Raw genomic sequence first — 224810 nt, 5'->3', positions numbered from 1 at the left:
GAACGGCTCATCGGCGAGGGCTTCCAGCGGAATGTTTTTGCGCCCGACGAGCGGATGATCCGGCGGCGCGACGATCACATACGGATGCGGCGCAAACGATACATTGATCGTATCCATATCGCGCGGCGGCCGAACCATGACGGCCAGATCAGTGAGATTGTCCGTGAGTTGATGCAGCAATTCTTCGCGATTGTGTACCGCCAGATTGAGCCGCACATCGGTATTGCGCCTGGTGAACGCCGCCAGCAAGCGGGGAAAGAAGTAGTCGCCCGCGCTGATCACCGCGACGTTGAGCGTGCCGCCCGAAATGCCCTTGAGGCGGGCCATCGCATCGTCGGCTTCGCGGAATTGCTCGAGAATCGACCTGCTGTAATGGAGCATTTCGTTCCCGGCTGGAGTGAGGTAGATTTTCTTGCCGAGCTGCTCGAAGAGCGGCAAGCCCGCATGTTCCTCCAGTTGTTTCACCTGTGTGGATACCGCCGGCTGCGTGAGATAAAGCTCCTCCGCAGCCCGGGAAAAGCTGAGCCGGCGCGCGACCGTTTCGAAAATTTTGAGTTGACGCAGGGTGGCGTTACGCAGCACGGCTAGCCCTCATCCATTCACGATAGCTAACTTATACAATAAATTTTTTTAACTTTCCCTAATCGTTTTTCTCCCCCACGATGCCTTCACGCCTCTGGAACTTGTAAGCCAGTCGCGAAATTGCAGCACACGAAAGCCTGTAAAGGCTGCATCAATCATCCGGACTCTATTGGGAATCGCTCGAAATGATTCTTCGATCGCCTGACGCGGATGTTGGCCAGATGTGCTACTTCATCGCCCTTCTCGATGTGCGCCGCCACGCCCGCGCCGCGCGTCCCGAACATCTTCCCTGACCGACCGCCTCGCCCGCTGGCGCACCGCGCCCGCGTTCTCGCAGTGCATCAGGCGCCGTACGAGCGCCGATTACAGATAACGGAGACAGACATGGCAAGCGCAGACACGGTTGTGTCCGGGCAATCGCACGGGCGTCATCACAACAGGTGGATTCAGCTAGCGATCGGCATTGCATGCATGGGCCTCGTCGCGAACCTGCAGTACGCCTGGACCCTTTTCGTCGTACCCATGGATGCCAAGCATCATTGGGGGCAAGCGGCGATTCAAACGGCTTTCACCATCTTCATCGTCACCGAGACGTGGCTCGTGCCCGTCGAGGGCTGGCTCGTCGATAAATTCGGGCCGCGCCCGGTCGTGATCGGCGGTTCGATCTGCGCCGCGATCGGCTGGGTCATCGATGCGCACGCGACGAGTCTCGCGCATCTGTACATCGCGGCGGTGATCGCGGGTATCGGCGCGGGCTGCGTGTATGGCACGTGCGTCGGCACGGCGCTCAAGTGGTTCCCGGACAAGCGGGGACTCGCCGCCGGCCTCACGGCAGCGGGCTTCGGCGCGGGCGCGGCGGTGACGGTCATCCCGATCTCGAACATGATCCAAAGCTCGGGCTACGAACATGCGTTCATGTTCTTCGGCATCTTCCAGGGCGTGTGCATCTTCTTCCTCGCCTTGCTGCTCGTGCGTCCGAAGCCGCCCGTCAACGTGGTGCCGGCGAAGCGCGTCGTGTCGACCAAGATCGATTACACCACCGGACAGATGGTGCGCTCGCCGCTCTTCTGGGTGCTGTATCTGATGTTCGTGTTCGTCGCGGCCGGCGGCGTGATCGCCACGGCGCAGTTCGGGCCGATCGCCAAGGAATACGGCTTCGCGAAGATGCCCGTCAACGTGCTCGGCGTGACGCTGCCGCTGCTCGCGATGACGCTGTCCATCGACAATCTGTGCAACGGCTTCACGCGCCCGCTATGCGGCTTCATCTCCGACAAGATCGGCCGCGAGAACACGATGTTCATCATCTTTCTCGGGGAAGGCGTCGCGCTGCTCGGACTGATGGAGTTCGGTCATAACCCGTATCTCTTCATGCTGTTCGCGGCGATGACCTTCCTCTGCTGGGGCGAGATCTTCTCGATCTTCCCGGCGACCTGCGCCGACACCTTCGGCAGCAAGTACGCGGCTGCGAACGCGGGCACGCTCTACACAGCGAAAGGCACGGCGTCGATGCTGGTGCCGCTGGCATCGGTGCTGGCGTCGATCGGTTCGTGGAACGCGGTGTTCATCACGGCGGCGGTGACATCGATCGCGGCGGGACTGTGCGCCAAGTTCGTGCTCGCGCCGATGCGCAAACGCTGGATCGAGAACTCGGCTGCCGAAACGTCGGGCGATGCGTCGGTGAATGCGTCGTTCCAGGCAGGCTGGCCGGAAGCGTCGCGCAACACGTCGGTTCAATAAGAAGGCACGGCATGCGCGACCGTCCGCCCGGCTCCGCGCATGCGCCTTCCGTCTCGCTGCATCAATTGCGATTGTTCATCACGCTCGCGCGCTATCGCAGTTTCACGCGCGTGGGCGATGAATTCGGCATCACTCAATCGGCAGTCAGCCGCGGCATTCGAGAACTCGAAGATGAAATCGCGCTGCGGCTGTTCGACCGGACGACACGCCAGGTCACGCTCACCGATACGGGTCGCAAGCTGTTGTCGCGCATCGCGCCGCTCGTCGAAGAACTGGAGGCCACGCTGCTGCCGCGTGCGCCGGGATCGGGCGAGCCGGGCGTCGTCAATCTCGCGTGCAGTTGCGGTTTGACGGCGAGCGTCCTGCCGCCGCTCTTCGCTTCTTGCCGGGAACGTCTTCCGGATATCACCGTCGTGCTCATGGACCGGCCGCAGAACGCCGTGCTGCAACTCGTGCGTTCCGGCGAGGCGGAACTCGGCGTTGTCATCGCGCCGGACAATCTCGACGACCTCGCGAGCGAGCCGCTCTTTGCAGACGGGCTCGCCGCTGTCGTGAGCGCGTCGCATCGACTGGCCGGGGCACAGCGCGTGGACTGGCAGCAGTTGCGCGGTATGCCACTGCTTCTTCTCGACGATGACACCGGCAGCCTCGCCGCCATCGAAGCCGCGCTGGCGCGATACGCCGTGACTGGCGCGGTCCGCCAGCGGCTCGCGCAACCGGCGGCGGTCGCACGCATGGCCGAAGCGGGGCTGGGCGTCGGCGTCCTGCCGATGCACGCCCGCACCGCCTGTGAAACCGATCGCTTGCGTTTCATCCCGCTCGCACCGGAAGAGTCGCGCACCATCATGCTCGTCCGCCGGCGCGGCCGTGCGTTGCGCGCCAGCGCGGCGAGCGTATGGTGGCACTTCATCGCGTCGTCGACGCATACTCTTATCGCATCCCAGGCGATCGAAGCCTGACCGTTTCCCGGTAGACGCCGATGGATGCCGATCACTGACGCACCGCAGGCGCGGCGTGCGGGTTTCCGCTCGCTCGATTTGCCTTGTTCGGCGTGCACCTGGAATGTAGTATCTTGTATATCAGAAGGCTGAAAGCTACTTACTCCTGGAGACGAACCATGAAGATCTGCGTGTACGGCGCCGGCGCCATCGGCGGTTACATGGGAGCACAGCTTGCGCGTGCCGGAGCCGATGTCAGTTTCGTGGCGCGCGGGCCGCATCTGGCGGCGATGCAGGCGAATGGCGTTCGTCTCCGGATCGACGGGGAAGAGCACACGGTCAAGGTCCGCTGCACGAATAATCCCGCCGAACTCGGCCCGCAAGATTTCGTCATCATCGCGTTGAAGGCGCATTCGGTGCCGGGCGTCGTCGATCTGATGCCGCCGCTGCTCGGTCCCGAGACGGCGATCGTCACCGCAGTGAATGGCTTGCCCTACTGGTACTTCCATGAGCACGGCGGCGAACTGGCCGGCACGACGCTGCAAAGCATCGATCCCGGCGGCCGGCAGTGGAGCGTGTTCGGGCCGGAACGGGCAATCGGCTGCGTGCTGCTGCCCGCCGCGGAGATCGCCGAGCCGGGCGTCATCGAACATCACTACGGCAAGAAGTTTCCGATCGGCGAGCCGAGCGGGCAAATCACGCCGCGTCTGCAGGCGTTGCACGACATCATGGTCGCCGCCGACATGGAAGCGCCGATGCGCGACAACATCCGCGACGAAATCTGGCTGAAGCTGTGGGGCAACCTCTGCTTCAATCCGATCAGCGCGCTGACCCACGCCACCCTCGACGTCCTGACGAGCGATCCCGGCACGCGCGCGCTGTCCAAGGCGATGATGCTCGAAGCCAAAGCCATCGGCGACAAGCTCGGTGTCAATTTCCGCGTGGACGTCGAGCGGCGCATCAACGGCGCGGGCGCGGTCGGCGCGCACAAGACCTCGATGCTGATGGACTGCGAAGCGGGCCGTCCGATGGAAATCGACCCGCTGATTACCGTCGTTCAGGAAATCGGCCGCCTGGTGAAAATCGACACGCCGATGATCGATGCCGTCCTCGCATTGATCAAGTTGCGCGAAGCAGTCAATCAAGGCACGGCACATGCGCTGCCACTCCCGCAGACGCAGAAAGCGGCATAAACTGCACTCGATGGCGCCAGCGTTGTTTCTGATATACAAGATGCAAAATATGTTGCGTCCTGCTGCGACGCAACATATACTGGAGGCTCTTGAGTGATCAACCGGAGCCTTTAAATGAGCATCGCCTTGTTGGTAGTTGTCGGATTCGCGCTGGTGGCCGTGGGTGTGGGCGTTACGTTTGTGATTGCGTCGGCAGTGCCGCAGGACATGTTGCAGCGCGCACAGGATCACGGTCGCTTTGCCGGTCTCGCGGCGGACGATCGGAACGGCGGTTCGGGCAAGCGTGTTATCGCAGACCGGCCGCAAATGGGAAATCAAGCCATCAATGCCATCTGATACTCAATCCGTAGACCGGCCGGAAGTACGGGGACTGACGCTTTCGCTGGAGCCGATCAACGCCACGGTTTCGCTGCGCGATCAGGCGTACGCGAAGCTGCGGCAGGCCATTGCGGAAGCGGACATTTACCGCTCGCGTGAAGAGATCCGTCTGGATGAGAAAGAGCTGACGGAGGCGCTCGGGGTAAGCCGCACGCCTATCCGCGAGGCCATGACGCTGCTGGAGCAGGAAGGCTTTCTGCGCACGGTGCCGCGTCGCGGTGTGTACATCTTGCGCAAGACCAAGCGCGAGATCGTCGAGATGATTCATATGTGGGCGGCGCTCGAAAGCATGGCGGCGCGCCTCGCGACGCAGCGCGCGACGGATGCGGAAATCGCCCAGTTGCGTCACATGTTCGACAACTTCCGCGACACCACGCCTGCCGAGCACATCGACGAGTATTCGGAAGCGAACATCGCTTTTCATCAGGCGATCGTGCGGCTGTCGAAGTCGCAGATCATCTTCGATACGATCAAGAACATCTTCGTGCACGTGCGCGCCATTCGAAAGATGACGATCTCGCAGAGCGACCGCGCGTCGCGCTCGATCGTCGATCACATGCGCATCATCGAGGCGCTGGAAAGGCGCGATACGGAACTCGTCGAGCGTCTCGTCAGGCAGCATTCGCTCGACCTGGCGGCGTTCGTCGAAGCAAACTGCGATTTTCTGGACTAAGTCTGCGCCGGAGTCGGCGGTATCAATTAGAAAGGCCGCGCGGCGTTTGCCGCGCGGCCTTTCTTTTTACGTAGCGACCGCGGTTTAGCGCAGCGCACGCACCATCGTTTCACCGAGCGTCGCGGGAGAATCTGCGACATGGATGCCTGCCGCCCGCATCGCGTCGATCTTTGCGCTGGCCGTCCCCGAGCCGCCCGAAATGATCGCGCCCGCGTGACCCATGCGCCGTCCCGGCGGCGCGCTCGTTCCGGCGATGAACCCGACGACCGGCTTCTTCGTCTTCGCATCCTTCAGGAACTGCGCGGCTTCCTCTTCCGCCGATCCGCCAATTTCGCCGATCATGATGATGCCCTCGGTCGCGTCGTCCGCAAGGAACAGCTCGAGGCAATCGATGAAGTTCGTGCCGTTCACCGGATCGCCGCCAATGCCGATACACGTCGTTTGCCCAAGCCCGGCGGCCGTCGTCTGCGCCACCGCCTCGTAAGTGAGCGTGCCCGACCGCGATACGACGCCGATCTTCCCCGGCTGATGGATATGCCCCGGCATGATGCCGATCTTGCATTGCCCCGGCGTGATGACGCCCGGGCAGTTCGGGCCGACGAGACGGCTCTTCGATCCGGCGAGCGCGCGCTTCACGCGCAGCATGTCGAGCACCGGTATGCCTTCCGTGATGCAGACGATGAACGGCACTTCCGCGTCGATCGCTTCGAGGATGGCGTCGGCGGCAAAGGGCGGCGGCACGTAGATCACCGACGCGTCCGCGCCGGTCCGGGCGACGGCGTCCGCCACCGTGTCGAACACGGGCAGGTCGAGATGCGACGTGCCGCCCTTGCCCGGCGTGACGCCGCCGACCATGCGCGTACCGTAGGCAATCGCCTGCTCCGAATGGAACGTGCCCTGCGCGCCGGTGAAGCCCTGGCAGATGACCTTGGTGTCTTTATTGATGAGAACGCTCATTTGGACTCTCCCACGGCAACGGCGGAAACGATCTTGTCGGCGGCATCGGCGAGATTTTCGGCGGGAATGATCGCGAGACCCGAGGTGCGGAGAATTTCGCGGCCCGCGTCGACGTTGGTGCCCGCGAGACGCACGACGAGCGGCACGTGCAGATCGACTTCCCGCGCCGCCGCCACGACGCCTTGCGCGATGACGTCGCAGCGCATGATGCCGCCGAAAATGTTGACGAGAATTCCGCGCACTTTCGGATCGCGCAGGATCAGCTTGAACGCCGTCGCGACGCGCTCTTGTGTCGCGCCGCCGCCGACGTCCAGGAAGTTGGCCGGCTCGCCGCCGTAGAGCTTGATGATGTCCATCGTCGCCATCGCGAGGCCCGCGCCGTTCACCATGCAGCCGATGTTGCCGTCGAGCTTCACATAGTTCAGCCCGTGTTTCGCGGCTTCGATCTCGGCCGGGTCTTCCTCGTCCTCGTCGCGCAAGGCTTCGATATCCGGGTGCCGGTACAGCGCGTTGTCGTCGAAATTCAGCTTGGCGTCGAGCGCGATGACATCGCCCGAGCCGGTCACGACGAGCGGATTGACTTCGACGACCGACGCATCCAGATCGACGAACGCCTGATACAGCGCCGCGATGAACTTCGACGCCGCCCCGACCTGCTTGCCGGACAGCCCAAGCCCGAACGCGATCTGCCGCGTGTGAAACGGCTGGAGGCCGGTCGCCGGATCGATCGCTACCTTGAGAATCTTCTCCGGCGTGCGGTGCGCCACTTCCTCGATTTCCATCCCGCCTTCCGTCGACGCCATGATTGTGATGCGCGAACTGGCGCGATCGACCAGCATACCCAGATACAGCTCGCGTGCGATGTCGCAGCCTTCTTCGATATAGAGGCGCTTCACTGCCTTGCCCGCCGGCCCCGTCTGTTTCGTGACGAGCACCGACGACAGCATCTTGCGGGCGTTCTCGCGCACGTCATCGACCGATTTCACGACGCGCACGCCGCCCTTGCCATCGGGATCGTTCGAGAAGCGCCCGGCGCCGCGGCCTCCCGCGTGAATCTGCGATTTGACGACCCAGACCGGGCCGCCCAGCGCGGTCGCGGCGTCGGCGGCCTCTTGCGCATCAAAGGCGACGCGGCCCTGCGGGACCGCAACGCCGTACTTTCGCAGCAGCGCCTTCGCCTGATATTCGTGGATGTTCATTGCGTCTCCTTTTGTGATGGCTGTGGCGCGAGAGAACTGCGGGGCGTTCGCGCTAGTATGTGATATATCACATTTCAGTCCACATCAAAAAGGCTGCGGCGGGTGTTCGGGATGCTGCATCGCAGCGTGAAAAACAAGCGGGAACGCAAACCATCAGGCAGAAAGCGATTGATGCGCCGCATCACAGGGTTTTCGCCCCCGCCGGACGCTTGAACTAATACTGTGTGTGGAATATTGTATATCACAGACACCGGGCGGCAGCGCGACGCCTCGTGATCGCACACAACCCCCATCGAGGAGGAGACAACAATGTCCGAAGTCGTCAGCAGCCGTCCCGAAGTCGCTCCGGCCACCACCACCGCCGAAGACACGCTCAAGCAAAAGACTCGCGGCGCGGGCGTCGTTTCGGGCGGCCACCTGGTCGCGCGAGCGCTCAAGAACGAAGGCGTCGATACGATCTTCACGCTGTGCGGCGGCCACATCATCGATATTTACGACGGCTGCGTCGATGAAGGCATCCGCATCATCGACGTGCGTCACGAGCAAGTCGCCGCCCACGCCGCCGATGGCTATGCGCGTCAGACCGGCAAGCTCGGCTGCGTCGTCACGACGGCCGGTCCCGGCTGCACGAACGCGGTGACGGGCGTCGCGACGGCGTTCCGCTCGGAAAGCCCGATCATCCATATCGGCGGGCAGGGCGCGCTCACGCAACACAAGATGGGCTCGCTGCAAGACTTGCCGCACGTCGACATGATGGCGCCGATCACCAAGTTCGCCGCGACCGTGCCGAGCACCGAGCGCGTCGCCGACATGATCTCGATGGCCGCCCGCGAAGCGTTCAACGGCGCACCCGGCCCGGCGTATCTGGAGATTCCGCGCGACGTGCTCGACCGTGAAATCGACGTCACCAAGGCCGTGATCCCGCAGCCGGGGCGCTATCGCGCATCGACGAAATCGGTCGGCGATCCGCAGGACATCGAAAAACTCGCCGATCTGCTCGTCAACTCCGAGCGCCCGGCGATTCTGTACGGCCAGCAAGTGTGGACGGCGCGCGGTCACGAGGAAGCCATCGCGCTGCTGCGCGGCCTCGACATTCCCGGCTATTTCAACGGCGCGAGCCGCGGCTTGCTGCCGCCGGGCGACCCGCATCACTTCGACCGCACGCGCTCGCAGGCTTTCGCGAAGGCGGACCTGATCGTGATCGTCGGCACGCCGTTCGATTTCCGCATGGGTTACGGCAAGCGCATCAGCAAGGATCTGAAGCTGGTGCAGATCGACATGGATTACCGCACGGTCGGCAAGAACCGCGATATCGACCTCGGCCTGGTCGGCGATCCGGGCGCGATTCTCGGCGCGGCGCTGCAGGCGGCGAGCGGGCGTCTCAAGAACGACAAGCGTCAGTCGCGCCAGGCCTGGATGCGCGAACTCGCGGCGGCGGAAGAAACCGCGACCGCCAAGCTGATGCCGCTCTTCACGTCGGACTCTAGCCCGATCCATCCGTACCGCGTCGCGCACGAGATCAACCAGTTCCTGAGCGACGACACGATCTATATCGGCGATGGCGGCGACGTCGTCACGATCTCCGCGCAAGCCGTGCGTCCGCGCCGCCCCGGCCAGTGGATGGACCCCGGCGCGCTCGGCTCGCTCGGCGTCGGCACCGGCTTCGCGATCGCGGCGGGCCTCGCCAATCCCGAGAAAGAAGTACTCTGCTACTACGGCGACGGCGCGTTCTCGATGACCTCGTTCGACATGGAAACGGCCAATCGTTTCGGCGTGCCGTATATCGCGGTCATCGGCAACAACTCGGCGATGAACCAGATTCGCTACGGCCAGCTCGCGAAGTACGGGCAGGAGCGCGGCAACGTCGGCAACCTGCTGTCGGACGTGCCGTACGGACGCTTCGCGGAAATGCTGGGCGGCTACGGCGAGGAAGTGTACGAAGCGTCGAAGATCGCGGGTGCGTTGCAGCGGGCGCGCGAGTCGATCGCCAGGACGGGCAAGAGCGCGGTCATCAACATCTGGGTCGATCCGACCGTGTATGCCCCCGGCACGATGGCGCAGACGATGTACAAATAAACGTAGAACCTATAAACGTCGCAAGAGAGACTGGAGACAGCCATGACGGTGAACACTTCTGGCAAGGCGCTGGACGGCGTGCGCATTCTCGACTTCACGCACGTCCAGTCGGGCCCGACCTGCACGCAGTTGCTCGCGTGGTTCGGGGCCGACGTGATCAAGGTGGAGCGCGCGGGCGCGGGCGACATCACGCGGGAACAACTGCGCGATATCCCCGACGCCGACAGCCTCTACTTCACGATGCTCAACCACAACAAGCGGTCGATCACGATCGACACGAAGAACCCCGAAGGCAAGAAGGTGCTCGAAACGCTCGTCAAGAAGTGCGACGTGCTCGTCGAGAACTTCGCGCCGGGCGCGCTCGATCGCATGGGCTTCACGTGGGAGCGTATCCAGGAGTTGAATCCGCGGATGATCGTCGCGTCCGTCAAGGGCTTCGGGCCGGGGCCGTACGAAGACTGCAAGGTCTATGAGAACGTCGCGCAATGCGCGGGCGGCGCGGCATCGACCACGGGTTTCGACGATGGCCCGCCCGTCGTCACCGGCGCGCAGATCGGCGATTCGGGCACCGGCTTGCATCTCGCGCTCGGCATCGTCACGGCGCTGTATCAGCGCAACCAGACGCGGCGCGGCCAGAAAGTGCTCGCGGCGATGCAGGACGGCGTGCTCAACCTGTGCCGCGTGAAGCTGCGCGACCAGCAGCGGCTCGAGCGCACCGGCGTGATGAAGGAGTACCCGCAGTTCCCGAACGGCACTTTCGGCGAAGCGGTGCCGCGTGCGGGCAACGCATCCGGCGGCGGTCAGCCGGGCTGGATTCTCAAGTGCAAGGGCTGGGAAACCGATCCGAACGCGTACATCTACTTCATCACGCAGGCGCCGGTGTGGGGCGAAATCTGCAAGGTGATCGGCAGGGAGGAATGGATCGACCATCCCGACTACAAGACGCCGAACGCGCGCCTGCCGCACCTGAAGGACATCTTCGCCGAGATCGAACGCTGGACGATGACGAAGACCAAGTTTCAGGCGATGGAAATCCTGAACAAGCACGACATCCCGTGCGGCCCGATCCTCTCGATGAAGGAAATCGCCGAGGAGCCGTCGCTGCGAAAGACGGGCACGGTCGTCGAAGTCGATCATCCGGTGCGCGGCAAGTACCTGACGGTCGGCAATCCGATCAAGCTGTCGGACAGCCCGACCGAAGTCGCGCGCTCGCCGCTGCTCGGCGAGCACACCGAGGAAGTCATGGCCGAACTCGGCTACTCGCCCGACCAGATCGCCACGCTGAGAAGCCTCGGCGCGATCTGACCCACGCCTCATCGATGTTGTGACGCCGCCGCCTCCGGTCGAGGGGCGGCGCGAACCGGCACGCCCCTACACACGGAGACATTTCAAATGAACAGCACCGTTGTCCAGGAACGCAGCGAAGCGCGCAACGAATCCACGCATGCCACCAACGTCGTGCCGCTGCATGCGAGCGATGCGAAACGCCGCGTCGCCGAGATTTTCGATCGCGTGAAGGCGGAGGGCCGCACCTCGCTGACCGCGCCGGAAGGCAAGCTCGTCTGCGATGCCTACGGCATTTCCGTGCCGCAGGAAGGCGTCGCGACCAGCGCGGACGATGCGGCGAAGCTCGCGTCGTTCATCGGCTTTCCGGTGGTGCTGAAGATCGTGTCGCCGGAAATCCTGCACAAGACGGAAGCGGGTGGCGTGCTTGTCGGCGTGAAGAACGAGGCCGATGTCCGCGCCGGCTACGCGTCCATCATCGAGAACGCGAAGAAGTACGATGCGAACGCGACGATCATCGGCGTGCAGGTGCAGCAGATGGTCGGCGCGGGCCAGGAAGTGATCATCGGCGCGGTGACGGACCCGTCGTTCGGCAAGCTGATCGCGTTCGGTCTCGGCGGCGTGCTGGTCGAAGTGCTGAAGGACGTGACCTTCCGCCTCGCGCCGGTGACGCGTGAAGAAGCGGCGTCGATGCTCGACGGCATCCAGGCCGCCGAAGTCCTGCGCGGCGTGCGCGGCGCGCAACCCGTGGACCGCGAGGCGCTCGTCACGCTGGTCGAGCGCGTGTCGCGCCTCGTCGACGACTTCCCGCAAATCTCCGAGATGGACCTGAACCCGGTTTTCGCGAGCCCGGGCGGCGCGGTGGCGGCGGACGTGCGGATCGTGATGGACTTCGAGCCGGCCGCGCCGCGCTATCGTCCGACGCAGGAGCAGATCGTCACGCAGATGAACCGCATCATGAAGCCGGATGCGGTCGCGGTGATCGGCGCGTCGAACGAGGACGGCAAGATCGGCAATTCGGTGATGAAGAATCTCATCAACGGCGGCTATCAGGGGACGATCTATCCGATCCACCCGAAGGCCGACGAGATCATGGGCCGCAAGGCGTACAGGAGCGTGAAGGACGTGCCCGGCGTGATCGATGTCGCCGTATTCGCGATTCCGGCGAAGTTCGTCGCGCAGGCGCTGGTCGAAGTGGGCGAGAAGAAGATTCCGGGCGCGGTGCTGATTCCGTCGGGGTTCGCGGAGACGGGCAATCACGAAGGCCAGGAAGAGATCGTGAGGATTGCGCGCCAGTACGACATCCGCATGATGGGGCCGAACATCTACGGCTTCTATTACACGCCGAAAAACCTCTGCGCGACGTTCTGCACGCCGTATGACGTGAAGGGCAAGGCGGCGCTGTCGTCGCAGTCGGGCGGGATCGGCATGGCGATCATCGGCTTCTCGCGCTCGGCGAAGATGGGCGTGTCGGCGATCGTCGGGCTCGGCAACAAGAGCGATATCGACGAGGACGATCTGCTCACGTTCTTCGAGCAGGACGACAACACCGAGATCATCGCGCAGCACTGCGAGGACCTGAAGGATGGGCGCGCGTTCGCGGAAGCGGCGAAGCGCGTATCGAAGAAAAAGCCGGTTGTCGTGCTGAAGGCGGGGCGCACGAGTCTCGGCGCACGCGCGGCCAGTTCGCACACCGGCGCGCTCGCGGGCAACGACAAGATCTACGAGGACGTGTTCCAGCAATGCGGCGTGATCCGCGCCCGCTCGCTGCGCGATCTGCTCGAATTCGCACGCGGCATTCCGAAGCTGCCGACGCCCAAGGGCGAGAACGTCGTCATCATCACGGGCGCGGGCGGATCGGGCGTGCTCCTGTCGGATGCGTGCGTCGACAACAACCTGTCCTTGATGACGATGCCCGACGATCTCGACGCCGCGTTTCGGAAGTTCATCCCGCCGTTCGGCGCGGCGGGCAATCCGGTGGACATCACCGGCGGCGAGCCGCCGAGCACGTACAAGAACACGATCAAGCTCGGACTTCAGGACGACCGCATCCATTCGATCATCCTAGGCTACTGGCACACGATCATCACGCCGCCGATGGTCTTCGCGAAGCTCGTGATCGAAGTGAAGGAGGAGATGAAGGCGCTCGGCATCGAGAAGCCGATCGTCGCGTCGCTCGCTGGCGACGTGCAGGTGGAGGAAGCCGCCGAGTATTTGTACGAGCACGGCGTTCCGGCATATGCGTATTCGACCGAATTGCCGGTTGCGGTGCTCGGCGCCAAATATAAGTGGGCGCGCGGGGCAGGTTTGATCTGACGTGAAACGAGGGAGCGCGGCCCGCGCTCCCTCACACAACCAAGGACGCATCAGTGACCACCTGGATACGCTTTCGCGACGGCGACGGACGCATCGGCTTTGGCACGCTCGATCCGCATTCGGGACGCGTCGTGCAGCACGACGGCGCGCTTTTCGATCGACCGCGCCCAACCGACATCAGCTTCGCCGCCGACGATCTCACGCTGCTCGCGCCGTGCGAGCCGAGCAAGATCGTCGCGCTGTGGAACAACTATTACGCGCTGTCGCAGAAACTCGACAAGGCGCCGCCACAGCATCCGCTCTTTCTCATCAAGCCGCCGATGTCGGTCATCGGGCCGAGCGAGGCGATCAGGCGTCCGCGCAGCTATCACGGCAAGATCGCGTATGAGGGCGAGCTAGGCATCGTGATCGGCAAGACGGTGTCGGGCGCGTCGGTGGAAGAGGCGGAAGACGCGATCTTCGGCTATACCTGTGTGAACGATGTCACCGCGATCGAACTGCTGCAGGAGGACCCGAATTTCGCGCAGTGGTGCCGCTCGAAGGGCTTCGATACCTTTACGTGCCTCGGGCCGGCGATCGTGCGCGGTTTCGACTGGCGCAGCGCGACGCTCACGACGACCGTCGATGGCGTCGAACGGCAGAACTATCCGCTCGACGACATGATCTTCTCGCCCGCCGAGCAGGTCAGCCTGATTTCGCACGACATGACGCTCGTTCCCGGCGATGTCATCGCGTGCGGCACGTCGGTCGGCGTCGGCTCGATCAGGGACGGGGCGCGCGTGGATGTATCGATTGCGGGGATCGGCACGTTGTCGAACGTGCTCGCCGTCTAGCGAAGAAGCCCAGGCGCACGCGCAAAACGCGCAGAAACGACAAAGCCGGCGCACTAGGGCGCCGGCTTTGCATTTTCGACTGCATGCGCCGGCGGGCGGCGCATCGCACGATCAGCGATCGCGATTCCACAACGCGCCGAGCAGGAAGCCGACAGCAGCCGCAATCAGCACGCCGTTGATCGGCTGATCGGAGACGGCCGAACGCACGTTGTCGATCGTCTGACCGTAGGTCTGCTGCAGCGAGCCCAACGCCTGCCGCGCCTTGCCCTCCACCTGCGTGCCGGCATCGCCCGTCAGCGCGCCGACCGCGTCCTGCACCTTGCCGACCACGTTTTGCGCCGTGCCTTCCACTTGATCTTGCACCATGGTGCCTCCCATTCTGGTTGATGCGGTTTGCGTTGAAATTGCCTCGAAACTGCGTCGAACTGCTTCGATTCAACCGGCAGCGCCGGAACGGACGATAGAGCACGCTTCGTGCCCGGCGCATGAATCACGCTTCACGCCGGGCCGATCAGATGGTTCACCAGCGCGAGAAGCTCGTCAATCGAAAACGGCTTGCGGCGAAACTGCGTGTGCGGGTGATCGACCGCGGGCGCGTGCGCGGCGGCGCTCATCAGGATCACCGGCACCTTGCTCAGCGTTTCGCTCGCGGCCAGATCGCGGATCAGCTCGACGCCGTCCTTGTGCGGCATCATCCAGTCGGTGATGACGAGATCGGGCGCGCTCAAGTTGGCGGCCTCGAGCGCGACGCGTCCGTTGAATGCGGTCATCACCTCGTAGCCCTCCATTTCGAGCACGAGCCGCCACGTGGTCAGGATGTCGAATTCGTCGTCGACGACGAGGATCTTTTTCATGCGCGCGCGCCGGGGTCCGACACGGAGATCGCGGGCGAGAGCGACGGATGGCCGGACAGGATGCCCGTCGGCCCGATGAACCCCTCGCTGATATGCAGCCCGTCCGAGTCGATCGTGAGCCGGCGGATCCCCGTATCGTGCGGACCTTCGCGCTGCTTCACGATCGTCACCATGCGATGGAGCGCCGAATTGAGTTCGACGTAGCGCATGAGGACGATGTTCTCCGTCATCGCGGAGGCGCGCAGCGTCGCGGGCGCGCCGAATTCGTTGTAAAGCGGCAATTCCTCGGTCAGCACCGTCGTCACGCCGATATTGCGAAGACGCTGCGTCAGCGCGTTGATGAAGAGGCCAAAACGCTCGCTGCGATTCGCCGACTGCAGGAAGCCGTCGATGCCGTCCACCACGAGCCGCGACGCGTTCGTGCGCGTGACGACGGCGATCAGCTCGGCGGCGAGCTCGTCGATGGCGAGTTCCACCGCGGAATGCCAGTGGATCGCGAGCCGCCCGTCCTTCACGGCGTCTTTCAGGTCGATGCCGACTGCGAGCGCCTTCGCGATGAGCCGCTCGGGGGACTCGTAGATGCCGAAGTAGACACAGGGTTCGCCGCGATCGGTGCCCGCCTGCAGAAACTTGAGCGCGAGCAGCGTCTTGCCGACACCCGATGGCCCGACGAGCGTGGTCGTGGAGCCGCGCATCACGCCGCCGCCGAACATGCGGTCGAAGGTCGGGAGCGCGAAATCGAGCCTGCCTTCGAGGTGGCGCGGCGCGCCCGCCTGCTCGGACGTGGCTTCCAGCCGCGGAAACGCGACGAGCCCGTTCGCCGTGATATTGAAGAAATGCTTGCCGAGCAAATGATCGCGCGCGCGCAGCTTGTGGACTTCGATTTCGCGTGCGCGGCGCATCCCGGTGTTGAATCGGTTCAGCTCGATGAGCCCGTCGACCAGCGTGTGTTCCGGATGCGGCTCGTTGCCCGACAGCGGCGCGAGCACCAGCGTCGTGCACCGCGCCGCGCTCACGAACGCCGACAACTCGTGGATGAACTGCGAGAGCTCCAGCTCGGTGGAACTGAATTCGCGCGCGCTGCGAAAACCGTCGATGACCATGAAGCGCGGACGGCTCGTCTTGATCGTCGCGGCGATCAGCGAAAGAAATCCGGAGAGACCGTCGCGCATCAGTTCGTGATAGCCGCTCACGAACAGCATGCGGTCCGAGATGGCGTCGGGGTCGTAGAACGACAGTCCGCGCAAATGCGACAGCAGCTTCGTGTGCGACTCGGCGATGAGCGTGATGTACAACACCTTGTCGCCGTTCTTCACGCGGTGAAAGCCGATCTGCGACGAGAGTATCGTTTTGCCCGCGCCAGCCATGCCTTCGATCAGATAGAGCCCGCCTTCGACCAGGCCGCCGCCGAGAATTTGATCGAGGCCCGGGACACCCGTCGTCACGTTGCCGTCGCTGGCGGTCGGCTGCGGCGATGAATCAGGCGGGAGAATGTTGTCTTCGCTCATGGGAATTTCGTTTTTACTCGGCGAACCGCCTTTTCAAGATGGCGAATTATCGCTGACGAGAGTCAAGCTGTCGCCGTAAATGCGCGAATCCGCTCGTCGCAAAGCCTTTTAGTGCGTGCGTTCCGGCGCGGACGGCACCGGCGAGAGGCGATGCCCACAATGATCCGTGGTTGGAATGCGCCGCATGAATCGCGCCCGCAGTCGCGCAATATGGCGGTTCGTCACATACAGAGCATTTTGAGATGTTTCTCATGGGCGGCCGACGGCCGCGCTGCTGAAATCCGAGCGTTGCTTCTCCTGGACGCCGTGTGTTTCCGGCGTCTGTCCCGGCGCGCCGCGCCAGTCATTGCCTTCCAAGCCATGCACCGTTTGCATCCGGTTTTGGGCGCTGTCGCGCTCGCCGCCTGTCTCGCTTCTTCGTTGTTGTTCTCGCCGGTATCGTCGCATGCGGCGGAGCCGTTGATGGACCCTCATATGCTGTCGGCCGCTCCGTTCAACTTTCGGGCCGACCGGGCGATTTTCTCTCGCATGTCGACCCCGCCGTCGGATTCGCGCATTTTCTCGCCGCGTGAATCGCCGAAACTGAATGAATCGTCGCAGTTTTCTCAAGCGGATACGCGGCGCCGTAAATCGCTTTGACATTTCCGGTCGCGATTTCGGCAGCTTCCCCGTCAGGGCATGACGCGAGCTGTCGACTTTAGAAATAGTTCGAAAAATTGGGATTTGTCTGCTGCGATCGGCCTGTTCGCCCTTGCTAGAATCGCCCGGCTTTGGAATGGCCCGCCTCGCAACTGCGGCGGGTAACGCAAGGCATCGTCCTCAATGTAAAGCGCGTGTCATCCCAGGCTCGTTGCCCTACCTGACTAAATCCGAGATGTTCAATAAAATCGTTGCCGCTGTACTTGCAGTCGCTGCCGTGCTTTCCGGTTGCGCGTCCAATTCCGGGCCTACGTTCAATACACAGCAGATCAGGACGTCGAGCGGGCAGTCCGCTTTCCGCGCCGAATGCTATGGTCTTTTCGAAAACGGCAGCGCCTGCATGCAGGCTGTCAAGAAGGCTTGCGGCGACCAGCCGTATACGGTGTTGCAAAACGTCGAAGGCACGCAGGCTCCGGGCGATGCGCGCTCGGTCATCTTCACCTGCGGCGCGCCGGCTCCGGTTGCTGAATCCAAGCCGCAGGCAGTTGTTGCAGTCGCCGCTGCGCCCGTCGCCGCACCCTCACGCAAGGTGGTCACGCTCGACGGGAAGACGAACTTCGCGTTCGATAGCGCCCAACTGTCCAGTCGCAGGCGTTTGCGGCGAAGGGCTACGGCAAGTCGCGCCCGGTTGCATCGAATGCGACGAGCGACGGCCGCGCAGAAAACCGTCGCGTGGAAATCGTGCTGACGCAATAAGCTGCATCGACGGCGCAAGATAAAAAGCTCGCGAACCGCAGGGTCCGCGAGCTTTTTTTCATTACGTGTTCAGAAGAGAAGGAGCTGTTCGCGGCCCGGTCCGCCTTCGAGCGTGAGCAGCGAACGCTTGCGATCGACGCCGCCCGCGTAACCCGTCAACTCGCCGTCGCCGCCGATCACGCGATGACACGGCACGATGATCGCCACCGGATTGCGCCCGTTCGCGCCGCCAACGGCCCGCGATGCGCCCGGCGGCAGACCCAGCCGGCGCGCGAGATCGCCATAGGTCCAGGCATCGCCGAAAGGAATCCGGCTCAACAATTCCCAGACTTGTTGCTGAAACACCGTCCCGTGCAGCCGGACCGGCGCCGAAAACGTCCGGCGCTCGCCCGCGAAGTATTCGGCGATCTCTTCCTGTGCCTGAGCGATCACGCGAGGGGCGGGCCGGTCCGCGTCGGGCATCGCTTGCGGGATGCCTTTCGGAAAATGCTTCTGTCCGATGAAGAAGAGACCGGTCAGGTGCCCGTCTTCCGCGCGGTAGAGAATGGGCCCGAGCGGACTCGGGCCGACATGCAGGTCGATCACGTCAGATGAACGGATTGTCCGCCGTCCCTGTTGGCGCGGGCGGCTCTTCGGCGAGCTTCGCGGGCAGATCCGACGCGCTCTCGAGCGCCGCGACGATCGCACCCAGCGCTTCGTGAAGCGCCTTTGCGGCGGCCAGGCCGGCCTTGTCCCGCGCGATGGTCAGATCGCCGCTGACGGTCACGCGCGTCGTGCCGTTGACGATGCTGATGGCGTCGCCCGCGATGTTCATCGCGTCGGTATCGTTGGCAAATGGCTTAAACACCTCTTAGTCCTCCAATTCGTTTGTCTTTCAGTGCATCGGGGATGCCGGGGAACGCGAGACCGCTCATCGCTTCGAGTTCGCGCACGGTTTTCATCGTATAGGTTTTGGTCGGCGTGTTCTCGACGACGACCGCGAACGCAATCTGCCGTTGCGGCAGATACACCACCTTGTACAACTGCGTGGGCACGAGCACGCGCGATTCGCCGATGGTCTGCAATTGCCGGCCCGAAAACAGCGGCCCGGTCACGACGTACGCCTCGCCCGATTCTTCCGTGAGGCGGCGCACCGCTTCCTCGATGCGTGACCAGATGCTCCGGTTATTCGACGGGTCCTGCGGCACGATGTTCGCCAGCGAGAACGATTCCGCCATGCCTTTCTTCGTCGCGCGATCGCCTGCGGGGCTCATGTGGCCGCGATCGTAGCCGCTGCGCTTGTAGTCGTCGAGTTGGGCGCTGTCGCCGGGCGGCAGCCGCTTGTCGACGAAAAAGCGGTTGGTGCGCGTGTTGTCTTTGGCGTCATCGACGCTCTTTGCCGTCAGATGTTCCGCCGACCACAGCGGCCCGTGCGTGATGCCCGAATGAAGGAGCGCGAAGTCGGAATAACAGATTTCCTGCGCCGACGCGCGCATCTTCGAATTGGTGACGACCGGAGCGAGGCCGCCCGGGCTGAACTGCGGGCAGTCGCTCGCGAACGCGCTGATGCACGCGGCGCCGAGAAGGGCGGCGACGAGCGCCTTGATGCTTGCTTGCATGCTTGAAAGTCCGAACTGAATGCGACGCTTGATACGTTGCTGATAACCCGCCGGTGCGCTGCATTCGACGCGCGGCCAGCGAGGCGGCACAGTATAAAGGCTGCGCGACGGCATCGAAACGCAACCGGCGGCTGCGAGCTAGAATCGCCGGGGCCTCCATCATCCCGAAAAAGAACGCCCATGAAGCCTCGTTTGATTCGATCGATCCTGTTTTCGATAGCCGCGTGCGTCGCGCTGACGGTCGCGCCCTATGCATCCGCTGACGATACGGCGCAAGCGCCCGCCAGCAACGACGGTCCCGCGTATGGCCCCGAACTGCAAGGCTTCGACTATCCGTACCCGGTCGCGCGATTCGCGTTCACGTCGCAGCGTCAGGTCGTGCGGATGGCGTATATGGACGTGCATCCTGCGCATCCGAACGGGCGTACCGCCGTGCTGCTGCACGGCAAGAACTTCTGCGCGGCGACGTGGAAGCAGACCATCGATACGTTGAGCGATGCCGGTTATCGCGTGATCGCGCCGGATCAGATCGGCTTTTGCAAGTCCACCAAGCCCGAGCGTTATCAATACAGCTTCCAGCAACTCGCGCGCAACACGCATGCGCTGCTCGCGGCGCTAGGCGTGAGCCGTCCGGCGCTCATCGCGCATTCGACGGGCGGCATGATCGCGGTGCGCTATGCGCTGATGTATCCGCGCGAGACGGAGCAACTGGTGCTCGTCAATCCGATCGGGCTCGAAGACTGGAAGGCGAAGGGCGTGCCGTCGATTTCCATCGACGACTGGTATGCGCGCGAATTGAAGACCAGCGCCGACGGTATTCGCCGATACGAGATGAATACGTACTACGCGGGCCACTGGCGCGACGATTACGAGCCTTGGGTGCAGATGCTTGCGGGGATGTATCGCGGGCCGGGCAAGAGTATCGTCGCGTGGAATTCGGCGCTGCTCTACGACATGATTTATACCCAGCCCGTGGTCTATGAGTTCGAGCAATTGCGCGTGCCGACGTTACTGTTGATCGGCGACAAGGACACCACCGCGATAGGCAAGGACCTCGCGCCGCCCGACATTCGCGCGACGCTCGGCCGCTATCCGGAACTCGCGAAGCTGGCGAAGGAGCGCATCGAAGGAGCGCGGCTCGTCGAGTTTCCGGAACTGGGTCACGCGCCGCAGATGCAGGACCCGCAGGCGTTTCATAAGGCGTTGCTGGAAGGGCTCGCCGCGTCGCCGTCCAGAGCACAATAGTCACGCCCGTCCGCCCCCGCACAACGCCCGCTCGATCGACGGCAATTGCATCCACAGCGTGACGCCTCGCGCCACCATGAACGCGGTGAGCGCGAGCCATAGCCCGTGATTGCCGAGCGGACCGGCGAGCGTCCACGCGGCGAGCAAATACACCGCGAGCGAGACGGCCATCGCCTTCATCAGCTCGCGCGTGCGCGTCGCGCCGATGAACACGCCGTCGAGCTGAAATCCCGCAACGGATGCCAGCGGCAGAACCGCCGCCCACGGCAGATAGCGCATCGCCGCTTCGCGCACGACGGCCTGATCCGTCAGCCGCGCGATGATCCATTCCCCGCTGATCCAGTAGACGATGGAAAACCCCGCCGCGCCGATGGCCGACCACAGCATCGTCACCCTGACGGCCTGGCGGAACGCGTGCCGGTCACGCGCGCCCGTCGCCGCACCGACGAGCGCCTCCGCCGCATGCGCGAAACCATCGAGCCCGAAGGCCATGAAGGTCTGGAAGTTGAGCAGGAGCGCGTTCGCTGCGAGGACGGCATCGCCCTGACGCGCGCCCATGTGCGCGAACCAGCCGTATGAACCGAGCAGGCAGAGCGTGCGCACGAAGATGTCGCGATTGATCGCGACGAGGCGGCGGATCGCGCGGAGATCGAAGAGGGTGGCAAGCGCGAGGGGCGGCAGGCCGCGTTCGCGCAAACGCCAGAGAATCGCCGCTCCGAGCGCGAAGCCGCCGAAATCCGCAAACGCGGTCGCCGCGCCGATGCCCGCGATCCCCCAGCCAAAGCGATACACGAACAGCAGCACCGCGACGATATTCACCGCGTTGATGAACACCTGTGTGACGAGCGCGAGCCGCACGCGCTGGCAGCCGAGCAGATAGCCGAGCACCGCGTAATTGCCGAGCGCGAACGGCGCGGCCCAGATGCGCGCGTGGCAATACGCGCTCGCGGTGTCCTGCACCGCGCCGCTGCCGCCGAGCACGCGCAGCGCGTACCGGATGATCGGCACTTGCAGCGCGAGCACCGCCGCGCCGATCGCGAGTGCAAGCATCAGCGCGCGCATCACGCTGGCCCGCACGGCGGCGGCATCGCGTGCGCCGAACGCCTGCGCGACGAGGCCCGTCGTGCCCATGCGCAGGAAGCCGAAGCCCCAGAACACGAAGCTGAAAACGAGCCCGCCGAGCGCGACGCCGCCGAGATACTGCGGGCCGCCGAGATGGCCGGCGACGGCGGTGTCGACTGCGCCGAGAATCGGCTGCGTGAGATTGGCGAGGACGATCGGGAACGCGAGCGTCAGCACACGCCGATGCCAGTGCACCGGCAGCGCGTCGGCGGGTGAGGAGTCGGGGGAATCGGTCAAAGGAGCAGGCGTCGGCAGGGAAAGGCGACATTGTCGTCAGCGCGGCGCTACGGTGCAACCGGACGTAAATCGACACAACTCGACGCAACTCGACGCAGCTTCGCGCCCCAGCCGATAATGCACGCCATGAAAACCTTCGCGCTCTATGTCGTGACCGCGCTCACGGAAATCGCGGGCTGCTATTTTCCGTATCGATGGCTGAAGGCGGGCGGATCGCCGTGGCTCGTGGTGCCGGGCGCGCTGTCGCTCGCGCTGTTCGCCTGGCTGCTGACGCTGCACGAAGCCGCTTCCGGGCGCATCTATACCGCGTATGGCGGCGTATATATCGGCACGGCGATCGTGTGGCTATGGGCGATCGACCGCATCCGGCCGACCGCGTGGGACATGACTGGCGCGGCAATCGCGCTGATCGGAATGAGCGTGATCGCGTTTCAGCCGCGCTGACCGTTGCGCTTGCTTACGCTTCGAGCGCGAGCAGCGCGAAGGTCGCGAGCCAGTGCTCGCCCATGTAATCCCCGGCGACATGCGCAATGCCCGACGCCAGATGCGCCTCGGCCGCCGCTTCCAGAACGGCGATGCGCGCATCGCCGGCAGGCAGCGCCTGCGCGATCGTCCGCTGGCACCATGCGCGGCTCAGATTGAGGCCGTCGAGATGCGCGAGCTTGCCGTCGCTGCGATCGGTGACGGTTGCGGGAACGAAGAGCGTCGCGGGCTCCCGACGGTCGAGATGCGGCAGGAACGCATCGAACCAGCCGGCGAAGCGCTCCGCCGGCAGGACGTGACGCATCAATACTGCCTCCATCAGCGACGGCGAGAGGAACTCGTCGCCGGCCGGCTCCCACGCCTGACACGCGACATCGTTCGCGAACCAGCGCATCGCGGTTGCTTCGAGCAGGCGCGCGAAGTCCGCATCGCGGGCGATGCGCGCATAACCGAGCGAAAGCGTCAGTGCGAACGCCATGTTGAAGTGCGTGCCGACGCGAAGCGGATACGTCGATTTCGGCAGGAAGTCCTTGAAGCGATCGACGAAGGCATCGGCGAGCGGTTGCAGCGTGCGGGCCCAGCGCGCGCCGTCGTCCGACTGCATCGACCGGAGCTGCCCGGCCAGCGCGAGGAGCCACGCCCAGCCGTAGGGCCGCTCGAAGCCGCGCGACGCCGGGCGCTGCAAATAGGCGACTTCGGCGGCGACGTTCGCCTCGGTGAAATGCTCGTCGATGACCGCGCGAATGCGAGCGGCTTCGGGCAGATCCGGGAAGCGGTCGTAGAGACGCGCGATCAGCCAGTAGCCATGCACGCACGAATGCCAGTCGAAGCTGCCGTAAAAGATCGGATGCAAGGCGCGTGGGCTTTGCGCATCGGCGGCGCTTGCCATTACGTGATCGAGCTTGTTCGGGTATTCGCGTGTCAGATGACCCAGCGCAACCTGCGCGAATTTCGATGCCAGCGCGGCGTCCAGCGCCGTCGCGTTCTGCTTGTTCATGCGCACCTCGCGGTGATCGGTGGAGCGGGACAGAAATCTAGCATGAGACGTTATCGATAAAGCGGCGGGAAACGCGCGTCGGGGTAATCACCTACGTGCGAGTCTTTCAGCGCACGCTGCGCGCGCCGATCGCGGATGCGTCGTTTAAACTTGCGCCCGAACGCCGACAGCGCGTGCCGTTCCGGGGCTCACGCGCCGGATTTGTGATCCGTTGAGACAAATAAGTTGAGCACATCATGAGCGACCTTCCCATCTACACCGCAGAGGACACCCGGCGACGCGTGTTCGCCATCGTCGGGGCATCGTCGGGCAATCTCGTCGAATGGTTCGACTTCTATATCTACTCGTTTCTCGCACTGTATTTTTCGGCGGCGTTCTTTCCGAGCGGCAATCCGACCACGCAGTTGCTGAACACGGCTGGCGTGTTCGCGGCGGGCTTCCTGATGCGCCCCATCGGCGGATGGCTGTTCGGCCGCATCGCCGACAAGCACGGCCGCCGCAACGCGATGATGATCTCCGTGCTGATGATGTGCGGCGGCTCCCTCGTCATCGCGTTCCTGCCGACGTACGCGACCATCGGCGCATGGGCGCCCGTGCTGCTCCTGATGGCACGGCTCTTTCAGGGCTTGTCGGTGGGCGGTGAGTACGGCACGAGCGCCACGTACATGAGTGAAGTCGCGTTGCGCGGACGCCGCGGCTTCTTCGCATCGTTTCAGTACGTGACGTTGATCGGCGGACAACTCGCCGCGCTGCTCGTGCTCGTCGTCCTCCAGCTTTTCTTGTCGACGGAAGAACTGAAGGCGTGGGGCTGGCGCGTGCCGTTTTTCATCGGCGCGTGCGCGGCGCTCGTGTCGCTTTATCTGCGCCGTTCGCTCGACGAAACCACGACCGCCGAAATCCGCGAACGCAAGGAAGCGGGCACGCTCGCCGGTCTCATGCAGCACAAGAAAGCGTTCCTGACGGTGGTAGGCTTCACCGCAGGCGGATCGCTGATTTTCTATACGTTCACCACGTACATGCAGAAGTATCTGGTCAACACGGCGGGCATGCACGCCAAGACCGCCAGCAACGTGATGACCGCCGCGCTGTTCGTCTACATGCTGTTGCAGCCGCTGTTCGGCGCGCTGTCCGACCGCATCGGGCGTCGCCGGTCGATGCTGTTCTTCGGCGCGTTCGCGACCATCGGCACGGTGCCGCTGCTGCACGCGCTGCGCGACGTGACGAACCCGGTCATGGCGTTCGTGCTGGTCGTGGTGGCGCTCGCGATCGTGAGCTTCTATACATCCATCAGCGGTCTCATCAAAGCCGAGATGTTTCCGCCGGAAGTGCGCGCGCTGGGCGTCGGGCTGTCGTATGCGGTGGCTAACGCGATTTTCGGCGGATCGGCCGAATACGTCGCGCTGTTTTTGAAGAACGTCGGGCATGAATCGGCGTTCTACTGGTATGTGACGGTGATGTGCGCAATCTCGCTCATCGTGTCGTGGAGAATGATGGACCCGAGCAAGGAAGGCTATTTGCGCAACGAGCCGTAAGGGTTATCACGCGGGCGGCGTCGGCTGTCCGGCGTAATCGGTTTGAATCGGGCGGGCGGCGCGCGGACTTCGGTCACGCGCGCCGCTTGCCGTTGACGGTAGTATGGTGTTTTATGCGGTATGTACCGTTAGAAGGCGCGCCGGATGCGGCGCACAGCGGCAATCGAAAACAGGATACACATGCGCGCGGCTTCGTCGCGCGCCTTGGCGAAGAGCGCATTCGGGCGTACCGGTCTGCCAGGAGCCTGTCCATGGAAGATTTCGACGAAACGTTATTTGTCGTCTGGCGAGCGAACTTGAACGTGCTGACCGGCTCGGCCGGCGGCGCGGCGCGGCTCGCGCGCATGATGAACTTCTCGCCATCGTTCATGAAGCTGATCGTCGCGGGACAGCGGGATTTCAACGAAGAGTTCGTGCGCGGGATCGAACTGGTGTCGGGACTGCCGCCGCACTGGATGGACGAGCGCCGCTCGTCCGCCGACGTGCCCTCCGAAGTCAGGCGCGCACTCGACGAGGAACGGCCGTTCGCGGTGTTTCGCGGCACCGCGCATCCCGCGCCGAAGCGTTCGGTGCTTCGCGGCCCGGAGCCGCTGTTGTCGCAAACCGAAGCCACGCGGCGCGTCGCCGATCTCGCCCAGCAACAGGCAGAAGCGAACCGGCGCGATCTGTTATTCAGAAAGAATCGCGAATTGCTGTCGCAGGATTTGCGGCGTCTCGAGCGCCAGCTCGGATTGTTGCAAGTCGAGCCGATGCTGCCGAAGGCGGACGAGCTCATCGCGTCGGAGCGCATGAGCGAAGCGGCGAAGGCGGATCTGTCCGGCCGGCTCGAACAGATCGACAAGCACGTCAAGCTGCTGCATCAACACGTCGATAAACTCGTCGCCTTGCTGAGCTCGCCTGACGAGCCGGATTCCAACGACGTCAACTGACGCCGTTATTCACTTCACTTCCTGGGCGCTTGCCCGTCGTCCTTGGATTTGCGTTCCGGGTGGACCGCGATCGGATCGCTGGCCGGGAAGGTTTCGTCGAGCGCCTCGTCCAGCAAATCGTCGTCGCTCGCGGGCTGTGCGGGCTTGTTCGGTGCGTCGTGCGGTGACTGCGTCATGGTGTCCTCCGGGCGCAGGTTGAGGTGTCTCAATATATCGCAGTCTTTCTTCCAGGGTGCGCGCGGGCAGCGCACGTCGGCCTTACCCATTCGGGTTGTCACTAGGTGGCGAAAGCGCGCGGTTCGCGTGATCGTTCTGGTCACACGAGACCATCACCGGGTTCAACCATGATCGACAGTTTTCTCACCGAAGAGCAGCGCATGATCCGCGACGCGGCGCGCCAGTTCTCGGTCGAAGTGCTCGCGCCGAACGCGGGCCAGTGGGACAAGGACGGCGCGCTTCCCGACGCCGTCGTCCGGCAGCTCGGCGAACTCGGGCTGCTCGGCATGATCGTGCCGGGCGATTTCGGCGGCACCTACAGCGACTACACCGCCTATGCCCTCGCGATGGAAGAGATCGCCGCCGGCTGCGCCTCCTGCGCGACGCTGATGAGCGTGCACAACTCCGTCGGCTGCGGCCCGATCCTCGCCTATGGCGGCGATGCGCAAAAGGCCGAGTGGCTGCCGAAGCTCGCGAGCGGCGAAGTAATCGGCGCGTTCTGCCTGACGGAGCCGCACGCGGGCTCGGAGGCGAACAACCTGCGCGTGCGCGCCGTCGAGCGCGACGGCCAGTGGATCATCTCCGGCAGCAAGCAGTTCGTGACGAACGGGCGGCGCGCGGGCGTGGCGATCGTCTTCGCGGTGACGGACCCGGAACTCGGCAAGCGCGGCATTTCGGCGTTCATCGTGCCGACCGGTACGCCGGGCTTCAACGTCGGGCCGCCCGAGCACAAGCTGGGCATTCGCGCATCCGATACCTGCCCGATCACCTTCGACGGCTGCGCCATTCCCGCCGCCAATCTGCTGGGCGAGCGCGGCGAGGGGCTGAAGATCGCGCTGTCGAATCTGGAAGGCGGACGCATCGGGATCGCGGCGCAGGCGCTCGGCATCGCGCGCGCGGCCTTCGATGCGGCCCGCGCCTATGCGCGCGAGCGCGTGCAGTTCGGCAAGCCGATCATCGAGCATCAGTCGGTTGCGAACATGCTCGCGGACATGCAGACGCAAATCAACGCGGCGCGGCTGCTCGTGCTGCACGCGGCGCGCATGCGGACCGAGGGCGTGCCGTGCCTGTCGGAGGCATCGCAGGCGAAGCTCTTTGCATCGGAGATGGCCGAGCGCGTATGTTCCGACGCAATCCAGATTCACGGCGGATACGGCTATTTGCAGGACTATCCGGTGGAGCGGCATTATCGCGATGCCCGCATCACGCAGATTTACGAGGGAACGAGCGAAGTGCAGCGGATGGTGATCGCGCGAAACGTTTGAGCGAAGGAGATGCTATGAGCCGTGCCGAGCCGTTCATCGAAGCCAGAGACTTTCTGCTGCGTCATCGCACCGATTACGACACCGCGTATCGCGACTTTCAATGGCCCGCGCTGGACCAGTTCAACTGGGCGCTCGATTACTTCGACGCGATGGCGCGCGGCAACGATGCGCCCGCCTTGCGCATCGTGAGCGAAAACGGCGACGAGACGCGGCTCTCATTCGCTCAGATGAGCGAGCGTTCCGCGCGGGTCGCGAATCACCTGCGCGCGCTGAATGTGCAGCGCGGCGAGCGCATCCTCCTGATGCTGCCGAACCGCGTCGAACTATGGGAAACGATGCTCGCGGCGATGAAGCTCGGCGCAATCGTGCTGCCCGCCACGACGCAGCTATCGGGCGGCGACGTGCGCGAGCGCATCGCGCTGGGGCAGGTTCAGCATGTCGTCGCGGAGGCGAGCGAGACGCACAAGTTCGACGGCATCGACCTTCCCGGCGTGCGGCTGTCCGTGGGCGGGGCGAGCGAAGGCTGGCTCGCCTATGACAACGCGTACGGCGCGTCGCCGGAATTCGCTTCGGATGGCGAAACGAATGCGCGCGATCCGTATCTGCTGTACTTCACTTCCGGCACGACGTCGAAGCCGAAGCTCGTTGCGCATACGCACGAGAGCTATCCGGTCGGGCATCTCTCGACGATGTACTGGATCGGCCTTCAGCCCGGCGACGTCCACTGGAACATCAGTTCCCCCGGCTGGGCGAAGCACGCGTGGAGCTGCTTCTTTGCGCCGTGGAATGCTGAGGCGTGCGTGTTCATCTACAACTTCAGCCGCTTCGACGCCGCTCGCACGCTGGATGCGCTCGTGCAACACGAAGTCACCACGCTTTGCGCACCGCCGACCGTCTGGCGGATGCTCGTCCAGGAGCCGCTCGCGTCGTATCGCGTGAAGCTGCGCGAGATCGTCGGGGCAGGCGAGCCACTCAATCCGGAAGTCGTCGAGCGGGTGCAGGCGGCGTGGGGCGTGCCGATCCGCGATGGCTACGGCCAGACGGAGACCACCGCGCAGATTGCGAATTCGCCCGGCCAGCGGCTCGTGCCCGGTTCGATGGGGCGTCCGCTGCCTGGCTATCGCGTGGCGCTGCTCGATCCGGACGGCCAGAGCGCCGACGAAGGCGAGATCGCGCTGTCACTCGATCCGCCGCCGCTCGGCCTGATGACCGGTTACGCCGACAATCCCGCCGCGACCGAAAACGCGATGCGCGGCGGCTTCTATCGCACGTCCGACGTCGCGGCGCGCGGCGCGGACGGATATTTCACGTACATCGGCCGCGCCGATGACGTCTTCAAGTCCTCCGATTACCGCCTGAGCCCATTCGAGCTGGAGAGCGTGTTGATCGAACACGAGGCGATCGCGGAAGCGGCCGTCGTGCCAAGCCCGGACACATTGCGCTTGTCCGTGCCGAAGGCGTTCGTGACGCTGCGTCATGGCTTCACCATTGGCCCGGACGTGGCGCGCAGCGTATTCGCATTCTCGCGCGAGCGGCTTGCGCCTTACAAGCGCATCCGTCGGCTTCAATTCGCGGAATTGCCGAAGACGATTTCGGGCAAGATTCGGCGCGTCGACTTGCGCAGGCACGAAGCGGGGCGCGCGCAGGACAGCGAGCGAGCCGAAAACGAGTTTTGGGAAGAGGACTTTCCGGAACTGCGTGAGCCGGCGAAATGATGCGGACGAGCGTGTCGGCTCGAGGCGCAATCGAAAGCAAATGTAACGCGGCGAACCGTCTGAAGGACCGCGAGTCGAATCGGCACCATTCACGTCGGATCAATTCAGGGAGGAACCCGACATGCCGAATCGCTCGCTACGGATCGCGCTTCTGACGGCCAGCCTCGCAGGTGCGCTCGCGGCCCCGGCCGCGTCTTACGCACAGATCAACCTTCAACAGTTCGGCTTTGGCAACAAATCCGAGTCGACTGGCGACACCGCCGCGGCGCAACCGTCCGCGCTGGGTTCGCTCGTACAGAACTATCTCGGCGCGAATCAGCAAGTGCTGACGGGACAATCGAGCCTGGCATCGGCGATGGGCATGTCGAGCGTCGCGAGTCAGGCGCAATCGGCAGCGGGCTTGCTGTCGGGCGCGTCGAGCGGCGGCGTGCCAAGTGCGAGCGTGCTGTCGCAACTCGGCGGGACGCAGCAGAGCGTCTCCCAATCGCTGATGCAGGCGTTCTCCGGCAACGCGGCCACGCCGCCGACCGCCGCCAGCAAGCAAACTTTCACGGATGGACTGGCGTCGCTCGGGCAGGGCGTCAAGCAGTATGCGGGCTTGCAGTCGGACCTCGGCGCAGTGAAGAACTCGATGAACATGTCATCGCTGCTTCAGGCGGGGACCAATCCTGGGACGGCGCAGGCGGCGTCCTATATCGCGCAGTCCGCACCGGGGCAGTTGCAATCGCTCGTGCAGACGTTGACGCAGGCGGTGCAGTACGCGAAGACCAACGGCATTTCGGTGCCGGCCATCGCGGCATCCGCGTTAGGCGCGGGCCAATAGGCGTCTGAGGCGCATGCACGAAAAAAATCGGCGAGCTTCATGGGCTCGCCGCTTTGCTGTTGTTGGTCGCATCGCCTCGATGCGTTTGCGTGGTTCGCGCTTACATCATCGCGGTGCGGCGAATCGCCAAACGGTTGAGCAGCGGCAAGGTTTGCCCCCGGCGCGGCGGTCGTGCGAGCGGCGATAGAAAAGAAACGTCGCTTACCTCGGCGTACTGCGCGTCAGGTTCGGCGTCCAGCACTTCAAGTGCCGGCGGCTCGACGAGATCGCCCGCATCTGTTCCGCCGGCAACCTCGGCGCATTCCTTGACGTCGAGGCCCAGTGAGCGCCGGACATCGACGCCGCGAGTCCGTACGCCATAACCCGCGCCGCGAATGAGTTCCTCGCGGGTCTTCCAGAACATGACGGCGGAAGGCGTCATGGCTTGCATCGAGACATATTCGACGACGATTTCATAGCCGCGAACTTTCGGATAATTCATCAGCAATTTACCCGAGCGAATATATCGGGTGTAGTGGTCGATTTTCTTCGTCAGTAAGTCCTGATGCAATTGTTCGTCTTGCCAGTCGAGGTCATCGAAAATGCCGACATACACTTGCCTGAACAGGATATTGATCCCGATGTAATCGATGACGTCCACGTCGCGCAAAGACATGGTCATTCCCCTACGCCCTAAAGTGGGCAAGTATCAAAGAGATGCATTGTAACGGTTTTGCTGCCCCGGAAAACCGTGAAACACTGTGTACAACAAGCCAACGGACGTTTTTCGTACCACTCCGAACTCAGACTTTCGAACTATTCCTATATTCTGATATTCGGTTTGTCGGAAACATTATTGAGATAATCAGGGAAGACGCCGTGTCGTGTCGGCGAGACCTTGATCCAGCTCCGGTTTCGCGTTTTCTTCGTTATTCAGTGCGGCGGTCTGCGCAGTCGGCGGTTGCTCGTTGATCCAGGCATTCAGAATGGCCGAAGTAACGGCAAGAATCACGGGTCCTATAAACAATCCGACTATTCCGAATGCGAACATGCCGCCAAGCACGCCCGACAGAATCAACAGCATGGACAAATTGACGCCGCGCTGAATCAGGAGCGGTCTCAGGAAATTGTCGAGCATGGCGATCATCAGAGACCACACGAGCAGCAACGCCGCCGCCACATGCGAGCCGTGCCAGAACAGCCAGGCGACGCCGCCGAGCAGCGGCAGCAGCGGCCCGATCTGCGCAAGGCACAACATCAGCATGACGGCGGTGATGACGCCCGCTGCCGGCACGCCCGCAACGAACAGGCCGATGCCGCCGAGCGCCGACTGCGTGACCGCCGTCACGACGATGCCGAGCGCCACCGCGCGGATCGCGAGGCCAGCGAGCTTGATCGCCCCCGCACCGCGCTGTCCCGCGATGCGCGTGGCGAAGCGCACGACGAAGCTTCCCGCCGCTTCGCCGCGACTGTACAGAATGCCCGAGATGATAAGCGTGATGAGCATGTGGATGACGAACACGCCGACGACGGCGGCGTGCGAGAGCATCCATCGCGCGCCGACGGTCGCATACGGTTCGAGCTTCGCGAGCAGCCCGCCGGGGCCGGCATCGGAGAGCGATTGCCATTCGGTCGTGACGCGCTGACCGACGACCGGCACGTCGCGCACCCACGACGGCGGCGGAGGCAGCGCGTAAGTCGGCAGGCTCTTGATCGCGGACATGATGTCGCCGGCATGCAGCGCGAGCGTGGAGATGGCCTGATAGAGCGGCAGGACGATGACGATCAGCAGTCCGAGCAGCATCACCGTCGTCGCGATCCAGCGGCGGTTGCCGCAGCGGTGCTGCACCGCGAGCATCAGCGGCCACGTGGCGATGACGATCGTCGTCGCCCAGATGATGCCGGGAATGAACGGCCGCAGAATATACAAGCTGCCGATGGTCAGCGCGAGCAGGATCGCGATGAGCAGCAGGATGCGGGCGATATCGATCGGCTGGCGCGGATTGTAATCGGGCTGCCCGTTAGGTGGAGTTGACATGGCGCGTGTGTTTCGTGATGAATGCGGAGGGTGCAAGCGCGGCGCATGCATCAAGCGATAAGCCAAAGCGCGCGCGCGGGCAAGCAGCGTCTTGTGAACGACCGGCGGCATGATACGGCATGCGATCGATAGTACTCGAAACTGCAGACGGTTCCCGCCCGCACACGTCAATGCCTAACGCTGGAAATGCCCCCTTAAATTGCCTATGCTTCTTCCGGGCGCAGGAGAGGGCAACGCATGCCCCGGCCCACAACAAGAACGATTTGGGAGACTGTCATGGCCGGTTTTTCCCGTACGTCGCTTGCCCCGCTCCTTCCGCTTCTTCCTGTCGCTTTCGGCGCTTTGACGATGCTCGCATCGCCCGCATCGCGCGCCGCCGACGAGATTCAGAACGCCAACACCACGCAGGCTTCGCCGATACCCGCGGCGTTACAAGCGGTCTCGCAGTCGCAACTCGATGCCGCCGCGAACGATCGCGCATCGTGGCTGCATTCGAACGGATCGTACGGTCAGATGCGCTATGCGCCGGCATCGCAGATCACGGCCGCGAACGTCGCGAAGCTCAAGCCGGTGTTCATTTTCCAGACGGCGGTGATGGAATCGATGGAAACCGCGCCGATCGTCACCAACGGCGTGATGTTCCTGACCACGTCCTACAACCACGTCTATGCGATCGATGCCGTCACCGGCAAAGAGTTCTGGCACTACAAGCACAAGATGGGACCGGTCACGACCTTCTGTTGCGGGCCGAATAATCGTGGCGTGGCAATTTCCGGCGATCGTCTCTTCATGGGCACGCTCGACGCGAAGCTCGTCGCGCTGGATGCCAAAACCGGCAACGTCGTCTGGTCGACACAGATTGCCGATCCGGAAGAGGGCTATTCCGAAACGATGGCCCCCGTGGTCGTCGACGGCAAGGTGCTGATCGGCACCAACGGCGGCGAATACGGCATTCGCGGCTTCGTCAAGGCATACGACGCGACCTCCGGCCAGTTGCTGTGGACGTTCTATACGATTCCTGAAACCGGCAGCGAAGGCGTCTGGGCGGAAAACGACGCGGTCGGCCGCAACATGAAGCGCGACATCGCCGGGGAGAAGCAGGCGCTCGCCCAGAAGGGTGGCGACTTCTACAAGACACTCGGCGGCGGCGTATGGATGGCGCCGTCGGTCGATCGCGCGACGCGCACCGTGTACTTCGTCGTCGGCAATCCATCGCCGGATCTGTATGGCGCGATTCGTCCCGGCGACAATCTGTACACCGATTCGCTCGTCGCCATCGATCTCGACAGCGGCAAGTACAAGTGGCACTACCAGTACATCGCGCACGACGTCTGGGACCTCGATGCCGTCAGTCCGCCGATTCTGATCGACGTGAAGGACGAGAGCGGCCGGACTATTCCGGGCATCATCCACGGCGGCAAGACCGGCTACGTCTATGTGCACGACCGGCGCGACGGGCATCTGATCCGCGTGTCGGAAGCGATGATTCCGCAGGAAGGCGTGTGGACCCTGCCGACTCCGACCGGCGCGCGCATGCTGCCCGGCGCGAACGGCGGCGTCGAATGGTCGCCGATGGCGTTCAGCCCGAAAACGCGCATGGCGTACGCGGCGAACCTGCATCAGCCGATGACCTATCAGGTCGAGGAAGCCGCGTATCCGGGCGGCAAGATATGGCTCGGTGGCGCGTTCAAGGTGATTCCGTCGGAGCAGCAATGGGGCCGGCTGGTTGCGGTGAATGTCGATACCGGCAAAGTCGCCTGGGGCTACAAGACGGATCAGCCGTTGATCGGCGGCGTGCTCGCGACGGCGGGCGGGCTCGTGTTCAACGGCGAAGGCAACGGCCTCTTTCGCGCGTTCGACGCCGCGAGCGGCCGCAAGCTGTGGGAGTTCCAGTGCGGCGCGGGCGTCAACGCGCCGGCGGTGTCGTACATGGTCAACGGCAAGCAGTACATCGCGGTGGCAGCGGGCGGCAACACGCAACTCGACTACAAGCGCGGCAATAGCGTGCTCGTGTTTGCGTTGCCGTGATGCGAAACCTGCGTGTGATGTGGGCGTGCTGCGCGGCGTTGTGGCTGCCGTCGGTCGCCTTTGCGGATGCACAAGCCGGGGCGACGAAGGCCGCCGTCTGCTCGACGTGTCACGGGCTGACGGGCAATTCGACGACCGGCGAATATCCGTCGCTTGCGGGACAGACCGCGCGCTATCTCTATCTTCAGTTGCGCGACTTCAAGGCGGGCCGCCGCAGCGATCCACGCATGTCGCCGATGGCCGCGAATCTCTCACCGGATGACATGCACGATCTCGCCGATTACTTCGCCGCGCAGAAACTCGTCGCGACCGACTTCAAGGCCGACGCGGTGAAAGTCGACGCCGGCCGCAAGAAGTCGGAGGAACTGCTGTGCACGATGTGCCATCTCGGCGGCTTGACGGGGCAGAACGAGATACCGCGCGTGGCGGGGCAGCAGTACACGTACATCGTCAAGCAGCTGCAGGATTTTCGCGCGAAAAACCGCACCAACGACGCGGGCAACATGACGAGCGTGACGAAGACGCTGACCGACGCGGACATCGAGAATCTGGCGAACTACATCGCCAATTTGCAATAGCGGTCCGTCGATGAAACGCGTTTCGCTCATCGCCTTTCTCGCGCTCGTCATGGCGACGACGCTCACGCCCGCTTCCGCCGACGACGATGCCTACGCGCGCAACGAACGCCTGCTCGCGGCCACCCGCAGCGGCGATCAGAACGCGGTCGCGCAGTTGCTCGACGAAGGCGCGTCGATCGACTCGCGCAACCGCATCGGCGATACGCCGCTCATCAGCGCATGCAAGAAGGGCCTTACGCCGATGGCGCGCATGCTGATCGAGCGCGGCGCGAACGTGAATCAGGCCGACGTGCAGGGCATCACGCCCCTGATGGCTGCCGCGTTCGACGGCAACGATGAAATCGCCGCACTGCTGCTCGCGCGTCACGCGGATGTCGCCGCGACCGACCGCATCGGCAAGACCGCGATGGAATACGCGGCGGGGCGCGGCCATACGGCGATCGTGCAACGTCTGCTCGATGCGGGCGTCGATGTGAACGCCGTCTATCGCAACCATCTGACGGCGCTGATGTGGGCAGCGGGCTACGACCAGGCGCAGACCGCATCCATGCTCCTCGCTCGCGGCGCGAACCCCGCGTTGCGCGACGACCGCGGCATGACGGCGCGCGATATCGCGCAGCAGACGCATTCGGAGCACGTCGCCACGCTGCTGCCGAATCCCTGACCGCCTGCGCCGTTCACTCGTAGCGATACACGCCTTGCCGCGTCTTGCGCCCGAGCCGCCCGGCCGCGACGTACTCTCGCAGCATCGGGCACGCGCGATACTTCGAGTCCGCGAAGTCCCGATACAGCACGTCCATCACCGAAAGGCACACGTCCAGGCCGATCAGATCCGCCAGCGCGAGCGGGCCAATCGGATGATTCGCGCCGAGTTTCATGCCCGCGTCGATCTCTTCGGCCGTCGCGATGCCCTCGTAGAGCACGAAGAACGCTTCGTTGATCATCGGCACGAGAATGCGGTTGACCACGAAACCCGGCGAATTGCGCACGCCGATCGGCGACTTGTCGAGCGTCTCGGTCAGCGCGCGCACGGTCGCTGCGGTTTCGTCGCTGGTTCGCACGCCGCGTATCACTTCGACGAGCGGCAGGAGCGGCACCGGATTGAAGAAGTGCATGCCGATGAAGCGCCCCGGCTCGGCGAGCGTCGCGCCGAGCGCGGTGATCGAGATGGAAGAAGTATTCGTCGCGATGATGGCGTCGGGCCGCGCGGCGGCTTCGATCTGCTTCAGGATGCGCTGCTTCAGCTCGGTATTCTCGGTCGCGGCTTCGATGACGATATCGGCTTCGGCAAGACGCGCGTATTCGGTCGATGTCTCGATGCGCGCGATGGCGGCGTCCCGCAGGGCGGCATCGAGCTTGTCCTTCGAGACGAGCCGCGCGAGGCTGTTCGTCAGCGTGGCGACGCCTTTTTCGAGCGCGGCGTCGGTGACATCGATCATCACGACCTTCAACCCCGCGACGGCCGCGACCTGCGCGATGCCGTTGCCCATCGTTCCCGCCCCGACGATACCGACAGTCTGAATGCTCATTGACCTGCTCCTGTTCGTTGATTGAATGCGACGCCTGATTTTACGCAGCAAGGGACGCCTGCCGTGTTGCGGGCGGCATCGGGCGAACCGCGCGCTATCCGAACGCCGTCAGGTCGCGCGGCGTCAGGCCGTGCGCGCGGCAGTAGTCCGCGTATCGGTTCCAGCCGCTGCGCCAGTCTTCAGTGGCGAGCGCGCGGCCGTTTTCATCGGTGAAAACGAGTTCGCCCTGAATGATGTTGAGCGTGACGATATCGCCCGGCCCGTCGAGCGGCGCGACGGCTTCGGGCGTATGCGCCGAGCCGGCCGTCTCGTACACGATGCTTCCTTTCTCGGCGATCCACTCGTGCTCGCGATACTTCCATCGCCCCTCGACCGTATAAACGATGACCGTGCCCGTGTGCCGATGACGCGGCATCTGGCCTTTCGCAGGCGCTTTCAGCAGCGCGATGGTTTCGCCGCGAATCGGATCGAGCTTGAAGTATTTAACGAGCACCCGCTCGCTATAAGGCGTGAAGGGTATCCAGGGCAGGTCCGCGTCGTTGATGCACGCGGTCTGAATCTGTTCGAACAACATGGCGGCTCCTTATGTCTGACCGCTCATTTTATGCAGCCGCGCGGGACGGCAACATCGGCCATTCGGACGACCCCTTCCATTCCAGCCGATTGGCGCGCTATCTGCTATCGTCCACGCCATGCCGAACATCATCGCTATATCAAACCTTTACAAGACCTACGCGTCGGGCTTTTCCGCGCTCAAGGACGTCAATCTGGAGATTCGCCGCGGCGAAATTTTCGCGCTGCTCGGCCCGAACGGGGCAGGCAAGACGACGCTGATCTCCACCGTCTGCGGCATCGTGCGCGCGAGCCAGGGCACGATCACCGTCGCGGGTCACGATATCGTCAACGACTATCGTCCCGCCCGCGCGATGATCGGCCTCGTGCCGCAGGAATTGACGACCGACGCCTTCGAAACCGTCTGGGCGACCGTCTCGTTCAGCCGTGGCCTGTTCGGGCGCGCGCCGGACCCGGCGCATATCGAGAAGGTGCTGAAGTCGCTGTCGCTGTGGAGCAAGAAGGACAACAGGATCATGACGCTGTCGGGCGGCATGAAGCGGCGCGTGCTGATCGCGAAGGCGCTCGCCCACGAGCCGGAGATTCTTTTTCTCGACGAGCCCACGGCCGGCGTCGATGTCGAGTTGCGCCGCGACATGTGGAATCTCGTGCGCGAACTGAAGGCGAATGGCGTGACCATCATCCTCACGACGCATTACATCGAGGAAGCCGAGGAGATGGCCGACCGCATCGGCGTCATCAATCGCGGCGAAATCGTGCTGGTCGAGGAGAAGGCCGAACTGATGCGCAAGCTCGGGCAGAAGAAGCTGACGCTGCAACTGGAACAGCCGCTCGCGGCCATTCCCGCCGCGCTCGCGCCTTACGCGCTCACGCTGTCCGCGAATGGCGCGGAACTCACCTATACGTACGACGCACACGACGAGCCGGGCCGCATCATCGCGCTGCTGCGCCATGTCGATGAAGCCGGCGTGCGTTTCAAAGACCTGCAAACGACGCAAAGCTCGCTGGAAGACATCTTCGTGAGCCTCGTCAGGGAAGCCAAATGAATCTACACGCAGTACGCGCAATTTACCGCTTCGAGATGGCGCGCGCCGGCCGCACGCTGATGCAGAGCATCGTCTCGCCCGTCATCTCCACTTCGCTTTACTTCGTCGTGTTCGGAGCGGCCATCGGCTCGCGCATTCCGGAAGTGGACGGCATCGGCTATGGCGCGTTCATCGTGCCGGGCCTCGTGATGCTCTCGCTGCTCACGCAAAGTATCGCGAATGCGTCTTTCGGCATCTACTTTCCAAGATTCACCGGCACGATCTACGAACTGCTGTCCGCGCCGGTGTCGTATCTCGAACTCGTCGTGAGCTATGTCGGGGCGGCGGCGACCAAGTCGATCATCCTCGGCCTCATCATTCTCGCGACCGCGCGGCTATTCGTGCCGCTGCGCATCGACCATCCGGCGTGGATGATCCTGTTCCTGCTGCTGACATCGGTGACGTTCAGCCTGCTTGGGTTCATCATCGGGATATGGGCGGACGGATTCGAGAAACTGCAGATCATTCCGCTTCTGATCGTCACGCCGCTCACGTTCCTCGGCGGCAGCTTCTACTCGATCAACATCCTGCCGCCGTTCTGGAAGACGGTCGCGCTGTTCAATCCGGTCGTCTACCTGATCAGCGGCTTTCGCTGGAGCTTCTACGGCCTCGCCGATGTCGACGTCGGCATAAGCCTTGCGATGACGCTCGTGTTCCTCGCGGTTTTTATCGCGATCGTCGCGTGGATCTTCAAGACGGGGTATCGGCTGAAGGCGTGATGCAATGGCTCGCGCCGGCGCGGCGGGAAAACAGGAGGCGTTCATCCGATGAAAGTCATGAGACGCACGAAACGCAGTTTTCTCGGTGCGATGGCCGCGACGTTCGCGAGCGGGGTCGCTCCGTGGCATGTCCGGGCGGCGGCGGTGCGCACGGGCCCGGATACGTCGTACGAGATCGGGCACACTCAGGCGCAGTGGCGCAGAAGGCTGTCGAGCGAGCAGTATCGCGTGCTCCGGCGCGGCGCGACCGAGCCGCCGTTCGCCAGTCCGCTTCTGCACGAACGGCGCGATGGCCGCTTCGCGTGCGCGGGATGCGGCCTGCCGCTTTTCTCGTCCGAAGCGAAGTTCGATAGCGGCACCGGCTGGCCGAGTTTCTGGAAGCCGCTCGATGGCGCCGTCGCCACGCATGCGAGCGAGTCAGCCGTCACCCTCGCCAACGAAGTGCACTGCCGGCGCTGCGGCGGTCATCTGGGCCATGTCTTCGACGACGGCCCGAAGCCAACTGGCCTGCGATATTGCATCAATGGCGCGGCGCTGCTGTTTCAGCAGACCTGATGAAGTCAATAGGGCTGACCTGAAGCAGCTAATTTTTCAGAGTTTTCTAGTGGTCGCTGCGGCCCTGATTCTTTAACTTGTGGGTGCTTCGTCGACGGGATTCCCGCTTGTCGATGAAGGGCGTTCGTTCATTCCCGTGGTCGAACGTCGCGCTTTTACCCCAAGCGCAGGACGCGCGTCATGCGGCGCGCGTCCACTCCCTCCCTGAGTCGTCCGCTCATCATCCTCTGACGTCCTGCACCGCTGGTGTAACCAGCCGCACGCGCGTAATTTCCGAAGGCGCACCGAGTCGTTTCGGCGGTCCCCAATAGCCCGTTCCGCGGCTCGTGTACACCCAAAGCCCCTTGAACTTCACGAGTCCCGCGACGAACGGCTGCTGCAGGCGCACGAAGAAATTCCACGGCAGGAACTGGCCGCCGTGCGTATGCCCCGACAGCTGCAACGTGAAGCCCGCTTCGGCGGCGGCGGTCGCGCTGCGTGGCTGATGCGCGAGCAGGACGCGCACGGCGGCGTCGGCCGGTGCGCCGCTGATCGCCTTGGCCGGATCGCTTTGATGCGCGGGATCGAAGCTGCCCGCGCCGAAATCGGTGACGCCCGCAATCACGGCGCGCGCGCCATCGTGGTCCAGCACCACGTGCTGATTCAGCAGCACGTTGAGCCCGAGCCGCCGAAACTCTGCGATCCACTTGTCCGCGCCCGAGTAGTACTCGTGATTGCCGGTGACGAGAAACGCGCCGTGGCGCGCGCTCAGTTGCCCGAGCGGGCGCGTGTGGTCGGCGAGATTCGGCACGGCGCCGTCGACGACATCGCCTGTCACGGCGATCACGTCCGGCGCAAGTCCGTTCACCGCCGCGACGATGCGCTCCACGTAATGCCGCTTGATCGTCGGGCCGACGTGAATGTCGCTGATCTGCACGATGGTGAAGCCATCGAGCGCGGCGGGCAGGCCGTCGATCGGCACGTCGACGCTGACGACCGGCGCGCGCCGCCGCGCGTTGTAGAAGCCGATCGCGGACGAGAGCACCGCGAGAAGCGGCACCGCCAGCGCGCTATAGGCGACGAGCGCGGGCGAGCCGATCGGCGCACCGCGCAGCCAGTCGACGAGATGCACGGCAAAAAGCAACAGGTCGCGGGCGAAAGTCAGCAGGAGCAGCGACGAGAAGAACCCGAGTGCGGTCAGGCCGAACCACGCGAGGCGGTCCGCCAGCGACTGCGGTTCGATGTTGCGCGCCATCATTCCGAGCGGAATCAGCACGAGCGACGCGACGAGCAGCGCCGCCGCCAGCACCTTGAGCGGCATGCCGACGGGCGCGGCGGGAATGAGCCGCACACCCACGTAGAGATGAAACAAGACGCCGATACCGATGAAACGGAGAAAGAATGCGGAACGTCGCATAGCGCCCCTGTGGAGGTCGAAGAGACGGCGGCAACGCGCTTGGCCGCACCGTTCCGCCAGCAGCCGATTCTACCGTTTCACCTGATTTCACGCCGTAGTCGATATGAATGACATCGCGATGAACGATCTTTCACAATCGATTAGACATTTCTCTGGCCCGCGCCCGATGCATAGCGCGATTCGATGTTCACCGCCGCGACAACGTGATATTGAATGCTTGGCACTGCACATGTCGAAAGGAGCCGGTGACCATGAGCAAGAAGAGGAGCATGAAACGGCGCGCACTTTCGATGCTCGTTTCGACGTCCATCGCTGCATTCGGCGTGACGGCATTCGCGCAAGGCAACGACGATCTCAACAAACTGTCGCAGCAGGTCATTGCCGCCGCGCCGCCGATTCACGTTCAGGCGACCATCACCGGCATCGATCCGTCGAGCCGGATGGTGACGCTGCGCGGCCCGAGTCGCGATGCCACCGTGCTCGTCGACAAGCAGGTGACGAACTTCGACCAGCTTCGCGTCGGCGACAAGGTGGACGTGCTGTACAAGAACGCGCTGCTCGTGACCGCCGATAAAGTCGCCGGCAGCGACACGGGCGTGCGCAAACGCGTCGATACGCAGACGTACAGGCCGGCGTCGGAGGCAGGCGGCGTGAGCGGTTTCGAGTCGTCGCGCCGGGTCGAGGTGCTCGCGACGGTCGAGAAGATCGACAAAAAGCAGCGCACGGTCACGCTGCGCGGACCGTGGCGCACTGAAACGCTGGACTACCCGCCCGACTTCGATGCAAAGCAGTTGAAGAAGGGCGATACCGTCCACGCGGTGTTCGTCTCGGCGGCGGCCGTGAGAGTCACGCCCGCGGACGCCGCCAATGCCGCCAAATGACGTTCACACCGCGATGCACAGATACTTGATGGCGAGGTAATCGTCGATGCCGTAGTGCGATCCTTCGCGGCCCAGTCCCGACTGCTTGACGCCGCCGAACGGCGCGACTTCGTTCGAGATCAGCCCGGTGTTGATGCCGACCATGCCGTACTCGAGCGCCTCGGCCACGCGCCAGACGCGGCCGATGTCGCGGCTGTAGAAGTAGGCGGCGAGCCCGAACTCGGTGTCGTTGGCGAGGCGGACGACTTCTTCATCGGTCGAGAAGCGGAAAAGCGGCGCGAGCGGCCCGAAGGTCTCTTCCTTCGCGATCAGCATGTCCGGCGTGACGCCGGTCAGCACGGTCGGCTCGAAAAAGCCGTGGCCGAGCGGGTGACGCTTGCCGCCCGCCGTCACCGATGCGCCTTTCGCGAGCGCATCGTCGATATGCGATTCGACTTTCCTGACCGCCGCCTCGTTGATCAGCGGACCGAGCGCAACGCCGCTTTCCGTGCCGCGCCCGACCTTCAGCCCGGCGACGGCGTCGGCCATCTTGCGTGCGAACGCATCGTAGACGCGCTCGTGGACATAGAAGCGATTCGTGCATACGCACGTCTGCCCGCTGTTGCGATACTTCGACGCAATCGCGCCTTGCACGGCGGCGTCGAGATCGGCGTCCTCGAACACGATGAAGGGCGCGTTGCCGCCCAGTTCCAGCGTCACTTTCTTGACTGTCGGCGCGCTTTGCGCCATCAGGAGACGCCCGATCGCCGTCGATCCGGTGAACGACAGCTTGCGCACGACCGGGTTGCTCGTCATCTCGCCGCCGATCGCTTTCGGGTCGCCGGTGACGATGCTCAGCACGCCCTTCGGCACGCCCGCGCGCTCGGCGAGCACCGCGAGCGCGAGCGCGGTGAACGGCGTGGCCTCGGCCGGTTTCACGACGATCGGACAGCCTGCCGCGAGCGCCGGGCCGACCTTGCGCGTGATCATCGCGGCCGGGAAATTCCACGGCGTGATGGCCGCGCAAACGCCGATCGGCTCTTTGGTCACGACGATGCGCTTGTCGGCGGCGGGCGTGGCGAGCGTATCGCCCGCCACGCGCTTGCCTTCTTCCGCGAACCATTCGATGAACGATGCCGCGTAACCGATCTCGCCTTTCGCTTCGGCGAGCGGCTTGCCTTGCTCCGTCGTGAGGATCAGCGCGAGATCGTCGGCGTGTTCCATCATCAACTCGTACCAGCGGCGCATGATGGCCGCGCGTTCCTTGGCTGTTTTCGCGCGCCACGCGGGCCACGCGGCGTTCGCGGCTTCGATCGCGCGGCGCGTCTCGGCCGCGCCCATGCGGGGCACCTGGCCGAGCGATTCGCCATTCGACGGATCGCGCACTTCTAACGTAGCGTGGTCGTCGGCGTGCCGCCATTCGCCGTCGATATAGGCTTCGTGACGCAGCAGCGCCGCGTCCTTGAGTTGATCGTGGAGGCTCATGTCGTGTCCTTCGTTCAGGCTGCCGCGCCGATCCTGTCGCGCAGCGCGTCTTCGAGAATGCCCAGCGCTTCGTCGAAGACTTCCTGCTGGATCGTCAGCGGGAACAGGAAGCGCACGACATTGCCGTACACGCCGCACACGAGCAGCAACAGGCCGCGTTCGAGCGCGCGCGTCTGGACGCGCTTCGCGTAGTCGGCGTCGGCTTCGCCCGTGCCGGGCTTGCAGAATTCGACGGCGATCATCGCGCCGGGGCCGCGCACATCGGCGATATGCGGCACGTCGCGTTTCAGCGTGTCGAGCTTGGCCTTCAGCCGGTCGCCGAGCGCGACGGCGCGTTCACACAACGCTTCCTCGTCGATGATGTCGAGCACCGCGTGCGCCGCCGCCACCGCCAGCGGATTGCCCGCATACGTGCCGCCGAGACCGCCGGGCGCGGCAGCGTCCATCACGTCCGCGCGACCGACGACGCCCGACAGCGGCATGCCGCCCGCGAGGCTCTTCGCGATCGTCATCAGATCGGGTTCGACGTCGTAATGCTCCATCGCGAACAGCTTGCCGGTGCGCGCGAAGCCGGTCTGCACTTCGTCGGCGATCAGCAGGATGCCGTGTTCATCGCAGATATCGCGCAGACCGCGCACGAACTCCGGCGGCGCGGGATTGAAACCGCCTTCGCCCTGCACCGGCTCGAAGATGATCGCCGCGACGCGCTTCGCTTCCACATCGGCCTTGAAGAGATGGCCGATGGCGCGCAGCGAGTCGTCGACGGACACGCCATGCAGCGGGTTCGGGAACGGCGCGTGATAGACATCCGACGGGAACGGCCCGAAGCCGATCTTGTACGGCGCGACCTTGCCGGTCAGCGCCATGCCCATCAGCGTGCGTCCGTGAAAGCCGCCCGTGAACGCGATGACGGCAGGCCGCCCGGTCGCCGCGCGCGCGATTTTCACGGCGTTTTCGACGGCTTCCGCGCCCGTCGTGAAGAAGGCGGTTTTCTTCGGATGCCGGCCCGGCGCCCGCGCGCTGATCTTTTCGGCGAGCGACACGTAGGATTCGTACGGCACGATCTGATAGGCGGTGTGCGTGAAGCAATCGAGCTGCGCGCGGATCGCCTCGACGATCTTCGGATGCCGATGCCCCGTGTTGCACACGGCGATGCCCGCCGCGAAATCGATGAACCGCCGGCCTTCGACGTCCCACAGTTCCGCGTTCTCGGCGCGTGCCGCGTAGAAATCGCACATGACGCCCACGCCGCGCGGTGTCGCGGCGTTTTTGCGGGCTTGCAGATCGGCGTTCTTGAGAGGGGCATTCACGGCGAAATCTCCTTTAACCGCATCGGCGCGGCGCTCGTTTTTGAGGTTCATCGCGACGGCAGCCGCGATATAACGCCGACTATAGTCAGATTTGGCTCTGCCGCTCAGAGCCATTTCAGAAAAGGCGGGGGAGCCATTTGCGGCGTTTTTGCGGCGGCAACGTGTAAAAAAAGCACAGAACGGTTACTGGAACTGGCAAGCGGCGCGCGAGTGGAGGATCATGTGCGCCTTTCACGCCGCGCCGCGCATCCTTTTTCAGCAGGGGCCTTTCCATGACGACTGTTTCGTCCGATCACCGCTTTACCGAAATCGCCGATCTTTCCGACGACGCGCCCTCGCTGCGCGACATTCGCCACGACATCCATCGTCATCCGGAGCTGTCTTACGAAGAGACGCGCACCGCCGCGCTGGTCGCGGGCAAGCTGGAAGAGTGGGGATGGCAGGTGACGCGCGGCGTCGGCGGAACGGGCGTGGTCGGCACGCTCAAGGCGGGCGACGGGACGAAGAGCATCGGCTTGCGCGCGGACATGGACGCGCTGCCGATCATCGAGCAGACCGGCAAGCCGTACGCCAGTGAAACGCACGGCAAGATGCACGCGTGCGGCCACGACGGCCATACGACGATGCTGCTCGGCGCGGCCCGTCATCTCGCGCGCACGCGCCGCTTCAACGGCACGGTGCATCTGTATTTCCAGCCGGCAGAAGAACATGGCGTGCCGAGCGGCGCGCAACGGATGATCGAAGAGGGCCTGTTCGACCGCTTTCATTGCGATGCGGTCTTCGGCGTCCACAACCATCCCGGTGCGCAACCGGGCACCTTCCTGTTCCGCAAGGGGCCGTTCATGGCGGCGGGCGATCAGGTGTCGATCGTGATCGAAGGCGTCGGCGGGCATGCGGCGCGTCCGCATCTTTCGGTCGATCCGGTCGTCGTGACGGCGAGCATCGTGATGGCCTTGCAGACGATCGTCGCGCGCAACGTCGATCCGGCGCAACCGGCGGTCGTCACGGTCGGCTCGATGCACGCGGGCACGGTCAACAACGTCATTCCGAATCGCGCGACGCTCGAACTGTCGGTGCGTTCGTTCAGCCCGCAGGTGCGCGAGCTGCTGAAGCGGCGCATCGGCGAACTCGTGCAAGCGCAGGCCGCGAGTTACGGCGCGAAGGCGACGGTGTCGTATGTAGAAGGCTATCCGGTCGTCGTCAATTCGAATGCCGAAACGGAGTTTGCGGCGCAGGTGGCGCGCGAACTAGTGGGGGAGGAAAACGTCGTCCCGCACGCGGACCTGCTGATGGGCAGCGAGGACTTCGCGTTCATGCTGCAGGAGCGGCCGGGGACGTTCCTGCGCATCGGAAACGGCGCGGGCGAGGACGGCTGCATGGTCCATAACCCGCATTACGACTTCAACGACAAAAATTTGCCGGTCGGCGCGGCGTACTGGGCGCGGCTGGTGGAGCGGTGGCTGGCGGCGTGAAACCGCTGCCGGCTCGCGAGGCACCGATGCGCGAGGCTCGCCGCCTCGCGCATCGCGCCGGTTGCTTCAGGCGGGAAGCCTGAAACTCCCGATCGCCTCGCGCAGCCCGTCGGCCTGATCCTTCAGCGAATGCGCGGCGGCGGCGGCTTCTTCGACCAGCGCGGCATTCTGCTGCGTCACCTGATCCATCTCCACGACGGCACGGTTCACCTGTTCGATGCCGGCGCTCTGCTCGCGCGACGCGTTGCTGATCTCGTCGAGAATTTCGTTCACGCGCCGCACCGACTGCACGATCTCGCCCATCGTCGCGCCCGCGTTCGAGACGAGCGACGCGCCTTCGTGCACCGTCTGTGTCGACGTTTCGATGAGCGCCTTGATCTCCTTGGCCGCCGTCGCCGACCGTTGCGCCAGGCTGCGCACTTCCGCCGCGACGACCGCGAAGCCGCGTCCCTGTTCGCCGGCGCGCGCCGCTTCGACGGCCGCATTGAGCGCGAGGATGTTGGTCTGGAATGCAATGCCGTCGATCACGCCGATGATGTCGCCGATCTGCTGCGAGCTTTCGGTGATGCGCGTCATCGTGTGGATCACGTCGTCGACCACGCCGCTGCCGCGCGTCGCCACGTCCGCCGCCTGCTCCGCGAGGCGCGCCGCTTGCGCCGCGCTCTCGGCGTTGTTCTTCACGTTCGCGGTCATCTCATCCATGCTCGACGCCGTCTGCACGAGCGCCGCCGCCTGTTGCTCGGTGCGTTGCGACAGATCGGTGTTGCCCGCCGCGATTTCGGACGCGCCCACGTTGATGTTCTCGGTGCCGTTGCGCACGCGCGAGACGGTTTCGACGAGCCCGCGCTGCATCGTCGAAAGGGCGTGGAGAAGGCTCGTCGTATCGCCCGGACGCACGTCGACGGGCGCGGTCAGATCGCCGCCCGCGATGCGATGCGCCGCGCCGACCGCCAGCTCGAGTTCGCCGCCGAGATTGCGCTTGATGCTGCGCAGAACGACGAGCATCGCGACCGTTGCCGCCGCGCCGAGCAGCGCGGTGATCCCGAGCCAGCGGAGCGCGCTGGCGTAGAAGGCGCTCTCGACGTCGTTCATGTACATGCCGGTGACGACGTACCAGTCCCACGGCGCGAAGCGCTGTGCGTAGGAGAGCTTTGGCACCGGCTTGTCGCTGCCCGGCTTCGACCAGAGATAGCTGACGAAGCCGCCGCCCGGCTGATCGCCCGCCTTGACGATGTCGACGAACAGGCGGTTGCCCGCTGGATCCGTGTAGGACGCGAGGTTCTGGCCGATCATCGCGGGCTTGATGGGGTGCATGACCATCGTCGGACGCGAATCGTTGATGGATAGATAGCCGTCCGTGCCGTAGCGGATCGCGCCGACGGCTTCGAGCGCGCGCTTTTTCGCGTCGTCTTCGGTGAGCGTCTTGTTGGCCGCGAGCGCCGCGTAATGCGACACGATCGCATGCGCTTCGCCGACGAGCGATTTGAGCTGTTCCCTGCGGTCGTCGATCATCGACGTCCGGTTCTGCCACGCCCCGATCACGCCGATGGCAATCAGGCCGATCCACAGCACTGCGATCAGCGAGCCGAGCTTTCTGTTGAGGGTCATTCCGTTCATGTGTGCGCTCGCTCTTCCGTTACGTGACCTTGCCGTCACGTTTGTGTGTCACGTTGTCTTGTGGTGTATCGACGATGCGACGGCGTGCGCCGCCGCATGGCTGCTTTACGGCGCAAGGCGGGCGGGATTGAGACGGGGAATACCCGATGGGAAGCGGGCAGGCGGGCGGCGCGCGCTCAGAAACGATGTATCGGATCCTTGTCCGGCGGCGCGTCGGGGTGCTGCGGTTCATCCGGACGATGCCCCGGCGACGGCGGCGTGAGCGGATCGGCTTCCGGATCACGGTTCGGATCCGCGATTGGATCGGGGACGGGACTGGTCTGCATGTGGTATTTCATCGTGGCTCCCGCAAAAAAATCAGACCGCGTCATGTGCGGCTGGCATGTGCAGCGTGAAAGGACGGCCGGGATGCGCGTGCTCCACGTCGGAGAGTTCGGCGCGGGCGCGGCTGGCGATCGCGTCCGTCGCTGTGTCGCGCGGATGTTCGTCCAGCACGATATGCGGCGTGCCCAGCGCGCGCGCCACGGCGACGGGCGAGGGCGCGGCGGCATCGTCGGAAAGCAGGAGTTGCGCATCGGCGATCAGGCGCGGCAGCGTGCGCGGCGCGACGGCGCCCGCCAGAAAGAGCGCGGCGGTCTGCATTGCGCCGAGCACGCCGGCGGTGCGCTCGGGATCGGGCGCGTCACCGATGATCGCGATCTGCCAGCCGTCGGCGGCAAGCTGGTCGGCCACATCGGCGTATTGCTCGGCGGCCCACGCGGGCGCGTCGTGGTGACTGCCGGGGTGAATCAGCACCAGCCGCTCCCGTTCGATGCCGTGGAACGCGACAAGCGCGTTGTATTGCGCGTCGGACAGCGCATCATCGGAGGGCGGCGCGGACGGCGAATCCGGGATCAGCCCCGAAGCGAGCGGCCGTTCGGGGGACAACGCATCGGCTAACGGGAAAAACGGATTGGCTCGCATCCTGACTCCTGCAATTGGCGTGGCCTCGTGTCTTGCGCATTGCAACTGCGCGAAACGGGCGGATTGGAGGCATAGGAAGCAGCACGCGTCGTGCCTATCGATTTCGGTGTCGGATGTCGGTATTGAAGGCGGCGGACAAACGATCGTCAAGGCAAAGGCGGCGGTTCGTCGCGCGAGCCGCATCAAAAAGGAAACCGCCGCCCTGCGCGAGGCAGGAGCGGCGGTTTTGGCGGCAGTCTTGAGGGCGGCGAAATCGCCGCGGCTCAGGTTTCCGGATTGCCGTCTTCCGCCGGCAGCGCCTTCGGCGTGAACGCTTCCGCGCGGCGGCGGATGCCGTCGACTTCGCCGGTCACGAAGGTGCGATTGTCGGCGGCGAGCGCGTTTTGATACGACGCGCCTTCCGGCACACGATGCAGCAACGCGCGCAATTCGCCCTGCGTGGTCTGCTCGACCGGCTCGTAGTCGTAAAGCGCGAGCATCAGCTCGGCGCGCTCGTGCAGCAGAAAGAGACACGATGCGAACACCGCGACGCCCAGCACTTCCTGGAGGCCGAAGCTGTATTCGTGCGGCACCGGCGAGAACGGCAGGCCCGCGACGAAGGCCGCGCCCACGATCGCCAGCGCGATGGTCGCTTTGAGAAACAGGCCGGCGCGCGCAATCAGGCGCTCCCGTTCGCTATGCAGTTGCCCGGCCGATTTCGGCACGAGCGCGGTCAGGGCGTGTTGCTGGCGAAGAGCTTCGAGCGGCAGAGCGGCCATGTAAGTATCGTCTCGACGAATAAGCGCAAATACGCGCGACATCGGTTCAACGCACGGCTTACACGATCGTTGACGAGGCTTTCGTTTTGTTGCGTCCTGTTTCCTGCTGTTGCATTTGCCGATGGCGCACGTTCCGTCAGCCGGTGCGGTCCTTCACGGGCGTGCGCACCGTCGCGGTGCCGTCCGCGATTTGCTGCGCGAACACGAGCGCCTCGACGATGGTCCCGAACACTTCCTCGCGCACCTTGTCATCGGCCAGGCGCAGCAGATACGACGGATGATAGGTCGGCACGACGATGCGCCCCTTATGTTCGATCGTCTTGCCGAGATACTCCGACAACGCCATGCGATGCCCCGTCAGCGCCTTCAGCGCCGTCGCCCCGAGCGCGACGACCACCTTCGGCGCAATGCGCGCCAGCTCTTCGTCGAGCCAGTAGCGGCACGCGTCCCGCTCGCGCTGCGACGGCGTCACGAGCAGGCGTTCCCGGCCTTCGCCGCCTTGCTCCGCGTGCTCGTCCCACTTGAAGTGCTTCACCGCGTTCGTCAGATACAGCGATTCGCGCGTCAACTGCGCCTCGCGGATGGCGTCGTCGAGCAGCTTGCCCGCTGCACCGACGAACGGCTTGCCCTCGCGGTCCTCCTGGTCGCCCGGCTGCTCGCCGACCAGCATGACGCGCGCATCCGCCGCGCCCGTGCCCGGCACCGCCTGCGTCGCGTTGCGCCAGAGCGAGCAGCGCTTGCACGCGTCGAGCGAGGGCGGCGCCTTGAGCGACGTGCCCTTGAGCGGCTCCAAATCGGTATTGAGCGCGACTTCCATGTCGTCCGGCACGTTGCGCGGATGACGGTCGCGCCGCGTGTAAGGGTCCGCGCGGGCGATCAGCGCAGGATCGGCGCGCTCGTTCGGCGGACTCTTCCAGTACCGCACCGGCATGTGCGACGCCATTTCGGCGGCGTTTTCCTGCGCCGGCGCGAAAGTGCTCTCGTAATAGGCGAGCCACAACGCCTCGATGGCGTCGCCGCTGACCGCTTCGCCGCTCATGGAGTCGGCGCTTACGCCGAAATCCATCGGCTTTTCTTCCGGCTCGCTCATGCGGTCCACGCGCAGCAGCGCGCCGTCCCAGAAGGCAGCGCCGTGCGGCGTGGCGATCATCCAGGTGGCGCTGCCCAGCGCGTGGCGAAGTGCATGGCGGCGTGTTCCAGCAGGTCATGCACCGGTTCGCACCAGCTAATGAACTCCGGCGGCCCGAGCGATGCATCCCGATGCCGAAAGCGCAGCGTCGCGCGCATCTTGCTTTCTTCGGCCTGCACCGCTTCGATCATGCGATGCAGCCGATGCCCGTCCGCATCTTCCAGCGACGCGACCGCGCGATCGCCCTGCGTCCAGCGCCACAGCACCTTGTAGCGAAACGGCCAGCGATCCGGCGCGCGGTAACACGCAGCCGTCTCCAGCATGGCCAGCAACTCGCGGGCGATCTTCACCGGCTTGGGAGCGTTCGGGTCCGCCGGGCCGCAAGGCGCAGCAATGGTGCCGAACACCGTGGCCGATGCGGCGGACTCGCGCCAGAGCACGTCTTGCGGCGGCACGCCTTCCGTGACGAGGGAACGCGCGACGGTGCGCCATGCAGCGAACGATGGGTCGAGGATGACGCTTTTCATCGAAAACCGGAACCAGAAAAGGCTGAAAAGTACTGTATATCCATACAGTATTCTAGCGATGGCTCCTGCTTCGCGGCAACTTTTTTGGGATGATCGTGCCCTTTACTGCGTAACGGCGTCTTAGCTCCGTGGCAAGTCGCTCGGCAAATCCACGTCGCGCAAGACGTTCTCATCGTCGACCTCGACGATGAGCGGCGTCACTCTGGCGAGGATGCCGCGTGCGCCGGCATCGCCATCGAGCGAGGCGAGCGCATCGCGATGCACGCTGCCGAATCCGACCGGATGCCCCCGCGTGCCGCAATAGTACGGCGCGACCAGTTCCGCGCCGGCATCGAGGGCGCGCGCGACTGCTTCGATCGTCGAGGGCTCGATCCACGGCATGTCGCCGAGCGCGACGATCCAGCCGCCGGCACCGGACGTCGCGCGCACGGCGGCGGCGAGCGTCGCGCCCATGCCGCGCCCGGCGTCGGCGCTGACGATGACCTTGCAGCCCGCTTCGTCCAGCGCGCCGGCTAGCGTTTCCGCGCCGGGCCGCACGACCGCGACGACTTCCGCCGCCACGGCCAGCAGCCGCCGCGCCGACTGAACGGCGACCGGCACGCCGCCCGGCAGCGGAGCCAGCAGCTTGTTTTGAACGCCGGACGGGTCGAAGCGGGTGCCGAGGCCCGCCGCCAGCAGAATGCCGGTCGCGTTCGACGAATAGGTCATCGCGCTGTGGATGGATGAGGAAGGAAGCCGATTGTGCAGCGCGCGGAAGGCGGCGGCAACCGCCTTCCACGCCTCACGCCACGTTCGACCCCATTACCTTGTCGAGCGTGAGCGGCAGGTCGCGCACCCGCACGCCGGTCGCGTGATACACCGCATTCGCAAGCGCCCCCGCCACGCCGGTAATGCCGATTTCGCCGATTCCCCGCGCTCCGAGCGGATTGATATGCGGGTCCGGCTGCCCGACGAACGAAATGTCGAGCAAGCCGATATCCGCATTCACCGGCACGTGGTACTCCGCGAGATTCGCGTTGGTGTAGCGCCCGTAACGCACGTCGAGATCGCTCTTCTCCAGGAGCGCCGAGCCGACGCCCCACACGATGCCGCCCATCAACTGGCTGTGCGCTGTTTTCTCGTTGATGAGCGTCCCCACGTCGTACACGCCGACGATGCGCGGCACGCGGATCGTGCCGAGGTCGGCATCGACATGCACTTCCGCGAAGACCGCGCCGAACGAGTGAAACGAGTACTGTTTCTTCTCGTCGCCGGGGCGCGCGGTGGCGATCGCCTCGATCGGCTTGCCGCCGTTGCGGGCAATGACCGCCGCGGCCGGATCGCGTTTATCCGGCGCCGATACGCTCACGACCCAGCCATTGCTCACGGTCACGTCCTCCTGCGCGAGTCCCGCGACGGGCGAGCCGCGATCCGCGATGGCCAGCGCGATGAGCTGATCGCGCGCCTGTTTCGACGCCGCCTGCACCGCTGGCGATACGCTCGCCGCCGACTGCGAGCCGCCCGACACCGGCGCTTTCGGCAGCGACGAATCGCCGAGCGCGAAGCGCACGTAATCGAGCGGAAAGCCGAGCGCGTCGGCCGCGACCTGCGTCATGATCGTGTACGTGCCGGTGCCGAGGTCCTGCGTGCCGGAGGCGACCATCGCGGTGCCGTCGGGCAGGATGCGCGCAATCGCCGACGCCTCGCTACGGTTCGCCGGATAGGTCGCCGTCGCCATGCCCCAGCCGACGAGCGTATTGCCTTCGCGCATCGAACGCGGCGCGGCGCTGCGCCTGCTCCAGCCGAATTTGTCGGCGCCTGCGCGATAACACTCCAGCAGCGCCTTGCTCGACCACGGCTTTTTATCTTGCGGCTCCATGTCCGCGTAATTCCTGATGCGCAACGCGAGCGGGTCCATGCCGAGCCGATACGCCATCTCGTCCATCGCCGATTCGAGCGCGAACGAGCCGCTCGTCTCGCCCGGGGCGCGCATGAAAGTCGGCGTGCCGACATCGAGCTTGACGAGCCTGTGCGAGGTCGATTGATTCGGCACCGCGTACATCATCCGCGTGACGATGGCCGAGCTTTCCGTCCAGTCCTCGAAGGTCGAGGTCGTCGCTATCACGTCGTGACGCATGCCGGTCATGGTTCCGTCGGGGCGGGCGCTCACCTGAATGCGCTGCTCGGTGAACGGCCGGTTGCCGACCATGCCGAACATCTGCGGCCGGTCGAGCACGAGCTTCACGGGCCGGCCCGTCTGCTTCGACGCCATTGCCGCGAGCACGACATGCGACCACGCCGAGCCCTTGCAGCCGAAGCCGCCGCCGACGAACGGGCAGATCACGCGCACGTCGTCGTCGCGCATGCCGAAGAACTTGGCGACCGCGCTCCGCGTGCCGGACACGCCCTGCGTCGAGTCGTAGAGCGTGAGCTTCGGGCCGTCCCAGCGCGCGAGCGTCGCGTGCGGCTCCATCGGATTGTGATGCTCGTTCGGCGTCGTGTAGACCGCGTCCAGGCGCGCCGGTCCCTGCCGCAAGCCGGCATCGACGTCGCCGCGCCGGGTCGTGATCGCGCGGCCCATCATTTTTTCTGGCTGATACGCCGAGCCTTTCGCACGCTCGAAATCCGCGTTGGGCATCGCGGCTTCGTAGCGGATGTCGACGAAACGCGCCGCGCCTCGCGCCTGTTCGAGCGTCTCCGCGACGACGACCGCGACCGGCTCGTTGCTGTAGCGCACGTCGTTGGTTTGCAGCAGCGTGAGCTTGCGCACGGCGGGCGGCTGCGCGTCGGGCACGCCGCCGTTCGGCAGGCGCATCGCGTTCTGGTGCGTCATCACGAGCAGCACGCCGGGCATCGACTGGGCGCGGGCGGTATCGATGGATGCGATACGCCCCTTCGCCACCGTGCTCGTGATGAGCACCGCATGCGCGAGCTTCGCCTCGCTGTTGTCGCCCGAATAGCGCGCCTGGCCGGTCACCTTGAGCACGCCGTCGGTGCGATCGAGTGGTTGTCCAATGACACTCATGCTGCACCTCCTGCCTGTTCGACGGCGCGTACGATCGCCCGCTGCGCGAGCGTCACCTTGAATGCGTTGTCGCGCCGGGGTTTCGCGCCCTGCACGGCGAGCGCGGCGGCGCTTTGCAGCGTGCTTCTGTCGAGCGTCCTGCCGACGAGCGCCGCTTCGGTCGCGTTCGCGCGCCACGGCTTGTGCGCAACGCCGCCCAGCGCGATGCGCGCGCTCTGCACCGTGTTGCCGTCCATCTGCAACGCCGCCGCGACCGATACCAGCGCGAACGCGTAGCTCGCCCGGTCGCGCACCTTCAGATACTTCGAGTGCGCGGCGAAGAGCGGCGGCGGCAGATCGACGGACGTGATCAGTTCGCCCGGCAAGAGCGTCGTGTCGAGGTCGGGCCGGTCACCCGGCAGCCGATGAAACTCCGCGAACGGAATCGTGCGTTCGCCATCCCGGCCGCTGACGCGCACGACCGCATCGAGCGCCGCGAGCGCCACGTTCATGTCGGATGGATTCGTCGCGATGCACTGATCGCTTGCGCCGAGAATCGCGTGAATGCGCGTGTTGCCTTCGAGCGCCGCGCATCCGCTGCCGGGCTTGCGCTTGTTGCACTGGGGAAACGCGGTGTCGTAGAAGTAGTAGCAGCGCGTGCGCTGCATCAGATTGCCGCCGACCGTCGCCATGTTGCGCAACTGCGCCGACGCCCCCGCGAGAAACGCCTGCGACAGCAGCGGATAACGCTCGCGCACCCACGCGTGATTCGCGGCATCGCTGTTGCGCACGAGTGCGCCGATGCGCAAGCCGCCGTCCGGCAACGCGGTGATCGTGTCGAGCCCGCCGATATGCGTGATATCGACAAGCCTCACGGGCCGCGCGACGCCGCCCTTCATCAGGTCGAGCAAATTCGTTCCGCCGCCGATGAACACCGCGCCCGGCTGGCTGGCCGCCTGAATCGCCGAGCCGATGTCGGTCGCGCGCTGATAGGAAATCGCGTCCATGTTCGCCTCTCAGCCGCGCGTCGAAGCGACGGTCCTCACCGCCGCCACGATGTTCGGATACGCGCCGCAGCGGCAGATGTTGCCGCTCATGCGCTCGCGGATTTCATCGTCCGAGAGTTGCGGCGGGCGATAACGCACGTCGGCGGTTGCGGCGCTGGCGTCGCCGGCGCGGTATTCGTCGATGAGCGCGGTCGCCGAGCACAACTGGCCCGGCGTGCAGTAGCCGCACTGGAACGCATCCTTCTCGATGAACGCCTGCTGAAGCGGGCTCAGGGTATCCGCGGCGGGCGCGAGGCCTTCGACCGTCGTCACCGATTCGCCTTCGTGCATCACGGCGAGCGTGAGGCACGAGTTGATGCGCCGGCCACCCACGATCACCGTGCACGCGCCGCACTGGCCGCGATCGCAGCCTTTCTTGGTGCCGGTGAGGCCGGCGTATTCGCGCAGCGCGTCGAGCAGCGTCGTGCGCGCTTCCACGTGCAGTTCGTGCGGATGACCGTTGATGGTCAGCTTGACGGGCATCGTCGGTGCGGCGGAAGGCGGCATCGGCGCGGATGCATTGGCATTCGTATCGGCCTGTTGCGCATGGGCGAGCGGCGCGGCGCTTACGGCCGCCGCCGCTGCGGCCGATTGCAGAAAGCGCCTGCGCGCGGGCTTTTGAGCCGCGTCGTCGAGGCCGGGGGATGGCTTGTTGATTGGGGACATGGCGAAAGAAGGCTCCTCGCTCGTTCGGAAGGGCGCCGTGCGGCTCGAGTCTTCATGGGGCTGTCCGCTCGCGGCCGATGCGACGTCGGTCCGCCAAGCGCCAATGCCCGAGTCCTTGGGGCGAAGTGGTGCGCGCAGGAACGCATTGTCCGGAAACTGTCAGGTTACCGAACGTTCGCCCACTCGCGACCGGAGACGGCGAGCAACTTGGATGCCAGGGTGTGACGTAGTCAGCGAGGAAGAGCCGTGCACGCCGGTTGCATCGACGTGGCACGTAAAAGCTGCATGAGTTCGTAAATTCGCGTTCTAGCCTGGCCGGGACGGCTTTCGATCGCCTGTCGCCGTGTCGTCCGGAATCGCCGTGCGTTCTTCAGGCGCGCGTTCTAGCCGGCAGCAACTTCAGGCAGACGCGCCCCGTCAGTGGGACGCCGCCCATCACGCCTCGCTCTCCATGATCTTGTCGATCCACTGCGCATTCTCGCCCGCTGATCCGATGCCCGCGTGCCGCGCCATCGGCACGAAGAAATGCATCGCGATCGGCAGTTTCGAGCGTTCGAGCCAGTTCGTCAGATGCGCTTCGAGCCGCCTGCCCGGCGCTTTCAATTCTTCGCGGAGCACGGGGGGCAGTTTCTCGAAGTGACGCATGTCGATCTGATACGGCTCGGGCGCGACGCACAGCGCATTCGGACGGCCATCGACATCGACGGGAAGGCGCTCCAGCGCCTGATGCAGCAGCGCGACGCCGAGCCCTTCGCCGCGCCACGGCTTGCGCACTTCCCACATGCTGATATAGATCACGCGATGCGTGCTGTAGACGTCGCACAGACGCGCCTGCCCCAGCGCTTCCGTCGATGCCAGCGCGAGCGACAGCATCTCGCCCGAATACGTGTCGAGCGTATAGACGAGATCGGCGCTGCTCGTGAGCGGCGGCACTTTCACGAGCTTCAGTTCCACGGCCGCCGCGACCGTATCGCTGCCCGCCTCGTGAAACACGGCGAACGCGGTGCCGAGCCGCTCGTCGTCGACTTGCGGATACTCGTGGCGATACGTCATCGTGAACAGGAACGGGCCGATCTTCTCGCGATACGCGAGCGGCCGGTCGACGTCGTAATCGTCGGTGCCGACGAGACCGTAGGGATCGTAATCGCGCTTCTCGCGGCGCTCCCCGTTTTCCATCGCCGATGCGAGCGCGGCGAGCGGGCGGCGCGACTCCGGCACGAGATCCTCGGGCAAGCCTTCCCACGGCAGACGCAGGAATTCGCGCCCGCCGCGATAGTGCGTTTCGAACAGCGACAAGAGCGGCTCGCCCGCGACGGGATCGAGAATGCGTTGCGCGCATTCGAGTGCGCGGTCGAGCAGTTGATCGGCTTCGGCGGGATCGGGTGCGAGCGGCGGTTCGTCGGCGTCGGGCACCGCGGGCAGGCCGCGCGCCGCGCGTTCCTTGTGCGCGAGTTCGAGCCATTCGTCAGCGGCGCGCTCGGCGATGAATCCCGCCGCGATGCGGTAGCCCGGCAGCACGATGGACTGCCCGGTGTCGCCCAGCGGAAACACGTACTCGTCGGACATGGCTTCGTCGACGGTCGTTCCGTGGAACGTTTCGCGCGGCAACGCAGCGCCCGCCGCCGAATCGAAACGTTGATGCGAGAGCACGTGCGCGGCGAGATCGGACGCCGCGGGACCGAACTCGGAACCCGGTCCGGGAAGAAGCTTGAGAAGGGATAACGTGCTGCCGCCTGCGATGCCCGATGTCGTCATGAGTGCCGCCTCCGATCGTGAAGGGCTATCGTAGCAAACCGTGCGGCGATGCAGGAGCCTCGCATGGCGGTGCAGCCGCACGCCGGGCGGGCGCGTGATGTGCTTGCCGCGTGAGGACGTCGACTTCCACTTCGATTGCGGAGAGCGCATGAACAACGAGATCCATGAAGGCGGCTGCGCCTGCGGAGCGTTTCGTTTCCGGGCGAGCGGCAAGCCGCGACGCGTTTCGCTGTGTCACTGCATGACATGCCGCCGCGTGCACGGCTCGGCGTTCGGCGCCTATGCGATCTTCGCGCGCGATGACGTCGAGATGAGCGGACGGCTCGAAACCTGGCGCAGCTCCGAAGACGGGCGGCGGCATTTCTGCCCGGTATGCGGATCGGTGGCGTATATGGAATATGCGAGTCACCCGGAAGTGGACCTGCCGCTCGGCGCGTTCGACGAAACCGGCATCTTCGAGCCTGCTTACGAACTGTGGTGCACGCACCGCGAGCCGTGGCTGCCCGCCGGCGTGCGCACCGAGTATCCGGAAGACCGGCCCAAATGAGCGCGGCGAGCGGACGCATCCGCATCGGCATTTCCGGCTGGCGTTATGCGGGCTGGCGCGGCGTGTTTTATCCCAAGAAACTGGCGCAGGCGCGCGAGCTCGAATTTGCGTCGCGGGCCGTGCAGACGGTCGAAATCAACGGCTCCCATTATTCGCTGCAGACGCTGTCGAGCTATCGCGCGTGGCACGACGCCACGCCTGCGGACTTCGTGTTCAGCGTGAAAGGGCCGCGCTATCTGACGCACATGCTGCGCTTTCGCGACGAGACGGCGATACCCGCGAGTGCAAACTTCTTCGCCTCGGGCGTGCTCGCGCTCGGCGACAAGCTCGGGCCGTTCCTGTGGCAGTTCCCGCCCAACTTCAGCTTCAAGCCGGAATCGTTCGAACGCTTTCTCCAGCTTCTTCCGAAAGACACGCACGCGGCCGCCGCGCTCGCGCAGCAGCACGATACGCGCGTCAAGGAACCGTGGTGCGAACCGGGCCGCAAGCGGGCGCTTCGGCACGCGGTCGAGATACGCCATCACAGCTTCTGCTGCGATGCCTTCATCCGGCTTCTGCGCAAATATGGTGCGGCGCTGGTCGTCTCCGATTCGGTCGCCGACTGGCCCTACGCCGAAGACCTGACTTCCGACTTCGTCTATATGCGTCTGCACGGCACCGAGACGCTCTACGGCGGCGCTTATTCCGACGAGGCGCTCGACGGCTGGGCGCGGCGCATCGAGCGTTGGGCGGCGGGCGGGCAGATCGAGGATGCGAAGCTCATCGCATCGGCTGCGGCGCGCCGCCGCGCATCGCGCGACGTGTACTGCTACTTCGACAACGACCAGAAAGTGCAGGCGCCTTTCGATGCCCGCCGCCTGATGGAGCGCCTCGGCATCACGCTGGAGAGCAGCGCGCCAGCGTGAATCGACCGGGACACGCATTGTCTCGAGACAGCGGCATGCTTCATCACACGGTCCCGGCGATTGCATTCGCCTCAGGAAAATAAGACGATAAGCAGCGTGCGTCGCGCAACGAAAGAATGCGCGAAGCGCGCGCCGGATGCGCGACAAGCGACAGGATCGGGAACCTCTGAATAGCCTGCAAGGAGCATCGATACCATGGCGAAGCAACCGGTGAGCGGCACGGACAAAATTCATCCCGAAGGCGCGAAGTGCATCGGCGATTGCGATCCCGGCGAACAGATCGAAGTCGTCGTGATGCTGCGGCGCAAGGACGCCGAAGGCTTTCGCCAGATGATGGCGCGCATCGACGCGGGCGAGGCCCCCGCGCAACCCGTCTCGCGCGAGGATTTCGACAAGCGCTTCGGCGCATCGGATGAAGACGTGAAGAAGGTCACGCAGTTCGCCGCGCAATACGGCCTCTCGGTCGTGCGCGCGGAACCCGGCACGCGCAGCGTCGTGCTCAAGGGCAGCATCGAAGCGTTTCAGAAGGCTTTCGATGTGAAACTCGAACGCTTTCAGCATCACAACATCGGCGAGTATCGCGGGCGCGCGGGTCCGGTCAACGTGCCGGACGATATCCACGACGCCGTCACCGCCGTGCTCGGCCTCGACAGCAAGCCGCAGGCGCGGCCGCATTTCCGCTTCCGTCCGCCGTTCACGCCGTTGCGCGCGGTGGCCCAGACCTCGTTTTCGCCGGTCGATCTCGCGCGTCTCTACGACTTCCCCGAAAGCGACGGCGCGGGCGAGTGCATCGCCATCATCGAACTGGGCGGCGGCTATCGCGAGAGCGATCTTTCGGCGTACTTCTCGAAGCTCGGCGTCAAGGCGCCGACCGTCGTCGCAATTGGCGTGGACCGCGCGAAGAATGCGCCGACCGGCAATCCGAACGGTCCGGACGGCGAAGTGACGCTCGACATCGAAATCGCGGGCGCGGTGGCGCCGGGCGCGCGCATCGCCGTGTACTTCGCGCCGAACAGCGACGCCGGTTTCGTCGACGCTGTTAATCGCGCGATCCACGACAACAGGAACAAGCCGTCGGTCGTTTCGATCAGCTGGGGCGGGGCGGAATCGAACTGGTCGTCGCAGTCGATGAGCGCGTTCAACGACGTGCTGCAAAGCGCGGCTGCGCTCGGCGTGACGGTGTGCGCGGCGTCGGGCGACAGCGGCTCGTCGGACGGCGTCGGCGATGACGCCGATCACGTCGACTTCCCGGCATCCAGTCCGTACGTGCTCGGCTGCGGCGGCACGAGCGTCGCCGCCACGGCGCACGGCATCACGCACGAAGTCGTCTGGAACGACGGCGATCAGGGCGGCGCGGGCGGCGGCGGAGTGAGCGGCGCGTTCGCGCTGCCCGTGTGGCAGAAGGGCTTGCAGGTCGCGCGGGCCGGTGGCCGAAAGGTCGCGTTGAGCAAACGCGGCGTGCCCGATGTGGCTGGCGACGCATCGCCGCTCACCGGCTATGAAGTGCTGATCGATGGCGACGATACGGTCGTCGGCGGCACGAGCGCCGTCGCGCCGCTGTGGGCCGCGCTGATCGCGCGCATCAACGCGATTCACGGCTCGCCGTCGGGCTTCGTCAATCCGAAGCTCTACAAGGCGAAGGCCGTGTGCCGCGACATCACCGAAGGCAACAACGGCGGCTTTGCCGCGGCGCCGGGATGGGACGCCTGCACGGGGCTTGGCAGTCCGGACGGCGCGAAGATCGCCGCGGCGCTTGCGCCGGCCCGGCAAGCACAAGTTGAGGAAAGTCAGTGAACAACAACCACGACGACGATTCGGGAGCGACCACGATGAACTCCGATCCACTGGAAATGAAGCGCATTCCCGCCACGGGAACTGGCGTCGCGCCCGACCCGGGCGGCATCAAGCAGCCGCCTGCGGCAGAGGAGCATGCAGCGAAGGCCCCCGCGAAAAGCGCGGGGAAGAAGCATCGGCAGGACCAGCCGTATTTCGATTCCGTCGCGTACGGCAACGGCCCCGACGATTCCATCGACCCGGGCGAAGCCGACGAAAACGCCGCGATCACGCACCACACGGTGACGGTCGGCGGCGAGAAGATCGCGTACACGGCGACCGTCGGCCATCTCGTGACGGTCGATCCGAGCAGTTCGAAGCCCGACGCGAAGATGTTCTATGTCGCGTTCACGAAGGACGGCGCGAAGGAGGAAGCGCGCCCGCTCACGTTCTTCTATAACGGCGGGCCGGGCTCATCGTCGGTATTCGTGCTGCTCGGCTCGTTCGCGCCGCGCCGCATCAAGACCTCGATGCCGGGCTTCACGCCGCCCGCGCCGTACGAGATGGAAGACAACCCGGACAGCCTGCTGGACAAGAGCGACCTGATCTTCATCAATCCCGTCGGCACGGGTTATTCGGCTGCGATCGCGCCGAACAAGAATCGCGATTTCTGGGGCGTCGATCAGGACGCGGATTCCATCAAGCAGTTCATCAAGCGGTATCTGACGAAGAACAATCGCTGGAATTCGCCGAAGTTCCTGTTCGGGGAGTCGTATGGCACCGCGCGCAGTTGCGTGCTCGCGTACCGGCTGCACGAGGATGGCGTCGATCTGAACGGCATCACGCTGCAATCGTCGATTCTCGATTACGCGCAGGCGGGCAATCCCGTCGGCGCGCTGCCGACCGCCGCCGCCGATGCGTGGTATCACAAGAAGCTCGGCGTGCATCCGACGCCGCCGAATCTGCTCAACTTCATGGAGGAAGTGGCGGAATTCGCGCGCACGGATTACCTGAACGCGCTGCGCAAGTTCCCGCAGACGGACGATGAAGTGGTCGAAAAGCTCGCGGAGTTCACGGGCATCGACAAGGTGACGCTGCTTGCGTGGAGCCTCGATATCGCCGCTTACGACAGCCGGGGCAACTCGCTTTTTCTGACGACGCTGCTGAAGCCGAAGGGCGAGGCGCTCGGTTCCTACGACGGCCGCGTGACGGCGATATCGACGGGCATCGCGGGCAAGATCGATCCGAACTCGGGCGGCAACGACCCGACCATGACGGCGGTGAGCGGCGTCTACACGTCGATGTGGAACAGCTATCTCAACGAGCAGTTGAAGTTCACGTCGACTTCGTCGTTCACGGATCTCAACGATCAGGCGTTCGTCAACTGGGATTTCAAGCACACCGATCCGACCGGCGCGGAGAAGGGCGTCGATTCCAAGGGCGACATCGTGCTCTACACGGCGGGCGATCTGGCCGCGGTGATGGCGCTCAACGTCGATCTGAAGGTGCTCGCCGCGAACGGCATGTACGACTTCGTGACGCCGTTCTACCAGACGATCCTCGACCTTCAGCAGATGCCGCTCATCGACAAGACCGTGCGGCAGAACCTCTCGGCGACGTTCTATCCGTCGGGGCACATGGTCTATCTCGACGGCGGCTCACGCACGAAACTGAAAGCCGACCTCGCGAAGATGTACCAGGAGGCGACGTCGAATCATGCCGCGATGAACCGCATCATCATGTTGCAGAAGACGACGGCGGACAAGATCGGCGCGGCGCTTTCGCCCGCGAACGCCGAGCAGTAGCGGCGCGCGTTTCGCTGCCTGCAACGAGTCGTGAAAGGCGCGCCGTCGTGTCCGATTGGCGCGCCCATCCGTTTCTGACACACTAGCTGCACCGCCCGAACGAGGGGTGCAGCGTTGCTCAATTCAGCAAAGCCCGGATGCGTCGGGCGTCTCTCGCGCTTGTTGCGCTGCCTGTCGATGATCGCGTGGCTGTTCCTCTGCTCGGCGGCCACGGCCGCGGGCACGCAGGCGCACGCGCCGCAGCGTCTCGTGATCGGCGCGGTGCCCGGCATGGTCCCGCCGTTCGACATGGCGGATATCGTGACCAGTCCGAACGCGGAGCCGCGCGGCATCTCCGTCGAGTTCGCCCAAGCGGTCGCGGGTTCGCTCGGCATGCAGCTGCAATGGCGGTTCTATCAAGATCGCACCGCGCTGATCGGCGCGCTCGCACGCGGCGAAATCGACGCGGCCACCGGCGCGACCGGCGAGGACAGCGGCCCCGCGCTCGCGCTTTCGCGCCCCTATATGCCGACGCAAATGGTGCTCGTCGAGCCCCTCGAAAAGCGCGCGCCGACATATCGCATCGCATACGTGGATGCGCAGACCTCGCGGGCGCGGCTTCAGGCCGCCTATCCGTCGATGGCGCCCGCCGCGTATTCCGGCACCGTCGCGGCGCTGCTGGCGGTATCGCTCGGTGAAGCCGACCTTTTCGTCGGGGACATGACCACCGTCGCATACGCGATCGGACACCTCGATCTCCCGGGACTCGTCGTCGCCGGCGCCGCGCCCTTCGAAGAAGGCGGCTACAGCTTCGTGTTCGCGTCGGGGCGGTCCGGCGCGGATGCATTGCGTCAGCGTGTCGATGCCGCGCTGGCCTCGCTGCCGCCGCGTGTGATGATCGTCGCGCGGGCGCGCTGGGATGCCGCGATGACCGCGATATCGGCCGAACATCCGCTGCAACTGACGCCCGAGGAGAAGGCGTGGGTCGCGACGCATCCGATCGTCTATTACTCGATGTTCGCGCACGCGCCGCCGCTGATCTTTCGCGACGCGCAAGGCGCGCCCGCCGGCCTGGTGCCCGATCTGCTCGCGGCGATATCGGGCGTTTCGGGGCTGCGCTTCGAAGGACGCATGCGCAAGGACGCCGCGCAGATCGACCGCGACCTTCGAAGCGGCGCGTCCGTGCTCCTGCCGTTTGTCATGGCGCGCAGCTACGCCGACCGCAACCTCGTGCCGACCGTGCCGTTCGGCGACGGGCTGATCGCCATCGTCACGCGGGCGGACGCCCCGCCGCTGCACGGCGCCGCCGCGCTCGCGGGCAAGCGCCTTGCGTTGCCATCGGAGTATCCGGCGCGGCTGCTGATGCGCCAGCTCGCGCCGACGACGCGCGTCGTCCAGACGAGCCCGATCGAGGGGCAGTTGCAAGCCGTCGCGAACGGCCAGGCCGACGCGACGATCATGGACATGAAGCTCGCGAGCTATGCGATCGGCAATCCTTATCGCGGCAAGCTCGCGATTAGCGGTGTGCTGTCGGCGAGGCCGTCGCCGCATGTGCTGCTCGTCGCTCGCGATCAGCCCGTGTTGCTAGGCATCCTGAACCGCGCGATCGCCGTGCTGCCGCCCTACGAACTCGAAGCGATCCACGCGCGCTGGAAACTCGATGAGCATCCCGAAGCATTGTGGGAGCGCCGGCTGCCGCAGATCGAACTCGCTGCGTCGCTCGGCGGGGCGCTCGTGATCCTGCTCGCCGGATGGGCGGTGTCGCTGCGCGTGCAAATCACGCGACGGATCGCCGCCGAAAACGCGATGCGCGCCGCGAAGGAGGAAGCCGAAACGGCGAACCGCGCCAAGTCGACTTTTCTCGCAACGATGAGCCATGAAATCCGCACGCCGATGAATGCCGTGCTGGGCCTGCTCGAACTTGAACTGCGCGCGCCGGGCGAAGCCGCCGCGACGAAGCGCTCGCTCCGGACCGCGCATCACGCCGCGTGCGATCTGCTCGGCATGATCGACGATCTGCTCGATATCGCGAAGATCGAAGCCGAGCGCCTCGTGCTCGTGCCCGCGCCGATGGATATCGAGGCGTGGATCGCGAGCGTCGCGTCGATCTACGAGCCGGCTGCGCGCGCGAAGGGCATCGCGCTCGTCGTGCAGCGTGACGGCGACGCCGGTCCCGCGTGGATATTGGCCGATGGACAGCGCTTGCGGCAGATCGTCGGCAATCTGCTGTCGAACGCGATCAAGTTCACGGATCGCGGCGCGGTGACGCTCACCTACGCCGTCGCTCCGCCGCGCGACGGCATGCGCGCGTTGACGCTCGCGGTGGCGGATACGGGCATCGGCATTCCGCCGGAACGGCAGGCGTCGCTTTTCACGCCGTTCGTGCAGGCCCACGACGGCGGCGCGCGGCACTTCGGCGGCACGGGGCTCGGGCTGACCATCTGCAAGCGGCTCGTCGACATGATGGGCGGCAACATCGAGCTGTCGAGCGAGCCGGGGAAGGGCACGCGGCTCACGGTGCGCGTCGCGTTTCCGGCGGCGCAAGCGGAGCACGCCGAAGCGATCGCGCCGCGCGAGGCGGTGGCCGACGTGCACCGCGCGCTGGCAGGCGTGCGCGTGCTGATCGTCGACGATCATCCAGCGAACCGCATCGTGCTCGATGGACAAATCAGGCTCCTGGGCGGCGCCACGCATTGCGAAGCCGACGGGCGCAGTGCGCTGGCACGCTGGCGCAGCGATCCCGGCGCGTTCGACGTGATCGTCACCGATTGTTCGATGCCGGGCATGAGCGGCGAAGAGCTCGCGCAGGCGATCCGCACGGAAGAAGCGGCGCAAGCGCCGGGCGCGGGGGGAATGCCGATCATCGGGCTGACGGCGAATGCGCTGCCGGAGGCGGCGTCGCGGGCCGTGGCGGCGGGGATGACGATGTGCCTCGTCAAGCCGATCGCGCTCGATGAGTTGAAGGATGCGGTGTTGTCGGTCGTGGGGGCGGGGGGCGGGATTGCCGTGCGGAACACGCAAGATTCGCAAGACACGCCGACACCACCGTCAACGCCCGCGCACCGCGCCCCCGTCTTCGATCAAGCCACGCTGGGCGCTTTCGGCGATCAGGCCGCTACGCTCATCGATACCCTGCGATCCGCGAACGCCCAGGACATCGACGACGCCCGCGCCGCGATGGACGCCTGCGACTACGCACTGCTGCGCGATATCGCGCATCGGATGAAAGGCGCGGCGGCGGTCATCGGCGCAACGCCCTTCATGCAGGCCTGCGTCGTGCTTCAGCGCAACTGCGAACGCGCCATCGACGAGGACCGCAACGGCGAAGACGACGCAAATATCGACGTGGCATTCGCAGCCTTCGCCCGCGAGGCCCGCGCACTCGAAGCGGCGCTGGATGCCGCAGTCGCACGCTTGTCGGTCTGAAGCGCGTGGCTCGCGCCCCCGCGATCGTGTGTTCTAATTGAATCACCGTTCGTCTCAAGAACTCGCGGCCGTGCGATGGCCGCGCATCCGCCTGACCAATTTCATCGAGGCATGAATCGAAGCGACACATCCGTCATTCAGCGCAGCGTTGATCGCCGCCGCGCCGGTCGAGCGGCATTGTCGGCGGTCATTGCGCTCGTCGCGGTGTTCGGCGGCGGCACGGCTCGCGCGCAGCGAGCGGACTGGCTCGATGCGCGCGTCACGCAATCCACCATCGTCGATACGATATGCGTGCCGGGCTATGTCGATCGCGTGCTGCCGTCCTTCGAGATGCAGATGCGCCAGAAGGACCGGCTGCTGAAACAGCGTGGCGTCGATGCATCGTTCGGTTCGGAATATGCGCTCGATCACCGCATGCCGGTGATTCTCGGCGGCTCGCCGAACGCAGCCGCCAATCTCGATCTGCGGCGTTGGGAAGGCCGCGCCGGCCAGCGTCGCAAGGAACGGCTCGCGGTGTATCTCAAGCGCTGCGTCTGCACGGGGGACATCACGCTCAAAGCCGCGCAATCCGCGATGGCCGGGGATTGGCCGAACGCATACCCGAATCTTTCCAGCATGTCGTGCAACGGTCTCTGAGCCGCCTGCACTGCGGCGGAACGAAGCTTGCTTGAATCAGCTTCCGGTGGACGCATCCAAGGTTCATCGTTCGAAGCGGACGATCATCGCGGTCGCCCGTCGTCTGAAGGTCAAGCGGATCAATCAATGCAGCACGCAGGAAACAACAAGACGCCATTCGGCGCGCGAAAAATCGGGGTTGCGGCGCTCGCGGTCTTCTGTCTGATGACGGCACAGGCGCAGCAGGCGGCGTCGGCGCCGGCGACGGTCGCGCAAGGGCGCGTCGCGATGCCGCCCGCGCCTCCGCTGCCGCATGTCGCCAGTGCGCCGCACGCAGCAAGCGCACCGGCGCGGGCGCTCCCCGCGATGCCCGTGCCGATAGCGCCGCAAGCGGCCCCGGCTGGATCGGCGGCATCGGCGGCGTCGGCTGCATCGGCTGCGTCGGCGTCGGAAGCTGCATCTGCCGCTTCAGCAGCCGAAGCGGCGTCGGCAGCGAGCGCGGCATCCGAAGCCGCCGCATCCGAAGCCGCCGCGCCGGAAGTGCCGCTTCCGCCCGAAGCGCCGGAACCGAACGCCGCGCAGCGATCGGGCCTCGCGCCCAAAGGCGCCTACGCGATGCGACAAACCTTCGCGCAGGAAGTCGATCGCCGGCTCACCATCCCGGCCGCCGACCAGCAGGCCTATGGCCGCGCGCTCCAGCATGCGCTCGACGAAACCGGTCACGGCGATCTCGCGAACGAGTTCGTCGTGCTCGTCGATCGCGCGGAGAACGTGCAGGCGCTTTTCGTCTACTTCCGCGCGAAGCCGGGCGATGCGTGGTCGATGATTGGCGCATCGCCGGTATCGACGGGACGTCCCGGCTCATACGATCATTTCCTGACGCCGCTCGGCGTGTTCCAGCACGTGCCCGGCAACATGGACTTTCGCGCGGAAGGCACGCTCAACGAGTTCAAGATTCGCGGCTACGGGGCGCGCGACATGCGCATCTACGACTTCGGCTGGGCCGAGGGCGAACGCGGCTGGGGCAAGGGCGGCGTCTCGCCGATGCGCTTTCAGATGCACGCCACCGATCCCGAGAAGCTCGAGCCGGTGCTCGGCATGCGTCATTCGAAGGGTTGCGTGCGCATTCCGTCGACGCTCAACGCGTTCTTCGATCATCACGGCATCCTCGATGCGCAGTACGAAGCGCGCGCCGCCGAAGGGCAATCCATCTGGGTGCTGAAGCCCGATCGTCAGACGACGTCGTGGGCCGGCCATTATCTGGTCGTCATCGATACGGCGCGAAAGACGCGGCCAGCGTGGTCGCCCGGGCCGGGAAAAGCCGCGCGTCAGCAGGTGCCGGCGGCAGCGAACAACGTGGATTGATCACTTCGATCTCGCGAGCAGCACGCCCGCCAGCGCGACGCCGAAGCCCGCAATCTGGATTGAGCCGAGCGTTTCACCGAACGCGACATAGCTTTCGATGGCCGCGAGCGGCGGCGCGAGGAAGAGCAGGGCCGTGGCCCGCGATGCGTCGCCGCGCCGGACCATCCACACGAGCAGCGTCGTCGCGACGCCCGAGAGCATGACAATGCCCCACGCGAGCGAGAGCCACGTCGTCATCGAGGCTATGAAGCGGTGCTCGCCGAGCGATACGGCCAGCACCGCCGCGACGATCGCCGCGCCCGCGTTCTGCAGCGCGCTCGCGCTGCGGATGTCCGCGTTCGCCAGCGAAGTCTTCTGATAGAGCGTGCCGGCCGTGATCGCAAAAACGGCGAAGACCGCGACCGTGATCACGAGCCATTGCGGCGCGGTATCGGCCGCATGCGCGGCAGAGGGGGCGCTTCCTGCGAGCCTCGGCGCGAGCACCAGTGCGACGCCGACCAGCCCGAGCGCGAGGCCGCTCCAGGCGCGCGCCGACAGTTTTTCGCCGAAAAGACGCGCGGCGAAAGCGGCGGTCAGAAGCGGCTGCAACGCGCCGAGCAGCGCCATCACGCCCGCGCCGAGGCCACGCGCGACGGCCCAGTAGCTTGCGCCGAGGTACACGCCTTGCAGCAGCGCACCCGCGACCATCTGGCGAAGGGCGTCGCGGCCCGTTGGCCAGCGCACTCGCGCGATGAGCGCCAGCGCGACGAACAGGACCGCCGTCCCGGTAAAGCGCGCGAGCAGGTAGAGATTGGGATCGACGTAGGGCGTGATCGCCCGGGCGACGATGAAGCCGGTCGACCAGAGGAATACGAACACAGGCGCGGTGAGCAACGAGAACATGAGCGGCACTGGCGGAAAGCGGCGAACGGAAACCGCGCAGTATCCGCGCTAGAGGGTCCTTCGTCTTGTTCAACCGTGCACAGCGTGCTATTCGATCGAGAAGGTGTCGAGCGGCTGATTCGCGCGGGCGTCGCTTTCGCTGGCGAAGCGCCTTGCCAGTTGCGCATGAAGGCGGCGCGCTTCGTCGAGTGTGAGATCGATCCAGTACGGATCGCCGGCTGCGTCGTTGAGACGCTCGGGCGGAAACTGGATTTCGATCACCACGCCTTTCTTGTACATCGCGAGCCTCGTTCCGGTGCATGATTGCGAAGCTGCGAGTCTAACGGACGCTGGCTCGCATATTGCGCACCGAGCGGAAAGAGTGCGTTGCCATCGAGTACGGCTTCGAACTTTCACATGGCTGTCATTGGCGCGGCCTTGAAAAAATCTGTTTGGACGACGAAATAATAATTACCGATGCGCATTTGTTGCGCGCCGGGGAACCATCGCGCGTCTCGTCGTACCAAAAAAAATAAAAGTGGCGTAACCTAAGATGCAAACACTGGAGGTATCGATGACATCCGTCGACCTGGAATTCGACCAGCTCAACAGCACCGTCGATGCGCTGCGGCGCTCCATCTCGAACCGCCTGATGTACGGCGTCGGCAAAGATGCGGCGACCGCGCAGCCGCGTGACTGGCTGCATGCTGCGGAACTCGCAGTGCGTGACCGTCTGGTCGCCCGCTGGATGCGCACCACGCGGCAGCAGTACGAACAGGACGTCAAACGCGTCTATTACCTGTCGATGGAGTTCCTCATCGGCAGGACCTTCACGAATGCGCTCCTTGCGCTCGGCATTCACGACGAAGTGCGTGATGCGCTCGCGTCGCTCGGCGTCGATCTCGCCACGCTGGAGGAACTGGAACCCGACGCCGCGCTCGGCAATGGCGGCCTCGGGCGGCTCGCGGCCTGCTTTCTCGATTCGATGGCGACGGTCGGCGTGCCCGGCTTCGGCTATGGCATCCGTTACGAATACGGCATGTTCCGGCAGACGATCGTCGAGGGTAATCAGGTCGAAATGCCCGATTACTGGCTGCGCGCGGGCAATCCGTGGGAGTTCCCGCGGCCCGAAGTGGTCTACACCGTGCATTTCGGCGGGCGCACCGTGCAGCATGGCGATCGCACCGACTGGATCGATACCGAGCACGTGAACGCGATGGCCTACGACACGGTCATCCCCGGCTACGCGACGACCGCGACAAACACGCTGCGCCTGTGGTCGGCCCGCGCCACCGACGAATTCGATCTCTCCGCGTTCAATCAGGGCGATTATCGTCGCGCAGTGGAAGCGAAGAACACGTCGGAGCATGTGTCGCGTCTGCTCTATCCGGACGATTCGACCCAGGCCGGCCGCGAACTGCGGCTGCGTCAGGAGTATTTCTTCGTCTCCGCGACGATGCAGGACCTGATCCGCCGATATCAGCGCACGCATACGCATTTCGGGCGGCTCGCGGAAAAGGTCTCGGTGCATCTGAACGATACGCACCCCGTGCTTGCGATTCCCGAACTGATGCGCCTGCTCGTCGATACGCATCATGTGCCGTGGGACAAGGCGTGGAAGCTCGTGCAACAGATGTTCTCGTACACGAATCACACGCTGATGCCCGAGGCGCTCGAAACGTGGGACGTCGAAATGCTCGCGCGTCTGTTGCCGCGTCATCTGGAGATCATCTTCGAGATCAACGCGCAATTCCTCAAGCAGGTGACGGAGAAGTTCGGACGCGACGTCGAACTGATTCGCCGCATTTCGCTCGTCGATGAATTCGGCCAGCGCCGCGTGCGGATGGCGCATCTTGCGATCGTCGCGAGCCAGAAGGTGAACGGCGTCTCGAAGCTGCATTCGCAACTGATGGTGCAGAACATCTTCTCCGACTTCGCGCGCATGTATCCCGAGCGCTTCACCAACGTGACCAACGGCATCACGCCGCGACGCTGGCTTGCGCAGGCGAGTCCGTCGTTGTCCTCGCTGATCGACAAGCGGCTCGGCACGCGCTGGCGCACCGATCTCTTCGAACTCGGCCGGCTGCGCGAATGGCGCGACGATCCCGAGTTCCGCAAGGCGTTTCACGAAGCCAAGTTCGCGAACAAGCTGCGTCTCGTGGAACGCGCGAAACGCGATGCCAACGCGATCATCAATCCGGAAGCGCTATTCGATCTTCAGGTTAAGCGCATCCACGAATACAAGCGGCAGTTGCTCAACATCCTGTATGTGATCGTGCGCTACAACCGCATCCGCGAGAATCCGGAGCAGGACTGGACGCCGCGCGTGGTGATGTTCGCGGGCAAGGCGGCGTCGGCGTACAAGATGGCGAAGAACATCATCAAGCTCATCAACGATGTCGCCAAGCGCATCAACGCGGACCCGCTCGTCGGCGACCGGCTGAAGATCGGCTTCATTCCGAACTATGGCGTGAGCGTCGCGGAACTCATCATTCCGGCGGCCGATCTGTCACAGCAGATTTCGATGGCCGGCACCGAAGCGTCCGGCACCGGCAACATGAAGCTCGCGCTGAACGGGGCGTTGACCATCGGCACGCTGGATGGCGCGAACATCGAGATATGCGACGCCGTCGGGCGCGAGAACATCTTCATCTTCGGCAACACGACGGACGAGATCGAATCGCTGCGCGCGGCGGGGTATCGGCCGCGGCAGATTTACGAGGAGAACGCGGAACTCAAGCTCGCACTGGATCAGATCCGGCTCGGGCACTTCTCGCCGGAAGAGCCACATCGCTTCTACGACATCTTCCACACGCTCGTGGATTGGGGCGATCACTACATGGTGCTCGCCGACTTCGCCAGCTTCGACAAGACGCAAAGCGAAGTCGACCTCAAGTTCCGCGACAAGGAAGCCTGGACGAAGAGCGCGATCGAGAACGTCGCGGGCATGGGCATATTTTCGTCCGACCGCACGATTGCGGAGTATGCGCGCGAAATCTGGCATGTCGAGCCGTTGAACCTGCGCTGACACCCGCTCGCCGCGCGCCCTGCATCATGCCTGCGGGCGGGCGGCGGCAGTTTGCGCGTGTTTCGCGACCGCTTCGCCGACGAGCGCGGCCACGCGGTCCGCGAATTCCTGATCCTTCGTGATGAGCACCTCGCGTTCTCCGTCGGATGTCGACACCATCAACTGATAGATGACGTCCTGCGTGATCCACGACAAATAACCGACCACCGCGATCATCACGCCGAGCACGAGCGCCGCGCCCGCGCCGGTCGCGATACCCACGCCCAGCATCACGACGCCGATGACCGCGAGGCCGACCGGCAGCGGCTTCTTGCGCTCGATCTTCACGACCCGCGCGGCGCGCAGTTCGCGCAGCGGAATCATCTGGCCCGAAGCCGACAGGCCGGCGCGCGATAGCGTCACGCCGCGTTCGTTGAAGGGTGTATCCATAAGCTGATCGTTCCGAATGACGGCAGGGAAAACGCGGAGATTACCAGACGGCCGTGTTCGAGCGAATCGTCCGTTCCTTGCATATCGGAAAATCCCGATATATACTTCGCATCAAGACGATTCGGTAAGCGCAGCTTCGCGTGCCGGCCGTCAGACGCACGAGCAACGAAATGGACATCGACGCAATTCACAAGGCCCTCGCCAATCCCCTTCGCCGCGAGATTCTCGAATGGCTGAAGGAGCCGGAACGGCATTTCCCTAATCAGGAAATGCCGATGTCGCACGGCGTCTGCGCGGGTCAGATCGATGGGCGCTGCGGCATGTCGCAGTCCACCGTTTCGGCGCATCTCGCGACTCTTCACAAAGCAGGGCTCGTCACCACCAAGCGCGTAGGGCAATGGGTGTTCTTCAAGCGCGACGAGGCGGTCATTCAGGCGTTCCGCGATTCCATGGAGAATCTCTGAACATCTGAAGCGCCTTCGAGGTGACAGCATCCTTACAACTTAATTAGGACACCTTCCGTTATGCCGACTCTTTTCGATCCGCTGAAAGTGGGCGCGCTGTCGCTCAAGAACCGCATCGTCATGGCGCCGCTCACGCGCCAGCGCGCAGGCGTCGAACGCGTGCCGAACGCGCTCATGGCGCAGTACTACGCAGACCGCGCATCGGCGGGTCTCATCATCAGCGAGGCTACGTCGGTCACGCCGCAAGGTCTCGGTTATGCCGATACCCCCGGCATCTGGTCCGACGAACAAGTCGAAGGCTGGAAACTCGTGACGAAGGCAGTCCACGACGCAGGCGGTCTGATCGTGCTGCAACTGTGGCACGTGGGCCGCATTTCCGATCCGGTCTTCCTCAATGGCGAGTTGCCCGTTGCGCCGAGCGCGATCGCGGCCGAGGGTCACGTGAGTCTCGTGCGTCCGCAGCGTCCTTATGCCACGCCGCGCGCACTCGAACTGGATGAGATTCCGGGCATCGTGGCGGCGTATCGCAAGGGCGCGGAAAACGCGAAGCGCGCGGGCTTCGATGGCGTCGAAGTGCACGGCGCGAACGGCTATCTGCTCGACCAGTTCCTGCAGGACAGCACCAACAGGCGCACCGATGCGTACGGCGGCCCGATCGAAAACCGCGCACGCCTGATGCTCGAAGTGACCGATGCGTGTATCGAAGTGTGGGGCGCCGATCGCGTCGGCATGCACCTCGCACCGCGCGCCGATTCCCACACGATGGGCGACAGCGATCGCGCCGCGACCTTCGGTTATGTTGCACGCGAACTGGGCAAGCGCAAGATCGCGTTCATCGCGGCGCGCGAGGCGGAAGGTCCGGATAGCCTCGGACCGCAGTTGAAGAAGGCATTCGGCGGCGTTTATATCGCCAACGAGAAGTTCACGAAGCCAAGCGCCGAAGCGATCATCGCACGCGGCGACGCCGACGCGGTGGCATGGGGCAAGCCGTTCATCGCCAATGCGGACCTCGTGCGCCGCCTCGAACTGGATGCCCAATGGAATGATCCGGACACGTCCACGTTCTACGCGCCCGGAGCGGAAGGTTATACGGATTATCCGCTGCTCGAAACGGCGGAGTAAGTAAAAATCAGCGGCTTCGGCCGCTGTTTTTTTGGTGCAAATAGTTCGTCATCCGAATCAAAACAAGACCGAATATCGCAACGATTTCGCCTATATAAACGCGTATTGAAATTATCGAATTTCGGCTCTACCGCGCCCTGAAAGTAGTGTATTGATGACTTCCAGTCTGCTGAATGCGTCGCATAAGAACATGCGAAGCATCGACGCCGATACGCTCAACCGTGCACGCCGGGTTCGTTTCATGAACGATCCAACGCATCTTCGACAATTCCTTGACACGCCAAGCCCGTCGGCACCGATGGCATCGCGTCTGTCAGCCCGCTCGTTTCCTTCGTTTCTTTCGTGCTCACGAGGCACGTAACGGTCGCGAGGATCCTCGCGTAAAGGAGTGCATATGTCGTGGCTTACGCAAACGCTGCGCGCTTACCCGGAAATCGCCATCTTTCTGTCACTGGGCATCGGGTACTGGGTCGGCGGCAAGACCTTCAAGGGATTCAGTCTGGGCGCTGTAACGGCTACGCTGCTCGCGGCCATCGCGATCGGGCAGCTGGGCATCACCATCTCACCGAACGTCAAGGCGGTCTTCTTCCTGATGTTCCTTTTTGCCGTGGGCTACGGCGTCGGTCCGCAATTCGTGCGCGGCATTGCGAAAGATGGCTTGCCACAGGCGCTGTTCTCGGTCATTCAATGCGTGCTTTGTCTTGCCGCGCCGTATGCCGCCGCAAAAATGGCCGGCTATGACATCGGTTCGGCGGCGGGACTCTTCGCCGGATCGCAGACCATTTCAGCCTCGATGGGGCTCGCCACCGACGCCATCAACCGGCTGGGCCTGCCGCCCGACGAAACCAAGGCGCTGCTCGACGCGATGCCCACTGCTTATGCCGTCACGTACATCTACGGAACGATCGGCTCTGCGGTGATCCTCGCGATGCTCGGACCGAAGCTCTTGAACATCGATCTGGTCGCGGCTTGCAAGGACTACGAGAAGCAACTCGGCGGCGGAACGGCGGAACTGGACGGCGCGGGTTCGGGCTGGCATCAGTTCTCGTTGCGTGCGTATCGCGTGGCGGATCACGGGCGAGCCGTCGGCCTGACGGTCGGACAAGCGGAAGCCATGCTTCCCGGCGGCGCGCGGCTCTTCATCGAGCGCATTCGCCGCAATGGCGCGATCCAGGAAGCGAAGCTCGACGACGTGCTGCAGCCGGGCGATGTCGTCGCGATCGTCGGGCGGCGCGAGCAACTCGTCGATCTGCTGGGCGGCGCGGCCACCGAAGTGGACGATGCGGAACTGCTGGCCGTGCCGGTCGAAGGCGTCGATATCTATCTGACCAACAAGCGCATCGAAGGCAGGACGCTCGCTGAACTCGCGCAGACGCCGGGCGCGCGTGGCGTGTTCATCCGCAAGATCAAGCGCGGCGCGACCGAAACGCCCATTCCCGTGCTGCCGAGCACGAAGCTGTATCGCGGCGACACGGTGACGATCGTCGGCCGCACGCAGGATACGACCGCGGTGGCGAACGCGGTCGGCGTCATCGACCGGCCGAGCGATGCGGCCGACATGGCGTTCGTCGGCCTCGCCATCACGCTGGGCGCGCTGATTGGCGCCGTCGTCATCCGCTTCGGCGCGATTCCGATCACGCTGTCGACGGCGGGCGGCGCGCTGATCGCGGGCATCGTGTTCGGCTGGCTGCGCGCGATCCATCCGACGTTCGGCCGCATTCCGTCGCCGACGATCTGGTTCATGAACTCGGTCGGGCTGAATGTGTTCATCGCGGTGGTCGGCATCTCGGCGGGACCGGGCTTCGTCGCGGGGCTGCAAAAGCTCGGCGTGAGCCTGTTTTTATGGGGCATTTTCGCGTCGTCGGTGCCGCTCATCATCGGCATGTACATCGCCAAGTACGTGTTCAAGTTCCATCCCGCGATCCTGCTCGGCATCTGCGCGGGCGCGCGCACGACGACCGCCGCGCTCGGAATGATCTGCGATGCCGCGAAGAGCCAGGTGCCGGGCCTCGGTTACACCGTCACCTATGCAGTCGGCAATACGCTGCTGACGATCTGGGGCATGGTCATGGTGATGCTTCTGACCTGAGGGCGGAGGGCTTCCGCTTCTCGTGTTTTCTTCCCGTTTGATTGCTCAATTGTGGGGGTGTTGGATGTCAAAGTCCTCTAAGTCCGGTTCCGACAATCGCGCCGCGATGGCCTCGCTCAGCCCGTTTGAACTCAAGGACGAACTCATCAAGGCGGCAGGCGGCGGCGTCGTGGAACGCCCGGCCAATGTCGCCATGCTCAATGCAGGGCGCGGCAATCCGAATTTCCTCGCGACGATCCCGCGTCACGGATTCTGGCAACTCGGCCTCTTCGCGATGCGCGAGTCGGAGCGCTCGTTCGCCTACATGCCCGAAGGCATCGGCGGTTTTCCGAAGCACGATGGGCTGGAAGAGCGCTTCGAAATTTTTGCGCGCGAGAACAAGGGCACGCCCGGTATCGATTTCCTGTTCGGCGCCGTTTCGTATGTGCGCGATCAGCTCGGCCTGAACGCGGGCGACTTTCTCTATGAGATGTGCGAAGGCATCCTGGCATCGAATTATCCGGTGCCCGACCGGATGCTCAAGCTGTCCGAAGTAATCGTCGGGCAGTATCTGCGGCGTGAGATGATCGGCAAGCATCCGTTCGTCGGGGATTTCGACATCTTCGCGGTCGAAGGCGGCACGGCGGCGATGACGTATATCTTCAACACGATGCGCGAGAATTTCCTCATCAAGCCGGGCGATACCATCGCGCTCGGCGTGCCGATCTTCACGCCGTACATTGAGATTCCGCGTCTGAACGACTACAAGCTGGAAGTGGTGAACCTCAACGCAGTGGTCGAGCAAGGCTGGCAATACTCGAAAGAAGAACTGGACAAGCTGCGCGATCCGAAGATCAAGGCGTTCTTTCTCGTGAACCCGAGCAATCCGCCTTCCGTGAAGATGGACGACGAAAGCCTCGCGTATATCGCGGAGATCGTCAAGGAAAGGCCCGATCTCATTCTCCTGACCGACGACGTGTACGGCACCTTCGCCGATGACTTCGTCTCGCTCTTCGCGCTGTGCCCGAAGAACACCATTCTCGTGTATTCGTATTCCAAGTATTTCGGCGCGACGGGCTGGCGGCTCGGCACCATTGCGACGCATCAGGAGAACATCTTCGACGAGCAACTCGCCGCGCTGCCCGACGAGCAGAAAGCGATCCTCCACGAACGCTATGAATCGATTACGACGGAGCCTGACAAGCTCAAGTTCATCGACCGTTTGGTGGCGGACAGCCGCACCGTCGCGCTGAATCACACGGCGGGTCTGTCGACGCCGCAGCAAGTGCAGATGGTGCTGTTCTCGCTTTTCGCGCTGATGGACACGCCCGACGCGTACAAGAACGCGCTGAAGCGTCTCATCCACAACCGCAAGCAGGCGCTGTATCGTGAGCTCGGTATTCCGCTCGACGACGACGACAAAAACCTCGTCGATTACTACACCATTCTCGATGCCGAATACATCGGCGAGCGCATGCATGGCCGCGAGTATGTCGAGTGGATGTTGAACAATACTCAGCCATCCGAAATGCTGTTCAGGCTCGCGAAGGAAGCGCGTGTCGTGCTGCTGCCGGGGCGGGGCTTCGGCACGCAGCATCCGTCGGGGCGCGTGTCGCTCGCCAATCTCAACGAGAGCGATTACATGCAGATCGGCCGCGCGATTCGCAAGATGATGAACGAGCGGCTCGCGCAGTACAAGGCGGAAACCGGCGGCAAGAAGGGCAAGTGAAGCGCGCCTGAACGAGAACGGGCCGCATGCGCGGCCCGTTTTTCATGCGTGGTTCAACGCGCGATCAGAACTTGTGACGCACGCCGATGCGGAACGCGAGCTGGTTGTTTTCACCCGCGCCCGACGTGCCGAAGTAGCTCGAAGCGGAGCCGATCTGCGCCTGGTTCTCGACGCCGCGATTCGCGCCCGACGCCTTCTGGTAGATCGCGAGCGCATAGACATCGGTGCGCTTGCTGAGCGCGTAATCCGCGCTTGCATCGATCTGATGCCAGTGGCCCTGGAACGCATCCGACAGGTTCATGTACGTGTAGCCGAGGCCCGCCGTGAACGCCGGCGTGACCGCATACTTGCCGCCGATTTCGTACGCGTTGAACTTCGAGCTGTTGCCCGCGACCGGTTCGAAGCGCGTGTTGGTCCACAGGCCGAACACCGTCGCTGCGCCGAAGGCATAGTTCGCCCCGACGCCGAACGTGCGCAGATCCTTCGCGCCGCCCGTCGCGATGTTCGCAATCGTCGTGCTGAACGCGGGCGTCGACGCGCCGGGGAAGCGGATGTCCGTATAGGCCGCGCCGATGCCGAACGGACCCGCCTTGTAGTTCAGCCCGAAGCTGTATGCACGCGACGAACCCGCGACCGTCGTGGTGCCGACGGTCGTGTTCGGCGCGCCGGCGAATGCGCCCGCCTGATTCGAGAAGCCGTACATTGCGCCGAAGGTCACGCCGTAGAAGCTCGCGCTGCTGAACTTGACCGCGTTATTGATGCGGCTCGAGGTGAGCTGATCGACGTCGTTGATGTGATACGCGTAGTTGCCCGCGACGGTCTGGCCGCCGATCGAATAGGCCGAGCCGAGATAATCGGTCGAGAACGAGTATTGACGGCCGAAGGTAACCGAGCCGACATCGTTCTTTGAAATGCCGACATACGCCTGACGGCCGAATTCCGCGCCGCCCTGACCGAGTGCGCCGGTGCCGCTGTTGAAGCCGTTCTCCAGCACGAAAATCGCCTTCAGGCCGCCGCCCAGATCTTCCGCGCCGCGCAGGCCCCAGCGGCTGGCCTGGGCCACGCCGTCGTCGTACTTGAACAGATGATCGCTGCCGGTGCGCGTCGCGCTGTTGTTGGCGTAGCTGATACCGGCGTCGATGATGCCGTACAGCGTCACGCTGCTTTGAGCATGAGCGGACGTCGCGATGCAGGCGAATGCGGCGAGCGCGGCGGCTGCCAAAAGATTCTTCTTCAAAACAAGCTCCGTGAGTTGGTTCGCGGTGTGTAGTCGCGCTGCGCAATCCTGCGGCAGCTACGAGAGCGGCGGCAGTGATGAAACAGCGCGCGTCGGCGGCGCGTCGCGCTCTGAATGGCGCGTGGCGGCGACGGGCGCAAATGTAGCGGCCGCTGAAGAAAGAAATGTGACAGCGCGATCGACGGCGTTGGCTGTATCGCGTGTGCAACGGGGCTGACGAAGCGCACTCGACTGGTGCGCACGCGCGCGCGGGTATGCTGGCGGTTCGATCACCGCGAGCGAGATCATGGACGAAAAAGGTATCCGCGAACTGGAAGAGCAGCTCAGGCAGGCGATGTTGTCGTCGGATGTGAAGGCGCTCGATGCGCTATTGGCCGACGACCTCAGCTTCGTCGATGCGACCGGCAAGGTGTGGACCAAGGCCGATGACCTGAACGGCCATCGCTATGGCATGCAGCGCATCGACAGGCTCGATGTGGAGGAGCAGAGCATTCGCGTGTATGGCGCGTTCGCGGTGACGGTGACGCGCGTGGCGCTGTCCGGCACCTTCGCCGGTGCGCCGTTCGCGGGCAGCCTGCGCTACACGCGAACGTGGGGCGAGACCGCCGGCGGCTGGCGTGTCGCCGCCGCCCAGTGCGGTCTCGTGGGCTTCTGACGCCGCTTTACGCGGACAGCAGCGAGCCCGTGCGATAAGCCTTCGCCCCCGCGATGCGCGCGACTTCCAGCCCCGCCGACGCGAAACGCATGATCTGCCGGGCATACATCACGCCGGACGTCGTGCACTTGAGCGTGGTGACGGTGTCGGTGATCGGATCGATGACATCGGCGATGGCTTCGCCCGCATCGACGTATGCGCCCACTTGCGCGCGGAACACGAGCACGCCGGACACGGGCGCGACGATCGGCTCGGCGCCCGCAAGCGGCGTCGCCGGGTACGCGAGCGGCGGCGGCTCGACGGCGGGCGCATCGATCATGCCGCGGTGGATCATGTAGTTGACGATGGCCTGCGCGTCCTTGTCGCCGAGTTCGTGCGATACGTCGTGCTGGCTGCGCAGTTCGACCGTCACCGAAATGCCGCCGTTCGGGATCGGGAAGCGTTCGCCGTAACGCGCACGCAGGTCCGACCAGCAGAAGCTGTGAATCTCGTCGAACGGATTGCCGACCGAATTCAGCGCAAGCAGCGACGCCTTCGCATCGAGATAGCGCGCGAGCGGCTCCACTTCGTCCCAAATGTCCGGGTTGGTGTACAGGTGCAGCGCGGCGTCGAGGTCGCAGTGCAGATCGAGCACGACATCGGCGTCATACGAGAGCTTCTGCAGCGCGAGGCGTTGCGATTCCAGCTCGGTGCGCGGCGTTTGCTCGTCGAGCGCTTCCTTCATCGCGGCGCGCACGGCGAGGCGGTTCGCGTCGGCGTCGTTCGACAGGCGCGCTTCGATGCGCGGGGCGATCAGCGCGGCGAGATCGTGGAAATTGCGGTTGAAGTTGTGGCCGCTATTGCTCTCGAAGCGGCCGAGCAGATTGCCGTGCAAAAACTGGCTCAGGCCGATCGGATTCGGCACCGGCACGATCACCACTTCGCCGCGCAGCTTGCCGGCGGCTTCGAGTGCGGCAAGCTGGCGGCGCAGCTTCCACGCGACGAGCATGCCCGGCAGTTCATCCGCATGCAGCGACGACTGGATATAGATTTTTTGTCCGCCGCCCGGGCCGTAATGAAAACTCGTGATGCTGCGGGAGGTGCCGAGCGTCGGCGAAATCAGTTGATGAGTTCTAGTCTGCATAGTGTTCGCGCGCACGCGAGTGCGCGAGGTCTTGCCTCTGTGGGTTGCTGAACCGGACGAATCCCGCGCCGAGGTGTCTCTGTCCGCCGGCGCTGCTTCAGACGTTCGATCTTAGCCGAAATCGGCAGCGCGGGAGGCGGGCGCTCGCGCGGCGTGCGCCGGCTTACAAAACGAAACGGGCTCCGCGCAGTGAAGCGCGGAGCCCGTCGACAAGCTGTGTAAGAAGCTCTTAGCCGCCGTACACGTCGAAGTCGAAGTACTTCTTCTCGATCTTCTTGTAGGTGCCGTCCTTGATGATGTCGGCGATGGCCTTGTCGATCTTTGCCTTCAGGTCGGTGTCTTCCTTGCGCAGACCGATGCCCGCGCCGTTGCCGAGGATCTTCGCATCGACGAGATCCTTGCCCGCGAAGTCATAGCCGGCGCCGCGCGGCGTCTTCAGGAAGCCGAGCTCGGCCTGCACCGCGTCTTGCAACGCGGCATCGAGACGGCCCGAGGTCAGGTCGGCGTAGACCTGATCCTGGTTCTGATACGGCGTGACGGTCACGCCCTTCGGCGCCCAGTAGGTCTTCGCGTAGGTTTCCTGGATGGTGCCCTGTTCGACGCCCACGTTCTTGCCCTTCAGGCTTTCAGCCGTCGGCAGGATGTTGCTGCCTTTCTTTGCGACGAGGCGCGTCGGCGTGTTGAAGAGCTTGCTCGAGAAAGCGATCTGCTCGGCGCGTTGCGGGGTCATCGACATCGACGAGAGAACGCCGTCGAACTTCTTCGCCTTCAGCGCGGGGATCATGCCGTCGAAGTCGTTCTCGACCCATACGCACTTCGCCTTCAGGCGCGTACAGATTTCATTGCCGAGATCGATGTCGAAACCGACCAGCTTGCCATCCGAACCCTTCGATTCAAACGGGGGATAGCTTGCGTCGACGCCGAAGCGGATCGTCGAATAGTCCTTGGCGTGCGCCGTGACGGCGGTGAACGACGTGGCGGCGAGAAGGGACATCGACAAGGCGGCAAGCAGTTTCTTCACTTGTTAACTCCAAAGGATGGTCGGTTCAGCCCGAAAGGTCTCATTCCGTGTGCGGCCGGCGCCGGTGCGGATCGGTCTTGATCGCTCGGGAGCGCCGGACGGCGGGCATTCGGCGGATCGTGTCCGCGCAGAATCGGCAGAAGGTTACCAAGCCAAAATAGTACGGGACCTAGTGAAAGCACCGATAGCGGTGCTTTAGAACATTTCTTCGTTTAAACACAAGTGTTTCGTTCCTAATTCTGCGCCGATCTTCAGCGGGTGACGGGTCCGAGATGCACGCTTTCGCGGATATGGAGCACGGGGTCGTTCGTTATCGTTGCTCATCGGCAATTAACCAGACGGTTAGAATGCGCCCCTGCGTTTCGCGCGCAAGAAGCCGAACACTTGCGCTGGACGCCGGATGCTGCGGAAAGCAGCGCCATGCGACATTCACTTTGCACGGACCAGGACGATGCGCGGCAGCACGCGCTCGCCGACAGGAGACGACACCGATGACCCAAACGACCGCGGCCGCCGCACGCCGCGCAACCGCCGATGCCGCCACGCCCGCGCTTTCCGCCGGGCTGATTTCAGCGCGACTTGACCGCCTGCCCGCGACGCGCAGCATATGGAAGCTCATCGGCATGCTGAGTCTCGGCTTCTTTTTCGAGCTATACGACCTGCTTTATTCAGGTTACGTCGCGCCGGGCCTCGTGAGAAGCGGCATCCTGACGCCCGCGACGCCCGGCTTCTTCGGCACGACGGGCGTGGCGAGCTTTATCGCATCGTTGTTTGCGGGGCTGTTCATCGGCACCGTCGCGTGCGGATTTCTGGCCGACCGGTTCGGCCGGCGCGCGATTTTCACGTGGTCGCTGCTCTGGTACACCGCCGCGAATCTCGTGATGGCGTTCCAGGACACCGCCACGGGCCTCAATTTCTGGCGCTTCGTGGCGGGCATCGGCATCGGTGTGGAACTGGTGACGATCGGCACGTACATCTCCGAACTCGCGCCGAAGCACATCCGCGGGCGCGCGTTCGCTTGCGAGCAGGCGATCGGCTTCATGGCGGTGCCGGTGGTCGCGTTTCTCGCGTATCTGCTGGTGCCGCGTGCGCCGTTCGGCATCGACGGCTGGCGCTGGGTCGTCGTGATCGGCGCGCACGGGGCGCTCTTCGTCTGGTGGATTCGCCGCAGTCTGCCAGAGAGTCCGCGCTGGCTCGCGCAAAAGGGCCGGCTCGATGAAGCCGACCGCGTGATGTCCGTGCTCGAAGCCAAAGTGCAGCGTGACTACGGCAAGCCGTTGCCGTTGCCTGCCGCGCCCGAGCCGGTGTCCGGTGCGCGCGACGCCGGCTCGTTCGCGGGCATGTGGCGGCCGCCCTATGGCAAGCGCGCCACGATGATGATCATCTTCAACGTATTTCAGACCGTCGGCTTCTACGGCTTTGCAAACTGGGTGCCGACGCTGCTGGTCAAGCAGGGCGTGACGGTGACGTCGAGCCTGATGTATTCGAGCATCATCGCGATTGCCGCGCCGATCGGGCCGATCATCGGTCTCGCGATTGCCGACAGGATCGAGCGCAAGACGGCGATCGTCACGATGGCCGCGGCCAATATCGTGTGCGGACTGCTGTTCAGCCAGTCGTCGGATGCGGCGTTTTTGATCGCGATGGGCGTGGGCCTCACGCTTTCGGCGAACATCATGTCCTACAGTTTTCACGCGTACCAGGCCGAGTTGTTCCCGACGAGCATCCGGGCGCGCGCCGTCGGCTTCGTTTATTCGTGGAGCCGGTTCTCGGCGATCTTCACGTCGTTCGTCATCGCGGGCGTGTTGAAGGGCTTCGGCACGACCGGCGTGTTCGTGCTGATCGCGGGCGCGATGATGATCGTGATGGCGGCGATCGGCCTGATGGGACCGCGTACGCGCGACATCGCGCTGGAGACGATTTCGCATTGAGGGCAGGCGTGCGTTTGCTGCGTTGGAGCGCCCTGTGTGCCAGAATTCGCAGGTCGTTCCCAATAGCCGCCTACTATTCGAACATGTCCGACACGCTCACTCCAGTCGAAGCAGATCATGCGATGCGCAACTGGACCTATCGGCCGGAAGGCGCGATACCGGTCGGGTCCGAGCAGCACAAGCGCATGTTCTGCGAAATGCTGCTGACGACGCACAATCCTTATAAGCCCGCCGTCATCGACTGGCCAGAACTGGAGCCCGCTGCGCTCAGGCGTGTGACGTCGCTGCCGATCTGGGACATCGCCGTGCAGACGGAAGGGCGCGCGTCGGTTCGCGTCGCGACGTATGCGGCGAGCGTCGCCGATCCGCTTCTGCGCGAGGCTTTGCAGATGAACGGCGGCGAGGAGGCGCGGCACAAGATCGTGCTGTCGAAGCTGGTGGAAGCGTATGGCATCGCGCTCGCGCCCGAGCCGCCGTATCCCGCCCCCGATGATGCCTTGCGTGCGTGGATGCTGACGGGATACAGCGAGTGCATCGACAGTTTCTTCGCGTTCGGCTTGTTCGAGGCGGCGCGCCGGTCCGGCTATTTTCCTGAAGCCCTCGTTGAAACGTTCGAGCCGGTGATTCAGGAGGAAGCACGGCACATTCTGTTCTTCGCGAACTGGGTGGCGTGGTATCGGCGCAGCTTGCCGTGGTATCGCAAGCCGGGGTTCATGCTGAAGACCGCGGGCGTCTGGCTTGCGCTGATTCGCGACCGGATATCGCTTGCGCGCGGGTTCGACAAGAGCGGCGCGGCGCAGGATGCGAATTTTCCGGCAAACGTCGGGGATTCGGTGGCGGGGGAAGTGTCGGTCGGGGCGCTGATCGATTTATGTCTCGGCGAGAACGATCGGCGCATGGGCGGGTATGACGCGCGGTTGCTGCGGCCGACGACCGTGCCGAGGATCGCGCGGGTGATGAGGCGGTTTGTCAGGTAGCGGGGGGCTTTCCCCGCCTCTCGAACCGCCGCGACGCATCCTCCACATCCTGCCGGAACTGCACCAGCGCGGCCAGTTCCGCATCGGCAGGCTGCAACGCGGCCCATAGCACGTCGATGAGTTCATCCGCGGTCGTATCGATTTGAGCCTGACTCAGCCGGCGCTTCGCAAGCGTCGCATCCCACAGCACGTGTTCCATCGGCCCGAACACCAGTGAGCGCAACAGCCGCAGTGGCACGTCGCCGCGCACGTGGCCCAGCGATTGTCCGCGCGCAAGCACCTCCATCAGCGGCGCGGTGTAACGGCGCTGCAATTCCGTCAGCGTGTCCGACAGATCGTGCTGCTTCGTGCGCCCCTCTGACAGCACCAGCGAGCACAGTCCCGTGCCGTTCACGAGCATCAGCCGCAAATGCGTCCTCACGATGAACGCGAACTGCTGCCGCACCGAGCCTTCGCGCGGCAAACCGCTTTCGAACGCATCGATGATTTCGTCGTACCAGTCCGCAATCACGCGCGCGCACAGCTCGCGCTTGCCGCTGAAATAGCTGAACACCGTCGCTTCCGATATGCCCGCGCGCTGCGCGATTTCAGCGGTCGTCGCCGCGTCGTAGCCTTTTTCGGCGAAAACGTCGCGGCCGGCTTGCAGGATGTCGCGCACACGCTGCTGGGATTTCACGCCGGCGGGCGTGCGGCGGCCAGTGGCGGTCGAATGAGTTGACATGGACGTCGCTCGGAAGCAAAAAGCGGAGTAAATGTGAGCGTAGCTCAAAAACCTATTGACGGCTAGCCAATTTGAGCGTGAAATTGGTCCAATTCGCGGCTGAGCGGCCAGTGTGAGCCATACTCATTTATGGGCGCGCCGAAAACATTCGCATCTGGAGGAGACACCCCATGAGCACCGTACCCGGCCTGGACTTCGCGTTGGGCGAAGACATCGACATGTTGCGCGATTCGCTCGCCAACTTCGCCTCGAAGGAAATCGCGCCGCGCGCCGGCGAAATCGATCGCACCGATCAGTTCCCAATGGACCTCTGGAAGAAGTTCGGCGACCTCGGCGTGCTCGGCATGACCGTCTCCGAAGAATACGGCGGCGCGAACATGGGTTACACCGCACATATGATCGCGATGGAGGAAATCTCGCGGGCATCGGCGTCGGTCGGGCTGTCGTATGGCGCGCATTCGAATCTGTGCGTCAACCAGATTCATCGCAACGGGACCGAAGCGCAAAAGCGAAAGTATCTGCCGAAACTGGTGTCCGGCGAACACGTCGGCGCACTCGCGATGAGCGAGCCGAACGCGGGATCCGATGTGGTCAGCATGAAGCTGCGCGCCGAAGAAAAGGGCGATCACTACGTGCTCAACGGCACGAAAATGTGGATCACCAACGGCCCGGACTGCGACACGCTCGTCGTCTATGCGAAGACCAATATCGAAGCGGGCGCGAAGGGCATTACCGCGTTCATCGTCGAGAAGGGCATGAAGGGCTTCTCTGTCGCGCAGAAGCTCGACAAGCTCGGCATGCGCGGCTCGCATACCGGCGAACTCGTGTTCGAGAACGTCGAAGTGCCGAAGGAAAACATCCTCGGCGCATTGAACGGCGGCGCGAAAGTGCTGATGAGCGGCCTCGACTACGAACGCGCCGTGCTCGCGGGCGGACCGACCGGCATCATGCTCGCGTGCATGGATGCTGTCGTGCCTTATATCCACGATCGCAAGCAGTTCGGGCAGTCGATCGGCGAGTTCCAGCTCATTCAGGGCAAGGTCGCCGACATGTACTCGACGCTGCAAGCATGCCGCGCATACCTCTACGCTGTCGGCCGCCAGCTCGATACGATCGGCAGCGACCACGTGCGTCGCGTGCGCAAGGACTGCGCGGGTGTCATTCTCTATACCGCCGAAAAAGCCACGTGGATGGCCGGCGAAGCGATTCAAATTCTCGGCGGCAACGGTTACATCAACGAGTATCCGGTTGGCCGTCTGTGGCGCGATGCCAAGCTCTATGAAATCGGCGCGGGCACGAGCGAAATTCGCCGCATGTTGATTGGCCGTGAATTGTTCGCCGAGACGGCCTGAGGAGCGATATGGCGATCATCGAATCGAAACTGAATCCGCGCAGCGAAGATTTCCGCACGAACGCGGCGGCGCTCGATGCGCTCGTCGCGGATTTGAAGGAGAAGGTCGCGAAGATCGCGGAAGGCGGCGGGCAGGCGGCGCGCGACAAGCATCTGTCGCGCAACAAGCTCTTGCCGCGCGATCGCATCGCGCAATTGCTCGATCCGGGCACGCCGTTCCTCGAACTGTCGCAGCTTGCTGCATACGGCATGTATAACGACGAAGCACCGGGCGCGGGCATCATCACCGGCATCGGCCGCATTGCGGGGCAGGAGTGCGTGATCGTCTGCAACGACGCCACTGTCAAGGGCGGCACGTACTATCCGGTCACGGTGAAGAAGCATCTGCGGGCGCAGGAAATCGCCGAGCAGAACCGCTTGCCATGCGTGTATCTCGTCGATTCCGGCGGCGCGAATCTGCCGAATCAGGACGATGTCTTCCCCGACCGCGATCACTTCGGCCGCATCTTCTACAACCAGGCGAACATGTCGGCGCAGGGCATCGCGCAGATCGCGGTGGTGATGGGATCGTGCACGGCGGGCGGCGCGTATGTGCCGGCCATGAGCGATGAATCGATCATCGTGAAGAATCAAGGCACGATTTTTTTAGGCGGCCCGCCTCTGGTGAAAGCCGCGACGGGCGAAGAAGTCAGCGCCGAAGACCTCGGCGGCGGCGATGTGCATACGCGCCTGTCGGGCGTCGTCGATCATCTCGCGCAGAACGACGCGCACGCGCTCGGCATCGCGCGCAGCATCGTCGGCAACCTGAATCGCGTGAAGCAGGCGCCGCTTGCATTGAAAGAGCCGCTGCCGCCGCGCTACGACCCGCAGAGCGTGTACGGCGTGATTCCCGTCGATACGCGAAAGCCTTTCGATGTGCGCGAAGTGATCGCGCGTATCGTCGACGACTCCGCCTTCGATGAATTCAAAGCGCGCTACGGCGCCACGCTCGTTTGCGGCTTCGCGCATATCTGGGGGCATCCGGTCGGCATCGTCGCGAACAACGGCATCTTGTTCAGCGAGTCGGCGTTGAAGGGCGCGCACTTCATCGAACTTTGCGCGCAACGCAAGGTTCCGCTCGTGTTTCTGCAGAACATCACGGGCTTCATGGTGGGCCGCAAATACGAGAACGAAGGCATCGCGCGCAATGGCGCGAAGATGGTCACCGCGGTGGCGACGGCCAAGGTGCCGAAGTTCACGGTCATCATCGGCGGGTCGTTCGGCGCGGGCAATTACGGCATGTGCGGCCGCGCGTATTCGCCGCGCTTTCTGTGGATGTGGCCCAACGCGCGCATCTCGGTGATGGGCGGCGAACAGGCCGCGTCCGTGCTCGCGACGGTGCGGCGCGATGGCATCGAGAAGAAAGGCGGCACGTGGTCGAAGGAAGACGAGGAAGCGTTCAAGGCGCCGATTCGGGATCAATACGAGGTACAGGGGCATCCCTACTATGCAAGCGCGCGCCTGTGGGACGACGGCGTGATCGATCCCGCGCAGACACGCGATGTCTTGGGCCTCGGGCTGGCAGCGACGATGAACGCGCCTGTCGAGGAAACACGCTTCGGCGTCTTCAGGATGTAAGGCCATGTTCAACAAAATACTCATAGCGAACCGCGGCGAAATCGCATGCCGCGTGGCGGCGACCGCCAAACGCCTGAACGTCGGAAGCGTCGCCGTGTATTCGGACGCGGATGCGAAGTCGAAGCATGTCGATGTCTGCGACGAGGCGGTGCATGTCGGCGGATCGGCGGCGTCGGAAAGTTACCTGCGTATAGAACGCATCGTCGAGGCGGCGAAGAAGACTGGTGCGCAAGCCGTTCACCCCGGCTATGGATTTCTATCGGAAAACGAAGCATTTGCCAACGCATGTGAAGAGGCGGGGCTCGTGTTCATCGGGCCGCCCGTCGAAGCGATCCGCGCAATGGGTTCCAAGGCGGCGGCGAAGGCGCTGATGCAATCGGCATCGGTGCCGCTCGTGCCCGGCTATCACGGCGACGATCAGTCTCCCGACCTGCTTCAGCGCGAAGCGGACGCCATCGGCTATCCGGTGCTTCTGAAGGCGAGCGCGGGCGGCGGCGGAAAGGGCATGCGCGTCGTGGAGAAGAGCGAGGACTTCGCGCAGGCGCTGGCGTCATGCAAGCGCGAGGCGGCGTCGAGCTTCGGCAACGATCGCGTGTTGATCGAGAAGTACTTGCTGCGGCCGAGGCACGTCGAAGTGCAGGTGTTCTCGGACAAGCACGGTAACGCGGTCTATCTGTTCGATCGCGATTGCTCCGTGCAGCGCCGCCATCAGAAGGTGCTTGAAGAAGCGCCGGCACCGGGTCTCAGCGATGAAACGCGCCGCGCGATGGGCGAAGCCGCCGTTGCCGCCGCGCGTGCGGTGGATTACGTCGGCGCGGGCACGGTCGAATTCATCATGACGCAGGACGGCCAGTTCTACTTCATGGAGATGAACACGCGGCTGCAGGTCGAGCATCCTGTGACCGAAATGGTGACCGGGCTGGATCTGGTCGAATGGCAATTGCGCGTCGCGGCGGGCGAGCCTTTGCCTTTGCAACAGCACGAATTGCGTGTGGACGGCCACGCGATCGAAGCCCGTGTGTACGCCGAGAACCCATCGCGCGGCTTTTTGCCGTCGACGGGCACGCTCAAGCATCTGGCGTTGCCGCATGCAGTCGAATTCACGATCGACGGTGACGTCCGCATCGATAGCGGCGTGCGCGAAGGGGATGCGATCACGCCGTTCTACGATCCGATGATCGCGAAGCTGATCGTGCACGGACGCGATCGCCGCGATGCGCTCGCTCGCATGGCCCGTGCGCTCGCGCAATGCGAGATCGTCGGACTGCATACGAACGTAGAGTTCCTGCAGCGCATCGTTAGAAGCGAGCCGTTCTCGCAAGCCGATCTCGACACGGGCCTGATCGAGCGTCATCACGATGCGCTCTTCGCGCCTTCATCGGTATCGCGCGAGAAGGCGTTGGCGCTTGCATGCGCGGCCCTGCTCACGCGCGAGGGCGGCGAGGCGCATGGCCGTTCGCCGTGGGATGCGCTTTCGCACTGGCGCATGTCGGGCGGTTACAGCCAGGATTTGCACTGGCGTGCGCTCGACGCCGATGAGCCATTGAAGGCCGTCTTCACGAAGAACGGCGAGAAGCGTCTGCAACTGGACGGGCAAAGCGCGCGCTTCGACTGGTCGCATCGCGGGGAAACGGCCTTTAGCGTTCAACTCGACGATGCGCTCGTCAAAGGCCACGTCTTCACCGACGGTGATGTCTTCCACGTGTTTCTGGAAGGCGCCGCATTCGCGTTCGAATGGCAGAACCTGATGGCTCATGCAGGCGACGCCGAACACGAAGGGCGACTGACCGCGCCGATGCCCGGCAAGGTTATCGCGGTCCTCGTGCAGCCGGGCGTATCGGTGGAAAAGGGCGCGCCGCTGATCGTGATGGAAGCGATGAAGATGGAGCATACGATCGTCGCGCCGGCCACGGGCAGGATCGGCGAAATTCTCTTCGACGTCGGCGATCAGGTCACCGACGGATCGCAATTGCTCGTGCTCGAAACGGAAGGCAGCTAGCGCTTCTTCTTCGGCGCGGGACCGAGCAGCGTGTCCGCGCTTTCGGCGCGAACGAGAATCTCGACGCGCCGATTCGCCGCGCGTCCTTGCGGCGTGTCGTTGCTGGCGATGGGCCGCAGATAGGCCATGCCCTTCGTCGTCAGGCGCTCGGCCGGCACGCCGCGCGCAATCAACGCGCGCGCGACCGCTTCGGCGCGCGCCTCCGACAAGGCCTGGTTATAGGCGAGCGGGCCGTCGTTGTCCGTATGGCCTTCAATCAGCACTGGCCGCATGCTGCGTTTCAATATCGTCGCGGCGCGGTCCAGCGCGGGCAGGCTGCCATGGCGGATGCTCGCGTCGTCGCTTTCGAACAGCGCGACCTCGGGCAGGCGCATCTCCACGCCGCCTTTGACCGTCTGCATCGTGATGCCGTATTGCGCGTTCAGCGTCTCTTCGTCCGACCGGTTGAGTTTCGTCGAACAGCCTGCCAGCAGTACGATCGACGTGCATGCTCCAATTGCCACCATGCCTTTGCCCAACATTCGAGGATTCCTTGCGTTGATGCCCGACTCGCGATTATAGGGACGACCAACCGTCCCGTTGTAAAGAACGGTGCAACGATTGCGAGTGCGAAGTGGAATGAATCGTGCGCTTACAATGCAGGCGGCTCTAACGCTTCGCTTTCAGTCGATTCCCTCAGAGGCTCCCTTTCATGGCGATTCCATCGCGCAGTGAGGCCGCAACCGACGCGACCGATCGCTCCCGCAAGCTCCAGCGCGCGGCATCGGCGGCGCTCTATGCGGTCCTCGTGCTCATCGCGCTTTATACGGCGCGCACGTTCATCCCGGCTGTCGTGTGGGCCGTGGTGATCGCCATCGCGCTGTGGCCCGCGTTTGGATGGCTCGAGCGCCGGCCTGTCTTCAGGCAGCGGCATACGCTGCTCGCCGTCCTGCTCACGCTTGCAACTGGCTTGCTATTCGTCGTGCCGTTTGGCGTCGTCGCGGCCCAGACGCTCGATGAAGCGCACGACACCATGCGCTGGTTTCACGACGTGCTGAGAACCGGCATTCCGGTGCCCGCGTTCATCGATCATCTGCCGATGGGCTCGCAACAGGCCGCGCGCTGGTGGCACGACAATCTCGCGACGCCGCTCGAGTCGTCGCCCGCCGTGAAGGGCCTGCATGGAGGCACGTTCGTCGCGATGACGCGGCATTTCGGCGGGCGCGTCGTGCATGGCTTCGTCACGTTCGGCTTCATGCTGATGACGCTCTTCTTCATCTTTCAGGCGGGCGCGAAGCTCGGCCGGCAGATGCTTGCGGGATCGAGCCGCGCGTTCGGCGTGGATGGCGCGGCGCTGCTGCAGCGCATGGCGGATGCCGTGCGCAGCACCGTCGTGGGGCTGGTGGTCGTGGGACTGGGGGAGGGCGCGCTGCTCGGCATTGCCTATGCGGTGACCGGCGTGCCGCACGCGACGCTGCTTGGCATGCTGACGGCCGTCGCGGCGATGCTGCCGTTCTGCGCGCCGATCGTCTTTCTCGGCTCCGCGCTATGGCTGCTGGCGAACGGCTCGATGGCGGCGGCCGTGGGCGTCGCGGTCTTCGGATTGGTCGTGGCGTTCGTGGCCGAGCACTTCGCGCGGCCGGCGCTGATCGGCGGCTCGACGCGCCTGCCGTTTCTGCTCGTGCTGTTCGGGATTCTAGGCGGCGCGGAGACGTTCGGGCTGATCGGGCTTTTCATCGGCCCGGCGCTAATGACGATACTCGTCGTGTTGTGGACCGACTGGGTGCGTGCCTGATTCGGACTTGACCGCGCTCTAGTTTGCGCTCGACGCGTTGCCGCGTTCCTGCACGCACACCCACGGCGACACCACGACCGCCCACAACTCCGGGTCGCGCGCCGCGAGATCGGCGGCGGTATCGGCCTGCACGCGTTCGATGAGACCTGCGGACAGCCATTGCGTGACCTGCTTCGTGTCGTCGCTGGCGACGGCTTCGGCCACGCTCACCAGATCGAGATCGCCCTTTACCCAGATCAGCACGCCCTTCGCGAAGAAACGCTCGAGTTCGGACCAGCCGATCTGCGCGGTTTCGGCAATGAGCTTGACATAGAGCGGGCTGGGATTGACGGCGTCGGTCATAACGGGATTGCGATAAAAACGAAAGGCGTCCGACACTATAGCGCAGTGCCGGACGCCTACGTTCGTCGCGATTAGGCGATCAGGCTCAGAGATCGAAGAACACGGTCTCGTTCGGCCCGCGCAGATGAATGTCGAAGCGATACACCGTCGCGCCGGTATGCGCCTCGCGCTTCGCGATCAGCGTGTCACGGCGTTCGGCGGGCACGCTTTGCAGCACGGTGTCCTTCGCGTTGGCTTCGGTTTCGTCGTCGAAATAGAGGCGCGTGTAGGCGTGCAGCAGCATGCCGCGCATCAGCACGATGATGTCCAGATGCGGCGCGGAATCGTCATCGGTCTTGCCGGGCTTCACCGTATCGACGACGAAGCGCAGCTTCGGATCGGTGCCGGTGCCCACGCGCGCAAAGCCGCGAAACCCCGTCTCGCGTGCTTCTTCGGGGCTCTGCACGTAGCGGCCGCTCGCGTCGGCCTGCATGACTTCGATCAGCGCGTCGCCGACCGGCTTGCCTTCCGCGTCGTACACATTGCCGACGATGGAGATGTGCTCGCCCGGCACTTCGCGATCCGCCGCGGATGCCGTGAACAGGCTTTTCAGATCGAAGTTGTACTGCTCCGGCACCAGGCCGTAGGCGAAGTACGGGCCGACGGTCTGCGAGGGCGTTTGCTTGAGGGTCGTCATGTCTTCACTCCGTCGGGGTCTGGTCCGGGCCGCGCAGCACGATGTCGAATTCGTAGCCTAGCGCGTAGTTTTCCTGCGTCGTATCGATCGAGAAACGCGACACGAGCCGCTGGCGCGCGTGCTCGGGAATGCCCTGATAGATCGGATCGAGTTCGAGCAGCGGATCGCCGGGGAAGTACATTTGCGTCACGAGACGCGAGCCGAAATACTCGCCAAACAGCGAGAAGTGGATATGGTTCGGACGCCACGCGTTCGGATGATTGCCCCACGGATACGCGCCCGGCTTGATCGTCATGAAGCGATAGCGGCCTTCGTTATCGGTCAGGCAGCGGCCCGCGCCGAGGAAGTTCGGATCGAGCGGCGCGTCGTGCTGGTCGGCCTTGTGAACGTAGCGCCCGGCGGCGTTCGCCTGCCAGACCTCCACGAGCGTATTGCGCACCGGACGTCCGCCCTCGTCGAGCACGCGGCCCGTCACGATGATGCGCTCGCCGAGCGGCTCGCCGTTCTTCGCGGCGTTGCGCGTAAGGTCGTTGTCGAGCGCGCCGAGGTCGTCCGCGCCGTAGACGGGCACGCGGCGATTGCGCAGGTTTTCCTTCAGCGGGATCAGCGGCAGCGACGGGCTGCGCGAAACCGACGACCGGTAGCCCGGCGACAGATACGGCGGGTGCGAGGCCCAGTCGCGCGGCGTGAGGATGGGGGACGTCATGTCACTGTCTCCTGATGTTGTGACGTGAATAGGATATTTCTGGCGGCTACTTTATCGAACGCATCGAGTTATGGAAAATGATGTTTTGTGCGTCAATACATAACGGCTTGTCATGGATACCGACTTCACGAATACGCGCGTCAAGTTCCGTCATCTGCAGTGCTTTCTCGCGGTCACGCAGCTCGGCAGCGTGCAACGCGCGGCGGATAGCCTGTCGATCACGCAGCCGGCGGTATCGAAGACGATCGGAGAGCTCGAATCCATTCTAGGCGTGCGCCTGTTCGAGCGTGGGCGGCGCGGCGCGGTTCCGACGCGAGAAGGAAGGCTCTTCGCGCCACATGCGAGCGCGTGCGTGGCGGCGCTGCGCGAAGGCGTCGACATGTTGCTGCGAGAGCGCGGCGACATGCCGGGCGCAGTATCCATCGGCGTGCTGCCGACCGTCGCCAATGCGCTGCTGCCGCCCGCGTTCGCTGCGTTCCGGCAGCAGTGGCCCGCGATTTCGCTGAGCGTCGCGACCGATTCGAACGCGTCGCTGCTGGAAAAGCTCAAGGCGGGCGACGTCGATCTGGTCGTCGGGCGGCTGTCCGAGCCGGAGGCGATGCACGGGCTTTCTTTCGAGCAAATCTATCGCGAGCCGCTCGCGGTCGTCGTGCGCCGCGATCACCCGCTCGCGTTCGAAACGCCGCTCACGCCCGCGCTGCTCGCGCGCTTCGCCATTGTCGTGCCGCCGTTCGGCACGCTGATCCGACAGTCCGCCGAAAGCGTGCTGACCGCGTTCGGCGCGCATGCGCTGTCGGCGCTGGTCGAAACGTTGTCGGTATCGCTCGGGCGCTCGCTCGCGCTTCATAACGACGCGGTCTGGTTCGTGCCCGCCGGCGCGGTCGAGCACGATATCGCGCTCGGGCTGCTGACCGCGCTGCCGATGCCCTTCGCCGGCACCGACGAACCCATCGGCCTGATCCGGCGCAACGACGCGGCGCGCACGCCCGTCGAGGAATCGCTCGTCGATGCGATCCGCGAAGCGGGCCGCTCCCGTGCGGCGACGAAGTAAGCGCCCCGCGCGCGCAATTGACCGACGCCCGTGCGCGGCCCGCGGCTTGCTCAAGCAGCATTTACCGCGCACGTTTGGCGTGAACACAATACTATGACGAAAGACAGCGAAAGGACGCGATCGGCAACGAAAGGAGCCGTTGGCGGTCACACCGCACGTTGCCGCCGTATTTGCCCGCTCCCAACCGCGCCCGCCCCGCTTTCATGATGAAGACCGTACTCCTCGTCGACGACGACCCCGCCACTATCGAAGCCTGGTCCCTCTGCATGCAAGGCGAGGACTGCGCCGTTCTGAGCGCGGCGGACGGCAACGGAGCGTTGTCGATACTGGGCGAGCAGCGAGTGGATATCGTCGTGTCGGACTGGGTGATGCCGGGGCTCGGCGGCGCGCTTCTTTGCCAGACGATGAAAAACGACGCGGCGCTCGCGCACATTCCTTTTTTGATGATCTCGGGGCATCCGAATCCGCCCGCGTTCGTCAGCTACGACGGGTATCTGCGCAAGCCGGTGGACTTCGAAACGCTGGTCGCGGCGGTCAACCGGCTGTGCGCGGCCAAGAAGCGGCCGTTGTACTGACGCGTCGCGTCAGCGCAGTTCGGCGAGCGCGTCGTCCATCTGCGCCTGCGCGAGCCGGTTCAATTCCTGCGGGACATCGCATTCGAGCGGCAGCGCCGGCGTGACGATCACGCGGATATGCCCGCCGTGGTCCGGCCAGCCCTTCGCGGGCCATACCTTCCCTGCATCATGGACGACCGGCACCACCGGCACTTTCGTCGCGCAGGCGAGCCGCACGCCGCCCGAGGCGAGCTTGAGCGGCGCATCGTGGGCGACGCGCGTGCCTTCGGGAAAGATGACGACGGCATCGCCCTTCTTGAGCCGCGCCGCGCATTCGCGCGTGACCGCCTGATGCGCCTGGCGGATCGAGCCGCGATCCAGATGCACCATGTCGAGCCCGCGCAGCACCCAGCCGAAGAACGGAATGTTCATCAACTCGCGCTTGAACACGAAGCTGATGCGGCGCGGGAACAGCGCCATGAACGCGAGCGTCTCCCACGTCGATTCGTGGCGGCTCAGGATGATGAACGGCCCGTCCGGCAGATGCTCCAGCCCTGCGACCGAGGTCGTCACGCCGGCGATGACGCGCATCATCGCGACCATCGCGCGGCACCAGAGCTTCGCGAGCCAGTAACGGCCATTGCGGCCGACGAACGGAAAGAGCGGCAGGATCAGGATCGACCAGACGGTGCCGCTGCCGAGCAGGTAGGTGGCGAACAGCCACTTGACGAGTGTGCGGCGCATCGGGCTTGGCGGAATGAGAGTCAAGGATGAGTGGCGGGCAAGCCGCAAGCATAGCGTATCGGTCTTCGGGAGCTTTCATGCGCCGGCCACCGGGCGATGCAACAATGGCGGCGAGCGACATTCAAGGAGAACACGCGCGATGGATCAACAGCCGGTGACATTCGACGAAGGCATGCTCGACGTAGGCGATGGACACTCGATCTACTGGCGCGCGCAAGGCCCGCACGACGCGCCCGCGATGCTGGTCGTGCACGGCGGCCCCGGCGGCGCGATGAACGTGAAGTGGGCCGAAGCGCTCGAGCGCGAAGCGTGGCGCGTCGTTTTCTTCGACCAGCGCGGCTGCGGCAAATCGAAGCCTTTCGGCAGGCTCGAGCACAACGGCATCGACGCGCTCGTCGGCGACATGGAAAAGCTGCGCGTCGCGCTCGGCATCGAGCGATGGGCGATCTTCGGGGGCTCGTGGGGCACGACGCTCGGGCTCGCGTACGGCGTCGCGCATCCGGAGCGATGCACCGGCTTTCTGCTTCGCGGCGTGTTTCTCGCGCGCCGTGAGGACATCGACTGGTTTCTGTGGGACGTGCGCCGCGTGTTTCCGGAGGCGCATCGCGCGTTTCTCGATGCGATCGAGGCGGCGTGCGGCAAGCGCCCGGCCAGCGGGCAGGACATCCTGACGATGACCGAAGCGCCGCTCGCGCGTTTCGACGAAGCCGGCGCGAAGCTGGCGCGCGCGTGGACGCTGTACGAGACGACGCTTTCCGTGGTCAACAAGCCGGCGACGGAACCCGCCGACCAGGACAAGCGCCCGAGCGCCGAGGCGAACGCCGCCGCCGTCTCGATGGCGCTGCTCGAGCGTCACTACATGGCGAACGAGTTGCCGCCGACGCCGCTGTTGCCGGGCGTCGCGCGCATCGCGCATTTGCCGTGCCGCATCGTGCATGGCCGCTTCGATATGGTCTGCACGGCGGATCAGGCCGTGGAGCTGGCCGCGCACTGGCCGGGCGCGGAACTGGCCGTCGTCAGCGGGGCGGGGCACTGGACCTTCGAGCCGGGCAATCTGGCGGCGCTGCGGGCCGGCGCGCAGGCGCTGTCCGGCCTGATCGCGAAGGGGTGACGCGTCAGCGCGCTTGGAGCAGCAGCGCCCTCAGGGCAGCAGCGTCGGCGCGGCGTCCGAAAGACGCCGCCAGTCGAGATCGGCGCCGACGACGATCGCGCGACCGCCGCGCTGCGTCGCGATGGTGAGCGTCACGCATAGCGACGTGCCGGTGACCGACAGATACGGCGCGCTCGTGATGATCTGCTGGGGCCGCGCGCAGGCATCGACGAAATAGCCGCGATTGTCCCAGCGGCCGGTCGATGCATCCGCGATCGGCGCGAAGCGTTCGCTGCGCCGCCGCTCGCCCGCGCCCCGCAGCGTCGGATTGAACTGGCGGCCGGCTTCATCGAGGAAAAAGCAGCTTACGGTGGCCGGCAGCGCGAGTATTTCCGCGCACGCCGCCTCCATGCTTGCACCGCCCGCAATGCGCCGCGCGGCCTGTGAAAGATTCGCGCGATACGGCATCAGCAGCAAATCCGCAGCGAGGCGTTCGTTGCGGCGCGCCTGCGCGAGCAGGTCGAATGCGTCTTCGAAGAGCGGCGTGGCCGTGCCATGCAGGGCGAGATCTTCGCACGGTTTGCCGAACAGAAAGCCCTGCACGAAATCGACGTTGGCGCGCGCCGCGAGCAGCAGGTCGTCGCTTGTCTCGATGCCTTCGGCGACCACGAACATGCCCGACTGGTGCAAGAGTTCGACGAGCTTCGGCATCAGCGCATCGCGCAGATGAGCGTGCTTCTGCGCGCTCTGCGCGCGCACCAGACCGCGGTCGAGCTTGACGATGTCCGGCCGCAGCGTCAGCAAGCGGTCGATGTTGGAATGTCCCGCGCCGAAATCGTCGACGGCGACGAGAAAGCCCTGCGCGCGGAACGATCGCGTCGCGCTCGCGATGCGCTCCACGTCCGTGCCGCCCGACTCCAGCACTTCGATCACGAGTTGCTCGGGCGCAAGGCCGGCGTCGCGGGTGAGCGCCGCCAGTTCCTTTGCGTAGCCGGCGTGGGTGAACGTGGCCGGGTTCATGTTGACGAACAGCCAGTGCGCGGCAGGCAGGCGCGTTGCCGCGTTGCGCAGGTGCGTCAGATGGCTCATGCGGTCGAGTTCGTTGAGCGTGCCGGCGACGATCGCGCGGGCGAACAGATCGAACGGGCCGATCAGCGGGCCATCCCGCGTGCCGACGGGCCGGCCGCGCAAGAGCGCCTCATAGCCGATTGCGCGTTGGTGGGGAAGGCTGTAGATCGGCTGGAGATGCGTCGAGAGCGCGATCCCGTCGACGATTCCGTTGCCCGGCATCAGCACGTGCGCATCCGCTGGCGCTGCACACGGCGGGCGGGCGCGGGCCGAAGAAAGCAAGAGACAGCACACGGATCGATGAACGGCAGCACGGCAGTGACGCGAGCATGAGAGGGCGATGATCCCGTTATCGGCCTGTGGCTGGCGAACTTGAGCGGGTTGGGCGGTGCGCATCGTGCATCCTATTATTAGGTTGCGGTGATACGATCGCGCTGCACCCTGAGCCGCGCGTGGCTCGTCGAATCTGCGTTGAACTTCAAGAGAGACAACGATGGCGCAACAGAAAACCAACCCCAAACTCGAGCAGGCGCTGACGCGCGGCGACCTCGCAATCCGGCAGGCCAATTCGGGCCGCGCCACCGCGGTGCTGCGGGCGCTCGGCAAGATGATCGTCGAGGCGTCGTCGACGATCGGCGTCGAAGCGCATGTCGTGATCCATGACGGCGACAAGATCTACGATCCGGCAGACGGCGTATGGCCGCAGCAACTGCTGATCTCGCTCGACGGGCCGGTGGAAGACAACGACCCGGACGAGATCCGCACGGTCACGCTGCTCGCCGACACGCCCGGCACGGTCTTTCGCTGCGAGTGGCAGCGCGCGGACGGCAACCTCGGGCGGCAGGAAGGCCGACCGCTCGCGATGGTCGCGTTCATCACCGACGTCGACATTCCCTGGCTCGACGAGGAAGACTGAAATCGCCGTTGTGACGGTGCACGGCCGTACTAGTCGACTGCCGTTTCTCAATAACTTAATCGAAAAGTGTGCGGCTGCGCACCTTTCGGACGCCCCAGCGCAATCTCCAGATTTATCTTTTGGGCGGGAACCGGTAGGATGCCCTAAGGCACCGACGGTTGCGGTCGTCCATGACGCAACCGTGTCAGGCATGCAGCAACAAAGCGAATAGCAAAAGCAAATAAGACGAAAGCAGCGATGACGGGGCACCTCGCCCATCGCTGCCGTCCTGCGCTGGTGCAACGTGATGCGCGGCGTGAACGGGGGTTGTCCAGGTATGGCGTCGGTGATTCCAGCTTCCTTATCGAGATTCAGGCGGTCCGGCTCGTGGATCGACGACGCCCTGTACGCGGTTGCGGTGTACGCCGTGCCGGTGCTGATCGCGCTGGGCACGCTCGCCACGCTCTATTTCCTGCCGCGCCAATACGACTCGCGCGGCGCCGTCCCGCTGCCGTTGCGCGTGATCGTCGATCGCAGCGGCCTGCTGCGTCCCGCCGAGGCGCTTCAGGCATTGCGCGACGCGCCCGCCGTTTCGAGCTACAGCACCCGTCTCTCCGAAAAGCCCGTCTGGTTCGCTTTCACCGCGCCTCGCATGGGCGGCGATCTGTCGACCGCGATCGAATTACCGTCGCGTCACGCGCAAACGGTTGCGTGCTGGGATGCAGTGACGCTGAAGCCGATCGGCATCGCCGACCGCGACGGCGCGAGCGGCGCCATGCATCCGGTGAAGGCCGGTTTCTTCGTGCAGGCCGGCCACCTCTCCGCGCCGCTCACCATGCTGTGCCGCGGCACGTACTCCGGTCCGGCGCAGGTCAGCGTGCTGGCGTGGGACGGGCAGGCATTGCGCCGATCGGCGCTCGACTTCCAGGAAAGCTCCGGCCTGATCGCCGGCGGCTTGCTGACGCTCGCGGTTTTCGTCTTCGTCACGGCGATGATCAACCGCGAGTGGACCTACGTGATCTTCGCGGCGTGGCTCGTCGGCAATCTGCGCCTGTGCGCGAACGCGATGGGCTGGGACACCCAATGGCTCGGCCGCGTGCTGCCGGCGGAGTTCGTGCCGGCGATGCGGCAGATTACGTTCGCCGCGTACTACATTCTGACCGTTGCGCTCTTTGCACAACTGTTCCGGCGCGAGTTGCGGATCGTCGGCTACCGGTGGTTGCTGCGCGTCATTCAGTACGTGGGCGTCGTACTGCTCGTAGCGGCGTTCGCGCTGCCTTATGCGTGGTTCATTCCGACGCTCTGGGTCAGCGGCGCGCTGGCCATCGGCGTGCTGCTGTTCTTTCTGGCGCGGCTCGTGTGGATGGCGCGCTCGCGCACGGTGCTCTGGTATGTCGGCTCGCTGGCCGTGGTGTTGTTCGCCACGTTTTCCGAGCTGCTGGGCGCGGTGCTCGGGCTCAAGGTGTTGCTGGGCGGCGTCAATACAGTGATGGCCGCACTGTCGTCGAGCATGATGGCCGCGTTCGCCATTGCCGAGCAAATGCGCGCCGAGCGCGACTTCCGGCGTCAGGCGCAGATGGAGTTGCGCAACACCTACGAAGTCACGCCGATCGGCCTCTTCACGCTCGATGAACACGGTCACTTCGTGCGCGCCAATCCGGCCCTGCGCGCAATGCTCGATTTGCAGAAGTCCGACTACCGATTGCGCCACTGGCACGACTACTTCGAAGCGGGCGCGTGGGGCGCGTTGCAGGCGCTGGCCGCGAAGGGCAGCGACGGCGAACTGGAAATGGGCGGATCGGTCGAGCGTGGCACCGGCGAGCGGCGTTATCTTCTGAAGGCGATCCGCTGGAACGGATGGATCGAAGGCTCGCTGCAGGACACGACCGAGCGCTCGAAAGCGGTCGAGCGGCTGCGCTTTCTTGCCGAGCATGATCAGCTGACCGGCTCGCTGAATCGTCGAGGCGTCGAAAAGGCGATCGCCGCGCAAAGCGGGGAACCGTTGCCATACGCGCTCGCCTACGTGGACCTCGACCGCTTCAAGCTCGTCAACGACCTGTTCGGCCACCGCGCCGGCGACGAAGTGCTGCGGCAAGTCGCGGCGCGCATGCGGGCGCACTTCGCGCGCAGCTATCCAGTCGGGCGTATCGGCGGGGACGAGTTCGTTTGCGTGATGAGCGACACGCCGATCGAGGACGCCATCGCGCAAGCGCGCGAACTGCTGTCCATTCTTAGCGATGCGCCGTATCAGGTCGGTAATCGCGCGTTCCAGGTCAAGGCGTCGATCGGGCTGGTCGAGTGCTCGCAGGGCGTGCGCGTCGCCGACGCGCTTTCCCACGCCGATCGCGCTTGCCGCGAAGCGAAGAAGGTCACGCATACGCGCCTCGTCACGTATCGCAAGGGCGCGGCGGCATTCGAGGAGCGCGCCGAAGAACTGAAGCTCGTCGAAACGCTCGGCGGCAACCGGCTGCCAGCGGGCCTTTTCCTCGTGATGCAGCCGATCATGTCGCTCAAGGCGCCGAACGAATCGCTCAACTTCGAAGTGCTGCTGCGCATGCGCGCGCCGGACGGCACGACGCTGCCGGCGGGCAAGGTGATCGTCGCGGCGGAGGAATCGGGCAACATCGCGGCGATCGACCGCTGGGTAATTTCGACGCTGCTCGAATGGATCGAAACGCATCGCCATCAGTTGCGCAACACGCAGTTCATCTGCGTGAACCTGTCGGGTGGCTCACTCAACGACGAGCAGTTCATGGAGGACATCTTCGCGCTGTTCGCGCGGCATCGGTCCGTCGTGCCGTATCTGTGCCTGGAAATCACCGAAAGCGTCGCGCTGCACGATCTCGAGAACACGCAGCGTTTCATCGCGCGCGTTCATGAGATGGGCGGGAAGATTGCGCTCGATGACTTTGGCGCGGGCTATACGTCGTTCAAGTATCTGAAGTCGCTTTCCGCCGATGCGCTGAAGATCGACGGCGAATTCGTGCGCTCGATGTGCGCGCATCCGGCGGATGTCGCGATCGTCGAGGCGATCGTCGCGCTTGCCCGCAATCTCGGCATACAGAGCGTGGCGGAATGGGTCGAGGACCTCGACACGCTGCGCGCGCTGCAGGAAATCGGTGTCGACTACGTGCAGGGCTTCCTGATAGCGCGACCGCAGGACAGCTCGGCGATTCTCGCGGCGCACTCGGCGTCGAGCTTTATCAGCGATCCGGATGTGGTCGGCTTCGTCCAATGCCTGTCGGAACCGGGGCAGGCCATCGCCGTGGACTTCGAACGGCGCGCCCGCGCCGTGACTGCCCGCTGAGCGCGCAGTCAGTCTTGTCACGTTGCAACGCGGCTCAGGCGGCGTTCATTCCGTTCAGTATCTTTCCAGCCGCAATGGGAATGCGCGTGTCGTCCCATTGCGCGAGCCATTGAATCTCCTTGCGCGTGAAGTAATCGGGATGGTTGCGCAGCGCGAACTGCAGCGCATCGACAACGTGATCGCGGATGATTTGCGGTGCGTCGTCGTCGGTGACGATCGCGTGGAGGGCTTCGAGTGTGCATGTCTCATCAACATCGGTAAAGGTCTGCAGGAAACATACACCGGCCAAAATTGGGACAAAAAACCCACTGTTATAAAGTCATGTCTAGACAAGCTCTGCTGAAGAAGCTTTAAGTCTCACGCTGTAAGGACCGGGATTTCCCCAATACAACGCAGGTTGTATATACAAGAACATGGGCGCATTCCCAGAACCAACGCGCAGGAGCACCCATGACGTCGTCTTCCCGTTTCCGCGATACCGAGATTCGCGCGCCGCGCGGCACCCGTCTGAACGCAAAAAGCTGGCTCACCGAAGCCCCGCTGCGCATGCTGATGAACAACCTCGATCCCGACGTGGCCGAGAACCCGAACGAACTCGTGGTCTACGGCGGCATCGGCCGGGCGGCGCGCGACTGGGCGTGCTACGACAAGATCGTCGAGACGTTGCAACGCCTCGAAGCCGACGAGACGCTGCTGATCCAGTCGGGCAAACCGGTCGGCGTATTCCGGACGCATGAGAACGCGCCGCGCGTGCTGATCGCCAATTCGAATCTCGTGCCGCATTGGGCAAGCTGGGAGCACTTCAACGAGCTCGACGCGAAGGGCCTTGCCATGTACGGCCAGATGACCGCCGGAAGCTGGATCTACATCGGCAGCCAGGGCATCGTGCAGGGCACGTACGAGACGTTCGTGGAAGCGGGACGGCAGCATTACGGCGGCGACCTGAAGGGGCGCTGGGTGCTGACGGCCGGTCTCGGCGGCATGGGCGGCGCGCAGCCGCTTGCCGCGACGCTCGCGGGCGCGTGTTCGCTCAACATCGAATGCCAGCAGAGCCGTATCGACTTCCGCCTCAAAACCCGCTACGTCGATGAACAAGCCAGCGATCTCGACGACGCCCTCGCGCGCATCCGGCGCCACACGTCGGAAGGGCGCGCGGTGTCGGTGGCGCTGTGTGCGAATGCAGCCGACGTGCTGCCCGAGCTGGTGAAGCGCGGCGTGCGTCCCGACATGGTGACGGACCAGACGAGCGCGCACGATCCGCTCAACGGTTATCTGCCGAAAGGCTGGACGTGGGCGCAGTACCGCGATCGCGCGCAAAGCGATCCTGCGGGCACCGTGAAGGCCGCGAAGCAGTCGATGGCCGAGCACGTCCGCGCGATGCTCGCTTTCCGCGAGCAGGGCGTGCCGACTTTCGACTACGGCAACAATATCCGCCAGATGGCGAAGGACGAGGGCGTCGACAACGCCTTCGACTTCCCCGGCTTCGTGCCCGCCTATATCCGGCCGCTTTTTTGCCGGGGCGTCGGGCCTTTCCGCTGGGCGGCGCTGTCGGGCAATCCGGAGGACATCTACAAGACCGACGCGAAGGTGAAAGAGCTGATCGCCGACGACGCGCATCTGCACCACTGGCTGGACATGGCGCGCGAGCGCATCCGCTTTCAGGGATTGCCGGCGCGCATCTGCTGGGTCGGACTCGGACAGCGCGCCAAGCTGGGCCTCGCGTTCAACGAGATGGTGCGCAACGGCGAGTTGTCGGCGCCTGTCGTGATTGGCCGGGACCATCTGGATTCGGGTTCGGTCGCGAGTCCGAATCGCGAGACGGAGGCGATGAAGGATGGCTCGGACGCTGTGTCGGACTGGCCGCTGCTGAACGCGCTCCTGAACACGGCGAGCGGCGCGACGTGGGTGTCGATTCATCACGGCGGCGGCGTCGGCATGGGCTTCTCGCAGCACGCGGGCGTGGTGATCGTGTGCGATGGCAGCCGCGAAGCCGACGAGCGCATCGCACGCGTGCTGCATAACGATCCCGCCACCGGCGTCATGCGTCATGCGGATGCGGGCTACGACGTCGCGATCGACTGCGCGCGGGAACAAGGCCTCGACCTGCCGATGATCGCGCGATGAAGAAACTCTGGGGCCATTGCCACGCCGCGACGATGAAGGGCGGCGCGTATTCGATCATCGAGGATGCGGCGATCGTGACGGACGGCGCGCGCATCGACTGGATCGGCCCCCGCGCCGCTGCGCCGGCCGGGTTCGACGGCGAGAGCATCGACCTGGGCGGCGCCTGGGTGACGCCCGGCCTGATCGATTGCCACACGCATCTCGTCTTCGGAGGCGATCGCAGCGGCGAGTTCGAGGCGCGTCTGCAAGGCGCGAGCTACGCGGAGATCGCGGCGCGCGGCGGCGGTATCGCGAGTACCGTGCGGGCTACGCGCGAGGCCAGCGAGGACGCGTTGTTCGAAACGGCGAAGGCGCGGGCAATCGGCCTGATGCGCGACGGCGTGACCGCGCTCGAAGTGAAGTCGGGCTACGGTCTCGATCTCGCGAACGAGCGCAAGATGCTGCGCGTGGCGCGCCGCCTTGCCGATACACTCCCGCTCACCGTGCGCACGACGTGTCTCGCGGCGCACGCGCTGCCGCCCGAATTCGCGGGCCGCGCGGACGATTACATCGCCCACGTGTGCGACCCCATGTTGCCCGCGCTGGTCGATGAACATCTCGTCGACGCCGTCGATGCCTTCTGCGAGCACATCGCGTTCTCGCCGCAACAGGTCGAGCGGTTATTTCTCGCCGCGCAGAAACTTGGCGTGCCGGTCAAGCTGCACGCGGAGCAGTTGTCGTCGCTGCATGGGTCGGCGCTGGCGGCGCGGTATCGCGCGCTGTCGGCGGATCATCTGGAGTACATGACCGAAGACGACGCAATGGCGATGGCCCACGCCGGCACCGTCGCCGTGCTGCTGCCCGGCGCGTTCTACATGCTGCGCGAAACGCAGATGCCGCCTGTCGAGATGCTGCGCCGCCACGGTGTCGCGATGGCGCTCGCAAGCGATCTGAATCCGGGCACTTCGCCGGCGCTGTCGTTGCGCATGATGCTCAATATGGGCTGCACGTTGTTTCGCCTGACGCCGGAAGAAGCGCTGGCGGGCGTCACGGCTCACGCGGCGAGCGCGCTCGGCTTGCGCGAGACGCACGGAACACTGGAGGCGGGAAAGGCGGCGGATTTCGTCGCATGGCGAGTCAATCGCCCGGCGGAACTCGCCTATTGGCTGGGCGGTGTGCTGCTCAACCGGATCGTGCGAAACGGCGAGTACGTCGCGTTGCCGTCATCGGAGCGATGACACGACGCCTCGCCGTCCAGCGCGGTGTTACGTGCGCCGTGAGCGGATCATTCCATAAATGACGAGCAGGATGATCGCGCCGATCACGGAAGCGATCCATCCCGCCGGCTGACCCGGCTGATACCAGCCGAGCGCCCGGCCGACGTAACCCGCGATCAGCGAGCCAGCAATGCCGAGCACGATGGTCATGATCCAGCCCATGCTGTCGTCGCCCGGCTTGATAGCGCGCGCGATAAGACCGACGACGAGTCCGACGATCAAAGTACCGATGAAGGCAAGCATGCAGTTGCTCCTTGACTAAGTTTGCTGCTTATTGGCGAAGTACTGCCGGGCTGTCCCCGGTAGCTTCAAAGTAGCACGGGCAGCGGGGTTTAGGTATGACACCCGCCCGCCCCTGCGCGGAATAGGCCATACGGCCAAGACTCCTAGCACGCCGAATGCCAAGGTGTTCAGCAAGGTAGAATGCGTTGCATTGCTTCACACCGCAAAACGGCACTGCAACGCTATGACCGACTCACAATTTCCCTCCACCGACGACGCCATCCACGAAGACCGCCTGTGGCGCGACGACGGCTGGACCGCTCGCGTAATCAAGAACGAGGACGACGACGGCTGGGCCGTCGAGATGATCCAGGCAGGCGAAGCGGAACCCGCGCTTGTCGGCCCCTGGACGATGGGCCGCGACAAGAAGAACCCCAAGCCGCTCGATTCCGCGGCGTTCCGTACGCTGGTGAAGACGGCGTCGGAAGTGCTGCGACGCCACGAGCAGCAGCGGCACGCAATGCTGCACAAGAACGTGACCATCGACGTCGGCGGCGAGGACATCACCGTGGCGCTCGAGATCGTTCCCGACGAAGACGATCCGTACGCGAATCTCAAGGCGTTCGATCCATTGGGCGCGCAACTGGCGCACGTGCGCGTGTCGCCGGCGTTCAAGCTCACGAAGGCCAGCGCCGAACGATGGGCCGAGAACGGCTTCGAGAAGCCGAACTGAATTGTCCTCCGGCCGCTATGAAAAAAAATGCCGTCGCGCGTGAGCGCGACGGCATTTGTGTCTGACGAACGAATTAGTCTCTTTACTTGACGACGAACTCGATTCGACGATTCGCGAAGCGTCCGCTCGCCGTTTCGTTGTCGGCGACAGGATTGGCGTCGCCATAGCCCATTGCCGTGAGCGACTGAGGCGGCACGCCGTTCTTCACGAGAAACGCCCGAACGGCTGCGGCGCGTTCCTTCGACATTTCAATCTTGGCCGGCGCGCTGCCGACGCCATCCGAATAACCCGCCACTTCGAGCTTCACCATCGAGCCTTTCGCTGCGCAGCTCTTTAACAGTTGCGCGGTTTCGCCGAGCGTCGCGACTGCACCGTCGGGCAGGGCTGCGCTGGATCGCGCAAAGTTGACGACCTGCAAATCCAGCACCTTGGCGAGCTTGTCGCCGGAGCAGGCGTCGTCGGTGGCGAGAAGGGACTTCATCGCGCCGCGAAACGACTGCGTCGCCGTGGCGACGGCGCTGTCCACATCGAACGAACTGACCTGGAACATGCCGCCCAGCGTCTTGTTCAGGCGATCCGTCCAGCCGAGTTTGGAGTCGGCGGCGGCGCCGCTCAACTCGACCTTCGAGCCGATCAGCTTTGCCTCGGCGCCCGGCACCGCCATCAGCGGCGCGAGCGCCTTCAGACGCGAAAGCCACGTGGCCGGGCGCGTCGTGGGAACCACGGAGATGTTGGCGCTATAGCCGTTGGAGAAGCGGCGATTGAGCGTGTCGATCAATTGCTGTTTTTCCGCTTCCGTGCCGACCGTTGCCTGCACCGAAGGAACGCCCGTGTTGCTGACGCTGAACGCCAGTTGAGCGTCCTTCCAGTCTGCCGTCGATGCCGACGCGTCCGAAGCCGCAACCGGAGCGGCGGTGGATGCTGCGGTCGAAGCCGGAGCCGGAGCCGAGGCCGAGGCCGCGATCGGCGCCGATGCTCGCTCGTCGGAGGCCGCGACTTGACCGGGCGCTTCCGGTGCGGGCTGGGTGACCGTCGCGACAGGCGTGCCAGCGTTTTCATTCAGGTCGACGCTTTGCTTCTGCGTGAAGCCGCGGTAGTAGACGAGCGCAAGAATGCCGGCAAGCACCGCGAACAGCAGCCAGACCCATTTCTTTGAACTCTTCTGCGGACGCGCTTGCGCACGGGCGTGCAAGGGCGCGGAGGCCGTCATCGGCGCGGGCGACGGAGGGACCGGGGGCGGCGGCACCGCAGGAAGCGGCTTCGGTGCGCTCAGGGGCGCATACCCGCCGGCAGCGCCGGTCTGGGCAGCGGGCATTGCCGCCGCTTCCTCGGGCACTTCCAGCGTCGCGCCAGCGGCGTCGAGCCGCGCTCCGATGCTGCTCACGAAGCCGTCGACGTTGCCGAGACCGAGCGCACCCGCGACGCCATGCGACAGCGACGCGCGCATCTCGCCGATCTGGTCGCGCAGCAAGCCCGGCAGATTCGAGACGCTCGCCTGCGACAGCAGGAAGTGATGCTTGAGAATGCCGAACAACACGGCGGAGAGCATGCCGGCGAGCGCCGAGGTGGCCTGAACGGGCACGCCGGTTTCCGCCGACACGGCATCGGTCAGTGCGTCGATGCGCTGGCCGCATGCGCGCGAGGCGAGCAAATGGCCGGATGCTTCGAGGTGCTTGAGACCGGTCGTCGTGGTGATTGCATTGCGCAACTGATCGACAACGAAAGCATTCGCCTCCGGCGACATGATCGCGGCGTGCACGGCACGCGCACCGTCGCCGACCGCCGAGCGGTCCATGATCGACGCGACCAGACCAGGAGCGGTGCGTGCGGCGACTTGCTGCACGATCTGCGCAGGAATCCCGAACTTGTGCGAAAGCTGTTCGGCGATCTCGCTTGAGATCGCGGTATTGACCGCCTGAACCAGATTGATACTCATCGACTGCTATCCTTTTACTATGACGCCGAACGCGGGCGTAATGACGCGTGCATTCTATCCGTGCAGGTATCCTGAAAAGACGCGCGCATATTTCTTTACACAAGTGCCGTGCGCGCGCCACTCGGTCGGGCACGACGGAGCTCCGCGCTTGACAGCGCATGCTAAGTGCACGTGCGGTGCGCGCTCAAAGCGGGCGCGATGAAGAGCTGGAGAAGATCCGGGCGAGGCGCCGGGCGGCCGCGGCAAGCCACGACTGGTCTGCTGGGCTTTGCGCGCTGCCGCCCGGCCGCGCAGGGCGCACGGACAACACCGGGCCCGGCGGAACGAACCTTCGATACGATGCGTCGAGCGGCGAAGTCCAGGCGCACGTGCGGCAATCGTGCTTCGTGCACGTATTGCAGGGAGGTTGATCGCGGTACATGGAAGGGTCCGATTTGGAGTACCAGCGCATCATGTGCGATCTCGTCACGATTGACGATCGGACGGTTCTGAAGAACTCTTAGACTTGCGGAAAAAGGCGGCAAAAAACCTTCGGATAGCCAATCGGCCGATGAAACGGTGAACCAACCAGGAGACGAAGAAAATGCACTATTTATTGATCTATGAACTGGCGCCCGACTATCTGGAGCGCCGGGCGCAATTCCGCGATGAACATCTGAAACTGGCGTGGCAGGCGGTCGAGCGCGGCGATATCGTGCTGGCTGGTGCGCTCGACAGCCCTGCTGACCGCGCGATGCTGCTCTTCGACGGCGAATCGCCGGCGGCCGCCGAGGCGTTCGCGCAAAGCGATCCCTACGTCACCAACAAGCTCGTCGAACGCTGGGAAGTGCGCAAGTGGAACACGGTGGTCGGCGAAGACGCGGCCACGCCCGTGCGCTAGGTTCGATCAGGCCTCGGCGGGTTCGTCGGAACGCCGCCGCGCCGCGCGATACAGGCTCGTGAGCGTATCGTCCACTTGCTGCGACCGCTCGAAGAGCGCCGCGAGCCAATCGACGAAAGCCGATACGCGCGGCGTCGCCTGGCGGCTCTTCAGGAACGCGACCGATACCTTCAGCGGCGGCGACTTCCATTGCGGCAGCACTTCCCGCAGTTGTCCCGAGCGCAGATAAGGCTGCGCTGCGATCCGCAGCGGCTGGATCAGCCCGAGCCCTTGCAGGCCGCACGCCAGATACGCGTGCTCGTCGGCGACCTGCACGAAGCCGCGCATGCTCATCAAGTGCGGTTTGCCGTTCACGTCGAACTCGAAATCGGCGGGGCGGCCGCTCTTTTCCGGCATGCAATTCACCGCGACGTGCTGCGCGAGTTCGTCGAGACTCGCGGGCGTGCCGTGCCTTTCCAGATAGGCGGGGCTCGCGCACGTCACCTGTTCCAGCAATCCGAGCCGGCGCGCGACCAGCCCCGAATCCGGCAACTCGCCCAACTGCACACTGCAGTCGACGCCTTCGCCGACCAGGTCCACGTTACGCATGCCGATGCCGATCGACAGCTCGATCTGCGGATAGCGCGCATGGAACTCGGGCAGCGCGGGCACGACGATCGACGTGGCGACGGTATCCGGCATCTCGACGCGCAGGCGTCCGCGCAACCGCTCTTCGCCTGCGGCGAAGCCGGAGTCGAGCTCGTCGATGTCAGCGAGAATCCGGGCGCAGCGCTCGTAGTAGGCGGCGCCGTCGACGGTGAGGTTCAGGCGCCGGGTCGTGCGTGCGAGCAGTTGCACGCCGACCAGCGCTTCGAGTTGTTGCACGGTCGTCGAAACGCTCGCGCGCGGCATGCCGAGCGACTCGGCGGCGCGCGTGAAGCTGTTCGTATCGACGACACGCGTAAAGACACGCATGGCATGAACGCGATCGATCACAGTGAGTTTCCTTGTTCCCGATGAATGGCGATGCGCTAGGACGCACCGGCGATGACATCATCGTAAGGACCGTGACAGCGCGCGTGAATACACAAAAGTCGACAATTCTTGCCTGATTCTTCCGGGGGTGAAAATCAAAGAGTCGGCATCTCGCCGCGCAGCCGTCCCGCCACGCCAGAGAAGTCCCTTCCCGACGGCGCCTGATAGAGCCGCAGCCCCATCTCGGGAAGAATCGACAGCAGATGGTCGAAGACATCGCCCTGAATGCGCTCGTATTGCGCCCACGCGGTCGTTGCGGTGAAGCAGTAGACCTCGATGGGAATGCCTGCCGATTCCGGCTCCATCATGCGGACCATGATCGCCATGTCCTGCCGTATCTCCGGATGATGCTGCAGGTACGCAACCCCGTACGCGCGAAACGTGCCGATGTTCGTCAGCCGCCGGCGATTCGCAGGCTCCTCGGCCAGTTCCCCGAGATTGCGGTTCGCCTGCTCGACTTCGGTCTGCTTCTGTTGCAAATAATCGTGCAGCAGTCGAAAGCGCAGCATGCGCTCGGTTTCCTCATCGGTGAGAAAGCGCACGCATTGCGCGTCGATGCGCATCGTTCGTTTGATGCGCCTTCCGCCCGATTCGAACATGTGCCGATAGTTGCGATAGCTCTCCGAAAAGAGCTTGTAGGTCGGCACGGTGGTGATCGTGTTGTCCCAGTTCTGCACCTTCACCGTATGCAGCGCGATGTCCTTTACCGCGCCGTCCGCGAGGGCTTGCGGCATCTCGATCCAGTCGCCGATGCGCAGCATGTCGTTCGACGTGAGCTGCGTGCTTGCGACGAGCGACAGCAGCGTGTCCTTGAACACGAGCAGCAGCACGGCAGAAAGCGCGCCGAGGCCGGATAGCATCCAGAGCGGCGAGCGGTCGATCAGAATCGACAGCACGAGCACACTGCACACCAGTGCCAGCGCGAGCTTGCCGATCTGGATATAGCCTTTGATCGAGCGCGTCTGCGCCTCCTTGCTCGCGGCATAGACGTCCTGCCACGCGGACAGCGCGCTGCCCGCCGCGAGGAACACGCAGACCCACGCGCAGCCATGCGCGACGCGTTCGATCGGCGCGGCCCATCGCCCGATATGCGGCACTTCGCCGATGCCTAGCGCGACGACCGCGAACGGCGCCGCATACCACAGCCGCTGATATGCGCGATGCCGGATGAACGCGCGATCCCACGCCGCGTGTCCCGCGAGCACCAGCAGCCGATGCGCGATGCGCAGCAGCACACGCGCGATGACCCATTGCACGAACTCCGCGATGACGAAGAGCGCGAACAATCCCACGATGAGTTGCGCCCAGGGTTGCGTCGGAAGGTGCTGCGAGAGGCTGTCCGGAAGGAAGTCGAAGTTCATGCGTCGATGTCGGCTCGTAAGCGATACGTCCCGTATTGTGCATGAACGTGCATGGGCGTTTGACGCATCGCGTGACGTCATCGAAAACCCGAGTTCGATGAAAATGAATTTTTTTCGGCGGCCGTTTTAGGTAAACATGCTTTCATCGCGACTACCCGACGAGCGTGCCGCCGCCTCATGTCCCGCCGTTTTCCGGTTTTACCGCCGATCAGCGCCGACGAACCGATCGCGACGCGCATCGCTGCCGCGATGCCGGCGCTCACGCCGGTCCATCAGCGCATGGGCGCGTTCGTGCTGGCGAACCTGTTTCGCTCGGCGACCATGCGCATCGACGAATTCGCCGATGCCGTCGGTGCGTCCATCGCGACGGCGAACCGCTTCGCGCGGGCGCTCGGCTTCTCGGGCTATCCGGCGTTTCGCGATGCGCTGGTACGCGGCTTCGAAGCGACGATCGCACCCGTCGAACGTTTGCGCTCGTCGCTCGAAACGCCGGCGAGCGGGGCCGAAGTGTTCGACGCGTCGCTCGCGCAGGCGGCGTCGAATGTGCGGCTGGCGCAAGCATCGGTCGATGCGGCGAAGGCCGATGCGCTCGTCGACGCCGTGCTCGGCGCGAATCGCGTGTTCGTGCTGGGCTACGGCGCGAGCGCGTTTCTCGCCGGGCTGCTGGAGCATGGGCTCACGCCGTATTGCGCCAATGTGCAGTCGCTGGCGCTCGCGGGCGGGCCATCGCATGCGGCGCGCCGGTTGTACACGGCGTCGCGCGAAGACGTGCTCGTCGCAATCGCATTTCCCCGCTATGTCGATGACACCATCACGCTCGCGCGGCAGGCCCGCGAACATGGCGTGCGCGTCGTCGCACTGACCGATAGCGGCGCGTCGCCGCTCGCACGCGTCGCGGATCTCGTGCTCGCCATCCGCGCCGAACGCCGGCTCGCCGCGAATTGCGACACGGCCGTGCTGGCGGTCATCGAAGCGCTGTGCGACGCGGTCGCGCATCGCGCGAAACGATCCGTGGAAGCGGCGTCAGGACTCGCGGAATCCGTGCTGCCGTGGCTCGCGGCTGCATCCATCGAACAAATAACTCGAACGGAGCCGCGCGAACCATGAGCGCCATTCCAGTCATCGCGATACACGGCGGCGCGGGCACGATCCTTCGCTCGGCCATGAACGCCGACGCCGAAGCGCGCTATCACGCTGCGCTCGCCGGCGTGCTGCGCGCGAGCGAACGCATCCTCGCCGGCGGCGGCCGCGCCCTCGACGCCGTCACCGAAGCCGTGCGCCTGCTCGAAGACTGTCCGCTCTTCAATGCGGGCCACGGCGCCGTGTTCACGGCGGCGGGCACGCATGAACTCGACGCGTCGATCATGGACGGCGCGACGCTCCAAGCCGGGGCGATCAGTTGTGTCACGCACCTGAAGAACCCGGTCCTCGCCGCGCGCCGCGTGCTCGAGGTGAGCGAGCACGTGATGTTCACCGCGGCCGGTGCGGAAGCGTTCGCGCTCGAGCAAGGGCTCGAGTTCGTCGAGCCGCTGTATTTCCATACCGATGCGCGCTATCAGCAGTGGCTGAAGGCGCGCGGCACATCGCGCACCTTGCTCGATCACGATGCGGCCTCGCAGGCCACGGACGAAGACGATCCGCTCGATCCCACGAAGAAGTTCGGCACGGTCGGCGCGGTGGCGCTCGATGCGAACGGCCATCTCGCCGCCGCGACATCGACGGGCGGCGTCACGAACAAGCAGGCTGGCCGCGTCGGCGATGCGCCTTTGATCGGCGCGGGCTGCTATGCGAACGATGCGACCTGCGCCGTCTCCACGACCGGAACCGGCGAGATGTTCATCCGCATGCTCGCGGCGTATGACGTGTCCGCGCAAATGGCGTATCGCGGCGTGACGCTGGAAGAAGCCGCACGCGATGTCGTGATGCACAAGCTGCCGCGCATCGACGGACGCGGCGGGCTCATCGCCGTCGATGCGAAGGGCAACGTCACGCTGCCGTTCAATACCGAGGGGATGTATCGCGGTTATGCGCATGTGAACGCAACGCCGGTCACGGCGATTTACCGCTCATGACGACGACGCTCACCCTGCCTGATTCTCGCGTAATCGACGTGCGCGATCTGTCGGTCACGTTCCGCTCGCGCTCGCGAATCATCGAAGCCGTGCGCGGCGTTTCGTTCACGGTGGATCGCGGCGAAACGCTTGCGATCGTCGGCGAATCGGGCTCGGGCAAGTCGGTGACGTCGCTTGCGCTGATGCGGCTCGTGGAGCACGGCGGCGGTGCGATCGCGGCGGGCAGCATCGCGTTTCGCCGGCGCAACGGCAACGTGCTCGATCTGGCGCGCGCCTCGTCAGCGACGATGCGCACCGTGCGCGGCGCGGACATCGCGATGATCTTTCAGGAGCCGATGACATCGCTCAATCCGGTCTTCACCGTCGGCGATCAGATTGCCGAAGCGATCTCATTGCATCAGGGCAAGAGCCGCCCGGAAGCGCGCCAGGAAGTCTTGCGCCTGCTCGACCTCGTGCGCATTCCGGAAGCGCGCAACGTGTTCGCACGCTATCCGCATCAGCTTTCAGGCGGCATGCGCCAGCGCGTGATGATAGCGATGGCGCTTTCGTGCAAGCCCGCGCTCCTCATCGCCGACGAACCGACGACCGCGCTCGACGTGACGATCCAGGCGCAGATTCTGCAACTCGTGCGTGGCCTGCAGGACGAGATGAACATGGCCGTGATCTTCATCACGCACGATATGGGCGTCGTCGCGGAAGTCGCGGATCGCGTGCTGGTGATGTATCGCGGGGAGAAGGTGGAAGAAGCGGCATCGGAGGCAATATTTCGGAAGCCGAAGCAGTCCTACACGAAGGCGCTGCTTGCCGCTGTGCCGACGCTCGGCGCGATGCACGGCACGCACCGTCCGGCGAAGTTTCCGATTGTCGAGGTCGAGCCGGCGGACGCCGCTCCCGACGATGCCAGCGCGCTGCGGCCATCGGCGGCAGTGGAGCAGCAGGTGCAGCCCGCCGTCGATGAAACCAGTGCGCCCATTCTTCGCGTGCGCGATCTGGTCACGCGCTTTGCAGTGAAAACCGGGCTTTTCGGGCGCACGACCGCGGCGGTGCATGCGGTCGAGCGCGTCAGCTTCGATCTGCGGCAGGGCGAAACGCTCGCGCTCGTCGGCGAATCAGGGTGCGGAAAATCGACGACGGGGCGTTCGCTCCTGAGGCTCGTCGAAAGCCAGAGCGGTTCGATCGAGTTCGACGGATGCGACATCAGCGCATTGCAAGGCCCCGAATTGCAGGCTTTGCGCCGCAATATCCAGTTCATCTTTCAGGACCCGTTCGCGTCGCTCAATCCGCGTCTGACCGTCGGCTTTTCGGTGATGGAGCCGCTGCTCGTGCATGGCGTGGCGAGCGGAAAGGAGGCGCAGGCGCGAGTCGACTGGCTGCTCGAGAAAGTCGGCTTGCCGCCGGAAGCCGCGCAACGTTATCCGCATGAATTCTCGGGCGGGCAGCGTCAGCGCATTGCGATCGCCCGTGCGCTTGCGCTGAACCCGAAGGTCGTCATCGCGGATGAGTCCGTCTCCGCACTCGATGTCTCCGTGCGCGCGCAGATCGTGAATCTGATGCTCGATTTGCAGCGCGAACTGGGCATCGCGTATCTGTTCATCTCGCATGACATGGCGGTGGTGGAGCGCGTGAGCCATCGCGTCGCGGTGATGTATCTCGGGCAGATCGTGGAGATCGGGCCGCGTGCCGCCGTGTTCGAGGCGCCGCGTCATCCGTACACGAGAAAGCTGATGAGCGCGGTGCCCGTTGCCGATCCCGCGCGCCGTCATGCGCAGCGCATGCTCGCCGCCGATGAAATCCCCAGCCCGATACGCAAGCTCGGCGACGAGCCGACGGTCGCGAAGCTCGTCGCGGTCGGGCCGGATCACTATGTCGCCGAGCATCATGTCGGCGGCGCGTATTAGGTTTCCGGAAGCACATCGTAGCGAACCATAACGTCAAGCAAAGGAGTTCACGATGCCGTCCTCTCGTTCCCTCACGCTGCGCCGCGTTTTCACCGCGAGCGCAGTCGCCTCGATGATCGCGTGCGGTTCCATGACTGCGTATGCGCAAAGCACTGCGGTCATGGCCGTCGCTTCGACCTTCACGACGCTCGATCCCTACGACGCCAACGACACGCTCTCGCAGGCCGTGTCGAAGTCGTTCTATCAAGGGCTCTTCGGCTTCGACAAGGACATGAGGATCCAGAACGTGCTCGCCACGAGCTACGAAGCGAGTCCCGATGCAAAGGTCTATACGATCCATCTGCGGCAGGGCGTGAAGTTCCACGATGGCGCCGACTTCAACGGCGATGCCGTGAAGGCGTCGTTCGACCGCGTGATCGATCCGGCGAACAAGCTCAAGCGCTATAACCTCTTCAACAAGATCGAGAAGACCGAAGTGCTCGATCCGTACACGGTCAGAGTCACGCTGAAGATTCCGTTCTCCGCGTTCATCAACGTGCTTGCGCATCCCTCGGCGGTGATGATGTCGCCGGCCGCGCTTCAGAAGTACGGCAAGGAGATCGCGTTTCATCCCGTTGGAACGGGACCGTTCGAATTCGTCGAATGGAAGCAGACCGACGACCTGAAGGTGAAGAAGTTCGCAGGCTACTGGAAGAAGGGTTATCCGAAGATCGACATGATCGACTGGAAGCCTGTCGTGGATAACAACACGCGAGCGGCGCTCATGCAGACGGGCGAAGCGGACTTCGCGTTCCAGGTGCCGTTCGAGCAGGCGGCCACGCTCAAGTCCAGTCCGAAGGTCGATCTGATCGCCGCGCCGTCGATCATCCAGCGTTACATCAGCATGAACATGGGTCAGAAGCCCTTCGATAACCCGAAGGTGCGCGAGGCCCTCAACTATGCGATCAACAAGGAAGCGCTCGTGAAAGTCGCGTTCGCGGGCTATGCGATGCCGTCCGAGGGCGTCGTGCCGCAGGGCGTCGACTATGCGACGAAGCTCGGACCGTGGAAATACGATCCGGCGAAGGCCCGCCAGTTGTTGAAGGAAGCGGGCTATCAGAACGGCTTCGAAACGACGCTCTGGTCCGGCTACAACCACACGACCGCGCAGAAGATCATTCAGTTCGTGCAGCAGCAACTCGGACAAGTGGGCGTGAAGGCGTCGGTCGAGGCGCTCGAAGCGGGGCAGCGCGTGCAGCGTGTGGACAGCGCGCCTGATCCGGCCACCGCGCCCGTGCGGATGTACTACATCGGCTGGTCCTCGTCGACGGGCGAAGCGGACTGGGCGATATCGCCCTTGCTTGCGAGTTCGTCCATGCCGCCGAAGCTGTCGAATACGGCGTACTACAAGAACGAGAATGTCGATGCCGACTTGCAGAAGGCGCTCGCGACCACCGACCGCAATGAGAAAGCCGCGCTCTACGCCGACGCCCAGAAGCGCATCTGGGCCGATGCGCCGTGGATCTTTCTCGTCACCGAGAAAGTGGTCTACGCGCGCAGCAAGCGGCTTTCCGGCGCGTACGTGATGCCGGATGGCTCGTTCAATTTTGATGACATCGCCATCAAGTAACGATGCTCAATTTCCTTGCGAAGCGTCTGCTCGGCCTGCTGCCGACGCTCTTCATCGTCGCGGTGCTGGTGTTTCTGTTCGTGCATCTGTTGCCCGGCGATCCCGCGCGTCTCGCAGCCGGAGCCGAAGCGGACGAAGCAACGGTCGCGCTCGTGCGTGCCGATCTCGGTCTCGACAAGCCGCTGCCGCAGCAACTGGTGAGCTTCTTCAGCAAGGTCGTGCACTTCGACTTCGGCATGTCGACGCGCAGCAAGCGGCCCGTCAGCACCGAGATTGCCGAGCGCTTCATGCCGACGCTATGGCTCACGCTCGCCAGCATGGTGTGGGCGGTGGTGTTCGGCATGGCGATCGGCATCGTGTCGGCGGTGTGGCGCAACAAATGGCCCGATCGCATCGGGATGACGCTCGCGGTGTCGGGCATATCGTTTCCGGCGTTCGCGCTGGGGATGCTGCTCATCGAAATCTTCTCGGTGAAGCTCGGCTGGCTGCCGATCGTCGGTGACGGCAGCTGGCAAAGCTATGTGCTGCCGTCGCTCACGCTCGGCGCGGCGGTGGCCGCCGTCATGGCGCGTTTTACGCGGGCATCGTTCGTCGAAGTGCTGGGCGAGGACTTCGTGCGAACCGCGCGAGCGAAGGGCGTGCATGAGCCGATGGTCATCGTGAAGCATTGTCTGCGCAACGCGATGATTCCCGTCGTCACGATGATGGGGCTGCAGTTCGGCTTCCTGCTGGGCGGCTCGATCGTCGTCGAGAAAGTGTTCAACTGGCCGGGCCTCGGACGCCTGCTCGTGGATGCCGTCGAAATGCGCGATTACCCGGTGATTCAGGCCGAAGTGCTGCTGTTCTCGCTGGAGTTCATCGTCATCAATCTGGTCGTGGACCTGCTCTATGCAGTCATCAATCCGACCATCCGGTTCAAGTGAGGAACGCATGAGTGTCACCGCCAGAGTCGCCAGCAGCGGCCAGCAGGAAATACGCACGCCGTGGAGCGAGTTCTGGCGCAAGTTCAGGCAGCAGCATGTCGCGCTGGTCGCGGCGGTGTTCGTGCTGCTGCTCGTTTTCATTGCGATCATCGCGCCTTATATCGCACCGTATGATCCAGAACACTACTTCGATTACGACGCGCTCAACGCGGGACCATCGGCAAGCCACTGGTTCGGCGTCGATTCGCTGGGCCGCGATATCCTGAGCCGCATTCTCGTCGGCAGCCGCATTTCGCTGACGGCGGGCCTGGTGAGCGTCGTGATCGGCGCGGTGATCGGCACGCTCTTCGGCCTGCTCGCTGGCTATTACGAAGGCTGGTGGGACCGCATCGTGATGCGCATTTCCGACGTGCTGTTCGCGTTTCCCGGCATCCTGCTCGCGATCGGCGTCGTGGCGATTCTCGGCAACGGCATGGTGAACGTCGTGTTCGCCGTCGCCATTTTCAGCATTCCCGCGTTCGCGCGGCTCGTGCGCGGCAACACGCTCGCGCTGAAACATCTCACGTATATCGAGGCGGCGCGCAGCATCGGCGCATCGGACTGGACGATCATCGTGCGGCATATCCTGCCGGGCACGATATCGTCGGTGATCGTGTACTTCACGATGCGCATCGGCACGTCGATCATCACGGCGGCCAGTCTTTCGTTTCTCGGTCTGGGCGCGCAGCCGCCGACGCCCGAGTGGGGCGCGATGCTCAACGAAGCGCGCGCCGACATGACGATGGCTCCGCATGTCGCGATCTTCCCGAGCCTCGCGATCTTCTTCACGGTGCTCGCGTTCAATCTGCTTGGCGACGGCTTGCGCGATGCGCTCGATCCGAAGCTAGACCGGCCATGAAGAAGGCACCGCATATCGGCGTGCTGCAAGCGGGCGCACGCGGCACGATCGCGGATGTCGCTGGCGTGAGCGTCGGACATTGCACGCTCGATGCAGGCGACGTGCAGACAGGCGTGACCGTCGTGCGTCCGCATGACGGCGACGTGTATCGCAGCAAGGTTCCCGCTGCGGCGTGCGTGATCAACGGCTTCGGCAAGAGCATGGGGCTGGTCCAGATCGAAGAACTCGGCGTGCTCGAAACGCCGATTGCGTTGACCAATACATTTTCTGTCAGCACGATAGCGCATGCGCAGATTGGTTCGGCATGCGAAGCAAATGAGAAGATCGGGCGCGACTGGCCCAGCGTGAATCCGCTCGTTCTCGAATGCAACGATGGCTATCTGAACGACATGCAGACGTTCGCCGTCGAAGACCCGCACTACCGCGATGCGCTCGCCGCCTGTTCGAAGGACTTCGCGCGCGGCGCGGTGGGCGCGGGACGCGGCATGTCGTGCTTCGAACTGAAAGGCGGCATTGGCACGGCCTCGCGCATTGCACACATCGAAGGGCGCGCGTACACGACAGGCGCGCTCGTGCTCGCGAACTGCGGGCGCCTGCCGCAACTCACTATCGCGGGCGATGCGGCAGGGCGGCGGCTGCACGCGGCGATGCAATCGAACGCCGGCCCCGAACAAGGCTCGATCATCATGCTGGTCGCCACGGACGCGCCGCTCGATTCGCGTCAGCTGCGCCGCCTCGCGATGCGCGCCGCAGCGGGACTCGCGCGCACCGGCTCCGTTTATGGTCACGGCAGCGGCGACATCGCGCTGGCGTTCTCGACGGCGTACGCGGTCCCGCATGACGCCGCTTTCATCGCGATGCCGCCGCTCGTCAGCGATGCCTTCATCGATCCGTTGTTTCAGGCGACTGCCGACAGCATTGAACAGGCCGTGCTCGATGCGCTTTTCAGCGCGGAAAGCGTGACTGGCCGTGATGGTCATCGGCGGATGTCGCTGACGGATGCACTTGCAGCGCAACCTTGAGCGGACCCGGCCGGCGCGCTCGATTGCCTTTCGGCAATGTCGTTCATGTTACGGTGCGAAGCTGAAGTATCGTTAGAATGCCGATAGCTGGCTCTCGCAGGCGAAGTTCATGCACGACGTAAAGCTCGAACACAACGATGACATGGCGCTCGATCCCGCCGATCCCGCGCTCGTCATGCGCGGCTCGCTTTTCATCGACGGCCGCGAGGCGGGCTGCTGGGAAGCGCGGCGCGACGGCACGTGGGCGGCGCATCTGCGGCACGAGCGAGGATGGATCGTCGAGCCAAGCCGCGCTGCGCTCGTCGAACGGCTCGCGAACTTTCATTCAGATCACTAAGTTTATTCATGTACCTGTCGATTTTCGCCGTGGGACTCGGCGGCGGCCTCGGTTCGCTGCTCCGATGGGCGCTCGGTCTGCGCCTGAACGCCATCTTCCCGAACCTGCCGCTCGGCACCTTCACGGCCAATGTCATCGCGGGGTACATCATCGGCGTGGCGGTGGCGTTTTTCGCGCGCTTTCCGGACATTTCGGTCGAATGGCGTCTCTTCGTCATCACCGGATTGATGGGCGGGTTGTCCACGTTCTCGACGTTTTCCGCAGAAGTGGTCGCGCATCTTCAGCAGGGACGGCTCGGCTGGGCGTTCATCGAGATCGCGACGCACGTCGGCGCGTCGCTTCTGATGACCGCGCTCGGGATCGCGACCGTCGCTGCGGCGAGCTGATGCCGCCACACCTTTTCGCGTTTGCCCCGCGCCTGTTCCCTACAATTTCGTCCCGCGTCAACTGACGCTCCACTTCGCTGCGCCTGCAGCGGCTTTACTCATTGACCGCAAGAAAGAAGGTGAAAGACATGTCCGTGTTCCCGCTTATCGAAATCAGACCGTACCGGCCGAGCGATCTCGACGGCATCATCGATCTGTTTCTGCGCGCGGTGCGCGAGACGGCATCGGCCGATTACAACGAAAAACAGATCGAAGCGTGGGCGCAAGCCGACCCCGACGAATGGGCGCTGGCCCGTGCGAGCCGCCCGACCTGGGTGGCGTTCACGGACGGCCAGCTCGCCGGTTTCGCCGATCTCGAGAAGAACGGGCTCATCGACATGATGTTCGTGCACCCCGATCATCAGCGCAAAGGCGTGGCGACGGCGCTGCTCGCGCGCATCGAAGCCGAAGCCGACGAAGCCGGCATTCGCGTCCTGCACACCTATTCCAGCGCGACGGGCCGGCCGTTCTTCGAGTATTGCGGCTTCACGATGCTGCTCGCCCGCGCAGCCGTCATGCGAGGCCAGCGGTTCGTGCAGCTCGTCATGGAAAAAGTGCTGTAGCGCTCGCTGCATCTGTATAGACAAGACGCGGCATCTTGGGATTTCGTCTCAGTGGAATCCCGGGGTCCCCCTTGTTTCGTCGTTTATGCGCGTTTAGACTGGCGTCTAACTTGTATAGACAGGACGAAACATGATTACGCTGACGCCCGGGAAACTCACGCTGCCGCAACTGCGCCGCATCGCACGCGGCTCCGACTCGCTGCGCCTCGATCCGGCAAGCTTCGACGGCATCGACGCGAGCGCGCGCGCCGTTGCCGCGATCGCCGCCAAGGGCGATCCCGCTTACGGCATCAATACGGGCTTCGGGCGGCTCGCCAACACGCACATCCCGGCTGACCAACTCGAACTGCTGCAGCGCAATCTGGTGCTGTCGCATGCGGTTGGCGTCGGCGAGCCGATGTCGCGCCCGGTCGTGCGCCTGCTGATGGCGCTCAAGCTGTCGAGTCTCGGGCGTGGTCATTCGGGCATTCGCCGCGAAGTGATCGAGGCGCTGATCACGCTGTTCAACGCCGACGTGCTGCCGGTCATCCCCATCAAGGGCTCGGTCGGCGCATCGGGCGATCTCGCGCCGCTCGCGCATATGTCGACGGTGCTGCTCGGCATCGGCGACGTGATGGTGCGCGGCGAACGCGCAAGCGCCATCGACGGCCTCGCGGTCGCCGGGCTCAAGCCGCTCACGCTCCAGGCAAAGGAAGGGCTGGCGCTGCTCAACGGCACGCAGGCGTCGGCGGCGCTCGCGCTGTACAACCTCTTCGCAATCGAAGACCTGTTCCGTACCGGGCTGGTGGCGGGCTCGCTGTCGGTGGATGCGGCGGCGGGTTCAGTCGTGCCGTTCGATGCGCGTATCCACGAGTTGCGCGGGCATCGCGGGCAGATGGACGCGGCAGCCGCGTATCGCACGTTGCTGCAAGGCTCGGGCATCAATCTGTCGCATGCGGATTGCGAGAAAGTGCAGGACCCGTACAGCCTGCGCTGCCAGCCGCAAGTGATGGGCGCATGTCTCGACCAGATGCGCCACGCGGCCGACGTGCTGCTGATCGAAGCGAACGCCGTTTCCGATAATCCGCTGATTTTCCCCGATACCGGCGAAGTGCTGTCGGGCGGCAACTTCCATGCGGAACCCGTCGCGTTCGCCGCCGACAATCTCGCGCTCGCCGCAGCGGAAATCGGCGCGCTGGCCGAGCGCCGCATCGCGCTTCTGATCGACGCGACGCTGTCGGGCCTGCCGCCGTTCCTCGTGCGCGATGGCGGGGTGAATTCCGGCTTCATGATCGCGCACGTGACGGCGGCGGCGCTGGCATCGGAGAACAAGACGCTCGCGCATCCCGCTTCCGTCGATTCGTTGCCGACCTCCGCGAACCAGGAAGACCACGTTTCAATGGCGACGTTCGCCGCGCGCAAGCTCGGCGATATCGCGAGCAATACCGCCAACATTCTGGCGATCGAACTGCTCGCGGCGGCGCAAGGCGTCGATCTGCGCGCGCCGCACAAGACGAGCGAACGGCTCGACAACGTGATGAAGACGCTGCGCGCCCACGTTGCCCACTACGATCTCGACCACTACTTCGCACCCGATATCGCGGCCATCGCGACGCTCGTGCAGGACGGCGAGATCGCCAGGCACAGCCCGTTTTCGTTCGCATCGGAAGCGGCGGAAGCGAGGGCATGAGCACGCCCGCTTATCGCGAGATCAAGGATTACATCCTCGCGCGCATTCACGTCGGCGAATGGAAGGAGGGCGATCAGGTGCCCTCCGAGAACGAGCTTGCGCGCGAATTCAAGGTCGCGCGCATGACGGTGAACCGCGCGCTGCGCGAGCTGACGGCGGAGCAAGTGCTGACACGCGTGCAGGGCGCGGGCACCTTCGTCGCGCAGCCCAAATACGCGTCGACGCTGGTCGAGATTCGCAGCATCTCCGATGAAATCGTCGCTCGCGGCCATGCGTATCGCGCGGAAGTGCTGCATCTGGGCGCATCCATCGTCGATGAAACGCTCGCCGCCGAAATGCAGCTTGCGCTCGGCAGCCCGGTGTTTCATTCGCGCGTGCTGCACTTCGAGAACGACGAGCCGGTGCAGCTCGAGGAGCGCCACGTGAACCCGGCGCTCGCGCCCGAGTACGCGCGGCAGGATTTCACGACGATCACGCCGAACCAATATCTAATGGTGGCCGCGCCGTTGCAGCGGGTGGAGTACCGGATCGAGGCGTCGGTGCCGTCGGCCGGGATTCGTCACGCGCTCGCGATGACCGAGCACGAGCCGTGTCTGCTGCTGCATCGGCGCACGTGGTCGCGCGACGCGGTCGCGTCGGTTGCGAACCTCTGGCATCCGGGCGACCGTTATCAGTTCACCGGACACTTCTGACGTGACGATCATCCGCGCTGCTTCGCTCATCGACGTGCCGTGGAAGAACGGCGGCGGCATCACGCGCGAGATCGACGCCGGGCCGCCGGGCGCGTCGCTCGATGCGTTCGCGTGGCGGCTCTCGGTCGCGGAGGTATCGGCGGATGGGGCGTTCTCCGCGTTCCCCGGCGTCGATCGCGTGCTCGTGCTGCTCGACGGCGCGGGGATGCGGCTCACCGAAGCGGGCGGGCGCGTGCATGTACTGGATCGGCCGCTCGCGATGACGCGCTTCGCAGGCGAAACGGCGATTCGCGCGGGCCTGCTGGCGGGGCGAACGCGCGACTTCAACGTCATGGTGCGGCGCGATCGGGCGCGGGCGTCGGTCGAGCTGCGGCGCGGTGCGTCTTGCGAAGTCACGGGCCCGCACGATCTCGCGTTCGTCCATTGTGTGAGCGGCAGCCTGAGCGTCGACGGTGAAGGCACGACGCTTGATCCCGGCGACACGCTGCGCACGGATCGAACGCCGGTTCGAATCGCATCGACGCAGCATGGCGTGTGGCTGCACATCGGCATTGACGAGCTTTAGCGGCGTTGGCGAGACAGCGCGTGAGGCCGGTTCTTTGCGCACTACGCGTCGGTTGGCGGCGAATTGAACCGCGACGCTGCGGCGCTGGTGGTCGTCTAAGCCATTCGCGTCGCGCTCGCTCGCGTCGACATTGCGCCTTGTCGCTCGCCGTCTTTTCGACGCCGCGCTCGACAGCGGCGCAAGCGCGAACGGGCCGCACATTGGCACGCTCGCAGCGGACATGCGTGCGACTGGATCGTGCTGGACGAAGCGTATGCCGACACCCGCGGACATCCATGCGAGCACTGGCTTTCCCGCGCAGTTTTCTGCGAGCATGGTGAAACGCCTGTCCGCAAGATGCTATAGGCAGCCGCAAGGTGATCGCCCCCTGCACGCCGACGAAGACGCGGCACGCCCAATGACCGGGACCGCCAACATGGAAGCCACCCACGATTGTTCCATCTACACGCTCGAACGCGGCGCCGCGCCGCTTCTGATCTCCGTTCCGCATCGAGGCACGCGCATTCCGGAGGCGCTCGCCGAAGAAATGACGCCCGCCGCGCTGCGCGTCGATGACTGCGACTGGCATCTCGAACGGCTCTATGCGTTCGCACGCGAGATGGGCGCGTCGATTCTGCTGCCGGAGTATGCGCGCTACGTGATCGACCTGAATCGTCCGCCCGACGACGCGAATCTCTATCCGGGCGTGACACGACCGGCCTCTGTCCCGTCGATACCTTCGACAAGGAGCCGCTCTATCTGCCGGGGCATGCGCCGTCGCGCGAACAGATCGATGCGCGCCGCGCGCTGTACTGGCAGCCGTATCACGACGACCTCGCGACCGAACTCGCCGCGCTGCGCGACGCGCATGGCCGCGTGCTGCTGTGGGAAGCGCATTCGATCCGCTCGGTCGTGCTGCGCTTCTTCGACGGCCGGCTGCCCGAATTCAACTTCGGCACGGCGGATGGCGCATCCGCGGCGGCGGGGCTTGCCGAGCGGCTCGCTGAAATCGTCGATCGCGACGGCCGATATTCCAGCGTGGCCAACGGACGTTTCAAGGGCGGCTACATCACCCGGCACTACGGCGATCCCGCGAACGGTTTCCACGCGGTTCAACTCGAACTGACGCAGGCGACTTACATGCAGGAATCATCGCCCTATGCGTACGACGAAGCGCGCGCGAGCGAGGTCCAGCCGCTATTGCGGGAATTGCTCGGCGCGGCGGTCGAGTACGTCGCGGCAGCCTGACTGGCGCGGAAGTGACGGCGGGCTGGCGCCGGCGCAATGGTCGCTGCGCGCCGCTGGCTTCGTCGACGTGCGGCGACCGCTCGAATCGCTGTGGAATCAATGGTCTATCGCCACGATCGACGCGCGGCATCGCCCACGTCCCCAGCGCGATTGTTGTCGTTTCAACAAATATCTTTCGCTAAAATAGGGGTTTCCCCTAGTTCGCTGCGCTCCTAAACTTGTTTTCAACGAAACGAAATCAGACACCGCTTAAAAAGCTTCCGATTTTGGTTTCGATCTCAAAACAAGATACTGGAGGTTTCATCATGATCAAGTCCTTTGTTCCGGCTCTCGTCCTCGCTTCGGCTCTGGCCGCTCCGACCTTCGCTTTCGCGCAAAACAACGGCGCGCTGACCCGCGAGCAAGTTCGCAGCGAACTGGTTCAACTCGAGAAGGCCGGCTACAACCCGTCGCAGGATCGCGTGACCTATCCGCAAAACCTGCAGGCTGCTCAAGCGCGTGTGAACGCCGAGCAAGGCGTCGCGGCAACCTCGTACGGTCCGTCGGCTGCCGGCACGGCGCAGTCGGGCTCGCGTTCGGCTGCGACGATCTCGATGTCGGATCGCAATTCGGTGTACTTCGGCCATTAAGGCGAAGAGCGGTAGCAGTAGACGTTGGGCAGTAGACGTTGGCAGTAGCTGTGAAGTGCGAGAAACGTAGTGCGTAGTACCGCAGGAAGCAGTCAGAAAGCGCCAGCCGTGTTGTTCGCGGCTGGCGCTTTCTTCATGCGCGGCCGATTTCCGCGCTTGCGCAGCGCCGACACGATTTGCATGCATAATTCGGCACGCTAACTTTTTTGCCTGCCGGATTGCTGCCGATGCACATCATCAGGAAGATCGTCGTATTCGGCGTCGCCGCCGCGCTTGGGCTCATTCTCCCGCCCGCTCGCGCAGCGAATCCCGACGCGCTGTGGAATATCGTCAACGGACAGTGCGTCCCGGCGGCGCATGGCGCGCCCGTCAGGCAACCGTGCGCGGACGTCGATCTCGCCGGCGGCTATGCGGTGCTGAAGGACATCGTCGGGGTCGCGCAATATCTGCTGATTCCGACGGCGCGCATCAGCGGCATCGAGAGTCCGGAACTGCTCGCCGCCGATGCCCCGAACTACTGGCGCGATGCATGGCAAGCCCGCCGCTATGTGGAAGGCGCTTTGCGCCGCCCCTTGCCCCGCGACGAAATCTCGCTCGCGATCAATTCCGCGAGCGGGCGCTCACAGAACCAGTTGCACATTCACATCGATTGCCTCGCGGCGGATGTCGGCGAGGCGCTGCGCGCGGCGGGGCCGGGCATCGGCGCTGAGTGGACGCCGTTGCCGGTGCGGCTGCGCGGGCATCGCTACCGCGCGATGCGCATCGACGACGCCGATCTCACGCACACCGATCCGTTCAAGCTGCTCGCAGCGACGGTCGCCCGCGAAGGCGGCGCGATGGGCGATCAGACGCTGCTGCTCGCCGGTGCGGTCCGCAGCGACGGCGCGCCCGCGTTCTATCTGCTCAACGATCAGGTCGGTTTTGGCGACTGGGCGTCGTCGGAAGAGCTACAGGACCACACGTGCGGATTAGCCGATCGGTCCATCGAAAAACCGTGACGCAGCAGGAACAGCGCTTCCTGTTCGCACGACGCGCTCACTCGCCGATCAGATGCAGCACCAGTTCCCGATCATGCGGCGACGCCCGGTGCTCGAACACATAGATGCCTTGCCACGTGCCGAGCACCATGCGTCCGGCTTCGACCGGAATCGAAAGCTGCACGTTCGTCAGCGCCGTGCGCAGATGCGCGGGCATGTCGTCGGGGCCTTCGGCGTCGTGGATATAGCGGCCCGGCGCTTCGGGCGCGACCGTTTCGAAATAGCGTTCGAGGTCCGCGCGCACGTCGGGATCGGCGTTTTCCTGAATCAGCAGTGACGCCGACGTGTGCCGGCAGAAGACCGTCAGCAGGCCGGTGCGGATATCCTGCATATCGATCCACCGGTCGATATCGCGCGTGACTTCATGCAGCCCGCGCGAGCCCGTGGCGAGCCTCAGATGGTGAAGTGCCTGTTTCATGTCGTTCTCGTATCGAGTTGAGGGTTCACGTTGATGGACTATGCTTCCCGATTGCAGGTTCACGGACGCCGCCGCCGATGCGACCATTGCCTTCCACCACGAATACGACGCGCGTGCTCGCTGTCGTCATCGCGACGCTGCTGCGCGCCGCGCACGCCGCCGACACGCCGGCCGATGCGCCGGCCGATGCGCCGGCCGACACGCCCGCCGACACGCCCGTCAATCGCGGCAACGATCCTTTCCTGCACGTCTCCAGCGCCATTGTCGCTTGCCCGACGCCGGGCGGCCCAGTCCAAACCGAACAGGAATGGCTCGCCGATTCACACTACCGCATCGAACGCGGCAATAGCTGCTGGATCGCGGGCCGCTGCCGCCTGCCGAACAGCTACGGCTACGACAGGGAAATCGCCGAAAGCGTCACGCGCCGCCTCAACGCGCTGAACGCATCGCTGCACTGGCGCGAGAAAACGAGCCTGTGGCTTACCTTACAGCGCCGCTTCATTTATATCGACGGGTGCGTATCGCCCGATTTCGACAAGACGCGCTTCGTCTCCGAACTGGGCGAGACGGCCGATGTCGAGAAGATCATCGACCGCACGACGGTTCTATCGCCTAAGCTGAAAGCGAGACCGTGAGCGACGCCGGTGCGGCCGGCGATTGCCGATGACAACGAATTCCGCTGACTGGCTACTCCGCTTCGTCCGACGCTTCCTGCTGGCGGCGGCGCTCGGCTTCGTCGCGCTGCGAGTGGACGCCGCCGCGCCGGTGGTCGTGATCCCGCTGTCGGGCGCAATCGGCCCGGCGAGCGCGGACTTCGTCGTGCGCTCGCTTTCCCGCGCCGCCGACGAACACGCGCAGCTCGCCGTGCTGCGCATCGACACGCCTGGCGGACTCGACCTTTCGATGCGCGCCATCATCCAGGCGATTCTCGCGTCGCCGGTGCCGGTGGCCGCGTTCATCGCGCCGAGCGGGGCGCGGGCGGCGAGCGCGGGCACGTACATCGTCTATGCCAGTCATATAGCCGCAATGGCGCCCGGTACGAACCTCGGCGCGGCCACGCCGATCCAGATCGGCATGGGCGGCAAGGAACGGGCGGCGTCGTCGCCCGACGAGTCGACCGCTGAAACGCGCAAGCAGGTGCAGGACGCCGCCGCCTATATCCGCGGCCTCGCGCAATTGCGGGGCCGCAACGAGCAGTGGGCGGAGCGCGCGGTGCGCGAGGCCGTCGCGCTGTCGGCGAACGAAGCGCTCGCGCAGAAAGTGATCGACCTGACCGCCACCGACACGCCCGATCTGATCGCGAAACTCGACGGCCGCCACGTGCGAACCGCGCTGGGCGAACGCATCCTCGCGACGCGGGCGGCGCCGGTCATCGCCCTCCAGCCCGACTGGCGCAGCCGCTTTCTCGCGGCCATCACCGATCCGAGCGTCGCGCTGATCTTGATGATGATCGGCATGTACGGGCTCTTTTTCGAGTTCGCCAATCCGGGCTTCGTGTTGCCGGGCGTCGCCGGCGCGATCTGCCTGCTCGTCGGATTGTTCGCGCTGCAACTCCTGCCGATCAGCTACGTCGGACTGGGACTGATTCTGCTCGGCACCGGCTGTCTGATTGCGGAGATGTTCCTGCCGACGTTCGGCGCACTCGGCATCGGCGGAATCGTGGCTTTCGCGATCGGCGCGCTGATGCTGATCGACACCGACGTGCCCGGCTTCGGCGTTCCCATCGGCGTCGTGCTCGCGCTCGCGGCGACCACGGCGCTTTTCGTGTTCGCGGTGTCGGGCATCGCGTTGAAGGCGCGCAAGCGTCCCGTCGTGAGCGGCGGCGAGGCGATGCTGGGCAGCATCGGCGTGATGCTGGAATCGGACGGCGGCAGCGGATGGGCGCGCGTGCACGGCGAACGCTGGCGCGTGCAGGCGACCGGTACGGGCGGCTTGCCGGGTGCGGGCGAGCGCGTGCGGGTCGTCACGCGCGACGGGCTTACGCTCACCGTCGAGCCGCTCGAAGATCAACGTCAGCAGGCAGCTTGAGAGGCTAGGGACATGGGGCTTACTTTCGGCTTTAGCGGCATCGTGATTGCGCTCGTCATTTTCCTTCTGGCGTCGGCGGTGCGGATTTTTCGGGAGTACGAGCGCGGCGTCGTGTTCATGCTCGGGCGCTTCTGGAAAGTGAAAGGACCGGGGCTCGTGCTGATCATTCCGGTCGTGCAGCAGGTCGTTCGCATGGACCTGCGCACGGTCGTCTTCGACGTGCCGCCGCAGGACGTCATCACGCGCGACAACGTGTCGGTGAAGGTGAATGCCGTGGTGTACTTTCGCGTCGTCGATCCGGAGAAGGCCGTGATCCAGGTCGCGCGCTTTCTGGATGCGACGAGCCAGCTATCGCAAACCACGCTGCGCGCGATCCTCGGCAAGCACGAACTGGACGAACTCCTGTCCGAGCGCGAGCGCCTCAACAGCGACATTCAGCGCGTGCTCGATGCGCAGACCGATGCGTGGGGCATCAAGGTATCGAACGTCGAGATCAAGGACGTGGACATCAACGAGACGATGATTCGCGCGATCGCCCGTCAGGCCGAAGCCGAGCGCGAGCGTCGCGCGAAGATCATTCATGCGGAAGGCGAATTGCAGGCGTCCGAGAAGCTGCTGCAGGCGGCGCAAATGCTCGCGCAGGCGCCGCAGGCGATGCAGTTGCGCTACTTGCAGACGCTGACGACGATCGCCGGCGACAAGAACTCGACGATCGTCTTTCCGGTGCCAGTGGATCTGGTCAGCACGATCGTCGATCGCTTTACGAAACCTTAGACCAGCGCGGGGAAATCCAGCGTGGTGTCATTCACGCGATTGACGAGGTTCGTGAAGTTGATGACGCTCATCGCGAACAGCGCGTCGATGACTTGCGCTTCCGTGTAGCCGGCTTCGCGCACATCGGCGAGGACGCGGGCATCGACGGTGCCGCGCGAATCCGCCACTTGCCGCACGAAGCGCACGAGGGCATCGCGCTTCGCGTTCCCTGTGGCTTCGCCCGCACGGATCTGCTGCGTTTCGAGTTGCGTGAGGCCGGCCATCTTGCCGACGACCGTATGCGCCGCAGCACAGTAGTCACAGCCCGCGAGTTCGCTGACGGCGAGCTTGATCGCTTCTGCATCGGCCTTGTCGAGACTGCTCTTCGCGAGCACGGCATCGTTGGCGAGCGCCGCGCCGAGTGCGCCGGGGCTGTGCGTGCCGACCGTCGCATACGCGTTCGGCACGCGGCCGGCGGCCTTCTTGATGGCGGTGAAAAGTTCGGCGGTCTTGCCGCTGGCTTCGTTGACGTTGAGCTGAGAAAGACGTGACATGGTGCGCTCCTGAGTTCGTTGATCGCCATCTGCATGGCATGGCTCAACTGTAGGGGCGCAGCGCGTCGGCGTGAATGCGCGCGCGTCTCATAGACACGCGCGATCGTCTCAAACCTACTTCACGCTTTCCAGCACCTTCCGCACGGTCCCGAAGATGTGATCGATCTGGTCGTCCTCGATGATGAGCGGCGGCGAGAACGCGAGGATGTCGCCGGTATAGCGCACGAGCACGCCCGCCTCGAAGCACTTGACGAAGACCTCGTAGGCGCGCGCGCCCGGCGCGCCTTCGCGCGATTCGAGCTCGATCCCGGCGACGAGTCCGAGATTACGAATGTCCTTCACGAACGGCGCGTCGCGCAGCGCGTGCGCCGCGCTTTCGAACTTCTCCGCCTTCGATGCCGCGCGCTCGAAGAGCTTGTCGCGTGCGTAAAGATCGAGTGTGGCGATGGCCGCCGCAGTCGCCGCCGGATGCGCGGAATACGTGTAGCCGTGAAAAAGTTCGATGGCGTTGGCCGCGCCTGCATCGACGATGGCGTCGTGCACCCGGCGATGCGCGGCGACGGCGCCCATCGGAATGGCCGCGTTGTTGATCGCCTTGGCCATCGTGATGAGGTCGGGCGTCACGCCGAAGAACGCGCTCGCGGTCGCTGCGCCGAGACGGCCGAAGCCGGTGATGACTTCATCGAAAATCAGCAGGATGCCGTGCTTCGTGCAGATGTCGCGCAGCTTCTGCAAATAGCCCTTCGGCGGGATCAGCACGCCGGTGGAACCCGCGACCGGTTCGACGATCACCGCCGCGATCGTCGATGCGTCGTGCAGCGCGACGATGCGCTCCAGTTCGTCCGCCAGATGCTCGCCCCACGCGGGCTGTCCCTTCGAGAACGCGTTGTGGGCGAGATCATGCGTATGCGGCAGATGATCGACCGACGGCAGCAGCGCGCCGGAAAACGTCTTGCGATTCGGCGCGATGCCGCCCACCGAAATGCCGCCGAAGCCCACGCCGTGATAGCCGCGCTCCCGCCCGATGAGGCGCGTGCGCTGTCCTTCGCCGCGCGCCCGATGGTAAGCAATCGCGATCTTGAGCGCCGTGTCGACCGACTCGGAGCCTGAGTTCGTGAAGAAGATGCGGTCCAGTCCTTCGGGCATCAGCGCGGCCACCTTGGACGCCGCCTCGAACGCGAGCGGATGACCCATCTGGAACGTCGGCGCGAAGTCCAGCGTGCCGAGCGCCTTCTGCACGGCATCGACGATTTCGTCGCGGCAATGGCCCGCGTTCACGCACCAGAGACCCGCGCAGCCGTCGAGCACTTCGCGGCCATCGGTCGAGCGGTAGTACATCCCTTTCGCGCTTTCCAAGAGACGCGGCGCGCTCTTGAACTGGCGGTTCGCGGTGAAAGGCATCCAGAACGACGACAGATCATCGATGACGGGGCGAGCATTCATAACGGGTCTCCGGGAAAGAACGCTCACTCTAGTGCCGGACAAAATTGCGCGGCATAGACAGTCGCTTTACTGCGCTGCCAACTGTGCTGGCAAAATGCGGCAAACTGTGTTGGCTGAGATCGGGTCGAACCATCCCATGATAGAACTGAAGCTGGAGCGCGGTTCACGGCAAGCGCCGACGCTCGTCGAACAACTCGTGCGCGCGTTTTCGTCCGCGATCGAAGCGGAGACCCTGCGCGCGGGCGCGATCTTGCCGTCCGTGCGCCGTCTGGCCGGGCAACAGGGCTTGAGCACCTTCACCGTGACAGAAGCCTATGGCCGGCTCGTGTCGATGGGACTCGTGACCGCGCGGCGCGGATCGGGGTATCGCGTGGCGCAGCGCGACCGTTCCAAACGCCCGCGCCCGGTCGAGTGGCAGCCGCCGAGCCTCACGGCGACCTGGCTGCTATCCGATGTCTTCGCCGATCATTCGGTGCCGATCAAATCCGGCTGCGGCTGGCTGCCGAACGAATGGGTCAACGAAAGCGGCCTGCACCATGCGTTGCGCGCGATGAGTCGCGTGCCGGCGGCGCGCCTCGCGGACTACGGGCATCCGTACGGCTTCGCGCCGCTGCGCGAACGCATTGCCGAGCAACTGGATCGTCACGGCTTGCCGGTCGATGCCGCGACCAACGTGCTGCTGACAGCGGGCGCGACGCAGGCGCTCGATCTGATCGTGCGTACCTTGCTGCGCCCCGGCGACGCGGTGGTCGTCGAGGACCCCGGCTACTGCAATCTGCTGCAGATTCTGAAGCTCGCCGGACTCGACGTGCATGGCGTCCCGCGCACGGTGGCGGGCATCGATACGGACGTGTTCGAGCGCATCGTGATCGAGCATCGGCCGAAGGCCATCTTCCTCAACACGACGCTGCAAAATCCGACTGGCGCGACGTTCAGCATGGCGTCGGCGTTCCGGCTGATGCAGATTGCGGAGCGTCATGGCATGTGGGTCGTCGAGGACGATGTGAACCGCGAACTGGCCCCGCCCGGCGCGCCACTGCTGGCGGCGATGGAAGGCTTGAATCGCGTGTTGTACGTCGGCGGTTTTGCGAAGACCATCACGCCGTCGCTGCGATGCGGCTACGTCGTTGCCGAGCGCGACGTGCTGCGCGAACTGGCGCGCACGAAGATGGCCGTGGGCCTGACGTCGTCGGAAGCGACGGAGCGTATCGTCGAAAAAGTGCTGACGGAAGGGCGTTATGCGCGGCACGTCGAATTCGTCGCCGACAAGCTCAAGGACGCCCATGCGCTCGTCGAAGAGCGCATGGATGCACTGGGCGTGACCTTGTTCCGGCGTCCGCGTGCAGGTCTGTTCGTGTGGGCCAGTTTGCCGATCGACCCTTCGGATGCGGGCACGGTCGCGACGCGCGCGCTTGAGCACGGCATCTGGCTCGCGCCCGGTTCGTACTTCCGGCCGGGCGATGCGCCGAGCGCGTGCTTTCGCTTTAACGTCCCGTATTCCGTCGACGATGCGCTGTGGGATTTCCTGAGCGAATCGCTATAGCTGCAGATAGCCGCTCAAACGCGGTGTTCCGCGGTGCCCGAGCGATGCGCGTGCGTGCGCTGGCGCGCCGCGCTCTTGTCTGCCATTCGCGATGCCGCGAGATGCGCCTGCAAACGCTCGCATACGTCCTTTCTGCGCACCGGGTTGAGCGGATCGCACAGACGAATGGTCAGCGTCGCGGCCTGCATGTGCAGAAGCATTGAAGCCTCCGGGTCGGGCGCTTCCCAAAGCACGACGGTATTCGTGCCGTCCGAAACCTGCACGATATGAAACCGTGCGAGGTCGATTTTTCCAAGCTCGTGAGGTTCGATCGAGTGATGCATGATGTCCCCGAAGCAGTTCTCCATGTGCCGCCATCTGATGCAAAGTCCATGCCGATGGCGGCCACCCGCGAAACCCTGAAAATATCCTGTTTTTCAGTGTAATTTTCAGCGTGGCGTTCGTGCAATAACGACAGTCCCTATCGCAAGGCCGCGTTAATGGTCGGAGAAAACCGCACAGCTCACTCGCCGTAGATGTCGAAGTCGAAGTATTTCTGCTCGATGCGCTTGTACGTGCCGTCCTTGATCATCGCGGCGATGGCGCCGTCGAGCTTGTCCTTCAGGTCGGTGTCTTCCTTGCGCAGGCCGATGGCCGTGCCGGGACCGAAGATCGCGCTGTCTTCGAGCGCCGGACCGGCAAAAGCGTAAGGCTTGCCGCGCGGCGTCTGCAGAAAGCCGCGTTCCGCCTGCACCGCGTTTTGCAGCGATGCATCGAGGCGGCCAGTCAGCAAGTCCGCATAGACCTGATCCTGATCCGCATACGATACGACCGTCACGCCTTTAGCGCCCCAATGGGCCTTGGCATAGGTCTCCTGCATCGACCCTTGCTCGACGCCGACCGATTTGCCCGCAAGCGATTCCGCCGTCGGCTCGATCTTCGAATCGCGCTTTGCGACGAGGCGCGTCGGGACGTGAAAGAGTTTGCTGGAGAAGGCGATTTGCTTGACGCGCGAGGGCGTCATCGACATGGTGGACAGCACGCCGTCGAACTTGCGCGATTTGAGGCCCGGAATCATGCCGTCGAATGCGTTTTCGACCCACACGCATTTCGCTTGCAAGCGGCGGCACAACTCATTGCCGACATCGATATCGAAACCGACGAGCTTGCCGTCAGGCGCTTTCGATTCGAATGGCGGATAGCTGGCGTCGACGCCAAAACGAATGGTCGACCAGTCTTTCGCCTGTGCGCCGATGGACACGGCCAGCATGGAACCCACTAACACCGTCAACAGCCTATTCACGATCGTCCCTTTTCTTTAGCAATGGATTCGAGTAGTTCTAAACCGCCGCCAGAAGTATAAAGGGACACTCGCGCCAGATAAAAAAATGGCCGCGAGATTCGCGGCCATTGTTCGCTCGGACTTTATCAGTTCGAACGCACGTCGATGCGTCGAGGACGTGCTTCTTCGCGGCGCGGAATGGTCAGCTTCAGAACGCCATTCGTGAGATTGGCATCAATTTTCGTGGTGTCGAAATCATCGCTGACAGTGAAGGCGCGGGCAAAGCGCGGCGCGCGCACTTCGGCATGATGCACGCGCAATCCCGCGTGCGCCGATACGACGGCTTCCGCTTCGATATAAAGCCTTGCGTCATGCACTTTCACGTCGAGCTTGTCGCGCGGCACGCCGGGCAGATCGGCCCATAGCGTGATGCCGTGGCTGTCTTCGACGATATCGACGGGCGGTGTAATCGTTGCGCGGCGCACCGTTTCATCGTTCTTGCGCGTGACTTCGCTTTCGTTGCGCTGGGCAATCTGAGTCGTGTTGGTCATGGTGTGCTCCGGATCTTCGATTACTGAATGGTGATGGCGCGCGGCTTGGACGCTTCGCGCTTGCCGACGGTAATGGACAGCGTGCCGTTCTCATAACGGGCCGTGACCTTGTCGATGTCCGCGTTTTGCGGCAGCTCGATCACGCGGCGGAAGCTGCCCGTGAAGCGCTCTTTCGCATAGGTGCGCGCGCCTTCGGTCGCGGTCTCGGCCTTGCGCTCGCCGCTGATCGTCAGCGTGCCCTTGTCGACGGTGACATCGAGCGATGCGGGATCGACGCCCGGCGCAAACGCCACGATTTCGACGGCGTCGTCGGTGCTGCCGATATTCAATTGCGGAAAGACATCGGTGCGGCTCGAACGAATGCTCGAAGGGAGATTGCCGAACAGATTCGACACTTGCCGTTGCATGCGGTCCAGCTCCTGAAACAGGTCGCCGCCAAAGTAGAAGTCACTCATGGTTCAGCCTCCGATAATGCGAATAGGTTGATCGACAGGTTGATCGTTGAAGGCCGCGAATCGCGCCGCCGCCGTTGCATCGAAAATAGGAGCGGCGTCTATCGTTTCAATAGCGCATCGTGCATTTTCGACGTGATTTTTTATTCGTTTCCGCGCTCTTGAAAAAGCGCCGGCCGCGCTTAAATTCGATCGTTTGCACCAGTCGTGCAAAGCGCGCGACTGCTCTTACAATGGGCGCTTCACGGCTCATGACGAGGACGGCACGATGAAGGTTTGCATATACGGCGCAGGGGCGATCGGCGGGTGGATCGGCGTGAAGCTCGCGCAGGCAGGATGCGATGTCAGCGTCGTCGCACGCGGCGCGACGCTCGATGCGCTGCAGACGCACGGCCTGAAGCTCGTCGAGCAGGACGCGACGCATGAGGTGCAGGTGAAGACGAGCGCCGCACCGGCCGATCTGGGGCCGCAGGACCTGGTCGTGATCGCGGTGAAAGCGCCGGCGATGGAATCGGTGGCCGCGCACATCGCGCCGCTGATTGGCTCGCATACGACCGTGCTGACCGCGATGAACGGCGTGCCGTGGTGGTTCTGCGAAGGCCTGGGCGACGCGTTCGCCGGCCGGCGTCTTGCATCGGTCGACCCGCATGGCGCGATCGCTGCGGCCATCCCGGTCGCGCAGACGGTCGGCTGCGTCGTGCATGCGAGCTGCATTGTCGAAGCGCCGGGCGTCATCCGTCATCGACAGGGCAAGGGGCTTATTCTTGGCGAGGCAAGCGGCAAACCGAGCGAGCGAGTCGAATCGCTCGTCGAGCTTCTCGCCAAGGCGGGCTTCGACGCGTCCATGTCGCCGCAGATCCAGCGCGATGTGTGGTTCAAGCTGTGGGGCAACATGACGATGAACCCGATCAGCGCGATCACCGGCGCGACCACGGATCGCATTCTCAGCGATGAGTTGGTACGTGATTTCGTCACTCAGGTGATGCTCGAAGCGAAAGAGATTGGCGCGCGCTTCGGCATCGCGATCGAACAGGAGCCGGCCGATCGTCACGCCGTCACGCTCAAGCTCGGCGCGATGAAAACGTCGATGCTGCAGGATGTCGAAGGGCGCAAGGCCGTCGAACTCGATGCGCTCGTGGCTTCGGTGCACGAACTCGGCGCGATGACCGGCGTGCCCACGCCTTTCACCAATGCGCTGCTTGGCCTTGCACGATTGCACGCGCGCACGCTGGGCCTTTATCCCGCGCAATCGCAATGAGTGAGATGACGAATGAATCAGCCAGACGCTAGCGAAGCAACGAGCGAACTCATGGCAATGCGCGATGTGCTGCGCCAATTCGTGCGAGAGCGGGACTGGAGCCGTTTCCATTCACCCAAGAATCTGGCGGCGGCGCTGAGCGTCGAAGCGAGCGAGTTGCTCGAGCCGTTCACATGGCTTGCCACTGGTGACAAGTCCGAACTCGACGATGCAAAACTGCGCGCCGTTCGCCATGAAATGGCCGACGTCCTCGCCTATCTGATCATGCTGGCAGATTCACTCGATGTCGATTTGCACGGCGCGCTTCTCGAGAAGATGGCGATCAATCGTGTGAAGTATCCGGTGCACAAGGTTCGCGGCGATGCGCGCAAGTACAGCGAATACGATGAATGACGAAGGGCGCGCACAACGCTGAGCGCGCTTTACTCAACGAAATCCAAGGACCGCCGATGGACTTTTTGCTTTCGCCTGAACTGACCGAATTGCAAGCGCGTGTGCGCGCGTTCATCGCAGAGGAGATCGTGCCATTCGAGCGCGATCCGCGTTGCACGCCGCATGGCCCGAACGAGGAACTGCGCGCAGAACTCATCGCCAGGGGGCGCAAGGCGGGTTTGTTGTCGAGCCATGTGTCGCCGGAATATGGCGGGCTTGGACTGGGACACGTCGCCAAGGCGATCCTTTTCGAAGAAGCGGGTTATTCACCGCTCGGGCCGGTTGCGCTGAACATCGCTGCGCCGGATGAAGGCAACATGCATTTGCTGGAGGCCATCGCAACGCCCGAGCAGAAGGAGCGCTGGCTGCGTCCTTTGGCGGCGGGCGAGATTCGCTCGTGCTTCTGCATGACGGAGCCGCCGCCCGGCGCGGGCGCGGACCCGGCGATGCTGCAGACCATCGCCACGCGCGATGGCGACGAGTACGTCATCGACGGCCGCAAGTGGTTCATTACCGGCGCGGAAGGCGCGGCTGTCGCGATCATCATGGCAAAGTTCGCCGATGGCCCAGCGACCATGTTCCTCGCCGACATGAGAAGCGAAGGCATCGTGATCGAGCGTTCGATGGATTCGCTCGATACGTGTTTTCCGGGCGGTCATGGCGTGGTGCGTTTCGATGGCCTGCGCGTGCCGGCTGCAAACGTGCTCGGCGAGCCGGGCGAAGGCTTTCGCTATGCACAGGTGCGTCTTTCGCCCGCGCGTCTTACGCACTGCATGCGCTGGCTCGGTGCGGCACGCCGCGCGCACGATGTCGCGAGCGAACATGCGCGACGGCGGCAAGCCTTCGGCAAGGCGCTTGGCGAACACGAAGGCGTCGGCTTCATGCTCGCGGACAACGAGATGGACCTGCATGTGACGCGGCTTGCCATCTGGCACTGCGCTTGGGTGCTCGATCAGGGTGTGCTCGGCAAGCATGAATCGAGCATCGCGAAGGTCGTGTCGTCGGAAGCGTTATGGCGCGTCGTGGATCGCTCAGTGCAAGTGCTGGGCGGGCAGGGCGTCACGCATGAGACCGTGGTCGCGCGGATTTTTGCGGACATGCGCGCGTTCCGCATCTACGATGGCCCGTCGGAAGTGCATCGCTGGAGCATCGCGCGGCGTATTCTGCGTGGAGACAAGTCGCGGGCTTAGACGCGTCGCTTATGCGCCTGATGCGCGACAATGACGCGGCTGCTTTTATTACGTCGTCGGCATGTCAGTCCAAAGCCACGTTCGACGAGGATGCTGCCGGAAGGCGTATGCCGAGCGTAATTTAAGTGTAAGCAAGAGCCGGTATCTGTTGCGGGCGCACGCGGCGTGAACGTTACATCCGGTAGCGATTTACCTCTATGTTTAGTGCTTCGTCCGCTAAACGTTTCATCGCCACCACGCTGGGGAAAGCCCGTGTTGCGACGCAGCATTTCATTGAGTATGCTGTTCAGGCAGCCGGCATTGCCGCATAAAATCATTGCCCGTGAAAGGGGCTAACTCGAAGCGTCCGTCATCAAGAACGCGTGTCAAGCCAGGAAGCATGGCGAACGTCGACTTGTAGGAGCCGCATATATGGAACTGACCACATCACCGAATCCGACGCTACATGTCTTCCATCAGGAAGGCGGCTGGCATTGGGGAATCACCGTTGAACGCGCAGCCGGCGGCGGGATGAAAGTGGTCGCCTATAGCGACGAAGGGTTCGGCTCCGAACACGAAGCGCGCGAGGACGGCGAATACGTGCTGCGCTCGGAAGACTGGCGTTCGCGTCAGAGCTTTAGCCGCAGCGAGCGGCGTACGGGCTGCACGTAGTGATGGCGTAGCCCTTGCCGCTGTGCCTTCGCTGTTCATCGTTTCTTCCCCGCCTGTTTCTTCCGCCTGTCTTTTCCCCAAGCCGCAAACGCGCGACACTGCATGCACCGCCCAATTCGATAAGGCGCGCCGTATGTCACCCGGTCCCGATAACGCTCGTTTCATCATCCGTCGCATGAACCTGGCCGATCTCGCCACGGCGCTCGACTGGGCCGCGGCGGAGGGCTGGAATCCCGGCCTCGACGATGCCCGCTGCTTCCATGCGGCCGACCCCGACGGTTTTTTCATTGGGACATGGGACGAGAAGCCCATCGGCTGCATTTCCGCCGTGGCCTACGATGACGCGTTCGGCTTTATCGGACTCTATATCGTGCGGCCTGAATGGCGCGGCAAAGGCTTGGGAATACGTCTCTGGCGCGCGGGCATCGCGTATCTGGGCGAACGCAACGTCGGACTCGACGGCGTCATTGCGCAGCAGCCCAACTATCGAAAGTCGGGCTTCGTGCTGGCCTATCGCAACGTGCGTTATCGAACCGTAGCGATGCGTGGTGACGATCGATTGCCCGGCGTCGCGATAGCGGATGCGTCGAGCGTTCCGTTCGATCGCCTGTGCGACTACGATGCGCGCTGCTTCATGTCGGCGCGTCCGGCATTCTTGCGCGCGTGGATCGCGCAGCGCGAGGCGCGTGCGCTCGCCGCAGTCGATGCCGAAATCGTGCGCGGATACGGCGTCGTGCGTCGTTGCCGTAACGGGTACAAGATCGGCCCGCTTTTCGCCGATGATTTGCCGACTGCACGCGCGCTTTATCGGGCGCTGGTTTCATCGATCGCAGGCGAGACCGTATTTCTCGATGTACCAGAGAGCAATGCGTCGGCCGTCGCGCTCGCAGCCGAGCACGACATGACGAGCGACTTCGAAACGGCGCGCATGTACACGCGAGCGGCGTCCGCTGCACCGCTCGATCGTGTATTCGGCGTGACGACGTTCGAACTCGGTTAGCGGAGCGCGAATCTCACGCGCCTGGCCGCTCCACGGGCGGCGTGCCATCGTGAAAGAGCTTCTTCAACTCCGAGCGCAACTCCGGCGAATCTTCATGCCGATGGACGCTTACCGCGTGCTGCACGGCGGCTTCCAGAAGTTCGCCTTCGGAGTCGGCGGATAGCGCGACCGTGCAGTTCGTGTCGCTCGGAAACTCGCGGCAATCGATGTACTTGCGTGCCATGGCATCCTCCTCGCATGAGACGCTGAATTCAGTATAGGCGCTGGTTCTGTGAATGATGGCCGCGTTTGCGTGCGCCTTTGCGCTCGGGTAACGTGTCGCCATGACTTCGATTCCCGACGACACGCTGCGTGCCTACCGTTCAGCCATTTATCGCATTGATGGCGAACCGCCGATCGACATGATCATCGACAAGAAGAGTGACGCGGTTGCCTCGCTGCTGGCGTGTCATGGCGTGACGAGCGCGGTGTTCGTGACGGCGTTCAATCCGTTTGGAGAAGTACTCGGCGAGCACGAGAACGCGGGTCGACAGCGCGCGCTGGTCGCGTACATCGGTCCGTCGGGGTGGACTGCGTTGGCGGGAGCGGGTATCGATCCGGGCGGTGTTTGGAGAGCGGAAGTCAGTTTGTTTGTACTCGGAGCCGATGAGTTCGTCGCCGATGAACTAATGGCCGTATTCGAGCAGAACGCGGTTGCGATCGTGCGCGAAGACGGTGTGCCACGGCTGCGGTTGCATCGGCGGTATCGTTGAATGCAGCCCGGTCTAATCGTTATGTTGCGTGAATTTATGCGCAACGATAAGCAACGCTTCCGCTGTATATTCATCCTCCGCGATCAACGGCGAAGCCGCATCACAGGCAACCTAATCCAAAAATGCGGATAAACCTTCTACCAGCCGATGCACCTCCCGATGTACGCCTCTGGCTCGTCGACATCGACCTGAACGCACCGCTCATCCAAGTTGGCGCAAACGACCTGCATGCCAGCGAACTTGCACGCGCACACCGCTTCTTGCGCCACCAGGATGCAGCTCGCTTCGTCACTATGCGTGCCGCCTTGCGACGCCTGCTCGCAGCCGAACTCAACGTCGATCCAGCCGGCCTCGCCTTCATCGCCGACACAAACGGCAGACCCTCACTCCCGATGCCCGATGCCCCGGATTTCAACGTATCGCATTCGGGCGCGCATGGCCTGATCTCCGTGTCGTTCCGGCGGCGCGTGGGCGTCGACATCGAAGAAGCGCTGCCTTCGCTCGACTGGCGCTCACTCGAAGCTTCGGTGCTTCATCCCACTGACAAGCGAATCATTGACGCGATGCCGCAAGCCGATGCAAGCAGCGCATTCTTCGCATGCTGGACCGCGAAAGAGGCGGTATTGAAGGCGCATGGCGACGGCATCGGCGGCAAGGCCATAGGCATGCAGGACTTCTCCGTTCTGCCGCGCAACGACGCACGTTATGCAGTATCGACAGAGCCAGGCGCGTTCCAGGCGATATCGCTTGCAGTCCCGCAAGGCTATGCGGCGGCGCTCGCCTGGTCAGAGATCACTCAACCTTAGTGCGAATCAGATCACGATGCGTGAGATAAAGCCGCAGATCGAATTCAATCTGATGGTAGCCAGGCTGCATTAGTTCGCATAGACGATAGAACGCCTTGTTGTGCTCGCTTTCCTTCAGATGCGCGAGTTCGTGCACGATGATCATGCGGAGAAACTCGGGCGCCGTGTCCTTGAACAGCGAGGCGACGCGTATCTCTTTCTTGGCTTTGAGCCTGCCGCCTTGCACGCGTGAAATGGCGGTATGAAGGCCCAGCGCATGCCGCAGCACATCGAGCTTGCTGTCGTAACACACCTTGTCGATGGCGGGTGCCACACGCAGAAACTCATTCTTCAGATCCGTGCAGTACTGATACAGCGCGCGGTCCGACTGAACCGCATGCCGCTTCGGGTAACGCGCGTCGAGATACGGCCCAAGTTGCTGCTGGGCGATGAGTCGGCGCACCTTGTCCTGTAGCGTGTTCGGATAGGCGCTCAGGTATTTCAGGTGTTGCATGACGGCTTTTCTAGTAGGAATCGAAGGAAAGTTTCGATCGCGCACGGCCTCCGCCGCAACGGTTCTTGCAATCATTTTAGTCATTGCCGCGCCGGCTCGCCGGTGATGTGCGTCAAGGCCGCCTCAAGACCGAGCTATTGCGTAAGTTTATGTATCCGCACGCGCAAGGAATGAACCGTCGTGCGAACATGCGCGGTTTCCACAGCATGCGTTACAAGGCAGGTTGCACATGGCATCGAGCAAGGCCCATCACGCGACCGGATGGGCGGCGGGCATCATCGCGGCGGCGTTCGCCAGCAAGGCCGCAACAAGCGTCGACTACGTGTCGTGCGCGCTTGCGGTTCTCGGCGGCGTCGTGGGAGCAACCGCGCCCGACTGGCTCGAAGTGGCCTGGTGGACGAGAAAGCGCAAGCTGTGGATCACGCACCGGACGCTCACGCACTGGGGCCTCGGATGGGCCGCGCTTTTCGCTTTATGCTGGCACTACCTCGGGCGTCATCCGGCGGTGCCTTTCGCTTTGGGTTTCGCATGCGGCGGAATCATCCATTTGCTGGCGGACTGGCCCAATCCGATGGGTGTGCCGTGGATCGCAGGGCGTCACTCGCTCAAGCTATGGACGAGCGGCCACTGCGATCTGATCGTCGTCGGCGCGGCGTGGATCGCGGCGCTCTACATTGCCGATGGCGTCTGGTTTCATCACGAGTATGGCCGCCTGCTGCTTCATGCGATGCGTGCCTAGAACGTCCGCTGTCTTTTAACGCTTACGGAAAGTCGCCCATGCAATCGAATCACGCGTTACGCAACGGTTTTATCGCTCTTTTCGTTTTCTTCGCTATGCTCGCGCTTGGCGGTTGCGCGGGTTTCATGAATCGCGATCCCTTGCGTGTGAATGTTGCGGGCATCGAACCGCTCGAAGGGCAGGGGCTGGAAATGCGCTTCGCCGTCAAACTGCGCGTGCAGAACCCCAACGATGCGCCGATCGATTTCGACGGCGTCGCGCTCGATCTCGACCTCAACGGTCGCCCGTTCGCGAGCGGCGTCAGTGCGCAGCGTGGCACCGTGCCTCGTTTCGGCGAGGCGGTGCTATCGGTGCCGGTGACGGTGTCGGCGTGGTCGGTGGCGCGGCAGGCGCTCGGGCTTGCAAGCGGCGATGCATCGACCAAAGTCGCCTATGAAGCACGCGGCCGGCTCGCGGGCGGTGCGTTTGGCGGTGCGCGCTTTTCGGACAAGGGCGCGATCGACTTCCCCACAGGGGGCGGCGCGCTCGGCTATTGATCGTACCTGTTAGCGACGCTTCTTTCGCCGTGTTTTAGGCGGCGTCAGCGCGGCCGTCCAGAAGTCCGTGACCTGCTTTTGCGACTGGCGCTTGACGGCGGCAGTCGCATGGCAACGCGCCGATCCGGCGATCGCGTTCGCACCGGAAAGCCACATGCTCATGAAAGGATTCTTCTTCGTCCAGGGATTCTTCATGCGGTTCTCCGGAGTGGAATGCCCAGCGTCACGCGTCGGGAGCTGCACGTTGCGTGCCTGAGACGAGCGCCGCGCGGCGCTCGTCTTCGTCAGCGGTCTTTCGACTGCGACGCTTAGTGCGTCACTTGAAAGCCGTTCGCGCGATCGTTACGGATGTCGACGCGCGCATTGCCGACCGTCGTATCACGACGGCCGATTTCTTCAGCACGCTTGTGTTCGTCACGCACCTCACGATGCTCGCGCTCATCGCGATGCTCGCGCGCGTGCTCGATGTTTTCGCGGTGCTCTTTGTGCTCGAACTTCTCGTAATGCTTGAATTCGTGCGGCTTTGCAATTACACCAGCGGACAGGCAAGCGATAGCAGCGGCGACAAGCAGTTTCTTCGTCATGGAATACCTTCTTAAGGAGAAGCAGACCGACATGATCTGCATGTCACGAAAAACGCAGGCAATCTCCGCCGGTTGACGTTTGCTGCCTTCCTGTAAGGACATTTAACACTTATTGCCGAACTGGCCTTAAGTGCTCGTTCAAATAATGCGGCAAAGAACAAAGTAAGCGATCCATAACGTTGATCCGAGCCTCGCTTCGGCAAACTTGGCCGATGCATGCTAGGTGTAATGCGTGATTTTACTGGACGCGCACTTTACATTCCGCAATGCCGGGCCTTTAATCAACGAGCGGACACGCGTGTCCGTCATCGCAATTCCGCTGCTCACAGCGGCGCGGGCCGCTCGAGCGGATTCCTTGCGCTTTAGCGTTCCAGATGGCAGGGTCGGGCACGTCGCGGCGCGGTCTTATATGCAGCGAGGTCTTCATGGTCAACATCCCGGTCGAATCGATCGATACCCTCAAGACGGCGGTGCGCGGCAAGGTCATCGCGCCCGCAGACTCCGACTACGACGAAGCGCGAAAGGTCTGGAACGCAGCCATCGACAGGCGTCCCGCGTTGATCGTGCGCTGCGCCGGCACCGCTGATGTCATCGCGGCGCTTGCCTTCGCTCGCGACAACGGCATGCTGATATCGATACGCGGCGGCGCACACAACATTGCGGGCAGCGCGGTCAGCGACGACGCATTGATGATCGACCTATCCGCGATGAAATCCGTGCGCGTCGATCCGCAAGCGAAACGCGCGTATGTTGAGCCGGGCGCGTTGTTATCCGACTTCGATCACGAGGCGCAAGCGTTCGGACTGGCGACACCGCTCGGCATCAATTCGACGACCGGCGTCGCAGGCCTCACGCTGGGCGGCGGCTTTGGATGGATCAGCCGCAAGTTCGGCGTGACGGTGGACAATCTCGTCGCCGCCGAGATCGTCACGGCGGATGGCCAGTGGCGTCGCGTAAGCGTTGAATCGGAGCCTGAGCTGTTTTGGGCGTTGCGCGGCGGCGGCGGCAATTTCGGCGTGGTCACGCTATTCGAATTCCGCCTGCATGAAGTGGGACCGCAAGTGTACGGCGGGCTCGTGGTCTATCCGCTCGAACAGGCGGATCAGGTGCTGCCGAAGTATCGCGATTTCGTCGCTTCAAGCCCCGATGAGATGACCGTATGGGCCGTCATGCGCCTTGCGCCGCCCTTGCCGTTCCTTCCCGAAGACGTGCATGGCAAGCCGATCATCGCGCTTGCATGCTGTTTCATCGGTCCCGTCGAAGATGGCGCAAAGGCAATCGAGCCGGTGCGATCCTTCGGCACGCCGTATGGAGAACATCTCGGACCGATGCCCTTCGCCACTTGGCAGAAGGCGTTCGATCCGCTGCTTACGCCGGGCGCGCGCAACTACTGGAAGTCGCATAACTTCACGTCCCTGTCCGACGAGACGTTCGACGTGCTCACGAAGGCCGTGCTCGCGGTGCCGTCGCCGCATTGCGAGGTGTTCATCGGAGCGATGGGCGGGCAGACGAACCGCGTTCCCGTCGATGCCACCGCGTATGCGAATCGCGATTCGATCTATACGATCAACATACACGGCCGATGGACCGAAGCCGCGGACGACGGGAAATGCACGCAATGGACCCGCGAGATGTTCGCCGCATTGACGCCGTATGCCATAGGCAGCGTCTACGTGAACTTCCTGACGGGCGATGAAGGGGATCGTGTGAAAGCGGCGTATGGGCCGAATTTCGAGCGGCTTGCCGAGGTCAAGCGGCGTTACGATCCGAACAATGTCTTCCGCAGCAATCAGAACATCCCGCCTGCATAATCGAACGATGCGCGCCGCTAGGAACTTTCAGCGGCGCGCATGACGCGCGTCCTGCGCGTCGATGTTCGATATGTCGTTGCCGCGTTTTTCGTACACCAGCTTGCGCGTTTCGCTACTCAAGTGTTCACTCAATACGTCGAGGAAGCTGGATTCGACCGCCAGCCGCAAGCGGTCGAAGCGATGACCCAATCGGCTTTCCTCGAGAAACGCGGCCACCGATCTGGCGAAAGACTCACGGTCCCTGTCGATTGAATCGGCGGCACGCACCGCGGGACTTCTGATGTCCTCGACCTGCTGAAGATCGAGTGTGAGGCCTCGCGTTTCGAAGATTCGGGCGCGACTGCTGTCGGCGGCGAGAACCCACGTAATGGCGGTCATGATGCTCCTCCTGTGCGCCCACCTCGGGCGACCTTCAGGCATTGTGCGCCGAATCTTCTCCTTTGCGAATGCCTTGGCTTAATGCGAACCGTCGGGCAGCATCGAACCGGTTTGCGCGAAGCGCGTATGCAGCGCGAACGCCGCATCAAGCCGATGCGGCGTGTGTCCGCCGAGCGATGCTGCATCGCGGTAGTAGTCGCGCAAGAGATCGCGATAGAGCGGGTGGGCGCAATGTTCGATGACTGCGAGCGCGCGTTCGCGCGGCGCAAGACCCGTCAGATTGGCGAGGCCGCGCTCGGTGACGATCACGTCCACATCGTGTTCGTTGTGATCGCAATGCGGAACCATCGGCACGATGCTCGAAATGCGGCCATCCTTTGCGATGGACTTCGTCGCGAACACGGCATACGACGCATTGCGCGCGAAGTCGCCCGAGCCGCCGATACCGTTCATCATGTGCGTGCCGCCGACATGCGTCGAATTGACATTGCCGTAGATGTCGGCTTCGATCGCCGTATTGATCGCGATCAGCCCGAGGCGGCGAATCACATCGCCATGGTTGCTGACCTCTTGAGGGCGCAGGACGAGCCGCTCGCGATAGCGGTCGATGTCGCTCAAGACCTGCTCCTGGCGCTTCGCCGAAAGCGTGATCGAGGCGCCCGATGCGAACGCGAGCTTGCCTGCGTCGAAGAGATCGAAGGTGGAGTCCTGCAGCACTTCCGAATAGAGCGTGAGTGCTTCGAACGGCGACGCAGCGAAGCCCGACAGCACGGCATTGGCAATCGTGCCGATGCCCGCTTGCAGCGGCGGCAACCGTTTCGGCAGACGGCCGCGCGACACTTCATGCTGAAAGAATTCGACGAGATGGCCCGCGATCAGCGCGGTGTCTTCATCGGCGGGCAACACGGTGGAAGGACTGTCGGGCTGATTCGTCACGATGATTGCCGCGATCTTCTCAGGCGCAATCTCGATGCAGGACGTTCCGACGCGATCCTCGACGCGCATCAACGCTAGCGGCGCGCGCTCTGGACGCGGCGCGGGCGACCATACGTCGTGCAGACCTTCGAGGCCCATCGGCTGGGCAAGATTGATCTCGACGATGACTTTCTTCGCAAGCATCGCGAACGTCGCGGAATTGCCAACCGACGTGCTCGGCACGATACCGCCCGTCTCCGTGATGGCGACGGCTTCGATGATCGCGAGATCGAGCGGGCCCAGGCGATTGTCGCGCAATAGCTCGCCCGTCTCGGACAGATGTTGATCGATGAACATCACTTCGCCGCGGTTGATCGCGCGTCGCAAGGTGGCGTCGACCTGAAAGGGCAGGCGGCGTTCCAGCGCGCCCGCCTCGGTGAGAATGCGATCGGTGTCGCTGCCAAGCGATGCACCCGTCATCAACGTGATGCGAAGCGGATCGCTTTCCTCACGCGCACGCCGCGCGATTTCGAGCGGCACGGCTTTGGCATCGCCGGCACGCGTAAAGCCGCTTGCACCCACGCGCATGCCGTTGTGTACGAGCTGTGCAGCCTCGGCTGCGGAAGTGATTTTTCCGCGCAGGGCGGCACAACGAATACGGTCATCCAACATCGATATCTCCACTAACACTGACTGGCTCGTGCCCCGAGTGAGTCTCGTCGTCCGCTAGCGCAACGGCGCACGAAGGCGCGCGCTTCGTTCAGCGTGCTTGGACGCGGCGCGTTGATCGGGAGTGTCTTGCGTAGGCTTCGATGATCTCGCGGCGATGCGCGATGCTCGGATGCTGCGGACGGAGACGGCGGGGCAACGGCGCAATTATTCGTTATCCCTAGGCGTTTTCATAGGCGCAGTATCGAAAGCGCAACCTTCGTCATGCCACTCTTTGCGCTTTGTCTAATTTCGGCGTCTCGATGCTGCAAAGGCGCCGATATTGAATACGAAGGATCAACTGCCGCCGAAGAAGATGCTGCAATAGCTGGCAGGCCCCACGCATTCCTGCCCTCGCTGCGGCGTTTGCGTGGACTGCTGATTTGTGTCGCTGGCAGCGTTGCCAGCGGCGGGCGCGGACGTTTGCGCCATCGCGAGCGTTGCGCTCGTGAGCAGGATGGCTGCAAGGGTGATCTTCAACGGCTTCATGTACTTCTCCTTTGAGACGTGTGCCGTGCGTCGGATGGTTCGGGCACGCAAACACTATAAGTCGCGCTATCCGGCAGATAAATCGTCCTGCGTGCAAGGCACATTTCCAGCGCGAGGAAGGATGAACTCAGCGTTGCGCATCGAAAGGCGCAGTGGGATCGACGAGCGCGCTGCGAATGAAATGCAGGCAGGCCAGAAAGCGCCGCAGATCGCGCGCTGCGTGGTGTGAGGGGAGGTGTTCGAGCAAGGCATCGCTTGCGAAGATCGACGACACCACGGCGTTGATCGCACGGCGCAGCGTCGCGCTCGACGGCGTGCGAAACAGCATCGCCATGTCATGCAGCATTTGCGCGACAGATGACGACCACGCGATGCGCAGCGACGCTGGTGCATCATCGACGTTCAGCGCGGCGCGCAGCGTGCGCAGGTCGATCATCGCCTGTCCCGCTTCGAGCGTGACGAGCATCCACGCAAGCGCACGGCGATGCTCGCGCGAGGACGGCAGCAAGAGGCCGAGCAATTGCGACATGAGATCGTGCGTGCCCGAGTGAAAACGTTCATTCAGTCCGGGAAGCCTGCCTTCACAAGCGAGCGCGGCCTGAGCGCGCAATGCCGCCAGCGTTTTGCCGACGAGCCAGGGCGTATGCGGCGGCACGATGATCGCGCACGCGATCGCGGTCACGAGCATCGAAACGACGATCGCGATACCGTTGTTCAGCAAGAGGCCCGGATCGTAGACGATGGCGTTATCCGGTGCCGCAAGAAGACAGAAGAACACGCAAAAGCCGATGCCATATCCTGCCGTGGCGGGGCGCATCGCGATGAAAGCGCCTGCGGCAAGGGGCGGCGCAAGCACCGCGCACAAGAGCGGGAAGCCGTCGATCGCGGGATAGACATGACACAGGTAGACATAGCCGAGCATCGTGGCAAACGCCGCGCCAGCCGCCATTTGCGCGACGAACTTAGCCGGCCTTGCCGATGCGGACGACAACGCGCAAGCGAGCGTCGCGGCGATGACGGCCAGTCCGCCGCTCGGCCATGCGGTCGTGATCCAGAACCACGCGACCGCTGCAATGACGCTCCCCGAGCGAACGAAAGTGGCCGCAATGACAAAGCGATTCGTCGTCGCGACATAGCGCGGACTGGTGCCCCCAGCGGGCAAGGATGCATCGTGCTGGCCGTTCGCAATCGATGAACGAATGCGCATCAGGCGAATGATGTCGCTGTTGAAGCGATCAAGCAGTTCGACGCACGTCGTGACATCGATATTCGACGAATCCGCGATACGTTCGTCGAGCGACGCGTCGAGCCGCGCGAGCGCGCGTTCATGGCAACGCGGCGAAGCGAGCAGGTTCGCATGTTCGTCGAGACAAGCCGCGAGCGCGGGATATTCATCGAGCGAACGCAGCCGCTTGATGCACTGATCGAGCGCATGCAGACGTGCACACGCGTCCATAAACGCATTATTTAATCGAGCAAGCAACACGCTTTGTCGGCGTAGCGCAGGGTTTTCGTAAGCCGCAATGCGCCGTGTCGATTCGAATCCGGCGGTCTCTTCAACGAGGTCCGCATAACGACGCTCACGAGCGCGGCGAGTGAGTCCACCGCGCAGCACGCTCGCAGCAAACGCGATGAAGTCGGACTCACGTTGCGCGAGCGTCGCGGTAAGCCTCGCGCTGGCATGACGCGGCAGCACGAGCGCGCTGACCACGCTCGAAGAGAGAATGCCGATCATCACTTCGGCGCCGCGCGTGAGCGTCGCGAGCAGCAATTGATCCGGCGCAGTGACGACAGGCACGCCGATCAGCGCGGCCGTGTATCCGGCGAGCACGAAACCATACCAGCGAAATTGCCGATGCCGCACGGCGAGCGCCGTGCATGCCGCGACCCACACGATCAGTCCGAGTGCATAAAGCTCCGCAGTCTGCACGAACACCGCGCCGAGCACGAGCGCGGCGAGCATGCCCAACGCGGTGCCGGCGAAGCGATACACGCTCTTTGCGAGTACCATGCCGGAGAACGGCTGCATCAGCACGAAGGTCGTGGTCATTGCAATCCGTGGCTGCGAAAGCTCGAAGCGCATGGCAAGGCCCATCGCGATGAAAGAGGCAAGGAGCGTCTTCAGTAGATGCAGCCAGACGTTGCCTTCGGTGGCGAGCCAGTCGCGCAGTCCGTCGATGACGTCGCGTGCGCAAGCCCGGCTCGCACGCGGATGATTCATGAACGACATGCTTGAGCCCGCTACGTCCCTTTCGTGAAGTGGCCGATTGTAGGCAGGGGGGCAATATCAATTAATGAGGGAATCAGGGAACATTCTTTCCAGATTCAATAACAATGCTTGGGGCAATTGAGCGGACAATGTCGTCCCTCTGGCAACTGTGACGGTCTGATGGACACCCTACAGAACATGCGGGTATTCGCCCGCGTGATCGAAGCCGGCAGCTTTACGGCTGCGGCTCAATCGATGAATTCCACGACCGGCGCCATGTCGCGCGCCGTATCGGAACTCGAGGCCCATCTGCGCACGCGATTGATGAACCGCTCGACGCGGCGTCTTGCGCTGACGTCGGCAGGCGAGCGCTATTTGAAGCGTGTCTTGCAGATACTCGCCGATATCGACGGCGCAGAAGAAGAAGCAAGCGACGCGCATGAGCATCCGTCCGGCACGCTGCGCATGTTCAGTTTCGCAAGCGTCGGGCAGCACTATATTCTGCCGGCCATCGCGCGATATCGTGCGCTCTATCCGGACGTGAAAGTGGAATTGACGCTATCGCAGCGCATGCCCGATCTCTTCGAAGGCAGCAGCGATGTCGCGGTGGTGTCGGCGGGAACGTTATCGGATTCGGAGGTGATCTCGCATCGGCTTGGCAGCACCTTCAGCATTCTGTGCGCATCGCCCGCTTATATCGATGCACGCGGTACGCCCGCACAGCCCGCCGATCTTTCCAGCCACGATTGCCTGACATTGCAAACCCCTGCGTTTCCCGCACGCGAATGGACGCTCGAAGGACCGCAAGGTCGCGAGACCCTGCACATCAGCGGGACCGTGCAGGTGAATATCGCGGAATCGCTCGTCGTGGCGATACGCGAAGGCATGGGCATCGGCATATTGCCGCTTTATGCTGCAATCGACGGCCTGCGTGATGGCTCCCTCGTGCGCGTGCTGCCGGATCACACGTTGCAGCACACCAATCTTTTTGCACTCTATGCGTCGCGCAAGTTCGTCGATGCAAAGACGCGCACATGGGTTGAATTTCTGCGCGCGCATCTTCCGGATGTCATTGCACGCGATGAAGCCTTGCTGAAGAAATTCGGGTAGCGTCACCAGGCGATCACGTCTCGCTCCACATGCGCAGCAGGTTGTGATAGCAGCCGACGAGCGTGCGCTTGGCCGCCTCATCGCCGTTGGTCGCATTCAGGCGTTGAATGGAGTTGTCGAGATCGAATAGCAGCGCGCGCTGGGCATCGTCGCGAACGAGGCTTTGCGTCCAGAAGAAACTCGCCACGCGCGCGCCGCGCGTAACGGGACGCACCTGATGCAGACTTGTGGCGGGATACACGATCGCGTGTCCCGCCGGCAGCTTCACTTCCTGCACGCCGTACGTGTCTTCGATGACGAGTTCGCCGCCGTCGTAGTCTTCGGGGCGTGAAAGAAACAGCGTGACGGATACGTCCGTGCGAACGCGGGCACCATGTCCAGGCACGATCCGAATGGCGCCATCGACGTGACTGCCGAAGTGCATGCCGCCTTCATAGCGGTTGAATAGCGGCGGATACACACGGTTCGGCAGCACGGCGCTGATGAATAGCGGATGCCGTTCCAGCGCACCGACGATCGCATCGCCGAGTTCACGCGCAATGGGCGATGCCTCGGCGATCTGCTGATTGCGCTTGACGGGCGCGCCCTGATAGCCCGCGGTGGCGCGGCCATCGACCCATGAGTCGCTGGCATCGAGACGTGCGCGCATCGCTGCTGCGTCTTCTGGGCTGAGTACGTTCGGTATCGAAAGAATCATGATTCGGTAAGTCAGATGACGCGCGCGCCGCTTCGTGGATCGTTGAAACGGCGCGCGTGCGCATCAACGGAAGCGGTAGTTCACCGTCGCAAGGAACGTGCGGCCGATGCCGGGCACCGCGCGTCCGCCGTCGGAAGGAATGAGGGCGTCGTAGTACTTCTTGTCCGTCATATTCCACACGTTGAACTGGATATCGTAGCGCTTCTGATGATACGCGGCCATCACGTCCCAGCGCGTATAACCGCCCACTTTGACGAAATTATTGTTCGCCGCATAGCGCGACGACACATACGACGGCCCGCCGCCGAACTCCCAGTTGGGCGTGAAGTTATACGTCGACCACAACGTGAGCATGTTGTGCGGCGTGTTGGCAAGCGTATTGCCGGTGGTGCCGTCCAGTGCTTTTTCGACGGTGCCGTTCATGTACGTATAGCCGCCGAAGAGCTGCCACTTGTTCGTGATGTGACCTGCGACGCCGAGCTGATAGCCGCGCACGCGCACATCGCCATCGAGCGTGTATTCACCCGTCGATACCTGCGTGCGTGCATTCGTTTTCTCGATGTTGAAAAGCGACTGCGTCACGGATAACCCGCCGTTCAGCAAGTCCCACTTCGAGCCGATTTCGTACGAGCGGTTCTTCTCGGGCGGCGTGTTCTGCTGATTGTTCGTGAGCGTGAGCGCTTCGAGAGACGGGTTGAACGACGTCCCGTACGACACGTAATACGACTGCCATTCCGTCGGCTGCCACACGATGCCGGTACGCACGCTCGTGAAGTAGTTCGTTTGCGTCGCGTAACGCGGCGCGTTGATCGAGTTGTTGATCGATGCTTCGTAGCGGTCCCATCGAACGCCGCCGATCCACTTCCAGTTTTCGCCGATCGAAATCGTATCGTTCAGGTAGAGGCCGATGCCGTTCGCGCTCGACTCCGCGAGATTGGTCGCGACTTCGCGATAGTTCGATGGCCGCGTCGTATAGGCCGGATTCACGAGCGGCACGATGGCAAGCGTGTTCGACGGCAGGCCGGGCGTCGTCGCGGTGAAGCTCTGATTGCTGTACGTCTCGTGGCTCAGATCGACGCCGACGAGCATGTCGTGCTTGAGGAAGCCGGTTGCGAACTTGCCCTGGAAATCGGTCGTGTTATAGACCGAGTGATCGTTGATGTTGCGGTCCTTGCCTTGCAAGCGCACGTACAACGACGAAAGCGGCAGCGTCGTGTAATTGCCGTTGCTGAGCGCCGGCGATGTGCCGAGCGGACCGGTCAGCACGGCCGCCGCATTGGTCGCGCGTGCCTCGGTGCTGTAGTGGCTGAACTGCGTCTGGTTGCGCAACGTGAACATGTCGTTGAATCGATGTTCGATGCGCGCGTTTAACGTCTGCACGTCCTGAATGGTGCGGTCGTCGGTGAAACCGTAGAAGGTCTTCCTGTCGACAGGCGCCGGGTGGCCGTTCAAAGGCGGAATGCCATAGTCGGGCTGATCGTAGTTGTGCTGGATCAGCGCGGACAGCGTCACTTGCGTGGGCGTGCCGATGCCGAACTTCACTTCCGGCGCGATGCCGAAATCCTTGTTCTTCATCTCATCGCGCGTCGAGCCTAGCGACTGGCCGAATGCGTTGATGCGAAACGCGGCGGTATCGGTCAACGGTTGATTGATGTCTACCGTCGTGCGATAGCGGTCATGCGTGCCCGCCTGCAACGACACGTCGGCGCGCGGTTTCAGGTTGGGCTGCTTGCTGACCTGATTGATGACGCCGCCCGTCGAGCCGCGTCCGAAGTACAGCGACGAAGGGCCGTACAGCACGTCGATCGATTCGAGATTGAACGTATCGCGATAGTACTGGCCCCGGTCGCGAAAGCCGTCGAGATAGATGTCGGTGCGTGCGGTGAAGCCGCGCAAGTTGATGTTATTGCCGATCTGGCCGCCTTCGGCTGCGCCCAGCGTGACGCCCGGCACGTTGCGCAAGGCGTCGGAAAAGGAACTCACTGCCTGCGATTGCAACACGGCTTTCGGCACGACGACGACGGCCTGCGGGATGTCGCGCAGCGCGGTCGGCACCTTCGCGCCGACGCTCGACGTTTCCGCCTGGAAGTCGGCTGCTGCGTCGCTTCGTCCGGTTACGGTGACGGCCGGCAGGGTGGCGTCCTGAGCGATGGTCTGACTGGCGGAAGAGGCTTCCGTTGCGGGCGATGCTGCTTGCGTGGCTGAAGCGCCTTGCGGTGCGGTCTGAGCATAAAGCGGTGCGGCCATCGGCGCCGCGGCAACAGTGACCCATGCCGCTGCAAGCGGCGTTTTCCTCAACATGTCGTTCCCCGATACTTGTTAGTGATTTCCGACCGGCGCGAAACGGGATTCGTCGCCGAAAGCGATGACGCGACCTCGCCCGCCCGCGCACCGTGTTCGAGGGGCGGAGCGTTATTGGTCAAGCCATGATCGCAATTTGTTAATGCGAATCAGTATCATTACACATCGCGGAAATATTTGGAAAAAAATGTATCGGCACGTTGGGTTCTAGCTTGCATGGGCTAGGGAATAATTGAATTCGGCATACTGCATGCACGCCTGCGGTGCAACGCTTGCACAGGAACGCTCGCTCTGCACCAATTGAGAGCTACAAACGTGCGCATTTCGTGGTTCGGACGCACCGCGCCCGCGCATATGCAGCCTAGATAAAGCACCAACTGCATGCAAAATGCGCCAGCATGGCCCGGAACTTGCAAAAAGCGCCGCTTTTCGAGATAAGCCACGCGCCATGCAGGCCCTTCAAACCGGCACCAACACACTTTTCCTGCTCCTGGGCGCCGCAATGGTGCTCGCGATGCACGCAGGTTTTGCATTCCTCGAACTCGGCACCGTCCGTCGTGAAAACCAGGTGAACGCGCTCGTGAAGATCCTCGTCGACTTCGCCGTGTCGACGCTTGCGTACTTCTTCATCGGATACAACATCGCGTATGGCGTGCAGTTCATGCATGGCGCCGACATCCTCGCCGAGCACAACGGCTATGCGCTCGTGCGCTTCTTCTTCCTGCTGACGTTCGCGGCGGCGATTCCTGCGATCGTCTCCGGCGGCATCGCGGAACGTTCGAAGTTCAACCCGCAATTGTTCGCGACGTGCGTGATCGTCGGCTTCATCTATCCGTTGCTGGAGGGCGTCGCGTGGAACGAACGTTTCGGCGTTCAGCACTGGCTTGCGCAGACCTTCGGCGCGCCGTTCCATGACTTCGCAGGCTCCGTCGTCGTGCATGCGTTCGGCGGCTGGGTCGCGTTGCCTGCCGTGCTGCTGCTCGGGCCGCGTCACGGGCGTTATCACAAGGACGGGCGCATTGCCGCACATCCGCCGTCGAGCATTCCGTTTCTCGCGCTGGGCGCATGGGTGCTCGCGGTCGGCTGGTTCGGCTTCAACGTGATGAGCGCGCAGACTGTCGACAAGATCAGCGGCCTCGTCGCCGTCAATTCGCTGATGGCGATGGTCGGCGGCACGCTCGCTGCATGGTTCGCGGGCCGCAACGATCCCGGCTTCACGTACAACGGACCGCTGGCCGGTCTGGTCGCGGTGTGCGCGGGCTCGGACCTGATGCATCCGTTGGGCGCGCTGATCGTCGGCGCGGTGGCGGGCGTGCTGTTCGTGCAGATGTTCACCTGCGTTCAGAACCGCTGGCGTATCGACGATGTGCTCGGCGTGTGGCCGTTGCACGGCATGTGCGGCGCATGGGGCGGCATGGCGGCGGGCGTGTTCGGACAACGGTCTTTCGGCGGCATCGGCGGCGTGTCGGTGTGGTCGCAATGCATCGGCACGCTGGGCGCGGTGGCGCTCGCGCTCGCGGGCGGCGCCGCCGTCTATGGCGCGATCAAGATGACCGTCGGCTTGCGGCTCGAACGCGAAGACGAATTCAACGGCGCGGACCTCGCGATACATCGCATTTCGTCGACGCCGGATCGCGAAATGGCAGGGTGATGGAGCGGTGAGCGCGCGCGCGTGGCTATGCGCCACACGCACGCGCCGGTTACGATATACGGCCGACTGACGAAAAGGCCGAACGCTTGAACCCAACCGAGAACGGGACCCTGGATTTGCCGCTCCCATCGCGCAACTTCGCGTTGACGCGGCGGGTGCTGCTGCTCGTGCTTGCGGCGTCGGTGCTGATACCCATGGCGTGTCTCTGCATCTATGGCTATTACGACTATCAGCGCCGTTTCGCCGATGCGGAAGAACTGACTGAACGTCTCGCGCGTGTCGCAAACGAACACGCGCTAAAGGTGCTCGATCTCAATCAGCAACTCGAAACGCGCGTCGTCGATACACTCGGCGATAGCGACGATGCGGACATCGCCAGCCGGCAGCAGGCGCTGCATCGCGCGCTCGACGACATGAGCGGCACGCTGCCTCAAGTTGCTGCCATTTCAGTGTTCGGTGCGAATGGCGCGCTGCTGGCGAACAGCCGCTGGTATCCCTCGCCGCAAGTTTCCATCGCGGAGCGCGACGACTTTCGCTCGGCGCGCGCCATTGCACCGGTCACGTACTTCTCGCTGCCGTTGCGCGGGAAGGTCGCGAACTCCGACGTCTTCACGGCGACGATGGGACGCGTCAGCCGCGATGGCCACTTTCTCGGCGTCGTATCGATTGCGCTGAAGCGTGACTATTTCACCGACTTCTATCACGAGATCGCTGCGGGCGATAACGCGCTCGTCATCGGCCTCTATCGACGCGATGGCGGCCTGCTCGTGCGCTTCCCGTCAGCCGGCAATGGCGCCCAGCCCGCGCCCGATACGCCGTTCACTCAGGCGTTCCGCAATAACGAGCTATATGGCCGTTTGCAGATGACGTCGACTATCGATCACGTCGAACGCGTGCTGGCTTATCGCCGCGTCGGAGATTTTCCGCTTTACGTTGCAACCGGTTATGCAACTTCCGCCGTGCAAGCGCGATGGCGGCATAACCTCGCGCTCGTCACGGCAATTGCCGCGCTGCCTTGCATGGCGGTCTGGCTGCTGATTGCATACTCGATTCGTCGCCTCGATTCGGAACAGGCGGCATGGGAACGCTGGCAGGCGGAAGTCGCGATGCGCCTATCCGTCGAAGCATCGAGCCGTCAATTGCGGCGAATGGGCGCGCTCGGCAATCTGGTCGCGAACGTCGCGCATGACTTCAACAACCTGCTGATGGTGGTGTCGTCGAACATGACGCTTGCGCGCCGCAAGCATTTCAACGATGTCGAGAGCGAAGTGCTCGCGGTCGAACGCGCCACCGCCGGCGCGGAATCGCTGGCGCGAAGGCTGATGAGCGTGGCGCGCAAGCATCCGCGCAAGCAGGAAGTCATCGAACCTGCTGCGTGGCTGAGAAGCGTGCTCGATACCGTGAAAAGCGCGGTGCATCCGTCTATCCCGCTGACGGTCGAGTGCTCCGCGGACTTGTGGAACGTAATGGCCGATGCGGTCGAGCTGGAGCTTGCGCTCGTCAACATCGCCGTGAATGCGAGCGATGCCATGCCGCACGGCGGGCGCATCGTCATTCGTTGCCAGAACGCGCGCGTGCGCGGCGCGGAGAACGACTTGCCCGATGGCGAATATATTCTCATCTCCGTCACGGACAATGGCGAGGGCATGAGCGAGCCAGTGCTTCGCCGCGCATTCGAGCCGTTATTCACCACGAAGGAACGCGGAACGGGTACGGGCCTTGGCCTCGCGCAAGTGCTCGCGGCTTGCGAGCAGGCGGGCGGCACGGCGCGCATCACGAGCGTGCCGGACGCGGGCACGACGGTGCGCTTGTATTTGCCGCGTTATCAAGGGCCGGCCGCGTCGTCGAAGTCCGAAGAAGTTAGGGAACCTGAGCATCCTGCATTGGAGCCGCCTATTGCCGATGACCATCCGCTGCGCGGCATGTCCGTGCTGCTCGTCGAAGATAACGTCGACGTTGCGGCGGGCATCACGGCGGTGCTCGAAGTATTCGGCTGTGCGGTCCATCATGAAGAGAGCGCGGACGCGGCCTTCGCGTTATTGGGCGAGGGCTATGGTTTCGATCTCGTGTTGTCGGATGTGCAGATGCCGGGGCGGATGAACGGCATCGACCTGGCAGAACAGATCATTCAGCGCCTGCCTATGCAAAAGCTCGTGCTGATGACGGGTTATGCGGACGACATCGAACGCGCAAAGCATCTGGGCGTGCGCATTCTCGCCAAGCCGTTCAATATGGATGAACTGCGCGATCTGATGGCGGACGGCGTGCCGCATTGAACGAATGATTTAGCCCTTGGCATGCTTGGGCAGTGCACGCGCGCCGACTAGTGGATTGAAGCCCGCAGGCTTGCGCGACGATGTCTCTTGCTGCTTCCCGCCCTCATCGCTGCGATTGCCGCCTAGCTGGCTGAGCAGGTCTTCGTCGTCGCCAGGCTCTTCGTTGGTATCGTCCGTGGGGCGCGCCTGCGGCTCACTCTTGCCCGCAAGATGCTCGACCACCGACACGAAATCTTTCTGCGCCGAGCGCAATGCGCGCCCCGGCATCATGATGAGCGCGACCGCTTCCTGAACGGTGCGGTTATCGACGGTATGCAAGGAGCCCGGTTCGTTCCAGTCGATGCCGCTATCCGCATAAGCGGCTACCACGTGATGCAGCACCGCCGGCGACAGCACGCCCGCATCGTATAAGCCGACGATCTGCCGCTCCGCGAGCGCAAAGAGCGTTGGTTGAGGCGGGGCCTCGGCTGGAGCCTGCTTTTTAGGCTTGCGCGCGGCCATTACTTCGAGGCGGGCGCGACCCGCCACACAGTGTTGCCGACATCGTCGGCGATGAGCAGGCCGCCCGCATGATCGATCGCAACGCCGACCGGACGTCCAAGCGCACGCCCATCGGATCCAAGAAAGCCGGTCAGTATGTCTTCGGGCGGACCCGAAGGCTTGCCGTTTTCGAATGGCACGAACACGACCTTATAGCCGCTCTTGGGCTTGCGGTTCCACGATCCATGTTGACCGATGAACGCGCCGTTCCAGTAGTGTTGCGGGAACGCATTGGCATCGTAGAACGCGAGTCCGAGCGATGCGGTATGTGCGCCGAGCGCATAGTCGGGAACGATGGCCGCATCCACGAGTTCGGCGCGTTGGGGCTTCACGCGTTCATCGACGTGCTGCCCGTAATAGCTATACGGCCAGCCATAAAAGCCACCGTCTTTTACGGACGTCATATAGTCGGGCACGAGCTCGTTGCCGAGTTCATCGCGCTCATTGACAGCGGTCCACAGCGCGCCGGTCTGCGGCTGCCATGCCATGCCGTTGGGATTGCGCAAGCCAGTTGCATAGAGCCGCGATTCTTTCGTGTCGATATCCACTTCCATGATCGCCGCGCGGCCATTCTCGGCGTCGATGCCGTTTTCCGCTGCATTGCTGTTGGAGCCGACCGTCACGTAAAGCCGCTTGCCATCCGGACTCGCGATGATGTTCTTGGTCCAGTGATGATTGATCGGACCAGCGGGAAGGTCAATGAACTTTTCGCCCGGTGATGCGATCTGCGTGTCGCCGCTTTCATACGGGAAGCGCACGACGGCATCGGTATTCGCAACATAGAGATAGTCGCCGACAAGCGCCATGCCGAAGGGCGAATGCAGCTTGTCGATGAAGACAGTGCGTGTTTCGGCGATGCCATCGCCATCGGCATCGCGCAACAAGGTAATGCGGTCCGCGCTCGGCCCCGCAGCGCCCGCGCGCTTCATCACCTTCTTCGTGATGACGCCCTTGAGGCCCGCGTTTTCATCGTGCTGTGCAGGCGTATTGGTCTCGGCGACGAGGATATCGCCGTTAGGAAGCGTCGCGAGCCAGCGCGGATGATCGAGTCCTGAAGCGAATTCAGTCACGCCGAAGCCTTCTGCCGGAACGGGCTTCTGACCTTGCGCCCACGGTTTTGCGGGCGCAATGTTCACCGTCGGCAATAGCGCCCGTTTCGGCGCGGGTAGCGACGGATTCGGGCCGAAGCCGGGAGGATAGTCGTCGGCGCTGGCTGCCGGGCTGGCGAAGGCGAGAACGGTTATTGCTGCGGCCGCCAGCCGATCGATGCGGCGCTTCATCAGCCCCCGCCGATGCCTTGTATGACTTTGCCCGTGCCGTCGCAGGTCGGGCAGTCGCCGCCGTTTTGCTTGCCGGTGCCGTTGCAATCGGGGCAGAGGTCTTCGCCGGTGCCGGGCACGCCGGGTTCGGCTTCGTCGCCGGGACTGAGAGGAGGTTCTTGCGCCATGGTCGTCTCCTTGTCGGTTGAACGGCTTACAGCAACTTGTGTTCCCACTAAGCCACGACGCGATCAAGGCTTGCGGCCGAACGCATCGCGCAAGTGTTTCTTTGCACGCTCCAATATATTGCGGCGAGTCTTGGGCAAATTACGCCCCGCGCGATTGATATAGAAGTTGAGCATCGACATAGCCGACTGATATGGCGTGCCTTTGCGCCGCGTGCTGCTCGTCGAAGAATGTTTGAGCGACTGAGCGATTTCTTCGGCGCTGCCGGTCTTGAAGATGTCGCGTTCGATATCCATCGCATCGCTGGTTTCCATCACATGATGCGACCAGCGATGATTGCCATTTTTCGGCTTGGCCGACTTATTCGTTGCACTGCTCGTCTTCTTCTTGCGATCGCTTGCGAGCGCATGACGTTGGCGCGTGCTGCCTGTCTTCGTGTTCTTGCGAGCCGTGGCCATGAGATATCCCGATCAACGTTTAGGCTTGAGCAAACGATGCGCTTCGCGCAACGCATCGACGATGGCCTGATACGCCGCATGCCGCGTCTCAGGGTCGGGCGCGCGCAATACATACGACGGGTGATAAGTCGCTATGACCACGCGTCCGTCATGTTCGATCGGATGGCCCATCGAAGCCTGCAACTTTGCCTTCGAATCGCTCAATACGGATTTAAGCGCCGTTGCGCCGAGCGCGACGATGACCTCCGGATCGATATCGGCGGTTTCGCGGTCCATCCAGTAATGGCACGCGTCGATCTCGCGCTGTGCCGGCGTCTTGTGCATGCGTCGTTTGCCGCGTGGTTCCCATTTGAAATGCTTGACCGCGTTCGTGACATATACGTCTTTTCGCGTGACGCCTGCCTCTTCCAGCGCGCGATCGAGCATTGCGCCCGCGGGACCGACGAAGGGCTTGCCTTGCAGGTCTTCCTGATCGCCGGGCTGCTCGCCGACGATCATCAACGGCGCGTGACGCGGGCCTGCACCTGGCACGCCCTGCGTTGCATCCTTGTAGAGCGCGCAGCGGTGACACGTATCGAGCGATTCCGGCGTTTGATCCGGTTCGACGCCGGGTTGTTTGATCGTTGGCATGAGGGTCAGGCGTGTAAAGCACTAAGCGCGGCACGAAAGGGCGTTCGCATCGCATTCTCCGTCGATTAACGCAGAGCGCGAAGCAATTAGCGGACCTTTCCAGACTGCACTGGAATGCTCGTTGCTCTGCTTCGAGTTATCAACTCGACAGGAGGCCTGCAATGGGTATCGACGAACGTTTGGAAGGGGAAGGCAGTACAGACAAGCCGCTCGGCGATGCCGGGAGCGGTGCGAGCGGTGGCGGGTCCATCGGGAATCTGCCGGGGCCGGGCGCGGCAACAGGTGGCGATCCGAAGCAAGGCGTTCGACAGCCGAATGCGGGCGAGGTCGAACCGGAGAGCCGGCGTCTTGAACAAGACCCGCATCAGACCGCTGAGGTACCGCTGGGCTCCGGCGACCGGCCCGAGCCGGCTGGCAAAGGCGGCCAGGGCCCTCAAACAGGCCAGGACACTCCTCCACGCGCGAACTAACGCAAACGCATGACAAGCAAAAAGAACGGCCGCTTATCGCGGCCGTTCTTTTTGCCGATTAGCGCGTGGCAATGTACATCGTGATTTCGAAGCCAAAACGCATGTCGGTGAAGCTCGGAGTTTCCCACTTCATAAAGCCTCCTTGTGCAAGAAGCGGCCTGACGGATGCCGGGCCGTTGCGCGGTGTTCTACTGCAAGCGCCGTGCAAAGCCGCGCCCCCAATTCGACGCTCTTACATGCTAGCGGAGTTTGGCGCGTGCATGATTGGAAATCGCCTGGCCGTTCATTTATTTTATTTATAGCGGTCTCGGCCGATTGCCTGAGTCGTCAGGGTTTACGCTCGCTTTGTCCGGGTCTGTCGCTTCATCGCGTTCCAGTGCCTCGCCGGGACGAGGGATTACCCTGTCAGCTTCTTCAGGCGTAATGTTGTTCAGTTCATTGCCGCCCGGTGCGTGGGGCTTGTCATGCGTATCGGGTGCTTCGGGTGCTTGAGCCATCACGTTTCCTCGTCGAGAGTCATTCGGCGCGCGACGCTTCGCGCAATACCGCGGCATCGCTGTCGTACTTGTGATCGCGCATCTTTCGAAGCAGCGCCAGGATCTCACCGTTTGCTCCGTTGCGTTGCGCAAGCGCAATGAGTTTTTCCTTGCCCATTGGATATTCGGCACCCTTCAGCGCCTGAGCGATCTCATCCATGCGCGGTTCGTCCTCATGCCGCTGATCCTGCGATTGCGCGGGATGCTGGGACATAACGCCTCCTTTTCGATGTGACGATAACGCCGATATCGGCAGCAACACGCGTACCCGTCTGCGGGCGCGTTTGATGCTGCACGGCTTTCCACCGATCGACGCATAAAAAGGAGGACAAGCAGATGACCATTAGCGCAGACCGCATCTCGGACACGGAAGTCAAAGTCGAGAGCACGATCTATACATTCGACAGCAAGGACAAAGCCGACGCGTTCCAGCAGTGTCTGGGCAGCGATACCGTCGAAACTTGCGCGGCCGATCACGCGCCGCTATCGACACGCGCCGCTGTCTCGAGCGACAGTGCGCTCGGCGGCGAGCCGGGCAGCATCATCTCGCCGTCGATGGGCGGCATGCCTTGAACGCAACGCGCTTCACAGCGCCGCGCTGTTCGTCGCACGCGGCGCAAGCGATGCGCGAGTGAGTGCGTGCAACGGCAGCGGCTTGGCGAAGAAATAGCCTTGCGCCTGCGCCGCACCCATCTCACGCAACACGGCAAGCGTGTCTGCGTCTTCAACGCCTTCTGCGACGAGCGTCAAGTCGAGCGACTCGGCCATCCTGACGATTGCACGCACGATAGCGCGGCTGCGAGCGCTTTCAGTCAGTTCGAGAATGAATGACTTGTCGATTTTCAGACCGCTGAATTGATACTGATGCACATAGCTGAGCGATGAGAATCCCGAGCCAAAGTCATCCAGCACCACGGACATGCCGTTATCGGCAAGACGCTGCATCGTGCGGCGCGCCAGATCCGGCTCGGCGACGAGCGCGCCCTCGGTGAGTTCGAGACATACCCGCGAAGGCGAAACGTAATAGCGCCGCAACAAGGCAAGGACGTCATCCGCGAACTCCGGACGCGTCATGCTATAGCTCGAACAATTCACGTGCACCGGTGGCCAGTGCGCGTAACGCTCATTCGAGAGAATGGCGGCCACGCGTTCCAGCATATAAAGATCGAGGCGGCCGATCAGCCTGAGACCTTCGACGGACGGCAGGAATTCGCCCGGCCCCACGATGCTTCCATCCGGCTGACGCCAGCGTATGAGCGCTTCCAGTGCGACGACTTCGCCGCTTCTGGCATCGACGATAGGCTGAAAATAGGGCAACAATTCGTCGTCGCGCTTCATCGCATTGCGCAGCGCACCTTCGCGTTCCACCTGATCCGATACCTCACGCCGCAGTTCCTGATTGAACACGACGAAGCTGTCGCGTCCCGCATTCTTCACGCGATACATCGCCGTATCGGCATCGCGCAAGAGATCGGCAGGCTCGGTATGAAACTGACTGTCCGCCGTGACGATGCCAATGCTGCACGACGAGAACACGACATGCTCTTCGATATGAAACGGCAAATCGAACGCGGCGAGGATGCGCTTTGCAATTGCAACCGCGTCGTGGACCGGCGCGTTCACGGACAGCACCGCGAACTCATCGCCGCCGAGGCGCGCGAGCAGGTCGCCGGAGCGCACGCAGTCGCGCAGGCGAGCGGCGGCTTGCACGAGCAGCATGTCGCCGAAGTGATGCCCGAGGCTGTCGTTCACGACCTTGAAGCGATCGAGGTCGATGAACATCACCGACAGTTCGTGCCCGCGCGTGCGATAGTCGTTCCATGCGCCGCGAAGCCGCTGCATCAGATGGCTACGGTTGGGCAGGCTCGTCAGCGAATCATGCGCGTTCTCGTAGAGCAGACGCGCATTGGCTTCATCGAGTTCGCGCGTGCGGGCCTGCACGCGCGCTTCGAGTTCGAGATTTGCCGCATGCAAGGCTTCGGCGTCGCGGCGGCGGGACAATGCGGTATCGATATGACGCGATACGAAGGTCAGTAATTCCTGATCGCGCAGTGAATAGCGCACGAGCGGCGAGTAACTTTGCACGGCCAGCACGCCGCGCACGACGTCGCCGTCGAAGAGCGGAATGCCGAGCCATGAACGCAGGCGCACGGTGCCCGTTTCGGTTTCGAACGCGCCTTCGTCGATGAGCCGCATGGCTTCCTGATGGTCGATCAGCCGCGCACGCCGCTCGCCGATCACATACTCGGTCAGCCCGCGCTGGCCGCTTCGCGGAGCAGGGCGTTCGAGCACGATCTCGTCGACGTAATAGGGAAACGACACTTCGCCCGTTTCCGGTTCGATCAGCGCGATATAAAAATTGCGCGCATAGAGCAGCTCGCCGACGATGCCGTGCAGGCTGCGAAAGAACTCCATCATGTCGCCCGGCCGGCTCGACAGTTCCGCGATCTGATAGAGCGCGGCCTGCAAGTGCTCCGACCGCTCGCGCTCGGCAATGCCATGACGCAGCGCCGCGTTGAGTTGTGAAAGCTCGGACGTGCGCCGCGCAACCTGTTCTTCGAGATCGGCACGGTGAAGAATGCGATCGAGCGCCATTGCCACGTGACGCGCGACGACGAGAAAGAGCGCACGGTCCTCGGCCGTGTAAATGCGCGACACGTCGTAGACCTGCATCGCGAGCATGCCGAACACTTCGTCCGATGCGTTCTTGAGCGGCGCGCCCATCCAGAATTCGGGGCGGTCGCCGAGGCAGTAAAAGCGTCCGTCGCGCTCGGCGGCGGTAATGTCGGCGTGCGTGACGAAGAGCGGCTGACCGCTCGTCAGCACGCGGCCTGTCATCGAGAGATGCGACGGATCGAGAATGTCGTAGTTCTCGGCGGCTTGCACGTCGGTGTCGATGACATCGACGTAATACGGATACGTGATTCTGCCGGTCTTGCGATCGTAAAGCGCGAGATAGAAGTTTTCAGCGTCGATCAGCGTGCCGAGCCGCTCGTGCACGCAACGAAGAAACTCGGCGCGGTCGCGCACCGAGCTTGCGAGGTACGCAATCTCATACAGCACGCGTTGCGTCAGTTGTGCACGGGCCAGAGCGTCGGCCTGGACCCGTTCGCCGAGACGCCGCGCGAGGCCGGCCAGTTGCGCATCGTTTTTATGCGCGGCCGGCGCGACGAGCCATCCGAGCACGGCTTCACCGCGCCCGGTTGGCCAGCGATGCCAGCCATGCGCCGCGCACTGCTCATCCAGCCCTTCTTCCGGGATGCTGCGGGGCCATTTCTGGGACGCGTCGCCGCGATGCGCAAGATGCAACTGCTCGCCCGCGCGATACCATGCCCACTCGCGGCTGCAGTCCATCGACACGGCATCGCGCAGCAGCGCTTCGATGGGCTGAGCGTCGGTCACTTCGGTCACGTCGTCCGTCCGGGCCGCGATTGCAGCCGGAATCGGCGTCGCGTTATACGCGGAAAACACACTCATCGGCGCTCCAGGCCATTTTTGTAGGGCATTCAGGCCGCCGCGCTGGGGGCCTGAGTCCGCGTTCAGTTGTTAGTCAAGCAATCGCTCCTTACCGGGCTAACGGCACGGAGCATACAGGCTTGAGCGTCACCGAAAAAAAATGTAAGGCGCGATGGCATCGACACACGCGAATGCGCGGTCTTGATGGCTCGTCAGAAGCGCTTCTGCAGGAAAAAACGCGAGCGTCCGCCATGAAAATCGGCAAGCTCGCCGAAAGTCTGATAGCCGCAGCGCACGTAAAGATTACGTGCCTGCGGGTTGAGCGTGTCGAGCCAGGCGGCGCGGCAGCCGCGCTGTTTCGCTTCGATCTCGGCGGCTTCGAGCGCACGCGCCGCGAGTCCACGGCCACGCATGTCTTCGCGTATCCACAGCCATTTGACGAAAAGCCAGTCCCAGGCGGTAAAGCCGGCCAGTCCGCCGACGAAGTCGTCATCGGCATACAGCGATACCGAGAGATCGCGATGCCCGCTCGGTCCCAACTGCGATGCGTTGAACGCCGCGAGCCCGCCCGCGACATCGGCCTCGAACGATTCGTCGATCCAGTCGGTGACGGAAATGGTGATGTCGCTCATAACGCAGAGTGAAGCGCCCGTGGAACGTGCAGAATACGCGAAACTTGCGAAAGGGGAATCGACCATGCACGAAGCGATCGACAGTCAGGCGCTGATCGCGCGCCTGCAATTGAAACCGCATCCGGAAGGCGGCTATTTTCGCGAGACTTATCGCGCGGATCATCGGGTGTTGCGGGAAGCATCGAACGAAGTGCGTTCGGCTTCGACCGCCATTTACTATCTTCTTTGCGATGGCGCGCATTCCGCATGGCATCGCATTCGCTCGGACGAGGTGTGGCACTTCTATGCTGGCGATCCGGTCGACGTGCATGTGCTCGACGCAAACGGCGCGCTGCTGACGCATCGGCTGGGCAACGCGCTCGTGCATGAGGACGCGGTTTTTCAGGCCGTCGTCAAGGCGGGCGACTGGTTCGCCGCCGAATGCCGCGATGCATCGGGCGCAGCGCTGGTTGGTTGTACCGTTGCGCCGGGCTTCGAATTCAGTGAGTTCGAGCTTGCGGCGCCAGGCGAATTGCAAGCGCGCTTTCCGCAGCATCGCGAATTGATTGCGCGTCTTGCCTAAGGCTTCAACGCAATGCCCAATGCTTCGCAGATGAACGCGCCGATGCTCGGTATGTCATCGAGCGGCAGCGTCGGAAGCGTCGTGTCGATCGACGATGCATCGTCCGTTGCGATGGCGAGAATGTCCACGTCCGTCTTGAAGAGCGGCTCCGTCGCCGTCGATGGCCGCACGACTTCGAGCCGAGGCATCGCTTCACGCGCGAAGCCTTCGACGATCACGATATCCGCCTGCGAAAGCCGCGCGGCAAGCGTAGCAAGCGGCGGCTCCGCTTCGTCGTTCAGTTCATGGAGGATCGCATAGCGGTAGGGCGAGGCGATCAGCACTTCGCATGCGCCGGCGCGACGAAACCGCGCACTGTCTTTCCCCGGCGGCTCGAATTCGATCGAATGATGGCTGTGCTTGATGACGTTCACGGTGAGACCGTGCGCGCGAAACCACGGCAGCAACGCCTCGATCAACGTGGTCTTTCCCTGGCCCGAGCGGCCCGAAATGCCGAAGAACGGCAGGTGCGGCGAATTCATGCGATGGTTTTATATCGTGGTGAATGTTGCGAGGGCGAGTGTAGCGGTTCGGTGGCGAGGGCGGGGAAATCGCGCTATCGTCGGGCATCGCGTTTGCGAATCATGGCAAGCCCGCGACATACCATAGGATCAGACATGGCCGAAGACAATCCCAGTACCGCGTTAGCGCCGCAGCAATTTTCCACCGACGTGATGCTCGAGAAATACGCCAAGGGCGACGAGACGCGCGTCGACGATATCTACCGGCGCGTCGCGCGTGGTGTGGCCCTTGCAGAGCCGGCGGAAGTGCGCGCGAAGATAGAGGCGGAGTTCGTCGACAACTTCAAACGCGGCGCTTTGGGCGCCGGGCGCATCATGAGCGCGGCGGGCGCGGGCATCGATGCAACGCTCATCAACTGCTTCGTACAGCCGGTCGGCGACGCGATACAGGGCGTCGATGACAACGGCCTGCCCGGCATCTATGTCGCGCTTCTGCAAGCCGCAGAGACAATGCGACGCGGCGGCGGCGTGGGCTATAACTTCTCGGCAATCCGTCCGCGCGGGGCGCGCGTGCATTCGACGGGTTCCGCCGCATCGGGGCCGTGCAGCTACATGGACGTGTTCGACGCATCGTGCCGCACTGTCGAAAGCGCGGGCGCGCGACGCGGCGCGCAGATGGGCATTCTGGACTGCACGCATCCGGACCTGCTCGAATTCATCGCGGCCAAGCACACGAAAGGGCGCTGGAACAACTTCAACGTCTCTGTCGCGGTAAGCGATGAATTCATGCAGGCCGTCGCCGACGATGCGATCTGGCAGCTCGTGCACAAGGCGGAGCCATCGCCGGCGCAGCGATCATCGGCGGATATTCGTCAACGCGACGACGGTCTGTGGGTGTATCGCGAGGTCAAGGCGCGCGAGGTGTGGAACACGATCATGCGTTCTACTTACGATGTCGCGGAGCCGGGCGTCGTGTTCATCTCACGCATGAATGGCGATAACAACCTGCGCGCGGTGGAATCCATCCGCGCGACGAATCCCTGCGGCGAGCAACCCTTGCCCGCCTATGGCTGCTGCAATCTTGGGCCGATCAACCTCACGCGGCTCGTGCGCGAACCCTTCGCGCAGATGCGAGGCGGCGTGCCGGCATTCGACTGGGACGGCCTTGCGCGCGCCACACGCACGCAGGTGCGGTTCCTGGACGATGTGCTCGACGTCACGCTCTGGCCGCTGACCGAACAGGCGCGGGAGGCTGAGGCGAAGCGGCGCATCGGCGTCGGCTTCACGGGTCTCGGCGATACGCTCGTCATGCTCGGATTGCGTTACGACACACAGGAAGGCCGCGATTTCGCCGCGCGCGTGGGCCGCGCGATGCGCGACGAAGCGTATCGCGCATCCGTCGATCTGGCGCGCGAACGTGGCGCGTTTCCCCTGTTCGATGCGAAGCGGTATCTCGAGCAAGGCACCTTCGCATCGCGCCTGCCGGACGACATCAAGAGCGCGATTCGTCTGCATGGCATCCGCAACAGTCATCTGCTTTCCATTGCGCCGACCGGCACCGTGAGCCTTGCATTCGCGGACAATGCATCGAATGGTATCGAGCCCGCGTTCTCATGGACGTATCAGCGCACCAAGCGCATGGCGGACGGATCGCGCCAGAGCTTCGCGGTCGAGGATCATGCGTATCGGCTGTATCGCGAGATGGGCGGGGACGTGAACGCACTGCCGGAATACTTCGTGAATGCGTTGCAAATGTCCGCGCACGATCATCTGGAGATGATGGCGGCGGTGCAGCCTTTCGTCGACACGTCGATCTCGAAGACGGTCAACGTGCCTGCAGATTATCCGTCCGACAAGTTTCAGGACCTTTATTTCGATGCCTGGCGGCGCGGCCTGAAGGGACTCGCGACGTATCGGCCGAACGAGACGCTGGGCGCGGTGCTGTCGGTGACGCCGGAAACAACGCCGAGCGATTCGCCCGATCCCGAGCTGGACCTCGATCCGTTGCGCATTGCAATCGATCATCGGCCGCGCGGCGAGTTGCCCGCGATCATCGAGAAGGTCGAGTATCTGACGCAGGCGGGGAAGAAGTCGCTTTATCTCGCGGTCTCGTTCATTGAAGTGACGGGGCGCATTGCGGGCGAGGACGTGACCATCGAGCGTCCCATCGAGTTCTTCATTCCAACGGGGCAGCGCGACGAATCGCAGCAGTGGATCACCGCGACCATGCGTTCCCTTTCGCTTGCAGCACGCGGCGGTTTCGCGGCGCGCACGCTGCAGGACATGCGCAAGGTGTCGTGGGATCGGGGCCAGGTGCGGCTTGGCGATGTCGAGCGGCTCGACGGTCATCGCAGTCCGCGCTGGCACGATTCGGAAGTCGCGGCGCTGGCGTTTGCCATCCAGCAGATTCTGCATCGGCGCGGCTTTCTCGATGCCGAGGGCAATCAGGTGCCGTCGCGCGTGCTGGCGAAGAAGCGCAGCGAAGGCCCACAACCGGTGCGCGCGTTGACGGCGGAAGACGACGTCGTCACCGACGATGCTGCGGACTCCGATGCATCGCCCGGCGATCCGAACGGCCTCGAACTCATGCATGGACGCAAATGTGCGACGTGCGGCGCAAACGCGGTCATTCGCCGCGACGGTTGCGATTTCTGCACCGCTTGCGGAGAAGTGGGGGCTTGCGGCTAGCGCGGCTCGGCACTCGCGCCCCGCCGCACGGCGCGCACGAGCCGTGCAAGCGCCTTCAACGCATCGGCGGGGGCATCGGCGAACTGCGCGGCGACAATCGCCCCATCCACCGCGAGCGCGAGCGCCTCGGCGTCGGCCTTCGCGGTGCGTGAGGCGGGCATCAGCGCGCGAATGGCGGCGGTCATCTCGCGCTTGTGCCGTCGCGCGATATCGACGGCTTGCGGCAGCGTGCCGCCGACTTCGACCACCGAATTGATGAACGCGCAGCCGCGATAAGTCTCGTGACTGAACCATTCCGCGAGCGCCGGCACGAGCGCCGGCAGCGTGCCGCCGTGACGCGCGAGGGCGTCGCGGAACCAGGTCATCCAGTTGTCGTGCCGAAACTCCAGGAACGCAACGATCAGATCGTCCTTGCTGGCAAAGTAGCGATAGAACGTTTTCTTCGCGACGCCCGATTCCGCGATCACGCGGTCGATACCGGTCGCGCGTATGCCATCGCGATAGAAAAGATCGTGCGCGGTGCGAAGGATGCGCGCATCGGGCGAAAGCCCGGCGTCGTCCGTGGAAGATTCGATGAGGTTCATGCCGTCGATTGTAGACAGGTTCGTCTACCTGGGCTAGAGTGCTGACGAGTAGACAGACCTGTCTACCATCTACCGACAAGGAGCCGCAATGGAATCCCGACCGCCTCTTCCGCCGTTCGATGCACAAACCGCCGCGCAAAAGGTCCGCCTCGCCGAAGACGGCTGGAACACGCGCGACCCTAAGCGCGTCGCGCTGGCTTACAGCGAAGACACGCGCTGGCGCAATCGCGCGGAGTTCGTCACGGGGCGCGCGCAAGTCGAAGCGTTTCTGCAACGCAAGTGGGTGCGCGAACTGGACTACCGGCTCATCAAGGAACTGTGGGCGTTCACGGGCAACCGCATCGCGGTGCGCTTCGCGTATGAATGGCACGACGACTCGAACAACTGGTATCGCAGCTACGGCAACGAAAACTGGGAATTCAACGAGGCGGGGCTGATGACGCATCGCCACGCATCCATCAACGACCTGCCGATCAAGGAGTCCGAGCGCAAGTATCACTGGCCGCTCGGCCGCCGGCCCGACGACCATCCGGGCCTGAGCGACCTCGGACTGTAACGCCCGGACACACTCACATATCGCGCCGCCGCCGGAAGGCCCACCATCCGGCGAGCACCGTGAAACTCGCGACGACGAGCACGAGCAGCCAGAATCCGTGATGATTCTCCGCGAGCGGAATGCCGCCCACGTTCATGCCGAAAAAGCCGGCGACGATGTTGATCGGCAGTGCGAGCACGGTCACGAGCGTCAGCGTGAACAGCGTGCGATTGCTCTGTTCGTCCATGCGCGTCGCGATCTCTTCCTGCAAGAGCTTGATGCGCTCGACGAGGCCCGCGAGGTCGTTCAGCACCAGTGAGAACTCTTCGGTAGCGTCGCGCAGATCCTGAATGTCCTGCGCGTGCAGCCAGCGCGGCGGCCGTGCGAGCAGGCGGAACACGGACCCCGGCTCGGGCGCGAGCAGCCGCTGCAGGCGCACGAGCACGCGCCGAAGCGCGCCGAGGTCGGAGCGCGTCTTCGATGAATGCGTCGAGAGAAAGCGGTCTTCAATGCCGTCCACGTCCGCGCTCGTGCGCCGCACGATCTGCACGAGAAGATCGGCCTGATCGCGCAGCAAATGGGCGAGCAGTTCCGCCGGCGAACGAAACACCTCGCCGCGCCGCACCGATTCACGCAGGGAGTCGATGGAACGCAGCGGCTTCATGCGCGCCGTGACGAGCAGCTTCTGATGCGTATAGACCCAGAGCGTCGCGATTTCCGACGGCGTCAGTTCGAAGTTGAACATGACGTCGTTGATGACCGCGAACAGCGCGCCTTCCTGATGCTCGATGCGCGTCGAGTGCGAGCCTTCGTGCAGCGTGTCGAAGAACGCGTCCGGCACGCCGAGGCGCGTGCGCATCCAGCGTTCGCACGCGCTGTTCGCGAGATCAAAGTGTAGCCAGATGAACTCCTTCGCCGTATCGTCGCGGGCGAGCCATTCGCTGGCGGCCTCGGCGTCGATTGGTTCGCCCGGTTCATCGACAGGGAATCGAAAGCCGCAGACGAGGCCGGTGAAGTCGGAGCCGTAGGGCGGTCTTTGCAGGGTGGCAGCATTCATGCGGGCGTTCGTGCGTTCGATGTGCAATACGTGCGGCAGCCGGCTGGCGCGTTCAGGCGCTAGTGTGCCATTGCTCGCGCCCGAAACGGTCGATACATCGGCTGCCTGCCATGCAAGAATGACTGTCATATTGGCGGCGTATCATGGAGCGACGCGAGACGGTCCGCCGGTTCAGGCGCATACGCCGTCGGTCAACTAGGGGAGAAGCGCGGTGGATGATCTGGACGATCTGGACGGCGTGACACAAACGACGGCAGCGGGACTGATACGCCTTTCATCGGTGCTCGCGGCGCTGGCGCGCGACGGCGCGGTGGACACGCGCTTCGGCGCGAAGCTCTTCAAGCGGCTCGACAAGGAAGCGCGCCGGGTCGCGCAACGCGGCGACGAAGCGTTCGACGGCGCCACGCGCGAGTCGCTTCTGGCGGCAATCGGCGAACTCGACCTGGCGCTGCGCCAGCGCGATGCGGCCTCGCTCGTCGAAGCCAACGCGCGTCTGCGCGAGCAGGAAGAGGATACGCCGGCGAAGCGCCGCAAAAGCAAGAAGGAAAGCAACGCCTGAAAGGGAAATCCAAGTCAGGCGCGAAACGTGCTGTATGGCGGACGATCCATTCATCGAATCGCCATGTCCGTGAACTTGTATTCCCCTCATTGCGCCGTGTGGACGAACCGCAGCGTCGACGTGGAGGTCCAGAACTGGCGCATCCTGGTTGTCGATGACAACGCTTCCAGCGCGGAAGCCCTCGCCGCGGCCCTGACCGCGGATGGTTTCGATACACGCGTCGCGCTGTCCGGCGTCGACGCGCTGCACGCCATCGACGGTTGGGTGCCGCATATCGTCATCCTCGATATCAGCATGCCCGAGCACGATGGTTTCGCGACCGCGCGCGTGCTCCGGCGCATCGCCCGGACGCGCGACGCGGGCATTATTGCGTTCACTGCGCTCGGCGAGGAACTGGTGCGCCCGCCAGGCCTGCATGCAGGGTTCGACGCCTACTGTCAAAAGGGCAACTCGCCCGCGACGCTGGTCAACCTCATGCAGCGCCTCGTTCACTGAACACCCGGTTGCGCACCCCGTTGCGCTAAAACATTGTTCTGTCCCCGCGTAACGACGGGTCAGTAGTGGCGCGTGCGTTCGTTCCCCGAGAGCCTTTACCGTGCGGCAGAGCGGGGTTTCAGCACATTCGTGCGGCCAGCGATTGTTGGCGCACGGTGAAAAGTGTATTGAATTATATCGGGATAAAAAAACGATAGTAGGGGTATACACTGCATTCCATCGACGTAGCAGACAGTTTCTCGCCATCCGCTGCGGCGCTTTCTGACACGAACGTCTACCGTCTTTGGAGCACACCATGAAACGCAATCTGATCGCTACCCTGCTTATCGCTGTTTCCGCCTCGATCGCCGCGCCCGCTTTCGCGAGCGGCTACGGTCCGGCTCCGTCCTACCGTCCGGCTGTCGGCGCACCGGCTTCGCAACAAGGCCCGAGCGCACAAGCCATCGCTGCTGAAGAAAACGCCCACGGCATCGACGCCAACGCGTTCGGCGGTTCCCGCGACTCGCTGGCTCAGTCGGGCAACCGCTCGCAAGGCACCAACAGCACGAACTCGATCTATTTCGGTCACTGATCGAACCGGTCTGGCCGGATTATCCTCCGGCCCTGAAGACTGAAGCGACCCATTCGGCGCCCGTTGCAGCAGACTCAAAAGGTCTGTGCGCACCGGGCGCCGATGCATTTCAGCCCGCGTCGACGAGCGCGCCGCGCATCACGCTGGCAAGCTCCGACGCCACGAATTTCGATACATACGCGTTCGCACCGACCTTGCGCACGTGCTGCTCGTTCGCCGACCCTGACAGCGACGAGTGAATCACTACCGGAATGCGCTGCAGGCCGGTGTCGGCCTTGATGCGCCGGGTCAGCGTGAAGCCGTCCATTTCCGGCATTTCCAGATCGGTCAGCACGAGCGCGATTTCGTCGGACACATCGGTGCCGTACTTGCGCGCCTTGTCGAGCGCTGCTTCGAGCACTTCCCACGCCTCTTGCCCCGTTTTCGTCATCACGTACGGAACGCCCATCGCGGTCAGGCTCTGCTCGATCAGCGCCCGCGCCACGCCCGAGTCGTCCGCTGCGAGCACGCGCGCGCCCGGTTTCAACTGGAGACGGCCGGTGCTTGCCTCGGTGATATCCACGTCCTGCCCTGGCAACACCTCACGCACGATGCGCTCGACATCCAGCACTTGCGCGAGCCGCGTCCCGTCGACATTGCCGTCCAGCCGCGCGAAGCTCGTCACCGTGCGTCCGCCCGAATGCGATTCCGCCGACAACACCTGATTCCACTCCAGCCGCACGATATCGTCGACTTCCTCGACCGCGAAACCCTGCGTCGTGCGCGCGAACTCGGTGACGAGCAGAATCTTCGGCCCGTTCTTCGGACGGCATCCGGTGATGCGCGCCAGATCGATCACGGGGATGATCTGCCCGCGAATATCCGCGACGCCCAGAATTTCCTCGCTCGATCCCGCGACGGCCGTAATCGACGGCATCGCCAGAATTTCGCGCACCTTGAATACATTGATGCCGTAAAGCTCCCGCTGCTCCGAGCCGGGCGCCTCGCCAAGCCTGAACAGGAGCAACTCGAACATGTTGCTGCCCGCGAGCCGCACGCGCTGCTCGATATCCTGCTGTGAATTGCTCATCTTGTCCTCTTTGTGGGCCGGAACGGACGCACGCGCGCCTCGTTCCGCCGCGTGCAACCAGTGGCGGGTCCGCGCGCAGGGCGCACGGCGTTCGCGGATTGCTGCTTTTTCCGCGCGATGCCTGATTAGCGGCATGGTTCGGGGAAACTGAAGTCGGGCAAAGCGCGTATGGTGCCGCCGGGCTTGATCTATACTTTTTTCCGAATGGTCGGGTTAATGCCGATGAAGGCATCGAGCCGGAAGCCTTACGCTCGACAGCAGGCGCAGCAACGCATCCCGGATACAACGAAGCGCGCGCTCACCGGCCATCGCCGGGCCGGCGAACACGCGAAGCCAACGGAGGCGGTCGATGGCAACAGTCGCAGAAGTGCTCAACGCAAAACCGGACCAGACGGTCTATACAGTCGCCGAGACGTCGCCGGTCTACGACGCGATCAAGCTCATGGCCGACAAGCACATCGGCGCGGTGCTCGTCACGCAGGGGGACGAAATCGTCGGCATCATGACGGAGCGCGACTACGCGCGCAAAGTCGTGCTGATGGACCGGTCATCGAAAGAAACGCCGGTGCGCGACATCATGACTTCGCACGTGCGTTACGTGCGCCCCGACCAGACCACGGACGACTGCATGGCGCTCATGACCGACAAGCGCATGCGCCATCTTCCGGTGATCGACAACGGCAAGCTCGTCGGCATGATCTCCATCGGCGATCTGGTGAAGAACATCATCTCCGAACAGCAGTTCACCATTCAGCAACTCGAGTACTACATTCGCGGCGAACACACCTGAGCATCGCATCGAACGTTCGGCTTGCGCTGAAACTGTAAGCGTATCGTTATAATCGGCAGGGCGCGCCGGCTACCGCGCCGGCGCGCGCAAACACGCGACGACCGCAAGGAGCGCTGCCGATGAACGTGCCCGCCGAATCCACCGACGCCGCCCCGACTGCGCAAGGCCAGCAACGCGCCCGCGCGCTTTCGCCCGGCGCGCCGTTTTTCGTCGTGATGAACGCGGGCTCGGGCCGCAAACAGGTCGATGAAACCCGCGCCGTCCTCGAACGCGAACTGGGCGGAGCCGGCCGCCGCTTCGATCTCTCCGTCGTCACCGATCCCCGCGAACTCGCCGCGACCGCGCGCAAAGCCGCCGAGCGCGCCCGCGCGGACGACGGCGTGCTCGTCGGCGCGGGCGGCGATGGCACGCTTTGCACGGTGGCCGAAGCCGCGCTCACGGCGGGCGTGCCGTTCGCCGTGCTGCCGCGCGGCACGTTCAATTACTTCAGCCGCGATCACGGCATTCCCGCCGATCTGGAAGCATCCACGAAACTTCTGCTCGAAGCGCGCGCCTATCCGGTGCAGGTCGGCTATGTGAACGACCGCATGTTCATCGTCAACGCGAGTCTCGGCCTCTATCCGAAGCTGCTCGAAGATCGCGAGATGTACAAGCAGCAGTTCGGGCGCAGCCGTCTGGTCGCGATGTGGTCGGCGCTCTTCACGCTGCTGCGGCGGCATCGGCATTTGCGCCTGCATATCGAGCATGAGGGACGCACGCGCGAAGTGCGTTCGTCGACCTTGTTCGTCGGCAATAATCGATTGCAGCTGGAGCAGATCGGCATGGCCGAGGCGAAGGCCGTGGAATATGGCTTGCTCGTCGCGATTGCACCTCGGCCCGTTGGCCGGCTCGCGCACTTGATTCTCACGCTGCGCGGAGCGGCGGGGCGCCTGAGCGATTCGGACCACGTGATGAGCTTCACCTTCGACCGCATCACCGTGGCGCGGCCAACGCGGCCAAAGGACAAGCGCCGCCGCATCAAGATCGCGACCGATGGCGAAATCGCGTGGCTCGACTTGCCGCTCGAATTCCGCGTGTCCGAAAAGCCGCTGTTGCTCCTGAAGCCCGAACCCGCCGTGGCGGAAGCCAATCGCTCATGACCTTGCTGCTGCAGATTTCCGATCCGCATTTCGGCACCGAGCAGCCTCGGGTGGTCGCGGCGCTGTCCCGTCTCATCGAGACGATGCCGCCCGATCTCGTGATCGTCTCCGGCGACATCACGCAACGCGCCCGCAAGCGCCAGTTCGCGGCGGCGCGCGCGTTTTTCGATACGCTCGGCGCGACGCCCGCGCTCGTCGTGCCCGGCAATCACGACATCCCGCTCTTCAACCTGTTCGCGCGATGCTTCCAGCCGTACGCGAATCATCAGCGCGCGTTCGGCGCGGAGCTGGAGCCGTCGTTCGAATCGCGCGATGTGATGGTGCTGGGCGTCAACACGACGCGGCCGTATCGGCACAAGGACGGCGAAGTGTCGATGCAGCAGGTGAAGCGCGTCTCGGCGCGGCTCGAGTCGGCGACTGCGCGGCAACTGCGGATCGTCGTGACGCATCAGCCGGTCGCCGTCACGCGCGCGCAGGACGAAGACAATCTGCTGCACGGACGCGAGCGCGCGGTGCCGCGCTGGGCGCGAGCGGGCGCGGATCTGATCGTCGGCGGGCACATTCACTTGCCGTATGTGTTGCCGCTCCACGATACGTTCGCCAATCTGCCGCGCCGGCTATGGGCGGTGCAGGCGGGCACGGCGCTGTCGTCGCGCACGCGGGGGAGCATCGGCAATTCGGTGAACGTGATCCGCTATTGCGCCGATGCAGGCGATGCCGCCGGGCGGCGCGTCGTCGTCGAACGATGGGACTACGCCGACACCGGCGACCGCTTCGAGCAGCGCGCGAGGCATGACCTGGCGCTCGATGGCGCGGCGCAAGCGGCGGCGGTGACGTCCGCCGGATGACCCGCCGCCCCGGGCACGCGCGCTGCGCACATGACAGAATGGACGCCGCCACGCCACCCGCCCCGGAGCCCCGATGACCTTGGAACTGACCATGCTCGCGTGGACGCTCGTCCTCGCCCTGGTGCAAGTGCTGTTGCCCGCGTTAGTGCGCAACCGCGAGACGGGCATCCGCTACAACGCCGGCCCGCGCGATGGCCCCGCGCCGCCGCCCGGCAAGCTGTCCGGCCGCCTGATGCGCGCGCAGGCCAATCTGTTCGAAACGCTGCCTGTGTTCGCGATCGCCGTGCTGATCGTCCATGTGACCGGACGCGAAAACGCGCTCACGCATTCCGGCGCGCTGACCTATTTCGTCGCGCGGCTCGTCTATGTGCCGCTGTATGCGGCGGGCGTGCCGTTCGTCCGGTCGCTGGTGTGGCTGATATCCATCGTGGGCATCGTGCAGATGCTTGTCCCGATCATCTGAGGCATACGGAGTCCGCATGACCGATTCACCATCGACCGTCGAAATCGAAACCGCGCCGAATCCCGAGTTCGCCGTGATCCTCATGCACGGCCTCGGCGCGGACGCCAACGACTTCGTGCCGCTCGTGCCCGAACTGCGCCTCGCCGATGCCCCCGCCGTGCGCTTCGTGTTTCCCAACGCGCCGGAAATTGCCGTGACCGCGAACAACGGCTACGTGATGCGCGCGTGGTACGACATTCTCTCCTTCGAGGGCATCGTGAGGCGCGTGGACGAGGCGGGCATCGACGCGTCGGTGAAAAGCGTGCGTGCGCTGATCGCCGAGCAAAACCGGCGGGGCATCGCCTCCGAGCGCATCTTTCTCGCGGGCTTTTCGCAGGGCGGCGCGATGACGTATCAGGCGGGGCTCACGCATCCGGAGCGGCTCGCGGGGTTGATCGTGCTGTCGGGCTACATGCCGTCGAAAGGTTTGATCGATGCGTCCGTCAGCGAGGCGAACCGCCATGCGCCGGTCTTTGCGGTCCACGGCGCTTTCGACGACGTGCTCGACGTGCAGCTCGGCCAGGATGCCTGCGAGTTCGCACGCGAACTGGGTTGCGCAGTGGACTGGCATACCTATCCGATGGCGCACACGGTCTGCATGGAAGAAGTCGAAGCGCTGCGCGAATGGTTTGGCGCGCGTCTCGCGGCTGCGAAAAGCTAGTTCCCGGCGATGAGCGACACCATTTCGCGCCGCAATTCGGCTGGGCTGACCGGCTTGCTCAGCACGTCGTGTTCGCAGGCGAGCGGCACGATGGTCGCCGCCGGTTCGCCGGTCACGACGAGGCAAGCGCACGCGCGCCCGAGCCTGAGCGCGGCGAGCATCGCGACTTCGCGCGCCGTCTTGAAGTCGCGCAGCCGGTAATCGGTGATGATGAGGTCGGGGAAGCGTTCGATCGTCGCGAGAATCTCCTCGTATTCCTCGAAGGTCGCGGCGGAGTCGTAGAGCACGCCCCACTGCGCCAGCAGCGCTTCCGTGGACGCGCGCACGAGGCCATCGTCCTCCACGAGCAACACGTAACGCCCCTCCAGTTGCGCCGCTTCCGCCGCCTCCGGGCGCGCCGGTGCACGGCCTGCAGGCGTGTCGGGCGACGGCCCGCACTGCGGCATCTCCAGCGAAAAACGCGAGCCGCGCCCCTCGGCGGACTTCAACTCGATGCGATGCTCGTCCAGCATCGACACGACCGCGTTGACGATCGACAGCCCCAGCCCCAGACCCTTGTCGCGATCGTGCTCCGGGTTGTCGAGCTGAAAGAACGGCTGAAAGATCGCGTCGAAATAATCGGCAGGAATGCCGATGCCGTTGTCGAGCACGTCGATGCGCGCACGCGTCGGCGACCGCACCACGCCCACGATGACCGTCGGCTTCGTCTGCTTGCCCGTGTCGGCGTACTTGATGCCGTTCGACACCAGATTCGCGACCGCACGGCACAGCCAGTGCGAGTCGCTGCGCACGCAGACGACGTCGTCTTTCGGCAGACGCACGCGCAGGTCGACGCCGCGGCTCGCCGCGAACGGGCGCAACTGCTCGGCTGCTTCCTCGACGATCTCCCGCACGTCGAACACGTGATAGCGCGGCACGACGCGCCCCGACTCGAGCCGCGACAGGTCCAGCACCGCGTTCAAAAGACGCGCGAGGATGACCGACGAGCGCCCGCATTCGTCGATCAGCCGCTCGGCCTGCGCGAACTCGCCGTTGCGGATGGCTTCGGCGGCGGCCTGCAAAAACAGGTTGAGCGCGTGCATCGGCTGGCGCAGGTCGTGCGTCGCGGCCGCCAGGAAGTTCGACTTCTCGCGGCTCGCGGTCTGCGCGGCGATCATCTGCTGTTCGCGCAAGGCGAGCAGCGCGTGCGTCTTCGTCTCCTGATCCTTCTTCGACACTTCGAGTTCGCGGTTCTTGCGCTCGAGCGAGCCGTTCGCGGAGCGCAACTCGTCGTTGAGCGACGCGAGCGCGCGCTCGGCCAGATAGCGTTCGCGCGATACCCGCTCGGCGTGCGCGCAGACGCCGTGCCCCACGACGACCACGTTGAACATATAGAAGAGGCCCGCGAAGAAGTCTTCCGGATTGAGCAGGCGCACGGTGATCTGCAGGAACACGACCGCGGCCATCGTGACGACGCCGACCATCAGCGCGAGCCGCGAGCGCAGGTAGAAGAAGCTGAACTGGAAGAACAGCGCCAGATACAGGCCGATGAAATACTGCGTGTAGTTGTAGGGCGCGGGCGTGATGGCGACCATCGTCAGAATCAGGCACAGCAGGCCGTAGATGCCGGTGAGGATGACTCGGTGCGCCATCGCGTGCGATCTGAACGACGGCCGCAGCACCAGAAAGCCGACGCAAATCAGGAGCGCGACGCCCGCGAACCGCAGCGCGAGGATGTCGGCGAGGCGCACGTTGAGCGCCTTGTTGCCGCGCACGAAGCTGAAATCCCACCACAGGAAGCACGTCCAGATGACGAGCGCGAGCAGCGCCGATGCGCGGCGGAACGCGCAGAACCGCTGGCTGTGATCTTCGAGAAATTGCGCTTCGAGCGCTGCGTCGGCGAACGGCGCGGGAATCGACAGATTGCGCACGAGGCTCGCGCCGGCTTCACGCGCGGCGGCGGCGAGCATGCCTCGGGTGCGCACGGTGGCGGCGCGTTGCGGAACGGCCATCGTCGGGGCCCGGTCGGGCGAGAGCGGAGGGAATAACTACTTTAGGCTACGGCGATCGGATAGAAACGTCTTTTTTGCCGAGCGGCGCGGTTTTCGGGTGCTGTGCGCGAGCGGGCGGTGCCCAGAAATGCCGAACGGCGAGCGCTTGACAAGGTGCTCGCCGTTTCGAAGGACAGCCACGATCGATGCCCGGCGCAACGCGGGCGCTGCGCGGTCAGCGGATGCTTACGCCTTCGGTTTGGCCTTGGTCGTGCGTTTCGTGACGCTGGTTTCCTTGGCGCCCGTGCTTTTGGCGGTGGATGCTTTGCTGCCGGCTGTCTTCTTGCGGCTGGACATTTCCGTTTCGGCGGGATGGCTCGCCTGAGCCTTGCGTGGCGATGGCATGAGGGACCTCCTTCAGTAAGTGTCGAAGCGACACACTGATAAACATAGGATGCGGGTAGCCGCTATTCAAGCGATCGCGGGCGGACGCATAAAAAAGCTTCTGACAGCGAAGCATTTCGATGCGGGCCGCCGCCGCTTTCTTCGCCGCCGCTTCGCAGCCGCCGCTTCACAGCCGCCGCTTGATAGCCGCCGCTTGATAGCCGCCGCTTGATAGCCGCCGCTTCACAGCCGATACTTCGCAGCCGGTACTTCACAGCCGGTACTTCAGCCGATCAGCGTCAGCCCCGCCGGCAGTGTTTCGCCGAACACGCGGCCTTCGTCGGCGCGATCCAGCGCGACAGTCTCGCGGACCATCGCGATCCACGACTGCGCCGCGCCCATCGTCTCCAGTCGTTCGATGACGGCGGCGCGAACTTCGTCGGACACGTCGCGGGAGCGGTCGCCCGTCATGCGCGCGATCTGCACGGCCGCGAACGCCGCCGGCTCGACCTTTTTCCAGTCGAGCGCAAGGATCGTCTTCAGCCACGCCTCGGCGATGCCCGGCGGCACGACGCCATGCGCGCTGCCGTAAAACGGCTGCCGCGCGCCGATGCGTCCGACCGCCCACCAGCTTTGCAAATTCTCCGACGGCTTCTTCAGGCGCGTGAGCAGCCAGTCGCCCGCCTCGATCTTGCGTTCGACCGGCACGCGCTCAAGCGATGCCGCGAGCCGCACCATGTCCTCGTAACCCGCGCGGGCCGCACCCGCCGCACGGCGGTAACGGCTCGCGCCGGGCGGCTGAAGGAAGAAAGCCATGTCGTCGAGCAGGCGCAACTGCGCGGCTTCGTCGAGACCGCCTGCGGCGCGGCGCCAGAGCGTCCACCATTCCGACCAGACCTGGTTTTCGTTGACGTACTGAATGCCCTGATCGAAAAGCGTCCACAACTGCTCGACGCGCCATTCGTCGAGCGGATGCCCGAAGCCCGGCCGCATGCAGTAGCCCGCGAGATTGAGCCATAGCCGCTCGTGATCGGCGGTGCGCCGGCGTTTCTTCGCGCGGTCCCACAGCGCGCCGAAAAGTTCGCGCAGCAGCGCGATGTCCCACGTGTCGCGCGGACCGAGCGCCTCTTCCAGATGCGCGCGCAGGCGCTTCACTTCCTTGGGGCTGACGTCCTTCGCGCGCGTACCGAAGGTCCGGTCGATCAGTTCGATGGCCTTCGGCAAGGCCGGATGCGTCTGCGGTTGCGTCTGCATCGCGTCGGCGTTCGGTTCGTCGCGGCGTAGCTGGAATTCGAGGAGCCAGCGTTTCGCGGGATCGTCGATGGCGATGCAGTGCATCTCCAGCGTGCCGACTTCGGTCAGCGATGTCGTCAGTTGCACGGGCGTCTCGCGCGGTCCGGCGCTCGCACCGGCGCTCGCCTCACCGCGCGCATCGACGATGGTGGCGATCGGCGGCAGGCGCACGAAGTCGCCCGCCGATGCGCTCACGTCCGCGATCTCGCCCGCCTTGTACGCGGTATCCGCCACCGACGAGACGAGGTGAAAACGCACCGGCGAGCCGAGCCTCAGCGCAAAGGTGCGATCGGCGAGATGAATCGGCCGGCCTTCCTCGGTGCCGCGCGGCAGCACGCAGACGCCGCGCGTGGCGTCGCCTTCCTCGTCGAGCAGCAGGAAATAGGTGCGCGCCGATCCGCCGCCGATCTTCGGCGCATGGCCCGCACGCGCGAGCGCATAGGCGACCGCACCGCGCGCGACGGCCACGTCGGGATGGTCGTTGGCGAGCACGTGGACGGACGCGCCGCGCCAGCTGCCGAGCGTATCGGCGATGCGCCGTGCAAGCGGCCCGGCGCGAAAGACGCCGCCGTTCAGGAGCAGGGTGTCGGGGACGGCGAGCGGGGGTGCATCTCGTGCATCCGGGCCGCTTTTTTGCGCGGCGTCCGCTGGCTCATCGCCGTGCAACGCTTCGCGCGCCTGCGTCGCGTGCTGCGCGAGAAACGCGGCGACATGGCGCGTGATGGCCGGATCGCTCGCATACGGCAGCCCGAACTCCACGAGCCCGCCGCGCGCCCGCCCCGGCCGCTCGTTGCCCGAAACCAGCGGAAAAAAGCCCTCGACGATGATCCGCTCGATTTCCTCGCGCGTCACTTCCGCCGAGCGCGCGCCGCCGATCAGCTTCGATCCCGCGCCGAGCAGCGTGATCGACGTGGACGCCGGCGCGTGCTCATCCAGCAATTGTTCCTTCGCCGCGCGGCAGCGTTCGACGAGTTGCGACAAACGCGCAGCGGACAGACGCCCGTCATCGCCCGCAAGCCGCTTCTCGACGAGATGCGCGAGCGCGAGGTCCATGTTGTCGCCGCCGAGCATCAGATGGTTGCCGACGCCGATGCGCGTCAGCAACGGCTCACCGCCGGCGTTGGTGTTGGCTTCGACCTGAATGAGCGTGAGATCGGTGGTGCCGCCGCCGACATCGCAGATCAGCACGAGCCGCGTATCGGCGAGTTCATCGCCCAGCGTCTCGCGATGATGAAACAGCCAGTCATAAAACGCGGCTTGCGGCTCTTCCAGCAGTCGCAGCGTTTCGAGGCCCGCCATCTTCGCCGCTTCGAGCGTGAGCGCGCGCGCGCCTTCGTCGAAGGAAGCGGGCACGGTCAGCACGACGTCCTGCGCATCGAGCGGCGCGTCGGGGAAGCGCTCGTTCCATGCCGCGTGGACATGCGCCAGATAGCTCGCACTGGCGACCACGGGCGAAATCTTCTCGATGTCGTCGCCCGCGCCCCACGGCAGAATGGGCGCGAGGCGATCGACTGCCGCGTGCGACAGCCAGCTTTTCGCGCTCGATACGAGCCGCCCCGGCGCCTGCGCGCCGAGCGTCCGCGCGAACCTGCCGATGACGGCGGGCGCTTCCATCTCGCCCCACGGCAATTGCAGGTCTTCGGACTTGAGTTCGCCCGGCGCGAAGTGATAACGCAATGACGGCAGCAGCGGTTGCGCCGCGACCTCGCCGGCGGCGATCAACTGGTCGACCTCGAAGATGCGGATATCGTTCGAGCCTGACGCCGCGTAAGCGACGACCGTATTGCTCGTGCCGAGATCGATGCCGACGCGAAAGCGCGCCTGCACCGGCTTCTTCTTGCGCGCGGCGGACACTTACAGGCCCATGCCCTGATCCGCGCCGACGCTGCCGCGCACATCGAATTCGACTTTCCAGCGTTCAGGCGAATTGCGCGGCAGCGCTTCGAGTTCGAGCGTGCCCGCTTCGGTCACGCGGGCGTGCAGCCTGACCGGCACGACTTCTCCGGGCGTGCGGCCTTCGGTCGGCAGCGATGCTTCGATTTCCTCGAATTCCTGCAATTCGTCCGGCTGCCAGTAATCGAGCAGCGTGCCGACGGTGTCCTGCCGGCGCACCGACGACCCGAAGAAGCGGAAACGCACCGGCTCCCCGACGACGAGCCCGAATTCCTGCGCGGGCAACGCGGCCTCGGTGCCTTCTTCCATGCCGAACGGCGCGACGCATAGCGCGTGCACGGGCGGCTCCAGGCCGGGAACCGCCGGCATCGCCGATTCGACCGCGATGTAATAGGCCCGCGCCGTGCCGCCGCGAATCCGCACGCCCTTGCCGCGCCGCACGTAGCCGTAATAAGCAGCCCCGCGCGCGACCGCGAGATCGAGGTCCGCGCCTTCGAGCAGCCGCGCGGCGGGCGCGTTCTCGGCGGCGAGCCACGCGTTGAGCGTGGTCATCACGCGCTCGACAAGCAGAGGCGACTTGAACACGCCGCCGTTGAACAGCACGGCAGTCGGGTGAAGCAGCGTCGCGCCGGCGGGCGTCTCGTGCTGCAAGCCTTCCACTTCGGCGAGCGCATTCACCTGACGGCCGAGGAACGCGGCAAGGTGACGTGTCACGGCGGCGTCCTGCGCGTACGGCAGGCCGAGTTGCGTCAGACCCACGCGCGCACGGCTGACGGGACGCGCGGCGGCATCGACGTAAGGAAAGAAGCCTTCGAGCAGAATCTGCGTCAGTTCGGCGCGCGTGAGTTCGGTGCGCAGGGATCCGCCGATCAGCTTGGACCCGCGGCTCGGCACCACGAGCGGCACGGTGTCGGTGTCCGGATCGGACAGCAACGTTTCCTTCGCCGCACGGCACGCGTAGGTGAGTGCGCGCAGCTGCCACGGATCGGGCTGCGTGCCTTGCGTTGCGAGCTTGCGCGCGACGACGTGCGCGAGCGCGAGGTCCATGTTGTCGCCGCCGAGCAGGATGTGCTCGCCCACCGCCACGCGATGCAGTTCGAGATTGCCTTCGCGCTCGACGACCGCGATCAGCGACAGGTCGGTCGTGCCGCCGCCGACATCGACGACGAGAATCACATCGCCCACCTGGACCTGCTTGCGCCAGCCGCCAGCGGACTTCTGAATCCAGCTATACAGCGCGGCTTGCGGCTCTTCGAGCAGCGTCATGCGGCCGTAGCCTGCGGTCGCGGCCGCTTCCGCGGTCAACTCGCGGGCGGCGGGATCGAACGAGGCGGGGATCGTCACCGTGACGTCCTGCTGATCGAATGGCGCATCCGGATGCGCGTAGTTCCACGCTTCGCGCAGATGCGTCAGATAGCGCACCGAGCTTTCGAGCGGCGACACGCGCTCGACTTCCTCGGGCGCATCGGCAGGAAGAATCGCCGCGCGGCGATCCACGCCGGGATGACAGAGCCAGCTTTTCGCGCTCGACACGAGGCGGATCGGCGTGCCTGCGCCACGGCTGCGCGCCAGCTCCCCGACGATGTACGGCCGCTCCTGCGTCCACGGCAGCGTGAGATCGCCCGGCGCGAGTTCGTTGGCATGGGGGAGATAAAGAAACGACGGCAGCAACTCGCGCTCTTCGGCGGCGCCGGGCGCGGTCAGTTGCGCAATCGACAGCACGCCTTGCGTGGTCTTTTCGCCGTCGCTCGCGGACATGTCGACGTACGACAGCGCGCAATGCGTCGTGCCGAGATCGACGCCGATCGAAAAGCGAGCCTGCTCGCGATGCGGTTCGTTGTAATCGCTCATAGCTCCACCTCGGCGGGCGCGACGATGCTCGCGTCATGCGTCTGCGCAAGCTTCGGCAGGCGCGTTTCCTCGACCTTCCAGCCGCGATGGCTGATGCTTCCGCTGAACGGCGGCTTGCCAACGACGTTGCCCGTGAGCCGCACGGCGCTCGCATCGAAGCCATCGGGCAGGGTGATGCGGCTGCCTTCGGCTTCGCTGCGCACCGGCCTGATCGTGAAATGCTCGCGCAGCACGGCGCGGCAGCCATCGTGAACGAGTCGCGCAGCCGCGCCGATGTCCGCGTCGCCGTAATTGGCGATGTCTTCTTCGACGAAATCGATGAAGCGCGCGTCCCGTTGCAAAAGACCCAGCAACTGGAGCGCGGCGACCGGGTTCGCTTCCGTCAGCGGCGATGGCGCGGGCGTCGCGACCGGGGCTGCCGCGGGCGTCGGGACGTGCATGTCCGGCGCTTCCGGCGCATGTTGTGTTTCGCGCAGCCGCTGGACGCGGCCCGCGAGATTGCTGTTGCCGAGGATGCCGAAGAAGGCGCCGAAGGCAATGGACAGCCGGCCGAAGAAGGACGGATTCATGTCGGTCATGTGTGATGCTCCTGTGTTCTTGTCGACCGCTCCGGGGACGACCTTATCCTCGGAGCGGCGCCGGTGGGCGTGTTCGGTGGCGCATCGGCTGGAATCGGGCCGATCGCCGTGGATGCTGTTCCGGATGCGCTGCCGCATCGCGCAATCGTTGGGCGCAAGCGCACCGCATCCCGATATTGTCCATGATGTCGCGCATCGCGAGGGAAAACGCGCGGTGCGGCCCGTTCCGCCGCCGGCGGGCGCTCGCTGGCCGATGCCACCCGGCTTCGGGGCGGGGCCTCATTCTCGCGATTTGCGCGGGCAAGTCAAGGCGCGGCCGCGGCCGGTTGCACGACGGCTCCGGGGACGCTTGTCCATCACGCCCGCCCGGCCCGCCACGAGCCCTCAAGCCCTCAAGCCTTATACCCGATCTGCCGCAACAGGTCCTTCCGCCACCGCACGTCGTCCGCGCTTTCGACGCCGAGCGGCGGCAGTCCGTCCACCACGCCGATGATCCCGCGCCCCTGGTCCGTCTGCGCGACGAGCACTTGCGTCGGATTCGCCGTCGCGCAGAACACGCGGCAGACCTCGGGCACCGCCTTGACCGCATTGAGCACGTTGACGGGGAAGAAGCCATCGCCGAGAACGATGATGAAGCTATGCCCCGCGCCGATGTTCTCAGCATTGCGCGTGGCCAGTTCGACGAGACCATCGTCCGTGCCCGACGCGCGCACGAGCCGTTTGCCCGATGCCTCGCAGAAAGCGAGACCGAAGCGGATGCCCGGCACCGCGCCCACGAGCGTTTCGTGCAGGTCTTCGACCGTCTTGATGAAATGCGACTGGCCGAGAATGAAGTTGGTGTTGTCCGGCTTCTCGATGCCGATGGCGAGCAGTTGCATGGCGCACCTCCGTTTCAGGATCGCTGCATGGCAACCCTAATGGTAGGCGGTCGGCGCGCCATCGACGCTTCTATGCGCGCATGTCGAACCCCGCGAGATACGCGTTCCCGTTGCTGCCGTCCCATACGCGGCCGTCGCACAACGTCGAGATTCGACGCTCGGCGGGAAGCGCGACGCCTGCTTCCCGGGCCGCCTGCGCATACAGCGCGGTCTGGTTGACGGCTGCGGCGACGGCGTCGTCGTCGCCATTGCCTGAAAGCATGCCCCATCGACGATACTGCGTGATGAACCACAGGCCGTCGGACACGCGCGGATAGTTCACCGCGCCGCCATCGAAGAAACGCAGCGGCGCGACGCCCTCGACAGGCCCGAGCCGCGACGCGATCAGCTCACGCGGCACGCCGACCAAGCCGGACGCCGCCAGCGCGTCCGCAATTTCCAGCCGATGCTCTTGCGCATCCACCCATTCGCATGCGTCGAGCATCATGCGAATGAGCGCGCGCGCCGTGTTCGGATACAGCGCGACGAAATCCCGCCTGCACGCGAACACTTTCTCCGGGTGATCCGGCCAGATCTTGCTCGTATGGACGACCGTGCGCCCCGCGCCGCGCGCCTCGGCCACCGCATGCCACGGTTCGCCCGCGCAGAAGCCGTCGAGCGCGCCTTCGACGAGCGCATCGGCCATGCGCGGCGGCGGAATCACGACGCTCCGCACATCCGAAAGCGGATGCACGCCTTGCGTCGCGAGCCAGTAGTAGAGCCACATCGCGTGCGTGCCGGTCGGGAACGTCTGCGCGAGCACCGGCGGGCGTCCGAGCGACGCCAGCGCGTCTTTCACGCTCGCGCCCCGCTCGATGGCGTCGGCGAGCGGATTCGACAGCGTGATCGCCTGACCGTTGCGGTTGAGCACCATCAGCACGGCCATGTCCGCCTGCGGCCCGCCGATGCCCAGTTGCACGCCGTAGACGAGCCCGTACAGCGCGTGAGCGGCGTCGAGTTCGCCCGACAGCAGCTTGTCGCGCACCGCCGCCCACGATGGCTGCCGGCACAGTTCGATGCTGATGCCATGCCGCCGCCCCATGTCGCGCAAAGCGGCGGCGGCGAGTGGCGCGGCGTCGCTCAGGGCGACGAAGCCGAGCCGCACATGGGGGCGTTCGGGCGTGAGGCTGGCGGAAGGCGGCGTGACAGGCGAATTCATGGATGCTCGGGGTTCCTGATTACCGCAGCAGATCGGCAAGCGAAAGAAGCTGGCGCGCGATCTCGGCGACTTTGACGCCCTGATCCATCGCGCGCTTGCGTAGGGTGGCGTAAGCGTCGTTCTCCGACATGCCGCGCCGTTCCATCAGAAGCCGCTTCGCGCGGTCGATGACCTTGCGTTCCGCCAGCTCGCTTTCGACTTGCTCGAGCCGCTGACGCAATTGCGCTTCATGCGCGAAGCGGGCAAGCGCGACTTCGATGATCGGCGCGAGCCGCTCCGGCGCGAGACCTTCGACGGAATACGCGGTCACGCCCGCACCGACCGCCGCGCGGATGAACTGCTGGTCCGCGTCGTTGCTGAACATCAGCACGGGACGCGGCGCGGCCTTGTTCATCACCGCGAGCTGTTCGAGCGTGTCGCGCGAAGGCGAGTCCGTATCGATGATGACGACGTCCGGCTTCTGACTCTCCACGGCCGCGTGCAACTGAGCGGGCGCGGCGGCTTCCGCGAGCATCTCGTAGCCGAGACGCGCGAGCTGGTCGCGCAGATCGCCGATGGGCTTGTCGGTGTCGGTGACGAGAAGAACGCGAAGCATCGTGAGGCGTTTAGAGGCGTATCGGTTCGTTGGACTTTAGCGCGATCCACCTTCGCTGAACATCTGGCCGAATGGCATAGGCCAAATCACGCGGATCACGCCGCGTGCGCCATGCCTTGTCCCCGGCGTTCGCGCTGCGCCGAAAATTCGAAGGCTTCGCCTATCGCCGCGCCCACGAAAATCACGGCGGGGCTGCCGAGGCGGGCGGCGGCTGCATCGTCGGCGAGACGCCCGAGCGTCGTCACGAGCCGCTTTTCTTTCGACGATCCCGCGTGCTGCACGACCGCCGCGGGCGTCGTCGCGGGCAGCGCGTCGAGCAAGGCCTGCGCGATGCCGGCGATGCGGCTCATGCCCATATAGATCGCGAGCGTCATGCCGGTGGCCGCGAGCGCGCGCCAGTCCGGCTCGCTGTGATCCTGCATGTGCGCGGTGACGAACGTCACGCCCTGGCAATGATCGCGATGCGTGAGCGAAATGCCCAGGCCCGCCGCCGCCGCGAATCCCGACGACACGCCATTCACGATATCGACCGTGATTCCCGCATCGCGCAAGGCGGCGATCTCTTCGCCCGCGCGGCCAAACAGCAACGCGTCGCCGCCCTTTGCGCGCACCACGTGCAGCCCCTTTCGCGCATAACGCAGCATAAGGCGCTGAATGAACGCTTGCGGCGTGGACTTGCAGCCGCCGCGTTTGCCGACGCGAATCACGCGAGCTTGCGACGCGAGCGTCACGATGTCCGCGTTGGCGAGATCGTCGACGAGCAGGACATCGGCGGCGGCGAGCGTTTTCGCGGCGCGGATCGTCAGCAGGTCGAGATCGCCGGGGCCTGCACTGAGAAGGGTGACTTTTCCGGAGGTCATCGTCGTGTCGTGTTTGCTTGTATCGGGAGACGGTTCGACCCGGCGAACACGCAGAGCGTCCGCTCGTGTCGGGCACGAGGGACGCCATTGTCCTGAGTTCCATGTTCTTGCGTTGCCGCCAGCGCCGTTGCCGGTGGCGCTTTCACCAATGCAATAAGCGGGCCATTGCCGCGCGATAAGGCTCTACGGCATGTCCTTATCGTGACTGCGCACCGACCATGCGCGAGACGCACTCGTGCGGCGCGTGGATGCCTCCATCGAGTGATCGTCGAACGGGCTAACCGGATCGTACAAAGTTCTGAGGCGCAGTCGACCACCGCACGTCATCAGTGCTGCGTCGCACCACGTCTGTGCCGCGTCGCATCACAAAGCTGCGTGAATGCGATGCCCGCGCTCAGTGCACGCATTGCGCAAAGCCATGCCGCATAAGGCTCTCAGCCCGATGCAACCCGCATGGCATAGGTCTTGCCTTTAGTCCTGCCATCGGATCAACGGCGATCCGTCCTGAACATAGCGCCCCGGCTTCATTGAGCCAGACGGGCATTGGACAACGGCGTCCCCCGCATCTGGCTCGAAAGGCCCGGTGCGCGGGACGCCTTTCTTTTTGCGACCAAGAGAATGGATAAAGCCACCCGAATCGATCTCTTCAGCATGCGCAGTGCGCCGATGCGCGCGTTTCATCTCACGTGGATGGCGTTCTTCGTATGCTTCTTCGCATGGTTCGCATGCGCGCCGCTGATGCCGCTCATCAAGCGCGAATATGGCTTGAACGCGGACCAGATCGCGAACATCAACATCGCGGCGGTGGCGGTGACCATTCTCGTGCGTCTCGTCGTCGGCCCGATGTGCGACCGCTTTGGCCCGCGCAAGGTGTATAGCGCGCTGTTGCTCGCCGGTGCGTTGCCCGTGATCGGCGCGGCGCTGTCTACGGGATATGACAGCTTCCTCTGGTGCCGTCTCGCGATTGGCGCAATTGGCGCGAGCTTCGTCATCACGCAGTACCACACGTCGGTGATGTTCGCGCCGAACGTCGTCGGCACCGCGAACGCGACGACCGCCGGCTGGGGCAATGCGGGCGCGGGCGCGGCGCAGGCCATCGTGCCGCTTCTCGTCGCTGCGGCGATCGTACTGGGTGCGGGCGAGGCATCGGCATGGCGCATCGCGCTCATCGTGCCGGGCATCGCGATGCCGGTCATGGCGTTCTTCTACTGGCGCTACACGCAGGACTGCCCGCAAGGCGATTTCGCGGAGTTGCGCCGTGCGGGCATCGCCATCGACGGCGGCAAGAAAGGCGGCTGGGCCAGCTTCGTCACCGCCTGCACGAACTATCGCGTGTGGATGCTCTTCGTGACCTATGGCGCGTGCTTCGGCGTCGAAGTGTTCATCCATAACATCGCGGCCGTGTACTACGTCGATCACTTCAAGCTAACGCTCGGCGAAGCGGGCATGGCGGCGGGCAGCTTCGGCCTGCTTGCGCTGTTCGCTCGCGCGCTGGGCGGCTGGCTTTCCGACAAGGCCGCCGCGAAACGCGGCCTCGATATCCGCGCGACGCTGCTGTTCGCGCTGATCGCGGGCGAAGGCATCGGACTCTATGCCTTTGCGCATGCGGGCAGCGCGGCGCTCGCCATCATCGCGATGCTCGTGTTCGGTCTCTTCACGCACATGGCCTGCGGCGCGACGTATGCGCTCGTGCCGTTCATCGACCGCAAGGCGCTCGGCGGCGTGGCCGGCGTGATCGGCGCGGGCGGCAACGTCGGCGCGGTGGCGGCGGGCTTCCTGATGAAAGGCGTCGGCGATGTGCAGCAGACGCTGTCGCTGCTCGGCGTCCTCGTCGCCGGTTCCGCGCTGTGTGCGCTCGCCGTGCGCTTCTCCCCCGAACACAAGGCGCGCGAAGCCGCGCTGCGCGAAAGCGCACTCGCCGTCAATAACAGCGTCGCCCACTGAGGCAAGGTCCAGTCATGAAAATCGTCGTCATCGGCCACGGCATGGTAGGCCACAAGTTCCTCGAGTGTCTCGCGCAGAGCAGCAACGATGCGCTGCACGTCACCATCGTGTGCGAAGAACCGCGTGCCGCATACGATCGCGTGCATCTGTCGGAGTTCTTCGCGGGCAAGTCCGCGGACGATCTTTCGCTCGTCGAAGAGGGCTTCTTCGAGCGCAGCGGTTATGCGCTGAAGTTGAACGCGAAGGCCACGTCGATTGATCGCGCGGCGCGCACGGTCACGGTATCGACCGGCGAGACGCTTGCGTACGACAAGCTCGTGATCGCAACCGGCTCGTACCCGTTTGTGCCGCCCGTCGAAGGGCGGGAGCGCGACGGATGCTTCGTCTACCGAACGATCGAAGATCTCGAAGCGATGCAGGCGTTCGGCGCCCGCGCGAAAACAGGCACGGTGATCGGCGGCGGACTGCTCGGGCTCGAAGCCGCGAAGGCGCTGCGCGACATGGGGCTGACCACGCATGTCGTCGAATTTGCGCCGCGCCTGATGGCGGTGCAAGTCGATGAAGGCGGCGGGCGCGTCTTGCGCAGCAAGATCGAAGAACTGGGCGTGACGGTGCATACGAACCGCAACACGCTTGCCATCGTCGATGGCGAAGGCGCCGTGAATCGCATGAATTTCGCGGACGGCGGGCAACTCGACACGGACATGATCGTGTTCTCGGCGGGCATTCGTCCGCGCGACGATATCGCCCGTGCAGCGGGACTCGAGATCGGTCCGCGCGGCGGCATCGTTATCGACGATGCCTGCCGCACGAGCGATGCGGACATTTATGCCATCGGCGAATGCGCGTTGTGGCAGGGCCAGTTGTTCGGGCTGGTCGCGCCGGGCTACGACATGGCGCGCATCGTCGCAAAACGATTGATGGGCGACGAAGCCGCGTTCGCCGGCGCCGACATGAGCACGAAACTCAAGCTGATGGGCGTGGATGTCGCGAGCATCGGCGATGCACACGGCAAGACGCCGGGCAGCCGTTCGTATCAGTTCAGCGACGAGCGCAAGCAGGTGTACAAGAAGCTCGTCGTGTCCGGTTGCGGCAAGTATCTGCTGGGCGGCGTGATGGTCGGCGATGCAGCCGAATATGGCACGCTGCTGCAAATGATGCTGAACAGGATCGAGCTGCCCGAAGCGCCCGAGTTCCTGATCCTTCCGCAAAGCGACGGCAAGGTGCGACCTGCGCTCGGCGTGGAAGCATTGCCCGATGCCGCGCAGATTTGCTCGTGCAACAACGTGAGCAAAGCTGAAATCTGCGCGGCCGTGTGCGCAGGCGCAGCGAGTATCGGCGCGTTGAAGAGCGCGTGCAAAGCAGGCGCGTCATGCGGCGGCTGTGTGCCGCTCGTCACGCAGGTGATGAAGTCGGAGATGGCGCGTCAGGGACTTGCCGTGAACAACCATCTTTGCGAGCACTTTCCTTATTCGCGGCAGGAGCTGTATCACATTGCGCGCGTGGAAGGGCATCGCACGTTTGCCTCGCTGCTTGCGAAGCACGGCAAGGGACTCGGTTGCGATATCTGCAAGCCGGCCGTCGCGAACATTTTCGCTTCGTGCTGGAACGAGTTCGTGCTGAAGAAGGAGCACGCGAGCCTGCAGGATTCGAACGACTACTATCTCGCCAATATCCAGCGCGACGGCACATACTCGGTGGTGCCGCGCATGCCGGGCGGCGAAGTGACGCCGGATGGACTCATCGCCGTCGGGCAGATTGCAAAGAAATACGGTCTCTATACGAAGATCACCGGCGGTCAGCGTGTCGATATGTTCGGCGCGCGCGTCGAGCAACTGCCGCTCATCTGGGAAGAGCTGATCGCAGCGGGCTTCGAGTCGGGACATGCCTATGGCAAGGCGCTGCGCACGGTGAAATCCTGCGTCGGTTCGACGTGGTGCCGCTATGGCGTCGGCGATTCGGTCGGGCTCGCGGTCGCACTGGAAAACCGCTACAAGGGGCTGCGCACGCCGCACAAGATCAAGTTCGGCGTGTCGGGCTGCACGCGTGAATGCGCCGAAGCGCAGGGCAAGGACATCGGCGTCATCGCGACGGAAAAGGGCTGGAATCTCTATGTCTGCGGCAACGGCGGCATGAAGCCGCGTCATGCCGAACTGCTCGCATCGGATCTTGATCAGGACACGCTCGTGCGCTACATCGACCGCTTCCTGATGTTCTACGTGCGCACGGCGGATCGGCTGCAGCGCACGAGCGTATGGCGCGACAACCTCGAAGGCGGCCTCGATTATCTGATCGATGTCGTCGTGAACGACAAGCTCGATATCGCCGCCGAACTCGAAGCCGAGATGCAGCATGTCGTCGACAGCTACGAGGACGAATGGAAGAAGGCCGTCACCGATCCCGATACGCGGAAGCGCTTCCGTCACTTCGTGAACAGCGACGAGCGCGACGCGAACGTTCGCTTCGTCGAAGAGCGCGGCCAGATTCGCCCTGCGACGCCGGAAGAACGCACGATGAAGCGCATCGATATTCCCGTAGTCGTTGAAACCGTCTGAACGAGAGGACCACACCATGAACGATCGCATCGAACAGGACTGGACGCCCATCTGCGCACTCGACGACATCGTCCCGGACACGGGCGTCTGCGCTCTCGTCAACGGCGCGCAAGTGGCCGTGTTTCACGTCGCGGGCGATTCGTCCGTGTATGCCATCGACAACTTCGATCCGCATTCGCAAGCGGCCGTGTTGTCGCGCGGCATCGTCGGGAGCGTGGGTGAGCGCATCGTCGTCGCGTCGCCGATCTACAAGCAGCATTTCGATCTGCGCACGGGCGAATGCCTCGAAGCGCCCGAGCGTTCGGTGAATGCGTATCGCGCGCGCGTCGCGGCCGGCAAGGTCTGGATCGCGGCATGAAGACCGAATACGCGGTTGCGGCTGCGGCGGGCGTGATGGCGCGTCAGCGGCTCGTGGTGATCGGCAATGGCATGGCGGGCATGCGTACCGTCGAAGAGCTGTTGAAGATCGCGCCCGACCTGTACGACATCACCGTGTTCGGCGCGGAGCCGCATGGCAACTACAACCGCATTCTGCTTTCGCCGGTGCTCGCGGGCGAGAAGCGCATGGACGACATCATCATCAATACGCGCGACTGGTATGCGGCGAACGGCATCACGCTGCATGCGGGCGATGCGGTCGTCGAGATCGATCGCGCGCGGCGCATCGTCCGTTCGGAGAAGGGCGTCGAGGCGCGATACGATCGTCTGCTGATCGCGACGGGATCGAAACCGTTCATCATTCCGGTGCCCGGTTGCGATCTGCCCGGCGTGATTGCATTCCGAGATATACAGGATGTCGAAACAATGCTCGAAGCGGCGCGCGATCATCGTCATGCGGTGATCGTCGGCGGCGGCTTGCTTGGGCTCGAAGCGGCGAACGGTCTGCAGCGGCAGGGCATGTCGGTAACGGTCGTTCATGCGAGCGACAGCCTGATGGACCGTCAGCTCGATGCGAGCGCGTCGGCTTTGCTCAGGCGTTCGCTCGAAGCGAAGGGCCTGCGCTTCGTGATGGCTGCACAGACGACGGAGATTATCGGCGACGAGCGCGTGCGCGCCGTACGCTTCGCCGATGGCACGCAAATCGACGCGGACCTCGTCGTGATGACCGCTGGCGTGCGCCCGAATATCGCGCTCGCGAAAGCAGCAGGCTTGCATTGCGATCGCGCGATCGTCGTCGACGATACGCTCCAGACCTTCGATCCGCGCGTGTATGCGGTCGGCGAATGCGTGCAGCATCGTTCCGCCACGTTCGGCCTCGTTGCGCCGATCTGGGACCAGGCGCGCGTGGCGGGCGCGCATCTCGCGGGCGCGGGGCATCGGCGTTATGTGCAGCGCGCGACCGCGACGAAGCTCAAGGTCACGGGCGTGGACCTGTATTCCGCGGGCGATTTCATCGGCGGCGACGATAGCGAAGACCTCGTGTTGCGTGATCCGCGCCGCGGTGTCTACAAGCGCGTGGTGCTGCAGGCGGGACGTGTGATCGGCGCGGTGCTATACGGCGACGTGAAAGACGGCGCGTGGTACTTCGAGCTGATTCAGAACCGCACGGATGTATCGCATCTGCGCGGGCGTTTGTTGTTCGGCAAGACGCTTTGCGAAGCGGGCGCATAGACAGCATGGATATGAAAGCGAGCATTCCCATCATCCCGAACGTGCCGGCTGCCGTGCGCACGACGTGCCCTTATTGCGGCGTCGGCTGCGGCGTGAAGGCGACGCCTCGCAGCGCCGTCGATGTCGCCATCGCGGGCGATGAAGCGCATCCTTCGAACTTCGGGCGGCTATGCGTGAAAGGCTCGGCGCTGGGCGAAACCGTCGGGCTGGAAGGACGCTTGCTGAGTCCGAAGCTGCGCGACAGAACGACCGGTGCACTCTCCGATGTGTCATGGGACGATGCGGTCGGCACGGTGGCGAGCGGCTTCGCGCGCATCATCGACGAGCACGGTCCGGATGCCGTCGCGTTGTACGTGTCGGGGCAGTTGCTAACCGAGGACTATTACGTCGCGAACAAGCTAATGAAGGGCTATATCGGCAGCGCGAACATCGATACGAACTCGCGGCTGTGCATGTCTTCGTCGGTGGCAGGGCACAAGCGCGCATTTGGCGAAGACGTCGTGCCGATGAATTACGAGGACCTCGAACTCGCTGACCTGATCGTGCTCGTCGGATCGAATACCGCATGGTGCCATCCGATCCTGTTTCAACGCATCGTCAAGATGAAGGAGACGCGCCCGGATGTGAAGATCGTCGTGATCGATCCTCGCTATACGGCGACGTGCGAGATGGCCGATCTGCATCTGCCGTTGAAGCCGGGCAGCGACGTGCGGCTCTTCAACGGACTGTTGGCGTTTCTCGCGGAACACGGCGCAACCGATGCCGCTTTCATCGACGCCCACACGAACGGCTATGACGCCGCGCTCGCAGCGGCCATGCCCGCCGATATCGCGCAGCTCGCCAGGGACTGCGAGCTGGACGCGCATGACCTGATGACGTTTTACCGATTGTTTGCGCGCACCGAGCGTGTCGTGACCGTGTACTCGCAGGGCGTGAACCAGTCGAGCGCGGGCACTGACAAAGTCAACAGCATCATCAACTGTCATCTTGCAACCGGGCGAATCGGCAAGCCCGGCATGGGGCCGTTCTCGTTCACCGGCCAGCCGAACGCGATGGGCGGCCGTGAAGTCGGCGGCCTCGCGAACACGCTCGCGGCGCATCTCGAACTGGACGATGCGCTGCATCGCGAGATCGTGCAGACCTTCTGGCGCTCGCCGCGCATCGCGCAACGTGCGGGCCTCAAGGCCGTCGATCTCTTCGATGCGATCGAAGCAGGCCGCGTGAAAGCGGTCTGGATCATGGGCACCAATCCGGTCGTGAGCCTGCCCGATGGGGATCGCGTGAAGCGTGCGCTCGCGAAATGCGAACTGGTGGTGAGTTCGGACATCATCGAGAAGACAGACACAAATGCGTTCGCCCATGTGCTGCTGCCTGCGCTCGGCTGGGGCGAGAAGGATGGCACCGTGACGAATTCTGAACGGCGCATATCGCGTCAGCGTGCGTTTCTTCCGGCGCCGGGACACGCGCGGGCGGACTGGCGCATCATCTGCGATGTGGCGCGCCACATGAATTTCGATGGTTTCGATTTCGAAGGCCCGCATCAGATTTTCGACGAACACGCGCGTCTCTCTGCGTATCGCAATGATGCGTCCGATGGCGTGCCTCGTGCGTTTCATATCGGCGGACTGACTGGGCTCGATCGCGAGCGATACGATGCCCTGGAGCCCGTGCAATGGCCGCTGCGCGCGAAGGATGAGACAGGCGCCGCTCGCCTCTTCGGCACGCAACGCTTCAGCCATGCCGATGGCCGCGCCCGCTTCATCGCCACACCGCCGCGCGCGCCGGTCAACGCACCGGATGCCGAGTATCGGCTCGTGCTCAATACGGGCCGCGTGCGAGACCAGTGGCACACGATGACGCGCACTGGCCGTTCAGAGAAGCTCGCCGGGCACATCAGCGAATCGTTCATCGACATGCATCCGCAAGACGCACTTGCATGCGGCGTGCGCGAGGGCGAGCTTGCACGCATCACGAGCCGCTGGGGTTCGATGATCGCGCGCGTGCAGCATGGCGGCGGCATGCCGCGCGGCAGCGTGTTCGTGCCGATTCACTGGAACGACCAGGTGGCATCGGATGCGCGAGCCGGCGCCGTGGTGAACCCCGTCGTCGATCCCGTTTCCGGCGAGCCTGAATTCAAGCACACGCCCGTTGCGGTCGAGAAGTTCCATGTGATGTGGCATGGCTTTTCGTTCTCGCGCGATGTTCCCGCGCTCGATACCGTCACGCACTGGACCCGTGTGCATGGCGCCCGCTTCGTGCGCTATGAACTTGCCGGACGCAATCGTTTCGACGCGGCGCATGGGGATCATCGCGAATGGGCGCGTGCGTTTTTCGCTATCGACGATCCGCATGCCGACTGGATCGAATACGAAGACAAGAGCGCGGGTACCTATCGCGCGGCCCATGTGGTGAACGACCGCATCGAGCATTGCATCTTCATCTCAGAACGCCCGGACCTGCCGGCGCGTGCCTGGCTCGCGAGCCTGTTTTCGAAGGATCGTCTGGACGATGAAGACCGCGTGAGTCTCTTGCTGGGTCAGCCGGTCGGCAAGGGCGAGGACACCGGGCCGACGGTGTGTTCATGCTTCGGCGTGGGCCGCAATACCATCTGCAATGCGATACGCGACAAGAACCTCAAGACGGCAGCCGACGTCACCGCGTGCGTGAAAGCGGGCGGAAACTGCGGTTCTTGCGTGCCGGAGTTGAAGAAGCTGATCGTCGAAACAGAGATGGCGCGGCTCAGTACCGTGTGATACGAACGGCATGGATGCCGCGACTGAATCTGTTTAACCCGCGGACCGCACGCCTATCTTGTCGCCACGCGCCGGCGCATGTTGCGGCACGGCGTGCGTCGAGCCGATCGGACGATCATCATTGCCGAAGCGTGCGATGGAGAATGCGAACGTATTCACGCCGTTCGCGCTCGTCGCCGACACCGTGCCGCGATGCATCTCCGCCACGGCCTTGACGATCGCGAGCCCGAGGCCATGATTCTCGCGGCTGTTCGTGCGCGAGCTTTCCGCGCGGAAAAAGCGGTCGAAAAGATGCTCCATGACAGGCGGCGCAATCGGCTCGCCGGGATTCGTCACCGCGACGCGCACGTGTCCGTTTTCACGCGCAATCGACACGGATATCGTTGCGCCCGGCGCGCAATGCTGGATGGCGTTCATCACGAGGTTCGACAGCGCACGGCCAAATAGCGATGTGTTGACGAAGGCGCGGGCGTCGCCGCTCGATACCGCGCGCACCTGAGCGTCTTCGAGCGGAATCTCAAGAAACTCCAGCGTGCGATGCACTTCGGCCGCAAGCGACACTTCCACGAGACCGGTCGCGCGTTCGCCCTGATCGGCGCGTGCGAGAAACAGCATGTCGTTGATGATCGCGCGCACGCGCTCGAATTCTTCGAGATTGGATTGCAGCGTGTGGCGCAGTTCGTCGATGGAGCGATCGCGCGTCAACGCCACTTCCGTTTGACCGATGAGGATGGTGACCGGCGTGCGCAATTCGTGCGCGACATCCGCGTTGAACGATTCCAGACGCCCATACGCATGATCGAGCCGCTCCAGCGCGCCGTTGAAAGACTTCGCGAGGTCTTCGAGTTCGAAGGGCAGCGAACGCGTATCGAGCCGTTGCGACCGGTTGTTGGGCCTCACGTTCTGCGCGTCGCGCGTGAGCCGTGTCAGCGGTGCGAGACCGAGCCGCGCAACCGAATAACTGAGCAATAGCACGGCAACGGTTGCAAGCGCGAGCAGCGCCGCGAGCGCCAGACCGAACACGCGCATCGTGCGTACATTCGGCGAGCAATCGACCGCGACGAACAACTGCAGCGGCGGACGATCCGCGTAAGGCGGAATGGTCAGCGTCGTCATCAGCATGTCGTAGGCGCGGCTTTCGGGCCGGAAGCGCGCATAACCGCCGAGCACATGCTTGACGACGCGGCCCGCGGGCGGCAGGCCATAGCTGAAGCGCGGATCGTTGCTCGTCACTGCGAAGAGCGTCGAGCCGTCGCGCGGGGTGATGTCGGCGAGCTTCTCCTTCGCCATCTTCCACTTGTCCGGATTCGAAGCATGCGAAACGATGAGCCGTGCAATTTCCGCGCGATTATCGAGTGAATCGCGCAAGTGCTGCTCCAGTTGCACGCGCAACACCAGGAAGAGCCCGGAGCCGACGAGCGAAAACACGAACAGCGCGACGAGCGCGAACATCACCGCAAGCCGCCGCGCGATGGAACGCTGCACCTTCATGATGGCCTCGCGTCTTCCCTCGGTTCGCGCATGTCGCGCGGCTCGCGCACTTCGAGCACGTAGCCCATGCCGCGCACGGTGTGCAGCAGCTTCGTGCGGAACGGTCCGTCGAGTTTCGCGCGCAAGCGTTTGATCGCGGTTTCGACGACGTTCGTATGGCTCTCGAAATCGACTTCCCAAACGAGTTCGGTGATCGCCGTCTTCGAAAGAATGTCGCCGTGACGCCGTGCGAGCACGCTCAAAAGCTGAAACTCCTTCGCGGTCAGATCGAGTCGCACGCCATCGCGTGTGGCGCGGCGGCCGATGAGGTCGACGTATAAATCGCCCACGGAAATCAGTGTCGATTCCTGCGCGCGCGTGCGGCGTGCGAGCGCATGCAACCGTTCGACGAGTTCGAGAAACGAGAAGGGCTTCGTGAGATAGTCGTCCGCGCCTTCGCGCAGGCCGCGCACGCGATCGTTGATGTGATCGCGCGCCGTGAGCATGATGACGGGCGTCGACTTTTGCAGACGCAGCGCCTTGAGCACCGCGAAGCCGTCGCGGCGCGGCAGCATCACGTCGAGCACGATCACGTCGTAGTCGTATTCGATCGCGAGATGCGTGCCTTCTTCGCCGTCCATCGCGATATCGACGACCCAGCCTTGCTCGGTCAATCCCGAGCGCAGGTAGTCCACCACCTTATGCTCGTCTTCCACTATCAGGACTTTCATGCCTGCCCCTGTGCTTGTTCAATGTGTGCTTGCCGCATCCGCGCTTTCGACACTATACGAGCGTTGCGCGCTGGCCGCATCGTCGTGTGCTGCTTCATCGACGTTCCATCCTCCGCCCAGCGCCTTCACGAGCGCGACCGAAACCGTGTGCTGCTGGCCGCGTATCTGCACGTCCTGACGCTCGCTCGTGAGCAGTTGCTGTTGCGCGGTGATGACATCGAGAAACGCGACGAGACCGCCCGAATAACGATCGTTCGCAAGCGAAAGCAGGCGCTCTGCATCGACGACGGCGGCGTGTGACTGCTTCGCCGCGCCATCCAGCACCGACAATCCGACGATGCCGTCCTGCACTTGCTGAAACGCATTGAGCACGGTCTGACGATAATTCGCCTCCGTCGCCCGATACCCTTCGCTCGCGAACGCGACGGCAGCCGAGCGGCGTCCGCCATCGAAGACGACCTGGCTGGCCATCGTGCCGATCGTCCACAAGAGACTCGGTGCGGACACGAGACTCGCCAGCGCCGTGCTTTCCCAACCGATCGTGCCGTTGAGCGTCAGGCTCGGAAAGAACGCCGCCTTCGCCACGCCGATTTGCGCATTGGCCGCGGCCATCGCGCGTTCGGCTGACGCCACATCGGGCCTGCGCTGAAGAACGTCGCTCGGCAAGCCGAGCGGGATTGCGGGGATAGGGTGCGCGTCGTGCATCGGTGCAATGGCGAACTGCGGCGCGGGTGTGCCGACGAGCGCCGCAATCGCATGCTCGAACTGCGCTCGCTGATTGACCAGCAATTGCGCCTGCACGCGCGTCGAATCGAGTTGCGATTGCTGTTGCAGCACGTCGAGGCCGGATACCGCGCCGAGATCGTGTTGCGCCGTCACGTAATCGAGTGCTTTCTTCTGAAGCTCGACGGAGCGGTTCAGCACGTCGATCTCGGCGTCCAGTTCGCGCATCGAAAAGTAATCGCTTGCGAGGTCCGTCGTCAGCACGAGCCGCGCGTTGGCGAGATCGTCGCGCGACTGTTCCGCCGATGCCTGCGCGCTTTCCACTTCGCGACGAATGCGGCCGAAGAGGTCGATGTCGTAATTGACGGTCGGCGCGAGCTTCAAATCGCTCTGCACCGTCGACATGCTCGGCGTCGTGTAATTGTTCACCGGGCGATTGCGCGACGTGCGCGAGCGCGATGCCTGCGCGCCGAGGTCCACTTCGGGCAGCGCAAGCGATGAAGTCTGTGCGAGCGTCGCACGCGCTTGCTCGTAGTGCGCGCTCGCGGCGGCAAGCGTCTGGTTTTGCGCGAGCGCCTGCGTTTCCAGCGCATCGAGCGCGGTGTCGCCGAAGCCGCGCCACCAGTCGAGCGCGAGCGGCGCATGCGAAGGTTCGCCGATGCGCCAGTACGAATCGGTCTTCCAGTCAGGCGGCGTTTCCGCGATCGGACGCTTGTAATCGGGGCCGACGGTGCAGCCGGCGAGCATCGCCAATGAAAGCATGACGGCGACGGTTCTCACGACGCCGCCTTCTTGTCGGGCGCCACGACGACATGATCGCCGTCCGCAATGGAATCGCTCGGGTTAATGATGATCCTGTCGTTCTGACCGATACCGCTTTCGATCTCGAGCGATTGCCCGAGGTCTTGCGCGATCACGATCTTGCGCAATTGCACGTGGCCGTTGTTATCGACGACAGCGAGGCGCGGGCCTTCCGAACGAAACAGCAGCGCGTTGCCCGGCACGAGCAGACGCGCGTGCGCCGACGACGGCAACGCGACCTGCACATAGGCGCCGGGCCGCAGGCGTCCATCGGAGTTCGGCAGCGTCACTTCGACTTGCAGCGAGCGCGTGGCGACATCGATCGCACCGGACACGTGCGTGATCTTCCCGTGAAACTGCTGGCCCGAGAGTTCCGCCTGCGTGACGACGACCTGCTGTCCGATCGATACGTTCTGCGCATACGCTTGCGGCAGTTGCACGTACACGCGCAACGGATCGGACTGTGCGAGCGCGAAGAGCGCGCGGCTCGCGCCGCTGCCCGCATCAATGAGATCGCCGACATCGACATTGCGTTGCGTGACCACGCCCGCGAACGGCGCGACGATGCGCTTGAACGATTCGAGCTGACGCAGACGCTTCACGTTGGCGTCGGCGGCGGCGAGGTTCGCGACGTTCTGGTTATACGCACTCTGCCGTTCGTCGAGTTCCTGTTGCGAGACGGCATCGCGCTGGCGCAACTGCTGCCAGCGTTGCAGCGAGCTTTTGGCAAGCACGAGGCTCGATGCGGTCTGGTCGCGTTGCGCGACGGCTTGCGCGAGTTCCTGATCGATCTCGGGCGTATCGAGATCGGCGAGCAGCTGGCCCTGCTTCACTTGCGCGCCGATATCGACATACCAGTGCAGCAGATAGCCCGTGGCGCGTGCATAGATCGGCGATTCGACGAAGCCGCGCAAGGTACCCGGCAACGTGGTGTCGCCGCCGCTGGTCGCCTGCGTGGGTGCGACGACGTTCACATACTGCTGTGCATTTTGCTGCGTGCGCGTGGCGACGGAACGGCCGTGCATGACATCGGTCACAACCGTGCGCGCCGCGCCGATTGCAAGCAGCGCAAGCGTGATGACGATCGCGATCTTCGCGCGCTTCCATTCGAAATTGCGCGGCGGCAGCGCGGGGCCTTCATCGGAATCGCGCGCGGTAATCGCGAGGGATGCGTGGTTCTTTTCTGTCATGTTCGGCAAGAGACGTGAGACGGTTTAGCTTGCTTCATGGTCGTGCGGGTCTTCGTTTCGCCGCGCTTTGCGGGCAATGCGCGAATGAATGCCCGCGAACACGAGCGGCACGAAGAAGAGCGTCGATACGGTGGCGAACAGCAATCCGCCGATGACCGCGCGTCCGAGCGGCGCGTTCTGCTCCGCGCCTTCGCCGAGACCGAGCGCCATCGGAATCATGCCGATGATCATCGCGAAGGCCGTCATCAGGACCGGACGGATGCGGCTCGCGCCTGCTTCGAGCGCGGCAGTGAGGGGCGGTGCGCCGGCCGTGAGACGCTGGCGCGCGAACGAGACCATCAGGATGCTGTTCGCGGTGGCGACGCCCATCGTCATGATCGCGCCGGTCAAAGCAGGCACGGACAGATGCGTGCCCGTCAGAAACAGCATCCATACGATGCCGGCGAGCGCGGCGGGCAACGCGCTCACGATGATGAGCGGATCGACCCACGACTGAAAGTTCACGACGATCAGCAGATACACGAGCACGATCGCCATCGCGACGCCCACGCCGAGGCCGAAGAACGATGTGCGCATCGTTTCGACCTGTCCGCGCACCGCGATCTGGCTTCCGCGCGGCAAGGTGCGGCGCGCTTCAGCGACGAGATGATCGACCTGCCGCGCGACGCTGCCGAGATCGCGCCCTTCGACGCTCACGAAGATGTCGATCACCGGACGGATGTTGTAGTGCGTGACGACGGCGAACTCGCTTTGCGGCGAGAGGCGCACGAGATTTCCGAGCAATTGCGTCGGTCCATTCGACGATGCGGACACGGGCGTGCGCATCAGTTCGTCGATCGACGACACCTGATACTGCGGCGTCTGCACGGCAAGGTTGTACTCGACGCCGTTGCGCGGATTGAACCAGAACCCGGGCGACGTTTGCGAGCTTCCGGAGAGCGACACCAGCACGTTCTGCGCGACATTGCTTGCGGAGAGGTTGAGTTGCTGCAGGCGCGTGCGGTCCATTTGCAGGTCGAGCGTCGGCTCGTCGAGCTTTTGCTGGATGTGCGTATCGACGTTGCCGGGGATCATGCGAATCTGCTTCATCAGCTTGCTCGCAGCCTCGAAGTTCGCTTGCTGGTTTTGCCCCTGTATCTGCACGTCGATGGCGGCGGGCAAGCCGAAATTGAGGATCTGCGTGACGATATCGGCCGGCTGAAAGAAGAACTCGACGCCGGGAAAGCGGTGCGGCAACAGGTTGCGCAACGTGTCGATGTAGTTCTGCGTCGGCGCATGATCGGGAGTGAGCGCCACCTGAATCTCGCCATCAAGCGTGCCGATGGTGCCCGCGTTGCTGTACGAGAGATTGATGCCGCTGTACGGCAGGCCGAGGTTGTCGAGTATCGTCGTGAGTTCGTCTTGCGGCACGACCTGACGCACCACCTTTTCAATCTCGTCCGCAAGACGCGCGGTTTCCTCGATGCGCGTACCGGTCGGCGCACGCATGTGCATGCGGATATCGCCGGCGTCGACGCTGGGAAAGAAGTCTTCGCCAAGCAGAAACACGAGGCCCGCCGACGACACGCAGAACCCGAGAAACAAGGCGCCGAACATGCGGCGGCGCACGAGCAAAGTGCTCAGGATGACGATATAAGCGCCGCGCATGCGCTCGAAGCCATGATCGAAACGGCGATGCAGCCGCACGAAGACATTCGGCTTGCGGTTCGCGCCAGGTGCGTGCGCGTGGCCCATCAACAGCATCGCGAGCGTCGGCACGAGCGTGCGCGAGAGAACGTAAGACGCGATCATCGCGAAGACGACGGCTTCGGCAAGCGGCACGAAGAGATAGCGCGCGACGCCGGTGAGAAAGAACATCGGCACGAAAACGATGCAGATGCAGAGCGTGGAAACGAGCGCCGGCACCGCGATTTCGCCTGCGCCTTCGAGGATCGCGTCGTGCAGATCGGTTCCCATATGCAAGTGACGTTCGATGTTCTCGATGGTCACGGTGGCGTCGTCCACCAGAATGCCGACCGCGAGCGCGAGGCCGCCGAGCGTCATGATGTTGATGGTCTGCCCGAGCGCATGCAGCGCCAGCAGCGACGAAAGAATGGACAACGGAATCGAGATTGCGATGATGCAGGTGCTGCGCCAGTTGCCGAGAAAGAGCAGGATCATCGCGGCAGTCAGCGCCGCCGCGATCAGCGCCTCGCGCACGACGCCCTGCACGGCGGCCTTCACGAAGACGGACTGATCGAACAGTGCGCTGATCTTGAGGTCCTGAGGCAACGACGCGCGCGCCTGCGGCAGGAGATCGTGCAGCGTATTGACGATGGAGAGCGTCGACGCATTGCCGTTCTTGAGCACGGAGATCAGCACGCCGCGATGTCCGTCCTGCCGAACGATGTTCGTCTGCGGCGAGAAGCCGTCGCGCACGTGCGCCACTTCACGCAGATACGTCGTCGCGCCGTTCACCGTGCGCACCGGGATATCGTTGAGGCCCGCAACGGTCGTGGGCGACCCGTTCATGTTGATCGTGTATTCCTTCGGGCCGATCTTTGCGGTGCCCGTCGGAAGGATCAGGTTCTGCGCGTTCACGGCGCTGACTACGTCGGTAGGCGTGAGCCCCTTGGCGAGCAGCGCGCGCGTGTCGAGGTCGACTGAGATGAGGCGCGTCTTGCCGCCATACGGATACGGCACGGCTGCGCCCGGTATCGTCACGAGTTGCGGACGCAGAAAGTTCAACGCTGTGTCGTTCAGGTCCTGTTCGGATCGCTTCGGGCTAGACAGGCCGAGCTGAATCACGGGAATGCTGGAGGCCGAATAGCTGATGACGAGCGGCGGTGTCGCGCCGGGCGGCATCTGCCTGAGCTGCGCCTGTTCGACGGCCACGGTCTGCGCGATCGCCGTCTGAATGTTCGCTGTCGGTTGCAGAAACAGCTTGATGATCGCGATGCCCGGCAGCGACTGCGACTCGATGTGCTCGATGTTGTTCACCGTCGTCGTGAGGCTGCGCTCGTTGACCGACGTGATGCGATTGGCCATGTCCTCTGCAGAAAGGCCCGTGTAGTTCCAGATGATGCTGACCACGGGAATGTCGATCTCGGGCAGCACGTCCACCGGCGTCGTCAGGAGGACGAAAGGTGTAGCCAGCAGGATCATGATGGCCATCACGATGAACGTGTACGGCCGCTTGAGCGCAACGTTGACGATCCACATCGAGTCGTTCGGAGAATGCGAGGAAGGGCGCGGCCGTGATGAGGCGCACGAAGTGTCGCTATGGTAGTGGCCAGGCGCCAACGACAAAATGACCTGAAAATGGCCCTTTCGTCATCTGAGGCAGTTTGAAAGAAAAAAGATCGCACGCGATCGCAAGCTGCACGATCGCTTCATGGGGCAGCGTTCAGTTCGCAGTCGAACCGTTCGTGTCGGCGGGGAGGTTGCGCGGCTTGGCGGAGCGATAAACGCTTGCGCCGGTATAGATGCCTTCTTTGATATCGAGGAAACTGCCGGGATAACGCTGGTCGTCGACGCCGGGGTAATAGCCCGCGCGTTCTGCGCGAATCAGATCATCGACGACTTGCTGACGCGTGAGGCCGCTGGTTTGCGCTGCCGCGACGACGGGCGACAGCGCAACGACAGCGATGGCAATGCGCATGACTGGCTTCATGACGAACTCCTCATACGAAGGGATCGAGAGACACGACTACAGTGCGCGGCCACGTCATCGTGACGCGGCCTCGTTCATTGTAGGCATGCCGGCGCGCCGGAGTTCGCCTGCGACGGCGCTTTCGCAACCAGCGGCGCGAACCTTACTGCGGGGTCTGTCCGGGCGGCGTGGTCAACATCGAACCGCCCGATGCCGACGTGCCATCTGGCGACGCGCCATATGCGTTGCCCGAACGGATCTTCTCTTCGGCGGCCTGTATGTTGTTGGGATAGAACGCGTCGCGCTCGGACGGGTTGTAGCCGGCCTGCTCCAGTTGCTGGAGTTGCGCCTTGACCTGCGCGCGCGTCAGCCCTTCCTGGGCGGAGGCGACGAGCGGCGAAGCGACGAGGGCGGCGACGGCAATGCGGGTGACTAGCTTCATGGCGGACTCCTCAAGCGAGTGACGGGCGATCGCGATATGCACGCCAGGATCACGTGCAGATTCTATTTGTCGGACAGTGACGACATGCTGGCGTGCAGATGGCGCCTCCGTCAGACGTATTGGCATGCTCGCCCTGAAAGCGCGCGAGGCCGGTGATAGACTCGCCTGCTCGTTACGCTTGCCTTTCGCGCCTCTTATCGCATGTTCAAATTGCCGACCACGGCGACCGCGCCGTTCTGCCCGTCCGAAGTCAAAGGGTCCGTCATCGTCGCGCCCGGTGCGCCGCTCTGGAAGAAACTGCTGCAATTCGCAGGGCCGGGGCTGCTGATTTCCATCGGCTACATGGACCCCGGCAACTGGGCGACGGATATCGAAGCCGGGTCGCGCTACGGCTTCAGCCTGTTGTTCGTCGTTGTCTTGTCGAGCCTGGCGGCTATGGTGCTGCAATGCCTGGCCATGCGGCTTGGCATCGTCACCGGGCGCGATCTTGCACAGCTTTCGCGCGAGCGCTATTCGAAGCCCATCGCGAATGCGCAGTGGCTACTCGCGGAGCTTTCGATCATCGCGTGCGATCTCGCCGAAGTGCTCGGCGGCGCGCTGGCGTTTCACTTGCTGTTCGGCTGCTCGCTGATGTGGGGCGTCGTCTTCACCGCGTTCGATACGATCATCGTGCTCGGCCTGAAGGGCAAGAACTTCCGCGATCTCGAGGCGATCATGCTCGGGCTGATCGCGACCATCGGCGTCGGATACATCGTGGAACTGGCGCTCGTGAAGCCGCACTGGCCCGCGGTGGCGGCGGGGCTCGTGCCGTCCATCGACGTGCTGTCCAGCCGGGAGCCGCTTTATCTCGCGATCGGCATTCTCGGCGCGACGGTCATGCCGCATAACCTGTATCTGCATTCGTCGATCGTGCAGACGCGCGTCGTCTCTCGCGATGAGGCGAGCCTCGCTTCGGCGATCCGTCTTTCGCGGCTCGACACGATCGTGTCGCTCGTGCTTGCGCTGCTCATCAACGCGGCGATCCTGATTCTCGCGGCTTCCGCATTCCACGCGACGGGGCATACGCAAGTCACCGAAATCGAGGATGCGTACAAGCTGCTCGCGCCGATCGTCGGCACCGGGCTTGCGGCGATTCTTTTCGCGGTGACGCTGTTCGCTTCGGGTCAAAGCTCGACCTTCACCGGCACCATCGCGGGACAGGTCATCATGGAAGGGTTCCTGCGCCTGAAGATTCCGTGCTATCAGCGGCGTTTGATCACGCGGGCGCTCGCGCTGGTGCCGGCAGTGATCGGCGTGTATCTGATGGGCAACGGGGCGGTCGGCAAGCTGCTCGTGGCGAGCCAGGTCGTGCTGAGCTTGCAATTGCCGTTCGCACTGTATCCGTTGATTCGGATGGCGAACGATCGCGCGCTGATGGGCAAATTCGCAAACGCCTTGCATACGAAGGCGCTCGCGTGGCTGCTGTTCGCCGTGATCAGCGCGGCGAACGCGTGGCTCGTGGTGCAGACGGTGATGGACTGGTTCGCCTGACGCGCGCTTACTTGACCACGCCCACCTGCATGTTCGACTTCGCCGCGACCGCTGCGGGAGCGGCGGATTCGGCGGGCAAGGCCTGATCGCTCGTGGTGCGCCCGCCATCGCGGAAGAATGCGAGTTCGGCGGCCTTGTTCAGCACGAGAATGCTGATGCGGCGATTCGTCGGCTCGTCGATGACGTCCTTGTTGAGCGGGAGCGCATCGGCGAGGCCGCGCACTTGCAGCACTTTCGTTTCGTTCATGCCGCCCGCGACCAGCGCACGGCGCGCCGCGTTCGCACGTTCGCCCGACAGTTCCCAGTTCGAATAGCCTTTCTGGCTGCCCGAATAGGGCACGGCATCCGTATGGCCCGCAATCGACACGCGGTTGTCGACATCGTTGAGCGAAGCGCCGATGTTCGACAGAATCGTCGTCACGTAGCTTTCGAGCTTCGCGCTGCCCGATGCGAACATCGGCCGCTTGAGCGAATCCACGATCTCGATGCGCAAGCCTTCGCTCGTGATCGCGATGCGAATCTGGTCCTTGAACGCACGCAACGCGGGCGTGTTCTCGATGAGCGCGGTCAGCTTCTGCTTGAGCTGTTGCAGACGCTGCATGTCTTCCGCCGCAACGGAGGCGCGCGCCACCGAAGGCGGCACCGGCTGCGTCTGGCTCTTGCTGGCTTCGCCGGGACGCGAGCTGGACAAGTCCTTGCCGCCGCCGTTGATGATGCTGGTATGCGCCGACGCACCGCCTTCGTTACCGAAGAGCGCGGAGAGCGGCGTGTTGAAGTAGTCTTCGATGCCGGCCTTGTCGTACTTCGACGTGGAGCCGAGCAGCCACATCAGCAGGAAGAACGCCATCATCGCGGTGACGAAGTCGGCGTAAGCGATCTTCCATGCACCGCCATGATGCCCGCCGTGGCCGCCGCCTTTCTTCTTGCGACGCACGACGACAGTGGGGGCGAGCACCGATTGCAACGGGTCGCGTGAGGGTCTTTCAGCCATGAGCGTGACTCCTTCGGATCAGGGCTTCGTCAGGCCGACTTCGGCATCTTGGTGGCGCGCACCGCGTCGTCCAGTTCCTGGAAGCTCGGACGGTCCGCGGTGAACAGCACCTTGCGGCCGAACTCCACCGCCACGGTCGGCGCGTAACCGTTCATCGATGCGAGCAGCACCGACTTCACGCACTGGAACGGCTTGGCTTCGGCCGCGCCCTTCGCGTTGAGCAGATCCGCGAGCGGTCCGATGAAGCCATACGCGAGCAGAATGCCGAGGAAGGTGCCGACGAGCGCGCCGGCGATCATCTCGCCGAGCACGGCGGGCGCGGCGCCGACCGAACCCATCGTATGCACGACGCCCATCACCGCGGCGACGATGCCGAATGCCGGCAGGCCATCGGCCATCTTCTGAATCGCATTGGCGGCGACGGCGCTTTCCGCGTGATGCGTTTCGAGTTCTTCGTCCATCAGGTCCTGCAGTTCGAGCGCGTTCACATTGCCCGCCGACATCATGCGCAGGTAATCGACGATGAAGTCGAGCAAGTGATGATCGGCCATCACGTGTTCGTACTTTTGAAACAGCGGGCTGGCTTCGGGCGCGTCGACATCGGCTTCGAGCGCCATCATTCCTTCCTTGCGCGCCTTTTGCAGCAGCTCATAGAGCAGCGCGATCAGCGAAAGGTACTTCTCTTTGGTATAGCCGCCGCCCTTGAACACTTTAGGCAGCGCCTGAAGCGTTTTCTTGAGCGTCGCGGTCGGGTTCGATACGACAAACGCGCCAATCGCCGCGCCGAAAATACACAGCAGCTCGAACGGCTGAAAGAGCGCAGCGAGGTGGCCCCCGACGCCGATAAAGCTCCCGATCACCGAGCCGATGACGAGTACCCATCCGATAACGACAAACATGATTTCTCCGCAAATGTCCGGGCTTGGCGAGCCGTGCGCGCTCGTTCGACGAAACACGCACGGCTCGCAAAGCATTGTCTGCATGGTGCTGGGCTTTTTAACGGCGCAGTACACCGGGACATTAAGGGTGGCTCGCGGAAAGATTTCGAAAGCAGGTTGGCGACGGTAAATGTTACCCGGCGATTTATCTGGCAGGTAATGGAAGCACATCCGCGCTTCATCTACCATCGGCTTATGAACTCGACACCGACAGCCCACACGTTGCGCGCCGCGCCCGCGACCGTCGGCGCGTTGCTGCGCGAATGGCGGCAGCGCAGGCGCATGAGCCAGCTCGATCTCGCGGGCATCGCCGACATATCGACGCGGCATTTGAGCTTCGTCGAATCGGGACGCTCGATGCCGAGCCGCGACATGCTGATGCGCCTCGCCGAGCAACTCGACGTGCCGCTGCGCGAGCGCAACACGCTCTTCGTGGCGGCGGGTTATGCGCCAATCTATCGCGAGCGGACGCTGGCCGATCCACAACTCGACGCCGCGCGCCGCGCAGTCGATCTCGTGCTGAAGGGACACGAGCCGTATCCGGCGCTCGCCATCGACCGTCACTGGACGATGATCGCCGCCAACGCGGCGCTCGAGCCGCTGGTTGCGCCGGCGGATGCGTCGCTGCTCGCGCCGCCGGCGAACGTGCTGCGGCTGTCGCTGCATCCACGCGGGCTGGCGGGCGTCATCGGCAACTGGCACGCGTGGCGCGCACATGTGCTCGCACGCGTGAGGCGTCAGATCGACGTATCGGGCGATACGGCGCTCGCCGCGCTCCTCGTCGAACTGGACGCTTATCCCGCGCCGCCGCAAGCGGCAGACGAGCCGCACGGCGAACCCGACGCCGTCGTCGTGCCGCTCAGGTTGCGCACGGCACACGGCGTGCTTTCGTTCTTCAGCACGACGACTGTCTTCGGTACGCCCGTCGACATCACGCTGTCGGAACTGGCGATCGAAGCCTTCTTTCCGTCCGACGAGGCGACAGCCGTCAAGCTGCGCGAACTGGCCGACGCACGGCGCTGACGCTTACAAAGTGGAACCTGGCGGCGTCGTGCGGATCAATAATGAAATTGAAGCGTGCGACGTCGTGCACGATGCAGTTTTCGTTCAATCAACGCGGAAAAAGGCAGCCATGATTCAGACATTCGAACAAGTGATCGGCGGCGAGCGCATGCAGTTTTGCGCCAGCATCGCGGAAGGCGGCGGGCCGCAACGGGTCATCATCAGCCGGGCGGATTCGGCGGAATCGCTCGTGATCGTGGAGGCCGACGGCATCATCGGCGCGATCAGGGCGGAAGTGGAAGCGCCCGATACGTTCGTCGCGGACGCGGTGCGCAAGGCGCAGCAGGACGCGCTCATCGAGCGTGCGCTGGAGACGGGCGAAGTGCAGACGACGAGCCTTTGAGGCCCGTCTTCGTTCGATGATGCCCGCGCGCGCCGGTGGCCGCGCGGCCATCGCTCTACATGCGCGGTTCGCCGTTATGCGGATCGGCGGGCACGAGCGGCGTCGCCGAATCGGGACCGTCGGGCATGTCGGGATCTTCGGGATTGGGCGCTGCGTCGGGATCGAGCAGCTTGTCCGGGTCCGGCTCGATGGATTCGTCCGGTGAGCGAGGCATGGTCGACATGATGGCGTGTTCTCCGGGAGAGTAGCGAAGGCGCGCGTTCGCGCGTTCCCGGCGAATGCTGCAACGGACGTACCCGGTACGGCCGCCAGACAAAAATGGCGCACCCGACCGCGAGTGCGCCATTGGACGTCGACCCGCGCGGCTCAGCGTGCGGCCGGCGCGTCCTTGATGAACAGCGACGTCAGCGCGCCCACGATGCACAGCGCGCCGACATAGAACGCGGGCGCCATCGGACTCGATTTCATCATCAGCGAGACGACGATCGGTGTGAGTCCGCCGAACACCGCATACGCGACGTTGTACGAAAACGAGATGCCCGAGAAGCGCACGGCGGGCGGGAAGGCCTTGACCATCACGAACGGAATCGCGCCGATCACGCCGACAGTAAAGCCCGTGAACGCATACCACGGCAGGAGCACGGAGGCATCCGCCGCCACTTGCTTGAAGAGCGCGTAGTACGACACGGCCAGCACGCATCCACCGATGAAAATCGTCTTGCCCGCACCGATGCGTCCGGCGATCGCGCCCGCCAGCACGCAGCCGATGGTCAGGCACAGCGTCGCGGCGCAGTTGGCGGCGAGCACCGTCGCCGGAGCGATGCCGAATTGCTTCTGCAGCAGCGTCGGCGTCATCAGGATCACGACGACGATCGCGGCGGACAGCATCCACGTCAGCAGCATCGACACGATCACCGCGCGCCCGTGGTCGCGCAGCACGGCCTTCAGCGGAATTTCCGCTGCAAGCGACTTGCGCTTTTGCAGCTCCGCGAAGACCGGCGTTTCATGCAGCCAGCGGCGCAAATAGACGGAGCACAGTCCGAACACGCCGCCGAGCAGGAACGGCAGACGCCACGCGAAACCGGCGACATCGGCGGGGAGGAAGGTCTTGTTGATGGCCGTGGCGACCAGCGAGCCGAGCAGGATGCCTGCCGTGAGGCCGGCCGTCAGCGTGCCGCATGCATAGCCGATATGACGGCCCGGCACGTGCTCCGACACGAACACCCACGCGCCCGGCACTTCGCCGCCGACCGCCGCGCCCTGCATCACGCGAAACAGCAGCAACAGCACGGGCGCCATCATGCCGATCGACGCATACGTGGGCAGGAGGCCCATCAGGAGCGTCGGCACCGACATCAGCAGCACGGACAGCGTAAACATGCGCTTGCGTCCGAGCAGGTCGCCGAAGTGCGCCATGATGATGCCGCCCAGCGGCCGCGCGAGATAGCCCGCCGCGAAGATGCCGAAGGTTTGCAACTGCCGCAGCCAGTCGGGAATCGACGGCGGGAAGAACAGTTGGCCGATGACCGGCGCGAAGAACACGAAAATGATGAAGTCGTAAAACTCCAGCGCGCCGCCGAGCGCGGCGAGCGTGAGCGTCTTGTAGTCGCTGCGCGTGAGCGAGCGGCCGGCGGCGTGCGATGCGCCGTCGAAAGGTGTTGCCTGCATCGAATGAGAACCCGGAATGAGGAAAGCCACGCGTGCGGCGTGCGACGCATGGAACGAGGCGATGCCCTGCGGGATGTCAGACGCGCCGGGTGAGCGCGAAACGGGAACGACTCGGGCGCGGATATGAAGCCGTCGCCCGCCATCCGCACTGCGCATGGCGACGGAGAGCCGCGGCGCATGCCCTCGCGGCGTCTCGGTAAAACGGCGAAGGCTGGATTTCGGCCATTGTGAGCCAAAGGCGGCATGTTACAGGATGTAAGCCGCCGCTCCACGAGTTTCCTCAAAGAAACGATCGCACGGTTGCGTCGGCGAGACGCATCCCGGTGACATGCCTTGACACTTTCGGACCAATCCGATGGGAAAGGGAAGCGTGGCTGACCAGAATGCCTGCCTGTATTGACCGTCTCCTTTTGTAACGAGACGCCCGGGGAATGCAGCGGCAGTCACGCGCGGCATTCGGCCCATGTCCCTTAGACTCATCAGGCCTGACACTATGCGCGTCGCCGTATTGCAAACCGACACAACTTATCGAAATCTCATCAGCGAGGTCGTGAAACGCCTCGGCCATACGGTCGTGACGTTCGGCGACGGTCTTCTGCTGTCGAAAGCGCTGTCGCGCTCGACGGTCGACCTGCTGATTCTGGACTGGAATTCGTCGGGTCTCTGCGGTCTGGATCTTCTGAAATCCGTGCGCTCCAGCTTTGGCGAGCGCGTTCCGGTCATGTTCGCCACGCCCGACGGCGCGGAGCACAACGTGGTCTGCGCGCTGACGGCTGGCGCGGACGACTACGTGGTTTATCCCATTCGTCCGGGCGAATTCGGCGCGCGGATCGAAGCGTTGCTGCGTCGCGCGTTCCCGGCCACGTCGAGCGCGTGCCTGGAGATCGGACCGTATCGCTTCGACTCGCGGCAGCAGACTGTCACCGTGCGCGGCCGTCCGGTCGAACTGAGCGGCACGCAGTTTCGTCTCGCGCAGCTCTTCTTCTCGAACATTGGCCGGGTGCTGTCGCGCGATCACATCTTCGCGATGGTCTGGGGCCGCGAGTTCCGCGAGACCACGCGCACGATCGACAGCCACGTTTCCCGCCTGCGCCTTGCGCTCGAGATCGAGCCGGTGAATCACTTCCGCCTGCAGCCGGTATACAAAAGCGGCTACCGTCTCCTGCATCTTTATGATGACAGCGAGAACTCCGGCGAAGACCGCGTGGAGCCGGAGCAGGCACGATTCGCCGCGTGAGTCGTGAGACCGAATCAGCAGCACCTTGAGGAATGCCGTCGCAAGACGGCATTTTTCATTTTGAAGCGCCGGCGTGTGGGCCGGGTCTCGATGCGGCGGCGGATCAGCGCCGCGATTTTCCGCGCTAACGGTGGAGTGTCTCGCGCCGGTCGGACAAATATGGAAGCTTCCGGCAGCACCAGTTAGCCAGTAGCGCCGAGCGACGCGGCGCTTCTAATTGGCGATAACCGTCGAGCGTGCTGTTCAGCAGCGCCGGACAAGCGCCCGCGCGACGCCTCTCTGCGCGATCCGCGCACGGTGGTGCCGCATCGACCTGCGCTTCGATAATCCTCTCGCTAATGCGCGGTCTATGCTGAAATCGGCGTTGAATCGGGTGATGACGGCGGGCATTACGCCTTGCGAGATACGCGCCAGCCCAGCTCTCGAAGGGCTCGCCTTGTGAAAGCCGCGCAGTTCGCGTGTTGTGTCTGTGGCAACGCCGATTTCAACTCCGCCGCAAACGCCAGGCGTTATGCCGATTTCGTCATTCAAACCGCCTAGCCGCGCCAAGACGCCCGGCGCGAGCATTTCTACGATAGGCGGCATGAAAACCATCGACATCATCGACTCCCACACCGGCGGCGAACCGACGCGCCTCGTCGTCGCGGGCGGCCCGGACCTCGGCGGCGGCACGCTGACTCAACGGCTCGACACGTTCCGCACACAGTTCGACGACTGGCGGCGCGCCATCGTAACCGAGCCGCGCGGCTCGGACGTCATGGTCGGCGCGTTGCTGTGCGCACCCGACGATCCGGACGCGGCGGCGGGCGTGATTTTCTTCAATAACGTCGGTTATCTCGGCATGTGCGGGCACGGGACGATCGGCCTCGTCGCGTCGCTGGCGCATGCGGGCAGGATCGCGCCGGGGCGGCACCGGATCGATACCCCCGTCGGCCCCGTCGATGCGACGCTCAACGCGAATGGCAGCGTGAGCGTGCGCAACGTGCCGGCGTATCGGCACCGGCATGCGGTCACGGTCGACGTGCCCGGCCACGGCCCGCTGACCGGCGACGTCGCGTGGGGCGGCAACTGGTTCTTCCTGGTCGCGGAACACGGCCGGGAACTCGTGCCGGCGCGCATCGGCGAGTTGACGGCGTTCACCGAAGCGATCCGCGACGCGTTGCACGTGCAAGGCGTCACGGGCGCGGACGGCGCATATATCGACCACATCGAACTGTTCGCGGATTCGCCGCACGCCGGACTCGACAGCCGCAATTTCGTGCTTTGCCCCGGCAGCGCGTACGACCGCTCGCCGTGCGGCACCGGCACGAGCGCGAAGCTCGCCTGTCTCGCGGCGGACGGCCTCCTCGCGCCGGGCGCGGTGTGGCGGCAGGAGAGCATCATCGGCAGCGTGTTCGAGGGCAGCTACGCACAGGCGGGCGGCGATCTGATTCCGACGATCACCGGCTACGCGCACATCATGGGCGAAGGGCGGCTCGTCATCGACGAGCGCGATCCGTTCGCCTGGGGCGTGTCAGCGAGCGCGGGCGCATGACGGCAGATGTGATCGTCGTCGGTGCGGGAATCGTCGGCGCGGCGTGCGCGGCGGAACTGGCGGCGCGCGGCTTGTCGGTCGATGTGATCGACGCGGGCGTCATCGGCGGCGGGGCGACGGCGGCGGGCATGGGGCATATCGTCCTGATGAACGATTCGCCCGCCGAATTCGCGCTTTCGCGCCTGTCCCGCGATCTGTGGCTCGCGCTCGCGCCGGACTTGCGTGCGCGCGATGCCTTCACCCGATGCGGCTCGATGTGGGTGGCGGTGGACGACGAAGAGTGCGCCGCCGCCCGCGCAATGCAGTCCGCGTTCGCCGCCGCCAGCGTCCGCGCGCATCTGCTCGACGCCGCCGCGCTGCGCAAGGAAGAGCCCGCGCTGAGTCACGCGATGCAGGGCGGGTTGGTCGTCGAAGACGACGCCGTCGTCTACGCGCCCGCCGCCGCACAGTTTCTGTTGACGTGTTCGGCTGGCGCGAGCCGCATTCGCGTATCGACGCAAAGCGCGGTCAGCGCGGTCGATGCCAACTGCACGCACGCAAGCGTCACGCTGGTGGACGGCGAGCGGCGCACGGCGGCGCATGTCGTGGTGGCGAACGGCCTGGCGGCGTCGCGGCTCGTCGATGGCGTGCCGCTCGAAGCGAAGAAGGGCCATTTGCTCATCACGGACCGTTATCCGGGGACCATTCGGCGTCAAATAGCGGAACTCGGCTATATCAAGAGCGCGCATCACGCGAGCGGAACCTCGGTCGCGTTCAACGCGCAGCCGCGTCCCACGGGCCAGTTGATGATCGGCTCGTCGCGGCAGTTCGGTACGACCGATCCCGCCGTCGAAATGAACGTGCTCGGCGCGATGCTGAAGCGCGCGTCGCGCTATCTGCCGGGCATCGGCGACATGAATGCGATCCGCACGTGGACCGGCTTTCGGGCCGCGACGCCGGATGGCCTGCCGATCATCGGCGCGGCGCGGCACGACAACGAACGCTTGTGGCTCGCGACGGGGCACGAGGGGCTGGGCGTGACGACATCGCTGGGAACGGCGAAGCTGCTCGTCGCCCGCATGCTGAACGATCAGCCGATGCCCGGCTTGCCCGATCTTGCGCCGTTCTCGCCGCGACGGTTCGTAGTGGCGCACGCCGATGAGTGACGCGTGCGATCCCGTTCTGCCCTGCGCCCTCAGAAACCCGATATTCCGCCCCACGCCTCACGCCAATGACTGACCGCATCCGCATCACGATCGACGGCACGCCGCTCGTCGTCGCCGAATATACGACCGTCGCGGCCGCGCTCGCGCTGCACGGCCGCGCCGCCGCGCGCCGCTCGGTCACCGGCGAGGCGCGCGCCGCGTTCTGCGGCATGGGCGTGTGCCACGAATGCCGCGTCGCCATCGATGGCCGCGCGCACGTGCTCGCCTGTCAGACGCTTTGCCGCGATGGCCTCGTCGTCGAGACGGCGCGATGAAGACCGCGCATTTCGATATCGCGATCATCGGCGCGGGACCGGCGGGCCTCGCGGCGGCGCGCGTGGCGGCCGCCGATGCGGGCGTTCGCGTCGCGCTGATCGACGACAATCCGCGTCCCGGCGGCCAGATCTGGCGGCAAGGACCGGGCGCCGCGCCGTCGCCGTTCCTGCGCGAGTGGCTCGTCACGACGGCCGCGCGCGCCAACCTCGAACGCATCAGCACGACGAAAGTCGCCGCCGCGCCCGGCGACAAACGGCTCCTGCTTGAACGCGACGGCGCGCCCGCCGTCATCACCTATTCGAAGCTGATTCTGGCCACCGGCGCACGCGAGCGGCTGCTGCCGTTCGAAGGCTGGACGCTGCCCGGCGTGACCGGCGCGGGCGGCTTGCAGGCGCTCGTCAAGGGCGGCTTGCCGGTGCGGGGCGAGCGCATCGTCGTCGCGGGAAGCGGGCCGCTGCTGCTCGCCGTCGCCGATACCGCGCGCCGCCACGGCGCGGACGTTCTCGCGGTGATCGAGCAAGCGCCGACGGCGCGCGTCGCGCGTTTCGTGGCGTCGCTCGGCGCGACGCCGGGCAAGTTCGCGCAGGCGATTTCGCTCGGGCGCGCGCTGGGCGTTTCGCGATATCGCGCGGGAAGCGTCGTCGTGAAGGCGCAGGGCCAAGGGCGCGTCGAAGCCGTGACGATCCGCACGCGCAACGGCGACGAGGTAGTCGAAGCGGATCGCGTCGCGTGTGGTTACGGGCTCGTGCCAAACGCGACGCTCGCATTGGCGCTCGGCTGTGCGATCGATGAACGCGGCGCCATCCGCATCGATGATAGACAGCGCACGTCTCTCCCCGATGTTTTCGCGGCGGGCGAATGCACAGGCATCGGCGGCATGGAGCTGTCGCGGGCGGAAGGCGCGTGCGCGGGACATGGGGCGCTCGGCGTGCCGATCGACGCCCGCCTGGCTCGCGAACGTAACCGCTGGCGCGCATTCGCGGCGCGCGTCGATCGCGCATTTTCGCTCGGAGCCGACGCCCGCGCGATGCCGCCCGCCGACACGCTGATGTGCCGCTGTGAGGACGTCCGCATTGGCGATGTCGCTGCGCACGGAAGCTGGCGCGACGCGAAACTTCAGACGCGCTGCGGCATGGGCGCATGCCAGGGGCGCATCTGTGGCGAGGCGGCCGCGCTCTATTTCGGCTGGCCGCGAGCGATTGCGCGTGAGCCGTTCACGCCGGTGCGCATCGATACGCTGATCGCGGCGAGCGAGCTTGCGGAACCGAACGAAGAATGACCGACCGAAAAGAATAGTGGGGACAGCGCGAATATTGGCGCAGTTCGCGCGTCACTATAATCGTCCCGAAATTCACGACCCCCGAACGCACGATGAGCATGCAAGGGCTGATTGCCGGACCCGCTTCGCCTCGTGCGGCCAACGACGATGCCTTGCCGTCGCCGCCGCCTTCGACGCTGCGCGACATGCTCTCGCACTTCGCCTTGCTCGCGCCGGTCTTCGATGCGATGCCCGACATCGTCTTCTTCGTAAAGGACCGCGACGCGCGCTACGCGATGGTCAACCGCACGCTTGCGCGCCGCTGTGGACACAAGGACGACAAGACGGCGCTCCTCGGCAAGACGGCGGAAGACGTGTTCCCGCGCCGTTTCGGCCGCATCTACACGGCGCAGGATCAGGCGATCATCGCGCAGGGCGTGCAGTTGATCGACCAGCTCGAACTGCATCTGTATCCCGGACGCGAGCCCGGCTGGTGCATGACCTGCAAGCAACCGCTTTACGACGCGCAAGGCAGCATCGTCGGGCTCGCTGGCATTTCGCGCGACCTGCAAGCCGCGGAAGGGACGCATCCCGCGTACAGCCGGCTTGCGGCGGTGGTGCAGCACATTCAGGAAAATTACGTGCAGCCGCTCAACATGCGCGATCTCGCACGCATGGCGAACATGTCGATTGCGCAGCTCGAACGCTACTTTCACAAGGTCTTTCACCTGACGCCGCGCCAAGTCCTGCTCAAGACCCGGCTCGATGCCGCCACCGCGCTGCTGCTCACACACGACAAGGTCACGGACGTCGCCGCATTGTGCGGATACACCGATCACAGCGCATTCACGCGGCAATTCAAGGCGACGGTCGGCATTACGCCGACTGAGTATCGCGCGTTGCTGCAATCGGCGCCGCTGCGGGCGGAAACATCGAGCCTTGCGAATGTCTGACGAGAAAGTTGGGCGCGTGCACGACCAAATTACACGGTCGTGCGTATCGCCGGCCGGTTTGGGCAATCGGGCGCAATGCCTTGCGCCGTATGGGGCGACGCTCCGGCGCAGAAGCCGCTCGCCGGTCCGGATATTGCTAAATGTGCTTGCCGGGTTCCAGCGACCGTCCTGACAGGGCGGCGCTCCCCGGACACCGCGAGACGTTCCGCACCGGCGCACGCGCGGCAGAAAACACGGTGCGTTCGGAATTCCTGCCGCGTTTTTCTGTCAACGAAAGCGCACGAGCGCAAGGTAGACAGATTTGAACGAAGCGGCGAGCCGTGGAGACCGTGCGCGAGAATTCCGTTTTAGGCAGTTGAAAACAAAATCATGAACGAAGTTGCAAGACTGGGGCATACGCGGATCGTACTCATCGAAGACGATCCCGAAAGCAGGGCATCACTGCAATTGTTGCTGGAAGAAGAGGGGGCCGATGTCATCGCCGTGGCCGACGCCGAAGACGGCGCGGAAACCGCGATCCGCGTGCTTCCCGATGCAGTGATCTGCGATTTAGACCTTCCGGGAATGGACGGTTTCTATCTCATCCAACGTTTGCGCGACCACGAGATACGCGGGAACCTGCCGCCTTCCGTCGCCATCGCGCTGACGGGGCATGACGGCGATGAGTATCGATTACGAAGCATCGGCGAAGGCTTTCAGCACTTCATGACGAAGCCCGCGAATCCCGACGAGCTCGTGACGCTGATTCAGGACGCGCTCAACGTGCGTGTCGTCGCCTGATGCCGGCAGCGCGCCGCGCAGCGCGCGGCGCGTCGCACTCAGGAACGGTCGCGGTTGCGCGCTCGCGTGGCGCCCGTTATCACGGCGATACCGAGCAGGATGACCGCGACGATGGCGATCGTGTGCTGCGCCACGTGCATGGCGACGAGCGCCCACGACACCCCGCCGATGAAAATAAGCCAGCCCACGAGATAAATGATGAGCGTCATCGAGTTCTCCTTTTGCTTGGTCTAACGTCTTGAGCCGAATGGTTCTGCAAGATCCGTACCGTCCACCCACGTACCCGCCGGCTGACCGCGAACAACACCATGCTGACTGTGCATCACCTCAATAACTCGCGGTCGCAGCGCGTGCTGTGGATGCTCGAAGAACTCGGCGTCGAATACGACCTGAAGCGCTACGAACGCGATCCCCACACGATGCTCGCGCCGCCCGAGTTGCGCGCCGTGCATCCGCTCGGCAAGTCGCCCGTCATCACCGATGGCGCGTCGACCATCGCGGAATCGGGGGCGATCCTCGAGTATCTCGTCGACCGCTACGGCGAAGGGCGCTTCGCTCCGCCGCATGGCGCGTCGCCGGAACGCGTGCGCTACAACTACTGGATGCACTACGCGGAAGGATCGGCGATGCCGCCGCTGTTGCTCAAGCTCGTCGCATCGCGGATTGCGGGCGCGAAGATGCCGTTCTTCGCCAGGCCGGTCGCCAAGCGCATCGCACAGACGCTGCAGTCGGGCTTCATCGATCCGCAACTGAAGCTGCACTTCGGCTATATCGACAGCGAGCTTTCGAAGTCGCCGTGGTTCGCGGGCGATACCTTCAGCGCCGCCGACGTGCAGATGAGCTTTCCGCTCGAAGCGGCCAGCCAGCGCGCGGGCGCGAAGCAACTGCCGCATGTCCGCGCGTTCCTGGAACGCATTCATGCGCGGCCGGCTTATCGGCGTGCGCTCGAACGCGGCGGCCGATACGACTACGCGGATTGACCGTTGCGTACAATGAGGCGCACAGCGGGCGTATGCGACGCCTGAACTCACGCCAAAGGTAACGCATGGCCCGAATCGTTCCCGACGACTGGAAGAACCTCGAAGCGACCGGCGCCGCCGCACGCGAACTGGAAACGCTCTCGCTGCTCGAAAAGCTGCCCGAGGACTACACGGTCTATCACGGCGTTCACTGGACACGCATCAACGAAGGCTTCTCCGTCTTCGGCGAGGCGGACTTCGTCGTCGTCGCGCCGTCCGGGCGCGTGCTGATGATCGAAATGAAAGCGGGCTTCCTGCGCGAAACGAGCGCGGGACTCGTCAAGGTGTATCTGCAAAAGGAGCGAAACGTCGCCATCCAGCTTGCACGCACGCTGGAGAATCTGCATCGGCGCTTTACGGCGGCGTTCGGCGCGGGGACGTATCGCATCGAAGAGTTGCTGTATTGCCCGGATTACACGGTGAAGGACGCGGCGATCGCGGGTGTGCCGCCGGGGCGTATCGTCGATGCGAGCCGCAAGGTGCACCTTGCGCGCGTCGTGCTGGAGATTCTTCCGCCGGACGAGCCGCGCTTCGAAGCAGCGGCGCGCATCCATCACTTTCTCGCCGATGAACTCTCGCTCACGCCCGATACCAACGCGCTCGTCGGCGAGGCGAACACGCTCGTCACGCGTCTGTCGGGCGGTCTCGCGACGTGGGCGCGCCGGCTCGAGTTCGAGCCGTTCCGCTTGCGCGTGATCGCGACAGCGGGCGCCGGCAAGACGCAACTCGCCGTGCGCGTGATGCGCGATGCGCTCGCGGCCGGCAAGAGCGTGCTGTACGTCTGCTT

At 64.2% G+C, this 224810-nt stretch carries 214 protein-coding genes and 2 pseudogenes (2 of these 216 running past the window's edge); 117 read left to right on the top strand and 99 right to left on the bottom strand.

Annotated features, from left to right (window positions below):
- Positions 1 to 579 carry the 5' portion of a LysR family transcriptional regulator gene (locus LDZ21_RS18395; RefSeq protein ID WP_244795900.1) on the bottom strand. 366 nt of this gene lie to the left of the window's left edge, so the window shows 579 of its 945 coding nt (coding positions 1–579); it begins with the start codon at positions 577 to 579; its stop codon lies off the left edge, out of view.
- A gap of 387 nt (positions 580 to 966) precedes the next feature.
- On the opposite strand from LDZ21_RS18395, the gene oxlT reads away from it, so the two are divergent.
- The 5 genes from oxlT to LDZ21_RS18370 all read left to right on the top strand — a co-directional run bounded on the left by oxlT (position 967) and on the right by LDZ21_RS18370 (position 5501).
- Positions 967 to 2319 (top strand): oxalate/formate MFS antiporter, encoded by a 1353-nt coding sequence (oxlT, locus tag LDZ21_RS18390; protein WP_244795184.1) that lies wholly within the window; start codon positions 967 to 969, stop codon positions 2317 to 2319.
- 11 nt (positions 2320 to 2330) lie between these two features.
- On the top strand, positions 2331 to 3278 hold the full coding sequence (locus LDZ21_RS18385; protein ID WP_244795183.1) for a LysR family transcriptional regulator: 948 nt from the start codon (positions 2331 to 2333) through the stop codon (positions 3276 to 3278).
- A gap of 158 nt (positions 3279 to 3436) precedes the next feature.
- Positions 3437 to 4450 carry a 2-dehydropantoate 2-reductase gene (locus LDZ21_RS18380; protein ID WP_244795182.1) on the top strand — a complete coding sequence of 338 codons (1014 nt, stop codon included), beginning with the start codon at positions 3437 to 3439 and terminating at the stop codon, positions 4448 to 4450.
- Positions 4451 to 4564: 114 nt separating this feature from the next.
- Complete coding sequence (locus LDZ21_RS18375; protein WP_035967508.1) at positions 4565 to 4786, top strand: hypothetical protein; 222 nt, start codon at positions 4565 to 4567, stop codon at positions 4784 to 4786.
- A complete protein-coding gene (locus tag LDZ21_RS18370) occupies positions 4776 to 5501 on the top strand; it encodes a GntR family transcriptional regulator (protein WP_244795181.1) in 726 nt (241 codons plus the stop codon). The genes LDZ21_RS18375 and LDZ21_RS18370 overlap by 11 nt, the downstream gene beginning before the upstream one ends.
- A gap of 84 nt (positions 5502 to 5585) precedes the next feature.
- Here LDZ21_RS18370 and sucD read toward each other — a convergent pair whose 3' ends face one another.
- Together sucD and sucC are read right to left on the bottom strand one after the other, a co-directional pair.
- Positions 5586 to 6458 (bottom strand): succinate--CoA ligase subunit alpha, encoded by an 873-nt coding sequence (gene sucD / locus LDZ21_RS18365; protein WP_035967511.1) that lies wholly within the window; start codon positions 6456 to 6458, stop codon positions 5586 to 5588.
- Positions 6455 to 7657 (bottom strand): ADP-forming succinate--CoA ligase subunit beta, encoded by a 1203-nt coding sequence (gene sucC / locus LDZ21_RS18360; protein WP_244795180.1) that lies wholly within the window; start codon positions 7655 to 7657, stop codon positions 6455 to 6457. Before sucC ends, sucD begins: the two co-directional genes overlap by 4 nt.
- Positions 7658 to 7966: 309 nt before the next feature.
- On the opposite strand from sucC, the gene LDZ21_RS18355 reads away from it, so the two are divergent.
- The 4 genes from LDZ21_RS18355 (at position 7967) to LDZ21_RS18340 (ending at position 14166) form a co-directional block, all read left to right on the top strand.
- Positions 7967 to 9733 (top strand): thiamine pyrophosphate-binding protein, encoded by a 1767-nt coding sequence (locus LDZ21_RS18355; protein ID WP_244795179.1) that lies wholly within the window; start codon positions 7967 to 7969, stop codon positions 9731 to 9733.
- Between the two features lie 42 nt (positions 9734 to 9775).
- A complete protein-coding gene (gene frc, locus LDZ21_RS18350) occupies positions 9776 to 11038 on the top strand; it encodes a formyl-CoA transferase (protein ID WP_244795178.1) in 1263 nt (420 codons plus the stop codon).
- 87 nt (positions 11039 to 11125) lie between these two features.
- On the top strand, positions 11126 to 13333 hold the full coding sequence (locus LDZ21_RS18345) for an acetate--CoA ligase family protein (protein ID WP_244795177.1): 2208 nt from the start codon (positions 11126 to 11128) through the stop codon (positions 13331 to 13333).
- 53 nt (positions 13334 to 13386) lie between these two features.
- Positions 13387 to 14166 (top strand): fumarylacetoacetate hydrolase family protein, encoded by a 780-nt coding sequence (locus LDZ21_RS18340; protein ID WP_244795176.1) that lies wholly within the window; start codon positions 13387 to 13389, stop codon positions 14164 to 14166.
- A 111-nt stretch (positions 14167 to 14277) separates the two neighbouring features.
- On the opposite strand, the gene LDZ21_RS18335 is transcribed toward LDZ21_RS18340, so the two are convergent.
- The 3 genes from LDZ21_RS18335 to LDZ21_RS18325 form a co-directional block, all read right to left on the bottom strand.
- Positions 14278 to 14532, bottom strand: a complete 255-nt coding sequence (locus tag LDZ21_RS18335) for a CsbD family protein (RefSeq protein ID WP_035967520.1) — start codon at positions 14530 to 14532, stop codon at positions 14278 to 14280.
- Between the two features lie 131 nt (positions 14533 to 14663).
- Positions 14664 to 15020, bottom strand: a complete 357-nt coding sequence (locus LDZ21_RS18330; protein WP_244795175.1) for a response regulator transcription factor — start codon at positions 15018 to 15020, stop codon at positions 14664 to 14666.
- Complete coding sequence (locus LDZ21_RS18325; protein ID WP_244795174.1) at positions 15017 to 16528, bottom strand: ATPase domain-containing protein; 1512 nt, start codon at positions 16526 to 16528, stop codon at positions 15017 to 15019. Before LDZ21_RS18325 ends, LDZ21_RS18330 begins: the two co-directional genes overlap by 4 nt.
- Before the next feature lie 150 nt (positions 16529 to 16678).
- Here LDZ21_RS18325 and LDZ21_RS18320 point away from each other — a divergent pair, with 150 nt between their 5' ends.
- On the top strand, positions 16679 to 17167 hold the full coding sequence (locus LDZ21_RS18320; protein WP_244795173.1) for a hypothetical protein: 489 nt from the start codon (positions 16679 to 16681) through the stop codon (positions 17165 to 17167).
- Between the two features lie 235 nt (positions 17168 to 17402).
- Positions 17403 to 17915, top strand: coding sequence for a hypothetical protein (locus LDZ21_RS31185; protein ID WP_280519420.1), 513 nt, complete (start codon positions 17403 to 17405; stop codon positions 17913 to 17915).
- Between the two features lie 77 nt (positions 17916 to 17992).
- Here LDZ21_RS31185 and LDZ21_RS18310 read toward each other — a convergent pair whose 3' ends face one another.
- The 3 genes from LDZ21_RS18310 to LDZ21_RS18300 are packed head-to-tail and all read right to left on the bottom strand — an operon-like array spanning position 17993 to position 19521.
- Complete coding sequence (locus tag LDZ21_RS18310) at positions 17993 to 18508, bottom strand: methylated-DNA--[protein]-cysteine S-methyltransferase (RefSeq protein ID WP_244795172.1); 516 nt, start codon at positions 18506 to 18508, stop codon at positions 17993 to 17995.
- A 1-nt stretch (position 18509) separates the two neighbouring features.
- Positions 18510 to 18770 (bottom strand): hypothetical protein, encoded by a 261-nt coding sequence (locus LDZ21_RS18305; RefSeq protein WP_244795171.1) that lies wholly within the window; start codon positions 18768 to 18770, stop codon positions 18510 to 18512.
- Positions 18763 to 19521 (bottom strand): DNA/RNA non-specific endonuclease, encoded by a 759-nt coding sequence (locus tag LDZ21_RS18300; protein WP_081850950.1) that lies wholly within the window; start codon positions 19519 to 19521, stop codon positions 18763 to 18765. The genes LDZ21_RS18305 and LDZ21_RS18300 overlap by 8 nt, the downstream gene beginning before the upstream one ends.
- 180 nt (positions 19522 to 19701) lie before the next feature.
- On the opposite strand from LDZ21_RS18300, the gene LDZ21_RS18295 reads away from it, so the two are divergent.
- Complete coding sequence (locus LDZ21_RS18295; protein WP_244795170.1) at positions 19702 to 20766, top strand: alpha/beta fold hydrolase; 1065 nt, start codon at positions 19702 to 19704, stop codon at positions 20764 to 20766.
- Here the strand turns inward: LDZ21_RS18295 and LDZ21_RS18290 are convergent, their stop codons facing one another.
- Entirely contained in the window at positions 20767 to 22125 is a 1359-nt protein-coding gene (locus LDZ21_RS18290) for an MATE family efflux transporter (protein WP_244795169.1), read from the bottom strand.
- Between the two features lie 126 nt (positions 22126 to 22251).
- On the opposite strand from LDZ21_RS18290, the gene LDZ21_RS18285 reads away from it, so the two are divergent.
- Positions 22252 to 22569 carry a YnfA family protein gene (locus tag LDZ21_RS18285; RefSeq protein WP_244795899.1) on the top strand — a complete coding sequence of 106 codons (318 nt, stop codon included), beginning with the start codon at positions 22252 to 22254 and terminating at the stop codon, positions 22567 to 22569.
- A gap of 13 nt (positions 22570 to 22582) precedes the next feature.
- Here LDZ21_RS18285 and LDZ21_RS18280 read toward each other — a convergent pair whose 3' ends face one another.
- Entirely contained in the window at positions 22583 to 23605 is a 1023-nt protein-coding gene (locus LDZ21_RS18280; RefSeq protein ID WP_244795168.1) for a DUF2891 domain-containing protein, read from the bottom strand.
- Between the two features lie 236 nt (positions 23606 to 23841).
- Between LDZ21_RS18280 and LDZ21_RS18275 the strand changes: the two genes are divergently transcribed.
- Positions 23842 to 25137: an MFS family transporter gene (locus tag LDZ21_RS18275; RefSeq protein WP_244795167.1), complete on the top strand. Its 1296-nt coding sequence runs from the start codon at positions 23842 to 23844 to the stop codon at positions 25135 to 25137.
- Between the two features lie 251 nt (positions 25138 to 25388).
- Positions 25389 to 26066, top strand: a complete 678-nt coding sequence (locus LDZ21_RS18270) for a hypothetical protein (protein WP_035967531.1) — start codon at positions 25389 to 25391, stop codon at positions 26064 to 26066.
- A 14-nt stretch (positions 26067 to 26080) separates the two neighbouring features.
- On the opposite strand, the gene LDZ21_RS18265 is transcribed toward LDZ21_RS18270, so the two are convergent.
- Complete coding sequence (locus LDZ21_RS18265; protein ID WP_244795166.1) at positions 26081 to 26242, bottom strand: hypothetical protein; 162 nt, start codon at positions 26240 to 26242, stop codon at positions 26081 to 26083.
- Positions 26243 to 26413: 171 nt separating this feature from the next.
- Between LDZ21_RS18265 and LDZ21_RS18260 the strand changes: the two genes are divergently transcribed.
- The 3 genes from LDZ21_RS18260 to LDZ21_RS18250 all read left to right on the top strand — a co-directional run bounded on the left by LDZ21_RS18260 (position 26414) and on the right by LDZ21_RS18250 (position 30085).
- Positions 26414 to 27547, top strand: coding sequence for an acyl-CoA dehydrogenase family protein (locus LDZ21_RS18260; RefSeq protein ID WP_280519427.1), 1134 nt, complete (start codon positions 26414 to 26416; stop codon positions 27545 to 27547).
- A gap of 14 nt (positions 27548 to 27561) precedes the next feature.
- Positions 27562 to 29262 (top strand): AMP-binding protein, encoded by a 1701-nt coding sequence (locus tag LDZ21_RS18255; protein ID WP_244795164.1) that lies wholly within the window; start codon positions 27562 to 27564, stop codon positions 29260 to 29262.
- A 121-nt stretch (positions 29263 to 29383) separates the two neighbouring features.
- Positions 29384 to 30085, top strand: coding sequence for a hypothetical protein (locus LDZ21_RS18250; protein ID WP_244795163.1), 702 nt, complete (start codon positions 29384 to 29386; stop codon positions 30083 to 30085).
- Positions 30086 to 30185: 100 nt separating this feature from the next.
- Here the strand turns inward: LDZ21_RS18250 and LDZ21_RS18245 are convergent, their stop codons facing one another.
- Positions 30186 to 30740, bottom strand: coding sequence for a DUF6572 domain-containing protein (locus tag LDZ21_RS18245; protein WP_244795898.1), 555 nt, complete (start codon positions 30738 to 30740; stop codon positions 30186 to 30188).
- A gap of 189 nt (positions 30741 to 30929) precedes the next feature.
- The gene (gene ydiK / locus LDZ21_RS18240; protein WP_244795162.1) at positions 30930 to 32102 is read right to left on the bottom strand and encodes an AI-2E family transporter YdiK; all 1173 of its coding nucleotides are present in this window, start codon (positions 32100 to 32102) and stop codon (positions 30930 to 30932) included.
- A gap of 276 nt (positions 32103 to 32378) precedes the next feature.
- Here ydiK and LDZ21_RS18235 point away from each other — a divergent pair, with 276 nt between their 5' ends.
- The 3 genes from LDZ21_RS18235 to LDZ21_RS18225 are packed head-to-tail and all read left to right on the top strand — an operon-like array spanning position 32379 to position 35372.
- A complete protein-coding gene (locus LDZ21_RS18235) occupies positions 32379 to 34130 on the top strand; it encodes a pyrroloquinoline quinone-dependent dehydrogenase (protein ID WP_244795161.1) in 1752 nt (583 codons plus the stop codon).
- Positions 34130 to 34708, top strand: a complete 579-nt coding sequence (locus tag LDZ21_RS18230) for a c-type cytochrome (protein WP_244795160.1) — start codon at positions 34130 to 34132, stop codon at positions 34706 to 34708. The genes LDZ21_RS18235 and LDZ21_RS18230 overlap by 1 nt, the downstream gene beginning before the upstream one ends.
- A 10-nt stretch (positions 34709 to 34718) precedes the next feature.
- Complete coding sequence (locus tag LDZ21_RS18225) at positions 34719 to 35372, top strand: ankyrin repeat domain-containing protein (protein WP_404980815.1); 654 nt, start codon at positions 34719 to 34721, stop codon at positions 35370 to 35372.
- 13 nt (positions 35373 to 35385) lie between these two features.
- On the opposite strand, the gene LDZ21_RS18220 is transcribed toward LDZ21_RS18225, so the two are convergent.
- Together LDZ21_RS18220 and LDZ21_RS18215 are read right to left on the bottom strand one after the other, a co-directional pair.
- On the bottom strand, positions 35386 to 36237 hold the full coding sequence (locus LDZ21_RS18220; RefSeq protein WP_244795159.1) for a 3-hydroxybutyryl-CoA dehydrogenase: 852 nt from the start codon (positions 36235 to 36237) through the stop codon (positions 35386 to 35388).
- A gap of 94 nt (positions 36238 to 36331) precedes the next feature.
- Complete coding sequence (locus tag LDZ21_RS18215) at positions 36332 to 36811, bottom strand: 2,4'-dihydroxyacetophenone dioxygenase family protein (protein WP_035967539.1); 480 nt, start codon at positions 36809 to 36811, stop codon at positions 36332 to 36334.
- Between the two features lie 118 nt (positions 36812 to 36929).
- Here LDZ21_RS18215 and LDZ21_RS18210 point away from each other — a divergent pair, with 118 nt between their 5' ends.
- Genes LDZ21_RS18210 through msrB form a run of 3 tightly spaced genes read left to right on the top strand, consistent with a single transcriptional unit; the run spans position 36930 to position 39169 of the window.
- Positions 36930 to 37856, top strand: coding sequence for an ABC transporter ATP-binding protein (locus tag LDZ21_RS18210; protein WP_244795158.1), 927 nt, complete (start codon positions 36930 to 36932; stop codon positions 37854 to 37856).
- A complete protein-coding gene (locus tag LDZ21_RS18205) occupies positions 37853 to 38614 on the top strand; it encodes an ABC transporter permease (RefSeq protein WP_035967545.1) in 762 nt (253 codons plus the stop codon). Before LDZ21_RS18210 ends, LDZ21_RS18205 begins: the two co-directional genes overlap by 4 nt.
- A 48-nt stretch (positions 38615 to 38662) precedes the next feature.
- Positions 38663 to 39169, top strand: a complete 507-nt coding sequence (msrB, locus tag LDZ21_RS18200; protein WP_244795157.1) for a peptide-methionine (R)-S-oxide reductase MsrB — start codon at positions 38663 to 38665, stop codon at positions 39167 to 39169.
- Positions 39170 to 39389: 220 nt separating this feature from the next.
- Here msrB and LDZ21_RS18195 read toward each other — a convergent pair whose 3' ends face one another.
- Positions 39390 to 40565: a metallophosphoesterase gene (locus tag LDZ21_RS18195; protein WP_244795156.1), complete on the bottom strand. Its 1176-nt coding sequence runs from the start codon at positions 40563 to 40565 to the stop codon at positions 39390 to 39392.
- Positions 40566 to 40816: 251 nt separating this feature from the next.
- Here LDZ21_RS18195 and LDZ21_RS18190 point away from each other — a divergent pair, with 251 nt between their 5' ends.
- Positions 40817 to 41446, top strand: a complete 630-nt coding sequence (locus LDZ21_RS18190) for a copper-binding protein (protein ID WP_244795155.1) — start codon at positions 40817 to 40819, stop codon at positions 41444 to 41446.
- Between the two features lie 3 nt (positions 41447 to 41449).
- On the opposite strand, the gene LDZ21_RS18185 is transcribed toward LDZ21_RS18190, so the two are convergent.
- Both LDZ21_RS18185 and gabT read right to left on the bottom strand, forming a co-directional pair.
- Positions 41450 to 42910, bottom strand: coding sequence for an NAD-dependent succinate-semialdehyde dehydrogenase (locus tag LDZ21_RS18185; RefSeq protein ID WP_244795154.1), 1461 nt, complete (start codon positions 42908 to 42910; stop codon positions 41450 to 41452).
- A 14-nt stretch (positions 42911 to 42924) separates the two neighbouring features.
- A complete protein-coding gene (gene gabT / locus LDZ21_RS18180) occupies positions 42925 to 44148 on the bottom strand; it encodes a 4-aminobutyrate--2-oxoglutarate transaminase (protein WP_244795896.1) in 1224 nt (407 codons plus the stop codon).
- A 344-nt stretch (positions 44149 to 44492) separates the two neighbouring features.
- Between gabT and LDZ21_RS18175 the strand changes: the two genes are divergently transcribed.
- On the top strand, positions 44493 to 45692 hold the full coding sequence (locus LDZ21_RS18175; protein WP_244795153.1) for a M20 aminoacylase family protein: 1200 nt from the start codon (positions 44493 to 44495) through the stop codon (positions 45690 to 45692).
- 66 nt (positions 45693 to 45758) lie between these two features.
- On the opposite strand, the gene LDZ21_RS18170 is transcribed toward LDZ21_RS18175, so the two are convergent.
- The 11 genes and pseudogenes from LDZ21_RS18170 to LDZ21_RS18125 all read right to left on the bottom strand — a co-directional run bounded on the left by LDZ21_RS18170 (position 45759) and on the right by LDZ21_RS18125 (position 57286).
- Positions 45759 to 47300: a methyl-accepting chemotaxis protein gene (locus LDZ21_RS18170; RefSeq protein ID WP_244795895.1), complete on the bottom strand. Its 1542-nt coding sequence runs from the start codon at positions 47298 to 47300 to the stop codon at positions 45759 to 45761.
- A 185-nt stretch (positions 47301 to 47485) separates the two neighbouring features.
- Positions 47486 to 47647, bottom strand: a complete 162-nt coding sequence (locus tag LDZ21_RS18165) for a hypothetical protein (RefSeq protein ID WP_244795152.1) — start codon at positions 47645 to 47647, stop codon at positions 47486 to 47488.
- Between the two features lie 19 nt (positions 47648 to 47666).
- Positions 47667 to 48272 carry a glycosyltransferase family 9 protein gene (locus LDZ21_RS18160; RefSeq protein ID WP_244795151.1) on the bottom strand — a complete coding sequence of 202 codons (606 nt, stop codon included), beginning with the start codon at positions 48270 to 48272 and terminating at the stop codon, positions 47667 to 47669.
- A 263-nt stretch (positions 48273 to 48535) separates the two neighbouring features.
- Positions 48536 to 49030, bottom strand: coding sequence for a hypothetical protein (locus LDZ21_RS18155; RefSeq protein WP_035967554.1), 495 nt, complete (start codon positions 49028 to 49030; stop codon positions 48536 to 48538).
- A gap of 136 nt (positions 49031 to 49166) precedes the next feature.
- On the bottom strand, positions 49167 to 49847 hold the full coding sequence (locus tag LDZ21_RS31325) for a UdgX family uracil-DNA binding protein (RefSeq protein ID WP_342346299.1): 681 nt from the start codon (positions 49845 to 49847) through the stop codon (positions 49167 to 49169).
- A 150-nt stretch (positions 49848 to 49997) separates the two neighbouring features.
- Positions 49998 to 50482, bottom strand: a pseudogene (locus tag LDZ21_RS31320) (DUF4130 domain-containing protein); the annotation flags it as partial.
- Positions 50483 to 50806: 324 nt separating this feature from the next.
- Complete coding sequence (locus LDZ21_RS18145; RefSeq protein WP_244795150.1) at positions 50807 to 51394, bottom strand: nucleotidyltransferase family protein; 588 nt, start codon at positions 51392 to 51394, stop codon at positions 50807 to 50809.
- A 73-nt stretch (positions 51395 to 51467) separates the two neighbouring features.
- A complete protein-coding gene (locus tag LDZ21_RS18140) occupies positions 51468 to 53690 on the bottom strand; it encodes a xanthine dehydrogenase family protein molybdopterin-binding subunit (protein ID WP_244795149.1) in 2223 nt (740 codons plus the stop codon).
- Positions 53687 to 54676, bottom strand: coding sequence for an FAD binding domain-containing protein (locus tag LDZ21_RS18135; protein WP_244795148.1), 990 nt, complete (start codon positions 54674 to 54676; stop codon positions 53687 to 53689). Before LDZ21_RS18135 ends, LDZ21_RS18140 begins: the two co-directional genes overlap by 4 nt.
- Positions 54677 to 54685: 9 nt before the next feature.
- Positions 54686 to 55381 (bottom strand): 2Fe-2S iron-sulfur cluster-binding protein, encoded by a 696-nt coding sequence (locus tag LDZ21_RS18130; protein ID WP_244795147.1) that lies wholly within the window; start codon positions 55379 to 55381, stop codon positions 54686 to 54688.
- A 435-nt stretch (positions 55382 to 55816) separates the two neighbouring features.
- A complete protein-coding gene (locus LDZ21_RS18125) occupies positions 55817 to 57286 on the bottom strand; it encodes a GNAT family N-acetyltransferase (RefSeq protein ID WP_244795146.1) in 1470 nt (489 codons plus the stop codon).
- Here LDZ21_RS18125 and LDZ21_RS18120 point away from each other — a divergent pair.
- The 7 genes from LDZ21_RS18120 to LDZ21_RS18090 all read left to right on the top strand — a co-directional run bounded on the left by LDZ21_RS18120 (position 57285) and on the right by LDZ21_RS18090 (position 67551).
- Positions 57285 to 57683: a GFA family protein gene (locus tag LDZ21_RS18120; RefSeq protein WP_244795145.1), complete on the top strand. Its 399-nt coding sequence runs from the start codon at positions 57285 to 57287 to the stop codon at positions 57681 to 57683. The two genes, LDZ21_RS18125 and LDZ21_RS18120, sit on opposite strands and share 2 nt — an antisense overlap.
- Entirely contained in the window at positions 57680 to 58588 is a 909-nt protein-coding gene (locus LDZ21_RS18115; RefSeq protein WP_244795144.1) for a DUF72 domain-containing protein, read from the top strand. The genes LDZ21_RS18120 and LDZ21_RS18115 overlap by 4 nt, the downstream gene beginning before the upstream one ends.
- Before the next feature lie 195 nt (positions 58589 to 58783).
- The gene (locus tag LDZ21_RS18110) at positions 58784 to 60382 is read left to right on the top strand and encodes a S53 family peptidase (protein WP_244795143.1); all 1599 of its coding nucleotides are present in this window, start codon (positions 58784 to 58786) and stop codon (positions 60380 to 60382) included.
- A gap of 56 nt (positions 60383 to 60438) precedes the next feature.
- Positions 60439 to 62166: a S10 family peptidase gene (locus LDZ21_RS18105; protein WP_404981076.1), complete on the top strand. Its 1728-nt coding sequence runs from the start codon at positions 60439 to 60441 to the stop codon at positions 62164 to 62166.
- Between the two features lie 114 nt (positions 62167 to 62280).
- Positions 62281 to 65571, top strand: a complete 3291-nt coding sequence (locus LDZ21_RS18100; RefSeq protein ID WP_244795141.1) for an ATP-binding protein — start codon at positions 62281 to 62283, stop codon at positions 65569 to 65571.
- A gap of 111 nt (positions 65572 to 65682) precedes the next feature.
- Positions 65683 to 66207, top strand: coding sequence for a hypothetical protein (locus tag LDZ21_RS18095; RefSeq protein ID WP_244795140.1), 525 nt, complete (start codon positions 65683 to 65685; stop codon positions 66205 to 66207).
- Between the two features lie 126 nt (positions 66208 to 66333).
- Positions 66334 to 67551: a L,D-transpeptidase gene (locus tag LDZ21_RS18090; RefSeq protein ID WP_244795139.1), complete on the top strand. Its 1218-nt coding sequence runs from the start codon at positions 66334 to 66336 to the stop codon at positions 67549 to 67551.
- On the opposite strand, the gene LDZ21_RS18085 is transcribed toward LDZ21_RS18090, so the two are convergent.
- Entirely contained in the window at positions 67552 to 68433 is an 882-nt protein-coding gene (locus LDZ21_RS18085; RefSeq protein ID WP_244795138.1) for a DMT family transporter, read from the bottom strand.
- Between the two features lie 87 nt (positions 68434 to 68520).
- Positions 68521 to 68712 carry a hypothetical protein gene (locus LDZ21_RS18080; protein ID WP_035968909.1) on the bottom strand — a complete coding sequence of 64 codons (192 nt, stop codon included), beginning with the start codon at positions 68710 to 68712 and terminating at the stop codon, positions 68521 to 68523.
- Positions 68713 to 68986: 274 nt separating this feature from the next.
- Here LDZ21_RS18080 and LDZ21_RS18075 point away from each other — a divergent pair, with 274 nt between their 5' ends.
- Entirely contained in the window at positions 68987 to 71440 is a 2454-nt protein-coding gene (locus LDZ21_RS18075) for a glycogen/starch/alpha-glucan phosphorylase (RefSeq protein WP_244795137.1), read from the top strand.
- A gap of 24 nt (positions 71441 to 71464) precedes the next feature.
- Here the strand turns inward: LDZ21_RS18075 and LDZ21_RS18070 are convergent, their stop codons facing one another.
- Positions 71465 to 71869: a DUF6232 family protein gene (locus tag LDZ21_RS18070; protein WP_244795136.1), complete on the bottom strand. Its 405-nt coding sequence runs from the start codon at positions 71867 to 71869 to the stop codon at positions 71465 to 71467.
- Between the two features lie 170 nt (positions 71870 to 72039).
- Here LDZ21_RS18070 and LDZ21_RS18065 point away from each other — a divergent pair, with 170 nt between their 5' ends.
- From LDZ21_RS18065 to LDZ21_RS18050, 4 genes are all read left to right on the top strand, one after another.
- The gene (locus LDZ21_RS18065; RefSeq protein ID WP_244795135.1) at positions 72040 to 72333 is read left to right on the top strand and encodes an ArsR/SmtB family transcription factor; all 294 of its coding nucleotides are present in this window, start codon (positions 72040 to 72042) and stop codon (positions 72331 to 72333) included.
- A 60-nt stretch (positions 72334 to 72393) separates the two neighbouring features.
- Positions 72394 to 73455: an alkene reductase gene (locus LDZ21_RS18060; RefSeq protein WP_244795134.1), complete on the top strand. Its 1062-nt coding sequence runs from the start codon at positions 72394 to 72396 to the stop codon at positions 73453 to 73455.
- A 394-nt stretch (positions 73456 to 73849) separates the two neighbouring features.
- Positions 73850 to 75544: an aspartate-alanine antiporter gene (aspT, locus tag LDZ21_RS18055; RefSeq protein ID WP_244795133.1), complete on the top strand. Its 1695-nt coding sequence runs from the start codon at positions 73850 to 73852 to the stop codon at positions 75542 to 75544.
- Positions 75545 to 75608: 64 nt separating this feature from the next.
- Complete coding sequence (locus LDZ21_RS18050) at positions 75609 to 77252, top strand: bifunctional aspartate transaminase/aspartate 4-decarboxylase (RefSeq protein WP_244795132.1); 1644 nt, start codon at positions 75609 to 75611, stop codon at positions 77250 to 77252.
- Positions 77253 to 77316: 64 nt separating this feature from the next.
- On the opposite strand, the gene LDZ21_RS18045 is transcribed toward LDZ21_RS18050, so the two are convergent.
- Positions 77317 to 78489 (bottom strand): porin, encoded by a 1173-nt coding sequence (locus LDZ21_RS18045; RefSeq protein WP_244795131.1) that lies wholly within the window; start codon positions 78487 to 78489, stop codon positions 77317 to 77319.
- A gap of 286 nt (positions 78490 to 78775) precedes the next feature.
- Between LDZ21_RS18045 and LDZ21_RS18040 the strand changes: the two genes are divergently transcribed.
- Positions 78776 to 79144 (top strand): nuclear transport factor 2 family protein, encoded by a 369-nt coding sequence (locus tag LDZ21_RS18040; protein WP_035968920.1) that lies wholly within the window; start codon positions 78776 to 78778, stop codon positions 79142 to 79144.
- Between the two features lie 7 nt (positions 79145 to 79151).
- On the opposite strand, the gene LDZ21_RS18035 is transcribed toward LDZ21_RS18040, so the two are convergent.
- Positions 79152 to 80267, bottom strand: coding sequence for a succinylglutamate desuccinylase/aspartoacylase family protein (locus LDZ21_RS18035; RefSeq protein WP_244795130.1), 1116 nt, complete (start codon positions 80265 to 80267; stop codon positions 79152 to 79154).
- A gap of 229 nt (positions 80268 to 80496) precedes the next feature.
- Positions 80497 to 81288: an ABC transporter substrate-binding protein gene (locus tag LDZ21_RS18030; protein ID WP_244795129.1), complete on the bottom strand. Its 792-nt coding sequence runs from the start codon at positions 81286 to 81288 to the stop codon at positions 80497 to 80499.
- Positions 81289 to 81779: 491 nt separating this feature from the next.
- On the opposite strand from LDZ21_RS18030, the gene LDZ21_RS18025 reads away from it, so the two are divergent.
- Positions 81780 to 83219 (top strand): MFS transporter, encoded by a 1440-nt coding sequence (locus LDZ21_RS18025; RefSeq protein WP_244795128.1) that lies wholly within the window; start codon positions 81780 to 81782, stop codon positions 83217 to 83219.
- Between the two features lie 83 nt (positions 83220 to 83302).
- Positions 83303 to 84196: a ferritin-like domain-containing protein gene (locus LDZ21_RS18020; RefSeq protein WP_244795127.1), complete on the top strand. Its 894-nt coding sequence runs from the start codon at positions 83303 to 83305 to the stop codon at positions 84194 to 84196.
- Here the strand turns inward: LDZ21_RS18020 and LDZ21_RS18015 are convergent.
- On the bottom strand, positions 84189 to 84917 hold the full coding sequence (locus LDZ21_RS18015) for a TetR/AcrR family transcriptional regulator (protein WP_244795126.1): 729 nt from the start codon (positions 84915 to 84917) through the stop codon (positions 84189 to 84191). The two genes, LDZ21_RS18020 and LDZ21_RS18015, sit on opposite strands and share 8 nt — an antisense overlap.
- Positions 84918 to 85087: 170 nt before the next feature.
- Here LDZ21_RS18015 and LDZ21_RS18010 point away from each other — a divergent pair, with 170 nt between their 5' ends.
- Genes LDZ21_RS18010 through LDZ21_RS18000 form a run of 3 tightly spaced genes read left to right on the top strand, consistent with a single transcriptional unit; the run spans position 85088 to position 89884 of the window.
- A complete protein-coding gene (locus LDZ21_RS18010) occupies positions 85088 to 86269 on the top strand; it encodes an isovaleryl-CoA dehydrogenase (protein WP_244795125.1) in 1182 nt (393 codons plus the stop codon).
- Positions 86270 to 86277: 8 nt separating this feature from the next.
- Positions 86278 to 87885: a carboxyl transferase domain-containing protein gene (locus LDZ21_RS18005; protein WP_244795124.1), complete on the top strand. Its 1608-nt coding sequence runs from the start codon at positions 86278 to 86280 to the stop codon at positions 87883 to 87885.
- 4 nt (positions 87886 to 87889) lie between these two features.
- Positions 87890 to 89884, top strand: coding sequence for an acetyl/propionyl/methylcrotonyl-CoA carboxylase subunit alpha (locus LDZ21_RS18000; RefSeq protein WP_244795123.1), 1995 nt, complete (start codon positions 87890 to 87892; stop codon positions 89882 to 89884).
- Here LDZ21_RS18000 and LDZ21_RS17995 read toward each other — a convergent pair.
- Positions 89881 to 90405 carry an OmpA family protein gene (locus LDZ21_RS17995; protein ID WP_244795122.1) on the bottom strand — a complete coding sequence of 175 codons (525 nt, stop codon included), beginning with the start codon at positions 90403 to 90405 and terminating at the stop codon, positions 89881 to 89883. The two genes, LDZ21_RS18000 and LDZ21_RS17995, sit on opposite strands and share 4 nt — an antisense overlap.
- Before the next feature lie 170 nt (positions 90406 to 90575).
- Here LDZ21_RS17995 and LDZ21_RS17990 point away from each other — a divergent pair, with 170 nt between their 5' ends.
- Positions 90576 to 91658, top strand: coding sequence for an AI-2E family transporter (locus tag LDZ21_RS17990; RefSeq protein WP_244795121.1), 1083 nt, complete (start codon positions 90576 to 90578; stop codon positions 91656 to 91658).
- Positions 91659 to 91676: 18 nt separating this feature from the next.
- Here LDZ21_RS17990 and LDZ21_RS17985 read toward each other — a convergent pair whose 3' ends face one another.
- From LDZ21_RS17985 to pcaH, 3 genes are all read right to left on the bottom strand, one after another.
- Positions 91677 to 92000, bottom strand: a complete 324-nt coding sequence (locus LDZ21_RS17985) for a DUF2288 domain-containing protein (RefSeq protein ID WP_244795120.1) — start codon at positions 91998 to 92000, stop codon at positions 91677 to 91679.
- Between the two features lie 85 nt (positions 92001 to 92085).
- Positions 92086 to 92676: a protocatechuate 3,4-dioxygenase subunit alpha gene (pcaG, locus tag LDZ21_RS17980; RefSeq protein WP_244795119.1), complete on the bottom strand. Its 591-nt coding sequence runs from the start codon at positions 92674 to 92676 to the stop codon at positions 92086 to 92088.
- A 4-nt stretch (positions 92677 to 92680) separates the two neighbouring features.
- On the bottom strand, positions 92681 to 93382 hold the full coding sequence (gene pcaH / locus LDZ21_RS17975) for a protocatechuate 3,4-dioxygenase subunit beta (protein WP_244795118.1): 702 nt from the start codon (positions 93380 to 93382) through the stop codon (positions 92681 to 92683).
- A 112-nt stretch (positions 93383 to 93494) separates the two neighbouring features.
- On the opposite strand from pcaH, the gene pcaQ reads away from it, so the two are divergent.
- Together pcaQ and LDZ21_RS17965 are read left to right on the top strand one after the other, a co-directional pair.
- The gene (gene pcaQ / locus LDZ21_RS17970) at positions 93495 to 94433 is read left to right on the top strand and encodes a pca operon transcription factor PcaQ (RefSeq protein ID WP_244795117.1); all 939 of its coding nucleotides are present in this window, start codon (positions 93495 to 93497) and stop codon (positions 94431 to 94433) included.
- A gap of 203 nt (positions 94434 to 94636) precedes the next feature.
- Positions 94637 to 95008 carry a response regulator gene (locus LDZ21_RS17965; RefSeq protein WP_244795116.1) on the top strand — a complete coding sequence of 124 codons (372 nt, stop codon included), beginning with the start codon at positions 94637 to 94639 and terminating at the stop codon, positions 95006 to 95008.
- A gap of 9 nt (positions 95009 to 95017) precedes the next feature.
- Here the strand turns inward: LDZ21_RS17965 and LDZ21_RS17960 are convergent, their stop codons facing one another.
- Positions 95018 to 95731 carry a lysophospholipid acyltransferase family protein gene (locus LDZ21_RS17960; protein WP_244795115.1) on the bottom strand — a complete coding sequence of 238 codons (714 nt, stop codon included), beginning with the start codon at positions 95729 to 95731 and terminating at the stop codon, positions 95018 to 95020.
- Positions 95732 to 95870: 139 nt separating this feature from the next.
- Between LDZ21_RS17960 and pip the strand changes: the two genes are divergently transcribed.
- Positions 95871 to 96842, top strand: coding sequence for a prolyl aminopeptidase (gene pip / locus LDZ21_RS17955; protein ID WP_244795114.1), 972 nt, complete (start codon positions 95871 to 95873; stop codon positions 96840 to 96842).
- Between the two features lie 30 nt (positions 96843 to 96872).
- Here the strand turns inward: pip and LDZ21_RS17950 are convergent, their stop codons facing one another.
- The gene (locus LDZ21_RS17950; RefSeq protein ID WP_244795113.1) at positions 96873 to 98111 is read right to left on the bottom strand and encodes an EAL domain-containing protein; all 1239 of its coding nucleotides are present in this window, start codon (positions 98109 to 98111) and stop codon (positions 96873 to 96875) included.
- 271 nt (positions 98112 to 98382) lie between these two features.
- On the opposite strand from LDZ21_RS17950, the gene LDZ21_RS17945 reads away from it, so the two are divergent.
- Positions 98383 to 98805 carry a hypothetical protein gene (locus tag LDZ21_RS17945; protein ID WP_035968948.1) on the top strand — a complete coding sequence of 141 codons (423 nt, stop codon included), beginning with the start codon at positions 98383 to 98385 and terminating at the stop codon, positions 98803 to 98805.
- A gap of 316 nt (positions 98806 to 99121) precedes the next feature.
- A complete protein-coding gene (locus LDZ21_RS17940; RefSeq protein WP_244795112.1) occupies positions 99122 to 102091 on the top strand; it encodes a putative bifunctional diguanylate cyclase/phosphodiesterase in 2970 nt (989 codons plus the stop codon).
- 34 nt (positions 102092 to 102125) lie between these two features.
- Here LDZ21_RS17940 and LDZ21_RS17935 read toward each other — a convergent pair whose 3' ends face one another.
- A complete protein-coding gene (locus LDZ21_RS17935) occupies positions 102126 to 102380 on the bottom strand; it encodes a hypothetical protein (RefSeq protein WP_244795111.1) in 255 nt (84 codons plus the stop codon).
- A gap of 161 nt (positions 102381 to 102541) precedes the next feature.
- On the opposite strand from LDZ21_RS17935, the gene hutU reads away from it, so the two are divergent.
- Positions 102542 to 104215 carry a urocanate hydratase gene (gene hutU / locus LDZ21_RS17930; protein WP_244795110.1) on the top strand — a complete coding sequence of 558 codons (1674 nt, stop codon included), beginning with the start codon at positions 102542 to 102544 and terminating at the stop codon, positions 104213 to 104215.
- The gene (gene hutI / locus LDZ21_RS17925) at positions 104212 to 105432 is read left to right on the top strand and encodes an imidazolonepropionase (protein WP_244795109.1); all 1221 of its coding nucleotides are present in this window, start codon (positions 104212 to 104214) and stop codon (positions 105430 to 105432) included. The genes hutU and hutI overlap by 4 nt, the downstream gene beginning before the upstream one ends.
- Positions 105433 to 105459: 27 nt before the next feature.
- Here hutI and LDZ21_RS17920 read toward each other — a convergent pair whose 3' ends face one another.
- Complete coding sequence (locus LDZ21_RS17920; RefSeq protein WP_035968958.1) at positions 105460 to 105714, bottom strand: GlsB/YeaQ/YmgE family stress response membrane protein; 255 nt, start codon at positions 105712 to 105714, stop codon at positions 105460 to 105462.
- 223 nt (positions 105715 to 105937) lie between these two features.
- On the opposite strand from LDZ21_RS17920, the gene LDZ21_RS17915 reads away from it, so the two are divergent.
- A complete protein-coding gene (locus LDZ21_RS17915) occupies positions 105938 to 106426 on the top strand; it encodes a hypothetical protein (protein ID WP_244795108.1) in 489 nt (162 codons plus the stop codon).
- A gap of 82 nt (positions 106427 to 106508) precedes the next feature.
- Here the strand turns inward: LDZ21_RS17915 and LDZ21_RS17910 are convergent, their stop codons facing one another.
- Positions 106509 to 108362 carry an OmpA family protein gene (locus LDZ21_RS17910; RefSeq protein ID WP_244795107.1) on the bottom strand — a complete coding sequence of 618 codons (1854 nt, stop codon included), beginning with the start codon at positions 108360 to 108362 and terminating at the stop codon, positions 106509 to 106511.
- A 583-nt stretch (positions 108363 to 108945) separates the two neighbouring features.
- On the opposite strand from LDZ21_RS17910, the gene LDZ21_RS17905 reads away from it, so the two are divergent.
- Positions 108946 to 109242 (top strand): YciI-like protein, encoded by a 297-nt coding sequence (locus tag LDZ21_RS17905; protein WP_244795106.1) that lies wholly within the window; start codon positions 108946 to 108948, stop codon positions 109240 to 109242.
- Between the two features lie 6 nt (positions 109243 to 109248).
- On the opposite strand, the gene LDZ21_RS17900 is transcribed toward LDZ21_RS17905, so the two are convergent.
- Both LDZ21_RS17900 and LDZ21_RS17895 read right to left on the bottom strand, forming a co-directional pair.
- Positions 109249 to 110214: a LysR family transcriptional regulator gene (locus LDZ21_RS17900; protein WP_404981078.1), complete on the bottom strand. Its 966-nt coding sequence runs from the start codon at positions 110212 to 110214 to the stop codon at positions 109249 to 109251.
- Positions 110215 to 110351: 137 nt separating this feature from the next.
- Entirely contained in the window at positions 110352 to 111617 is a 1266-nt protein-coding gene (locus tag LDZ21_RS17895) for a mechanosensitive ion channel family protein (RefSeq protein WP_244795104.1), read from the bottom strand.
- 177 nt (positions 111618 to 111794) lie between these two features.
- Between LDZ21_RS17895 and LDZ21_RS17890 the strand changes: the two genes are divergently transcribed.
- The 16 genes and pseudogenes from LDZ21_RS17890 to LDZ21_RS17815 all read left to right on the top strand — a co-directional run bounded on the left by LDZ21_RS17890 (position 111795) and on the right by LDZ21_RS17815 (position 127144).
- Positions 111795 to 112724 carry a MurR/RpiR family transcriptional regulator gene (locus tag LDZ21_RS17890; RefSeq protein WP_244795103.1) on the top strand — a complete coding sequence of 310 codons (930 nt, stop codon included), beginning with the start codon at positions 111795 to 111797 and terminating at the stop codon, positions 112722 to 112724.
- The gene (locus LDZ21_RS17885; protein WP_244795102.1) at positions 112721 to 113689 is read left to right on the top strand and encodes an isoaspartyl peptidase/L-asparaginase family protein; all 969 of its coding nucleotides are present in this window, start codon (positions 112721 to 112723) and stop codon (positions 113687 to 113689) included. The genes LDZ21_RS17890 and LDZ21_RS17885 overlap by 4 nt, the downstream gene beginning before the upstream one ends.
- Positions 113686 to 115587 carry a dipeptide ABC transporter ATP-binding protein gene (locus LDZ21_RS17880; protein ID WP_244795101.1) on the top strand — a complete coding sequence of 634 codons (1902 nt, stop codon included), beginning with the start codon at positions 113686 to 113688 and terminating at the stop codon, positions 115585 to 115587. The genes LDZ21_RS17885 and LDZ21_RS17880 overlap by 4 nt, the downstream gene beginning before the upstream one ends.
- A gap of 112 nt (positions 115588 to 115699) precedes the next feature.
- Positions 115700 to 117196 carry a glutathione ABC transporter substrate-binding protein GsiB gene (gsiB, locus tag LDZ21_RS17875; RefSeq protein ID WP_244795894.1) on the top strand — a complete coding sequence of 499 codons (1497 nt, stop codon included), beginning with the start codon at positions 115700 to 115702 and terminating at the stop codon, positions 117194 to 117196.
- A 2-nt stretch (positions 117197 to 117198) separates the two neighbouring features.
- A complete protein-coding gene (gene gsiC, locus LDZ21_RS17870; protein WP_244795100.1) occupies positions 117199 to 118119 on the top strand; it encodes a glutathione ABC transporter permease GsiC in 921 nt (306 codons plus the stop codon).
- Positions 118120 to 118126: 7 nt separating this feature from the next.
- A complete protein-coding gene (gene gsiD / locus LDZ21_RS17865; RefSeq protein WP_244795099.1) occupies positions 118127 to 119017 on the top strand; it encodes a glutathione ABC transporter permease GsiD in 891 nt (296 codons plus the stop codon).
- Complete coding sequence (locus LDZ21_RS17860) at positions 119014 to 120039, top strand: DmpA family aminopeptidase (protein WP_244795098.1); 1026 nt, start codon at positions 119014 to 119016, stop codon at positions 120037 to 120039. The genes gsiD and LDZ21_RS17860 overlap by 4 nt, the downstream gene beginning before the upstream one ends.
- Positions 120040 to 120148: 109 nt before the next feature.
- Positions 120149 to 120376 (top strand): hypothetical protein, encoded by a 228-nt coding sequence (locus LDZ21_RS17855; protein WP_244795097.1) that lies wholly within the window; start codon positions 120149 to 120151, stop codon positions 120374 to 120376.
- Between the two features lie 8 nt (positions 120377 to 120384).
- Positions 120385 to 120762, top strand: a complete 378-nt coding sequence (gene crcB, locus LDZ21_RS17850; RefSeq protein WP_035968982.1) for a fluoride efflux transporter CrcB — start codon at positions 120385 to 120387, stop codon at positions 120760 to 120762.
- Between the two features lie 128 nt (positions 120763 to 120890).
- Positions 120891 to 121364, top strand: a complete 474-nt coding sequence (locus tag LDZ21_RS17845) for a GNAT family N-acetyltransferase (protein WP_244795096.1) — start codon at positions 120891 to 120893, stop codon at positions 121362 to 121364.
- A 130-nt stretch (positions 121365 to 121494) separates the two neighbouring features.
- Positions 121495 to 123033: a histidine ammonia-lyase gene (gene hutH, locus LDZ21_RS17840; protein WP_244795095.1), complete on the top strand. Its 1539-nt coding sequence runs from the start codon at positions 121495 to 121497 to the stop codon at positions 123031 to 123033.
- Positions 123030 to 123725, top strand: coding sequence for a histidine utilization transcriptional repressor HutC (gene hutC, locus LDZ21_RS17835; RefSeq protein WP_035968985.1), 696 nt, complete (start codon positions 123030 to 123032; stop codon positions 123723 to 123725). The genes hutH and hutC overlap by 4 nt, the downstream gene beginning before the upstream one ends.
- A gap of 1 nt (position 123726) precedes the next feature.
- Entirely contained in the window at positions 123727 to 124290 is a 564-nt protein-coding gene (locus LDZ21_RS17830; RefSeq protein ID WP_244795094.1) for a HutD/Ves family protein, read from the top strand.
- Between the two features lie 220 nt (positions 124291 to 124510).
- Positions 124511 to 125517, top strand: a pseudogene (hutG, locus tag LDZ21_RS17825) (N-formylglutamate deformylase).
- Positions 125518 to 125825: 308 nt separating this feature from the next.
- Positions 125826 to 126146 carry a DUF4148 domain-containing protein gene (locus LDZ21_RS17820; RefSeq protein ID WP_244795893.1) on the top strand — a complete coding sequence of 107 codons (321 nt, stop codon included), beginning with the start codon at positions 125826 to 125828 and terminating at the stop codon, positions 126144 to 126146.
- A gap of 227 nt (positions 126147 to 126373) precedes the next feature.
- Positions 126374 to 127144 carry a CDP-diacylglycerol diphosphatase gene (locus LDZ21_RS17815; protein ID WP_244795093.1) on the top strand — a complete coding sequence of 257 codons (771 nt, stop codon included), beginning with the start codon at positions 126374 to 126376 and terminating at the stop codon, positions 127142 to 127144.
- A 37-nt stretch (positions 127145 to 127181) separates the two neighbouring features.
- Here the strand turns inward: LDZ21_RS17815 and LDZ21_RS17810 are convergent, their stop codons facing one another.
- Positions 127182 to 127601: a secondary thiamine-phosphate synthase enzyme YjbQ gene (locus tag LDZ21_RS17810; RefSeq protein WP_035970438.1), complete on the bottom strand. Its 420-nt coding sequence runs from the start codon at positions 127599 to 127601 to the stop codon at positions 127182 to 127184.
- 77 nt (positions 127602 to 127678) lie between these two features.
- Here LDZ21_RS17810 and LDZ21_RS17805 point away from each other — a divergent pair, with 77 nt between their 5' ends.
- Genes LDZ21_RS17805 through LDZ21_RS17795 form a run of 3 tightly spaced genes read left to right on the top strand, consistent with a single transcriptional unit; the run spans position 127679 to position 130403 of the window.
- Positions 127679 to 128236, top strand: a complete 558-nt coding sequence (locus LDZ21_RS17805) for a BON domain-containing protein (protein ID WP_244795092.1) — start codon at positions 127679 to 127681, stop codon at positions 128234 to 128236.
- A 28-nt stretch (positions 128237 to 128264) separates the two neighbouring features.
- A complete protein-coding gene (locus LDZ21_RS17800; protein WP_244795091.1) occupies positions 128265 to 129629 on the top strand; it encodes an NfeD family protein in 1365 nt (454 codons plus the stop codon).
- Positions 129630 to 129641: 12 nt separating this feature from the next.
- The gene (locus LDZ21_RS17795) at positions 129642 to 130403 is read left to right on the top strand and encodes a slipin family protein (RefSeq protein WP_035970435.1); all 762 of its coding nucleotides are present in this window, start codon (positions 129642 to 129644) and stop codon (positions 130401 to 130403) included.
- On the opposite strand, the gene LDZ21_RS17790 is transcribed toward LDZ21_RS17795, so the two are convergent.
- Positions 130400 to 130936 carry a carboxymuconolactone decarboxylase family protein gene (locus LDZ21_RS17790; RefSeq protein ID WP_244795090.1) on the bottom strand — a complete coding sequence of 179 codons (537 nt, stop codon included), beginning with the start codon at positions 130934 to 130936 and terminating at the stop codon, positions 130400 to 130402. The two genes, LDZ21_RS17795 and LDZ21_RS17790, sit on opposite strands and share 4 nt — an antisense overlap.
- A gap of 114 nt (positions 130937 to 131050) precedes the next feature.
- Complete coding sequence (aptA, locus tag LDZ21_RS17785; RefSeq protein WP_244795089.1) at positions 131051 to 132379, bottom strand: omega-aminotransferase AptA; 1329 nt, start codon at positions 132377 to 132379, stop codon at positions 131051 to 131053.
- Between the two features lie 136 nt (positions 132380 to 132515).
- Between aptA and LDZ21_RS17780 the strand changes: the two genes are divergently transcribed.
- Entirely contained in the window at positions 132516 to 133922 is a 1407-nt protein-coding gene (locus LDZ21_RS17780) for an aminotransferase-like domain-containing protein (protein ID WP_244795088.1), read from the top strand.
- Between the two features lie 14 nt (positions 133923 to 133936).
- Here the strand turns inward: LDZ21_RS17780 and LDZ21_RS17775 are convergent, their stop codons facing one another.
- From LDZ21_RS17775 to LDZ21_RS17760, 4 genes are all read right to left on the bottom strand, one after another.
- Complete coding sequence (locus LDZ21_RS17775; RefSeq protein ID WP_244795087.1) at positions 133937 to 134245, bottom strand: hypothetical protein; 309 nt, start codon at positions 134243 to 134245, stop codon at positions 133937 to 133939.
- A gap of 179 nt (positions 134246 to 134424) precedes the next feature.
- The gene (locus tag LDZ21_RS17770) at positions 134425 to 135171 is read right to left on the bottom strand and encodes an ABC transporter substrate-binding protein (RefSeq protein ID WP_425306861.1); all 747 of its coding nucleotides are present in this window, start codon (positions 135169 to 135171) and stop codon (positions 134425 to 134427) included.
- 158 nt (positions 135172 to 135329) lie between these two features.
- The gene (locus LDZ21_RS17765) at positions 135330 to 135734 is read right to left on the bottom strand and encodes an Hsp20/alpha crystallin family protein (RefSeq protein WP_244795085.1); all 405 of its coding nucleotides are present in this window, start codon (positions 135732 to 135734) and stop codon (positions 135330 to 135332) included.
- 20 nt (positions 135735 to 135754) lie between these two features.
- On the bottom strand, positions 135755 to 136189 hold the full coding sequence (locus LDZ21_RS17760) for an Hsp20/alpha crystallin family protein (RefSeq protein WP_244795084.1): 435 nt from the start codon (positions 136187 to 136189) through the stop codon (positions 135755 to 135757).
- Between the two features lie 265 nt (positions 136190 to 136454).
- On the opposite strand from LDZ21_RS17760, the gene LDZ21_RS17755 reads away from it, so the two are divergent.
- The 5 genes from LDZ21_RS17755 (at position 136455) to LDZ21_RS17735 (ending at position 140717) form a co-directional block, all read left to right on the top strand.
- Positions 136455 to 137444 (top strand): 2-dehydropantoate 2-reductase, encoded by a 990-nt coding sequence (locus LDZ21_RS17755; RefSeq protein WP_244795083.1) that lies wholly within the window; start codon positions 136455 to 136457, stop codon positions 137442 to 137444.
- Positions 137445 to 137495: 51 nt separating this feature from the next.
- Positions 137496 to 137837 (top strand): nucleotide pyrophosphohydrolase, encoded by a 342-nt coding sequence (locus LDZ21_RS17750; RefSeq protein ID WP_244795082.1) that lies wholly within the window; start codon positions 137496 to 137498, stop codon positions 137835 to 137837.
- Positions 137838 to 137893: 56 nt separating this feature from the next.
- Positions 137894 to 139066 carry an acyl-CoA dehydrogenase family protein gene (locus LDZ21_RS17745; protein WP_244795081.1) on the top strand — a complete coding sequence of 391 codons (1173 nt, stop codon included), beginning with the start codon at positions 137894 to 137896 and terminating at the stop codon, positions 139064 to 139066.
- A gap of 411 nt (positions 139067 to 139477) precedes the next feature.
- Positions 139478 to 139717, top strand: a complete 240-nt coding sequence (locus tag LDZ21_RS17740; RefSeq protein ID WP_035970419.1) for a hypothetical protein — start codon at positions 139478 to 139480, stop codon at positions 139715 to 139717.
- A gap of 133 nt (positions 139718 to 139850) precedes the next feature.
- The gene (locus LDZ21_RS17735; protein WP_244795080.1) at positions 139851 to 140717 is read left to right on the top strand and encodes a GNAT family N-acetyltransferase; all 867 of its coding nucleotides are present in this window, start codon (positions 139851 to 139853) and stop codon (positions 140715 to 140717) included.
- Positions 140718 to 140730: 13 nt separating this feature from the next.
- Here LDZ21_RS17735 and LDZ21_RS17730 read toward each other — a convergent pair whose 3' ends face one another.
- Complete coding sequence (locus LDZ21_RS17730) at positions 140731 to 140940, bottom strand: DUF1059 domain-containing protein (RefSeq protein ID WP_244795079.1); 210 nt, start codon at positions 140938 to 140940, stop codon at positions 140731 to 140733.
- 100 nt (positions 140941 to 141040) lie between these two features.
- Here LDZ21_RS17730 and LDZ21_RS17725 point away from each other — a divergent pair, with 100 nt between their 5' ends.
- Both LDZ21_RS17725 and LDZ21_RS17720 read left to right on the top strand, forming a co-directional pair.
- Positions 141041 to 141469, top strand: coding sequence for a DUF3293 domain-containing protein (locus LDZ21_RS17725; RefSeq protein WP_244795078.1), 429 nt, complete (start codon positions 141041 to 141043; stop codon positions 141467 to 141469).
- 293 nt (positions 141470 to 141762) lie between these two features.
- A complete protein-coding gene (locus tag LDZ21_RS17720; protein WP_244795077.1) occupies positions 141763 to 142275 on the top strand; it encodes a 4'-phosphopantetheinyl transferase family protein in 513 nt (170 codons plus the stop codon).
- On the opposite strand, the gene LDZ21_RS17715 is transcribed toward LDZ21_RS17720, so the two are convergent.
- Positions 142262 to 142768, bottom strand: a complete 507-nt coding sequence (locus LDZ21_RS17715) for a YgjP-like metallopeptidase domain-containing protein (protein ID WP_035968345.1) — start codon at positions 142766 to 142768, stop codon at positions 142262 to 142264. The genes LDZ21_RS17720 and LDZ21_RS17715 overlap by 14 nt on opposite strands.
- A gap of 229 nt (positions 142769 to 142997) precedes the next feature.
- Between LDZ21_RS17715 and LDZ21_RS17710 the strand changes: the two genes are divergently transcribed.
- Positions 142998 to 143507 carry a metal-dependent hydrolase gene (locus LDZ21_RS17710; RefSeq protein ID WP_244795076.1) on the top strand — a complete coding sequence of 170 codons (510 nt, stop codon included), beginning with the start codon at positions 142998 to 143000 and terminating at the stop codon, positions 143505 to 143507.
- A 38-nt stretch (positions 143508 to 143545) separates the two neighbouring features.
- Entirely contained in the window at positions 143546 to 144043 is a 498-nt protein-coding gene (locus LDZ21_RS17705; protein ID WP_244795075.1) for an LEA/WHy family protein, read from the top strand.
- A gap of 9 nt (positions 144044 to 144052) precedes the next feature.
- Here the strand turns inward: LDZ21_RS17705 and LDZ21_RS17700 are convergent, their stop codons facing one another.
- Entirely contained in the window at positions 144053 to 144238 is a 186-nt protein-coding gene (locus LDZ21_RS17700; RefSeq protein ID WP_244795074.1) for a hypothetical protein, read from the bottom strand.
- 113 nt (positions 144239 to 144351) lie between these two features.
- Positions 144352 to 144729: a hypothetical protein gene (locus LDZ21_RS17695; protein WP_244795073.1), complete on the bottom strand. Its 378-nt coding sequence runs from the start codon at positions 144727 to 144729 to the stop codon at positions 144352 to 144354.
- 323 nt (positions 144730 to 145052) lie between these two features.
- Between LDZ21_RS17695 and LDZ21_RS17690 the strand changes: the two genes are divergently transcribed.
- A complete protein-coding gene (locus LDZ21_RS17690; protein WP_244795072.1) occupies positions 145053 to 146438 on the top strand; it encodes an FAD-binding oxidoreductase in 1386 nt (461 codons plus the stop codon).
- Positions 146439 to 146465: 27 nt separating this feature from the next.
- On the opposite strand, the gene LDZ21_RS17685 is transcribed toward LDZ21_RS17690, so the two are convergent.
- The 4 genes from LDZ21_RS17685 to LDZ21_RS17670 all read right to left on the bottom strand — a co-directional run bounded on the left by LDZ21_RS17685 (position 146466) and on the right by LDZ21_RS17670 (position 151149).
- Positions 146466 to 146816, bottom strand: coding sequence for a host attachment protein (locus LDZ21_RS17685; protein WP_244795071.1), 351 nt, complete (start codon positions 146814 to 146816; stop codon positions 146466 to 146468).
- 78 nt (positions 146817 to 146894) lie between these two features.
- Positions 146895 to 148403: a succinyl-CoA:acetate CoA-transferase ScpC gene (locus LDZ21_RS17680; RefSeq protein ID WP_244795070.1), complete on the bottom strand. Its 1509-nt coding sequence runs from the start codon at positions 148401 to 148403 to the stop codon at positions 146895 to 146897.
- Between the two features lie 333 nt (positions 148404 to 148736).
- Complete coding sequence (locus tag LDZ21_RS17675) at positions 148737 to 148928, bottom strand: hypothetical protein (RefSeq protein ID WP_244795069.1); 192 nt, start codon at positions 148926 to 148928, stop codon at positions 148737 to 148739.
- A gap of 127 nt (positions 148929 to 149055) precedes the next feature.
- Positions 149056 to 151149 carry an FUSC family protein gene (locus LDZ21_RS17670; RefSeq protein ID WP_244795068.1) on the bottom strand — a complete coding sequence of 698 codons (2094 nt, stop codon included), beginning with the start codon at positions 151147 to 151149 and terminating at the stop codon, positions 149056 to 149058.
- A gap of 168 nt (positions 151150 to 151317) precedes the next feature.
- Between LDZ21_RS17670 and LDZ21_RS17665 the strand changes: the two genes are divergently transcribed.
- Positions 151318 to 152247 carry a LysR family transcriptional regulator gene (locus LDZ21_RS17665; RefSeq protein ID WP_244795067.1) on the top strand — a complete coding sequence of 310 codons (930 nt, stop codon included), beginning with the start codon at positions 151318 to 151320 and terminating at the stop codon, positions 152245 to 152247.
- Between the two features lie 13 nt (positions 152248 to 152260).
- On the opposite strand, the gene LDZ21_RS17660 is transcribed toward LDZ21_RS17665, so the two are convergent.
- Positions 152261 to 152944 (bottom strand): Fe2+-dependent dioxygenase, encoded by a 684-nt coding sequence (locus LDZ21_RS17660; RefSeq protein ID WP_244795066.1) that lies wholly within the window; start codon positions 152942 to 152944, stop codon positions 152261 to 152263.
- 63 nt (positions 152945 to 153007) lie between these two features.
- On the bottom strand, positions 153008 to 155245 hold the full coding sequence (locus LDZ21_RS17655; protein ID WP_244795065.1) for a TonB-dependent receptor: 2238 nt from the start codon (positions 155243 to 155245) through the stop codon (positions 153008 to 153010).
- Between the two features lie 448 nt (positions 155246 to 155693).
- Between LDZ21_RS17655 and LDZ21_RS17650 the strand changes: the two genes are divergently transcribed.
- A complete protein-coding gene (locus tag LDZ21_RS17650; RefSeq protein ID WP_244795064.1) occupies positions 155694 to 156896 on the top strand; it encodes an ammonium transporter in 1203 nt (400 codons plus the stop codon).
- An 86-nt stretch (positions 156897 to 156982) separates the two neighbouring features.
- Positions 156983 to 159172 (top strand): hybrid sensor histidine kinase/response regulator family protein, encoded by a 2190-nt coding sequence (locus tag LDZ21_RS17645; protein ID WP_244795063.1) that lies wholly within the window; start codon positions 156983 to 156985, stop codon positions 159170 to 159172.
- A gap of 9 nt (positions 159173 to 159181) precedes the next feature.
- On the opposite strand, the gene LDZ21_RS17640 is transcribed toward LDZ21_RS17645, so the two are convergent.
- The 5 genes from LDZ21_RS17640 to LDZ21_RS17620 all read right to left on the bottom strand — a co-directional run bounded on the left by LDZ21_RS17640 (position 159182) and on the right by LDZ21_RS17620 (position 162245).
- Positions 159182 to 159673: a hypothetical protein gene (locus LDZ21_RS17640; protein ID WP_244795062.1), complete on the bottom strand. Its 492-nt coding sequence runs from the start codon at positions 159671 to 159673 to the stop codon at positions 159182 to 159184.
- Positions 159673 to 160992 carry a PQQ-dependent sugar dehydrogenase gene (locus LDZ21_RS17635; RefSeq protein ID WP_244795061.1) on the bottom strand — a complete coding sequence of 440 codons (1320 nt, stop codon included), beginning with the start codon at positions 160990 to 160992 and terminating at the stop codon, positions 159673 to 159675. Before LDZ21_RS17635 ends, LDZ21_RS17640 begins: the two co-directional genes overlap by 1 nt.
- Positions 160992 to 161159, bottom strand: coding sequence for a hypothetical protein (locus tag LDZ21_RS17630; RefSeq protein ID WP_167569272.1), 168 nt, complete (start codon positions 161157 to 161159; stop codon positions 160992 to 160994). The genes LDZ21_RS17635 and LDZ21_RS17630 overlap by 1 nt, the downstream gene beginning before the upstream one ends.
- 63 nt (positions 161160 to 161222) lie before the next feature.
- Positions 161223 to 161615, bottom strand: a complete 393-nt coding sequence (locus LDZ21_RS17625; RefSeq protein ID WP_244795060.1) for a DUF3175 domain-containing protein — start codon at positions 161613 to 161615, stop codon at positions 161223 to 161225.
- Between the two features lie 12 nt (positions 161616 to 161627).
- Positions 161628 to 162245, bottom strand: coding sequence for a UdgX family uracil-DNA binding protein (locus tag LDZ21_RS17620; protein ID WP_244795059.1), 618 nt, complete (start codon positions 162243 to 162245; stop codon positions 161628 to 161630).
- Positions 162246 to 162406: 161 nt separating this feature from the next.
- Here LDZ21_RS17620 and LDZ21_RS17615 point away from each other — a divergent pair, with 161 nt between their 5' ends.
- Positions 162407 to 162715, top strand: a complete 309-nt coding sequence (locus LDZ21_RS17615) for a hypothetical protein (protein ID WP_244795058.1) — start codon at positions 162407 to 162409, stop codon at positions 162713 to 162715.
- 58 nt (positions 162716 to 162773) lie between these two features.
- Here LDZ21_RS17615 and pqqA read toward each other — a convergent pair whose 3' ends face one another.
- Both pqqA and LDZ21_RS17605 read right to left on the bottom strand, forming a co-directional pair.
- Positions 162774 to 162848: a pyrroloquinoline quinone precursor peptide PqqA gene (gene pqqA / locus LDZ21_RS17610; RefSeq protein ID WP_008353049.1), complete on the bottom strand. Its 75-nt coding sequence runs from the start codon at positions 162846 to 162848 to the stop codon at positions 162774 to 162776.
- Positions 162849 to 163231: 383 nt separating this feature from the next.
- Positions 163232 to 163465 carry a DUF2795 domain-containing protein gene (locus LDZ21_RS17605; RefSeq protein ID WP_244795057.1) on the bottom strand — a complete coding sequence of 78 codons (234 nt, stop codon included), beginning with the start codon at positions 163463 to 163465 and terminating at the stop codon, positions 163232 to 163234.
- Between the two features lie 122 nt (positions 163466 to 163587).
- Here LDZ21_RS17605 and LDZ21_RS17600 point away from each other — a divergent pair, with 122 nt between their 5' ends.
- Positions 163588 to 163824, top strand: a complete 237-nt coding sequence (locus LDZ21_RS17600) for a hypothetical protein (RefSeq protein ID WP_244795056.1) — start codon at positions 163588 to 163590, stop codon at positions 163822 to 163824.
- 12 nt (positions 163825 to 163836) lie between these two features.
- Here LDZ21_RS17600 and LDZ21_RS17595 read toward each other — a convergent pair whose 3' ends face one another.
- Both LDZ21_RS17595 and LDZ21_RS17590 read right to left on the bottom strand, forming a co-directional pair.
- Entirely contained in the window at positions 163837 to 166728 is a 2892-nt protein-coding gene (locus tag LDZ21_RS17595) for a bifunctional diguanylate cyclase/phosphodiesterase (protein ID WP_244795055.1), read from the bottom strand.
- A 191-nt stretch (positions 166729 to 166919) separates the two neighbouring features.
- Positions 166920 to 167339: a GNAT family N-acetyltransferase gene (locus tag LDZ21_RS17590; protein ID WP_244795054.1), complete on the bottom strand. Its 420-nt coding sequence runs from the start codon at positions 167337 to 167339 to the stop codon at positions 166920 to 166922.
- 64 nt (positions 167340 to 167403) lie between these two features.
- Between LDZ21_RS17590 and LDZ21_RS17585 the strand changes: the two genes are divergently transcribed.
- Complete coding sequence (locus LDZ21_RS17585; RefSeq protein WP_244795892.1) at positions 167404 to 167901, top strand: cupin domain-containing protein; 498 nt, start codon at positions 167404 to 167406, stop codon at positions 167899 to 167901.
- Here LDZ21_RS17585 and mobB read toward each other — a convergent pair.
- Positions 167898 to 168422, bottom strand: a complete 525-nt coding sequence (gene mobB / locus LDZ21_RS17580; RefSeq protein WP_244795053.1) for a molybdopterin-guanine dinucleotide biosynthesis protein B — start codon at positions 168420 to 168422, stop codon at positions 167898 to 167900. The two genes, LDZ21_RS17585 and mobB, sit on opposite strands and share 4 nt — an antisense overlap.
- A gap of 135 nt (positions 168423 to 168557) precedes the next feature.
- On the opposite strand from mobB, the gene LDZ21_RS17575 reads away from it, so the two are divergent.
- Positions 168558 to 171089: an adenosylcobalamin-dependent ribonucleoside-diphosphate reductase gene (locus tag LDZ21_RS17575; protein ID WP_244795052.1), complete on the top strand. Its 2532-nt coding sequence runs from the start codon at positions 168558 to 168560 to the stop codon at positions 171087 to 171089.
- Here the strand turns inward: LDZ21_RS17575 and LDZ21_RS17570 are convergent.
- Positions 171086 to 171673 carry a TetR/AcrR family transcriptional regulator gene (locus tag LDZ21_RS17570; protein WP_244795051.1) on the bottom strand — a complete coding sequence of 196 codons (588 nt, stop codon included), beginning with the start codon at positions 171671 to 171673 and terminating at the stop codon, positions 171086 to 171088. The two genes, LDZ21_RS17575 and LDZ21_RS17570, sit on opposite strands and share 4 nt — an antisense overlap.
- Before the next feature lie 88 nt (positions 171674 to 171761).
- Between LDZ21_RS17570 and LDZ21_RS17565 the strand changes: the two genes are divergently transcribed.
- The gene (locus LDZ21_RS17565; protein ID WP_035968428.1) at positions 171762 to 172229 is read left to right on the top strand and encodes a nuclear transport factor 2 family protein; all 468 of its coding nucleotides are present in this window, start codon (positions 171762 to 171764) and stop codon (positions 172227 to 172229) included.
- 13 nt (positions 172230 to 172242) lie between these two features.
- Here LDZ21_RS17565 and LDZ21_RS17560 read toward each other — a convergent pair whose 3' ends face one another.
- The gene (locus LDZ21_RS17560) at positions 172243 to 173265 is read right to left on the bottom strand and encodes a transporter (RefSeq protein ID WP_244795891.1); all 1023 of its coding nucleotides are present in this window, start codon (positions 173263 to 173265) and stop codon (positions 172243 to 172245) included.
- A gap of 211 nt (positions 173266 to 173476) precedes the next feature.
- Between LDZ21_RS17560 and LDZ21_RS17555 the strand changes: the two genes are divergently transcribed.
- The 3 genes from LDZ21_RS17555 (at position 173477) to LDZ21_RS17545 (ending at position 174890) form a co-directional block, all read left to right on the top strand.
- A complete protein-coding gene (locus LDZ21_RS17555) occupies positions 173477 to 173824 on the top strand; it encodes a hypothetical protein (RefSeq protein ID WP_244795050.1) in 348 nt (115 codons plus the stop codon).
- Positions 173825 to 173944: 120 nt separating this feature from the next.
- Positions 173945 to 174319, top strand: a complete 375-nt coding sequence (locus LDZ21_RS17550; protein WP_244795049.1) for a response regulator — start codon at positions 173945 to 173947, stop codon at positions 174317 to 174319.
- Positions 174320 to 174614: 295 nt separating this feature from the next.
- Complete coding sequence (locus tag LDZ21_RS17545; protein ID WP_244795048.1) at positions 174615 to 174890, top strand: hypothetical protein; 276 nt, start codon at positions 174615 to 174617, stop codon at positions 174888 to 174890.
- 109 nt (positions 174891 to 174999) lie between these two features.
- Here LDZ21_RS17545 and LDZ21_RS17540 read toward each other — a convergent pair whose 3' ends face one another.
- On the bottom strand, positions 175000 to 175959 hold the full coding sequence (locus LDZ21_RS17540) for a chemotaxis protein (protein WP_244795047.1): 960 nt from the start codon (positions 175957 to 175959) through the stop codon (positions 175000 to 175002).
- Positions 175960 to 176308: 349 nt separating this feature from the next.
- Between LDZ21_RS17540 and LDZ21_RS17535 the strand changes: the two genes are divergently transcribed.
- From LDZ21_RS17535 to LDZ21_RS17515, 5 genes are all read left to right on the top strand, one after another.
- On the top strand, positions 176309 to 176749 hold the full coding sequence (locus tag LDZ21_RS17535) for a CBS domain-containing protein (RefSeq protein WP_244795046.1): 441 nt from the start codon (positions 176309 to 176311) through the stop codon (positions 176747 to 176749).
- 119 nt (positions 176750 to 176868) lie between these two features.
- Complete coding sequence (locus LDZ21_RS17530) at positions 176869 to 177888, top strand: diacylglycerol/lipid kinase family protein (RefSeq protein ID WP_244795045.1); 1020 nt, start codon at positions 176869 to 176871, stop codon at positions 177886 to 177888.
- Complete coding sequence (locus LDZ21_RS17525) at positions 177885 to 178736, top strand: metallophosphoesterase family protein (RefSeq protein ID WP_244795044.1); 852 nt, start codon at positions 177885 to 177887, stop codon at positions 178734 to 178736. The genes LDZ21_RS17530 and LDZ21_RS17525 overlap by 4 nt, the downstream gene beginning before the upstream one ends.
- A gap of 73 nt (positions 178737 to 178809) precedes the next feature.
- Positions 178810 to 179199, top strand: coding sequence for an MAPEG family protein (locus LDZ21_RS17520; protein WP_244795043.1), 390 nt, complete (start codon positions 178810 to 178812; stop codon positions 179197 to 179199).
- 16 nt (positions 179200 to 179215) lie between these two features.
- The gene (locus tag LDZ21_RS17515; protein ID WP_244795042.1) at positions 179216 to 179899 is read left to right on the top strand and encodes an alpha/beta hydrolase; all 684 of its coding nucleotides are present in this window, start codon (positions 179216 to 179218) and stop codon (positions 179897 to 179899) included.
- On the opposite strand, the gene LDZ21_RS17510 is transcribed toward LDZ21_RS17515, so the two are convergent.
- The 9 genes from LDZ21_RS17510 to cobA all read right to left on the bottom strand — a co-directional run bounded on the left by LDZ21_RS17510 (position 179896) and on the right by cobA (position 191399).
- A complete protein-coding gene (locus tag LDZ21_RS17510; protein ID WP_244795041.1) occupies positions 179896 to 181890 on the bottom strand; it encodes an ATP-binding response regulator in 1995 nt (664 codons plus the stop codon). The genes LDZ21_RS17515 and LDZ21_RS17510 overlap by 4 nt on opposite strands.
- 225 nt (positions 181891 to 182115) lie before the next feature.
- Positions 182116 to 182274 carry a hypothetical protein gene (locus tag LDZ21_RS17505; RefSeq protein WP_244795040.1) on the bottom strand — a complete coding sequence of 53 codons (159 nt, stop codon included), beginning with the start codon at positions 182272 to 182274 and terminating at the stop codon, positions 182116 to 182118.
- A gap of 264 nt (positions 182275 to 182538) precedes the next feature.
- Complete coding sequence (locus LDZ21_RS17500; RefSeq protein WP_244795039.1) at positions 182539 to 185400, bottom strand: Hsp70 family protein; 2862 nt, start codon at positions 185398 to 185400, stop codon at positions 182539 to 182541.
- Entirely contained in the window at positions 185401 to 187290 is a 1890-nt protein-coding gene (locus tag LDZ21_RS17495) for an Hsp70 family protein (protein WP_244795038.1), read from the bottom strand.
- Positions 187287 to 187868 (bottom strand): DUF2760 domain-containing protein, encoded by a 582-nt coding sequence (locus LDZ21_RS17490; protein WP_244795037.1) that lies wholly within the window; start codon positions 187866 to 187868, stop codon positions 187287 to 187289. The genes LDZ21_RS17495 and LDZ21_RS17490 overlap by 4 nt, the downstream gene beginning before the upstream one ends.
- Before the next feature lie 392 nt (positions 187869 to 188260).
- Positions 188261 to 188746, bottom strand: a complete 486-nt coding sequence (locus LDZ21_RS17485) for an adenosine-specific kinase (protein WP_244795036.1) — start codon at positions 188744 to 188746, stop codon at positions 188261 to 188263.
- Between the two features lie 70 nt (positions 188747 to 188816).
- Positions 188817 to 189944: a CmpA/NrtA family ABC transporter substrate-binding protein gene (locus tag LDZ21_RS17480; protein ID WP_244795035.1), complete on the bottom strand. Its 1128-nt coding sequence runs from the start codon at positions 189942 to 189944 to the stop codon at positions 188817 to 188819.
- Between the two features lie 19 nt (positions 189945 to 189963).
- On the bottom strand, positions 189964 to 190539 hold the full coding sequence (locus LDZ21_RS17475; protein ID WP_035968462.1) for an ANTAR domain-containing response regulator: 576 nt from the start codon (positions 190537 to 190539) through the stop codon (positions 189964 to 189966).
- A gap of 95 nt (positions 190540 to 190634) precedes the next feature.
- Positions 190635 to 191399 (bottom strand): uroporphyrinogen-III C-methyltransferase, encoded by a 765-nt coding sequence (cobA, locus tag LDZ21_RS17470; protein WP_244795034.1) that lies wholly within the window; start codon positions 191397 to 191399, stop codon positions 190635 to 190637.
- A gap of 618 nt (positions 191400 to 192017) precedes the next feature.
- Between cobA and LDZ21_RS17465 the strand changes: the two genes are divergently transcribed.
- The 5 genes from LDZ21_RS17465 to LDZ21_RS17445 are packed head-to-tail and all read left to right on the top strand — an operon-like array spanning position 192018 to position 200262.
- Complete coding sequence (locus tag LDZ21_RS17465; RefSeq protein WP_035968491.1) at positions 192018 to 193343, top strand: MFS transporter; 1326 nt, start codon at positions 192018 to 192020, stop codon at positions 193341 to 193343.
- Positions 193344 to 193357: 14 nt separating this feature from the next.
- Complete coding sequence (gene nirB, locus LDZ21_RS17460) at positions 193358 to 195898, top strand: nitrite reductase large subunit NirB (protein WP_244795033.1); 2541 nt, start codon at positions 193358 to 193360, stop codon at positions 195896 to 195898.
- 16 nt (positions 195899 to 195914) lie between these two features.
- Entirely contained in the window at positions 195915 to 196256 is a 342-nt protein-coding gene (gene nirD, locus LDZ21_RS17455) for a nitrite reductase small subunit NirD (protein WP_035968466.1), read from the top strand.
- A complete protein-coding gene (locus LDZ21_RS17450; RefSeq protein WP_244795032.1) occupies positions 196253 to 197509 on the top strand; it encodes an NAD(P)/FAD-dependent oxidoreductase in 1257 nt (418 codons plus the stop codon). The genes nirD and LDZ21_RS17450 overlap by 4 nt, the downstream gene beginning before the upstream one ends.
- Positions 197510 to 197520: 11 nt before the next feature.
- Positions 197521 to 200262 (top strand): molybdopterin-dependent oxidoreductase, encoded by a 2742-nt coding sequence (locus LDZ21_RS17445; protein ID WP_404981080.1) that lies wholly within the window; start codon positions 197521 to 197523, stop codon positions 200260 to 200262.
- Positions 200263 to 200295: 33 nt separating this feature from the next.
- Here LDZ21_RS17445 and LDZ21_RS17440 read toward each other — a convergent pair whose 3' ends face one another.
- From LDZ21_RS17440 to LDZ21_RS17410, 7 genes are all read right to left on the bottom strand, one after another.
- A complete protein-coding gene (locus tag LDZ21_RS17440; RefSeq protein ID WP_244795890.1) occupies positions 200296 to 201747 on the bottom strand; it encodes a heavy metal sensor histidine kinase in 1452 nt (483 codons plus the stop codon).
- Positions 201748 to 201749: 2 nt separating this feature from the next.
- Complete coding sequence (locus LDZ21_RS17435) at positions 201750 to 202463, bottom strand: heavy metal response regulator transcription factor (protein ID WP_035968469.1); 714 nt, start codon at positions 202461 to 202463, stop codon at positions 201750 to 201752.
- Between the two features lie 18 nt (positions 202464 to 202481).
- Positions 202482 to 203948, bottom strand: coding sequence for an efflux transporter outer membrane subunit (locus LDZ21_RS17430; protein WP_244795889.1), 1467 nt, complete (start codon positions 203946 to 203948; stop codon positions 202482 to 202484).
- Positions 203949 to 203962: 14 nt separating this feature from the next.
- A complete protein-coding gene (locus LDZ21_RS17425; protein ID WP_244795030.1) occupies positions 203963 to 205177 on the bottom strand; it encodes an efflux RND transporter periplasmic adaptor subunit in 1215 nt (404 codons plus the stop codon).
- Between the two features lie 24 nt (positions 205178 to 205201).
- Complete coding sequence (locus tag LDZ21_RS17420) at positions 205202 to 208378, bottom strand: efflux RND transporter permease subunit (RefSeq protein ID WP_244795029.1); 3177 nt, start codon at positions 208376 to 208378, stop codon at positions 205202 to 205204.
- A gap of 184 nt (positions 208379 to 208562) precedes the next feature.
- Positions 208563 to 208829 (bottom strand): DUF4148 domain-containing protein, encoded by a 267-nt coding sequence (locus tag LDZ21_RS17415; RefSeq protein WP_244795028.1) that lies wholly within the window; start codon positions 208827 to 208829, stop codon positions 208563 to 208565.
- A gap of 142 nt (positions 208830 to 208971) precedes the next feature.
- On the bottom strand, positions 208972 to 209250 hold the full coding sequence (locus LDZ21_RS17410) for a DUF4148 domain-containing protein (RefSeq protein WP_244795027.1): 279 nt from the start codon (positions 209248 to 209250) through the stop codon (positions 208972 to 208974).
- A gap of 201 nt (positions 209251 to 209451) precedes the next feature.
- On the opposite strand from LDZ21_RS17410, the gene LDZ21_RS17405 reads away from it, so the two are divergent.
- The gene (locus LDZ21_RS17405; protein ID WP_244795026.1) at positions 209452 to 210780 is read left to right on the top strand and encodes an Nramp family divalent metal transporter; all 1329 of its coding nucleotides are present in this window, start codon (positions 209452 to 209454) and stop codon (positions 210778 to 210780) included.
- 7 nt (positions 210781 to 210787) lie between these two features.
- Here LDZ21_RS17405 and motB read toward each other — a convergent pair whose 3' ends face one another.
- Together motB and motA are read right to left on the bottom strand one after the other, a co-directional pair.
- A complete protein-coding gene (gene motB / locus LDZ21_RS17400; protein WP_244795025.1) occupies positions 210788 to 211771 on the bottom strand; it encodes a flagellar motor protein MotB in 984 nt (327 codons plus the stop codon).
- 29 nt (positions 211772 to 211800) lie between these two features.
- The gene (gene motA, locus LDZ21_RS17395; protein WP_244795024.1) at positions 211801 to 212670 is read right to left on the bottom strand and encodes a flagellar motor stator protein MotA; all 870 of its coding nucleotides are present in this window, start codon (positions 212668 to 212670) and stop codon (positions 211801 to 211803) included.
- 234 nt (positions 212671 to 212904) lie between these two features.
- On the opposite strand from motA, the gene LDZ21_RS17390 reads away from it, so the two are divergent.
- Together LDZ21_RS17390 and LDZ21_RS17385 are read left to right on the top strand one after the other, a co-directional pair.
- Positions 212905 to 213732 carry a helix-turn-helix domain-containing protein gene (locus tag LDZ21_RS17390; protein WP_244795023.1) on the top strand — a complete coding sequence of 276 codons (828 nt, stop codon included), beginning with the start codon at positions 212905 to 212907 and terminating at the stop codon, positions 213730 to 213732.
- Between the two features lie 109 nt (positions 213733 to 213841).
- Positions 213842 to 214114, top strand: a complete 273-nt coding sequence (locus LDZ21_RS17385) for a hypothetical protein (protein WP_244795022.1) — start codon at positions 213842 to 213844, stop codon at positions 214112 to 214114.
- A gap of 55 nt (positions 214115 to 214169) precedes the next feature.
- Here LDZ21_RS17385 and LDZ21_RS17380 read toward each other — a convergent pair whose 3' ends face one another.
- Complete coding sequence (locus tag LDZ21_RS17380) at positions 214170 to 214337, bottom strand: hypothetical protein (protein WP_160174750.1); 168 nt, start codon at positions 214335 to 214337, stop codon at positions 214170 to 214172.
- A gap of 143 nt (positions 214338 to 214480) precedes the next feature.
- Entirely contained in the window at positions 214481 to 215782 is a 1302-nt protein-coding gene (locus LDZ21_RS17375; RefSeq protein ID WP_244795021.1) for an MFS transporter, read from the bottom strand.
- 493 nt (positions 215783 to 216275) lie between these two features.
- On the opposite strand from LDZ21_RS17375, the gene LDZ21_RS17370 reads away from it, so the two are divergent.
- The 7 genes from LDZ21_RS17370 to LDZ21_RS17340 all read left to right on the top strand — a co-directional run bounded on the left by LDZ21_RS17370 (position 216276) and on the right by LDZ21_RS17340 (position 223004).
- Positions 216276 to 217019, top strand: a complete 744-nt coding sequence (locus LDZ21_RS17370; protein WP_035969285.1) for a response regulator transcription factor — start codon at positions 216276 to 216278, stop codon at positions 217017 to 217019.
- 583 nt (positions 217020 to 217602) lie between these two features.
- On the top strand, positions 217603 to 218553 hold the full coding sequence (locus tag LDZ21_RS17365; protein WP_404980851.1) for a 4-hydroxyproline epimerase: 951 nt from the start codon (positions 217603 to 217605) through the stop codon (positions 218551 to 218553).
- Positions 218550 to 219698, top strand: a complete 1149-nt coding sequence (locus tag LDZ21_RS17360) for an NAD(P)/FAD-dependent oxidoreductase (RefSeq protein ID WP_244795020.1) — start codon at positions 218550 to 218552, stop codon at positions 219696 to 219698. The genes LDZ21_RS17365 and LDZ21_RS17360 overlap by 4 nt, the downstream gene beginning before the upstream one ends.
- A 65-nt stretch (positions 219699 to 219763) precedes the next feature.
- Complete coding sequence (locus LDZ21_RS17355) at positions 219764 to 220012, top strand: (2Fe-2S)-binding protein (RefSeq protein WP_244795019.1); 249 nt, start codon at positions 219764 to 219766, stop codon at positions 220010 to 220012.
- Complete coding sequence (locus LDZ21_RS17350; protein WP_244795018.1) at positions 220009 to 221292, top strand: NAD(P)/FAD-dependent oxidoreductase; 1284 nt, start codon at positions 220009 to 220011, stop codon at positions 221290 to 221292. The genes LDZ21_RS17355 and LDZ21_RS17350 overlap by 4 nt, the downstream gene beginning before the upstream one ends.
- Before the next feature lie 98 nt (positions 221293 to 221390).
- Positions 221391 to 222224 (top strand): AraC family transcriptional regulator, encoded by an 834-nt coding sequence (locus LDZ21_RS17345; RefSeq protein WP_244795887.1) that lies wholly within the window; start codon positions 221391 to 221393, stop codon positions 222222 to 222224.
- Between the two features lie 369 nt (positions 222225 to 222593).
- Complete coding sequence (locus tag LDZ21_RS17340; protein WP_052005988.1) at positions 222594 to 223004, top strand: response regulator; 411 nt, start codon at positions 222594 to 222596, stop codon at positions 223002 to 223004.
- 38 nt (positions 223005 to 223042) lie between these two features.
- Here the strand turns inward: LDZ21_RS17340 and LDZ21_RS17335 are convergent, their stop codons facing one another.
- Positions 223043 to 223213 carry a hypothetical protein gene (locus LDZ21_RS17335; protein ID WP_167569274.1) on the bottom strand — a complete coding sequence of 57 codons (171 nt, stop codon included), beginning with the start codon at positions 223211 to 223213 and terminating at the stop codon, positions 223043 to 223045.
- A 99-nt stretch (positions 223214 to 223312) separates the two neighbouring features.
- Between LDZ21_RS17335 and LDZ21_RS17330 the strand changes: the two genes are divergently transcribed.
- Complete coding sequence (locus tag LDZ21_RS17330) at positions 223313 to 223984, top strand: glutathione S-transferase family protein (protein ID WP_244795017.1); 672 nt, start codon at positions 223313 to 223315, stop codon at positions 223982 to 223984.
- Between the two features lie 65 nt (positions 223985 to 224049).
- A protein-coding gene (locus tag LDZ21_RS17325; RefSeq protein ID WP_244795016.1) for an ATP-binding domain-containing protein crosses the window boundary here: on the top strand, positions 224050 to 224810 show its start. The gene runs 877 nt beyond the window's last position; 761 of the gene's 1638 nt are visible here — the first part of the coding sequence; the start codon lies at positions 224050 to 224052; the stop codon falls past the right edge of the window.

Origin of the sequence: Caballeronia grimmiae, assembly GCF_022879615.1 — a bacterium.
In the GTDB taxonomy this organism is placed as follows: Bacteria; Pseudomonadota; Gammaproteobacteria; order Burkholderiales; family Burkholderiaceae; genus Caballeronia; species Caballeronia grimmiae.
Note: the sequence above shows the minus strand (reverse complement) of the source record. Positions and strands in the feature narration are given on the sequence as shown.

Bases quoted from the DNA above. Each gene is read 5' to 3' on its own strand.
- oxlT (WP_244795184.1), top strand. From the start codon at position 967: ATGGCAAGCGCAGACACGGTTGTGTCCGGGCAATCGCACGGGCGTCAT.
- LDZ21_RS18385 (WP_244795183.1), top strand. From the start codon at position 2,331: ATGCGCGACCGTCCGCCCGGCTCCGCGCATGCGCCTTCCGTCTCGCTG.
- LDZ21_RS18380 (WP_244795182.1), top strand. From the start codon at position 3,437: ATGAAGATCTGCGTGTACGGCGCCGGCGCCATCGGCGGTTACATGGGA.
- LDZ21_RS18375 (WP_035967508.1), top strand. From the start codon at position 4,565: ATGAGCATCGCCTTGTTGGTAGTTGTCGGATTCGCGCTGGTGGCCGTG.
- LDZ21_RS18370 (WP_244795181.1), top strand. From the start codon at position 4,776: ATGCCATCTGATACTCAATCCGTAGACCGGCCGGAAGTACGGGGACTG.
- sucD (WP_035967511.1), bottom strand. From the start codon at position 6,458: ATGAGCGTTCTCATCAATAAAGACACCAAGGTCATCTGCCAGGGCTTC.
- sucC (WP_244795180.1), bottom strand. From the start codon at position 7,657: ATGAACATCCACGAATATCAGGCGAAGGCGCTGCTGCGAAAGTACGGC.
- LDZ21_RS18355 (WP_244795179.1), top strand. From the start codon at position 7,967: ATGTCCGAAGTCGTCAGCAGCCGTCCCGAAGTCGCTCCGGCCACCACC.
- frc (WP_244795178.1), top strand. From the start codon at position 9,776: ATGACGGTGAACACTTCTGGCAAGGCGCTGGACGGCGTGCGCATTCTC.
- LDZ21_RS18345 (WP_244795177.1), top strand. From the start codon at position 11,126: ATGAACAGCACCGTTGTCCAGGAACGCAGCGAAGCGCGCAACGAATCC.
- LDZ21_RS18335 (WP_035967520.1), bottom strand. From the start codon at position 14,532: ATGGTGCAAGATCAAGTGGAAGGCACGGCGCAAAACGTGGTCGGCAAG.
- LDZ21_RS18330 (WP_244795175.1), bottom strand. From the start codon at position 15,020: ATGAAAAAGATCCTCGTCGTCGACGACGAATTCGACATCCTGACCACG.
- LDZ21_RS18325 (WP_244795174.1), bottom strand. From the start codon at position 16,528: ATGAGCGAAGACAACATTCTCCCGCCTGATTCATCGCCGCAGCCGACC.
- LDZ21_RS18320 (WP_244795173.1), top strand. From the start codon at position 16,679: ATGCCCACAATGATCCGTGGTTGGAATGCGCCGCATGAATCGCGCCCG.
- LDZ21_RS31185 (WP_280519420.1), top strand. From the start codon at position 17,403: ATGTTCAATAAAATCGTTGCCGCTGTACTTGCAGTCGCTGCCGTGCTT.
- LDZ21_RS18300 (WP_081850950.1), bottom strand. From the start codon at position 19,521: ATGCAAGCAAGCATCAAGGCGCTCGTCGCCGCCCTTCTCGGCGCCGCG.
- LDZ21_RS18295 (WP_244795170.1), top strand. From the start codon at position 19,702: ATGAAGCCTCGTTTGATTCGATCGATCCTGTTTTCGATAGCCGCGTGC.
- LDZ21_RS18285 (WP_244795899.1), top strand. From the start codon at position 22,252: ATGAAAACCTTCGCGCTCTATGTCGTGACCGCGCTCACGGAAATCGCG.
- LDZ21_RS18280 (WP_244795168.1), bottom strand. From the start codon at position 23,605: ATGAACAAGCAGAACGCGACGGCGCTGGACGCCGCGCTGGCATCGAAA.
- LDZ21_RS18275 (WP_244795167.1), top strand. From the start codon at position 23,842: ATGAGCGACCTTCCCATCTACACCGCAGAGGACACCCGGCGACGCGTG.
- LDZ21_RS18270 (WP_035967531.1), top strand. From the start codon at position 25,389: ATGGAAGATTTCGACGAAACGTTATTTGTCGTCTGGCGAGCGAACTTG.
- LDZ21_RS18265 (WP_244795166.1), bottom strand. From the start codon at position 26,242: ATGACGCAGTCACCGCACGACGCACCGAACAAGCCCGCACAGCCCGCG.
- LDZ21_RS18255 (WP_244795164.1), top strand. From the start codon at position 27,562: ATGAGCCGTGCCGAGCCGTTCATCGAAGCCAGAGACTTTCTGCTGCGT.
- LDZ21_RS18250 (WP_244795163.1), top strand. From the start codon at position 29,384: ATGCCGAATCGCTCGCTACGGATCGCGCTTCTGACGGCCAGCCTCGCA.
- LDZ21_RS18245 (WP_244795898.1), bottom strand. From the start codon at position 30,740: ATGTCTTTGCGCGACGTGGACGTCATCGATTACATCGGGATCAATATC.
- ydiK (WP_244795162.1), bottom strand. From the start codon at position 32,102: ATGTCAACTCCACCTAACGGGCAGCCCGATTACAATCCGCGCCAGCCG.
- LDZ21_RS18235 (WP_244795161.1), top strand. From the start codon at position 32,379: ATGGCCGGTTTTTCCCGTACGTCGCTTGCCCCGCTCCTTCCGCTTCTT.
- LDZ21_RS18230 (WP_244795160.1), top strand. From the start codon at position 34,130: ATGCGAAACCTGCGTGTGATGTGGGCGTGCTGCGCGGCGTTGTGGCTG.
- LDZ21_RS18225 (WP_404980815.1), top strand. From the start codon at position 34,719: ATGAAACGCGTTTCGCTCATCGCCTTTCTCGCGCTCGTCATGGCGACG.
- LDZ21_RS18220 (WP_244795159.1), bottom strand. From the start codon at position 36,237: ATGAGCATTCAGACTGTCGGTATCGTCGGGGCGGGAACGATGGGCAAC.
- LDZ21_RS18215 (WP_035967539.1), bottom strand. From the start codon at position 36,811: ATGTTGTTCGAACAGATTCAGACCGCGTGCATCAACGACGCGGACCTG.
- LDZ21_RS18210 (WP_244795158.1), top strand. From the start codon at position 36,930: ATGCCGAACATCATCGCTATATCAAACCTTTACAAGACCTACGCGTCG.
- LDZ21_RS18205 (WP_035967545.1), top strand. From the start codon at position 37,853: ATGAATCTACACGCAGTACGCGCAATTTACCGCTTCGAGATGGCGCGC.
- msrB (WP_244795157.1), top strand. From the start codon at position 38,663: ATGAAAGTCATGAGACGCACGAAACGCAGTTTTCTCGGTGCGATGGCC.
- LDZ21_RS18195 (WP_244795156.1), bottom strand. From the start codon at position 40,565: ATGCGACGTTCCGCATTCTTTCTCCGTTTCATCGGTATCGGCGTCTTG.
- LDZ21_RS18190 (WP_244795155.1), top strand. From the start codon at position 40,817: ATGAGCAAGAAGAGGAGCATGAAACGGCGCGCACTTTCGATGCTCGTT.
- LDZ21_RS18185 (WP_244795154.1), bottom strand. From the start codon at position 42,910: ATGAGCCTCCACGATCAACTCAAGGACGCGGCGCTGCTGCGTCACGAA.
- gabT (WP_244795896.1), bottom strand. From the start codon at position 44,148: ATGTGCGATTTCTACGCGGCACGCGCCGAGAACGCGGAACTGTGGGAC.
- LDZ21_RS18175 (WP_244795153.1), top strand. From the start codon at position 44,493: ATGACGACTGTTTCGTCCGATCACCGCTTTACCGAAATCGCCGATCTT.
- LDZ21_RS18170 (WP_244795895.1), bottom strand. From the start codon at position 47,300: ATGACCCTCAACAGAAAGCTCGGCTCGCTGATCGCAGTGCTGTGGATC.
- LDZ21_RS18165 (WP_244795152.1), bottom strand. From the start codon at position 47,647: ATGAAATACCACATGCAGACCAGTCCCGTCCCCGATCCAATCGCGGAT.
- LDZ21_RS18160 (WP_244795151.1), bottom strand. From the start codon at position 48,272: ATGCGAGCCAATCCGTTTTTCCCGTTAGCCGATGCGTTGTCCCCCGAA.
- LDZ21_RS18155 (WP_035967554.1), bottom strand. From the start codon at position 49,030: ATGGCCGCTCTGCCGCTCGAAGCTCTTCGCCAGCAACACGCCCTGACC.
- LDZ21_RS31325 (WP_342346299.1), bottom strand. From the start codon at position 49,847: ATGGAAGTCGCGCTCAATACCGATTTGGAGCCGCTCAAGGGCACGTCG.
- LDZ21_RS18145 (WP_244795150.1), bottom strand. From the start codon at position 51,394: ATGACCTATTCGTCGAACGCGACCGGCATTCTGCTGGCGGCGGGCCTC.
- LDZ21_RS18140 (WP_244795149.1), bottom strand. From the start codon at position 53,690: ATGAGTGTCATTGGACAACCACTCGATCGCACCGACGGCGTGCTCAAG.
- LDZ21_RS18135 (WP_244795148.1), bottom strand. From the start codon at position 54,676: ATGGACGCGATTTCCTATCAGCGCGCGACCGACATCGGCTCGGCGATT.
- LDZ21_RS18130 (WP_244795147.1), bottom strand. From the start codon at position 55,381: ATGTCCCCAATCAACAAGCCATCCCCCGGCCTCGACGACGCGGCTCAA.
- LDZ21_RS18120 (WP_244795145.1), top strand. From the start codon at position 57,285: ATGAACAACGAGATCCATGAAGGCGGCTGCGCCTGCGGAGCGTTTCGT.
- LDZ21_RS18125 (WP_244795146.1), bottom strand. From the start codon at position 57,286: ATGCGCTCTCCGCAATCGAAGTGGAAGTCGACGTCCTCACGCGGCAAG.
- LDZ21_RS18115 (WP_244795144.1), top strand. From the start codon at position 57,680: ATGAGCGCGGCGAGCGGACGCATCCGCATCGGCATTTCCGGCTGGCGT.
- LDZ21_RS18110 (WP_244795143.1), top strand. From the start codon at position 58,784: ATGGCGAAGCAACCGGTGAGCGGCACGGACAAAATTCATCCCGAAGGC.
- LDZ21_RS18105 (WP_404981076.1), top strand. From the start codon at position 60,439: ATGAAGCGCATTCCCGCCACGGGAACTGGCGTCGCGCCCGACCCGGGC.
- LDZ21_RS18095 (WP_244795140.1), top strand. From the start codon at position 65,683: ATGAATCGAAGCGACACATCCGTCATTCAGCGCAGCGTTGATCGCCGC.
- LDZ21_RS18090 (WP_244795139.1), top strand. From the start codon at position 66,334: ATGCAGCACGCAGGAAACAACAAGACGCCATTCGGCGCGCGAAAAATC.
- LDZ21_RS18085 (WP_244795138.1), bottom strand. From the start codon at position 68,433: ATGTTCTCGTTGCTCACCGCGCCTGTGTTCGTATTCCTCTGGTCGACC.
- LDZ21_RS18080 (WP_035968909.1), bottom strand. From the start codon at position 68,712: ATGTACAAGAAAGGCGTGGTGATCGAAATCCAGTTTCCGCCCGAGCGT.
- LDZ21_RS18075 (WP_244795137.1), top strand. From the start codon at position 68,987: ATGACATCCGTCGACCTGGAATTCGACCAGCTCAACAGCACCGTCGAT.
- LDZ21_RS18070 (WP_244795136.1), bottom strand. From the start codon at position 71,869: ATGGATACACCCTTCAACGAACGCGGCGTGACGCTATCGCGCGCCGGC.
- LDZ21_RS18065 (WP_244795135.1), top strand. From the start codon at position 72,040: ATGGACATCGACGCAATTCACAAGGCCCTCGCCAATCCCCTTCGCCGC.
- LDZ21_RS18060 (WP_244795134.1), top strand. From the start codon at position 72,394: ATGCCGACTCTTTTCGATCCGCTGAAAGTGGGCGCGCTGTCGCTCAAG.
- aspT (WP_244795133.1), top strand. From the start codon at position 73,850: ATGTCGTGGCTTACGCAAACGCTGCGCGCTTACCCGGAAATCGCCATC.
- LDZ21_RS18050 (WP_244795132.1), top strand. From the start codon at position 75,609: ATGTCAAAGTCCTCTAAGTCCGGTTCCGACAATCGCGCCGCGATGGCC.
- LDZ21_RS18040 (WP_035968920.1), top strand. From the start codon at position 78,776: ATGGACGAAAAAGGTATCCGCGAACTGGAAGAGCAGCTCAGGCAGGCG.
- LDZ21_RS18035 (WP_244795130.1), bottom strand. From the start codon at position 80,267: ATGCAGACTAGAACTCATCAACTGATTTCGCCGACGCTCGGCACCTCC.
- LDZ21_RS18025 (WP_244795128.1), top strand. From the start codon at position 81,780: ATGACCCAAACGACCGCGGCCGCCGCACGCCGCGCAACCGCCGATGCC.
- LDZ21_RS18020 (WP_244795127.1), top strand. From the start codon at position 83,303: ATGTCCGACACGCTCACTCCAGTCGAAGCAGATCATGCGATGCGCAAC.
- LDZ21_RS18015 (WP_244795126.1), bottom strand. From the start codon at position 84,917: ATGTCAACTCATTCGACCGCCACTGGCCGCCGCACGCCCGCCGGCGTG.
- LDZ21_RS18010 (WP_244795125.1), top strand. From the start codon at position 85,088: ATGAGCACCGTACCCGGCCTGGACTTCGCGTTGGGCGAAGACATCGAC.
- LDZ21_RS18005 (WP_244795124.1), top strand. From the start codon at position 86,278: ATGGCGATCATCGAATCGAAACTGAATCCGCGCAGCGAAGATTTCCGC.
- LDZ21_RS18000 (WP_244795123.1), top strand. From the start codon at position 87,890: ATGTTCAACAAAATACTCATAGCGAACCGCGGCGAAATCGCATGCCGC.
- LDZ21_RS17995 (WP_244795122.1), bottom strand. From the start codon at position 90,405: ATGTTGGGCAAAGGCATGGTGGCAATTGGAGCATGCACGTCGATCGTA.
- LDZ21_RS17990 (WP_244795121.1), top strand. From the start codon at position 90,576: ATGGCGATTCCATCGCGCAGTGAGGCCGCAACCGACGCGACCGATCGC.
- LDZ21_RS17985 (WP_244795120.1), bottom strand. From the start codon at position 92,000: ATGACCGACGCCGTCAATCCCAGCCCGCTCTATGTCAAGCTCATTGCC.
- pcaG (WP_244795119.1), bottom strand. From the start codon at position 92,676: ATGACGACCCTCAAGCAAACGCCCTCGCAGACCGTCGGCCCGTACTTC.
- pcaH (WP_244795118.1), bottom strand. From the start codon at position 93,382: ATGACGTCCCCCATCCTCACGCCGCGCGACTGGGCCTCGCACCCGCCG.
- pcaQ (WP_244795117.1), top strand. From the start codon at position 93,495: ATGGATACCGACTTCACGAATACGCGCGTCAAGTTCCGTCATCTGCAG.
- LDZ21_RS17965 (WP_244795116.1), top strand. From the start codon at position 94,637: ATGATGAAGACCGTACTCCTCGTCGACGACGACCCCGCCACTATCGAA.
- LDZ21_RS17960 (WP_244795115.1), bottom strand. From the start codon at position 95,731: ATGCGCCGCACACTCGTCAAGTGGCTGTTCGCCACCTACCTGCTCGGC.
- pip (WP_244795114.1), top strand. From the start codon at position 95,871: ATGGATCAACAGCCGGTGACATTCGACGAAGGCATGCTCGACGTAGGC.
- LDZ21_RS17950 (WP_244795113.1), bottom strand. From the start codon at position 98,111: ATGCCGGGCAACGGAATCGTCGACGGGATCGCGCTCTCGACGCATCTC.
- LDZ21_RS17945 (WP_035968948.1), top strand. From the start codon at position 98,383: ATGGCGCAACAGAAAACCAACCCCAAACTCGAGCAGGCGCTGACGCGC.
- LDZ21_RS17940 (WP_244795112.1), top strand. From the start codon at position 99,122: ATGGCGTCGGTGATTCCAGCTTCCTTATCGAGATTCAGGCGGTCCGGC.
- hutU (WP_244795110.1), top strand. From the start codon at position 102,542: ATGACGTCGTCTTCCCGTTTCCGCGATACCGAGATTCGCGCGCCGCGC.
- hutI (WP_244795109.1), top strand. From the start codon at position 104,212: ATGAAGAAACTCTGGGGCCATTGCCACGCCGCGACGATGAAGGGCGGC.
- LDZ21_RS17920 (WP_035968958.1), bottom strand. From the start codon at position 105,714: ATGCTTGCCTTCATCGGTACTTTGATCGTCGGACTCGTCGTCGGTCTT.
- LDZ21_RS17915 (WP_244795108.1), top strand. From the start codon at position 105,938: ATGACCGACTCACAATTTCCCTCCACCGACGACGCCATCCACGAAGAC.
- LDZ21_RS17910 (WP_244795107.1), bottom strand. From the start codon at position 108,362: ATGAGTATCAATCTGGTTCAGGCGGTCAATACCGCGATCTCAAGCGAG.
- LDZ21_RS17905 (WP_244795106.1), top strand. From the start codon at position 108,946: ATGCACTATTTATTGATCTATGAACTGGCGCCCGACTATCTGGAGCGC.
- LDZ21_RS17895 (WP_244795104.1), bottom strand. From the start codon at position 111,617: ATGAACTTCGACTTCCTTCCGGACAGCCTCTCGCAGCACCTTCCGACG.
- LDZ21_RS17890 (WP_244795103.1), top strand. From the start codon at position 111,795: ATGTCCCGCCGTTTTCCGGTTTTACCGCCGATCAGCGCCGACGAACCG.
- LDZ21_RS17885 (WP_244795102.1), top strand. From the start codon at position 112,721: ATGAGCGCCATTCCAGTCATCGCGATACACGGCGGCGCGGGCACGATC.
- LDZ21_RS17880 (WP_244795101.1), top strand. From the start codon at position 113,686: ATGACGACGACGCTCACCCTGCCTGATTCTCGCGTAATCGACGTGCGC.
- gsiB (WP_244795894.1), top strand. From the start codon at position 115,700: ATGATCGCGTGCGGTTCCATGACTGCGTATGCGCAAAGCACTGCGGTC.
- gsiC (WP_244795100.1), top strand. From the start codon at position 117,199: ATGCTCAATTTCCTTGCGAAGCGTCTGCTCGGCCTGCTGCCGACGCTC.
- gsiD (WP_244795099.1), top strand. From the start codon at position 118,127: ATGAGTGTCACCGCCAGAGTCGCCAGCAGCGGCCAGCAGGAAATACGC.
- LDZ21_RS17860 (WP_244795098.1), top strand. From the start codon at position 119,014: ATGAAGAAGGCACCGCATATCGGCGTGCTGCAAGCGGGCGCACGCGGC.
- LDZ21_RS17855 (WP_244795097.1), top strand. From the start codon at position 120,149: ATGCACGACGTAAAGCTCGAACACAACGATGACATGGCGCTCGATCCC.
- crcB (WP_035968982.1), top strand. From the start codon at position 120,385: ATGTACCTGTCGATTTTCGCCGTGGGACTCGGCGGCGGCCTCGGTTCG.
- LDZ21_RS17845 (WP_244795096.1), top strand. From the start codon at position 120,891: ATGTCCGTGTTCCCGCTTATCGAAATCAGACCGTACCGGCCGAGCGAT.
- hutH (WP_244795095.1), top strand. From the start codon at position 121,495: ATGATTACGCTGACGCCCGGGAAACTCACGCTGCCGCAACTGCGCCGC.
- hutC (WP_035968985.1), top strand. From the start codon at position 123,030: ATGAGCACGCCCGCTTATCGCGAGATCAAGGATTACATCCTCGCGCGC.
- LDZ21_RS17815 (WP_244795093.1), top strand. From the start codon at position 126,374: ATGCACATCATCAGGAAGATCGTCGTATTCGGCGTCGCCGCCGCGCTT.
- LDZ21_RS17810 (WP_035970438.1), bottom strand. From the start codon at position 127,601: ATGAAACAGGCACTTCACCATCTGAGGCTCGCCACGGGCTCGCGCGGG.
- LDZ21_RS17805 (WP_244795092.1), top strand. From the start codon at position 127,679: ATGCGACCATTGCCTTCCACCACGAATACGACGCGCGTGCTCGCTGTC.
- LDZ21_RS17800 (WP_244795091.1), top strand. From the start codon at position 128,265: ATGACAACGAATTCCGCTGACTGGCTACTCCGCTTCGTCCGACGCTTC.
- LDZ21_RS17795 (WP_035970435.1), top strand. From the start codon at position 129,642: ATGGGGCTTACTTTCGGCTTTAGCGGCATCGTGATTGCGCTCGTCATT.
- LDZ21_RS17790 (WP_244795090.1), bottom strand. From the start codon at position 130,936: ATGTCACGTCTTTCTCAGCTCAACGTCAACGAAGCCAGCGGCAAGACC.
- aptA (WP_244795089.1), bottom strand. From the start codon at position 132,379: ATGAATGCTCGCCCCGTCATCGATGATCTGTCGTCGTTCTGGATGCCT.
- LDZ21_RS17780 (WP_244795088.1), top strand. From the start codon at position 132,516: ATGATAGAACTGAAGCTGGAGCGCGGTTCACGGCAAGCGCCGACGCTC.
- LDZ21_RS17775 (WP_244795087.1), bottom strand. From the start codon at position 134,245: ATGCATCACTCGATCGAACCTCACGAGCTTGGAAAAATCGACCTCGCA.
- LDZ21_RS17770 (WP_425306861.1), bottom strand. From the start codon at position 135,171: ATGCTGGCCGTGTCCATCGGCGCACAGGCGAAAGACTGGTCGACCATT.
- LDZ21_RS17765 (WP_244795085.1), bottom strand. From the start codon at position 135,734: ATGACCAACACGACTCAGATTGCCCAGCGCAACGAAAGCGAAGTCACG.
- LDZ21_RS17760 (WP_244795084.1), bottom strand. From the start codon at position 136,189: ATGAGTGACTTCTACTTTGGCGGCGACCTGTTTCAGGAGCTGGACCGC.
- LDZ21_RS17755 (WP_244795083.1), top strand. From the start codon at position 136,455: ATGAAGGTTTGCATATACGGCGCAGGGGCGATCGGCGGGTGGATCGGC.
- LDZ21_RS17750 (WP_244795082.1), top strand. From the start codon at position 137,496: ATGGCAATGCGCGATGTGCTGCGCCAATTCGTGCGAGAGCGGGACTGG.
- LDZ21_RS17745 (WP_244795081.1), top strand. From the start codon at position 137,894: ATGGACTTTTTGCTTTCGCCTGAACTGACCGAATTGCAAGCGCGTGTG.
- LDZ21_RS17740 (WP_035970419.1), top strand. From the start codon at position 139,478: ATGGAACTGACCACATCACCGAATCCGACGCTACATGTCTTCCATCAG.
- LDZ21_RS17735 (WP_244795080.1), top strand. From the start codon at position 139,851: ATGTCACCCGGTCCCGATAACGCTCGTTTCATCATCCGTCGCATGAAC.
- LDZ21_RS17730 (WP_244795079.1), bottom strand. From the start codon at position 140,940: ATGGCACGCAAGTACATCGATTGCCGCGAGTTTCCGAGCGACACGAAC.
- LDZ21_RS17725 (WP_244795078.1), top strand. From the start codon at position 141,041: ATGACTTCGATTCCCGACGACACGCTGCGTGCCTACCGTTCAGCCATT.
- LDZ21_RS17720 (WP_244795077.1), top strand. From the start codon at position 141,763: ATGCGTGCCGCCTTGCGACGCCTGCTCGCAGCCGAACTCAACGTCGAT.
- LDZ21_RS17715 (WP_035968345.1), bottom strand. From the start codon at position 142,768: ATGCAACACCTGAAATACCTGAGCGCCTATCCGAACACGCTACAGGAC.
- LDZ21_RS17710 (WP_244795076.1), top strand. From the start codon at position 142,998: ATGGCATCGAGCAAGGCCCATCACGCGACCGGATGGGCGGCGGGCATC.
- LDZ21_RS17705 (WP_244795075.1), top strand. From the start codon at position 143,546: ATGCAATCGAATCACGCGTTACGCAACGGTTTTATCGCTCTTTTCGTT.
- LDZ21_RS17700 (WP_244795074.1), bottom strand. From the start codon at position 144,238: ATGAAGAATCCCTGGACGAAGAAGAATCCTTTCATGAGCATGTGGCTT.
- LDZ21_RS17695 (WP_244795073.1), bottom strand. From the start codon at position 144,729: ATGTCCTTACAGGAAGGCAGCAAACGTCAACCGGCGGAGATTGCCTGC.
- LDZ21_RS17690 (WP_244795072.1), top strand. From the start codon at position 145,053: ATGGTCAACATCCCGGTCGAATCGATCGATACCCTCAAGACGGCGGTG.
- LDZ21_RS17685 (WP_244795071.1), bottom strand. From the start codon at position 146,816: ATGACCGCCATTACGTGGGTTCTCGCCGCCGACAGCAGTCGCGCCCGA.
- LDZ21_RS17680 (WP_244795070.1), bottom strand. From the start codon at position 148,403: ATGTTGGATGACCGTATTCGTTGTGCCGCCCTGCGCGGAAAAATCACT.
- LDZ21_RS17675 (WP_244795069.1), bottom strand. From the start codon at position 148,928: ATGAAGCCGTTGAAGATCACCCTTGCAGCCATCCTGCTCACGAGCGCA.
- LDZ21_RS17670 (WP_244795068.1), bottom strand. From the start codon at position 151,149: ATGAATCATCCGCGTGCGAGCCGGGCTTGCGCACGCGACGTCATCGAC.
- LDZ21_RS17665 (WP_244795067.1), top strand. From the start codon at position 151,318: ATGGACACCCTACAGAACATGCGGGTATTCGCCCGCGTGATCGAAGCC.
- LDZ21_RS17660 (WP_244795066.1), bottom strand. From the start codon at position 152,944: ATGATTCTTTCGATACCGAACGTACTCAGCCCAGAAGACGCAGCAGCG.
- LDZ21_RS17655 (WP_244795065.1), bottom strand. From the start codon at position 155,245: ATGTTGAGGAAAACGCCGCTTGCAGCGGCATGGGTCACTGTTGCCGCG.
- LDZ21_RS17650 (WP_244795064.1), top strand. From the start codon at position 155,694: ATGCAGGCCCTTCAAACCGGCACCAACACACTTTTCCTGCTCCTGGGC.
- LDZ21_RS17640 (WP_244795062.1), bottom strand. From the start codon at position 159,673: ATGGCCGCGCGCAAGCCTAAAAAGCAGGCTCCAGCCGAGGCCCCGCCT.
- LDZ21_RS17635 (WP_244795061.1), bottom strand. From the start codon at position 160,992: ATGAAGCGCCGCATCGATCGGCTGGCGGCCGCAGCAATAACCGTTCTC.
- LDZ21_RS17630 (WP_167569272.1), bottom strand. From the start codon at position 161,159: ATGGCGCAAGAACCTCCTCTCAGTCCCGGCGACGAAGCCGAACCCGGC.
- LDZ21_RS17625 (WP_244795060.1), bottom strand. From the start codon at position 161,615: ATGGCCACGGCTCGCAAGAACACGAAGACAGGCAGCACGCGCCAACGT.
- LDZ21_RS17620 (WP_244795059.1), bottom strand. From the start codon at position 162,245: ATGCCAACGATCAAACAACCCGGCGTCGAACCGGATCAAACGCCGGAA.
- LDZ21_RS17615 (WP_244795058.1), top strand. From the start codon at position 162,407: ATGGGTATCGACGAACGTTTGGAAGGGGAAGGCAGTACAGACAAGCCG.
- LDZ21_RS17605 (WP_244795057.1), bottom strand. From the start codon at position 163,465: ATGTCCCAGCATCCCGCGCAATCGCAGGATCAGCGGCATGAGGACGAA.
- LDZ21_RS17600 (WP_244795056.1), top strand. From the start codon at position 163,588: ATGACCATTAGCGCAGACCGCATCTCGGACACGGAAGTCAAAGTCGAG.
- LDZ21_RS17595 (WP_244795055.1), bottom strand. From the start codon at position 166,728: ATGAGTGTGTTTTCCGCGTATAACGCGACGCCGATTCCGGCTGCAATC.
- LDZ21_RS17590 (WP_244795054.1), bottom strand. From the start codon at position 167,339: ATGAGCGACATCACCATTTCCGTCACCGACTGGATCGACGAATCGTTC.
- LDZ21_RS17585 (WP_244795892.1), top strand. From the start codon at position 167,404: ATGCACGAAGCGATCGACAGTCAGGCGCTGATCGCGCGCCTGCAATTG.
- mobB (WP_244795053.1), bottom strand. From the start codon at position 168,422: ATGAATTCGCCGCACCTGCCGTTCTTCGGCATTTCGGGCCGCTCGGGC.
- LDZ21_RS17575 (WP_244795052.1), top strand. From the start codon at position 168,558: ATGGCCGAAGACAATCCCAGTACCGCGTTAGCGCCGCAGCAATTTTCC.
- LDZ21_RS17570 (WP_244795051.1), bottom strand. From the start codon at position 171,673: ATGAACCTCATCGAATCTTCCACGGACGACGCCGGGCTTTCGCCCGAT.
- LDZ21_RS17565 (WP_035968428.1), top strand. From the start codon at position 171,762: ATGGAATCCCGACCGCCTCTTCCGCCGTTCGATGCACAAACCGCCGCG.
- LDZ21_RS17560 (WP_244795891.1), bottom strand. From the start codon at position 173,265: ATGAATGCTGCCACCCTGCAAAGACCGCCCTACGGCTCCGACTTCACC.
- LDZ21_RS17545 (WP_244795048.1), top strand. From the start codon at position 174,615: ATGAAACGCAATCTGATCGCTACCCTGCTTATCGCTGTTTCCGCCTCG.
- LDZ21_RS17540 (WP_244795047.1), bottom strand. From the start codon at position 175,959: ATGAGCAATTCACAGCAGGATATCGAGCAGCGCGTGCGGCTCGCGGGC.
- LDZ21_RS17535 (WP_244795046.1), top strand. From the start codon at position 176,309: ATGGCAACAGTCGCAGAAGTGCTCAACGCAAAACCGGACCAGACGGTC.
- LDZ21_RS17530 (WP_244795045.1), top strand. From the start codon at position 176,869: ATGAACGTGCCCGCCGAATCCACCGACGCCGCCCCGACTGCGCAAGGC.
- LDZ21_RS17525 (WP_244795044.1), top strand. From the start codon at position 177,885: ATGACCTTGCTGCTGCAGATTTCCGATCCGCATTTCGGCACCGAGCAG.
- LDZ21_RS17520 (WP_244795043.1), top strand. From the start codon at position 178,810: ATGACCTTGGAACTGACCATGCTCGCGTGGACGCTCGTCCTCGCCCTG.
- LDZ21_RS17515 (WP_244795042.1), top strand. From the start codon at position 179,216: ATGACCGATTCACCATCGACCGTCGAAATCGAAACCGCGCCGAATCCC.
- LDZ21_RS17510 (WP_244795041.1), bottom strand. From the start codon at position 181,890: ATGGCCGTTCCGCAACGCGCCGCCACCGTGCGCACCCGAGGCATGCTC.
- LDZ21_RS17505 (WP_244795040.1), bottom strand. From the start codon at position 182,274: ATGCCATCGCCACGCAAGGCTCAGGCGAGCCATCCCGCCGAAACGGAA.
- LDZ21_RS17495 (WP_244795038.1), bottom strand. From the start codon at position 187,290: ATGAGCGATTACAACGAACCGCATCGCGAGCAGGCTCGCTTTTCGATC.
- LDZ21_RS17490 (WP_244795037.1), bottom strand. From the start codon at position 187,868: ATGACCGACATGAATCCGTCCTTCTTCGGCCGGCTGTCCATTGCCTTC.
- LDZ21_RS17485 (WP_244795036.1), bottom strand. From the start codon at position 188,746: ATGCAACTGCTCGCCATCGGCATCGAGAAGCCGGACAACACCAACTTC.
- LDZ21_RS17480 (WP_244795035.1), bottom strand. From the start codon at position 189,944: ATGAATTCGCCTGTCACGCCGCCTTCCGCCAGCCTCACGCCCGAACGC.
- LDZ21_RS17475 (WP_035968462.1), bottom strand. From the start codon at position 190,539: ATGCTTCGCGTTCTTCTCGTCACCGACACCGACAAGCCCATCGGCGAT.
- cobA (WP_244795034.1), bottom strand. From the start codon at position 191,399: ATGACCTCCGGAAAAGTCACCCTTCTCAGTGCAGGCCCCGGCGATCTC.
- LDZ21_RS17465 (WP_035968491.1), top strand. From the start codon at position 192,018: ATGGATAAAGCCACCCGAATCGATCTCTTCAGCATGCGCAGTGCGCCG.
- nirB (WP_244795033.1), top strand. From the start codon at position 193,358: ATGAAAATCGTCGTCATCGGCCACGGCATGGTAGGCCACAAGTTCCTC.
- nirD (WP_035968466.1), top strand. From the start codon at position 195,915: ATGAACGATCGCATCGAACAGGACTGGACGCCCATCTGCGCACTCGAC.
- LDZ21_RS17450 (WP_244795032.1), top strand. From the start codon at position 196,253: ATGAAGACCGAATACGCGGTTGCGGCTGCGGCGGGCGTGATGGCGCGT.
- LDZ21_RS17445 (WP_404981080.1), top strand. From the start codon at position 197,521: ATGAAAGCGAGCATTCCCATCATCCCGAACGTGCCGGCTGCCGTGCGC.
- LDZ21_RS17435 (WP_035968469.1), bottom strand. From the start codon at position 202,463: ATGAAAGTCCTGATAGTGGAAGACGAGCATAAGGTGGTGGACTACCTG.
- LDZ21_RS17430 (WP_244795889.1), bottom strand. From the start codon at position 203,948: ATGCTTTCATTGGCGATGCTCGCCGGCTGCACCGTCGGCCCCGATTAC.
- LDZ21_RS17425 (WP_244795030.1), bottom strand. From the start codon at position 205,177: ATGACAGAAAAGAACCACGCATCCCTCGCGATTACCGCGCGCGATTCC.
- LDZ21_RS17420 (WP_244795029.1), bottom strand. From the start codon at position 208,378: ATGTGGATCGTCAACGTTGCGCTCAAGCGGCCGTACACGTTCATCGTG.
- LDZ21_RS17415 (WP_244795028.1), bottom strand. From the start codon at position 208,829: ATGAAGCCAGTCATGCGCATTGCCATCGCTGTCGTTGCGCTGTCGCCC.
- LDZ21_RS17410 (WP_244795027.1), bottom strand. From the start codon at position 209,250: ATGAAGCTAGTCACCCGCATTGCCGTCGCCGCCCTCGTCGCTTCGCCG.
- LDZ21_RS17405 (WP_244795026.1), top strand. From the start codon at position 209,452: ATGTTCAAATTGCCGACCACGGCGACCGCGCCGTTCTGCCCGTCCGAA.
- motB (WP_244795025.1), bottom strand. From the start codon at position 211,771: ATGGCTGAAAGACCCTCACGCGACCCGTTGCAATCGGTGCTCGCCCCC.
- motA (WP_244795024.1), bottom strand. From the start codon at position 212,670: ATGTTTGTCGTTATCGGATGGGTACTCGTCATCGGCTCGGTGATCGGG.
- LDZ21_RS17390 (WP_244795023.1), top strand. From the start codon at position 212,905: ATGAACTCGACACCGACAGCCCACACGTTGCGCGCCGCGCCCGCGACC.
- LDZ21_RS17385 (WP_244795022.1), top strand. From the start codon at position 213,842: ATGATTCAGACATTCGAACAAGTGATCGGCGGCGAGCGCATGCAGTTT.
- LDZ21_RS17380 (WP_160174750.1), bottom strand. From the start codon at position 214,337: ATGTCGACCATGCCTCGCTCACCGGACGAATCCATCGAGCCGGACCCG.
- LDZ21_RS17375 (WP_244795021.1), bottom strand. From the start codon at position 215,782: ATGCAGGCAACACCTTTCGACGGCGCATCGCACGCCGCCGGCCGCTCG.
- LDZ21_RS17370 (WP_035969285.1), top strand. From the start codon at position 216,276: ATGCGCGTCGCCGTATTGCAAACCGACACAACTTATCGAAATCTCATC.
- LDZ21_RS17365 (WP_404980851.1), top strand. From the start codon at position 217,603: ATGAAAACCATCGACATCATCGACTCCCACACCGGCGGCGAACCGACG.
- LDZ21_RS17360 (WP_244795020.1), top strand. From the start codon at position 218,550: ATGACGGCAGATGTGATCGTCGTCGGTGCGGGAATCGTCGGCGCGGCG.
- LDZ21_RS17355 (WP_244795019.1), top strand. From the start codon at position 219,764: ATGACTGACCGCATCCGCATCACGATCGACGGCACGCCGCTCGTCGTC.
- LDZ21_RS17350 (WP_244795018.1), top strand. From the start codon at position 220,009: ATGAAGACCGCGCATTTCGATATCGCGATCATCGGCGCGGGACCGGCG.
- LDZ21_RS17345 (WP_244795887.1), top strand. From the start codon at position 221,391: ATGCAAGGGCTGATTGCCGGACCCGCTTCGCCTCGTGCGGCCAACGAC.
- LDZ21_RS17340 (WP_052005988.1), top strand. From the start codon at position 222,594: ATGAACGAAGTTGCAAGACTGGGGCATACGCGGATCGTACTCATCGAA.
- LDZ21_RS17335 (WP_167569274.1), bottom strand. From the start codon at position 223,213: ATGACGCTCATCATTTATCTCGTGGGCTGGCTTATTTTCATCGGCGGG.
- LDZ21_RS17330 (WP_244795017.1), top strand. From the start codon at position 223,313: ATGCTGACTGTGCATCACCTCAATAACTCGCGGTCGCAGCGCGTGCTG.